The sequence below is a fragment of the Bacteroides sp. PHL 2737 genome (assembly GCF_004115325.2).
Classification (GTDB): domain Bacteria; phylum Bacteroidota; class Bacteroidia; order Bacteroidales; family Bacteroidaceae; genus Bacteroides; species Bacteroides hominis.
Genome location: NZ_CP040630.1, coordinates 1960831 through 2191516, shown reverse-complemented (window position 1 = coordinate 2191516; position 230686 = coordinate 1960831). Strand labels below are relative to the sequence as shown.

160 protein-coding genes, 2 tRNA genes and 1 pseudogene (1 of these 163 cut by a window edge) are annotated in these 230686 nt (G+C 43.7%); 90 read left to right on the top strand and 73 right to left on the bottom strand.

Going from position 1 to position 230686, the window contains the following annotated elements:
• Nucleotides 1-545 precede the first annotated feature (545 nt).
• The 4 genes from DBK98_RS08875 to DBK98_RS08860 all read left to right on the top strand — a co-directional run bounded on the left by DBK98_RS08875 (nt 546) and on the right by DBK98_RS08860 (nt 12097).
• A complete protein-coding gene (locus tag DBK98_RS08875; protein WP_032535651.1) occupies nt 546-3809 on the top strand; it encodes a TonB-dependent receptor in 3264 nt (1087 codons plus the stop codon).
• 12 nt (nt 3810-3821) lie between these two features.
• Entirely contained in the window at nt 3822-5825 is a 2004-nt protein-coding gene (locus DBK98_RS08870) for a RagB/SusD family nutrient uptake outer membrane protein (RefSeq protein ID WP_005818574.1), read from the top strand.
• Between the two features lie 938 nt (nt 5826-6763).
• Nucleotides 6764-10030 carry a TonB-dependent receptor gene (locus tag DBK98_RS08865; RefSeq protein ID WP_005810109.1) on the top strand — a complete coding sequence of 1089 codons (3267 nt, stop codon included), beginning with the start codon at nt 6764-6766 and terminating at the stop codon, nt 10028-10030.
• 15 nt (nt 10031-10045) lie between these two features.
• On the top strand, nt 10046-12097 hold the full coding sequence (locus DBK98_RS08860) for a RagB/SusD family nutrient uptake outer membrane protein (RefSeq protein ID WP_005810111.1): 2052 nt from the start codon (nt 10046-10048) through the stop codon (nt 12095-12097).
• 253 nt (nt 12098-12350) lie between these two features.
• Here DBK98_RS08860 and guaA read toward each other — a convergent pair whose 3' ends face one another.
• Nucleotides 12351-13874, bottom strand: coding sequence for a glutamine-hydrolyzing GMP synthase (guaA, locus tag DBK98_RS08855; RefSeq protein ID WP_005775702.1), 1524 nt, complete (start codon nt 13872-13874; stop codon nt 12351-12353).
• Nucleotides 13875-13904: 30 nt separating this feature from the next.
• Nucleotides 13905-14345: a large-conductance mechanosensitive channel protein MscL gene (gene mscL / locus DBK98_RS08850; RefSeq protein WP_005775701.1), complete on the bottom strand. Its 441-nt coding sequence runs from the start codon at nt 14343-14345 to the stop codon at nt 13905-13907.
• Between the two features lie 139 nt (nt 14346-14484).
• Here mscL and gap point away from each other — a divergent pair, with 139 nt between their 5' ends.
• The 7 genes from gap (at nt 14485) to DBK98_RS08815 (ending at nt 21794) form a co-directional block, all read left to right on the top strand.
• Nucleotides 14485-15486 carry a type I glyceraldehyde-3-phosphate dehydrogenase gene (gene gap, locus DBK98_RS08845; RefSeq protein WP_005775699.1) on the top strand — a complete coding sequence of 334 codons (1002 nt, stop codon included), beginning with the start codon at nt 14485-14487 and terminating at the stop codon, nt 15484-15486.
• Between the two features lie 245 nt (nt 15487-15731).
• The gene (locus DBK98_RS08840; RefSeq protein WP_032535679.1) at nt 15732-17807 is read left to right on the top strand and encodes a M3 family metallopeptidase; all 2076 of its coding nucleotides are present in this window, start codon (nt 15732-15734) and stop codon (nt 17805-17807) included.
• Complete coding sequence (locus DBK98_RS08835; RefSeq protein WP_005775696.1) at nt 17797-18294, top strand: DUF4847 domain-containing protein; 498 nt, start codon at nt 17797-17799, stop codon at nt 18292-18294. The genes DBK98_RS08840 and DBK98_RS08835 overlap by 11 nt, the downstream gene beginning before the upstream one ends.
• Before the next feature lie 11 nt (nt 18295-18305).
• Entirely contained in the window at nt 18306-18743 is a 438-nt protein-coding gene (locus tag DBK98_RS08830) for a dCMP deaminase family protein (protein ID WP_005775695.1), read from the top strand.
• Nucleotides 18744-18821: 78 nt separating this feature from the next.
• A complete protein-coding gene (locus DBK98_RS08825; protein WP_005810117.1) occupies nt 18822-20549 on the top strand; it encodes a S41 family peptidase in 1728 nt (575 codons plus the stop codon).
• Nucleotides 20479-21009, top strand: a complete 531-nt coding sequence (locus tag DBK98_RS08820; protein WP_032535650.1) for a 5-formyltetrahydrofolate cyclo-ligase — start codon at nt 20479-20481, stop codon at nt 21007-21009. Before DBK98_RS08825 ends, DBK98_RS08820 begins: the two co-directional genes overlap by 71 nt.
• Entirely contained in the window at nt 21006-21794 is a 789-nt protein-coding gene (locus DBK98_RS08815) for a histidinol-phosphatase (RefSeq protein ID WP_032535649.1), read from the top strand. The genes DBK98_RS08820 and DBK98_RS08815 overlap by 4 nt, the downstream gene beginning before the upstream one ends.
• Before the next feature lie 120 nt (nt 21795-21914).
• On the opposite strand, the gene DBK98_RS08810 is transcribed toward DBK98_RS08815, so the two are convergent.
• Both DBK98_RS08810 and DBK98_RS08805 read right to left on the bottom strand, forming a co-directional pair.
• Nucleotides 21915-22205: a DciA family protein gene (locus tag DBK98_RS08810; RefSeq protein WP_005775689.1), complete on the bottom strand. Its 291-nt coding sequence runs from the start codon at nt 22203-22205 to the stop codon at nt 21915-21917.
• Nucleotides 22202-23314, bottom strand: coding sequence for a DNA replication/repair protein RecF (locus DBK98_RS08805; protein WP_005775688.1), 1113 nt, complete (start codon nt 23312-23314; stop codon nt 22202-22204). The genes DBK98_RS08810 and DBK98_RS08805 overlap by 4 nt, the downstream gene beginning before the upstream one ends.
• A 160-nt stretch (nt 23315-23474) precedes the next feature.
• Between DBK98_RS08805 and DBK98_RS08800 the strand changes: the two genes are divergently transcribed.
• The 5 genes from DBK98_RS08800 (at nt 23475) to DBK98_RS08780 (ending at nt 26289) form a co-directional block, all read left to right on the top strand.
• On the top strand, nt 23475-24158 hold the full coding sequence (locus tag DBK98_RS08800; protein WP_005775687.1) for a tol-pal system YbgF family protein: 684 nt from the start codon (nt 23475-23477) through the stop codon (nt 24156-24158).
• Between the two features lie 85 nt (nt 24159-24243).
• Entirely contained in the window at nt 24244-24738 is a 495-nt protein-coding gene (gene ribH / locus DBK98_RS08795; RefSeq protein ID WP_005775686.1) for a 6,7-dimethyl-8-ribityllumazine synthase, read from the top strand.
• A gap of 72 nt (nt 24739-24810) precedes the next feature.
• Nucleotides 24811-24893 (top strand) — tRNA-Tyr (locus DBK98_RS08790).
• Nucleotides 24894-24901: 8 nt separating this feature from the next.
• A tRNA-Gly gene (locus DBK98_RS08785) sits at nt 24902-24974 on the top strand.
• Between the two features lie 64 nt (nt 24975-25038).
• On the top strand, nt 25039-26289 hold the full coding sequence (locus tag DBK98_RS08780; protein ID WP_032536636.1) for a Gfo/Idh/MocA family protein: 1251 nt from the start codon (nt 25039-25041) through the stop codon (nt 26287-26289).
• Nucleotides 26290-26372: 83 nt separating this feature from the next.
• Here DBK98_RS08780 and DBK98_RS08775 read toward each other — a convergent pair whose 3' ends face one another.
• The 4 genes from DBK98_RS08775 to DBK98_RS08760 all read right to left on the bottom strand — a co-directional run bounded on the left by DBK98_RS08775 (nt 26373) and on the right by DBK98_RS08760 (nt 33498).
• A complete protein-coding gene (locus DBK98_RS08775) occupies nt 26373-28151 on the bottom strand; it encodes a RagB/SusD family nutrient uptake outer membrane protein (protein WP_005775684.1) in 1779 nt (592 codons plus the stop codon).
• Nucleotides 28152-28166: 15 nt separating this feature from the next.
• Nucleotides 28167-31559, bottom strand: coding sequence for a TonB-dependent receptor (locus tag DBK98_RS08770; RefSeq protein ID WP_005810126.1), 3393 nt, complete (start codon nt 31557-31559; stop codon nt 28167-28169).
• A 252-nt stretch (nt 31560-31811) separates the two neighbouring features.
• Nucleotides 31812-32798 carry a FecR family protein gene (locus tag DBK98_RS08765; RefSeq protein WP_005775675.1) on the bottom strand — a complete coding sequence of 329 codons (987 nt, stop codon included), beginning with the start codon at nt 32796-32798 and terminating at the stop codon, nt 31812-31814.
• Between the two features lie 124 nt (nt 32799-32922).
• Complete coding sequence (locus DBK98_RS08760) at nt 32923-33498, bottom strand: RNA polymerase sigma-70 factor (protein WP_005810129.1); 576 nt, start codon at nt 33496-33498, stop codon at nt 32923-32925.
• Nucleotides 33499-34388: 890 nt separating this feature from the next.
• Here DBK98_RS08760 and DBK98_RS08755 point away from each other — a divergent pair.
• The 9 genes from DBK98_RS08755 to DBK98_RS08715 all read left to right on the top strand — a co-directional run bounded on the left by DBK98_RS08755 (nt 34389) and on the right by DBK98_RS08715 (nt 56020).
• Nucleotides 34389-37700 (top strand): TonB-dependent receptor, encoded by a 3312-nt coding sequence (locus tag DBK98_RS08755; RefSeq protein ID WP_005810137.1) that lies wholly within the window; start codon nt 34389-34391, stop codon nt 37698-37700.
• 13 nt (nt 37701-37713) lie between these two features.
• On the top strand, nt 37714-39480 hold the full coding sequence (locus DBK98_RS08750) for a RagB/SusD family nutrient uptake outer membrane protein (protein ID WP_005810134.1): 1767 nt from the start codon (nt 37714-37716) through the stop codon (nt 39478-39480).
• A gap of 295 nt (nt 39481-39775) precedes the next feature.
• Nucleotides 39776-43186, top strand: a complete 3411-nt coding sequence (locus DBK98_RS08745; RefSeq protein WP_005810131.1) for a TonB-dependent receptor — start codon at nt 39776-39778, stop codon at nt 43184-43186.
• Nucleotides 43187-43214: 28 nt separating this feature from the next.
• Entirely contained in the window at nt 43215-44975 is a 1761-nt protein-coding gene (locus tag DBK98_RS08740; protein WP_005775680.1) for a RagB/SusD family nutrient uptake outer membrane protein, read from the top strand.
• 311 nt (nt 44976-45286) lie between these two features.
• On the top strand, nt 45287-48604 hold the full coding sequence (locus DBK98_RS08735; protein ID WP_033572561.1) for a TonB-dependent receptor: 3318 nt from the start codon (nt 45287-45289) through the stop codon (nt 48602-48604).
• 21 nt (nt 48605-48625) lie between these two features.
• Nucleotides 48626-50263, top strand: a complete 1638-nt coding sequence (locus DBK98_RS08730) for a RagB/SusD family nutrient uptake outer membrane protein (RefSeq protein ID WP_005810142.1) — start codon at nt 48626-48628, stop codon at nt 50261-50263.
• A 75-nt stretch (nt 50264-50338) separates the two neighbouring features.
• Nucleotides 50339-51814 (top strand): DUF6057 family protein, encoded by a 1476-nt coding sequence (locus tag DBK98_RS08725; protein ID WP_005810145.1) that lies wholly within the window; start codon nt 50339-50341, stop codon nt 51812-51814.
• Nucleotides 51815-51825: 11 nt separating this feature from the next.
• Nucleotides 51826-53262 carry a PD40 domain-containing protein gene (locus DBK98_RS08720; protein ID WP_005810147.1) on the top strand — a complete coding sequence of 479 codons (1437 nt, stop codon included), beginning with the start codon at nt 51826-51828 and terminating at the stop codon, nt 53260-53262.
• A 106-nt stretch (nt 53263-53368) separates the two neighbouring features.
• Nucleotides 53369-56020, top strand: a complete 2652-nt coding sequence (locus tag DBK98_RS08715; RefSeq protein WP_005810149.1) for a glycoside hydrolase family 3 protein — start codon at nt 53369-53371, stop codon at nt 56018-56020.
• Between the two features lie 58 nt (nt 56021-56078).
• Here the strand turns inward: DBK98_RS08715 and DBK98_RS08710 are convergent, their stop codons facing one another.
• A complete protein-coding gene (locus tag DBK98_RS08710; protein WP_005810151.1) occupies nt 56079-56975 on the bottom strand; it encodes an AraC family transcriptional regulator in 897 nt (298 codons plus the stop codon).
• Between the two features lie 137 nt (nt 56976-57112).
• Between DBK98_RS08710 and DBK98_RS08705 the strand changes: the two genes are divergently transcribed.
• The 8 genes from DBK98_RS08705 (at nt 57113) to DBK98_RS08670 (ending at nt 75114) form a co-directional block, all read left to right on the top strand.
• Nucleotides 57113-58492 (top strand): sugar porter family MFS transporter, encoded by a 1380-nt coding sequence (locus DBK98_RS08705; protein ID WP_005810153.1) that lies wholly within the window; start codon nt 57113-57115, stop codon nt 58490-58492.
• A gap of 13 nt (nt 58493-58505) precedes the next feature.
• The gene (locus tag DBK98_RS08700; RefSeq protein WP_005810157.1) at nt 58506-61799 is read left to right on the top strand and encodes a DUF5107 domain-containing protein; all 3294 of its coding nucleotides are present in this window, start codon (nt 58506-58508) and stop codon (nt 61797-61799) included.
• Nucleotides 61800-61925: 126 nt separating this feature from the next.
• A complete protein-coding gene (locus DBK98_RS08695; RefSeq protein WP_032537155.1) occupies nt 61926-64697 on the top strand; it encodes a glycoside hydrolase family 2 protein in 2772 nt (923 codons plus the stop codon).
• 182 nt (nt 64698-64879) lie between these two features.
• Nucleotides 64880-67147 carry a glycoside hydrolase family 95-like protein gene (locus tag DBK98_RS08690; protein WP_005810164.1) on the top strand — a complete coding sequence of 756 codons (2268 nt, stop codon included), beginning with the start codon at nt 64880-64882 and terminating at the stop codon, nt 67145-67147.
• Between the two features lie 1102 nt (nt 67148-68249).
• Nucleotides 68250-69644: a Gfo/Idh/MocA family protein gene (locus DBK98_RS08685; RefSeq protein ID WP_005775661.1), complete on the top strand. Its 1395-nt coding sequence runs from the start codon at nt 68250-68252 to the stop codon at nt 69642-69644.
• A 111-nt stretch (nt 69645-69755) separates the two neighbouring features.
• A complete protein-coding gene (locus DBK98_RS08680; RefSeq protein WP_032531179.1) occupies nt 69756-70646 on the top strand; it encodes a YitT family protein in 891 nt (296 codons plus the stop codon).
• A 25-nt stretch (nt 70647-70671) separates the two neighbouring features.
• A complete protein-coding gene (locus DBK98_RS08675) occupies nt 70672-74007 on the top strand; it encodes a glycoside hydrolase family 2 TIM barrel-domain containing protein (RefSeq protein ID WP_032537156.1) in 3336 nt (1111 codons plus the stop codon).
• A 21-nt stretch (nt 74008-74028) separates the two neighbouring features.
• Nucleotides 74029-75114 (top strand): phosphotransferase enzyme family protein, encoded by a 1086-nt coding sequence (locus DBK98_RS08670; protein WP_005810171.1) that lies wholly within the window; start codon nt 74029-74031, stop codon nt 75112-75114.
• On the opposite strand, the gene DBK98_RS08665 is transcribed toward DBK98_RS08670, so the two are convergent.
• The 5 genes from DBK98_RS08665 to glaB form a co-directional block, all read right to left on the bottom strand.
• Complete coding sequence (locus DBK98_RS08665; protein ID WP_005775655.1) at nt 75095-75748, bottom strand: DUF3256 family protein; 654 nt, start codon at nt 75746-75748, stop codon at nt 75095-75097. The two genes, DBK98_RS08670 and DBK98_RS08665, sit on opposite strands and share 20 nt — an antisense overlap.
• Before the next feature lie 27 nt (nt 75749-75775).
• A complete protein-coding gene (locus tag DBK98_RS08660; protein ID WP_005775654.1) occupies nt 75776-76675 on the bottom strand; it encodes a DMT family transporter in 900 nt (299 codons plus the stop codon).
• A gap of 23 nt (nt 76676-76698) precedes the next feature.
• Complete coding sequence (truA, locus tag DBK98_RS08655; protein WP_005810175.1) at nt 76699-77457, bottom strand: tRNA pseudouridine(38-40) synthase TruA; 759 nt, start codon at nt 77455-77457, stop codon at nt 76699-76701.
• A gap of 80 nt (nt 77458-77537) precedes the next feature.
• A complete protein-coding gene (locus DBK98_RS08650) occupies nt 77538-78692 on the bottom strand; it encodes a DUF4468 domain-containing protein (protein WP_005810177.1) in 1155 nt (384 codons plus the stop codon).
• Nucleotides 78693-78723: 31 nt separating this feature from the next.
• Nucleotides 78724-80511, bottom strand: a complete 1788-nt coding sequence (glaB, locus tag DBK98_RS08645) for an alpha-1,3-galactosidase (protein WP_005810178.1) — start codon at nt 80509-80511, stop codon at nt 78724-78726.
• A 153-nt stretch (nt 80512-80664) separates the two neighbouring features.
• On the opposite strand from glaB, the gene DBK98_RS08640 reads away from it, so the two are divergent.
• Together DBK98_RS08640 and DBK98_RS08635 are read left to right on the top strand one after the other, a co-directional pair.
• Nucleotides 80665-81162 (top strand): hypothetical protein, encoded by a 498-nt coding sequence (locus DBK98_RS08640; protein WP_005810180.1) that lies wholly within the window; start codon nt 80665-80667, stop codon nt 81160-81162.
• 23 nt (nt 81163-81185) lie between these two features.
• Nucleotides 81186-82823 (top strand): flotillin family protein, encoded by a 1638-nt coding sequence (locus tag DBK98_RS08635; RefSeq protein WP_005810181.1) that lies wholly within the window; start codon nt 81186-81188, stop codon nt 82821-82823.
• Between the two features lie 75 nt (nt 82824-82898).
• Here the strand turns inward: DBK98_RS08635 and DBK98_RS08630 are convergent, their stop codons facing one another.
• Nucleotides 82899-83579 (bottom strand): DUF5715 family protein, encoded by a 681-nt coding sequence (locus tag DBK98_RS08630; protein ID WP_005810183.1) that lies wholly within the window; start codon nt 83577-83579, stop codon nt 82899-82901.
• Between the two features lie 163 nt (nt 83580-83742).
• On the opposite strand from DBK98_RS08630, the gene DBK98_RS08625 reads away from it, so the two are divergent.
• From DBK98_RS08625 to DBK98_RS08540, 18 genes are all read left to right on the top strand, one after another.
• The gene (locus DBK98_RS08625) at nt 83743-84756 is read left to right on the top strand and encodes a PhoH family protein (RefSeq protein ID WP_005810185.1); all 1014 of its coding nucleotides are present in this window, start codon (nt 83743-83745) and stop codon (nt 84754-84756) included.
• A 19-nt stretch (nt 84757-84775) separates the two neighbouring features.
• Nucleotides 84776-85717 carry a phosphoribosylaminoimidazolesuccinocarboxamide synthase gene (locus tag DBK98_RS08620; RefSeq protein ID WP_005775645.1) on the top strand — a complete coding sequence of 314 codons (942 nt, stop codon included), beginning with the start codon at nt 84776-84778 and terminating at the stop codon, nt 85715-85717.
• A gap of 122 nt (nt 85718-85839) precedes the next feature.
• On the top strand, nt 85840-86577 hold the full coding sequence (gene ubiE / locus DBK98_RS08615) for a bifunctional demethylmenaquinone methyltransferase/2-methoxy-6-polyprenyl-1,4-benzoquinol methylase UbiE (RefSeq protein ID WP_005775644.1): 738 nt from the start codon (nt 85840-85842) through the stop codon (nt 86575-86577).
• A 26-nt stretch (nt 86578-86603) separates the two neighbouring features.
• A complete protein-coding gene (locus tag DBK98_RS08610) occupies nt 86604-87347 on the top strand; it encodes a shikimate dehydrogenase (RefSeq protein ID WP_005775642.1) in 744 nt (247 codons plus the stop codon).
• On the top strand, nt 87347-88297 hold the full coding sequence (locus DBK98_RS08605; RefSeq protein WP_005810187.1) for an alpha/beta hydrolase: 951 nt from the start codon (nt 87347-87349) through the stop codon (nt 88295-88297). Before DBK98_RS08610 ends, DBK98_RS08605 begins: the two co-directional genes overlap by 1 nt.
• A 1-nt stretch (nt 88298) precedes the next feature.
• On the top strand, nt 88299-89222 hold the full coding sequence (locus DBK98_RS08600; protein ID WP_005810188.1) for a TPM domain-containing protein: 924 nt from the start codon (nt 88299-88301) through the stop codon (nt 89220-89222).
• A gap of 50 nt (nt 89223-89272) precedes the next feature.
• On the top strand, nt 89273-89854 hold the full coding sequence (locus DBK98_RS08595) for a LemA family protein (RefSeq protein ID WP_005775638.1): 582 nt from the start codon (nt 89273-89275) through the stop codon (nt 89852-89854).
• Between the two features lie 647 nt (nt 89855-90501).
• Nucleotides 90502-91668 carry an AIR synthase-related protein gene (locus DBK98_RS08590; protein WP_005775636.1) on the top strand — a complete coding sequence of 389 codons (1167 nt, stop codon included), beginning with the start codon at nt 90502-90504 and terminating at the stop codon, nt 91666-91668.
• A gap of 119 nt (nt 91669-91787) precedes the next feature.
• Nucleotides 91788-92900, top strand: coding sequence for a peptide chain release factor 1 (gene prfA, locus DBK98_RS08585; protein WP_005775635.1), 1113 nt, complete (start codon nt 91788-91790; stop codon nt 92898-92900).
• Nucleotides 92901-92948: 48 nt separating this feature from the next.
• Nucleotides 92949-93773, top strand: coding sequence for an orotidine-5'-phosphate decarboxylase (gene pyrF / locus DBK98_RS08580; protein WP_032537157.1), 825 nt, complete (start codon nt 92949-92951; stop codon nt 93771-93773).
• A complete protein-coding gene (locus DBK98_RS08575) occupies nt 93773-95002 on the top strand; it encodes an HD domain-containing protein (RefSeq protein ID WP_005775632.1) in 1230 nt (409 codons plus the stop codon). Before pyrF ends, DBK98_RS08575 begins: the two co-directional genes overlap by 1 nt.
• A gap of 82 nt (nt 95003-95084) precedes the next feature.
• Nucleotides 95085-96125 carry a UDP-3-O-(3-hydroxymyristoyl)glucosamine N-acyltransferase gene (gene lpxD / locus DBK98_RS08570; RefSeq protein ID WP_005775631.1) on the top strand — a complete coding sequence of 347 codons (1041 nt, stop codon included), beginning with the start codon at nt 95085-95087 and terminating at the stop codon, nt 96123-96125.
• A 3-nt stretch (nt 96126-96128) separates the two neighbouring features.
• Nucleotides 96129-97514 (top strand): bifunctional UDP-3-O-[3-hydroxymyristoyl] N-acetylglucosamine deacetylase/3-hydroxyacyl-ACP dehydratase, encoded by a 1386-nt coding sequence (locus DBK98_RS08565; RefSeq protein ID WP_005775630.1) that lies wholly within the window; start codon nt 96129-96131, stop codon nt 97512-97514.
• Between the two features lie 9 nt (nt 97515-97523).
• Complete coding sequence (gene lpxA, locus DBK98_RS08560) at nt 97524-98291, top strand: acyl-ACP--UDP-N-acetylglucosamine O-acyltransferase (RefSeq protein ID WP_005775629.1); 768 nt, start codon at nt 97524-97526, stop codon at nt 98289-98291.
• 134 nt (nt 98292-98425) lie between these two features.
• Nucleotides 98426-98989, top strand: coding sequence for a hypothetical protein (locus DBK98_RS08555; RefSeq protein ID WP_005775628.1), 564 nt, complete (start codon nt 98426-98428; stop codon nt 98987-98989).
• A 100-nt stretch (nt 98990-99089) separates the two neighbouring features.
• On the top strand, nt 99090-100004 hold the full coding sequence (gene miaA, locus DBK98_RS08550; RefSeq protein ID WP_032537158.1) for a tRNA (adenosine(37)-N6)-dimethylallyltransferase MiaA: 915 nt from the start codon (nt 99090-99092) through the stop codon (nt 100002-100004).
• Between the two features lie 125 nt (nt 100005-100129).
• On the top strand, nt 100130-100441 hold the full coding sequence (locus DBK98_RS08545) for a hypothetical protein (protein WP_005775625.1): 312 nt from the start codon (nt 100130-100132) through the stop codon (nt 100439-100441).
• On the top strand, nt 100404-101579 hold the full coding sequence (locus DBK98_RS08540) for a 6-bladed beta-propeller (RefSeq protein WP_032537159.1): 1176 nt from the start codon (nt 100404-100406) through the stop codon (nt 101577-101579). Before DBK98_RS08545 ends, DBK98_RS08540 begins: the two co-directional genes overlap by 38 nt.
• 90 nt (nt 101580-101669) lie before the next feature.
• Here DBK98_RS08540 and DBK98_RS08535 read toward each other — a convergent pair whose 3' ends face one another.
• The 3 genes from DBK98_RS08535 to DBK98_RS08525 all read right to left on the bottom strand — a co-directional run bounded on the left by DBK98_RS08535 (nt 101670) and on the right by DBK98_RS08525 (nt 105680).
• Nucleotides 101670-103712, bottom strand: coding sequence for a sensor histidine kinase (locus DBK98_RS08535; RefSeq protein ID WP_032537160.1), 2043 nt, complete (start codon nt 103710-103712; stop codon nt 101670-101672).
• A 224-nt stretch (nt 103713-103936) separates the two neighbouring features.
• Complete coding sequence (locus tag DBK98_RS08530) at nt 103937-105277, bottom strand: M56 family metallopeptidase (RefSeq protein WP_032537161.1); 1341 nt, start codon at nt 105275-105277, stop codon at nt 103937-103939.
• Nucleotides 105278-105314: 37 nt separating this feature from the next.
• On the bottom strand, nt 105315-105680 hold the full coding sequence (locus DBK98_RS08525) for a BlaI/MecI/CopY family transcriptional regulator (RefSeq protein ID WP_032537162.1): 366 nt from the start codon (nt 105678-105680) through the stop codon (nt 105315-105317).
• Between the two features lie 427 nt (nt 105681-106107).
• Between DBK98_RS08525 and DBK98_RS08520 the strand changes: the two genes are divergently transcribed.
• The 5 genes from DBK98_RS08520 to DBK98_RS08500 all read left to right on the top strand — a co-directional run bounded on the left by DBK98_RS08520 (nt 106108) and on the right by DBK98_RS08500 (nt 114505).
• On the top strand, nt 106108-107094 hold the full coding sequence (locus DBK98_RS08520) for a GSCFA domain-containing protein (protein ID WP_005818485.1): 987 nt from the start codon (nt 106108-106110) through the stop codon (nt 107092-107094).
• 29 nt (nt 107095-107123) lie between these two features.
• Nucleotides 107124-109619: a bifunctional UDP-N-acetylmuramoyl-tripeptide:D-alanyl-D-alanine ligase/alanine racemase gene (locus tag DBK98_RS08515; RefSeq protein WP_032537163.1), complete on the top strand. Its 2496-nt coding sequence runs from the start codon at nt 107124-107126 to the stop codon at nt 109617-109619.
• A gap of 299 nt (nt 109620-109918) precedes the next feature.
• On the top strand, nt 109919-110146 hold the full coding sequence (locus DBK98_RS08510) for a twin-arginine translocase TatA/TatE family subunit (protein WP_005775616.1): 228 nt from the start codon (nt 109919-109921) through the stop codon (nt 110144-110146).
• 33 nt (nt 110147-110179) lie between these two features.
• Complete coding sequence (gene tatC, locus DBK98_RS08505) at nt 110180-110980, top strand: twin-arginine translocase subunit TatC (protein WP_032531167.1); 801 nt, start codon at nt 110180-110182, stop codon at nt 110978-110980.
• Between the two features lie 81 nt (nt 110981-111061).
• Nucleotides 111062-114505 (top strand): AAA domain-containing protein, encoded by a 3444-nt coding sequence (locus DBK98_RS08500; protein ID WP_080594379.1) that lies wholly within the window; start codon nt 111062-111064, stop codon nt 114503-114505.
• Between the two features lie 410 nt (nt 114506-114915).
• Here DBK98_RS08500 and DBK98_RS08495 read toward each other — a convergent pair whose 3' ends face one another.
• Together DBK98_RS08495 and DBK98_RS08490 are read right to left on the bottom strand one after the other, a co-directional pair.
• Nucleotides 114916-116163, bottom strand: coding sequence for a PNGase F N-terminal domain-containing protein (locus tag DBK98_RS08495; RefSeq protein WP_005810225.1), 1248 nt, complete (start codon nt 116161-116163; stop codon nt 114916-114918).
• 13 nt (nt 116164-116176) lie between these two features.
• On the bottom strand, nt 116177-117526 hold the full coding sequence (locus DBK98_RS08490; protein WP_032537164.1) for an alpha-L-fucosidase: 1350 nt from the start codon (nt 117524-117526) through the stop codon (nt 116177-116179).
• Nucleotides 117527-117982: 456 nt separating this feature from the next.
• Here DBK98_RS08490 and DBK98_RS08485 point away from each other — a divergent pair, with 456 nt between their 5' ends.
• Nucleotides 117983-119428, top strand: coding sequence for an MFS transporter (locus tag DBK98_RS08485; RefSeq protein ID WP_005775609.1), 1446 nt, complete (start codon nt 117983-117985; stop codon nt 119426-119428).
• A 71-nt stretch (nt 119429-119499) separates the two neighbouring features.
• Here DBK98_RS08485 and DBK98_RS08480 read toward each other — a convergent pair whose 3' ends face one another.
• A complete protein-coding gene (locus tag DBK98_RS08480; protein WP_032537254.1) occupies nt 119500-123585 on the bottom strand; it encodes a two-component regulator propeller domain-containing protein in 4086 nt (1361 codons plus the stop codon).
• Between the two features lie 184 nt (nt 123586-123769).
• Between DBK98_RS08480 and DBK98_RS08475 the strand changes: the two genes are divergently transcribed.
• From DBK98_RS08475 to DBK98_RS08450, 6 genes are all read left to right on the top strand, one after another.
• The gene (locus tag DBK98_RS08475; protein WP_032537165.1) at nt 123770-126955 is read left to right on the top strand and encodes a TonB-dependent receptor; all 3186 of its coding nucleotides are present in this window, start codon (nt 123770-123772) and stop codon (nt 126953-126955) included.
• Between the two features lie 12 nt (nt 126956-126967).
• Complete coding sequence (locus tag DBK98_RS08470; RefSeq protein WP_005810231.1) at nt 126968-128950, top strand: RagB/SusD family nutrient uptake outer membrane protein; 1983 nt, start codon at nt 126968-126970, stop codon at nt 128948-128950.
• 117 nt (nt 128951-129067) lie between these two features.
• Entirely contained in the window at nt 129068-130513 is a 1446-nt protein-coding gene (locus tag DBK98_RS08465) for a sulfatase (protein WP_005810232.1), read from the top strand.
• Nucleotides 130514-130518: 5 nt separating this feature from the next.
• Nucleotides 130519-131901 (top strand): alpha-L-fucosidase, encoded by a 1383-nt coding sequence (locus tag DBK98_RS08460; protein WP_032537167.1) that lies wholly within the window; start codon nt 130519-130521, stop codon nt 131899-131901.
• An 8-nt stretch (nt 131902-131909) separates the two neighbouring features.
• Complete coding sequence (locus DBK98_RS08455) at nt 131910-133988, top strand: Sip1-related alpha-galactosidase (protein WP_032537168.1); 2079 nt, start codon at nt 131910-131912, stop codon at nt 133986-133988.
• 20 nt (nt 133989-134008) lie between these two features.
• The gene (locus DBK98_RS08450; protein WP_005775601.1) at nt 134009-135565 is read left to right on the top strand and encodes a sulfatase; all 1557 of its coding nucleotides are present in this window, start codon (nt 134009-134011) and stop codon (nt 135563-135565) included.
• 75 nt (nt 135566-135640) lie between these two features.
• On the opposite strand, the gene DBK98_RS08445 is transcribed toward DBK98_RS08450, so the two are convergent.
• Nucleotides 135641-136288 carry an HAD family hydrolase gene (locus tag DBK98_RS08445; RefSeq protein ID WP_032537169.1) on the bottom strand — a complete coding sequence of 216 codons (648 nt, stop codon included), beginning with the start codon at nt 136286-136288 and terminating at the stop codon, nt 135641-135643.
• Nucleotides 136289-136490: 202 nt separating this feature from the next.
• Here DBK98_RS08445 and DBK98_RS08440 point away from each other — a divergent pair, with 202 nt between their 5' ends.
• The 17 genes from DBK98_RS08440 to DBK98_RS08360 all read left to right on the top strand — a co-directional run bounded on the left by DBK98_RS08440 (nt 136491) and on the right by DBK98_RS08360 (nt 155439).
• A complete protein-coding gene (locus tag DBK98_RS08440) occupies nt 136491-137624 on the top strand; it encodes an acyltransferase family protein (RefSeq protein WP_005775597.1) in 1134 nt (377 codons plus the stop codon).
• 170 nt (nt 137625-137794) lie between these two features.
• Nucleotides 137795-138091, top strand: coding sequence for a hypothetical protein (locus DBK98_RS08435; RefSeq protein ID WP_032531193.1), 297 nt, complete (start codon nt 137795-137797; stop codon nt 138089-138091).
• Nucleotides 138088-139428, top strand: coding sequence for an alpha/beta fold hydrolase (locus DBK98_RS08430; protein ID WP_005818455.1), 1341 nt, complete (start codon nt 138088-138090; stop codon nt 139426-139428). Before DBK98_RS08435 ends, DBK98_RS08430 begins: the two co-directional genes overlap by 4 nt.
• Before the next feature lie 650 nt (nt 139429-140078).
• Complete coding sequence (dxs, locus tag DBK98_RS08425) at nt 140079-142025, top strand: 1-deoxy-D-xylulose-5-phosphate synthase (protein WP_005818453.1); 1947 nt, start codon at nt 140079-140081, stop codon at nt 142023-142025.
• A 40-nt stretch (nt 142026-142065) separates the two neighbouring features.
• On the top strand, nt 142066-143406 hold the full coding sequence (gene trkA / locus DBK98_RS08420) for a Trk system potassium transporter TrkA (protein ID WP_005775589.1): 1341 nt from the start codon (nt 142066-142068) through the stop codon (nt 143404-143406).
• A gap of 4 nt (nt 143407-143410) precedes the next feature.
• On the top strand, nt 143411-144862 hold the full coding sequence (locus tag DBK98_RS08415) for a TrkH family potassium uptake protein (protein WP_005775588.1): 1452 nt from the start codon (nt 143411-143413) through the stop codon (nt 144860-144862).
• A 133-nt stretch (nt 144863-144995) separates the two neighbouring features.
• Nucleotides 144996-145373, top strand: coding sequence for a hypothetical protein (locus DBK98_RS08410; protein ID WP_005775587.1), 378 nt, complete (start codon nt 144996-144998; stop codon nt 145371-145373).
• Nucleotides 145374-145523: 150 nt separating this feature from the next.
• Complete coding sequence (locus DBK98_RS08405; RefSeq protein ID WP_005775585.1) at nt 145524-145874, top strand: NADH-quinone oxidoreductase subunit A; 351 nt, start codon at nt 145524-145526, stop codon at nt 145872-145874.
• Nucleotides 145865-146455, top strand: coding sequence for an NADH-quinone oxidoreductase subunit B (locus DBK98_RS08400; protein WP_032531159.1), 591 nt, complete (start codon nt 145865-145867; stop codon nt 146453-146455). Before DBK98_RS08405 ends, DBK98_RS08400 begins: the two co-directional genes overlap by 10 nt.
• Nucleotides 146456-146493: 38 nt before the next feature.
• Nucleotides 146494-148086, top strand: a complete 1593-nt coding sequence (locus DBK98_RS08395) for an NADH-quinone oxidoreductase subunit D (RefSeq protein WP_032537170.1) — start codon at nt 146494-146496, stop codon at nt 148084-148086.
• A gap of 35 nt (nt 148087-148121) precedes the next feature.
• Nucleotides 148122-149198: an NADH-quinone oxidoreductase subunit NuoH gene (gene nuoH, locus DBK98_RS08390; protein WP_005775582.1), complete on the top strand. Its 1077-nt coding sequence runs from the start codon at nt 148122-148124 to the stop codon at nt 149196-149198.
• A 16-nt stretch (nt 149199-149214) separates the two neighbouring features.
• Complete coding sequence (locus tag DBK98_RS08385; protein ID WP_005775581.1) at nt 149215-149694, top strand: NADH-quinone oxidoreductase subunit I; 480 nt, start codon at nt 149215-149217, stop codon at nt 149692-149694.
• A 6-nt stretch (nt 149695-149700) separates the two neighbouring features.
• Nucleotides 149701-150213, top strand: coding sequence for an NADH-quinone oxidoreductase subunit J (locus DBK98_RS08380; RefSeq protein WP_032537171.1), 513 nt, complete (start codon nt 149701-149703; stop codon nt 150211-150213).
• Between the two features lie 9 nt (nt 150214-150222).
• On the top strand, nt 150223-150531 hold the full coding sequence (gene nuoK / locus DBK98_RS08375) for an NADH-quinone oxidoreductase subunit NuoK (RefSeq protein ID WP_005775579.1): 309 nt from the start codon (nt 150223-150225) through the stop codon (nt 150529-150531).
• A 56-nt stretch (nt 150532-150587) separates the two neighbouring features.
• Entirely contained in the window at nt 150588-152498 is a 1911-nt protein-coding gene (gene nuoL, locus DBK98_RS08370) for an NADH-quinone oxidoreductase subunit L (RefSeq protein WP_032537172.1), read from the top strand.
• 12 nt (nt 152499-152510) lie between these two features.
• On the top strand, nt 152511-153995 hold the full coding sequence (locus tag DBK98_RS08365; RefSeq protein ID WP_022011971.1) for a NuoM family protein: 1485 nt from the start codon (nt 152511-152513) through the stop codon (nt 153993-153995).
• 7 nt (nt 153996-154002) lie between these two features.
• Complete coding sequence (locus DBK98_RS08360; protein ID WP_032537173.1) at nt 154003-155439, top strand: NADH-quinone oxidoreductase subunit N; 1437 nt, start codon at nt 154003-154005, stop codon at nt 155437-155439.
• Nucleotides 155440-155568: 129 nt separating this feature from the next.
• On the opposite strand, the gene DBK98_RS08355 is transcribed toward DBK98_RS08360, so the two are convergent.
• Nucleotides 155569-158328: an ATP-binding protein gene (locus DBK98_RS08355; protein ID WP_005810253.1), complete on the bottom strand. Its 2760-nt coding sequence runs from the start codon at nt 158326-158328 to the stop codon at nt 155569-155571.
• Between the two features lie 237 nt (nt 158329-158565).
• On the opposite strand from DBK98_RS08355, the gene DBK98_RS08350 reads away from it, so the two are divergent.
• The 3 genes from DBK98_RS08350 to DBK98_RS08340 all read left to right on the top strand — a co-directional run bounded on the left by DBK98_RS08350 (nt 158566) and on the right by DBK98_RS08340 (nt 163936).
• A complete protein-coding gene (locus DBK98_RS08350) occupies nt 158566-161265 on the top strand; it encodes a TonB-dependent receptor (protein WP_005775574.1) in 2700 nt (899 codons plus the stop codon).
• Nucleotides 161266-161343: 78 nt separating this feature from the next.
• Nucleotides 161344-162618, top strand: coding sequence for a hypothetical protein (locus tag DBK98_RS08345; protein ID WP_005818445.1), 1275 nt, complete (start codon nt 161344-161346; stop codon nt 162616-162618).
• A 169-nt stretch (nt 162619-162787) separates the two neighbouring features.
• Nucleotides 162788-163936 (top strand): hypothetical protein, encoded by a 1149-nt coding sequence (locus DBK98_RS08340; protein ID WP_032537174.1) that lies wholly within the window; start codon nt 162788-162790, stop codon nt 163934-163936.
• Nucleotides 163937-164585: 649 nt separating this feature from the next.
• Here the strand turns inward: DBK98_RS08340 and DBK98_RS08335 are convergent.
• The 20 genes and pseudogenes from DBK98_RS08335 to DBK98_RS08240 form a co-directional block, all read right to left on the bottom strand.
• On the bottom strand, nt 164586-165716 hold the full coding sequence (locus DBK98_RS08335; protein ID WP_032537175.1) for a Rid family hydrolase: 1131 nt from the start codon (nt 165714-165716) through the stop codon (nt 164586-164588).
• Between the two features lie 3 nt (nt 165717-165719).
• Nucleotides 165720-167180, bottom strand: coding sequence for a PD40 domain-containing protein (locus DBK98_RS08330; RefSeq protein ID WP_032537176.1), 1461 nt, complete (start codon nt 167178-167180; stop codon nt 165720-165722).
• 6 nt (nt 167181-167186) lie between these two features.
• The gene (locus DBK98_RS08325; RefSeq protein WP_032537177.1) at nt 167187-168950 is read right to left on the bottom strand and encodes a DUF6057 family protein; all 1764 of its coding nucleotides are present in this window, start codon (nt 168948-168950) and stop codon (nt 167187-167189) included.
• Between the two features lie 69 nt (nt 168951-169019).
• Complete coding sequence (locus DBK98_RS08320) at nt 169020-170198, bottom strand: AGE family epimerase/isomerase (protein ID WP_032537255.1); 1179 nt, start codon at nt 170196-170198, stop codon at nt 169020-169022.
• 11 nt (nt 170199-170209) lie between these two features.
• Nucleotides 170210-171589, bottom strand: coding sequence for an MFS transporter (locus tag DBK98_RS08315; RefSeq protein WP_032537256.1), 1380 nt, complete (start codon nt 171587-171589; stop codon nt 170210-170212).
• Nucleotides 171590-171614: 25 nt separating this feature from the next.
• Nucleotides 171615-172787, bottom strand: a complete 1173-nt coding sequence (locus tag DBK98_RS08310) for a 4-O-beta-D-mannosyl-D-glucose phosphorylase (RefSeq protein ID WP_032537178.1) — start codon at nt 172785-172787, stop codon at nt 171615-171617.
• 36 nt (nt 172788-172823) lie between these two features.
• On the bottom strand, nt 172824-173948 hold the full coding sequence (locus DBK98_RS08305) for a glycoside hydrolase family 26 protein (protein ID WP_022011977.1): 1125 nt from the start codon (nt 173946-173948) through the stop codon (nt 172824-172826).
• Between the two features lie 91 nt (nt 173949-174039).
• Complete coding sequence (locus tag DBK98_RS08300; protein ID WP_032537180.1) at nt 174040-175044, bottom strand: methylcobamide--CoM methyltransferase; 1005 nt, start codon at nt 175042-175044, stop codon at nt 174040-174042.
• 6 nt (nt 175045-175050) lie between these two features.
• The gene (locus DBK98_RS08295; protein WP_032537181.1) at nt 175051-175743 is read right to left on the bottom strand and encodes a vitamin B12 dependent-methionine synthase activation domain-containing protein; all 693 of its coding nucleotides are present in this window, start codon (nt 175741-175743) and stop codon (nt 175051-175053) included.
• Nucleotides 175744-175745: 2 nt separating this feature from the next.
• Nucleotides 175746-176384, bottom strand: coding sequence for a corrinoid protein (locus tag DBK98_RS08290; RefSeq protein ID WP_032537257.1), 639 nt, complete (start codon nt 176382-176384; stop codon nt 175746-175748).
• Nucleotides 176385-176537: 153 nt separating this feature from the next.
• Nucleotides 176538-177791 carry a uroporphyrinogen decarboxylase family protein gene (locus DBK98_RS08285; RefSeq protein ID WP_022011979.1) on the bottom strand — a complete coding sequence of 418 codons (1254 nt, stop codon included), beginning with the start codon at nt 177789-177791 and terminating at the stop codon, nt 176538-176540.
• A 5-nt stretch (nt 177792-177796) separates the two neighbouring features.
• Nucleotides 177797-180241, bottom strand: coding sequence for a glycoside hydrolase family 3 N-terminal domain-containing protein (locus DBK98_RS08280; protein WP_032537182.1), 2445 nt, complete (start codon nt 180239-180241; stop codon nt 177797-177799).
• Nucleotides 180238-181539 (bottom strand): beta-galactosidase, encoded by a 1302-nt coding sequence (locus DBK98_RS08275; RefSeq protein ID WP_032537183.1) that lies wholly within the window; start codon nt 181537-181539, stop codon nt 180238-180240. The genes DBK98_RS08280 and DBK98_RS08275 overlap by 4 nt, the downstream gene beginning before the upstream one ends.
• Before the next feature lie 121 nt (nt 181540-181660).
• Nucleotides 181661-182776 carry a glycoside hydrolase family 26 protein gene (locus DBK98_RS08270; RefSeq protein ID WP_032537184.1) on the bottom strand — a complete coding sequence of 372 codons (1116 nt, stop codon included), beginning with the start codon at nt 182774-182776 and terminating at the stop codon, nt 181661-181663.
• Nucleotides 182773-185990 (bottom strand): annotated as a pseudogene (locus DBK98_RS08265) (carbohydrate-binding protein). Before DBK98_RS08265 ends, DBK98_RS08270 begins: the two are co-directional and overlap by 4 nt.
• 2 nt (nt 185991-185992) lie before the next feature.
• Nucleotides 185993-187774 carry a hypothetical protein gene (locus DBK98_RS08260; protein ID WP_032537185.1) on the bottom strand — a complete coding sequence of 594 codons (1782 nt, stop codon included), beginning with the start codon at nt 187772-187774 and terminating at the stop codon, nt 185993-185995.
• 128 nt (nt 187775-187902) lie between these two features.
• Entirely contained in the window at nt 187903-189045 is a 1143-nt protein-coding gene (locus DBK98_RS08255) for a glycan-binding surface protein (RefSeq protein ID WP_022011984.1), read from the bottom strand.
• Nucleotides 189045-190712 (bottom strand): RagB/SusD family nutrient uptake outer membrane protein, encoded by a 1668-nt coding sequence (locus DBK98_RS08250; protein WP_022011985.1) that lies wholly within the window; start codon nt 190710-190712, stop codon nt 189045-189047. The genes DBK98_RS08255 and DBK98_RS08250 overlap by 1 nt, the downstream gene beginning before the upstream one ends.
• A 25-nt stretch (nt 190713-190737) precedes the next feature.
• A complete protein-coding gene (locus DBK98_RS08245) occupies nt 190738-193875 on the bottom strand; it encodes a TonB-dependent receptor (RefSeq protein WP_032537187.1) in 3138 nt (1045 codons plus the stop codon).
• A 378-nt stretch (nt 193876-194253) separates the two neighbouring features.
• A complete protein-coding gene (locus DBK98_RS08240) occupies nt 194254-196422 on the bottom strand; it encodes a glycoside hydrolase family 3 C-terminal domain-containing protein (protein WP_005810298.1) in 2169 nt (722 codons plus the stop codon).
• A gap of 177 nt (nt 196423-196599) precedes the next feature.
• Between DBK98_RS08240 and DBK98_RS08235 the strand changes: the two genes are divergently transcribed.
• Nucleotides 196600-197601, top strand: coding sequence for an aldo/keto reductase (locus DBK98_RS08235; protein ID WP_032537188.1), 1002 nt, complete (start codon nt 196600-196602; stop codon nt 197599-197601).
• A 70-nt stretch (nt 197602-197671) separates the two neighbouring features.
• Here DBK98_RS08235 and DBK98_RS08230 read toward each other — a convergent pair whose 3' ends face one another.
• The 26 genes from DBK98_RS08230 to upgY form a co-directional block, all read right to left on the bottom strand.
• Nucleotides 197672-199219, bottom strand: coding sequence for an ATP-binding protein (locus tag DBK98_RS08230; RefSeq protein ID WP_005810300.1), 1548 nt, complete (start codon nt 199217-199219; stop codon nt 197672-197674).
• 147 nt (nt 199220-199366) lie between these two features.
• On the bottom strand, nt 199367-199459 hold the full coding sequence (locus DBK98_RS08225) for a smalltalk protein (RefSeq protein WP_005784981.1): 93 nt from the start codon (nt 199457-199459) through the stop codon (nt 199367-199369).
• Between the two features lie 21 nt (nt 199460-199480).
• Nucleotides 199481-199960: an HU family DNA-binding protein gene (locus tag DBK98_RS08220; protein WP_032537189.1), complete on the bottom strand. Its 480-nt coding sequence runs from the start codon at nt 199958-199960 to the stop codon at nt 199481-199483.
• A gap of 430 nt (nt 199961-200390) precedes the next feature.
• Nucleotides 200391-200978 carry an N-acetylmuramidase family protein gene (locus DBK98_RS08215; protein WP_032537190.1) on the bottom strand — a complete coding sequence of 196 codons (588 nt, stop codon included), beginning with the start codon at nt 200976-200978 and terminating at the stop codon, nt 200391-200393.
• A gap of 2 nt (nt 200979-200980) precedes the next feature.
• Nucleotides 200981-201931, bottom strand: coding sequence for a glycosyltransferase family 4 protein (locus tag DBK98_RS08210; RefSeq protein ID WP_032537192.1), 951 nt, complete (start codon nt 201929-201931; stop codon nt 200981-200983).
• Nucleotides 201932-202033: 102 nt separating this feature from the next.
• Nucleotides 202034-202930, bottom strand: coding sequence for an NAD(P)-dependent oxidoreductase (locus DBK98_RS08205; protein WP_032537193.1), 897 nt, complete (start codon nt 202928-202930; stop codon nt 202034-202036).
• A gap of 6 nt (nt 202931-202936) precedes the next feature.
• Complete coding sequence (locus DBK98_RS08200; RefSeq protein ID WP_032537194.1) at nt 202937-204157, bottom strand: glycosyltransferase family 4 protein; 1221 nt, start codon at nt 204155-204157, stop codon at nt 202937-202939.
• A gap of 41 nt (nt 204158-204198) precedes the next feature.
• Entirely contained in the window at nt 204199-205338 is a 1140-nt protein-coding gene (gene wecB, locus DBK98_RS08195; protein ID WP_032537195.1) for a non-hydrolyzing UDP-N-acetylglucosamine 2-epimerase, read from the bottom strand.
• Nucleotides 205339-205351: 13 nt separating this feature from the next.
• The gene (locus DBK98_RS08190; RefSeq protein ID WP_032537196.1) at nt 205352-206503 is read right to left on the bottom strand and encodes a capsular polysaccharide biosynthesis protein CapF; all 1152 of its coding nucleotides are present in this window, start codon (nt 206501-206503) and stop codon (nt 205352-205354) included.
• A gap of 44 nt (nt 206504-206547) precedes the next feature.
• Entirely contained in the window at nt 206548-207576 is a 1029-nt protein-coding gene (locus DBK98_RS08185; protein ID WP_032537197.1) for a polysaccharide biosynthesis protein, read from the bottom strand.
• A 6-nt stretch (nt 207577-207582) separates the two neighbouring features.
• Entirely contained in the window at nt 207583-208608 is a 1026-nt protein-coding gene (locus DBK98_RS08180) for a glycosyltransferase family 4 protein (protein WP_032537198.1), read from the bottom strand.
• Nucleotides 208605-209804: a glycosyltransferase gene (locus tag DBK98_RS08175; RefSeq protein ID WP_032537200.1), complete on the bottom strand. Its 1200-nt coding sequence runs from the start codon at nt 209802-209804 to the stop codon at nt 208605-208607. Before DBK98_RS08175 ends, DBK98_RS08180 begins: the two co-directional genes overlap by 4 nt.
• Before the next feature lie 6 nt (nt 209805-209810).
• Nucleotides 209811-210857: an EpsG family protein gene (locus DBK98_RS08170; RefSeq protein ID WP_033572562.1), complete on the bottom strand. Its 1047-nt coding sequence runs from the start codon at nt 210855-210857 to the stop codon at nt 209811-209813.
• A 113-nt stretch (nt 210858-210970) separates the two neighbouring features.
• Complete coding sequence (locus DBK98_RS08165; RefSeq protein ID WP_050503230.1) at nt 210971-212032, bottom strand: hypothetical protein; 1062 nt, start codon at nt 212030-212032, stop codon at nt 210971-210973.
• A 1-nt stretch (nt 212033) separates the two neighbouring features.
• Nucleotides 212034-212894, bottom strand: coding sequence for a glycosyltransferase family 2 protein (locus DBK98_RS08160; RefSeq protein ID WP_050503231.1), 861 nt, complete (start codon nt 212892-212894; stop codon nt 212034-212036).
• 40 nt (nt 212895-212934) lie between these two features.
• Entirely contained in the window at nt 212935-213807 is an 873-nt protein-coding gene (locus DBK98_RS08155) for a phosphorylcholine transferase LicD (RefSeq protein ID WP_049129554.1), read from the bottom strand.
• Nucleotides 213808-213821: 14 nt separating this feature from the next.
• Entirely contained in the window at nt 213822-214961 is a 1140-nt protein-coding gene (locus DBK98_RS08150; protein WP_032537202.1) for a phosphonoacetaldehyde reductase, read from the bottom strand.
• The gene (aepY, locus tag DBK98_RS08145; RefSeq protein ID WP_032537203.1) at nt 214948-216093 is read right to left on the bottom strand and encodes a phosphonopyruvate decarboxylase; all 1146 of its coding nucleotides are present in this window, start codon (nt 216091-216093) and stop codon (nt 214948-214950) included. Before aepY ends, DBK98_RS08150 begins: the two co-directional genes overlap by 14 nt.
• Nucleotides 216090-217412 (bottom strand): phosphoenolpyruvate mutase, encoded by a 1323-nt coding sequence (gene aepX / locus DBK98_RS08140; RefSeq protein WP_032537204.1) that lies wholly within the window; start codon nt 217410-217412, stop codon nt 216090-216092. The genes aepY and aepX overlap by 4 nt, the downstream gene beginning before the upstream one ends.
• A gap of 131 nt (nt 217413-217543) precedes the next feature.
• Entirely contained in the window at nt 217544-219055 is a 1512-nt protein-coding gene (locus tag DBK98_RS08135; protein WP_032537206.1) for an MATE family efflux transporter, read from the bottom strand.
• Nucleotides 219056-219105: 50 nt separating this feature from the next.
• A complete protein-coding gene (locus DBK98_RS08130) occupies nt 219106-220206 on the bottom strand; it encodes a DegT/DnrJ/EryC1/StrS aminotransferase family protein (RefSeq protein ID WP_032537207.1) in 1101 nt (366 codons plus the stop codon).
• Between the two features lie 17 nt (nt 220207-220223).
• Nucleotides 220224-220634: an FdtA/QdtA family cupin domain-containing protein gene (locus tag DBK98_RS08125; RefSeq protein WP_032537208.1), complete on the bottom strand. Its 411-nt coding sequence runs from the start codon at nt 220632-220634 to the stop codon at nt 220224-220226.
• Nucleotides 220631-221044, bottom strand: coding sequence for an FdtA/QdtA family cupin domain-containing protein (locus DBK98_RS08120; RefSeq protein WP_032537209.1), 414 nt, complete (start codon nt 221042-221044; stop codon nt 220631-220633). Before DBK98_RS08120 ends, DBK98_RS08125 begins: the two co-directional genes overlap by 4 nt.
• A gap of 7 nt (nt 221045-221051) precedes the next feature.
• Nucleotides 221052-221933: a glucose-1-phosphate thymidylyltransferase RfbA gene (gene rfbA / locus DBK98_RS08115; RefSeq protein WP_032537210.1), complete on the bottom strand. Its 882-nt coding sequence runs from the start codon at nt 221931-221933 to the stop codon at nt 221052-221054.
• Nucleotides 221934-222090: 157 nt separating this feature from the next.
• Nucleotides 222091-222579 (bottom strand): UpxZ family transcription anti-terminator antagonist, encoded by a 489-nt coding sequence (locus tag DBK98_RS08110; protein WP_032537211.1) that lies wholly within the window; start codon nt 222577-222579, stop codon nt 222091-222093.
• 19 nt (nt 222580-222598) lie between these two features.
• Nucleotides 222599-223135, bottom strand: coding sequence for a capsular polysaccharide transcription antiterminator UpgY (gene upgY / locus DBK98_RS08105; RefSeq protein ID WP_005784914.1), 537 nt, complete (start codon nt 223133-223135; stop codon nt 222599-222601).
• A 578-nt stretch (nt 223136-223713) separates the two neighbouring features.
• Between upgY and DBK98_RS23180 the strand changes: the two genes are divergently transcribed.
• The 3 genes from DBK98_RS23180 to DBK98_RS08090 all read left to right on the top strand — a co-directional run bounded on the left by DBK98_RS23180 (nt 223714) and on the right by DBK98_RS08090 (nt 225542).
• A complete protein-coding gene (locus tag DBK98_RS23180) occupies nt 223714-224082 on the top strand; it encodes a hypothetical protein (RefSeq protein WP_234072581.1) in 369 nt (122 codons plus the stop codon).
• Nucleotides 224083-224180: 98 nt separating this feature from the next.
• The gene (locus DBK98_RS08095; RefSeq protein ID WP_032537212.1) at nt 224181-224528 is read left to right on the top strand and encodes an SH3 beta-barrel fold-containing protein; all 348 of its coding nucleotides are present in this window, start codon (nt 224181-224183) and stop codon (nt 224526-224528) included.
• A 141-nt stretch (nt 224529-224669) separates the two neighbouring features.
• Nucleotides 224670-225542 carry a DUF4373 domain-containing protein gene (locus DBK98_RS08090; protein WP_032537213.1) on the top strand — a complete coding sequence of 291 codons (873 nt, stop codon included), beginning with the start codon at nt 224670-224672 and terminating at the stop codon, nt 225540-225542.
• A 301-nt stretch (nt 225543-225843) separates the two neighbouring features.
• Here DBK98_RS08090 and DBK98_RS08085 read toward each other — a convergent pair whose 3' ends face one another.
• Genes DBK98_RS08085 through DBK98_RS08070 form a run of 4 tightly spaced genes read right to left on the bottom strand, consistent with a single transcriptional unit; the run spans nt 225844 to nt 229863 of the window.
• On the bottom strand, nt 225844-226737 hold the full coding sequence (locus DBK98_RS08085; RefSeq protein ID WP_005775503.1) for an AraC family transcriptional regulator: 894 nt from the start codon (nt 226735-226737) through the stop codon (nt 225844-225846).
• 41 nt (nt 226738-226778) lie between these two features.
• Complete coding sequence (locus DBK98_RS08080) at nt 226779-228026, bottom strand: mechanosensitive ion channel family protein (protein ID WP_005775502.1); 1248 nt, start codon at nt 228024-228026, stop codon at nt 226779-226781.
• The gene (locus DBK98_RS08075) at nt 227998-229014 is read right to left on the bottom strand and encodes a DUF4435 domain-containing protein (protein ID WP_005810390.1); all 1017 of its coding nucleotides are present in this window, start codon (nt 229012-229014) and stop codon (nt 227998-228000) included. The genes DBK98_RS08080 and DBK98_RS08075 overlap by 29 nt, the downstream gene beginning before the upstream one ends.
• A 21-nt stretch (nt 229015-229035) precedes the next feature.
• Nucleotides 229036-229863 (bottom strand): AAA family ATPase, encoded by an 828-nt coding sequence (locus DBK98_RS08070; RefSeq protein ID WP_005810392.1) that lies wholly within the window; start codon nt 229861-229863, stop codon nt 229036-229038.
• A 91-nt stretch (nt 229864-229954) separates the two neighbouring features.
• Between DBK98_RS08070 and DBK98_RS08065 the strand changes: the two genes are divergently transcribed.
• A protein-coding gene (locus tag DBK98_RS08065; protein WP_005775500.1) for a DMT family transporter crosses the window boundary here: on the top strand, nt 229955-230686 show its 5' portion. Its footprint extends 177 nt past the window's final position; the window shows 732 of its 909 coding nt (coding positions 1-732); it begins with the start codon at nt 229955-229957; the stop codon falls past the right edge of the window.

The window sequence follows — 230686 nt, the reverse complement described above, 5'->3', positions numbered from 1 at the left end:
TCGCCATCAATGGGTTTTCTAATATTAAGTTAATAAACCCATTTTATTCGTAACAAATAGCTACCAACGGGACAAAGATAATAATATATTTTAATAAATCACAAACAACGCTTCTATTTTTTCAAATATATCATAAAAAAACATTTCGTCCAAGATATAATAACTCACTTATTAAAAAAAACAGGTAGACCTTTGGTAATTTAATAAATTAAAGTTATAAGGACTATTACAGGCAACCGACATTCACTATAATCAACTAATATACAACAGATAGCAGTTTTAGCGTTCAACACTTATCCGCACTCCTTTTACAGTATTTCTGTTTGTCATAATCAATTAAGTACCATCAGAACTTAATAGAAACTTGAAATTAGAAACAATTGTAAATATATGTCATAAATCACAATCAATACAACAACCCTAATAAAGAAGCTTATGAAATAAAACAGAGAAAAGACTTTAGCACAGATTCCGAAGGAACCGATTCCCCGGAAAATTTAAGAAACAAACTATTCAAAATGATGTTTAACCGAACAATTTAGTGTATGACAGAAAAAACTAACCTGTTTCCGAGCCTAATCCGGCTTCGAGAAACAAATCGCCTGAAAATGGCAATCGCTGCTTCTATCATGCTATGGTGCGCAACACCGCAGCAAGCAGCAGCCAATACTTACGAAGAACACGGAATTGAAACTGTACAGCAGGCCAACACCAAAGTGAAAGGTACAGTAGTGGACGAAACCGGAGAACCGATGATCGGTGTATCCGTTAAAGTCCTGGCAAATAACACAGGTACGATTACCAACCTGCAAGGGCAATTCTCTATCGATGCCCCCAAAGGAAGTAGTATCGAGATCTCGTTCATCGGCTACAAAACCGTTACAGTAAAAGCAACCGGCTCTCCTATTAACGTTACCATGAAAGAGGACTCGCAACAACTGGATGAAGTGGTCGTTGTAGGTTATGGTTCACAGAAAAAAGTCAATGTGACAGGTGCCGTAGGTATGGTCAACTCCGAAGTGCTTGAGGCCCGTCCGGTACAAAATGTATCACAAGCCCTACAAGGTGTGGTACCGGGTTTGAACTTCTCAGTTGGAAACAGCGGCGGAGCATTGGACAGTAGCCTGGACATCAACATCCGCGGTGCCGGTACCATTGGCGACGGATCCGGTTCTTCTCCTCTTGTATTGATAGACGGTATCGAAGGCAACTTAAATTCAGTGAACCCCAATGATGTAGAATCAGTATCGGTATTAAAAGATGCTGCTTCTGCTTCAATCTATGGTGCCAGAGCCGCATTTGGCGTAATTCTGGTTAAGACCAAAGAAGGAAAAGCCGGTAAACCGATTGTTTCCTATGGAGTAAATGTACGTTTTTCAGACGCCTTATGTGTACCAGAGATGCTTGACTCTTATCGTTTTGCACAGTACTTTAATCGTGGTTCCGAAAATGTAGGTGAAGGTGCCATCTTCAGTGCCGAGTCTATGCAACGTATTAAAGATTACATGGATGGTAAAATCACTACAACTACCACAGCAAACCCCAACAATCATCACTGGAATGCTTATGGTGGTGCCAACGCAAATACAGACTGGTTCAAGGAATTTTATGATGACTGGGTACCTTCACAAGATCATAATCTGAGTATCAGTGGCGGTAATGAAAAGACACAATATAGCATCAGCGGAAGCTTCCTTGACCAAAACGGATTACTCCGTCACGGTTCTGATACCTTCCAGCGTTATACGGTAAATGGACGTATCACTACTCAAGTTTTTGATTGGTTGAGAGTCTCTTATTCTACCAAATGGACACGGGAAGACTTCGAAAGACCTTCTTACCTGACAGGCTTATTCTTCCACAACATTGCACGCCGCTGGCCAACTTGTCCGGCTTACGACCCCAATGGCTACCCATTGGATGGTATGGAAATTATCCAGTTGGAAGATGGTGGTAAACAAAAAAATCAAAAAGATCTGAATACACAACAGATTCAATTTGTTTTTGAACCCATCAAAAACTGGAAAATCAATGTAGAAGGTAGCTTACGTACCACCAACACCAATGAACATTGGGATGTATTGCCAATCTATGCACATAATGAATATGGTGAACCCTATGGCGTACAATGGGGCGATTATCCTATAGGCTCGTCCAAGGTAAATGAATATGCCTACAAAGAAAATTATTATAGCACCAACATCTATAGCGACTACTTTAAACAATTCGACAGTGGACATTATTTTAAGGTAATGCTGGGTTTCAACTCCGAACTCTACAAAACAAGAAATGTATCAGGAGAAAAAAGCACATTGATTACTCCTACCGTACCTACAATCAATACTGCTACCGAAAGCCCGAACGCATCGGGAGGTTACGCAGAAAATGCAGTCGCCGGTTTCTTTGGACGTATCAATTACAACTACAAAGATCGTTACATGGTTGAAGCAAACGGACGTTATGACGGCTCTTCACGCTTTATCGGAGACAAACGCTGGGGATTTTTCCCTTCATTCTCTGCCGGATGGAATGTAGCACGTGAACCATTTTTTGAACAAATAGCCCAGAAGTGTAACATTGGTACACTGAAACTTAGAGGCTCATGGGGACAATTAGGCAATACAGATACGAAAGACGCATGGTATCCATTCTATCAAACAATGCCGGTAGGCAGCAACTACGGTTGGCTGGTGAATGGCACACGCCCCAATTATGCGAATCTCCCGGGTATCGTGAGTTCACTTAAAACATGGGAAACCATCGAAACATGGGATGTTGGTTTGGATTGGGGATTATTCAATAACCGTTTTACCGGATCGTTTGACTACTTTGTTCGTTACACTTATGACATGATTGGTCCGGCTCCCGAACTCTCAAACTCTTTGGGGACAGGAGTTCCTAAAATAAATAACTCGGATATGAAATCGTATGGTTTCGAATTAGAAGTTGGTTGGAGAGACCGCATCAAAGACTTTGCATATGGCGTTAAATTTGTATTATCGGATGCACAACAAGAACTTCTCCGTTATCCGAATGATTCCAAAAGTTTAAGTGGATCTGCCTATTATAAAGGCAAAAAATTAAATGATATCTGGGGATACGTAACCGAGGGAATCGCACAAAGTCAGGAAGAAATGGATGCACACTTGGCTAAAGTTGATCAGTCATCTATGGGAAGTAAGTGGGGGGCCGGTGACATTATGTACAAGGACCTGAACGGAGATGGAAAAATTGATAACGGCAGCAATAAACTGGGAGACTCGGGAGATATGAAAATTATTGGTAACAGTACTCCGCGTTTTAACTACGGTATTACTCTGGATGCTTCTTGGAAGGGCATCGATTTCCGTGCCTTCTTCCAAGGTGTAGCCAAACGCGACTATTGGTTGACAGGTCCTTACTTCTGGGGTATGAGCGGTACAGGCGAATGGCATGCTGCCGGATATAAAGAACATTGGGACTTCTGGCGTCCCGAAGGTGACCCATTGGGCGCAAACACCAATGCCTATTATCCACGTGTCCTGAAAAACGACAGTAGAAATATGAAAACGCAAACCCGTTATCTGCAGAATGCCGCTTATTGCCGGATGAAAAACTTACAGGTTGGATATACACTTCCGAAAGCATGGACCAATAAAGCTGGCCTGTCAATGGTACGCATCTATGTTTCAGGAGACAACCTGTTGACGATTTCTGATATTACAGGTATTTTCGACCCGGAAGCATTAGGCAGTACTTATGATGCCAACTCTGGCAAGTTATACCCACTACAGCGTGTTATCTCTGTAGGTTTGAATGTTAACTTCTAAAATATGGGAAATATGAAACTAAAAAATATCTTTATTCAAACATTCTTTATGGCAGGAGGCGCAATAATGCTTTCTTCCTGTAATGATTTCCTTGACAGGGAACCCCTTGCTTCTGTGACCCCAAAAGAATATTTCCAAACGGTAGACCATCTGGCAGCCTATACCATTTCACAGTACAACGGACTGTTTTCAACCCACGGGGGATTCAGTGCAGGTACCTTAAATAACGACAAGAACACTGATAATATGGTAGCTGGAGGATATAGTGCCTCTTATTTTGAAAAAGGACAATGGAAAGTACCTAACAACGATGGAGACAACTGGAATTTCTCGAGAATCCGTTATTGTAACTATTTCTTCGAACAAGTGCTTCCTAAATATGAAGCCGGTTCCATTTCAGGATCAGAAGCCGATATCAAGCACTACATTGGAGAAATGTACTTCATCCGTGCCTGGACTTACTTCCAAAAGTTACAAATGTTTGGTGATTATCCTATTATCACAGAAGTGCTTCCCGACCAGAAAGAGATTCTGATGGAGAAATCCGTACGCCAGCCACGCAATATGGTAGCACGGTTTATCCTTGAAGATCTGGATAAGGCTGCTGAATATATGCACGAACAAGGCTTTAATAACAACAACCGCCTGAACAAGGCATGTGCATTGCTCATCAAATCACGTGTAGCACTATATGAAGCTACCTTTGAAAAATACCATAAAGGCACAGGACGTGTACCGGGAGACGATACATGGCCAGGAAAATCAGTACATGCAAATTTCTCTCTTGATGTGGCAAGTGAAATAAACTTCTTCTTGGATCAAGCTATGGATGCCGCACAGCAAGTAGCCGATGCTATAACCCTAACTTCCAACAGTGGCTTGATCAATCCGGAAAGCGCAGATGCTATCAATGGATGGAATGATTATTTTGAAATGTTTGCAGCCGAAGATATGAGCAAATATTCTGAAGTTCTGTTCTGGAAAGATTATTTGCGTTCTGCCGATATCAGCATTACTCATGGGACACCGGCCTACATCTATTCGGGAGGAAACAATGGCATGCTGAAAAGTTATGTGGACTGCTTCTTAATGGAAAATGGATTGCCTTGGTATGCAACCAATACATATCAGGGAGACGTAACAATTATGAAAGTAAAAGCAAATCGCGACTTACGCTTACAGTTATTTTTATTAGGCGAAAACGATATGTTACCTTCAAATTATGATGGTGACGGACTATTACATGAATTTGAACAACCGAACCTAATTCCGGCAGAAACCCAGATACGTGATCAAACAGGTTATCGCATCCGTAAATGCCTGACTTATGATCATACTCAGATTTACTCGGGACAAAGTCAAGCTACTACAGGATGTATCGTATTCCGTGGTGTAGAAGCCCATCTCAACTATTTGGAAGCTTATTATCTGAAGAACGGAAACATTTCGGGAAAAGCCGCAGATTATTGGAAAGCAATCCGCCAACGTGCAGGAGTAAATACAAACTATCAGGCTACTATTGATGCTACTGACCTGACTCAAGAAACGGACTTAGCAAAATATTCCGGAGATAAAACGGTAGACGCTACTTTATATAATATACGCCGGGAACGTCGTTGTGAATTTATAGGTGAAGGTATGCGCTGGGATGACTTGATACGTTGGCGTGCAATGGATCAAATGATTACAAATAAATTTATTCCCGAAGGATATAACTTTTGGGAAGAAGCCTATAAAACATTTGATCCGGGGACAGACAATTCAATAATAGATGATCCGGATAATGCAAAAGCTAACATTTCTTCTCGTACTATTAGCAAATATCTGCGTCCTTTCTCTATTGTTAGAAAAAACAATCCTGCATTCGATGGATTCACATGGGCTAAAGCTAATTATCTACGTCCTGTTCCAATTCGCGAAATGGAATTACTTTCACTTGATGAAAAAGTAGAAACATCTGTTTTATATCAAAACCCATACTGGCCAACAGTATCCAATGGGGTTGCAATAGAATAAAAAGTATTGATTTTTAGTATAATAAATAAGGTGTTGTGCGGTAAGAGATTTATAGCAACACTATAAGGTTTAAAAAAGGAAAATTGGAAAAGGGTGTCCGTGAGGATACCCTTTTTTGCGTTCACTATCTCCGCTCTGATAATACGAAAGCCACTCCCCGCCACTCGTCAACCGTGTATAGAGACTCACAGTAAATCCTTATTGAATTCCTTTGAAATCAGAAGAGAATCAAAACAGCAAACAATATGAATTATCGGGAAGTGAAAAGAACTTCAGTCACTAAGAGAAATAAAAAAGATGGAATAAAAAGACGGAAAGAATAGCAAAGTTCTCCAGGTACTTATTTATGATTAATGGCCCAGAATATCTTTACCTAATATTAAGTTAACAAATACATTGTATTCATAACAAGTCACTCTGTTTCGAGGCAAAGATAAGAAGAACTTTTAATAAACAATAAATTGAGAAGCATTTTTTTATTTATATCATAAAATATGTTCCCAGGTTTTATAAAAGCCTCAACTATTCACAAAACAAAGTAGACTATTAGTAATACACAATGTTATCGCTAAAAGCCCATAATTCGGTTTCTAACAGGCAAATCCCAAAGCAGAGAAGACAAAATAAAATTCAGGGATTAAATAAATTATGATTTTAGTCGCGTCTGGAACTTCGATAAACAAGTTTAATGCTTCATGATCTATTAAGTACCTGGAGTACTTAATAAAAAATGAAAGAGATTGGCATTATCAGCACAGTTCAGAGAGGAGAAAAACGAGAAAGGAAATACAGGAGAAATACAATAACCCTAATTCGATAAGCTTATGAAATAAAAAAACAGAAAGAAACTTTAAACTCAAACTCCGAAGCGACCAAGCTCCATCGGAAAACCTAAAAACAAACTATTCAAATTTATGTTTAACCGAACAATTTAGTGTATGACAGAAAAAACTAACCTGTTTCCGAGCCTAATCTGGCTTCGAGAAACAAATCGCCTGAAAATGGCAATCGCTGCTTCTATCATGCTATGGTGCGCAACACCGCAGCAAGCAGCAGCCAATACTTACGAAGAACACGGAATTGAAACTGTACAGCAGGCCAACACCAAAGTAAAAGGTACAATAGTGGACGAAACCGGAGAACCCATGATCGGCGTATCCGTAAAAGTCCTGGCAAACAATACAGGTACAATCACGGACCTGAATGGAAAATTCTCTATCGACGCCCCTAAAGGAAGCACAATTGAAATTTCATTTATCGGTTACAAAACCGTCACAGTGAAGGTAGACGGCTCTCCTATCAACATTACGATGAAAGAAGATTCACAACAGTTGGATGAAGTGGTCGTAGTGGGTTATGGCTCACAGAAAAAGGTCAATGTGACCGGTTCTGTCAGCATGGTAGACTCTAAAGTAATTGAGTCTCGTCCGGTACAAAACGTATCTCAAGCACTTCAAGGTGTAATCCCGGGATTAAACATGTCAGTGGGAAGCAGTGGTGGTACTCTGGACAGTAGCCTGAATATCAATATTCGCGGTGGTGGTACCATAGGCGAAGGTTCAAGTGGCAGTCCGTTAGTGCTGATTGACGGTATCGAAGGCGATATGAACACAGTAAATCCAAATGATATTGAAAATATTTCGGTATTGAAAGATGCTGCCTCCTCTTCTATTTATGGTGCACGTGCTTCGTTTGGTGTTATCATGATCACAACCAAAAGCGGTAAAGCCGGTAAAACCAGAGTCAACTACTCGGGTAATGTACGTTTCTCGGACGCGATCCAAGTACCCGAAATGGTAGACTCTTATACATTCGCACAATACTTTAACAGAGCAAGTACAAACGGTGGAGGTAATCCGGTGTTTAACGACGATGCCATGACCAGAATTAAAAACTACATCGATGGAAAATACACTGACCCGACACAACCCGAATACTACGGAACCGTAGCCGGAGCCGATGGGAAGTGGCAAAACTACGGCGGTGCTTTTGCCAACACTGACTGGTTCTCCGAGTTTTACCGCGATTGGGTACCTTCTACAGAACATAACCTCAGCATCAGTGGAGGTACTGAAAAACTGACTTACATGATCAGTGGAAGTTTCCTTGACCAGACCGGCTTGCTGAAACATGGTGAAGACAAATTCAACCGTTACACCCTGAATGCAAAAATCTCGGCAAAGCTGACAGACTGGGTCACTTTGAATTATACCAGCAAATGGACACGTGAGGACTATCACCGCCCGACATACCTGACCGGTTTATTCTTCCACAATATTGCACGCCGCTGGCCGACTTGCCCGGTAATTGACCCGAATGGACATTACCAGCGTGACATGGAAATCGTTCAGCTGGAAGACGGAGGTAAACAGACAAGCCAGAAGAACTGGTATACGCAACAGTTACAGGCTGTTTTCGAACCGGTTAAAGACTGGCGCATCGTGGCAGAAGGAAGTATGCGCACATATATCCGCAAACAACATTGGGCTGTATTGCCTATTTATGCTTACGATGTAAACAACGAACCATATCTTCTTTCTTGGAACGGTGGTGCCGCAGGTTATTCGGAAGTGCAGGATTCACGTGAAGACGAAGACTACTTCTCTACCAACATCTATTCGGACTTCACCAAAACACTGGGCGATCATTACTTTAAAGTTATGGGTGGTTTCAATGCCGAACTTTATCGTCCAAGCGGCCTGACCGGTTTCGGTACAGATCTGATCAGTCCGGAAGTTCCCTCACTGGGATTGACTCAAGACAACAAAAAGGCCAGCGCATGGCAACGTGAAAGAGCTATCGCCGGTTTCTTCGGACGTGTCAACTATAGCTACAAAGAACGTTATATGCTGGAAGCTAACTTACGTTACGACGGCTCTTCCCGCTTTATCGGTGACAAACGCTGGGGACTCTTCCCTTCATTCTCTGCCGGATGGAACATTGCACGCGAAACATTTTTCGAACCGTTGACCAAAGTGGTCGGCACATTGAAACTGAGAGGTTCTTGGGGACAGCTCGGTAACAATAATACGGACAATACAGACGCATGGTATCCGTTCTATCAGAATATGCCAACCGGAACAGCCTCTTCAGGATGGTTGCTGGGCGGTAAAAAACAGAACACAGCAGGTCTTCCGGGCATCGTTAGCAGCTTGATGACATGGGAAACCATCGAATCATGGAACGTAGGTCTCGACTGGGGATTGTTCAATAACCGCTTGACCGGTTCGTTTGACTACTACAACCGTTACACTTACGACATGATCGGCCCGGCTCCTACACTACCTTCTGTTTTGGGTGCCAGCGCTCCTGCCATCAACAACTGTGACATGAAGTCTTACGGATGGGAACTCGAACTCTCATGGAGAGACCGTGTTCAACAATTCAACTACGGTGTTCGTTTTGTACTGTCGGACAACATGCGTAAAATCCTGAAGTATCCGAATCCGACAATGTCTCTGGATAAACACTATGGCGGTAAGATTCTTGGAGATATCTGGGGATACGAAACAGTAGGAATCGCACAGAGCCAGGAAGAAATGGATAAGCATTTGGCAAATGGCGGTACACCGAACTGGGGAACAGCCTGGGGTGCAGGTGACATCATGTATGGCAATATCGACGGTAAAGATGGTGTTAACAACGGCTCAAACACACTGAACGACCACGGTGACCTGAAGGTAATCGGCAATAATACTCCGCGCTACAACTTTGGTTTAACACTGGACGGATCCTGGAAAGGCCTCGACTTCTCTATCTTCCTGCAAGGGGTAATGAAAAGAGACTACTGGCTGGACGGCCCGTACTTCTGGGGAGCCAATGGCGGACAATGGCAATCTGCCGCCTTCACAGAGCACATGGATTACTGGCGCCCGGAAGGTGACCCTCTGGGAGCCAACACGGGAGCTTACTATCCGAAACCTTACTTCAACACCGACAAAAACCAGCGCACACAAAGCGGTTATCTGCAAAATGCTGCTTATTGCCGTCTGAAGAACATGCAAATCGGATATACTTTGCCGAAAGCATGGACCAAGAAAGCCGCTATGGAGTCAGTACGTATCTATGTATCAGGAGACAATCTGCTGACGTTATCTGATATCAGTGGTGTATTCGACCCGGAATTGCTGGGTAGCGACTGGGGTGATGGAAAACTGTATCCGTTGCAGAGAACTATTTCAATCGGTTTAAATGTTAACTTCTAATTCATCGAACGAACTATGGGACTAAAATTAAAACATATATACTTCTGCTCATTAATAGGAATGGGCGGATTGGCAATGACTTCGTGTGAAGACTTCCTGGATCGGGCACCACTCAGCCAAGTGACTCCGGAAGCCTACTTCACTACGGTGGACCAGGTAGGAAGCTATATCATTAATTACTATAATGACTATCTTGAAAACTCCAATGGTACCAAAATGTATCATCAGACAGCATGGAACTCGGGTGTACAACGCAATGATGCCAACACGGACAACCTGTTGGCTGATGAAAGTAATCTGAATTACTTTGCAGGCAACTGGCAAGTAAGTGAAGGTAAAACAATACAAACCCCGCTAAATCGTATTCGTACCTGGAACTATTTGCTTGAGCAAGTGTTACCTAAAGAAGAAGCCGGTACCATCCAAGGCTCTGCCGAAGAGTTGAGCCATTATATTGGCGAAGCTTATTTTTTCAGGGCACTGGCCTACTACAATGCTTTAGTGAAATTCGGAGATTATCCAATTATTGAAAAAGTATTGCCGGACCAGAACGAAGTATTGATTGAAAACAGCAAACGTGCACCCCGTAACGAAGTGGCCCGTTTTATTCTCAAAGATCTGGATACTGCTATCAGCCGCTTGAAAGATCAGGGTTTTAAAGACAATCAACGCATCAACAAACAGGTGGCTCAGTTATTTAAATCGAGAGTCGCTCTGTTTGAAGCCACTTTTGAAAAATATCACCAAGGGACAGGACGTGTACCGGGAGATACAGATTGGCCGGGTGCTAAGATGAGTTACAACAGTGGTAAAACCTTTAATATCGCAGGTGAAATAGACTTCTTCCTGACCGAAGCCATGAACGCTGCCGCAGCAGTAGCCGATCGGGGCACACTGACGGAAAATTCTCATGTGATGGGTCCTGAATACGGACAGATATATGACTGGAATCCATATTTCGAAATGTTCAGTACCCCCGATGCTTCCGGTTACAGCGAAGTGTTGTTGTGGAAACAATATATCAAATCATTGAGTGTTTCCCATTGCGTTCCGGCACGTTTGAAGAACGGTGACCGCACCGGACTCACTCGCGCACTTATCAATAGTTTCGTAATGAAGAACGGTTTACCTATCTATGCTTCCGGCTCAGGCTATCATGGAGACGTTACCATCTCAGAAGAAAAACAAGACCGCGACGAACGTCTGCAATTGTTTGTATGGGGTGAAAAAGATGCGTTACTTACTGATACCAAGAATACGGCAGTGGCTGATACGGGTGTAGTGATCCACTTCGAAAAACCAGGTATCATTTCGGAACAGGAACAGACTCGTGATGTAACAGGATATCGCCCACGCAAAGCCTATACATACGATGACGATCAGAGTAAGAGTGACGAATTGTTGGGAAGCAATGCTTGCATTATTTTCCGCACGGCAGAAGCTAACCTGAATTACATGGAAGCCTGCTACGAAAAGACCGGTTCGCTGGATGCCAAAGCCCAAGGATACTGGAAAGCACTTCGCCGCCGTGCCGGTGTAGATGAAGATTACACCAAAACAATCGCCGCTACAGATCTGACACAGGAAAACGACCTGGCAGTCTACTCCGGTGATAAAATGATTGATGCAACTCTCTACAATATCCGTCGCGAACGCCGTTGTGAATTTATCGGTGAAGGTATGCGTTGGGATGATTTGAAAAGATGGCGTTCATGGGATCAGCTGCTTACAAAGCCTTACATCATTGAAGGTGTAAACTTCTGGGATGCCGCTTACAAGAACTATACAAAAACAGTAGACGGTAAAGAAGTTTCGGCAGTAGTTGCCGATGGTACAACAGAAGCTAATGTCTCGCAGAAAGAAGACAGCAAGTATTTACGCCCGCTTCGCAGAACGAAAACAAACAACCAGTTGTATGACGGTCTGACTTGGCGCAAAGCATACTATCTGGATCCGATCGGTTTACAAGACATGCAACTGACAGCTACCAATCCGGAAGACATCAATACTACGGTAATGTATCAGAACCCGTATTGGCCGATGGCTGCCGGCAAAGCACTGGAGTAAAAGTTTTCCAATAGGAACGAAGTATAATAATATAGAATTTTACTAAGTATTGATTTTTAGTATAATAATAAGATGTTGCGGTAAGAGATTTATAGCAACTACATAAGGTTTAAAAAAGGAAAAAAGGGAAGGGAGGTCCGTGAGGATGTCCCTTTTCTGTTAAATCATAATCGCATTGTACGTACATCAAAAAAGGAAAGCCGCCCGAATTTCTCCGAACGGCTGTCTTTTATATATACCATCTTCAAACGGCTTATTCCCATTCAATCGTTGCAGGTGGTTTTGAACTGATATCGTAGGTTACACGGTTTACACCTTTTACCTTATTTATAATATCATTTGACACTTTACCGAGGAATTCATAAGGCAAATGCGCCCAGTCGGCTGTCATGGCATCTGTTGAAGTCACAGCACGCAAAGCTACTGCACGCTCGTATGTACGTTCGTCTCCCATTACTCCTACAGACTGAACCGGAAGCAAGATAACACCTGCCTGCCATACCTGATCGTATAACCCCCAGTCGCGTAAACCTTGAATGAAAATATCGTCAGCATCCTGCAAGATACGCACCTTTTCGGGAGTAATATCACCTAAAATACGAACCGCAAGCCCCGGCCCCGGGAAAGGATGACGGGTAATCAAGTGCTCGGGCATACCTAACTCACGACCTACACGACGAACTTCATCCTTGAACAGCAAACGAAGCGGTTCACAAAGTTTCAGGTTCATCTTTTCAGGAAGTCCACCCACATTGTGGTGACTCTTGATAACAGTACCGGTGATGGAAAGAGACTCGATGCAATCCGGATAGATAGTACCCTGAGCCAACCATTTCACATCTTTCAGTTTATGTGCCTCTTCATCGAATACATCGATAAAGCCTTTACCTATAATTTTACGTTTGCGTTCGGGCTCGGTTACACCTTCCAGTTCTGAGAAGAACTTACGGCTGGCATCTACACCGATCACATTCAGTCCGAGGCATTCGTAATCATGCATTACATTCTTGAATTCGTCTTTGCGGAGCATACCGTGGTCAACGAAAATACAAGTCAGATTCTTACCGATGGCCTTGTTGAGCAGCACAGCGGCTACTGAAGAATCAACTCCTCCGCTTAAACCTAATACTACTTTGTCATTGCCCAACTGAGCCTTCAATTCGGCAACAGTACTTTCGATGAACGATGCCGGGCTCCAGTCCTGCTTGCATCCACATACATCGACAACGAAATTACGAAGCATCTGTGTACCGTCCTCACTGTGGAAAACTTCCGGATGGAACTGTACGCCCCACACTTGTTCACCTTCCACCTGATAAGCGGCAATAGCCACTTTGTCTGTAGACGCAATCGTTTTAAAATTCTCAGGAACAGCAGTAATGGTATCACCGTGGCTCATCCATACCTGCGTACCCTCTCTCACACCTTTGAACAACACATTGTCCTTGCAGAAAGAAGTCAGGTGAGCACGTCCATACTCACGGGTACCTGCCGGTTCTACTTTGCCACCATTGGTATACGCCATAAACTGTGCACCATAGCAGATGCCCAGAATGGGGTATTTACCTCTGATTTCGCTCAAATCAACCTTGAACGCACTCTCGTCATACACGGAGAAGGGGCTTCCCGACAGAATCACTCCCTTGACAGTTTCGTCGTCTTTGGGGAACTTGTTATAGGGGACAATCTCGCAATACGTATCCAACTCGCGCACCCGGCGACCGATAAGCTGCGTGGTCTGTGAACCGAAATCAAGTATTATAATTTTCTCTTGCATATATAGATATGTTATGAATTTGGCGCAAAATTACTGCTTTTCTTTCAATAAATCACGTATTTCAGTCAACAATATCTCTTCTTTTGTAGGTGCGGGCGGTGCAGCAGGAGCAGCAGGCGCCTCAGCTTTCTTCTGGGTCAGCTTTGTAATCAGTTTAATAAATAAGAATATAGAAAAAGCGATAATAAGAAAATCGAAAGTTGCTTGCAGAAAGTTACCATAATTCAAGGTAACAGCAGCCGCAGTTTCTTTCCCATCAGCTCCGTACTGCGCAGCTTTCATTACCCATTTCAAGTCCGTAAAGTTCACTCCCCCAATAAGTAACCCCAAGGGAGGCATAATGATATCGGCTACAACCGACGAAACGATTTTGCCAAAGGCACCACCAATAATCACACCGACAGCCATATCCACCACATTCCCTTTCATGGCGAAAGCTTTAAAGTCTTGTAAAAAAGTACTTTTTCCCATCTTTTTTTATATTTAATATGAATTTAATATGCGAATATAAAAACATTTTCTTACTTTTGCACCGCATTCTAATGAAACAAATGCAAATTTAGAAAAGTATTTGAACAAATATTATAAAACCCTTAAAAGTTTAAACAAAATGATTAAAGTAGGTATTAACGGTTTTGGCCGTATCGGACGTATGGTATTCCGTGCAGCAGTTAAGAACTTTGGTAACGACATTCAGATCGTAGGTATTAACGACTTGTTGGATGCTGAATACTTGGCATACATGCTGAAATATGATTCAGTACACGGTCGTTTTGAAGGCGAAGTTGCTGTAGAAGACGGTGCTCTGATTGTAAACGGAAACAAAATCCGTCTGACTGCAGAGATGGATCCTGCTAACTTGAAATGGAACGAAGTTGATGCTGACGTTGTAGTTGAATCAACTGGTTTCTTCCTGACTGACGAAACAGCTCGCAAACATATCCAGGCTGGTGCTAAGAAAGTTATCATGTCTGCTCCTTCTAAAGACTCTACTCCTATGTTCGTATATGGTGTAAACCACACTTCATACGCTGGACAGGACATTATCTCTAACGCTTCTTGTACTACTAACTGCTTGGCTCCTATCGCTAAAGTATTGAACGACAAGTTCGGTATCGTTAAAGGTTTGATGACTACAGTTCACGCTGCTACTGCTACTCAGAAAACAGTAGACGGTCCTTCTAAGAAAGACTGGAGAGGTGGCCGTGGTATCCTGGAAAACATCATCCCGTCTTCTACAGGTGCTGCTAAAGCTGTAGGTAAAGTATTGCCGGTATTGAACGGTAAACTGACTGGTATGGCATTCCGCGTTCCGACTTCTGACGTTTCTGTAGTTGACCTGACAGTTGTTTTGGAAAAAGCTGCTACAATGGAAGAAATCAACGCTGCTATGAAGGAAGCTTCTGAAGGCGAATTGAAGGGTATCCTGGGCTATACTGAAGATGCAGTTGTTTCAACTGACTTCCGTGGTTGCGCTAACACTTCAATCTACGACTCTAAAGCAGGTATCTCTTTGGATTCTAACTTCGCTAAAGTTGTTTCTTGGTATGACAACGAATGGGGTTACTCAAACAAAGTTTGTGAAATGGCTCGCGTTATCGCTGCTAAATAATCAAGCTAAGATACAATATATGGAAAGCTGTTTCGGGAAACCGGAACAGCTTTTTTATTTTACAGCTCACCCTAAAAAACGTACGAAGACACGGAATGCTTATTTTACAGTTCTGCTCTTCTCTCCGTCTCCCATAGCAAAAACTACAGTGAAACACGTTAAATAAGAAGAAAACTATACGGAAGTCTGTGATACTCTGTGGTGAAATTTGTAATTTTGTAAATGTAACATTGATATTACTTGATATGACAAATATAGCAAATGCACAAAATCCATTCTTCGAGAAATATACAACTCCGCATGGAACCGTTCCTTTTGATAAAATAAAAACAGAACATTATGAACCGGCCATTCGCGAAGGTATCAGCCGTCAGGCAGCAGAAATAGATACCATCGTCAACAATCCGGAAACTCCTACATTTGCTAACACCATTCTGGCCTACGAACAGTCCGGAGAATTACTCGACCGGGTAACAACCGTATTCGGCAATTTACGCAGTGCCGAAACGAATGATGACTTGCAGCAGATTGCCCAGGAAATGATGCCGCTGCTAAGTGAGCACAGCAATAACATCAGCCTGAACGAGGCACTGTTTGAACGCATCAAAGCTGTGTACCTACAAAAAGATTCTTTAGGACTGACCCTGGAACAAATGAAACTTCTGGAAAATGCCTATGACGGATTCATCCGTCGCGGAGCCAACCTACAAGGCGAAGCCAAAGAAAAATACCGTGAATTAACCAGAGACCTGAGCAAACTAACGTTGGACTTCAGCGAAAACAACCTGAAAGAGACCAATAACTATCAGCTGGCACTGACAGACAAGAGCCAACTGGACGGTCTGCCTGAAAGTGCTATAGAAGCCGCAGCCGAAACAGCACGGGAAAAAGGAGTGAATGGATGGGTATTCACACTGCATGCCCCCAGTTACATTCCCTTCATGACGTATGCCGACAACCGTAATTTACGCCGCGAACTCTATATGGCCTACAATACGAAGTGCACGTACAATAATGAATATAACAACCTGGAAATTGTAAAAAGGATAGTCAATATCCATATGGAAATCGCACAATTACTGGGTTATGACAATTATGCAGAGTATACACTGAAGAAACGCATGGCCGAAACCAGCGATGCTGTATATACCCTTCTCAACCAACTGCTGGATGCTTATACTCCCACAGCACGCAAAGAATATGAAGCAGTACAGGAGTTAGCCCGCAAAGAGCAGGGAGACGATTTTGAGATAATGCCCTGGGATTGGAGCTACTACTCCAACAAGCTGAAGGATCAGCAATTCAACATCAACGAAGAGATGCTTCGTCCCTACTTCGAACTGAACAAAGTGAAAGCGGGAGTCTTCGGATTAGCCACTCGATTATACGGAATCACATTCCACAAGAACCCCGATATTCCGGTATATCATAAGGATGTGGATGCTTATGAAGTAATGGACAAAGACGGTAATTTCCTTGCTGTGCTCTATACGGATTTTCACCCGCGTGAAGGTAAACGCTCCGGTGCCTGGATGACAGAATTCAAAGGCCAATGGATAGAAAGCACAGGCGAGAACAGTCGCCCGCACGTATCGGTAGTGATGAACTTCACCAAGCCGACAGAAAGCAAACCGGCTTTGTTGACTTATGACGAAGTAGAAACTTTCCTCCACGAGTTCGGACATGCTTTGCATGGAATGTTTGCCAACTCAACTTACCAGAGCCTAAGCGGGACGAATGTCTATTGGGATTTCGTAGAACTCCCCTCACAGATTATGGAAAACTTCGGCATCGAGAAAGAGTTTCTTCATACCTTTGCCAGCCATTATCAGACAGGAGAGCCTTTGCCCGACGAATTAATCCGGAGACTGGTAGATGCCTCTAACTTTAATGTAGCGTATGCCTGCCTCCGCCAAGTCAGCTTCGGTCTGCTGGACATGGCATGGTATACCCGCAACACTCCATTCGACGGAGACGTAAAAGAGTACGAACGCCAGGCATGGTCCAAAACACAGATACTGCCTATGGTACCGGAAACTTGTATGAGCACTCAGTTCTCACACATATTTGCCGGAGGATATTCGGCCGGATACTATAGCTACAAATGGGCGGAGGTTTTGGATGCGGATGCGTTCTCTCTGTTCAAGCAAAAAGGAATCTTCAACAAAGACGTAGCTGACTCCTTCCGAAGTAACATTTTGTCGAAAGGCGGAACAGAACACCCGATGGTACTATATAAACGTTTCCGGGGACAAGAGCCTACCATCGATGCATTACTTATCAGAAACGGAATAAAAAAAATAGAAAGATATGAAATATAAATACTTATTATTACTACTTTTGATGCTCCCTTTTGTATGCGGATGCAATGATTCGGACGATGTGAATGGTATCTTTACCGGAAAAGTATGGAAACTGACGTACATAACTAAAAAGAATGATCATAAACCTTATGATTTCTGGGGTGACAAAGATAAATACGAGCAGTCCATCAAGAATTATATCAATAAGGAGGGTGCATACACCATCAAGTTTGAGGGAGAAAACATAGACAATGTCATCAGCGGAAAATTTAACGGAACGCTTCTGACACATACCTATACAGGAACCTGGAGCGCCAACGGTGAAAGCAATGCCTTCTCCGCCTCAGTAAAAGGTTCTGAAAGTGATCCGTTAGGATTCAGCAACAAGTTTGTCGAAGGACTCAACAGAGCTACTTCGTATAAAGGAAATTACGACAACCTTTTCATCTATTACAAGGATGAGGGAGGCAGGGACTTATGTCTTGTATTTCATGTTGATAAATAATATAGCAGCGAATGGACACAGCAAACAGAAAACAATCAGATTTAGACAAACGTTATATCCGAATGGCTGCCATCTGGTCGGAAAATTCTTATTGTCAGCGCCGTAAGGTAGGAGCGCTGATTGTCAAAGATAAGATGATTATCTCGGACGGATACAATGGGACGCCATCGGGCTTTGAGAATATTTGTGAAGATGATAACAATGTGACTAAACCCTATGTCCTGCACGCCGAGGCCAATGCCATCACCAAAATAGCACGCTCCAACAACAGCAGTGACGGAGCCACGATGTATGTTACAGCTTCGCCTTGCATCGAATGTGCTAAACTCATTATACAGGCAGGCATCAAACGAGTGGTATACTCCGAGCACTACCGCCTGGAAGACGGAATAGAATTGCTGAAACGTGCAGGTATCGAAGTCGTTTTCGTCGATACAAGTGAAAAATGAAACAACATACATAAATAACTGACTACAACACAGCTCTACCCTGCAGTTTGTCGTCTGTAGCCAATAATGATTAAAGATATGAGTACAAAGAACTCTTCACGATTTACCCCTGTCATCATTGCTATCAGTGTGGTAATCGGAATTCTGATAGGTACATTTTATGCCAAGCACTTTGCCGGCAACCGGCTCGGCATTATCAACGGATCTTCAAACAAGTTGAATGCCCTGCTACGCATTGTCGACGACCAGTACGTGGACACTGTCAACATGACCGACCTCGTGGAGAAGGCAATGCCACAGATTCTGGCAGAGCTGGATCCCCACTCCACCTACATCCCGGCACAAAATCTGGAAGAAGTGACATCGGAACTGGAAGGCAGCTTCAGCGGTATCGGTATCCAGTTCACCATCCAGGACGACACCATACACGTAAACAGCGTTATTCAGGGAGGTCCTTCGGAAAAAGTAGGACTGATGGCAGGTGACCGCATCGTAATGGTGGACGACAGTTTATTCGTAGGGAAGAAAGTGACCAATGAACGTGCCATGCGCACTCTGAAAGGCCCGAAGGGTACTCAAGTGAAACTGGGCGTGAAACGTGCTACAGAGAAAGAACTTCTGAACTTCACCATCACACGTGGTGATATTCCGCAAAACACCATCGACGCAGCTTATATGCTGACAGATGACTTCGGCTATATACAAGTCAGTAAATTCGGTCGTACCACACATGTGGAACTACTGAACGCCATTGCTCTCCTGAATCATAAGAACTGCAAAGGACTGATTATCGACTTACGTGGCAACACAGGAGGCTATATGGAAGCCGCAGTGCGCATGGTCAACGAATTCCTACCCGAAGGTAAACTGATCGTATACACAGAAGGACGCAAATACCCTCGTGCCGACGAGTTTGCCAACGGAACAGGCAGCTGCCAGAAGATGCCTATCATCGTACTGATCGACGAAGGTTCGGCTTCAGCCAGCGAAATCTTTACCGGTGCTATCCAGGATAACGACCGCGGTATGGTTGTAGGACGCCGTTCGTTCGGCAAAGGTCTGGTACAGCAACCCATCGATTTCAGCGACGGCTCAGCTATCCGCCTGACCATTGCCCGCTACTATACTCCATCCGGACGCTGTATCCAACGTCCTTACCAGAATGGCAAAGACCGCAACTACGAAATGGATTGGCTGACGCGTTATGAACATGGAGAATACTTCTCGAAAGACAGTATCAAGCTCGACGAAAATCTGCGCTACTCTACAGCTCTGGGACGTCCGGTATACGGTGGTGGCGGTATCATGCCGGATGTATTCGTTCCACAAGATACAACGGGTGTTACTTCATATCTGACCGAGGTACTGAGTAAGGGACTTACCATTCAGTTCACGTTCCACTATACGGATAACAACCGCGATAAGCTGAAGAAATATGAAGATGAAGAATCATTGTTGAACTACCTGCGCCGCCAGGGACTGGTCGAACAGTTCATACGCTATGCTGACAGCAAAGGAGTCAAACGGAGAAATATTCTGATTCAGAAATCATATAAGTTACTGGAAAAGAGCATTTACGGTAATATCATCTACAATATGCTGGGAAAAGAAGCCTATATTCAATATCTCAACCAAAGCGATCAGACTGTGAAAAAGGCTGTCGAACTGCTTGAGAGCGGAGAAGCATTCCCCAAGGCTCCCGTCAGCGTAGAACCTCAAAAGGAGGAAAAGAAAGATGGAAAGAAAAAAACAACTGCGCAAGTGGATAGCACAGGAGAAGAAGAAATACTCCGACTCTACGCTTAAGGCATTGTCGGAGAAGGTGCTAACCACCCTTGAAGCATACCCTGAATTCCAAAAAGGGCATACCATACTGCTCTATCACTCAATGAAGGACGAAGTACAGACTCACGCCTTCATTGAGAAATGGAGCCGGTCAAAGAAAATTATACTTCCCGTAGTGATAGGTGACGAATTAGAACTACGTGTCTACACAGGACCTCAGGATCTTGCCATAAGTTCGTATGGCATTGCCGAACCGACAGGAACACGATTCACCGATTACCGGGCGATCGATCTGGCAGTCATTCCGGGTGTCGCTTTTGATCGGCACGGACATCGTTTAGGGCGCGGCAAAGGTTATTATGACCGTTTACTCCCTCAGATCGCGGCACCCAAAGCCGGAATTTGTTTCCCGTTTCAATTGATTGAAGAAGTTCCTGCAGAAGAATTTGACTTCCGCATGGATACCGTCATAGCACAATGAAAACGAATTATCATACACATACCACTCGCTGTATGCATGCCGTAGGAAACGACGAAGACTATGTGCGCAGCGCTATCAAAGGTGGTTTTCAGGAACTGGGCTTCTCTGACCATAGTCCGTGGAAGTATCATACGGACTTTGTATCAGATATACGTATGCTGCCAGAGGAATTACCGGAATACGTAGAAAGTATCCGCGCCTTGAAAGAAAAATACCGCAACCGGATCAGTATCAGAATCGGATTGGAATGCGAATATTTTCCCGAATACACCCATTGGCTGAAAGAAATCATTAGAGAGTACCGGTTGGACTACATCCTTTTTGGGAACCATCATTACCACACCGACGAAAAGTTTCCATACTTCGGACACCACACTACCAACCGGGACATGCTCGACCTCTATGAGGAAAGCTCTATTGAAGGAATGGAGAGCGGACTATTCGCCTATCTGGCCCACCCCGACCTCTTTATGCGCTCCTATCCGGAATTCGATACACATTGTACCAGCATTAGCCGCCACATCTGCCGGGCTGCGGCACGACTGAACATCCCGTTAGAATACAATGTCGGTTATATGGCCACCAATGAAGCCCGGGGAATAATGACCTATCCCTGTCCACAGTTTTGGCACATTGCGGCCAATGAAGGATGTACAGCCATCATCGGACTGGATGCACACAACAATCTCGATTTAGAAAATCCGGTCTATTACGACCGGGCTTGCAAAGAGCTGAAAGAGTTGAAAATGCCGGTCATAGATACCATTCCATTCCTGGAATATTAAGCAAACAACGTTTCACTGAAACAGAGGCTTTATCCACTCCGGACAGAAGCTCTGTTAACCAAGAACGAAGGCTCTGTTTGTATCAAACAGAGCCTTCGTTCTTGGTAGAGATAACGGCTGTCAGCGAAAAATAATATTAGTAATCACCGTAGCACCGACTTTCTGGTTAAGATTACGAACCAGCAGTTCCCTTCCCATCATCAACTCCTGACGAAGGGCAGCAGAAGTCAAATGCACATATAATACTTGATTACGAATATATAAATCTCTTGTATACGACATTATAGTAGGTCCCAACACTGTTTCCCACGAATCCAGCAAACGCTGTTCGTTCAGTGGAGATTCCAGACTCTCTTGACGTAGATATTTCTGAATCAGTTTGCCAATAGGCTCCGCATCATTCCGTTTCATTGGTCTTTTTCCTCCATTTCATTAATTGCCCCGTTTTCTACACGGAACATTTTATAATCACTGCCTACCTTATATAATATACGATCCAAATGCTCACGATTTGTATCCGTTATAAAAATCTGCCCGAAATTGTCACCCGCTACCAACTTCACGATTTGTTCTACGCGCGAAGCATCCAGCTTGTCGAAAATATCATCCAACAGCAACAAAGGCACCGTGCTTCCCGTACGTTTCAGAAAATCAAACTGGGCAAGCTTCAACGCTACCAGATAAGTCTTGTTCTGCCCCTGTGAACCTTCCCTTTTAATGGGAAAGTCACCCAGTAACATATTCAACTCGTCCTTATGTATCCCCCGGAGTGAATATCCCATAATCTTATCCCGTACCCGACTCTCCTTCAAGACTTCAAGCAGAGAAGCCCCCCTTGCATGTGACTCGTAAGTCAGCCCTACCTGCTCCTTATCCTGCGAGATATACGAATAGAATGACTGGAATATAGGGATAAACTCACTGATGAATGCCTCCCGCTTCCGGAACACCACCTCACCGGCCTGTGCCATCATTTCCTCCCAAACCAAAAACAATTCTTCTTCCACCGGCTGTTCACTCTTCAGCAGCGTATTTCGTTGCACCAATGCTTTATTGTAACGGATCAAAGCATCCAGATACTCTTTGTCATACTGTGAAATAACCACATCCATAAACCGGCGCCGCTCGTCACTACCACCGGCTATCAATTCCGAATCGGCCGGCGAAACCATTACCAAGGGAATAAATCCGATGTGATCCGACAAACGGGAATATTCTTTCTTATTGCGTTTGAATTGTTTTTTCGACCTGCGCTTCATTCCACAATAAATCTCCTCAGGCGTTCCGTCCATCGCCTCGTAGAACCCCTGAATCACAAAAAAGTCCTGTTCGTGACGAATATTCTGCGAATCAATCGGATTTCCGGCACTTTTACAAAAAGACAGAAAGTAGACAGCATCGAGCAGGTTGGTTTTTCCCATCCCGTTCTGTCCGAAAAAGCAGTTCAACTTAGCCGAGAAATTCAGTTCCACCTGCTCCAGATTCTTATAATTCAGTATAGATATACGCTTCAGTATCATGTATGCACATTGAGTTTGGTTACAAAAGTAGAAAGATTTTCGGGGTTTTAGGCCGTAAAACAAAAAAAGATGCCTCTAAATTTCGTTTATATATATAAAAAAACTACTTTTGCTGACCAAAATATCCAGTTGAAAAAATAACAAAAAGAATCATATAAAAATGGCAGAACAAAAGAACCACAACAACGAACTGAATGTGGAAGATGCACTGACACAGTCGGAAGCATTTCTTGTTAAAAACAAAAAAGCAATCATTGGCGCCGTTGTAGCCGTAATCGTAATCGTAGCAGGCGTGATCCTCTACAAGAATTTCTATGCAGAACCCCGTGAAGAAAAAGCGCAGGCTGCTCTTTTCAAAAGCGAACAGTACTTTGAACAAAGCGCATACGAGCAGGCACTGAACGGTGATAGTATCGGTTCTATCGGTTTCCTGAAAGTAGCCGATCAATTCAGCGGAACCAAAGCAGCCAACCTGGCAAAAGCTTACGCCGGCATCTGCTACCAGAATTTAGGTAAATATGACGAAGCAATCAAAGCACTCGACGGCTTCAGCGGAGACGACCAGATGGTGGCTCCTGCCATTCAGGGTGCCATTGGCAACTGCTACGCTCAGTTAGGCCAACTCGACAAAGCAGCTTCAACCCTTCTGAAAGCAGCAGACAATGCTGATAACAGCACTCTGAGCCCCATCTTCCTACTGCAAGCCGGAGAAATCCTGATGAAGCAAGGCAAAAACGATGATGCTGTAAAAGCCTTCACCAAGATCAAAGACAAATACTTCCAGTCTTATCAGGCTATGGACATCGATAAGTACATCGAGCAAGCCAAACTGCTGAAAAAATAATAACGGGGTATATACCTTATTATATAGAAAGCTACCCAAACGAACCTGGGTAGCTTTTTTTAAACCAACCAAAAACATATATATTATGGCAACAGCATATCATAACTTATCTGATTACGATTTTAATTCGGTTCCGAATGCAGAAGAAATGAAATTCGGTATCGTTGTTTCCGAATGGAACGCCCATATCACCGGCGCCCTGCTGGACGGAGCTGTGAAAACTTTAAAGAAACACGGAGCAAAGCAAGAAAATATTCTGGTGAAAACAGTACCGGGAAGTTTCGAACTAACTTTCGGCGCCAATCAAATGATGGAAAATTGCGATGTAGATGCAATTATTATCATTGGTTGCGTAATTAAAGGAGATACTCCACATTTTGATTATGTTTGCATGGGAGTGACACAAGGTGTCGCACAACTGAATGCAACTGGCGATATACCAGTTATTTACGGATTAATTACTACCAATACCATGGAGCAGGCTGAAGATAGAGCCGGCGGCAAACTGGGTAATAAAGGAGACGAATGTGCAATTACTGCAATAAAAATGATCGATTTTGTTTGGAGTTTAAATAAATAGTTGTATCTTTGCATCGCAATTGAGAAACAAACCTACTTAAGAGAAAGCAAAGGGACTCAAAAGCGAACAAAAGGGCAAATACCAGAGTGGCCAAATGGGGCAGACTGTAAATCTGCTGTCTTTCGACTTCGGTGGTTCGAATCCATCTTTGCCCACAAAAATTGCGGAAGTAGCTCAGTTGATAGAGCATTAGCCTTCCAAGCTGAGGGTCGCGGGTTTGAGCCCCGTCTTCCGCTCTAAAGAGAATCTGAGAAATTAGATTCTCTTTTTTTATATATAACCCTAACATCCTAACCACATATGAGAACTCCTTCACAAACACATGTGCTCGGACTGGCACATCCTCCCATCCCCATTGTGCGCCTTGCTTTCATTGGGCTTGGCAATAGAGGTGTATTGACTTTACAGCGTTATCTGCAAATCGAAGGAATCGAGATTAAAGCACTATGCGAAATCAGGGAAGGTAACCTGACTAAAGCGCAGAAAATTCTCTGGGAAGCAGGCTATCCCCAGCCGGATGGTTATACCGGGGCGGATGGATGGAAACAAATGTGTGAACGGAATGATATTGACCTGGTGTTTATCTGTACCGATTGGCTGACACATACTCCCATGGCAGTTTATGCTATGGAACACGGTAAACACGTAGCTATCGAAGTTCCGGCAGCCATGACCGTAGAAGAATGCTGGAAGCTGGTAGATACAGCCGAGAAGACAAGACAACACTGTATGATGCTTGAAAACTGTTGCTACGATCCATTTGCATTGACCACACTGAATATGGCACAACAAGGTGTATTCGGAGAGATAACGCACGTAGAGGGAGCATACATACATGATCTGCGCTCTATCTACTTCGCCGACGAAAGTAAAGGAGGATTTCACAATCATTGGGGGAGGAAATATAGCATAGAGCATACCGGTAACCCCTATCCTACTCACGGCTTAGGCCCCATTTGCCAGGTACTGAATATTCATCGGGGAGACCGCATGAATTATCTCGTTTCATTATCGAGTCTGCAAGCCGGCATGACGTCGTACGCCCGTAAGACATTCGGAGAAAATTCTCCCGAAGCCCGTCAAAAGTATCGGTTGGGAGATATGAACACCACCTTGATTCACACAATGAAAGGCAAGAGTATCATGGTTCAGTATAATGTCGTCACTCCACGCCCGTACAGCCGCCTCCATACAATCTGTGGTACGGAAGGCTTTGCCCAGAAGTATCCCGTTCCCTGTATCGCCTTTGAGCCCGATGCAAGTACTCCTCTCGAAGGAAAAGCGCTTGAAGATATTATGGAACGCTACAAACACCCTTTTACAGCTACTTACGGTGCAGAAGCCCATCGGAGAAATCTGCCCAATGAAATGAATTATGTCATGGATTGCCGTTTGATTCATTGCCTGCGCAACGGGCTCCCATTGGATATGGATGTATACGATGCCGCCGAATGGTCATGCATCACAGAACTAAGCGAGCAATCGGTATTAAACGGCAGTATTCCTGTAGAAATACCGGATTTTACAAGAGGAGCATGGGAAAATAATTAAAACTATATAAAAACAAGAAAAGGGACCGGTTTTAAAACCGATCCCTTTTTTTCAATCTTTAATTAAGAGATATCTGTGTTAAATTAATATCCCGGGTTCTGATCATTTTCCAATAATGGATTAAGAGTAATGGCAGTCTGAGGGATCGGTTTCAGACGCATACGTGAACTCCATTTCATAGTTATCACGGTTTCACCATCAGGCATAGAGATAGGCACATTATTCATCTCACTTTCCCAATAAGAATCTTCATAACGAGTCATATCGTCTCCACGGAAACCTTCACCCGCCAATTCTACACGACGTTCACGACGAATCAAGTTAAGAGCTTCATCCTTAGTTAATGTAGCAGGTACATCCGGCATACCGCAACGATCACGCAAATCATTCAAGGCATCACGCACACTCTGATCATAACCCGTTGTTTGTGTATGAGCTTCAGCATAAATCAACAGAATCTCAGCATAACGAATACACGGATAGTCACCCGTAGCATTAGCATTATCTTTTGAGTCTGTAGTTAATGCAACCATCTTACGATAGTTAAAACCGGTCTTCGATTCATTGTTACCACCCTTAATCCATTCATAAGCATATCCGGCACCATAGTTTGTTTCATGCCATGTTTTGAATGGAAACAGAATAGACGCATACATACGACTATCGCGATTACGATACTCTTTCATATAGTCATATTTTGTCAATGTTCCATCAGCAGTCTTCTTAGCTACAAATGTCAGGAAAGGAGTAGAACCTTCTTCTGCTGTTTCTTTTTTTACATCGGCAACTATCTTATCATAAGCCGCAGCACGTGCCTCAATAGAAGGAGCGGCAGGAACAGTATGACCATCGGCACTCCAATAAGCATCTACCAGATTCTGTGTCGGAGTTACAGATGACCAACCTCCCAACTGATTAGGACGCATTGCTGTATAACGCACCCAATCTTCCTGATCAGGATCAACATACTGGCGAGCCAAGATATACTCAGGATTATCTACTGTAGCATTTTCAGTGAACCATAAAGATTCGTAATTAAACATGCCCTTCACAAACTTCTCTTTCGCAGCTTCATCTGCAAAATCTACATAAATAGACATCTCTTCACCTTCCTTCTTCTGAGCATCTGTAAGATTGGTGATTCTCCACAATGAATATTTACCGCTACCTATCACATCCTTAGCTGCAGCTTCAGCCACATCATATTGTCCGAAATAGAGCGCAGCTCTAGCCTTAATAGATAAAGCAGCGTATTTAGTGATACGTCCTTTTTCATTAAACTCACCACCTCCGCTGTAAGACTCAGGAAGATCTGCTGCAGCTTCTGTCAGTTCTTTAAGAATGAATTCACGAACTTTACTCACTTCATCACGCGGCACATTCGGAGTATCATAAGCAGGTACATCTGTAATGATAGGTACTTTTCCGAACGTCATAGTCATAGCTAAGTACTGTAATGCCCGCATCGTACGCACTTCAGCTTTGGTACGTGTTTTAAGTGCCGCATCCATGTCGCAATTATCTACTTCATTCAAGTACACATTACATTTGCGGATTGCTTCAAAATTCCATCCTTCATCATTCAATGCACTAAATCCATCCTGCTGGAAAATAGCTCCTGCAGACTCCCAAGAGTATTGGCAATAGCCATCAGTAGTATAAGTTTCACCATATACCCCGACTCCAGATATTGTATTGGCATATACAGCATTCAAATTGTACCAGGCATCTTTTGAAGTCTTCCAATAGGTTTCAGCTGCAATGTTAGAAGGTGGATTTACATCCAGATCGCAACTTGTAACCGTTGCACCGATCAGAGTGCAAAGCGTTAAATATTTTATTGTTTTACCAAATTGTCTCATAATAATCTTTCTTTTTTAGAATGTAACGTTAACACCAAGTGATATAGTTCTCGTTCCACGAACCATACTACCACGACCGGTAGCAGATTCCGGATCAAAATCTTTCATGCGATGATCACCACGGATAGTAAACGGATTTTCAGCTGCTACATATACTTTCAATGCATCCAGACTGATGTTGCTTAACATCGCTTTTGGGAATGTATAACCGAAAGTAATATTCTTGATTCTGAAATAGTCTGAATTAAATAACCAGAAATCAGATAAGCGGTTATTGAAAGTAGAGTGTGAGCTGGTACGAGAATAAATTCTAGGATAAGCAGCATTCGGATTCGGATTCTCGGTAGTCCATCTCTGTAAGTGCCATTTACGGGGGCTGGCATAGTCAGAGAATGCCCAAGCCTGTTCTTGCCAGAAATACACTTTAGTACCTTGAACTCCCTGCCCAAACATACTCAACTCAAAGCCTTTATATTGCAGATTCAAGTTCACACCATATGTGAATTTAGGAACATCACAACCGATAAAGTCTTTGTCACCGGCATCCAGCTTTCCATTATCATTCAAATCGACATATTTAATATCACCCGCATTAGGCTTAATACCATCAGTAATATAGTTACCACTGTCAATATCCTCTTGAGTCAATAGACCGTTTGTACGGAAACCATAAAATGTTCCGATAGGTTGTCCTACTGCTTCAATCCATGTAGAGCTACCATCATACAAATCATCTACCCCACCCAAATTAGTTACTTTGTTCCAATTACGAGTGAAGTTTGCTCCTACAGAGTAAGTAAACTCACCAATTGTATTATTATGTGTAATACCTATTTCCAGACCTTTGTTACTTACACTACCGATATTCTGTGAAGGCCAGTAATCTTTTTTAATACCGACTTCCATTGGAACTCTATAACCCAACAGGATATCATCCGTCACTTTATTATACCAGTCCGCTGTAAAACGCAGTTTACCATTCAGTACATCAAAATCAAGGCCGATATCTGTGATAGTAACGGTTTCCCATCCTAAATTCTTATTAGCGGGTTTAGCTTCAATGATACCGTTTCCTACTATATCATTAAAGTTATAGTTATCACCCTGGATATAAGAAGAGAAGTAGTCATAATCACCTACGTTGTTAATATTACCTAACTGTCCCCAAGACCCGCGGATCTTCAAATTATCAATCCATTCGATATCTTTCATAAATCCTTCCTCACTTACACGCCATCCGGCTGAGAATGAAGGGAAGTATCCCCAACGATTGTCTTTATGGAAACGTGAAGAAGCATCAGCACGCATATTTACCTCTAACAAGTAACGGTCCATCAATGTATAATTCACACGTCCGAAGTAAGACATCAATTTATTTTCATTGCTGCCACCTTCTGTATGCGTATCACTTGATGCACTTGAACCACCGTTCATATCCGTCATATTGTTAGTCGGAAAATTCTTGCGTGAAGATTTCTGTTTCTGGAACTGATAATGTTCATAAGATACACCCAGTAATGCATTGATGTTATGAATGTCTTTACTCCAAGTATAATTAGCCAGCCCATTGTATATCAAGCGGGTAGACTCTTGCCAATCATATTCCATCTTAGAGTTCTCAACAGCAACCTGTGTACCGTTCAGTTCCTGACCGGTAAGGAAATCTTTAATCTTCGAACGACTTGCAGTATATGTTTTAGCTTTGTAATCCCAAATACGGTAAGACATTTCACCCGTAACAGTCAAACCTTTTACAGGCTTCAAATCTAAAGCAAAATCCATTAAAGTATTTTGCGTTCTGCTATTCGACCAGTCGCCTGACTCAATACGCCGTAATGGATTACGTTGCATACTTACTTGTGAAGCTGGTTTACCGGCTTCATAACTACCATATTCACCATTACTTTGACGAGCCACATAAGTAGAAGGAACAGTCAACATTTCTACATAACTGACTCCACCTTTTGAATTATCGTTATAGGTTTGGTTATAGTTGATATTTGCACGGAATGCCAACCACTCCTTAACATCAGCCGAGATATTAGTAGTCATATTATAACGATCAGTAGTAGCTCCAGGAGTGAACTTGTCATTATACAAATATCCTAAAGATGTATAATATTTCACCTTATTACCTCCACTGATACTTACAGTATGCTTTGTTATTGTAGCATTATCTTTCAATACAAGATCATACCAGTTTGTATTCGGATACAAATCGGGGTCTGTACCATCACGGAATTTAGCTATTTCCTCGTCTGTATAAGGAAGTTTTGCATTAGGATTATCATTTAATGCGGCTTCGTTGGATAAACGAGCATACCATTCAGAACTCAATACGTCAGGAGTGTAAAGAGCCGATTTAAAACCTACATATCCGTCATAAGTCACCTTCAAATCACCTTCTTTACCACCTTTTGTTTTTACCAATACAACACCATAAGCAGCACGCGAACCGTAAATTGCAGAAGATGCTGCATCTTTCAAGAACGAAATGCTTTCAATAGAGTTCGGGTCAAGGCTTGAAAAGAAATTTGCATCAGCAATTGCACCGTCAATTACATACAGAGGTGATGAAGTTCCCAAGTTACCGCGACCACGGAAGTTAATACTTGTAGAACCATCCGGACGGGCAATAACCGTAACACCCGGAACCTGTCCCTGTACTGATGCTAATACGTCTGTATTTACACGACTTTTTAACTCTTCAGTACCAACAGAAGATACTGCACCTGTCAGGTTGACCTTTTTCTGAGTACCATAACCAACAACTACAACTTCATCCAAAGTTTTTGTATCTTCCTTCATTATGACATTGTAATTGTTAACTCCCGGCTTAAGTACGATGGTCTGAGGTACGTAACCGATATAAGTAATCTGAAGTTCCTTACCGGCAGTATTCAAGGTAAATTCACCTTCAATATTAGTGATAGTACCATTAGAGGTAGTACCTTTTTCTACTACAGATGCTCCGATGATGGCTTCACCCATTGCATCTTTCACGACTCCGGTAATTTTTCTCTGCTTCTGCTGTTGAACAGCCTGCACATCCTTGGCAGCTGCAGTCACAGTAGATACTACGATCTGATTATCCACGATCTTATAAGTGTATCCCGAATTCTTGAATACTTCGTTCAGTACAGTTTCGATCGGAGCATCCGACACATTGATGGATACTTTCTTGTTCAGCTTTACCTGATTGTCATTGTAGAAGAAAGTATACTCGCTTTGTTTTTCAAGTTCACGCAGTACACTCTCGATGGATACGTTTGTCTTCGTCATTGAAATCTTTAGTACTTGAGCGAAGGCACTCACAGGTACCATAGCTATCAGGCTAACTGCCAAAGCAAAAGCCAGATGCTTTTTCATTCTTTGCGGACTAAACCACCGCATGTTGCATTTTCTCATAAATACGATTAATTATTAGATTGTAATTTTGATTGATAAAGTGAGCACAGGACACTTCTAAAGCATCGCTGCACCAGGTTAACGTCATTTACGGTTTCTCTCTCATCCTTTTCTTTATTAATTTAGGTTTAAAATTTGATGTTTGGTATAAGTTCTAAACGAACTTGGTATAAATCTTATCTTTTGTCCTGTTTTCCAAGTTCCGTATGAACTTAGCTTTTATTACTATTTTTTTATTTCTTAAATCGTGTTCTACTTAAGTTCTTCGAGAACATAGTAGTCATTGCTTATTAATTTATAATTTAATGGCGCACTATGCGACATAATATTCAGAATCAGATCCAATGGTTCATTTCGCAATGTGAATGTAAAGCGATAATGATCAGCCACTTTCTGTGAGCAATCGATCTTTTGACCATACCATTTCTCTAAACGAGGTAAAATCATGGCCAATGTTTCGTTCTTGAAACTCAATCGTCCTCCAATACGCCAAGCAGAATATGAATTAGCATCTACATGATCTATACGCACATCACCGTTTGCTTGGCAAGTCAATTTTTCATTCGGACGAAGAATGTATTCTCCTTTAATTTGCTCTTTGTTATCCTTAGGTTCTACCCTAACTTTGCCATTGAGCAATACTGTTTCTACACTTTCGTCACCATCAAAACTAAAAACCTCAAATGCTGTCCCTAAAGCTGTAACATCCATATTCTTGGTTTTTACAACAAAAGGATGTCCCTTATCCGGATGAACATTAAAAAAAGCTTGTCCTGAAAGAGTTACTTCCCGCTTTTCTCCGGAAAACTCTTTAGGATATGTCAAACGACTTCCAGCATTCAACATCACCAATGTACCATCTGCCAGTCTCACTGAATCCATGGATTGGCGTCCTGAATTCAGAACATACCAAACTTTTGGATCTGATTTTCTGGATAATAACATTAAAGATAATGTTCCGCAAATTAGCAATAATGCTATGGATGCTACCCAGCTATACCGATGTAGGCTTTGCCTAAAACGTCCGCTTTTTCCTTTCTTTATTTGGTGCATAACGTTTGTTAGCATTCGTTCTTCCTTATCGACATCGGTATACATATCAGAAGTCTGTTCCCATTGACTATAAATTGCCTGATTCACAAATTTATAGTTATTAAGTTTTTCTCGCTCTTCCGGCGATAGGCCATCGGTCAGCAGCTTCTTTATTATATTCTTATTTCCTTTTGTCGCTTGTTTCATCTTTATTACCTTCTTATTACCTATCTATTTATAAATACACGCAACACCATAACATCCCCCAAAGAAAATTTAAAATCTTTAAAATAAAAGGGAAATCATGAAATAAGCTCTCTATACCTTATTATTATAGAGAAAGAAATATGATAAATAAATAGATGTTTTTACGTAAAAATTTTAAGGCTTCATTAATATGTCGCTCTACAGTTTTCTCACTGATAGACAGTCGAGTAGCTATTTCTTTATAGCTAAGGTGCTCTTCACGGCTTAAGTGAAATACTTCTTGTTGCCGAGGCGTCAGTTCAGAAATTAATTTCTTTATATAGGCCTGAAGATCGGCTGCATCCATTTCATCTTCAATATCATATTCAACTTCTGCACTACTGAGTATAGTCGTTTTATACGCATTTTCATTGAAACTTTTACGAAATTGATTAAAAATTATATTGCGGGTTATAATAAATAGAAATCCTTTGAAGCTTTCATTCTCTTTCAAGAAGATACGTGCCTCCCACAATTTTACGAAGACCTCCTGTACCACTTCTTCTACTTCGGCCATAGAAGATAGGTATAAACGGGAAAAGTTGTGAACTTTAGGCCAATACATTCTGTATAGAGCAGTAAATGCAGCTTCGTCCCCCAGTTTTAATGATACAATAAGCTCTTTCTCGGTCATAAATCTATCGGTGTGATGTGCAAACATACAATTTTTTAGGGAGAAACAATACAAATTTTAAAATAAAAATAGAGGATTTATAGCAAATGAGCGCATTTGAATATAAAAAGATGTGTTTAAATAATAATGATTATAGAAATATAAAAAAGATAGTAAAATTCATTTTAGGTTGACATAAGGGAGAGGATCTTTATATTTAGCTAACTCAGACTTTCTTTAAAAAGATGCTATAATAATTTCTTCTTGAATAAAAATACCATTATTATGCAATATAGAATTATCTTTTAAGTAAAAATACATTTTATTGCAGGATCTTATTCGTTTCCTGAATATAGGAAATTAATTCTCTATCTGTACGAAGTTAATATCCTGTTGACAAAACCTTAATTCTTTATTTGTACGAAGTTAACATCTTAAAAAGTTAGAGTTCAAAAATCTGCTTTAAGAAGCTATTTACTAATTTTTCCCGTTTACATTTCTACTATCATAAATCATCGTTAATTCACTTAATACATATCATTAAAGAGCTATATCGTTTGTTTTATCGAGCAAATACACAAAATTGGAGGCTTTATCCTATTAAATACAACTTTCTTTAACAGCAACACAGCTGTTTTTTTCCTCAGATCTTTGGTTCGGGTGCTAAAACCAGCAATACAGATGAGATAGAAAATACAAAATGATAAAAAAGCATGAAATAATCAAAATGTAAACAGGACCCAATAATAAAAATAAATAAAGGATAAAAATGCAATAGTTCTCGAAGAACTTAAGTAGAACACGATTTTACACCCTAAAAAGATTCAAATAAGAAAAATGGAAAAAACAGTGAAACATGTTAATCAAGCACGGGATTCTTAAAGGGCAACGCCTATTATTTGTTAAATTTAAATTACAATCTAATAATTATGGTATTTATGAAAAAATGCAATCAAAAGTGGTTTAATCCACAAAAAGTAAAAAAGCAAATAGCAATTGCTGTTGCTATTAGTTTAGTTTGTGCAATACCTATCAGCACATTTGCACAAGTACTCAAATTCTCAATAAAAAAGAGTAACACTTCTATCCAATCGGTATTACAAGAGTTAGAAAAAGGAAGTGAATATACTTTTTTCTATAATGATAATCAAGTGAAGTTAGATAAAAAAGTTTCTATAAATGTAGAAGATGCTCCGATAGAAGTTGTTCTAAATCAGATATTTGAAAATTCCGGGTACTCTTATAGAATAGTAGAGAATCAAATTGTTATATATACAATCCCCACCACAACTGCGCAACAAACGGTTCAACAGCAAAAACAACAAAAAGTGACCGGTGTAGTAAAAGATATTGCAGGAGATCCTATAATAGGAGCATCTATAATAGAAAAAGGATCTTCTTCAAACGGGACTATCACTAACGTGAATGGCGAATTTTCTCTTATAGTAACAGGCAATGAACTCCAGGTTAGTTACATTGGATATATTCCTCAAACCATTAATCTCAAACCGGGGGTAAGCTCTTATAATGTAATAATGAAGGAAGATACCAAAACATTAGATGAAGTAGTGGTAGTTGGGTATAGCACACAAAAGAAAGAGAGCTTGACTGGTGCGCTACAAACAGTTAAGAGCGATAAACTAAAAGATATTACTACCCCTTCAGTAGAAAATATGTTAAACGGAAAGGTTCCGGGAGTATATGTAGCTCCAGGGTCGGGACAACCCGGGTCAGGAGGAGCTGTCGTGATTCGTGGACAAGCAACTTTAAGTGGGACCACTGCTCCATTATGGGTTATTGATGGAGTGATTGTTGGTTCAAATGCCGGTGCTTTGAATCCAAGTGATATAGAAACAATGACTATCCTAAAAGATGCTGCTTCTACTGCTATTTATGGTTCACAAGGAGCCAACGGCGTTATTCTGGTAACAACCAAAAATGGTAAAGCAGAAAAGATGACAGTAAATGTCTCTGCAAAAGTTGGTATCAGTAAGTTAGGGAGAGGAAATATGGAAATGATGGATGGAGCGGAGCTATATGATTACTATAAATCATTCTCAAATCAGGAAGCGATTACTTTTTCACGTTATAATGATGAACTGCGAAATTGTAATTTCGATTGGTTTGATTTGGCTGCCCAAACAGGAGTTACCCAAGATTACAATGTTTCTTTATCCGGAGGTAATGAGAAAATCAGATCTTTCCTTTCCATCGGTGTCTATGATGAAGAAGGAGCAGTGAAAGGCTATGATTACACACGATATAACTTCCGGTTAAAAACAACCTATAACCCCTTTGAATGGTTGAGTATAAAACCTGCACTGGCAGGATCGCGACGGGATATTGAAGATAAACAGTATGATGTAACTTCCATGTTCCAAAGACTGCCATGGGATAGTCCTTTTGATGAAGAAGGGAATTTGGTTCCCAATAGATATACAGGATGGGTGAACAGTTCTAATAGCAATTATCTATACGATCTGCAGTGGAATAAATCGAACTCTACCAATTATGAATTTATGGGTAATTTAGATTTTGATATTAGAATTACTGACTGGCTGAGTTTTTCATCCGTCAATAACTATAAATACATAGGCTATAATTACAGTGAATATACAGATCCGCGCTCAAGTAGTGGAGAGGGAGTAGATGGGCGTATGCGTGAATATCAAACTACCACTGTACGTCGTTATTCTAACCATATCATACGTTTTAACAAAATGTTTGGTAAACATTCAATAAATGCGTTGGCTGCTTATGAATTCAACGATTATTGGGCTAAAGCAACAGATATGTATGGAATAGGATTTATTCCCGGTTTCGAAGTATTGGACGTGGTAGCTAAACCGGAGAAAGTTGGTGGTAGTATTAGTGAGTGGGCGGTACAGTCTCTTTTATTTAATGCAAACTATGCTTTTGATAATAAATATCTGGCACAACTATCGTTCCGTCGCGATGGAGCCTCTAATTTCGGAGATAATGCAAAATATGGAAATTTCTTTTCTATCAGTGCCGGATGGAACATTAATCGTGAGAAATGGTTTCATGCCTCTTGGGTTGATGTATTGAAATTACGTATATCTTATGGCTCGGTGGGTAACCGACCAAGTTCACTTTATCCCCAATACGATCTCTATTCAGTATCTTCTAAATATAACGAAGAATCCGGAGCCTTGATATCACAATTGGGCAATAAAGACCTTACTTGGGAAAAGACTTATACTACAGGCATCGGAGTTGACGTAGCTTTTTTTGATAATCGGTTGAGAGCAAGTTTTGACTGGTATAATAAGTACACAAGTAATATTCTATATGCAGTACCCATTTCCGGATTAGTAGGAGTGACAAGTATGTGGAAGAATATTGGTGAAATGCAAAATCAAGGATTTGAATTGTCCATTGGCGGTGATATTATCCGTACGAAAGACTGGGATTGGAATATAGAAATTAACTTGGGACATAATAAGAACAAATTAAAGAAACTCTATAAGACAAAGAACGCTGAGGGACAATTTGTAGAAAAGCCAATTATTATTTCAGATGGAACATCGATTGCAGGTACAGCCAAAAGAGTATTACAGCCAGGTTATCCATGTGATACTTATTATCTGAAAGAATGGGCAGGTGTAAACCCGGAAAATGGGGCACCTCAGTGGTATAAAACCGTAGAAAATGAAGATGGAACTTTATCACGTCAGAAAACAAGTAATTATTCTGAGGCTGATCAAGTGAAATGTGGAAGTTCATCTCCAGACATCTTTGGAGGATTTAGTACGGTACTCCGCTGGAAAGATATTGATCTGAATGCAGTATTTGGCTACTCTGTAGGAGGGCAAATCTATAATTATTCTCGCCAGGAATATGATTCAGACGGAGCATATAACGATCGAAATCAAATGAAACTTCAAAAGGGATGGAATCGTTGGGAAAAACCGGGAGATATAGCTACACATCCAGTGGCTTCTTATAGTAATACGAGTAAGTCGAACAGTTCTTCCTCGCGCTATCTTGAAAAAAATGACTATCTTAAATTGAGATCATTATCAATCGGTTACAACCTAAAATTGCCTCAATATTATATTAATAATATGAGAATTTTCTTCACTGGAGAGAACCTGTTCTGTGTTACAAATTACTCAGGCGTAGATCCGGAAATTCCGGCCAGTGATGGTTCTGTAATAGGTACTGCATTACCTTCGGTTTATCCAACTGTACGTAAATTTATGTTTGGGCTTAATTTAACATTCTAAAAGTAACGATTATATGAAAAAAATAATAACTCTACTATGTGCGGTTGCCACTTTAACCGCTTGTGACATAGACAGACTTCCTTATGGTTCAATGTCAGCCGAACAAATAACTCAGGATCCTACCTCTTCATTAGAGTCACTTGTAAATGGATGCTATGCACAATTAAAAAGTTGGTCGGATCCTATGCATCGTTTAGGGGAATATGCGGGTGATAATATGGCGAAAGATAAATCATCAACGGATGCCTTTTTCGATTTTATTTCTTATTCCCGCGATGCTGATAATTATCGTCTACAAAGCTTTTGGGACTCCGGATACAAAGCTATTGCACAAGCTTCGAATATTATTAAAATGATTGATGAAGGACAAAGCAAAACCATTGATTATCAACTGGGTGAATGCTACTATATCCGTGGTATGATGTATTTTTATCTTGGACGTGCTTTCGGACGTCCTTATTGGGACAAGCCGGAAGGACATATGGGAGTCCCTATTGTAAACGGTACGCCAGACGATGTGAATAATCTTAATCTTCCTGATCGTTCGACTGTTCAAGATACTTATGAACAAGCTATTGATGACCTGAAAGCGGCGGCCCGATTGATGGAAAATGGAGAAACCAAACGAGAAGGTCCTGCATATGCATCTAAAGAAGCGGCATGGGCCATGTTGTCTCGTATTTATTTATTTATGAGTGGAACTTATGAAGCACCCAATAGTGAAAATGCCCAGTTGGCCATTGATTATGCAACTAAAGTCATTGAAAGCACCACTGATGAAGGTGGACTGAAATATGAGTTGCTCTCCCGTGAAAATTTTATGCGATATAATACATTCATGCCGGAAAATAATAAAGAATCTATTTTTGTAGTAAAAATCATGGCATCAGAAAAGCCGGATTATTGGAATTCTATTGGTGGAATGTATTCTTATGCTGGACAGCAAGGCTGGGGAGAAATGTATGCGAGTGCCAAATACATGGATTTATTAAATGAACAGGGACGTAACGATTGGCGTCCTGACAAGAAAAAGATTGTAGATGCACGAGCAAATTTCATTTCACCAAGCTACATCACGGATAGTGATGGTAAATATGTTGAAGTATTCCGTTTCATAAAGAATGTATACAACAAAAACAACATACATACAGGATATACATATGTACAATTGCCCGTTTCTAAAAGAGGTGACACTGTAACTTGTAAAGAGGGGGAAACTAATTACACATTGTCATTAATAAACAGTAGTGAAGAAAAATATTCAATCAGCTATTCAGACGGTCAAATCTATCACGGTGTTATTGATTATGAAATAGAACTCTCAAGCGGGCAACCCAAATTCTATATTCTCAAATGTTCGAATGAAGGAACTGCAAGCGGAGAAGCTGAATCTCAATTACATTCTCCTGTCATCTCTCGTTTAGGCGAGGTTTACTTGAATCGTGCAGAAGCATATGCCAAAAAAGGTGATTATCCTCATGCACAAGCAGATCTGAATATCATTCGTGAACGCTCTTTACCCGGCGGAGGTTATAATGACTTAAATGCTTCCAACGCTAAGGCGCGAATAGAAAAAGAGAGACAATTAGAGCTGGCCTATCAAGCAGAACGTAGTTATGATGTATTTCGCAATTGTGAAACATTAACTCGCAAATATCCCGGAGTACATGATGCCATGCTTGAAATTCCTGCTACAGACTATCGAGTTATTTATTTTATTCCACAAAGTGCTATTAATTCTTATCCCGGAACCTTAACACAGAATCCTACCAGTAATTAGAAGCGTTTGACGAAACGTACTTCAATAGATTTTTAATAAAAATGTGAGGCTTATCTATAACTAAATAGATAAGCCTCTTTCTATATGTAATACGATTATTATTAGTTGTCTTTTTGAAATTGCCCTTATACCAAGTTCATACGGAACTTGGATAATTCATCATTTTAAACCTAAATAAAAAGAAAGAAATGCACAAAGAAAAATGACAACTTAGTTAGCCGAGGTACGTTGGTACAAAAAGAATCATGTACCCTCTTTATCAATCAAAATTACAATCTAATAATTAATCGTATTTATGAAAAAATGCAATCTGCGGTGGTTTAACCCGCAAAAAGTCAAAAAACAACTGGCGTTTGTTTTGGCAATCTGTCTGGTTTGTATGGTGCCTGTCACTACCTATGCCCAAATTCTTAAAATATCCATGAAGAGGACTAATGTCTCTATTCAAAATGTGATACGGGAATTAGAGCAAAAAAGTGGGTATACTTTCTTTTACAATGACAATCAGGTAAAACTCAGTAAGAAAGTTTCTGTAGATGTTACGGATGCACCTATTGAGAAAGTATTGGATCAGATTTTTAATAACTCCGGTTATACTTATAAAATAGTAGATAATCAGATTGTTGTTTCGGCAGCAAAGATAGAAACTTCTAAAACATCCTCTCTCCAACAACAGAAAAGTGTACGTATCACGGGACAAGTGAAAGATACTGCCGGAGAACCGATTATTGGTGCTTCTGTTGTAGAAAAAGGATCGGCAAGTAATGGTACAATTACTGATATGGAAGGAGGTTTCAAGTTAACAGTATCAGGTAATGAATTGCAAATAACCTATATTGGTTATATGCCACAGACCGTAAAAATTCATCCGGGAGTAACCAACTATAGTATCACAATGAAGGAAGATACCAAGACTCTGGACGAAGTGGTAGTGGTAGGTTATGGTACACAAAAGAAAGTAAACTTAACCGGTTCGGTAGCTTCGGTTAGTACTGATGAAATCAAAGACCGCGTACAGACGAACGTGTTGTCGGCTGTGCAAGGTACAGTACCTGGAGTAACCGTTATTTCACGTCCCGGACAAACACCAAGTATTAACTTCCGTGGACGTGGTAACTTAGGAACTTCGTCACCTCTCTACGTAATCGATGGTGCAATTGCGGATGCCACATTCTTTTCTAACCTTGATCCAAATAGTATCGAATCTATTTCTTTCCTGAAAGATGCTGCTTCATCGGCCATTTACGGTTCACGTGCGGCCTATGGTGTAGTATTGGTAACTACCAAACAGGGAAAAAATGATAAAATGAACGTTTCGTACAGTGGTTACGTAGGTTTGAGTAACCCTACTTACAAACCGGAGTACGTCAATTCTACCCAATATGCAGAGTTGTACAATGAGGCTCTCTACAATTCCAATCCAAAAGGTGGAAAATACCAAGGGTATACCGAGGAAGAAATTGGCTATTTCAGAGATGGTTCTAAACCAGACTTATATCCAAACACAGATTGGAATGATCTGATATTAGACAAAAATGTACTGACCACTCAGCATTCCTTGGATTTCAGTGGTGGAACAGATAAGATACGTTACTTTATCGGTTTGGGCTATGTGTATAAAGACAACATGATCCCCGGACAAGATAGCCAACGTTACAACTTGAATACCAATCTGAGTTCAGATATCACCAAGTGGCTGACTGTAAAGGCAGGAGTAAAATATATCCGCAATGATTCCGACCGTGATTGTGGCGCACCTTCATTGGCCAGTTTCTCAATGGTACCGGTTACATTCGTTGCAAAACAGTCAAATGGTGATTGGGGAACTGTGAACGGAGGTCAATCGGCAACAAGTAGCTTCATCACAAACAATCCACTCCGTGCATTGAGCAAATCGGATTGGAGTAAATCAAAAAGTGAAAATACCATGTACGATCTCGGTTTTGATATCAAACCGGTAAAAGGGCTTATTATTAGCGGACAAGGTGTATTCAAAGGATATGAATATAAGAGCAAAAGTTACACCGCCTTACAACCTAATGCCATAAACTACTTTTCCGGAGAAGAAATAGTTGGAACCGGAGTAACCAAAAATAAAATGAGTATGGACTGGCAGAGTACAAATACAATGCTTTATACGGCGACAGCCAGATATGACTGGTCGAATGATAAACATTCAGTAGGAGCATTGGTAGGTACATCTTACGAGCATTATAAATATGAAAGACTGGCAGGATCACGTGAAGAGTTCCCATCTGACGCATTAACAGATATGGAAGCCGGCTCTACTTCGGGAGCAGGCTATACCAATGGTGCAGGTTCATCGGAATATAAGATGTTGTCTTATTTTGCTCGTGTTAACTATACTTTGATGGATCGGTATTTATTGGAAGTAAACATGCGTGCAGATGCATCTTCACGTTTCCACAAAGATCACCGTTGGGGATATTTTCCTTCATTCTCGGCCGGATGGAGAATGAATGAAGAAGGCTTCATGAAAGACATCGAGTGGATCAATAATCTGAAAATCAGAGCTTCTTATGGTACTCTTGGTAATATAAACAATGTAGGAAATTATGATTATTTTCAGAATTACAGTAGTGGAAACCATTATAATTTCAGTGATTCGCCCGTAATCGGTATCGGTGAATCCAAACCTGCTAATGAAACGCTCGGTTGGGAAAAAGTTGCTTTAACTGATATTGGTTTGGACTTCGACATTTTCAATGGACTTCTGGGTGTAACAGCTGATTACTATATCAAAAACACAAGTGATATTTTGTTGGGATATAACGTACCTACAGAAACCGGTATCACAGCTGCACCTTCACAAAACATTGGTAAAGTGAAAAACACAGGTTTCGAATTAGCTTTGAATCACCGTAACAAGATTGGAGCTGTTAACTACAGCATCGGAGCTAACATTGCTACCAATAAAAATAAAATTACCAACTTAGGCGGTTCGGACAATATTATTCAGACCAGCAGTTATATCGTGAAGTATATCCTGAAAAAAGGGGAATCAATCGGTTCTTTCTATGGATTTAAAACAGACGGACTGTATACTCAAGCTGATATTGATGCCGGGCATTACTACACATTAAGTGGAGTAGTACCTAATGCAGGTGATGTTAAATTTGTTCCTCAACGTGACATCGAGTACAAACAGGAGATCACAGACGAAGATCGTACTATTCTTGGTAAAGATGTGCCCGACTTTACATATGGTGTAAACTTAAGCCTACAATATAAAGGTTTTGAATTCAGTATGTTTGGACAAGGAATCAGTGGAACTAAGGTAGCATTTGACGTATATGGTGTTCACCCATTCTACCATGGTCAGGATAACCCAAGAAAATACCATCTGAAGAGATGGACAGAAGAGAATCCAAATCCATATGCTGCTTATCCTCGTCTCTACTCGGCAAGTAGTGTACACACAACTTATAATCGTAATTTCAGTGATTATCATTTGTTTGACTCGGACTATTTCCGTTTCAAGACTTTGTCATTGGGATATACGGTACCATCTGCCACAGTGAAGAGCTGGGGATTGCAGTCATTGAAGGTATATGTAACAGGAGAAAACCTGTTCACAGTACGTGCTGATAAAAAGATGGAAGACTTTGATCCGGAAACAGCCGGTGGTGTGATTTATACGCTGGGAACCAAATCGGTAGCATTTGGTGTAAACATATCATTCTAAAATCATTCATTAAAAAATAGAATTCACAATGAAAAACAATATAAGAAAAATTGCATTGGGATTATGTCTCACAGGAGCGTTAACAGCCTGCGATTTAGATGTGGTTCCACCTGCTGACATTGCAGCAGAAAACTTTTGGCAAACGGAAAAAGATGCATGGTATGCTTTAAATACCTGCTATTCTACATTGGATGGTGTAGACATTTGGGATGAATTGTGTACAGATAATGCACATAGCCACAAACCTTGGGAAGGAAACTTCGAAATGGTACAACAAAACGGTATAAGTACAGCCAATGGATATGGAAGCTACTATTTTGGTACCGTTCGTGTAGTGAATAACTTTATTGCTAATGTAGATAAATGTGCAGTCAGTGATGAACTAAAAACACGCATGAAGGCAGAAGCACGTTTTTTCCGCGCTTTAAGTTATCTTGATTTGACCACGAAATTCGGAAAAGTTCCGGTAATTACGGACGTTTTAGCTTATGACGCACCGAATGTTAAACGTGACGAAGTGGAAACTGTCCGGAAGTTCATTCTTGACGAATTGGCAGAAATAGCGGAAATCCTTCCTGATAGTTATAACGGTAGCTACATGTATGAAACAGGACGTATCACTCGTGCCGGTGCTCTGGCCCTTCGTGCACGTGCCGCCTTGTATTTTGGAAATTACGCCGAAGCAGAGTCATCTGCCGGAAAAATCATTTCTGAAGGACATCATTCTCTGTTCCGTGTGTCGTCACTCACCACAGCGCAACAAAAAGAAGCCAACGAAATGGATGCTTATATTGATTATGCAGCCAAAGGTATCGATAAAGATAAATTCGTGAAAGGTATGTTCAGTTATGAATCATTGTGGCACAAAGGTAACGCATCTCCCGCCAATCCGGAGTATATTGTAACACGTGAGTACATGGCTGATGCAAACAACTATGATTGGACAAGATATACATATTTCATACCCAAATCATTCTCTCAATACGACGGATACTGTTCTTATGAACCGATGCAGGACTTAATTGACGCATACTGGGATGTGGATGGTAAAACAATGCGTAATGACATCACTATGGAACAGCGTAAAGAACGTTATGCCGAAATATGGAAAGACTTTAAAGATATGAGCCAATCTCAATTCATTGAAAAAGTTCCGCAAACGGATATTATGAAATACGACTATATGAAAGAATTCCGCAATCGTGACAGTCGTTTATATGTATCTATGATGTTCCCTTTCAAAGGATGGCATGAAACTGTTAAAGGCACATTCTATTTCCGTTGGGATCCGGATCTGATAAATAAAGATGGTAATGAATCATGGACGGGATATTTTTATCGTAAAATGGTCACTCTCGATCCTTATGATACTTGGACTGCTGAAGAAGATTATCCGGTGATTCGCTATGCTGAAGTATTGCTGACATACGCAGAAGCACGTATCCAGAACTCCGGATGGGATACAGAAGTACAGAAAGCATTGAATGACCTGCGCGATCGTTGTGGTATGCCGGATGTACCGACTTCCATGCCTTCTAAAGAAGAAGCTCTGGCTTTTGTACGTAATGAACGGCGTATTGAATTAGCGGCAGAAGGCCATCGTTTTGATGATATACGCCGCTATGGAAACGACTATTGCAGCAAGGCTATGAATGGTCCTTCTTATGCTCCAAACGGATATGTTGTAATCAACAAAGTTTGGGATGAGCGTTTGATGCTTATGCCTATACCTCAAGGTGCAATTGACTTGAATCCATTGTTGAAAAACGATCAGAATCCGGGATATTAATTTAACACACATTATTTATTGAGGGTTAAAGCCCGTTCATGGTAATACATGAGCGGGCTTTTTTATGTCCCAATTGATATTCAGAACTGCAATTTCCTCATTTATAACCATTCAGGTAATAACTGGTTTTACATCTCTTCTGCCCAAGTTCGTTTAGAACTTATACCAAACATCAAATTTTAAACCTAAATTAATAAAGAAAAGGATGAGAGAGAAACCGTAAATGACGTTAACCTGGTGCAGCGATGCTTTAGAAGTGTCCTGTGCTCACTTTATCAATCAAAATTACAATCTAATAATTAATCGTATTTATGAGAAAATGCAACATGCGGTGGTTTAGTCCGCAAAGAATGAAAAAGCATCTGGCTTTTGCTTTGGCAGTTAGCCTGATAGCTATGGTACCTGTGAGTGCCTTCGCTCAAGTACTAAAGATTTCAATGACGAAGACAAACGTATCCATCGAGAGTGTACTGCGTGAACTTGAAAAACAAAGCGAGTATACTTTCTTCTACAATGACAATCAGGTAAAGCTGAACAAGAAAGTATCCATCAACGTGTCGGATGCTCCGATCGAAACTGTACTGAACGAAGTATTCAAGAATTCGGGATACACTTATAAGATCGTGGATAATCAGATCGTAGTATCTGCGACGAAAGAAGCGACAAAAGACGTACAGACAACTCAGCAACAAAAGCAGAGAAAAGTTTCGGGAGTTGTAAAAGATGCAATGGGTGAAGCCATCATTGGAGCATCAGTAGTAGAAAAAGGTACTACCTCTAATGGTACTATAACAGATATTAACGGACAATTCAGTCTGACAGTAGGCGGCAACGAATTACAAATTACCTATATCGGTTATATGCCTGAAACAGTATCGTTGAAACCAGGTGTTACTTCTTACAATGTTACCATGAAAGAAGATACAAAGACCCTTGACGAGGTAGTTGTAGTAGGTTACGGCGTACAGAAAAAAGCAAATTTAACAGGTGCAGTATCATCCATTAATGCTGAAGCACTGGAATCTCGTTCTGTATCAAGTGTTTCTGCAGCAATGGCTGGAACAATGCCGGGTGTAACAGCTATCCAATCTTCCGGTGCTCCGGGATTACAAACCGGAACAATTACCGTACGTGGTAAAAACTCGGTGAATGCGGCCAATCCGTTAGTCATCGTAGACGGTGTACCGGGTAGTATGAATACCATTGACCCACAGGATATCGAAAGTTTGACAGTATTGAAAGATGCTGCTTCTGCCGCAATCTACGGTGTACAGGCTGCCAACGGTGTAATCTTGATTACAACTAAAAAAGGTAAGAAAGGACAAGATGCCAAAGTATCCTATTCGGGTAGTGTAGCATGGGCAACTCCTACAACAAAACTAAACTTCCTTGGTTCGGCAGACTATGCTATGCTGTACAATGAAGCTGTAAAAAATGAAAATCCCAATGCCGCCCTTCCGTATAGCGATGAAGATATCGAGCTTTTCCGGAATGGAACTGATCCAATCGGACACCCCAATACAGACTGGTATAAAGAGACATTTAAAAATTTTGCATTTGAACAACAACACAATTTCTCAATCAATGGTGGTTCTGAAAAAACAAATTACAGTGCATCGGTTGGTTATCTCTATCAAGGTGGTTTAACAAACGAAAATGATTATAATCGTTTCACCGGTCGTATCAACGTTGAATCAGAAATCAGCAAATGGTTTTCTGCCGGACTGAATGTATCCGGATATAGAGGAACACGTGAGGATGGAGCTGTCGGATTTGCTACACTGATGAGTGAAGTGACCCGTAACAGCCCGACACTACCGGTTTACAATGAAGATGGTACATTTAATTATAGCGGAAAAGCCAATCCGGTAGCAGAATTAGGAAGAACCGGTTTTTATCGTCAGATGGACCAGCAGTTGAATGCTATCCTACATGCAACCGTACACATCTTACCGGAATTGAGCGTTAAGGGATTATTCTCTGTACGTAATGATATTCGTAACATCGATTACTTCAAGAAACATTATTCATATGGTACCGGATCAAATATTTCTGATTCTGGTTTGAGAGAAGGATACGATAAATATTATATCTGGAACGAATATACATCTCAGTTGTTGGTGAACTATAACAAAACGTTCAAGCAACATACTATCGGTGCATTGTTTGGCTTTGAGCAGTGGGAGCAACTTTATAAATATACAGAAGCCACACGTAAGGGTGGTGGTAGCGATGAACTAACAGAGTCATTGAATACACTGGATAAATCATCTCAAACCAATTCTGACGGTGGCACGGAGTTAGCCCGTCGTTCATACTTTGGCCGTATCCAATACGATTACGCTGACAAATATTTATTTGAAGCGAATCTGCGTGCAGATGCTTCTTCACGTTTCCCGAAAGATAATCGTTGGGGTGTATTCCCTGCATTCTCTGCCGGATGGAGAATCTCAGAGGAAAACTTTATTAAAGACAATCTGAACTGGATGAGTAACTTGAAGTTACGTTTAGGTTGGGGTCGTACCGGTAACGAAGAATTGAGCGATATCTACCCTGCAGTAGCGACTTATGCTTATGGTTCTTATATGTTTGGTAATACATTGAACACAACCGCCTATGAAGCGAGATATGTAAACAGTGCACTTCAGTGGGCCACAGTTACTAATTACGAAGTTGGATTAGACGCAGGATTCTTAGATAATAAACTTGGATTTGAACTGTCTGTATACAAGAAAAAAACAGATGACATGCTATTGAAACTTCCGGTACAGGGTATTTTAGGTATGTCAGCACCGGTTCAGAATGCAGGTAGTGTAGAAAATACAGGTTTCGATTTGAACATTTTCCACAATAACCGTATCAATAAAGATTTCAGCTATGCTGTAAATTTAAATCTGGCTTATGTAAAAAACCGTATCACAAACCTTGAGGGTACTGAAGGAGAAGATCCTGACAACAATAAATTATGGCGTTTAGAAGGTTATCCCATCGGTTCATTCTATGGTTACAAAGCAATCGGTTATTTCAATACTGAAGAGGAACTGGCCAACGAACCGAAACGTACAGGAACAGAAAAATTGGGTGATATCAAATATGCTGATTTGAATGGTGATGGTAAAATTGATGCTGCGAATGACCGTACAGTGATCGGTCAAAACTTCCCGAGCTGGACAGGTGGTTTAAGCATTAACCTGTATTGGAAAGACTTCGACTTCTCTGCTCTGTTCCAAGGTGCATTCGATGTCGATAAATACTGTGAAGCCGAATCTTCATACGCATTCTATAATGGTGGTAAAGTGCTGAAAAAACACTTAGATCGATGGACTCCGGAAAATCATAATGCCAGCTATCCTCGTATCACAAAAGATTCACAAACTAACTTCGTAACTTCTTCTTTCTGGTTGGAAGACGCGTCTTATGTACGTTTGAAGAATGTGTCATTAGGCTACAATCTGCCTAAGAGTTGGCTGAACAGAATTGGCGTTAGCAGAATCAAAGTCTATGTAGCTGGTGAAAACTTACTGACATTCTGTGGTCTTGAAGACATTGACCCGGAAGAATCAAGTACACGCGGATGGTCATATACCAACGTGAAGAAAGTTTCATTAGGCCTAAAAGTTTCATTCTAAATCCCTCAATACTATAAAAATATGAAAAAGAATTACTTATATATATTTGCAACAGCCCTTATAGTAGGGTTCAGCTCTTGTAGCGACTTTCTGGATCGCTATCCTCAGGAAGAGCTTTCTGATGGTAGCTTCTGGAAAACGCCGGATGACGCAAACAAAGTAGTCTCAGACCTCTATGGCTATCTGTCTACATGGGATCAAGACAACGACATTAATTCAGACAATGCCACAATGGGTATCAAATGGGCTGCAGGTAATATTTCCAAAGGAATTTATGACCCGGCAGACCAAGGTTGGAGCGGTGATTATGCAAATGTCCGTCAGTGTAACTTGATTCTTTCAAAAATAGACGAGATTCCTGATTATCCTGAAGCAGATAAAACCAAAGCACTCGGACAGGTATATTTCTTCAGAGCGTATATTTACTTTAATCTGATCCGTTCATTCGGAGACGTTCCATACATTGATAAACCTCTGGACTTAAAAGACATGGAAGGAATCACACGTATGCCAAGAGCAGAAGTATATGAGAAAGTCATGGCTGATTTTGACAGAGCAATTGCTGCCCTTCCAACAGAATGGCCTGCTTCTGACTATGGACGAATTACTAAAGGAGCCGCTATGGCAATGAAAGCAAGAGCTGCTTTATACTACGGAAATTGGGATGTAGCTGCCAAAGAAGCCAAAAATGTAATGGATTTAGGCTTGTATGAACTTTATGATAAAGACAATACAGGCAAATATGCTGAACTTTTCTGGGAAAAAGCCGATGGTTGTGACGAATTCATACTTGTTACCCAATTTAACTACCCGGACAAAACTCACTACCTGATGGGGTGGGAATGTTTCCCTACAAAAGGTTGGGGTGGCATGAACCCCACTCAAAGTCTGGTGGACGCATTCGAAGATAGTGAAGGCGCTCCGATCAGTAAATCTAAAATATACGATTCAACAGATCCATTCAAAAACCGTGACCCACGTTTGGAGGTAGACATTTTGCACGATGGTGAGGAAATGTATGGCGTAACAATAAAAGTCGCTCCTTTGGCTTCAAGCGGTAGCACAGGCATCAACCAACATAATGATGCTACAGAAACCGGATATTATGGCCAGAAATGGCTGGACCCAAGTTTAGATCCTCAGTCTGATGGCTGGAACATGGGTAAGGACTGGGTACATATCCGTTATGCTGAAGTACTCTTAACTTATGCTGAAGCCATGAATGAACTTAAGGGATTGGATCCGGCTGCATTTGATGCCGTCAATCAGGTAAGACGTCGTGTAGGTATGCCTGAACTTCAGAATACGGATGCCAGCAAGCCTACTTATTGTGCTACTCAGGATGATCTCCGTCAACGTATCCGTAACGAATGGCGTGTAGAATTTTGTCTGGAAGGCGGAAAACGTATGTGGGATATCCGTCGTTGGGGAATTGCCAAAGACGTATTGAATGCACCATTCGAAGGATTGAAATATAAGATTGTAGACAACCCGAATGATCCCGACAAAAAAGTAGATGGTGGAAAAATGTGTATCCTTTATCAGGGAGAACCGATTAAGTTGGTAGGAAGCAGATACTCGGACAATAACTATTTGTTCCCTGTACCGCAAAGCGAAATTGACTTGAATCCTGCTCTGACACAGAATCCGGGTTATTAATAATAGTGTTTAGACAATGGGGGCATTCCAATCAGGGAGTGCCCTCATTTCTCTTATTATCTTGCATCTATACTTATGAAGCGGTTACCATACCTACTTTTTTTACTACTTTTCATTACCTATTTCCTTTGTTACCAAGGGGTACTTTCACATGTGATTTATTATCACGAACAACACCATTTGTTCCTGTTCTCTAAAGAATACTTCTTCAAACAAATTCATACGGAAGGGTTGATCGCATATCTGAATGATTTCGTCGTTCAATTCTTTTATATACCCATATTGGGAAGTGCAATATTATCCGGGATATTGGCGGGAATATATCTGTTGACGCACTATTCTTTCAAAAAAATAACAGGACAAACAGACCTGTTACAATTATCCTTGTTTCCCTCTATATGTCTTTTCATTTATACAATGCCTGTAGATCATTCATTAACACCTGTCGTGGGAGTTTTCTTGGGGCTTTTGTTACTTGCCGGAATTAATCTCTTCATAACCAAACAATGGAAATGTTTCATCCGCATTCCATGGATTAATGTTCATGGAAATAAAAAGAATATGGCAATTTCCACAATTTTTATAATCATATATGCCATTGCCGCATGTTATATATTCGTACAATCATATAATATGCCGGAACGCATCATGTTGATGGCTGAGAAAAGCGTAAAAGAGAGAAATTGGGAAAACACATTGACACAAACAGAAAAATATATAAATTCAGGGAGAACCAATCAACTGATCTCCTATTTTCACAACCTGGCTTTATATCACACAGGAAAGCTACCTTACCACCTATTTGATTATCCACAAAAATTAGGAGTCAAAAGTCTGTACTTCCCATGGAATAGTGACAGCCGTGAAAGCGAATATGGACATTTCATTTATGAAGACCTGGGATATATCAACGAGGCACAACGGTGGGAGTTCGAATCGATGGTTGTCTGGGGAGAGACCGCTCCGCACCTGATTAACCTGGCACGGTATAACATAGCCAATAAACGTCCCAAAGTGGCACAGAGGTTTATCAACCTGCTTAAACAATCTCTTTTCTACAAGAAAGAGGCCGAAGCATTGGAGAAATGGCTACCGACAGGAAATGTTCCCGGGTTGAAAGTATCACCCGGCAAGACCTCCAACACACCTGTACGATTCGCGAATGTTATAAATATAGGACCGGAACTGCAATATCTGTGCGAACAAGACTCAACAAACCGGATGGCTTTCGAATATCTGATGGGTAACTTACTGTTGAGCAACAATGTCATACGTTTTGTGAATAACCTGAAGTTCATACATAATTTCGATTACCCTCAAATGCCACCCGCTTACGAAGAGGCACTCTATATCTATAAATTAGGAGTAGGCGAAGAAACTTTTTCAAAATCAGGTTTCACTGTAAGCGAACAAACCGAAAAACGATTCCAACAATATTATGGTTTATATAAAAACAGAGAAATGCAGAGACTGAAATCGGAGTTTGGAAACACCTATTGGTACTATCTGAACTTCATCAGTCCCTATGGAGATAAAATCATTAAGAATTAATCTGCACTGATATGAAAACTACCTATATTCTTTTTATGATGGCTCTTGCCTGGATACTACAAGCCTGCACAGAGCAATGTCAAAGGCCGGACTTATATACAGATAGTATTCCCTGTATATACCCGGATTATACAGGAGTCACCTTCCCGGTTAATATTGCTCCGCCAAATTTCATTATCAAGGAAGAAGCTGATGTTTTTCAAACAGAAATTGGTGTAGAAAAAGTGACAGATATTCTATATACCAGCAAGCAACCGGAAGTGATTATCCCATCCAAAGCCTGGAAAAAACTTCTCCAAAAGGCAGCCGGAAAGGAAATCTTTATTCGAATCACCCTCCTGAAAGATGGAAAATGGACACGCTTCGCAGATATTACAGATACCGTTTCTAATGAAATGATAGATCCATACCTCGCCTACCGGCTACTCTACCCGGGATATGAACTCTGGAACGAGATGGGAATCTATCAACGAAACCTGACTAATTATGAGGAAACTCCCATAGCGGAGAATAAAGCATTTGAAAAACAATGCATAAATTGCCATACGTTCAACCGGAACTCGCCCGAAACCATGATGATACATGTACGTGGAAAATCGGGAGGAACACTGATATCAAAGAATGGAAAAGTAGAAAAAGTTAATACAAAACCGGAAGGGGCCAAGAATGGGGGAACCTATGCGGCCTGGCATCCTTCAGGAAGATATATCGCATTCTCTATGAATGAGATACAACAGTTCTTCCATTCATCGGGACAAAAACCCATCGAGGTGTCAGACCTGGCCGCCGACTTGATGGTATATGACACGCAAAAGAAAACGTTCCTCACGGACTCCCTGATTTATGGGGATAAATACATGGAGACATTTCCGAACTGGACACCGGACGGGAAGATGCTGTACTTCTGCCGTGGAAACGCTTACAAAGAAAAGATGCCGCTGGACAGTATTCATTATGACCTATGCCGGATTGGATTCGACCCCGAATCAGGTAAGTTCGGGAGCTTGGAATGTGTATATAAAGCTTCGGAACAGGGGAAGAGCGTGTCTTTTCCAAGAGTTTCTCCGGATGGCAGATACCTGATGTTCACTCTATCTGATTATGGTAACTTTTCTATCTGGCATCCGGAAAGCGAGCTTTGCCTTTTAACGATAGATACCGGAGAGATACGGCTTTTAAACGAAGTAAACAGTGATGACGTGGAAAGTTTCCATACCTGGTCGTCATCCGGAAAGTGGTTCGTATTCAGCAGCAAACGACTGGACGGACTTTGGGCACGACCATTCTTCGCCAGTTTCAATCCGGAAACAGGAAAAGCGGGAAAACCGTTTTTATTGCCGCAGAAAGATCCGCGTTTCTATGATACGTTTACTAAAACGTATAATTTACCGGAGCTGATTAAAGAACCGGTGCGTAACGGAAATGAACTGATAAAAGCTATACATTAATTTAACACACTTTACCCCGAAAGAGAGGGCTTTCCATTTTGCAGTAAGCCCTCTTTTTTAGAACTTTGCGACATCACTCAATAAACATTTAATTCAAAGAAAACACATGAAAAACATTTTCCTTACCTTAAGTTTGGCTATCGGATTGCTTTTACCTTGCAATCTGTATGCTCAAAGCCAGTATCCGTTCCAAAACACGACATTATCTACCGAAGAAAGAGTAAATGACCTTATCGGACGTATGACCCTTGAAGAGAAAATAGATTTGCTTGCCGGATACAACGATTTCTATCTGCACCCGTGCGAACGATTGGGAATACCGGCATTCAAACTGGCTGACGGTCCGTTGGGCGTTGCCTCCTGGGGATTGTTCGGACGTGCTACCGCATTTCCATCGGCACTTTCTCTGGCTGCCTCATGGAACAAAAATCTAGCAGAAAAGACAGGAGCCATGTATGCCCAGGAATGGCGTGCGAGAGGTATTCATTTTCTTTTAGCTCCGGGAGTAAACAACTACAGGGCTTCCAAAGGAGCCCGTAATTTCGAGTATTTCGGCGAAGATCCCTATCTGACATCCGAAATGGTAGTCCCTTTTATTAAAGCGGTACAAGACGGAGGAGTAATCGCCACCATAAAACACTTCGCAGCCAACGATCAGGAGTTTGACCGCTATACAGTCAGTACGGAAGTATCCGAACGCGCGCTGCAGGAAATTTACCTTCCACCTTTTAAAGCTGCCGTACAAAAGGCAGGTGTCAAAGCCGTCATGACAGGTTATAACCTGGTAAATGGAGTATATTGCACTGAAAACAAACATCTGATCGATATTTTAAAGAAGGACTGGGGTTTCAAAGGCATGTTGATGTCAGACTGGGCTTGTACCTACTCTGCCGAAAATGCTGCAAACTACGGTTTGGATCTTGAAATGGGCAGCAACGACTGGTTCACCCGCAAAGAACTTCTCCCACTTATTAAAGAAGGAAAGGTTACAGAGGAAGTGATCAACGATAAAGTACGCCGTATTTACGGAGCCTGCATCTCAATGGGATTTTTTGATCGGCCTCAGCAAGACACCCATATCCCGACTTTCAACCCACAAGCCAATCAAATGGCATTGAATGCCGCCTGTGAAGGTATCATCCTGTTAAAGAACGAACAAAACACATTACCCATCCGCCAACCTAAAGTAATTGCCGTGATCGGTCCTACAGCCAATCCGGCGATTGTTTCGGACAGAATATACAATGTCAACAGCATTGTGTATGGCGGAGGTGGAAGTTCTAAAGTTCACCCCTGGTATGTCGTTTCAGCATTAGAGGGTATCTGCCAGGAATTTCCGGCAGCAACAGTATATTACACCGAAGGAATATCCAACCAGTTCAAACCCCGGTTGTTCCGTAACAGTAAGTTCCGTACCAAAGATGGCAAACCCGGACTGGAAGCCAGTTATTATGCATTGTCATCTGACAGTTCTGCTATACTCTCCGACAAAATGATCCAGCAACAGGCAGTAGCTGCCGGAAGAACAGTAAACAGCAATCAACCGGGCAACACAGCATCCGGAAACGGTAAAGATGAAAACGGACTGATCATTCGCCGTATCGACCGCACAGTAAATTACGAATGGTGGGGATACCCTTTCAACGAGAGCAAATTGGGAAGTGACTACCGGATATGTTGGGAAGGATACGTGGATGCCGAGAAGACAGACAGCCTCCGGTTCTTTGTCGATGCACAGGGAGCGTATCGCCTGTGGATAGACGGAACATTGGCATTGGACGCTTCCCGGTCTCAATCGTTCGACGTACGCAATATTGCCGTTTCAGTACGGAAAGGAGATACCAAACACGTTCAACTGGAATTCTGTAACCAACGCAGCACCCCGGCAGAGATCCGGATGGGATATGCTTATCAAAGCGATATTGACTTTTCTGAAGCAAAGCGACTGGCCGAGAAAGCCGATCTCGTGGTGTTCTGTGCCGGATTGGACGGAAGCATCGAACTGGAGGGGCGCGACCGACCGTTCGATTTGCCTTATGGACAAGACCTGCTAATCGAGGAATTGATTAAAGTAAACCCCAAACTGATAGTAGCCATTCATGCCGGAGGCGGAGTGAACATGACCCGGTGGATCAATCAGGTACCCGCTGTAGTACATGCCCTCTATCCCGGGCAGGAGGGTGGACACGCATTAGCCCACATTCTTTCGGGCAAAGTAAATCCGTCAGCCAAACTCCCGTTCACAATCGAAAAAAAATGGGAAGATTCGCCGGCATACGGGCACTATGATGAAACCCGAAAAGAAAAGAAGGTATATTATACAGAAGGAATCTTCACCGGTTACCGAGGATACGACGAAAAAGGTATCGAACCTCTTTTCCCATTTGGATTCGGACTCTCGTATACCACTTTTGATTATACGGACCTCAATATCCGTATTACAGATAAAAAACAGAAGAAAGTCACAGTTTCATTTACCATAACCAATACCGGGCAGCAAGACGGATACGAAATTGCCCAACTTTATGTACATGATATACAGTCTAAAGAGCCCCGTCCACAGAAAGAATTAAAAGGCTTTGACAAGGTATATCTGAAGGCAGGAGAAAGCAAACAGGTAGAGATCGAACTGGATGAAGACGCATTCCGGTATTTCAATGCCCGACAAAACCGTTGGGTATTTGAGAAAGGAGAGTTTGAAATCCTGGTAGGTGCCTCTTCCAGAGACATCAAACTGACAGGAAAGATCAAGATATAATCTTTATCGGTTGACGGGGAAAAGCGATAACCGGCTTTCCCCGTCAGCCTGATCTCTTCTATCCTTTTTTCACCTTCTTATATTCTCTGGGAGACATACCCATTATCTGGCTAAACAGCCGTGAAAAGTAATAAGCATCTTCAATACCTACCCGATAGCATACCTGATTCACTTTCATATCCGTAAAATCGAGAAACTGACAGGCTTTCTGAATCTTGATCTGATTGAAATAACTCAATGGTGCATAGCCCGTACGTTTCAAAAATAAATTAGAGAAGTACGAAGGCGAATATCCTGTATAATCTGCCAACTCGGCTAAAGTCAGCTTCTTACCCAAATTCTCCTTCATATAATGAATGGCTGCACTAACGGGATCCTCCTCACCCATCAGGCGGTGTTCTGAAAAAGCCTCCCGATACTCCCTGAGATAACGTAAGGAACCCAGATAATGATGAAATACAGAACTGGCATACGAAAGATTCTCCAGACTGTACCCCATTTTCAGTACCCGAAATATTTCCTCAAACAATTCTGTCCGGTAACTGATTCGCGAATGCATTCCCGGCTTTATTTCCGTGAGCCGGCAAGTTCGGTGCGTACAATAGAGTGAAGCCAGTGTTCCCCCGAAGTGAATCCAATAAATTGTCCATGGTTCTTTTTCATCGGCGCCATAGGCATGAGGGAGTCCTGCCGGAAGTATGAAGTATTGATTGGGAGCTACCGGGTGCTTCTGCCCATCCAGGCTGAACCACCCCCTACCCTCCGTACAATAGATAAATACATATTGGTCAATCGGAGCATCCCGTTCCCGAAAATGATTATAAGCCTTTGGATAATAGCCTATATCGGTAATATACAGTACAGAGGTCGCAGGCTCTGTCTTCATACGTTGTACAATGGCCGGAGGCAATACCAATGCCTGTTCGCCGAGAAAACCGTCTTTTTGTTTTGCCATACTAACAGATTCATAGATTCACGTCACAAATATACATATAAAAAAGAAAGATAGTCCATCTTTTTAGCTGGTTTCTCTATTTATTTTCACCTCCAAACCCGCTTACTTTGCATTAATCATTTAAACCATTTAATAACATGAAACAGACACAAGGCTATTTACTACTAATCTGCATCGTCTCAGCTATGGGCGGGCTGTTGTTCGGCTATGATTGGGTTGTCATCGGTGGAGCTAAAATCTTCTACGAACCTTTCTTCGGAATTGAAAATTCAGCAGTTCTACGCGGCTGGGCCATGAGCAGCGCATTGATAGGCTGCCTGGTAGGGGCTTTGCTATCGGGTGTCTGGAGTGACAAGTACGGACGTAAAAAGATGCTCATCATAGCCTCCTTCCTGTTTGCGCTTTCAGCTTTAGGTACGGGAATAGTCGATAGTTTTTCCTATTTTATCTTCTATCGCATTGTAGGAGGACTGGGTATCGGCATCGCATCCAACGTTTCCCCCGTCTATATCGCAGAAGTTTCCCCTGCCCATGTACGAGGTAAATTCGTATCACTCAACCAGCTTACCATCGTATTAGGCATTTTACTGGCGCAACTGGCAAACTGGCAGATAGGAGAATACTATACACACGGTTCCGACGTACTGAGTGACACCAGTATAGAGTGGGCCTGGCGATGGATGTTCTGGGCAGAACTGATTCCGGCAGGAATCTTCTTTCTATTATCATTCGTCATCCCTGAAAGTCCCCGCTGGCTGGCTACTGTCCATCAACAGGAGAAAGCACGGAAAACACTGATGCGCATCGGAGGAGAAACCTATGCCCGGCAGACCCTGGAAGAACTGACACAAGTAACCCGGGGGCAAGACGGAAAACAAGATTACGAATGGAAAGCTGTCTTTCGCCCGGAAATGCGCAAAGTGCTGATCATCGGCATCGTCCTAGCTATATTCCAACAATGGTGTGGCATCAATGTAATCTTCAATTATGCACATGAAATCTTTTCATCGGCCGGTTATGCCGTTTCCGATGTGTTGATGAACATTGTAGTGACCGGAATCACCAATGTGATATTTACCTTCGTAGCCATCTATACAGTGGATAAATGGGGACGTCGCACCCTGATGCTTATCGGTTCTGCCGGATTGGCGCTGATTTACCTGACACTGGGAACTTGCTACTTTCTGGATGTAAGCGGTCTGCCCATGCTCCTGCTGGTAGTGCTTGCCATTGCCTGCTATGCCATGTCACTCGCTCCGGTAGTCTGGGTGGTTTTATCCGAAATTTTCCCCGTGAAAATACGAGGTATGGCCATGGCCCTCTCCACCTTCTTCCTTTGGGTAGCTTGCTTTGTACTGACCTATACCTTCCCCGTTTTGAATGAAAGTATAGGTGCCGAAGGTACTTTCTGGCTGTATGGTGGCATCTGTCTGGCCGGATTCCTGTTCATACGCCGGAAGCTGCCAGAAACCAAAGGGAAAACACTGGAAGAAATAGAAAAAGAATTAATCAAATAATCCATAAAATAAGATGAAAGAGAATGTAAAAGTATGGGAGGAGGACATCCTGCTCCCTACCTATGGCATCGGACGTCCCGAAAAGAACCCGATGTTTCTGGAAAAGCGTGTCTATCAAGGCAGCAGCGGAGTAGTATACCCGTATCCGGTCATCGAGAAGATTGAAGACACTTGTGAAGAGAAAAGCTATCATGCCGTATGGTTGGAAAATGAATACCTCAAAGTCATGATTCTGCCCGAATTAGGAGGACGCATCCAGATGGCTTTCGATAAAATAAAGCAACGGCATTTTATTTATTACAACCACGTGATAAAACCGGCTTTGGTAGGACTGACCGGTCCCTGGATTTCAGGGGGCATTGAGTTCAACTGGCCTCAACACCACCGCCCCAGCACATTCCTGCCGGTAGATTACAGCATTGAACAATGCAAAGACGGAAGTGTCATTGTATGGGTAAGCGAACGGGAACGGATGTTCGGCCAGAAAGGAACAGCCGGATTCACACTCCGCCCCGGCCGGGCTGTACTCGAGATACAGGGAAAAGTTTCTAACCCGACTCCTCTGCCACAGACTTTCCTGTGGTGGGCCAATCCGGCAGTAGCAGTCAACGCAGACTATCAGTCTGTATTCCCCTCGGATGTTAACGCCGTATTCGACCATGGAAAGCGGGATGTATCCCGTTATCCCATCGCTACCGGAACCTACTACAAGATGGACTATTCCGCCGGAGTGGATATTTCAAGATATAAAAACATCCCTGTACCGACTTCCTACATGGCAATCCGGTCCGAATACAACTTTGTGGGCGGATACGAAAACGACACCCAGGCAGGTGTTCTGCATGTTGCCAATCATCACATATCTCCCGGAAAGAAACAATGGACGTGGGGAAACGGAGATTTCGGACAAGCATGGGACCGCAATCTGACGGATGCCGACGGACCGTATATAGAGCTGATGACAGGAGTCTATACAGACAATCAACCGGATTTCAGCTGGCTGCAACCCTATGAAGAGAAGACTTTTACACAATACTTCATGCCCTACCGGGAACTGGGAGTTGTGAAAAACGCCTCCTCGGAACTCCTGATGAATCTGGAGCCCGAAGGAACAGAGAGCAGGTTAAAGCTCTTCGCTACCTCTGCCCAACAGGGATTACACATCGTAGTCCGGAAAGCAGGAAACATCTGTTTTGAACAAACCTGCGACCTCTCTCCGGAACAAGTGTTCGACAGACTGGTCCCCGTCAACGACCTTAGTGAAACAGAAGTCATCATCTACGATACCAACGGACGGGAGAAGCTCAGTTGGAGGGCTGAACCGGAAACTATCAAAGAGGTTCCGGAAGCAGCCCGACCCGCCCTCGCACCGGAAGAAATTAAAACAAATGAAGAACTCTACCTGACCGGACTGCATCTGGAACAATACCGACATGCAACTTATTGTCCGACCGATTATTATTTGGAAGCACTCCGCCGTGACAATGAAGACGCCCGTTGTAACAATGCCATGGGGCTGTGGCTTATACGCAAAGGACAGTTCGCGCAAGCAGAGCCCTACCTGCGGAAAGCGATTTCCCGACTGACCGAGAAGAATCCTAATCCGTATGATGGTGAAGCTTTCTACAACCTTGGGCTTGCGCTGAAATTCCAGGGAAAAAACGATGAAGCATACAATTCATTCTATAAATCGTGCTGGAACGCGACATGGCAGGATGCAGGCTATTATTCACTGGCTCAAATCTCCGTTTCACGCGGCAACTGGGAAGAAGCTCTCGGAGAAATTGAAAAATCCTTATTACGCAATTGGCACAACCTGCGCGGTCGCCATCTGAAAGCAATGATCCTCCGCCATCTTGAACGTCCGGAGGAAGCTCTTGCCTGGATAGAAGACTCCCTGAAAATCGACGCATTCAACTTTGGCTGCCTGTTCGAAAAATATCTGATAACCCGGGAAGAAACCGTACTGTCCCAACTCCGACACCTGATAAAACGCGGCGCACCCGACTACGAGGCATTAGTGCTCGACTATACCTCTGCAGGACGATTTGAAGAAGCACTGGCCGTTGCCGAGTCGGCTATCGGCCAACCCATCGGCGAACAGACTCTGCTGCACTATTACAAGAGTTGGTGCCTGATTCGTTTAGGAGAAACAGACAAGGCGCGAACAGCCATCAGGCTTGCTGAAAAAGAACCGGCCGACTACTGCTTTCCCAATGCCCTGGAAGCGATAGAAGCTCTTCAGTGTGTGGCTGACTTTATGGGAGAAGCCCCGAAAGCCCTCTATTATTTGGGAAATCTTTGGTATGACAAACGCCAGTATACCCCTGCCATCGCAGCTTGGGAACGTTCTTCGCGTGAGGACGAAACATTTCCTACCGTATGGCGTAACCTGGCTCTGGCCTACTTCAACAAATTGAATCGCCCGGAAGAAGCCGTCCTCTTGCTGGAAAAAGCATTCCGCTTGGATCCGACCGACGCCCGCGTACTGATGGAACTCGATCAGCTGTATAAACGGCTGAACCGCCCGCACACAGAAAGAATGGCTTTTCTGGAACAATATATGGATATCGTAATAACTCGTGACGATTTATATCTGGAATATGTCACCCTGCTGAACCAGACCGGACAATACAGGGAAGCCATCCGCCGGATCGATCAGCGAAAATTCCATCCGTGGGAAGGCGGTGAGGGAAAAGTTCCCGCACAATATCAGATAGCCCGCCTGGAACTGGCAAAGGAACTGATCGCGCGTAAAGAATACGATGAGGCACTCATCCGGATAGAAGAGTGCTACGCATACCCACCACATCTGGGTGAAGGCAAACTCCCTGGAGCACAGGAGAATGACTTCAATTATTACAAAGCCTGCATCCTGCAACAACTGGGCAAACAGAAAGAGGCACACGACCTGCTCCTCAAAGCCAGCATGGGAGACAGCCAGCCAGCCGCTGCCATGTATTACAACGACCAAAAACCGGACAAGATCTTCTATCAAGGACTTGCATTCCGAAAACTGGGACAAGAGAAAGAGGCACGCAGCCGCTTCAACAAATTAATCACTTATGGAGAAGAACATCTCTTCGACATATTCCGGATGGATTATTTTGCCGTATCTTTACCCGACCTTCTGATCTGGGAAGACGATATGGATAAGAAGAACCGCATCCACTGTAACTATCTGATGGCTCTGGGACATCTGGGACTGGGGAATACGGCAAAAGCCGAACACTTCTTTGAAGTAGCCGCTTCGATGGATAACAATCATCAGGGGATACAGATTCACCGGAAATTAATGAATATATAAAAGAAATGAGGCCTCACCACAGATTACACAGATTAGTATAGAACATTTAATCTTACCAATCAAAAAGAAATAAACGATTAATCTGTGAAAATCCGTGTAATCTGTGGTGAATAAAACCATACAATCATGAAAAAACCAAATCAAAACACCCGACATCGAGCCATCCTGATCCTGACCGGATGCCTGCTCGCCATGGCCATTATGGCACAATCGACAAAAAATGATGTCCTCGACCTGTCAGGTATGTGGCGCTTTCAACTGGACCCGATGGGATTCGGCAAGACTCCCGGCTCCGAGCTCTATCTGGACAAACTCTCGGAAACCATCATGCTGCCCGGATCGACGGACCAGGGTGGCAAAGGAATCAAAAACACCGCACGTTATGTAGACCGCCTGAGTCGAAAATTCGAGTATCAGGGGGCTGCCTGGTACCAACGGGAAGTAGTGATCCCCGAGGACTGGTCCGACCGTGAGATTTACCTGAAACTGGAGCGTTGTCATTGGGAAACAACTGTCTACGTAGACGATAAGGAAGTAGGTGTCATGGAGCACCTGAGTACTCCAAACACATTCGTACTGACTCCGGTGCTCAGTCCCGGCATCCATACGCTGACCATTTGCGTAAACAATACGCTCAAATATCCAATGGATCAGTGGAACCACGGAACTACCGAATATACACAAACCAACTGGAATGGAATAGTCGGTGACATTTCACTGTATGCCAAAGAAAAAGCGCACGTCCGCCGGATTAATGTATATCCCGATGTGACAGCAAAAGAAGTGGAAATAGCAGTACAGCCCGCCCCCCTGAAGCACGGGCAAACGGGAACGCTGGAGCTATGTATCCGGGAGAAAGGGGGCAAAGTGATAGTTCGCCAGAGCATGAGTGCAGATAGCCTGCAGGCACATGCCGGCATTCGGCAAACCCTTCCGATGGGTAAACAGGTGAAACTCTGGGATGAATTTACACCTTATTTATATGAGCTTGAGGCCAGCTGGAACGTAGATGGCAAGACAGACACCCAAACCCGGACTTTCGGCATGCGAAATGTGGAACAAGGCAAGCATCACATCCGTCTGAACGGAAGAGACATTCACTTGCGCGGAGTGCTGGACTGTGCGGTTTTCCCTCTGACCGGCTATCCGTCGACAAACGTCGATGACTGGAAGCGTATCTTCAACACCATCAAGGAATATGGAATGAACCACGTACGTTTCCACTCCTGGTGTCCGCCGGAAGCCGCATTCGAAGCGGGCGACGAAACAGGCATGTACCTCCAGGCCGAACTCCCCATGTGGATCAAAGACGTGGGCAAATATCCTGCCCGACGCGATTTCTTCGAAAAAGAGATGTATGCCATTCTCGACGCTTATGGCAATCATCCCTCTTTCATCCTGATGTGTAACGGAAACGAAAATGAAGGTGATTTTGCCGTATTGGAAGATCTGGTGAAAAAAGCACAGGCTTATGACAACCGACGTCTTTACAGCGCCTCAACCGCCCGCACACACACTCCCTCGGATCAATATTATGTGTCGCACGTCACTTCGAAAGGATGGATCACCGTATACGAAGGGAAACCCTCGACTGACTGGGATCGTTGCAAGGAGTCGGACATCGATGTTCCGGTGATTGCCCACGAAACGGGACAGCGCTGCATGTACCCCAACTTCGAAGAAATAAAGAAATATACAGGCGTAGTCGAAGCACGCAACTTTGAAGTGTTTCGCGAACGACTTGCCAGAAACGGCATGTTGCATCAAGCCGATGATTTCTTCAAAGCAACCGGAGCACACACAGTGCTGCAATATAAAGAGGTGAACGAATCGTTGCTGCGCACTCGCAATTCCGGTGGTTTCCAATTATTGGGACTGGCCGATTTCCCGGGACAGGGCAGCGCTTTTGTCGGTATCCTCGATGCCTTTTGGGAAAGTAAAGGCCTCGTATCCCCCGAAAAGTTCAGAGAATCGTGTGCCCCTACCGTGCTTCTGGCACGCCTGCCCCAACGTACTTTCAAGACCGGAGAGAATCTGAAAGCAAAGATGGAGATTTACCATTACGGCAAGAATGCCCTGAAAGACCGGAAACTGAACTGGACATTGACAGGAGAAGATGGAACCGTGTACCGTAAGGGAAGCCTGAAAGTAAAAGAAATACAACCCGCCACGGTAGATTCGCTTGGGATCATCGAATTATCTCTGAATGGTGTGGAGAGTGCCCGCAAGCTGACACTGAAGGCTGAATTGGGAAGTTGTCGCAATGAATGGGACGTATGGGTATACCCCGAACAGCCAAAAGTTGAAGAGACTAACTTTATCTACACCCGTACCTGGAATGACAAGACCAAACAGTGGCTCGACGAAGGAAAGAGCGTACTGTTGATCCCCGAAAAGTGCCAAGGACGCAAAGCACACTTCGCCAGCCACTTCTGGAATCCGATTATGTTCAACTGGAACCCGATGATCGTAGGTACACTGATCGATAACGAGCACCCTGCTTTCCGCGATTTCCCCACGGGAAACTATGCTGACTGGCAATGGTGGGATATCCTTAACTATTCGACAGCTCTGAAACTGGACGAACTGAAAGAAATCACTCCACTGATACAAAGCATCGACTCTTATGAAACCAACCAAAAGCTGGGAATCTCGTTTGAGGCGAATGTAGGAAAAGGAAAATTGTTCGTGCTCTGCGCCGATCCTGAAAAGAAAATCGGTGAAAGGCTTGCCATGCAGCAGTTGCTAACCTCTGTCCGGAATTACGTTTCATCCGATCGTTTCAAACCGGAAAGAAGTTTGCCTGTCTATCAGTTGGACGCACTCCTTGCTCCGGCAGCCGAAGAGAAATCCAGAAATAAAGGAAGCAAAGCGATCGAACTGTTGTTGAATAAATAATACCGTCCGACAGCCGCCGGACCCGTTTATATCCGGACGAAGGTTCGCCGCATAGCCGGAGCATAGACTAAAATTTATTAAAAGAATAGCAGCCTCCCTATGGTGACTGCTATTCTCTTTGTATTCATTATAATAGCACAAGTCTGAAAGTAAATCATCGTAAACCATTCTTTTTTAATATTATGAAAATCAAACTACTATTGCTACTTTGTTGTGGTCTGTGGGGCAGTTGCAGCTCGTACGACTACTGCCCGGTCACTCCTTCGGAGAGTGACCTTGTATTCACCGGACTTGCCCGATCGTGGGACGAAGCGATGCCTCTGGGCAACGCCACCGTCGGCGCACTGGTATGGCAACGCGACTCCTCCCTGCGCCTGTCACTGGACCGGACCGATCTATGGGACTTGCGCCCGGTAGACAGCCTGTCGGGAGATAACTTCCGCTTCTCCTGGGTAAAAGAGCACATCCGCACAAAAGACTATCTGCCCGTACAGAAAAAACTGGACTGGCCTTATGACATGAACCCTGCCCCATCCAAAATCCCCGGAGCCGCAATCGAGTTTCCATTGGAAAAGATAGGCGCTCCCACCCAAGTACGACTTTATCTGAATAATGCCCTGTGCGAAGCGAACTGGGCAGACGGAACACAGATGCAGACTTTTGTTCATGCCACCGAACCGGTCGGATGGTTTGTATTCCGTAACCTAAGAACTCCGATAGAGCCGTCTATCCTTACCCCCGTATACAATAAAACGAAACCGGACGGCAGCCTCGATCCGGTTTCGGGACAGGATCTCCACCGACTGGGCTACCAGCAAGGAGAGACAGTCCGCGAAGGCAACCGGATCACCTATCACCAGAAAGGCTACGGAGACTTCTGGTATGACGTAGTTGTGTGTTGGAAACAGGAAGGAGAAACCCTGTACGGTACTTGGAGCGTCACCTCTTCCCTATCCGGCGAAAAAGCAGCCGAAAAAGCAGAAGCAGCCCTGCAACGTGGATTAAAACAGGATTATCAGGCACATCTGGAATATTGGAACAAGTACTGGGCACAATCATCCGTTACTCTGCCCGACTCCATTTTGCAAAAACAATACCAGAACGAAATGTATAAATTCGCCTCTACCACCCGCGAACACTCCTATCCCATCTCCCTGCAAGCCGTATGGACAGCCGACAACGGAAAACTCCCTCCCTGGAAAGGGGACTATCACCACGACCTCAACACACAGCTGAGCTATTGGCCCGCCTATACGGGCAATCACCTGACGGAAGGCATGGGATACCTGAACACCTTATGGAACCAGCGGGATACATACAAGCGCTACACCCGCCAGTATTTCGGAACCGAAGGTATGAACATACCGGGCGTCTGCACCCTGACAGGAGAACCGATGGGGGGATGGATACAGTACTCCATGTCGCAGACAGTGGCTGCCTGGCTGGCACAGCACTTCTATCTGCACTGGAAATATTCGGCAGACCGCACCTTCCTCAAAGAACGTGCTTACCCCTTCCTTAAAGATGTGGCAATCTACCTGGAACAAGTCTCCGAAGTCACCCCCGAAGGAGTACGCAAACTGGAATTCAGTTCAAGTCCCGAAGTATTCGACAACTCCCTGCAAGCATGGTTCAGCGACATGACCAACTACGACCTGGCAATGATGCACTTCCTCTTTAAAGCAGCCGCCGAACTGGCTCACGAACTGAATCTGACAGACGAGTCGTCCCACTGGGCAGCTTTAGAAGCCCAATTGCCGGACTACGATGTGGATGAAGAAGGTTGCCTCACCTTTGCCAAAGGATATCCTTACAATGAATCGCACCGCCACTTCTCCCATGCCATGGCCATTCACCCGATGGGACTGATAGACTGGAGCGACGGAGAAAAGTCACAACACATCATACGGGCCACCCTGAAGCGGCTCGACGAAGTGGGGCCGGACTACTGGACAGGCTATTCGTACAGTTGGCTTGCCAATATGAAAGCCCGGGCATTCGACGGCAAAGGTGCGGCACAGGCCCTGAGAACCTTTGCTGAATGTTTCTGCCTGAAAAACACCTTCCACGCCAACGGTGACCAGACCAAAAGCGGCAAATCCCGTTTCACTTACCGCCCCTTCACGCTCGAGGGTAACTTTGCTTTCGCATCGGGCATCCAGGAGATGCTGTTGCAAAGCCATACGGGCACGATACGCATCTTCCCCGCACTGCCCGAAGAGTGGAAAGATGTATCGTTCGAAGGACTGCGTGCGATGGGTGCATTCCTTGTCTATGCACAGATGGAAGGCGGAGAAATCACCCGTGTACGCATCTATTCGGAGAAAGGCGGCATGTTGAAAATAGCCCGCCCCGGCACACTGAAACCGGATAAAAACTATACATTGTCCGGTCCGGATATTCTCAACATAGATACTCAGGCAGGCGAATGGATTGAGTTGAAGCCCTGATACATTCTGACAAGAAGGCAGCAATGTATATTTATTATCATTTTGTATTTTCTACCCGGTGTAGCCTGCGCTATATCCGGGTAGTCTTCTTTCCGATGAATAATATCACCCTCTCCGGCGATTACATTTTTTCAGGTTATCACCCTTTCGGCTGATTTCGGATCAGGGCACTATCCTTTCCGGTCCAAACATTACATTATTTCTTGCTATGCCCCCGAACAGGAACATTCTGACACTCTAACGACGGTAGCCTGCACCGGGCTAAAAAATAAAAAGAAAGCCGAATCAGGATAACGATTGCTCTCTTCCTCCCCAATGCCGCCTCGGTTTTAATGAAACGGAGCCTTGGTTTTAAACCAACGCCGCCTTCCTTTATTAGAAACGGAGCCTTAGTTTAAAAGCCTCAATGCATATATATAGAAGAATTCACGCCATCTACGCATACTTTTGCGGTTCATATTCATTTTATATGCAGTTCTGCTCTCCGGTTCAACTATTTCACACCGATTGCAAGTCAACAAAAGACAGGATATACTATCAGAATCATACTATTCAGAATATTCTGCTTTCAAAAGTAAAAAGCGGCTTTAAGGTTTATCATTTATTAAAATATTATAAAATTAAGCTATAACACAGAGGGTCACTCCCCAATGATGTGTATTTATAACGTATATCAAAAAGTAAATCATTGCTCGAGCAACCAAACGAAAGAAAAGAATCTCATAACAAAGAAACAGAAGAATGAATAAAAGAGTTGCAACCCACAACACACTACACGCTGCATTATATACCCCGGAAAAACATTGCACTACCGGGTTCAAACAACTTGTAAAAGATGACATTACCAGGATTTTGCAGAAAGCAAAACCAGCCTGCTGCAGAGATGGCATCTTCCATTCAACAACGGAAGTGACCGTCTCTGCAGGCTGACAGGATTTATCCTGTTATAATAACAACCGGAATATCTATGAATTAAAGATGTAACAGAGAACGTTTTAATCGTATAAAAGATAAGAGTTGTGAAAAGTATTCTTATCTTTGCACGAGAAATGAAACACTATTATTAACAACAATTTTATTAACTAATCAAATCTTATCAAACATGTTTAAACATCTAAATGCCCTGTTTATCGGACTTGCATTGTTTGCTTGCACTTCGGGTGCAGTAGCACAAACCATCAAGCCTATCGAGACTCCAGTGCCTGTACGTCCCGCCGGACAAAAAGACGTAGTCGGACTGACTGCTCCTAAACTCGACGTGGTACGTGTCGGATTCATTGGCTTGGGTATGCGTGGACCGGGTGCAGTAGAACGCTTCACTCACATCCCCGGAACACAGATCGTAGCCCTTTGCGACCTTATCCCCGAACGCGTAGCCGGTGCACAGAAAATCCTGACCAAGGCAAGCCTGCCTGAAGCAGCTTCTTACTCCGGTAGCGAAGATGCCTGGAAAAAACTTTGCGAACGTAACGATATCGACCTCGTTTACATCGCGACTGACTGGAAACATCACGCACAGATGGCTATCTACGCCATGGAACACGGCAAGCACGTTGCCATCGAAGTTCCTTCGGCAATGACCATGGACGAAATCTGGGCGCTGATCAATACCTCTGAAAAAACTCGTAAACACTGTATGCAGCTTGAAAACTGTGTATATGACTTCTTCGAACTGACTACACTGAACATGGCTCAGCAAGGCGTATTCGGTGAAGTGCTTCACACAGAAGGTGCTTACATCCACAACCTCGAAGACTTCTGGCCATACTACTGGAACAACTGGCGTATGGATTACAATCAGAATCATCGTGGCGATGTATATGCCACTCACGGTATGGGCCCGGCTTGCCAGCTGCTCGACATTCACCGTGGTGACAAAATGAACTACCTCGTATCTATGGATACAAAGGCTGTCAACGGTCCGGCATACATCAAAAAAACAACCGGCAAAGAAGTAAAAGATTTCCAGAACGGTGACCAGACTTCTACACTGATCCGTACGGAAAAAGGTAAAACGATCCTGATTCAGCACAACGTAATGACTCCGCGTCCTTACAGCCGTATGTATCAGGTAGTAGGTGCCGACGGTTATGCAAGCAAATATCCTATCGAAGAATACTGCATGCGTCCGACTCAGATCGCTTCAAACGACGTACCTAACCACGAAAAGCTGAACGCACACGGCTCTGTACCCGCTGACGTTAAAAAAGCCCTGATGGATAAATACAAACACCCGATCCACAAAGAACTGGAAGAAACAGCTAAAAAAGTAGGTGGACACGGTGGTATGGACTACATCATGGATTACCGTCTGGTTTACTGTCTGCGCAACGGTCTTCCTTTGGATATGGACGTTTATGACCTTGCAGAATGGTGCTGCATGGCCGACCTGACCAAGCTTTCTATCGAAAACAGCTCTGCACCGGTAGCTATCCCTGACTTCACTCGTGGAGCATGGAACAAGGTGAAAGGTTACAGACACGCTTTCGCAAAATAATAAAACCTCTTTTTGACACGGGTTTCACGAGTCCTCCGGCAAGTAGTTCGCTACGCAATGCCGGCCGGTTCATGAAATCCGTGTCCGATTATAAGACTACACAACCCATCCATGAAGATGAAAATATCAAAGCCCTCTAAACAGGGAGTAATCAGAGAAACGAAAGACTACTTAATGATTGCCTTGGGAATGATCCTTTACGGCATCGGTTGGACTCTCTTCCTGCTTCCTAACGACATCACCACCGGTGGAGTGCCGGGCATTGCCTCTATTGTTTATTTCGCTACCGGATTTCCGGTTCAATACACTTACTTCGCCATCAATGCCGTATTGCTGATGGTATCCCTCAAAGTGCTGGGATTTCGATTCAGTCTCAAAACCATATTCGGTGTATTCACTTTAACCTTCTTCCTGTCTATCATCCAAAAATTAACGGCGAACGTAACCTTACTACACGACCAGCCGTTCATGGCTTGTGTGTTGGGTGCCTCTTTTTGCGGAAGTGGCATCGGTATTGCTTTCTCGGCCAACGGAAGTACCGGAGGAACAGATATCATTGCGGCTGTTATCAACAAATACCGCGACATCACTCTGGGAAGAGTCATGCTGATCTGTGACCTGATCATCATCTCCTCCAGCTACTTTGTATTGAAAGACTGGGAAAAGGTAGTTTACGGATATGTGACTCTTTATGTTTGCAGCTTTGTGCTGGACCAGGTGGTGAACAGTGCACGACAATCCGTACAATTCTTCATTATCTCCAACAAGTACGAAGAAATAGGCAAACGCATCAACGAATATCCACACCGGGGAGTAACCGTCATCAATGCAACCGGGTTCTATACCGGCAAAGAGCAGAAGATGATGTTCGTCCTGGCCAAGAAACGGGAATCAACCATTATCTTCCGGTTGATAAAAGACTGTGATCCGACTGCTTTTGTTTCGCAAAGCGCAGTGATCGGTGTATACGGAGAAGGCTTTGATCATATAAAAGTTAAATAAATTATCATTCTAATACCCTCGAAACATGAAATTAAGACTATCTCATACCTTAAATAGCCTTATGCTGGGTGGCCTCCTGATGGCCTCCGCTTTTGCTTCGGCCGGCAATGAACCGAAGAAGCCTTACTGGCAAGACGTACAGGTAGTAGCCGTAAATAAAGAATACCCCCGTTCTTCATTTATGACCTACGAAAACCGTGCAAACGCCTTGACCGGAAAGTTCGAAAAAAGCAAATATTATCAACTTCTGAACGGAACCTGGAAGTTCTACTTTGTAGATTCATACAAGAATCTGCCGGCCAACATCACCGACCCTTCGGTGAGCACAGCCGACTGGACAGATATAAAAGTACCGGGCAACTGGGAAGTACAGGGCCATGGCGTGGCTATCTATACCAATCACGGTTATGAATTCCAGCCCCGTAACCCACAACCTCCGACTCTACCGGAGGCCAATCCGGTAGGTGTGTACCGTCGCGACATCGATATCCCCGCCGATTGGGACGGACGTGATATTTATCTTCACCTGGCCGGTGCCAAATCGGGTGTATACGTGTACATCAACGGGCAGGAAGTGGGTTATAGCGAAGATTCCAAAAACTCTGCGGAGTTCCTGATCAACAAATTCGTGAAACCCGGCAAAAATGTACTTACTTTAAAGATTTACCGTTGGAGTACCGGGTCTTATCTAGAATGCCAGGACTTCTGGCGTATCAGCGGCATCGAACGTGATGTTTTCCTCTATTCACAACCTAAAGCCGCGTTGAAAGACTTCCGCGTGACATCGACCCTGGACGATACATACAAAGACGGTATCTTCAAACTGGGTGCAGACCTGAGAAATAACGGTTCGGCTGCCAGCAACATGGCTCTGGTATACGAATTGCTCGATGCCAAAGGTAACGTAGTAGCCACCGGAGAAAAAACTGCTGATGTAGCTGCCGGAGAAACCCGCACAGTATCTTTCGACCAGACACTCCCGGGAGTCAAAACCTGGACTTCGGAAGCTCCTAATCTTTACAAGCTGGTGATGACCGTGAAAGAAAACGGTAAAGTGAACGAAATCATTCCGTTTAACGTGGGTTTCCGCCGTATCGAAATCAAACCGATCGAGCAACTGGCGGGTAACGGAAAGCCTTATGTATGCCTCTTTATCAATGGCCAGCCGCTGAAACTGAAGGGAGTAAACATCCACGAACACAATCCGGCTACCGGTCACTATATGACCGAAGAGCTGATGCGCAAAGATTTCGAATTGATGAAACAACATAACCTGAATACGGTCCGCCTATGCCATTATCCGCAGGACCGCCGCTTCTATGAGTTATGCGACGAATACGGACTTTATATATATGATGAAGCAAACATCGAAAGCCACGGCATGTACTACGACCTGAAAAAAGGTGGTACGTTAGGAAACAACCCCGAATGGCTGAAAGCACATATGGACCGCACGATCAACATGTTCGAACGTAACAAGAACTATCCGAGTCTGACTTTCTGGTCACTGGGTAATGAAGCCGGTAACGGTTACAACTTCTATCAGACCTACCTTTGGTTGAAGGATGCCGATAAAAACATCATGGACCGTCCGGTAAACTACGAACGCGCCCAGTGGGAATGGAACTCCGATATGTACGTTCCGCAATATCCGGGAGCACAGTGGCTCGAAGCTATGGGTAAACGCGGCAGCGACCGTCCGATAGCCCCTTCCGAATATTCACACGCAATGGGTAACTCGAACGGTAACCTCTGGGATCAATGGAAAGCAATCTATAAATATCCGAACTTGCAGGGTGGATACATCTGGGACTGGGTGGATCAGGGCATTGACGCAGTAGACGAGAACGGACGTCACTTCTGGACATACGGTGGTGACTATGGTGTAAATACGCCGAACGACGGTAACTTCTGCTGCAATGGTATCGTTAGTCCGGACCGTACACCGCATCCGGCAATGGCTGAAGTGAAGTATGTTCATCAGAACGTAGCTTTCGAACCGGTGGATCCGGCCAATGGAAAATTCCTGGTTAAGAATCGTTTCTACTTCACAAACCTGCAGAAGTATATGATCTCGTATACCATTAAAGCAAACGGAAAAACGGTGAAAGGTGGTAAAATGTCAGTCAATGTAGAGCCACAGGGAAGTAAAGAAATTACTATTCCGGTAAGCGGACTGAAATCGAAACCGGGAACCGAATACTTCATATACTTCAACGTAACTACGACTGAACCGGAGCCGTTAATTCCGGTTGGACACGAAATTGCATACGAACAGTTCCGCCTGCCGGTTGAACCGAGTGAACGTACTTTCGCTACCGGTGGTCCAACTCTGAAAGTATCGGCAGAAGGCAACGAACTGAGTGCTTCCTCTTCAAAGGTAAGCTTCGTATTTGATAAGAAAACCGGCTTGGTTTCTTCATATAAAGTAGGCGGAACCGAATACTTTAAAGATGGTTTCGGACTTCAGCCTAACTTCTGGCGTGCACCGAACGATAACGACTATGGCAACGGTAACCCCAAACGCCTGCAAGTATGGAAACAATCGAGCAAAAACTTCAATGTAGTAGACGCCAACATAGTAATGGACGGCAAAGATGCCGTATTGACCGCCAACTATCTGCTGGCTGCCGGTAACCTTTACATTGTTACATACCGCATCCATCCTTCGGGTGTAGTAAAGGCTGATTTCACTTTCACTTCTACCGATATGGAAGCTGCCAAGACCGAAGCCTCCGAGGCAACGCTGATGGCTACTTTCACTCCGGGAAGCGATGCGGCGCGCAAGGCTGCTTCTAAACTGGAAGTACCCCGTATCGGTGTACGCTTCCGTCTGCCTGCAGAAATGAACCAGGTAGAATACTTCGGACGCGGACCGGAGGAAAACTATGTGGACCGTAATGCCGGTACTCTGATCGACCTCTATAAAACAACCGCCGACAATATGTACTTCCCATACGTACGTCCGCAGGAAAACGGCCATCATACCGACACCCGTTGGCTGACCCTGAATAAAAAAGGCGGTAAGGGACTGACGATCTATGCAGACAAAACAATCGGCTTCAATGCACTGCGCAATTCGGTAGAGGATTTTGACGGAGAAGAAACCGTATCACGTCCGTATCAATGGCTGAACCGTGATGCCGGTGAACTGGTTCACGATGAAAGCAAAGCCAAAGATCAGTTGCCGAGAAAGACACATATCAACGATATCTCACCGAGAAACTTCGTTGAGGTATGTGTGGATATGAAGCAGCAGGGTGTGGCCGGATATAACAGCTGGGGTGCACGTCCCGAACCGGGCTACAACATTCCGGCAAACCAGGAATACAAATGGGGATTTACAATCGTACCAAGATAAACTAACTTAAAAATAGAAACCATGAAAGATTTACTGAACATCGTATCTAAATTCAAAGTACAAGGCACTGTAAGCGAAATCAAACCACTCGGCGCCGGACTGATTAACGACACTTATAAGGTAAACACTACCGAAACAGATGCTCCCGACTATGTGTTGCAACGTATCAACCACGCCATTTTCCAGAATGTGGAAATGCTTCAGGACAACATCGCTGCTGTAACCGGACACATCCGCAAAAAACTGACGGAAGCCGGAGAAACAGATATTGACCGCAAGGTACTGACTTTCCTCCCGACAGAAGAAGGCAAAACATACTGGTTCGACGGTGACAGCTACTGGCGTGTGATGGTATTCATCCCCCGTGCCAAAACTTATGAAACAGTAAACCCGGAATATTCATATTATGCCGGAGCTGCTTTCGGTAACTTCCAGGCAATGCTGGCTGACATCCCGACAACACTGGGTGAGACTATCCCCGATTTCCATAACATGGAATTCCGCCTGAAGCAACTTCGTGAAGCTGTAGCAGCCAATGCAGCCGGACGAGTAACTGAAGTACAGTATTATCTGGACGAAATAGAGAAACGTGCAGACGAAATGTGCAAGGCCGAACGCCTGTATCGTGAAGGCAAACTGCCGAAACGCGTATGCCACTGCGATACGAAAGTGAACAATATGATGTTCGACGAAGATGGCAAAGTGCTTTGTGTAATCGACCTCGATACAGTAATGCCAAGCTTTATCTTCTCTGACTACGGTGATTTCCTGCGTACAGGAGCCAATACCGGAGACGAAGACGATAAAAACCTGGATAATGTCAACTTCAACATGGAGATATTCAAAGCATTCACCAAGGGATATCTGGAAGGAGCCGGTTCATTCCTCACTCCGATCGAGATTGAGAATCTGCCTTATGCAGCAGCTCTCTTCCCTTATATGCAATGTGTACGCTTCCTGGCAGACTACATCAACGGAGACACTTATTACAAGATTAAGTATCCCGAACATAATCTGGTTCGTACAAAAGCACAATTCAAGCTATTGCAAAGCGTAGAAGAACATACTCCCGAAATGGAGGCATACATCAAAGAGTGTCTGGGATAAACTTCCCACCTTTCCAGGTGTAAACAATTGAACGGCGGAGAAACGGTTTCAGTTTTTCCGCCGTTTCTTTTTCCATATACTCCGGAGTAGTCAGAGTAAAAGTCAACGTCTCATCCTCTTTAGAAAGCTCCGCCTTCATCAAAGTCATATCGGCTTGCAGACGGGCATCGATAAAATCGTAATCAGTAGAGTCGGAAGAAGTAAAGAAATTATCTATATGAGGCTCTGAAGGCAGAAACCCATCGGCAGGAAGTTCTTTCCAATCGGTGGTATAGAAGCGGATATGACTGTCGCATGCCGGAGCACAAACTGTAGAAACAGCACAGACCACTTTTACACTATCGTTCAGCGGTAACAGTTTCATCTGCCAACTGCTCGCATCAGACATTTTAAGAGATATATAATCGGGACTTAATTCCGTCATTTCCGACTTACCCCCGAAACGGTTGGTCACCTGGGCCTTCATCTTACTTTCGATGAAATCGATACAATCTGCACGGTTCACCGATGTCAGCAACGGACACAGTGAGTCAGGTATATTCACGAACACCGTTTTGGCCTCCTGCGCTTTGACAGCAAAGGAAGAAAAAATACCCAGAATAAATACCAGGAGGGTAAGAGTAGAATTTTTCATATCTGATAATCTTGTTTCTTTACGTTCTTATTTAGTTCCCAAATATAGGAATATCATTCCGATTAACACCAGAATAAGGTCAATCGCCTTGCTTTTTAAATTCTTTTCACGGAACATCATAGCACCGAAAAGGAAAGATACGATGACGCTTCCTCTCCGAACCATCGAGACAATCGAAATCATCGAATCTTCGTAACTCAATGCATAGAAGTAAACAAAGTCCGCAGCGCAGAGGAAAATGGAAATAAAGATGATGGCCCAGTCCCAGCGGAAGGGTGTGGACGACTTACGTTTGGGCCACCAGAGCAAGGCAAGGATAGGACACATGATGAACACCTGATAGACATTATACCACGACTGTACCACCATCGGGGGCAACTGCTTCATCAGATACTTATCATACAATCCGCTTACCGCACCTGCTACGGCTGCCAACACAATAAAAAGAATCCACTTGTTATGTTTAAAGTCAATCCCTTCTTTCTTCCCCGAACGGCTTAGCATAAAGAAAGAAACTACAGCCAGCAACACACCGATCCACTGATAGAGATTCAGACGCTCGCCAAAAACCAGCATGGCTCCCACAAGCACCATTACAGGGCGGGTTGCATTAATGGGACCTACAATCGTAATAGGCAAATGTTTCATCCCGAAATAGCCAAGTATCCACGAAGAAAGTACGATAAAAGACTTGATAATGATAAATTTGTGTACTTCCCACCCGACGACGGGAACATCGAACATAGTACCCTCCAGCACTCCGGGGACAAATGCCGACAACAAGATGAAAGGCAGGAATATAAGACTGGAAAAGAGCGTATTGAGAAACAAGACAGGCAGAACCGCATTGTCCTTTAACGACTTCTTTTTAAACACATCATAGAAGCCCAGCAAGGTCGCTGAAAGAAAAGCAAGGAGTAACCACATAACAGAGTTTATTTAAAAAGAACTCATTCAAATATATCTTGAGGATATTCTACATTCACCAGGAAAAGCGCATTGCCGGGAGCAGAGGTTCCGGCTTTACAACGGTCTTGTTGCTCGATTATTCTACGGAAGCCATCTACCGACAACTTACCTCTGCCTACTTCCAATAAAGTACCGACGATGGCACGCACCATGTTGCGCAGGAAACGGTCCGCCTGAATGGTAAACACCCAGGTATATTCATCCTCCTGTGTCCATTCGGCATGCATAATCTTGCAGATGTTGGTCTTTACATCCGTATGCAATTTACTGAAACTGGTAAAATCCGTATAATGAAACAAGGTCAGAGCGGCCTCATTCATCTTCTGAAAGTCGAGCGGATTGTGTATCCGGTAACGATACTGGCGATTAAAAGGATACTTTACGGTAGTGATATAATATTTATAAGTACGGGCTGTCGCATCAAACCGCGCATGTGCGTCCGGCCTTACCCGGCAAACTTTATAGACTGAAATATCCTGAGGTAAAAGACGATTCAACTTCTCGGCTACCTTATCCGTATCCAGCATCTCTCCTTCGTAATCGAAGTGGGCAACCATCAGCGAAGCATGTACCCCGGCATCTGTCCGTCCCGCCCCAATCACTTCCGTATCTCTCCGTAAAAAAGTGGCAAGTGCCTTCATCAGGCATTCCTGTATACTGATACCGTTAGGCTGAATCTGCCATCCATGATAATGGGTGCCATCATAGGCCAAATAAATAAAATATCTTTGCACGCTCATTCCGTTCACTTGGTTTTTGCGTGCAAAGATACTGCTTTAATTGAAAAGTAGGGATTGATACTTATCAATAATTAATTGCTTTACTTGATCCACACATTGATTATCTCACCGATATACATCTTGTGCAAAGGTTTATCCTTCCATTCTCCTTTCAATTCCGGACTATCAAAAGCACCAGAAGCAATCGGCTGGGAGAGCATTTTTTTGCATTCTATAATCATCCATGCTTCCGAGAAAGCTTTACTGCCCGAAGGAGTAGTGAGAGGAGTCAGTCCGGCGCCTTTCACCTTATCAGTATCACCTCCACTATGGCTTCCACAATATTTCAGAGCATCCCGATAAGCTTCCGTATAAAAGCTGATAGTATATGTGTCATTCTTTTCCATCAACTGATAAGTATAACGCGTAGGATAAATGAAACAAAACGAAACCGGTTTATTATAAAGATATCCCAATCCGCCCCAACTTGCCGTCATCATGTTATATTTTTCTTCCGTACCGGCTGTAATCAGCATCCAGTCCTCAGAAAGCATCTTAATGATATTGCCCGGGATCTTATCCGCAGAGATGCGTCTGTAGCCTGCCATGGAACCGTCCGCAGCACCCCCCGGAATTTCCCGGCTAAACTCTCCCGGAACAACTTTCGGTTCTTTGGCTATGAGGGGAACCAGCACCTCCGTTCCTCCCAACGCCTTCGCTGCCTTTTCCGTCAGGTCATCAAACAGATCGATTGTTTTGATACGGAGTTTTCCATACTTGGCAACCACTTTTGTTTTGGCTTTATTCAATCCCGCCTCATCTGTTATCCAGTCTTCGGCCTCCATTTCTTTATTGTCACCATGAAAATAAGAAATGTTGTACATCTCCATCTTGCAAGATCCATCCAGACAGTTCATCACCAATCGATATTTGATGGTAGCACGATCCAAAAAGAAACTGTTGGTTGCAGATAGTTGAAGATATTCTTCACCCAGACATGCAATCTGCCCTCTTTCCTTATCAAAATAGGCAACTCTGCCCTTTTGTCCTTTTGAAGGTGCAAAACGTTTCTCGGCCCACTTCAACAAGACATCATAAACTTGTTGTTTTGATAACCCGGGAGCCTGAATCTGTTCTGTAAAGATGACCTTTCCATTAACAACCGGCACTGCACCAGCCAAATATTTACTATTGTCTTCCTGCGCCCAAAGGAATATAGGGAAACAGATTAAAAGGGATAATAAAATTCTCTTCATACGTTTATAAGTATTTTACAGAGTCCCGACTTCACTCTGAAATCTTCACGTTTGTCACCCGTTCAAGCAAGAAACGGTTTTTATTCCAGTGGAAAGGCTTAAATTCTGTATTGGTTTTAATCACATTGTTGCGAAATATCAACCCGTCTACTGACTTTGCATAAAGAATCGGTGCATCAAATGTATCGAATTCATTGTTCTCAATCACAATACCTCCGTCTTTACCACCATGAAAATACTTCTGTTGATCTTTCAAATTAGGTATTTCAGGATAAATAGAGATAATTGCATTGGTAAACTGGAACATGTTGGTAAGCGCATTGATAAAACGATTGCGGCGAATGGTAACATCACGACAAGCACCTGTCTCGAACCAGCCATTGCAATCGCCACACAATAAAATAGCCGTACCGGAGGTATGATCAAACAGATTGTCTTCTACCACTGTTTTTTTAGGAGTGCTGAACAGTGTACCGCGAGCACGGTTATTGCGAATCGTATTGCCGGCAAACAGCACTTCAGGAGTCCATGTCAGGTTTTCAATCCCAAAACCACTTTTTTCATTGATAGTCGGATCAATAGGATCTTTAAAAGTAATGTTGAACTCACGGGCTCCCGATATTTCATTTTTATCATAAGGACGAATTGCAGTAATCTGGTTTTGATTGCCAATCAGCTCCATCGTTTCAGAACGTACAAACTGAACATCATCCCCCGGACGTCCCCATTCGAACCCCCAGGACTGATCGTGCATATAGCGTCCTATCAACGTATGATCATCTACCCGCTTGATTACTTTCAGATAAGTTCCGTGTACATTAATGGCGTCATCCATCATTCCTTCGTACAGGCCATTCTTCGAAATAATCTTTCCCTTACATCCGGAGAAGTGAGTGGCATCTGCCTGCGTTGTGAAATAACGAGGATCATTATCGCCTTTCAGACAAACCCCGAAACCATCGAGTGTAATATCTTCGCAAAGCTGTGCCAAAAGTCCCATGCCTTCGGCATAATGCACTTTAACATTAAGCAAAGAAGTATTAATGTCATGTGACATGAAAATACCGGGAGTAGGACGTCCCCATCCACGCATGGCCACTACCGTGCCAGGCACCAGACGCGCATCTTTCCATTTCGGAGAACAGATACGGCGGGGAGCCACTTCGAAAGCTCCTTTGGTAGGACAACCGATATCACTGGTGTTGTATACGACATGTTTTGTTTTACCATCGAAAGCAATTCCCCAAGAGTATCGCATTGTCCAGCCTTCACCCAGTCCTTCAAATACAGAATCCTTACTTATACGATAATCCACCCACGATGCAGGTTCAAAAGTGATTCCTTTTTCCGGATCATTCTCTATCACTTGCACCTGAGCAATATGAGGCTGTTCAAAATCAATACTGAAGTTCTTCAGTACACAATTCTCCGAACGGAGCAAAGAAACCGGAATCATCCTTCCATAAAATACAAACTCGGAACCTTGTCCGTCAATAGTCAGGTTCTTCATATCTTCCAAGGCAATGCCCACCTTTTTGGGATTGTCCTGATCGTGATTGGATATATAATATTCGCGTACATCCGAACCGTTTTCATGGAAATTGTAGCGTCCGGCAGGAAAACGAAGTACCACTTCTTCACCATTACGGCATTCAGCTTTAATCTTAGCTATGGCCTTACGCACAACAGGTGATGCGTTTTTCTTACTATTGGCTTTCAAGCCAAACTGGGAAATGTCGTAAACACGTTCTTGTGCACAAACATCCGACACGGATAAAGAGAGCAGCAGACTCAGAGTAAAGAGTAGGATTGTCTTCATAGTTTTTTCAATTTCTGTTTAATAATTAGGGTACAAATATACATTCATTTTCCGATTCTTCCATTTTTTTGTTAGTTTACCTTTGCATATAAAAACCAAAGATGTATATTTGGGGACTATATCTATAAAATGATCCATTAAACACCTATTGCCATGAGTAGTAATATTTTCCTAACCATTGCTATTGTCACGACAGGCATTTTTGCAGTACAATTCATCCTATCCGTTTTTTTTGGTGATTTCGACGCAGATACGGACATCGACACTGATATCAGCAGTGTAGTTTCCTTTAAAGGATTGACCCACTTCGGTATCGGATTCGGCTGGTATATGTATCTGCAGCACAACACCGAAATACAGACTTACCTGACTGGATTTGTCATCGGACTGATATTTGTATTTGCCGTCTGGTTTTTATATAAGAAAGCCTACCAGCTGCAACAGACCAATCACTCGGAGAAAACAGAACAATTAGTAGGAAGAGAATGTACCATTTACTTCAAACAGAACGAAAAAAAGTATACCGTACAAGTCAGCCGGGATGGGGCCATGAGAGAAATTGATGTTATCACGGAATCAGGTAAACCCTATCAAACCGGAGATAAAGCAACGATCACCTCCTACAAGGACGGAACTTTATATATCCAATAATTAAAAACTCAAAAAAGAGAACTATGACCCAGGAAATGATGATTATGGCTGCCATACTCGTGGCGGTAATCTTAATTACATTTATCGGTATCCTTTCACGCTACCGGAAATGTAAAAGTGACGAAGTATTAGTAGTATATGGTAAAACAGGCGGAGATAAAAAGTCTGCAAAACTATATCACGGTGGTGCCGCTTTCGTATGGCCTATCGTACAGGGATATGAATTCCTGTCGATGAAACCGATGCAGATAGACTGTAAACTGACAGGAGCACTTTCCGCCCAGAATATTCGTGTAGATGTGCCGACTACCATTACAGTAGCTATCAGTACGGATCCCGAAGTCATGCAAAATGCTGCCGAACGTATGCTGGGGCTGACCATGGACGATAAACAAAATCTGATAACAGATGTGGTTTACGGACAGATGCGTCTGGTTATTGCCGACATGACAATTGAGGAGTTGAACTCCGACCGTGATAAATTTCTCTCTAAAGTAAAAGATAACATTGATACAGAACTCCGCAAATTCGGTTTGTACCTGATGAATATTAACATCAGCGATATTCGCGATGCTGCCAATTATATCGTCAATTTAGGAAAAGAAGCGGAAAGTAAAGCTCAAAACGAGGCACAAGCCAATATTGAAGAACAGGAAAAACTGGGTGCTATCAAAATTGCCAACCAGATTAAAGAACGTGAAACCAAAGTGGCGGAGACTCGTAAAGATCAAGATATCGCCATTGCGGAAACCAAAAAGCTGCAAGAAATCTCCGTAGCCAATGCCGATAAAGACCGTATCTCCCAGGTAGCTATCGCCAATGCGGAAAAAGAATCGCAAGTGGCTAAAGCAGAAGCAGAAAAGAATATCCGGATAGAGCAGGCCAATACCGAAAAGGAAAGCCGCATTGCAGAGTTGAACTCCGACATGGAGATCAAACAAGCTGAAGCACAAAAGAAAGCTGCCATCGGACGAAACGAAGCACAAAAAGAAATCGCGTTGTCTAACTCCGAACTGGCCGTAACCCAAGCCAATGCCGACAAACAAGCCGGTGAAGCTGCAGCCAAATCGGAAGCAGCCGTACAGACAGCTAAAGAAATCGCTCAAAAAGAAGTGGAAGAGGCAAAAGCACGAAAAGTAGAATCATCTCTGAAAGCAGAAAAAATAGTACCGGCAGAAGTTGCCCGCCAAGAAGCTATTCTGCAAGCAGAAGCCGTAGCCGAAAAAATCACCCGTGAAGCAGAAGCCCGTGCCAAAGCAACACTGGCACAGGCAGAGGCAGAGGCAAAAGCGATTCAACTGAAACTCGAAGCAGAAGCAGAAGGTAAAAAACGCTCGTTACTGGCAGAAGCAGAAGGTTTCGAAGCCATGGTGAAAGCTGCCGAATCAAATCCGGCTATTGCTATTCAATACAAGATGGTAGATCAGTGGAAAGAAATAGCAGGCGAACAGGTAAAAGCCTTCGAACATATGAACTTAGGCAATATCACTGTATTCGACGGAGGTAATGGAGGCACAAGCAATTTCTTGAACACATTGGTAAAAACTGTCGCACCAAGTTTAGGAGTATTGGACAAACTGCCTATCGGAGAAACGGTTAAAAACATTATTCACCCGGAAGAAAAAGACAAGAAGGAGGAAAAAGAAGATAAAAAACAGTAAACAACAATGAACGATAAACGATGAACAGGCTGCGCTACTTCTGCGAGTCTTTGTTCATCGTTTATAGTTTACCGTTTATCTCGTTGTTATATGAAAACATCCTTGTTTCAGTTCATACTTTATATAACATTTATCAGCCTTGCGAACATCACGCAACACTTCAGCCAACACTAACTTTAAGGTATCGGCACTTACATCCTGAAGAGGACGTCCCTCCTCATCTTCTACTTTCTTAAACCGCTTCCAGCTTACATCGAATGTTGTTCCGTAGAAATGACATGAGTTTTTTGACGCATTGCCATTCCGGCGACGCAAACGTTTTACATCATTCTCTGTCCGAAGCACAGATGTAACAATGATCTTATTCGGATTGAGTCCTTTGGCAGTCAATGAATCTAAAAAATTCGCTCCAATCGTATCGAGTAATGCACTGGCACGCGGTACTAAATAAGGAATGGAATGAGTAAGTGAATCCACTGCATAAAATTCATTATCAGTAATGTGAACCAGTTTTCCATCCATATTTTCCGCTTCTTCACGCGAGGCTAACGGAGTAATTCCCCAAGTATGGGCCGCTTTTAGCTGCACATCATTCAAATCCCCGAATGAACGTTTATAACTTACCACTCCCTTGATGTTACGCGGTTCGTTAAGTTTAAGAGACATATCTTTCTTTTTGCAACCTGCCAGAAAAACCGGGGTAAAACATAAAAATACAGAAATAGTAAATAGATACCTGTAGTTGGATAAATCCATAATTAGCCTTTTTATAAGTTCCGAGGGCACAAATATACTGGAATTGTCTTTCTCAGGAAAGAGCATCGCAAATTAATTCGGCAAGAATCGGCAAAGTATGAGAACGATTCATTAAATTTGCAGTCCATTTCACAGCGTATGCGTGAACCTTTAAATTGATTCAATGATAGAAAAGCTGATAGTTCTTGAGGATATCGATCCAGTTATCTTTTATGGCGTAAACAACGCTAACATACAATTAATAAAAGCTTTGTATCCAAAGCTGCGCATTGTTGCCCGAGGCAATGTCATTAAAGTACTGGGCGACGAGGAAGAAATGTGCGCTTTCGAAGAAAACATCACCAAGCTTGAAAAATATTGCGCCGAATACAATTCACTGAAAGAAGAAGTCATTATCGACATTATAAAAGGGAATGCGCCGCAAGCCGAAAAAGCAGGCAATGTGATTGTATTCAGTGTCACGGGAAAACCCATTATTCCACGCAGCGAAAATCAATTGAAGCTGGTAGAAGGATTTGCCAAGAACGATATGGTATTTGCCATCGGACCTGCAGGTTCGGGCAAGACCTATACGGCCATAGCCTTAGCGGTTCGTGCACTGAAAAACAAAGAAATAAAGAAGATTATCCTCAGCCGCCCTGCGGTAGAAGCCGGTGAAAAGTTAGGTTTTCTGCCCGGAGATATGAAAGATAAAATAGACCCGTATCTGCAACCTCTTTATGATGCTTTGCAGGACATGATTCCAGCTGCCAAACTAAAGGAATACATGGAACTGAACATCATCCAGATTGCCCCATTAGCCTTTATGCGCGGACGTACGCTAAATGATGCAGTCGTAATCCTGGACGAGGCTCAGAATACTACCACGCAGCAAATTAAAATGTTCCTCACCCGTATGGGAATGAATACCAAGATGATCATCACCGGAGATATGACCCAGATAGACCTTCCGGCTTCACAAACATCGGGGTTGGTGCAGGCATTGCGCATTCTAAAAGGAGTCAAAGGAATCAGTTTTGTTGAACTGAATAAAAAAGACATAGTGCGCCATAAGCTGGTAGAACGGATTGTAGACGCTTACGAAAAGTTCGACAAAGAAAAGAAAATCGAACGGGAAAAGTTAAACGGCGAGCGGCTCACCATAAGCAAAGAACGGCAAAACGTTGGTAATTTGTAATTCATAATTATATAGAAGTATGAAAGCATTAACAAAAACAGATTTCAACTTTCCGGGACAGAAAAGCGTGTACCACGGAAAAGTACGTGATGTGTACAACATCAATGGCGAACAACTCGTAATGGTAGCTACCGACCGTATCTCGGCCTTTGATGTAGTATTACCCGAAGGCATCCCTTATAAAGGACAAATGCTGAATCAGATTGCAGCTAAATTTCTGGATGCCACAACAGACATCTGTCCGAACTGGAAAGTCGCAACCCCGGATCCAATGGTTACAGTAGGAGTGCTTTGTGAAGGTTTCCCGGTAGAAATGATCGTGCGCGGTTATCTTTGCGGAAGCGCATGGCGTGCCTACAAAAGCGGTGTACGCGAAATCTGTGGCGTAAAACTTCCTGAAGGTATGAAAGAAAACCAGAAGTTCCCCGAACCCATCGTGACTCCAACCACAAAAGCAGAAATGGGACTGCATGATGAAGACATCTCCAAAGAAGAGATTCTGGCCCAGGGATTGGCTACTCCGGAAGAATATGCTACACTTGAAAAATATACATTGGCCCTGTTCAAACGCGGAACTGAAATTGCAGCAGAACGCGGTTTGATTTTGGTAGACACCAAATATGAATTTGGTAAACACAACGGTACCATCTACCTGATGGACGAAATCCACACTCCGGACTCAAGCCGTTACTTCTATGCCGACGGTTACCAGGAACGTTTCGAAAAAGGTGAAGCCCAAAAGCAACTCTCCAAAGAATTTGTGCGTGAGTGGTTAATGGAAAACGGATTTCAGGGTAAAGAAGGACAGAAAGTTCCTGAAATGACTCCTGCCATCGTAGAAAGTATCAGCGAGCGTTATATTGAATTATTCGAAAACATCACTGGTGAGAAATTCGTTAAAGAAGATACCAGCAACATCGCTGAACGTATCGAGAAGAACGTAATGGCATTTCTAAAATAAGAAGCCCGAATCAGAAACGAATAAGATTCACCACAGGGTATACAAAGTACACAAACATGGTTTTGAAACCCAAAACCATCCACTTTTGTAAACCCTGTGGTGAATAAAACTCTGAATGAAAAATGAACTACCCACAAGAACAAATCAAACCTTATAGCAATGACGGGAAAAAGAGCGAACAGGTAGAACAGATGTTCGACAACATTGCCCCTGCATACGACCAACTGAATCATACCCTTTCATTAGGGATTGACCGGAGTTGGCGACGCAAGGCAATCAATTGGCTCAAACCTTTCCGCCCGCAACAGATAATGGATGTGGCAACCGGTACCGGTGACTTTGCCATTCTGGCATGCCGCGAACTGCAACCCGACCAGCTGATCGGAACAGACATTTCTGAAGGAATGATGAATGTGGGACGTGAAAAAGTGAAAAAGGAAGGTCTTTCCGAAAAGATATCTTTTGCAAAGGAAGACTGTACCTCCCTCTCGTTTGCCGACAACCGTTTTGACGCTATCACTGTCGCTTTTGGTATCCGCAACTTTGAAGATTTGGATAAAGGGCTTTCCGAAATGTGCCGTGTCCTCAAACCGGGCGGACATCTGGTAATCCTTGAGCTGACAACTCCGGATCGATTTCCGATGAAACAATTATTTTCCATTTACTCAAAAATAGTCATTCCAACCCTCGGCAAACTATTATCGAAAGACAACAGTGCTTACAGCTACCTGCCTCAAACAATCAAAGCATTTCCCCAAGGAGAGGTTATGAAAAACGTTATCTCGCAGGTTGGCTTCAGCCAGGTACAATTCCGACGGCTGACATTCGGCATCTGTACACTTTATACGGCTACGAAATAAATATTAATTTAACATCCTCCCCCTTTATGCAAAAGTATGGTTTAATTGGCTATCCACTGAAACATTCGTTTTCTATCGGCTTTTTCAATGAAAAGTTTAAGTCTGAAGGCATAGACGCCGAATATGTCAACTTTGAGATTCCTGAAATCAACGATTTTATGGAAGTGATCGAAGAAAACCCCAATCTGTGCGGACTGAACGTAACAATCCCTTATAAAGAGCAAGTCATCCCTTTCCTTGACGAGTTGGATAAAGACACTGCCCAAATAGGTGCAGTCAATGTTATTAAAATTGTTCGTGGTCCTAAAGGAAAAGTAAAACTGACAGGATATAATTCTGACATAATAGGATTCAGCCAGTCCATTCAGCCATTGTTGCAACCTTATCATAAAAAAGCATTAATCCTGGGTACAGGCGGTTCGTCCAAAGCAATCTATCATGGCCTGAAGAATCTGGGAATCGATAGTATATTCGTGTCCCGTACCCAAAAAGAAGGCATGCTGACCTACGAAGAACTGACTCCAGAAATCATGGCAGAACATACAGTGATTGTAAACTGCACACCGGTAGGTATGTATCCGAAAGTAGACTTTTGTCCTGCCATTCCCTACGAATTACTGACACCAAACCATTTATTGTACGATTTGTTATATAATCCAAACACCACTCTTTTCATGAAAAAGGGAGAGGAGCATGGGGCCGTAACCAAAAACGGTCTCGAAATGTTATTGCTGCAGGCATTTGCCGCATGGGAAATATGGAATAAATAATGAAAAAAGGAATCAAGATAAGCGTCGTTATATTATTGCTGCTGCTTACCGGATGTACGATAGGCGGAAGTTTCTTCATGCTCAACTATTCGCTCCGCCCGGAAGCGAAGATACGTGCCAAGAATGCCGATTCTTATCCTTTCATGTACGAAAACTATCCGTTTTTACGTCCTTGGGTGGATAGCCTCAATCAGGCTCATGCACTTCGGGACACTTTTGTTTTAAATCCGGAAGGCATCCGTCTGCATGCTTATTACATCGCAGCCCCGCAGCCGACCAAAAAGACAGCGGTCATTGTACATGGCTATACGGACAATGCAATCCGCATGTTCATGATAGGCTATCTATACAATCGCGACCTGCAATACAATGTGCTTTTGCCCGACCTGCAACATCAGGGAGAGAGCGGTGGACCGGCCATTCAAATGGGATGGAAAGACCGTCTGGACGTAATGCAATGGATGCACATCGCCAATGAGCTTTATGGTGACAGTACTCAAATGGTTGTACATGGCATTTCAATGGGAGGGGCCACCACAATGATGGTATCCGGCGAAGTACAGCCCTACTTCGTGAAATGTTTCGTTGAAGATTGTGGTTACACCAGTGTCTGGGATGAATTCTCGCACGAACTGAAAGCAAGTTTCCACCTTCCTTCATACCCATTAATGAATACCACCAGCCTGCTGTGCCAGAAAAAATACGGATGGAACTTCGAAGAGGCTTCATCATTGAACCAGGTTAAAAAAAGCCGCCTGCCGATGTTCTTCATTCATGGGGACAAAGATACGTACGTGCCCACATGGATGGTTTATCCCCTTTATGAAGCCAAACCGGCTCCCAAGCAGCTTTGGATTGTACCGGGAGCCGCACATGCCTTATCTTATAAAGAGAATAAGGAAGAATATACCCGGAAAGTAAAAGAATTCACAGACCGCTACATTCATTGATATGAAACAGATACTCACTTATTTGCTTTTCGTGTGGATATTCCTCCCACTGAAAGCACAGGAAAAGATATACACCGTAGAGAATATCCCCAAAGTACATTTGCAGAACAAGATGCAATATGTCTGTAACCCTGCCAGCATCCTGTCACAACAGGCTTGTGACGAAATGGACTCGATGCTGTATGCTCTGGAACAAAAAACAGGTATCGAGACTGTAGTTGCCGTAGTACCTTCCATCGGAGATAAAGACTGCTTTGAGTTCTCCCATCAATTGCTGAACCAGTGGGGAGTGGGCAAGAAAGGAAAAGATAATGGACTGGTCATCTTACTGGTCACCGATCAGCGATGTATACAGTTCTATACCGGCTACGGACTGGAAGGTGACCTGCCAGACGCAATCTGCAAACGCATACAAACCAAGGACATGATCCCTTATCTCAAAAAGGGAGACTGGAACCAGGGAATGGTAGCAGGAGTACAAGCAGTATGCCGGCGTCTGGATGGCTCCATGGTAAATGATGATAAAGATACCGGAGAAAAGGGGATATCCGCCTCCATGCTTCTCTTTGCTATTTTAGGTTTCATTGTGGTGGCCGGAGTGGTAGGTATACTGGCTGCACGGGCAAGTACCCGTTGCCCTAAATGTGGAAAACATCAACTTCAACGGAGCGGCACGAACTTAATATCGAACCGCAGCGGAGTAAAGACCGAGGATATTATTTATACTTGCCGCAATTGCGGACACACCGTAGTCCGGCGTCAACAATCATACGATGACAATTACAGGGGACGTGGCGGAAGAGGCGGAGGTCCTTTCATCGGAGGCTTCGGAGGGGGAAGTTTCGGAGGCGGCGGAGGCGGCTTCGGTGGTGGAAGCTTCGGAGGAGGTTCGGGCGGAGGCGGAGGTGCCGGCTCACGTTTCTAAGCAACCCAATCATTCTATTAGTCATTAATCAGTAATCAAAAAGAAACAATATGAAAAAGTCAGTTATTATCCTTATTGCCGTAGTGGCAGTTATCGTCATCTGGGCCATCAGTGCCTACAACGGACTGGTATCCATGGACGAGAATGTAAGCAGCCAATGGGCTAACGTAGAGACACAGTATCAACGTCGTGCCGATCTGATTCCTAACCTGGTCAACACTGTCAAGGGATATGCCTCACATGAAAAGGAAACACTTGAAGGCGTAGTGGAAGCCCGCAGCAAAGCGACTCAAATCAAAGTAGACGCTAATGACCTCACTCCGGAAAAGTTAGCCGAGTATCAGAAGGCGCAAGGAGCAGTCACTTCTGCATTGGGCAAGCTGCTTGCCATCACCGAAAACTACCCGGACCTGAAAGCCAACCAAAACTTCCTTGAATTGCAGGCACAACTGGAAGGTACGGAAAACCGCATCAACGTTGCCCGCAAAAATTTTAATGACGCTGCGCAGGCATACAATACCTCTATCCGTCGGTTCCCGAAAAGCATCTTTGCTTCCATTTTCGGTTTCGAAAAACGTACTTATTTCGAAGCAGCCGAAGGCACGGAAAAGGCACCGGAAGTAAAATTCTGATAAGTCACGCAAATCCTTTTCACCAGAAAAGATTGTCGATACACAATATCCGATGAATAAAGTGGGAAATAACCCTCAACAGGGTATATTTCCCACTTTATTCATTCATATAATCTGCTCCGCAGTCACCCTCTCTCCGTCCCGCTCTCACCTCCCCCACTCTTTTCTTAAACCTTGTTCCAAAGTACTTCAAATACAAAATGATATTATTCCGTTTAAAGTACTAAAGAACTAAAAGGAAACTCGTTTCAAACAATAATTAAAGTTCATCTCAGGTGCTGCGATGTATATCTTAGCGGGCAAGATACATATCTTAGCCGCCAAGATGTCCATCTTAGCAGCTAAGATAAAGAATTTCATATGAAAAAGCTCTTTTAACTAAAGGTCCGGCAAAACTTTCACCAAAACCTTTTCGTGCTTTGGGCTTTAACTTCGCAGCGAGTGTATGTAAGTCCATTTGCCTGATCTGCACTAACAACAGATTGAAGGGCAGATTGCAAAGCGCTTTTGAACTTTTCATTTCAAACTTCCAAATTTAAAACGGACTCTCTCCCTGTCGTATTACTCCATCGTTATATCCGCCAATTTGTTGGCTATAAGGAAAAAAAGCAGTACTTTTGCCGTTGTATACAAAATCCAAATAACTCATGAGTAATCAACGATACATGATGCGAGGCGTCAGCGCATCAAAAGAAGATGTGCACAATGCCATCAAGAACATCGACAAAGGAATTTTTCCACAAGCATTCTGTAAAATAATCCCTGATATTCTGGGTGGAGATCCGGAGTATTGCAATATTATGCATGCTGATGGTGCAGGAACCAAATCGAGCCTGGCCTATATGTACTGGAAAGAAACAGGGGACCTCTCCGTGTGGAAAGGGATTGCCCAGGATGCACTGATCATGAACATAGACGACTTGCTTTGTGTGGGCGCAGTCGACAATATTCTGGTATCTTCAACCATCGGACGCAATAAACTTCTTATTCCCGGAGAAGTAATTTCCGCCATCATCAACGGAACAGACGAACTGTTGGCCGAACTCCGTGAAATGGGAGTAGGTGTGTATGCCACCGGTGGTGAAACAGCCGATGTGGGTGATCTCGTCCGTACCATTATCGTAGACAGTACGGTAACCTGCCGTATGAAACGGGCAGACGTTATCAACAATGCCAACATCCGCCCGGGGGATGTTATTGTAGGCCTTGCCTCACACGGACAAGCCACTTATGAAAAAGAATACAATGGCGGTATGGGCAGCAATGGGCTGACTTCTGCCCGCCATGACGTTTTTGCCAAATATCTGGCAGAGAAATATCCCGAAAGCTATGATGCAGCAGTGCCCGAAGAACTGGTTTATTCGGGCGGACTGAAGCTGACAGACGCAGTAGAAGGTTCTCCGATCGACGCGGGAAAACTCGTCCTCTCTCCCACCCGCACTTACGCACCGGTAGTGAAAAAGTTGCTCGATGCGCTACGTCCTGAAATTCACGGAATGGTGCACTGCTCGGGTGGTGCACAAACCAAAGTGCTGCATTTCGTAGGCGATGTACGCGTGGTAAAAGACAACCTCTTCCCCGTGCCCCCATTGTTCAGAACCATTCAGGAACAAAGCGGAACCGATTGGGCAGAAATGTATAAGGTATTCAACATGGGCCATCGCCTTGAAGTATACCTTTCACCCGAACACGCGGCCGAAGTTATCAAGATCAGCGAATCTTTCGGTATCCCTGCACAAATCGTGGGACGCATCGAAGAAAGCGATAAGAAAGAACTGATTATCAAGAGTGAGTTCGGAGAATTCACTTATTAAAAAACGAACAAGATCCATCACAAAGAATACAGAGTTTGCAGAGGCACTACACGCACTTACGAAAACCTCTGTATCTTCCGTGACGGATAAAATTCGCAGCTCATTTAACTCCTAAATTTATGGCAGACAACAATAGTATATTAGAAAAACTCGACGGTCTTGTTGCCCGTTTCGAAGAGGTGTCTACCCTTATTACCGACCCGGCAGTGATTGCCGACCAGAAACGATACGTAAAATTAACCAAAGAATACAAGGATCTGGACGATTTGATGAAAGCCCGTAAAGAGTACATGCAACTGCTGGCCAACATTGAAGAAGCTAAAGACATTCTCTCAAACGAGTCGGATACCGATATGAGAGAAATGGCCAAAGAGGAAATGGACAACAGCCAGGAACGCCTTCCGGTATTGGAAGAGGAAATCAAACTGTTACTGGTACCGGCCGATCCTCAGGACGGTAAAAATGCCATTCTTGAAATTCGCGGAGGTACAGGTGGAGACGAAGCCGCCATCTTTGCAGGCGACCTTTTCCGGATGTACGCCAAATTTTGTGAAACGAAAGGTTGGAAGATGGAAGTATCCAGCGCCAATGAAGGTGCTGCCGGCGGATATAAGGAAATCATTTGCAGTGTTACCGGCGATAATGTATATGGCACATTAAAATACGAATCGGGTGTACACCGCGTTCAACGCGTGCCGGCAACAGAAACCCAGGGACGCGTACATACCTCGGCAGCCTCGGTAGCTGTACTTCCCGAAGCGGAAGAGTTTGATGTAGTGATCAACGAAGGTGAAATCAAATGGGATACTTTCCGTTCGGGAGGTGCCGGCGGACAAAACGTAAACAAGGTTGAATCGGGCGTCCGCTTACGTTACATCTGGAAGAATCCCAATACGGGAGTAGCAGAGGAAATCCTGATCGAATGTACTGAAACCCGCGACCAACCTAAAAATAAAGAACGTGCTTTGGCGCGCCTTCGTACGTTTATCTACGACAAGGAACATCAGAAGTATATCGACGACATCGCATCCAAACGTAAGACAATGGTTTCGACGGGCGACCGTTCGGCCAAAATCCGTACTTATAACTATCCCCAAGGACGTATAACCGACCATCGCATCAATTATACCATCTATAACCTGGCCGCCTTCATGGACGGAGATATTCAGGAATGCATCGATAAGTTGACTGTGGCCGAAAATGCTGAACGTCTGAAAGAGAGTGAATTGTAACGAGAAGGCAACTTCAATCGTAAATCGTAAATTTGTAAATAAAGAAAGATGAACAAGCAACAATTATTTGAAAACATCAAACGCAAAAAATCATTTCTTTGCGTAGGACTCGACACAGATATTAAAAAGATACCCGATCATCTGTTGGATGATCCGGATCCCATCTTCGCTTTCAATAAAGCAATCGTTGATGCAACAGCAGACTATTGCATCGCTTATAAACCTAATCTGGCTTTCTATGAGAGCATGGGCGTAAAAGGATGGATTGCTTTCGAAAAAACTGTAAATTACATCAAAGAAAATTATCCCGACCAGTTTATCATTGCTGACGCCAAACGCGGTGATATCGGCAATACATCGGCAATGTACGCCCGCACCTTCTTCGAAGAACTCGACATCGACTCTGTCACTGTAGCTCCTTATATGGGAGAGGACAGCGTTATTCCGTTCTTATCTTACGAAGGGAAATGGGTAATTCTGCTGGCTCTGACTTCAAACAAAGGCTCACACGACTTCCAACTGACGGAAGATGCCAACGGCGAACGCCTTTTCGAGAAAGTATTAAAAAAATCACAGAAATGGGCCAATGATGAACAGATGATGTACGTTGTGGGCGCTACTCAGGGACGTGCTTTCGAAGACATCCGTAAGATTGTCCCCAATCACTTCCTTCTGGTTCCGGGTATCGGCGCTCAGGGAGGTTCTCTTGAAGAAGTATGCAAATATGGCATGAACAGTACCTGTGGACTCATTGTGAATTCCTCCCGCGGAATTATTTATGTAGATAAGACCGAAAATTTTGCCGCTGCCGCCCGTGCCGCTGCCAAAGAAGTGCAAGAGCAAATGGCAGAACAGCTGAAAGCTATCTTATAATGCCTCACGAACGGAAGATAATCAACGATCCGGTATTCGGGTTCATCAACATACCAAAGGGGTTGCTGTACGACATCGTACGGCATCCCCTTTTGCAGCGTTTAAACCGCATCAAGCAAGTAGGGCTTTCATCCGTAGTCTATCCCGGTGCACAGCACACCCGGTTCCAGCACTCTCTGGGAGCTTTCCACCTGATGAGCGAAGCTATCACGCAACTGGCCTCCAAAGGGAACTTCATATTCGACAGTGAAGCCGAAGCCGTACAGGCAGCCATCCTTCTGCACGACATCGGCCACGGGCCTTTTTCGCATGTTCTTGAAGACACCATTGTCAAAGGAGTATCCCATGAAGAAATCTCCCTGATGCTGATGGAACGGATGAACAAGGAGCTGAACGGACAACTTAGTTTAGCCATTCAGATATTCAAAGACGAATATCCCAAACGCTTCTTGCACCAATTAGTCAGCGGACAACTGGATATGGACCGTCTGGATTACTTGCGCCGTGACAGTTTCTATACCGGAGTTTCGGAAGGCAATATAGGTTCGGCACGCATCATCAAAATGCTCGACGTAGCAGACGACCATCTGGTAGTGGAGTCCAAAGGAATCTATTCCATAGAAAACTTCCTTACAGCACGGCGACTGATGTACTGGCAGGTTTACCTGCACAAAACGTCAGTGGCCTATGAACGGATGCTGATCAGTGCCCTGTTACGTGCCAAGGAACTGGCTTCGCAAGGAGTGGAACTGTTTGCCTCGCCGGCGCTGAAATTCTTCCTGTACAACCACATCGACCCGGAAGTATTTTACAATAACCCTGACTGTCTGGAAAACTTCATTCAGTTGGACGATAATGATATCTGGACGGCTCTTAAAGTATGGAGCACCCATACGGATAAGGTTTTATCAACATTAAGCCTGGGTATGATTAATCGTAACATATTCAAGGTTGAGATATGCGCTGAACCTATCAGTGAAGAGCGAAAAAAAGAATTGACTTTGCAGATCAGCCAACAATTAGGCATCACTCTTTCCGAAGCAGACTATTTTGTCTCTACCCCCAGTATCGAAAAGAACATGTACGATTCGGCAGATGACAGCATTGATATTATTTACAAAGACGGAACAATAAAAAATATTGCAGAAGCATCGGACATGCTAAACATTTCATTGCTTTCTAAAAAGGTAAAGAAATACTATATCTGCTACTTGCGTTGGGATAGATAAGTATAAAATATTCATCAAAGAGTAAGGATATATAAAAAAAAAGTCCGTTATTTGCGTACTAATTAAATTTTAAAGTAAGATTATGGAGTTCTCGGCTAAGCAAATTGCAGCATTTATCCAAGGGGAAATTATAGGTGACGAAAACGCTACTGTACATACATTCGCAAAGATAGAAGAAGGAATACCGGGCGCTATCTCTTTCCTTTCTAATCCGAAATATACACCTTATATATATGAGACCGAAGCTAGCATTGTATTGGTGAACAAAGATTTTACTCCCGAACAAGAAGTAAAAGCAACATTAATCAAAGTAGACAATGCTTACGAGAGCCTTGCCAAACTGCTCAATCTATATGAGATGAGCAAACCCAAAAGAACCGGTATCGACCCACGTGCCTATGTAGCGGAAACCGCTAAAATAGGAAAAGACGTATATATAGCTCCTTTCGCCTGCATAGGCGACCATGCGGAAGTAGGAGATAATACGGTTATTCATCCGCATGCCACTGTAGGCGGTGGTGCCAAAATAGGCAGTAATTGTATCCTATATGCCAATGCAACAGTATATCATGATTGCCGGGTAGGAAACAATTGTATCCTGCACGCAGGATGTGTGATCGGAGCAGACGGCTTCGGTTTCGCTCCTACCCCGCAAGGATACGAAAAAATTCCTCAAATCGGTATCGTCATTCTTGAAGATAATGTAGAAGTCGGAGCCAATACCTGCATAGACCGCGCAACCATGGGAGCGACCGTGATTCATAGCGGAGTGAAATTAGATAATCTGATCCAGATAGCTCACAACGACGAAATAGGTTCGCATACCGTAATGGCTGCCCAAGTGGGTATCGCAGGTTCTACCAAGGTAGGCGAATGGTGTATGTTCGGCGGACAAGTAGGTATTGCCGGACATCTCAAAATAGGCAACCAAGTAAATCTGGGAGCTCAATCGGGTGTACCGGGGAATATAAAATCCGGTAGCCAACTTATCGGAACTCCTCCTATGGAGCTAAAACAATACTTCAAAGCATCCATCGCACAAAAAAGCCTTCCGGAGATGCAGATCGAATTACGCAATCTCCGCAAAGAAATAGAAGAATTAAAACAACAATTAAATAAGTAACCAATGCTGAAACAAAAAACTCTGAAAGATAGCTTTTCACTGAGAGGAAAAGGTCTTCACACTGGACTTGACCTGACTGTTACGTTTAACCCTGCCCCGGATAACCATGGCTACAAAATACAGCGCACGGATCTGGAAGGGCAACCCATTATCGATGCCGTAGCTGATAATGTAGTTGAAACGACAAGAGGAACCGTGCTGTCAAAAAATGGAGTAAAAGTAAGCACAGTTGAACATGGAATGGCAGCCCTCTATGCTTTGGGCATCGACAACTGCCTGATCCAGGTTAACGGACCGGAATTTCCGATTCTGGACGGAAGTGCACAATATTATGTACAAGAAATAGAGAGAGTAGGAACCGAGGAGCAAAATGCTGTTAAGGATTTCTATATCATTAAATCAAAAATAGAGTTTCGTGACGAGGAGACAGGTTCATCCATCATTGTATTACCCGATGAGAATTTCAGCCTGAACGTACTGGTTTCTTACGATTCGACCATCATCCCGAACCAGTTTGCAACACTGGAGGATATGAAGAAATTCAAAGAAGAGATCGCCCCCAGCCGTACCTTTGTATTTGTACGTGAAATCGAACCTCTGTTATCAGCCGGACTTATCAAAGGAGGCGATCTGGACAATGCCATCGTTATTTACGAACGCGAAATGTCGCAAGAGAATTATGATAAGTTAGCCGATATTATGGGTGTTCCCCATATGGATGCCAAACTACTGGGATATATCAACCATAAACCGTTGGTATGGCCCAACGAGTGTGCCCGCCATAAGTTACTGGACGTAATCGGAGACCTTGCTTTGATTGGTAAACCGATTAAAGGAAGAATCATCGCTACACGCCCGGGACATACCATCAATAACAAATTCGCACGTCAGATGCGTAAAGAAATCCGCCTGCATGAGATACAGGCACCGACCTATGACTGTAACCGAGCTCCGATTATGGACGTAAACCGTATCCGTGAGCTACTTCCTCATCGCTATCCGTTCCAGTTGGTGGATAAGGTGATCGAAATTGGTGCCAACTACATCGTAGGTGTTAAAAACGTAACCTCCAACGAGCCCTTCTTTCAGGGACATTTTCCTCAGGAACCTGTAATGCCCGGTGTATTGCAAATAGAAGCAATGGCCCAAATCGGCGGACTACTCGTTTTAAACTCAGTAGACGAACCGGAGCGTTATTCTACTTATTTCATGAAAATCGATGGAGTGAAGTTCCGTCAGAAAGTAGTACCGGGTGACACCCTGATCTTCCGCGTAGAGTTGTTGGCTCCTATCCGCCGGGGAATCTCGACGATGAAAGGCTATGCTTTCGTTGGCGAAAAAGTAGTCTGTGAATGCGAATTCATGGCACAAATAGTAAAAAACAAATAATTTATAAGCATGATAAGTCCCTTAGCGTATATTCATCCCGAAGCAAAAATCGGTGAAAACGTAGAGATTGCTCCGTTTGTTTACATTGATAGAAATGTAGTCATCGGAGATAACAATAAAATTATGGCTAATGCCAACATCCTGTACGGTTCACGTATCGGAAACGGAAATACAATCTTCCCGGGAGCCGTTATCGGAGCAATTCCCCAGGATTTGAAATTCAAGGGTGAAGAGAGCACAGCCGAAATAGGTGATAATAACCTGATTCGTGAAAATGTGACCATCAACCGGGGTACAGCTGCCAAAGGCAGAACCATTGTAGGCAATAATAACCTGCTGATGGAAGGTGTCCATGTAGCTCACGACGCATTGATCGGTAACGGCTGTATCATTGGTAATTCTACCAAAATGGCCGGTGAAATCGTTATTGACGATAATGCCATCATCAGTGCAAATGTATTGATGCACCAGTTTTGCCGGGTAGGCGGATACGTGATGATCCAGGGAGGTTGTCGTTTCAGCAAAGATATTCCCCCATACATCATAGCCGGTCGCGAACCCATCGCTTATAGTGGAATCAACATCATCGGACTCCGTCGTCGTGGTTTTTCAAATGAAGTTATTGAGAATATTCATAATGCATACCGCATCATTTACCAAAGCGGACTCAACACATCGGACGCCCTTGCAAAGGTTGAATCAGAAATACCCGCCAGTCCCGAAATAGAATATATCGTTGATTTTATTCGTAACTCGGACCGGGGAATCATCAGGTAAATAAATAGAAATCAATAAGAAAAAGGAGGATGCCCGGAAAGCATCCTCCTTTTTTGTGGAATAAACCCAGCCATCTTATTTGCAATCTTTCGGTTTTTTATTACTTTTACGCCATCAATAAAACAGTAACAACTATGATATACAGATTTACCATTATATCTGATGAGGTTGACGATTTCGTCAGAGAGATACAGATTGACCCGGAAGCTACTTTCTTCGATTTTCACGAAGCTATCTTGAAAGCAGCGGGTTACACGAATGACCAGATGACTTCTTTCTTTATCTGCGATGACGATTGGGAAAAAGAGAAAGAAATTACTCTGGAGGAAATGGACAATAATCCGGAAATGGACAGCTGGATAATGAAAGAAACCCGCCTCAACGAACTGATTGAAGACGAAAAACAAAAACTGCTCTATGTATTCGACTACATGACGGAACGTTGTTTCTTTATCGAATTATCCGAAATCATCACCGGAAAAGAAATAAAAGGTGCCAAATGCACCAAAAAGTCAGGTGAAGCTCCTAAGCAAACAGTAGATTTCGAAGAGATGGCTGCCGCAGGAGGCTCACTCGACTTAGATGAGAATTTCTATGGTGATCAGGACTTCGACATGGAAGATTTTGATGCAGAAGGATTTGATGTTAACGATGGTGCATCCGGTGGTGGAGGTTCATACGACGAAGATAAATTTTGAATAATATGCCCATGTGACAATACACCTGCCGACCACGTTATCATATTGCATAGCAGCCGACATATTGTCACATGGACACATTATCACATTACTAATCGTTATGACTACCAAAACTTTAATCGTACTTATAGGGCCTACAGGCGTAGGAAAAACGGAGTTAAGCCTCCGTATAGCAGAACATTTCAAGACGAGTATCATTTCGTCTGATTCCCGGCAGTTATACGCCGAACTTAAGATAGGAACAGCAGCTCCAACCCCGGAGCAATTAAAACGGGTTCCACATTATTTTGTAGGTACTTTGCAACTCACCGATTATTACAGTGCCGCCCAATATGAGACGGAGGTAATGTCTCTCCTTGAACTTTTATTCAAACAGCATGATGTCGTTCTCCTCACAGGAGGTTCTATGATGTATGTAGATGCCATCTGTAAAGGTATTGACGATATACCGACCGTGGATACGGAAACCCGCGAACTTCTGCTACATAAATACGAAACAGAAGGACTGGATAATCTCTGTGCCGAACTGAAATTGCTGGACCCGGAATATTATAAAATTGTAGATTTAAAGAATCCCAAACGAGTCATTCACGCATTGGAAATCTGCTACATGACAGGAAAGACTTATACCTCCTTCCGCACCCAACAAAAAAAAGAACGTCCTTTTCATATTCTGAAAATAGGATTGACTCGGGATCGTACCGAACTGTATGACCGTATCAACCGCCGCGTAGACCAAATGATGGAAGAAGGCTTACTGGAAGAAGCACGTTCTGTATATACCCACCGAAATCTAAACTCTTTGAATACTGTTGGTTATAAAGAGATATTCAAATATCTGGATGGAGAATGGGAACTACCTTTTGCCATTGAAAAGATAAAGCAAAACTCACGTATCTATTCACGCAAACAAATGACTTGGTTTAAGCGGGATAAAGAAATCCAATGGTTCCATCCTGAACAAGAGATAGAAATACTATCGCACCTCCACTCTCAATTAGATACTTATAAATAGCAGATATATTCTTAAAGAATAGAGAAAAGAAGCCGAATAAAAAAAGAGCAAAGCAAGTGTTATTATAAAAAAATTAATATATTTACCAACATAGATAATAATATTAATCTTTTAAAGTTAACACTATGCAAAAACGCGGTATCGCAGCTACTGCTTTGTGCGCAATCACTACAATTGAGTTTAATCTTAAAAACCAAAAGCAGGATATAATTTTAGCCAATATTGAGGCACTGGCACAAACTGAATTTGATTATAATAATGGTGCTGAAAGAAGAATAATGGACTCTTTCCAAAGTGAGCCTGTTTATCAAGTAGATGTAAACGGAAACAAAACTATAGAAACAATTTTTGTTTATACGGAAACGAGTTGTTATGGCAGCGGTATAATCGCATGCGAATATGATTTTAGTGCAGACATTAGTCAAAGACCTCTTTAATATGAAAAAAAAGATATTTTTCTCCGGCTTCCTATTGATGACAATGTTCTGTGGATGTATGACCCAGAATGAAATAACAAGCTCGATTGCAGAGTTAGAAACAGTAGAGAAATCAGTGAATGACACTCTTTTTCTACAAAATCCGCAGGTCTTCTGCCTGGAAACAAAAGACAATGCATTGATAAAACGCATTAATCGGGTAATAGAGTGGAAAAACACCTATTATATTTTAGATAAATCCATGAAGCAAGTGTTGGCTTTCAATGACAAAGGCAAACATCTATTTACCATACACCGTGTAGGAGCAGGTAAAGGAGAATATGGAAGCATACTGGATATAGCCATAGACAGGCAAAATGAAAATTTAGTATTCTTAGCCGACCCGACCTCACTGATATATTATGACTTGCAAGGGAACTTTATCAGAACTACAAAACTACCAGGACACTATCATTCAATAGCTATTGATAACAGAATGATATACTTAGAAAATGCCACACTTATTAATAATCAGTTATCCACATCATCCATCACAGTAATAGCCCCGAACGATCAAAAGACTGAATTATTAAAACCACTCCGAGAAATAGCTCCTTATTGTTTTATCGGAGGACATCAACTGGGCGGAACAGCTCCTGTTGTATTTACCAGAAAGTTCGATGATACGATCTATCAACTGGAAGACGGGAAAATAAGTCCTTACTACTCCTTCAATTTTATGAATGAAAGCTTTCCGGAAGCAGCCAAAGACAAAGAATACACCTGCCGCGAACTTAATAAGTTCACATGGGACCGATATGTATATTTAATGACTAATGTGGCAAATGCTCCCCAGTATTTAATGTTCAGAGCGAATCTACTCGGTATATATGTGTTTGATAAAAATCAAAACAAATTATCGAAATACAACAAGGTATACAATACGGAATACCAAGCAAACCTGCACCAATACATACCGGTAGAAGGAGCCAACAACCGCGTATTCTTCACAGTTTCTCCCACAACGCTGTTCAGCCTCAAAACTATAGTAGACAATCATCCATCGTTCAAAAACAAAATGTCCGATAAACTATATAAATTGACAGAATCATTGGATAGTGACTCTAATCCGGTGATTTTTAGCTATCAGGTAAAATAAACCGCATCCCACCCCCCACCGATTGAGGGTGTGTCGCTGTGATGAGTTATGACACACTCTCAGTCGGTGGCAGCAAAAATTTTATCTTTTTTATTTCTCCAGACCGTCTAAATCAATCTCTACGATCACATCTGTTCCTTTGCCTGGAACAGAACTTAGAGTCAGAACTCCTTTCAGGTTTTCCACACGTTCCTTTATGATAACCAGACCAATTCCCAACTTTCCGGTTTGTTGTTCAAAACCTTTGCCATTGTCAGCTATTGTCAACTTTATCCTGTTTCCTTCCCGAACAAGAATAATCTCAATATGGGTGGCCTGCGCATGTTTCAGTGCATTGCTTGTAGCTTCCTGTACAATTCGGTAAATCTCCAATGCCACTTTCTGCGATAAATGGTCGAATCCCTCCTCCGGTTCAAGCGCCAAAGTCAGCTCGGTCTGTCCCGGTTGATTACGCTGACAGACATAATCCTGAAGAATCTCCGACAGGGAAGCATACTTAAAGACAGGCGGCATCAAATCATGTGAAATTCCCCGCACTTCGGTTTGCAAAGCCTGCAATGTATCCAAAACCTCTTCCCTACTACTCGTCCCGTCAGCAATTTTCATTTTAATAGCCAGTAATTCGTTCGAAACATTATCATGGAGCTCTTTAGCCAAACGGTTTCGCTCTACCTCCAGGCCCTCAAGATAATACTGCACTTTACGCTGTTGTGCCTCATGCACCAAGGCTTGAAATTCGCGTTCCCTCTCCTCCAGCTTCGCCTTCTGCAATTCGACTGTCAATTCCGTTTCCTGCTGTTTCAGTTTGGCAATCTGCAACATCCCCTCATGAATACGCTGACGGGAACGATAACGTATCAGCAACAAAACAATCGTAATCAACGCCAATACAATCAGGGTGACAGAGAGAATATTAATCCACTTGTTCTTTTCATTGATAGCCGTAAGCTGCTTCACCACCCTCTCTTTTTCGTCCAGACTATATTGTGTCCGTAACTTCTGAATAGTCTTACTACTGTTTTTATCAAACAACCGGGTTTCATATTTCAATGAATTGCGGGCAGCCTCCAGAGCTTTATTATAAAGCTCCTGTTTCTCGTACACCTTGGCCAATAAGGTATAGAAATCAATCAAAGAGTGATAATAATCCACCTCCTGTTCTTCATTCATTTTTTTCAGTTCATGCAATCCATCCTGCAGATGCCTCTCGGCCAATTCATAATCCGCCTGATAATAGGCAATCACCCCCGAAACATAGCTAAGTGACACGTTTGCATCGATCTTTTTAGGATTCATCAGTTTTTTACCCGTTTCAAAACATTGTTCCGCTTCCTTTATCTTACCGGCTTCACTATAGACAACTGCCTGATGCAAATAATTATCGGATATCACATAGCCCACATCATATGGATTCTCGGTTGATGTGTATACTTCGAAAGCTTCCTGATTATATTTTGTCACAGAGTCCAATAAATCCATCCGGTGTTCATTTTGATATAAAGCATAGAAATACTTTGCTTTTAGGGTCCATTTCAATATCTGCTGAAAAGGGAAGTCTACCGGTAAATCCTTCATTGCTTCCGACAATTCATTTAATCCCTCATCATCTTGCCACATCGAATAAATGATAGAAAGATCATAATAAATCTCCGTTAAGATTGCCGGCTTCACCGCATTGCGATTAAAATACTCGGCAGCCTGATAATAATTTTCATGCGCTTTTTCCATCAGGTTCTTATTCGAATAATAGATTCCGGCAATATAGTGCATCATACCGGCAATGTTATTGTTTTCAAACTTTCCCTTGTTCATAAAAGCACTATCCAGATAGTTTTTAGCCTCAGCCATGTGCCCAAGTTGATTTTCGAACATAGCTACAATGGAATAAAGACGGGTAACGACCGCTTTATCCTCCACCTCTTTCGCTTCCGGAATCAATTGCTTCAGCACAGCGATCTGATGTTCCCGCGAAAGATGTTCGATATCCCCGGTCATGTAATAACGTTCCATCAAAGGAATCTTTTTATTTTTCATCAGATTCATAATCGAATCATACTGTGCGGCATCATCTTGTGCATCGGCCGCTACAACGTAGCAAAATAAAAATAAGAAAACAGATAGTAGTTTCTTCATAAGTAAATAATAATTAAAGTGTAATACTCTGACATTTTCTTCTGTCACTCTGCCAACCGAAGGTTAAGCCTTGTGTTAGTCACAAAAGTACAAATAATATAATTGGAGCAAATTAAAATCAAACATAATTTCAATAAACAAATATGCCGATAGAGTCTGCACATGTCCCTTTGCAGTCTCTATCGGCATATCCGTTTATTGGAATGATATCAATAACAATTATTTTAGTCTTCCGGATTCATGGTAGAAAAAGAAAGCTTATTTAAATCATTCGTTTTTTTTCCTTTCAACGTAATCAAAATAACACCATGTTCGGCCTTAGCTCCATAGATCTTTACAGATTCTTTGTCTTTCAGCACACTGATCGACTCAATCATATCCGGATTGATTGCCTCCATTTGTTCGCCGGTTATCTCTTTTCCATCTACCATAATCAGCGGTTGAGGCTGAAAATCGGTCTGCCTGGTTGCAAACAGAGACAATCCACTTCTTTTCAATCCATCCGAGATAGTAAGTGCATTCGGAACAGATACCGTATCCAACTGCGAAACTTCAATGACCATCTTCGCCGGAACATCCTTTTTCACGGTGTCCACTGCTACTCCGATCTTTTTTTCCGGCACTTTTTTCTCCACTATTTGCTTTAAATCATTAACTTTGACGACCGAAATTTCTTCCATCTTACCAGAAATTTCAGGACGTGCAAATGCAGTCACAGCAATGGCGGCCAAAGGAAGTACATACAAATACTTCAATCGTGCCCAAGGATTTGATTTTTCTTTTAACATCATAGTGATACGTTTTTTAAGTTTACTGTGATTAAAGCTGTTGGCCATAGAGTAGAGCCTTGTGCCAACAGCTTTCTTTATCAGTAATAACTGATATTGCTTAGCATTGACACCTTCCCTTATCACCGTTTCATCAGCCTCGTACTCATGTATATTCTGCAGTTCCTGCTTCAACAGCCAGGAAGCCGGATTAAACCATTGAAAGAAAATACAGATATCCGCAATCAGTAAATCGACAGAATGCCGGTTACAGATATGAGCCGTTTCATGGATTAGTATTTCTCGACCGTCTTCTTCTAAATCTTTCTTAGAAATAACAATGTATTTCATCCAGCTAAAAGGAGAAATTTTGCTCTGATGGGTCACTAAAGTTATTCCATTTTCCATCTTTTCTTTCTTGCCCGACCTCAACAATGCCAGCAAACGGCTCAGGGAATAAAGATGGCGGCACACCAAAAAGAGGATGCCTGATAAATAGATTATCAAAATGATCTGAATGCCCGATACGGATCCCCCTTCTGCCTGTGCCACCCCAGATGCCGGCATATCCGCCATCATCAATAGTTGTTCGATAGTAAGCATCGTCTGATGCATTTCTGTCTGTTGGGTAGTAGTCAGTTGAATCAGAGGCAGCAACAGTGAAAGCAGCAAAAGAGCCAACAGAGCAATTCGGTTGAACCGGTGAAACGTCTCCTTGCTCAGCAATAAACGATAAAACAGATAAAAAATCGCCAAACAAACAGATGACTTCAGTATATAGACAAAAAAAACTCCCATACTATTCAATTATTAAAAATCCGGTTTCTACCCCATTTTAGTCCTCATTTCCCCGTTCTACCTCCTGAATCAGTTTTTTGAGATCATCGAGTGAAATATCTTCTTCCTTCACCAGTGACGAAACGGCACTGAGATATGAATTATTGAAATATTTACTAATCACACTCTTCAACGTGCGTTTACTAAAGTCGGACTCACTGACAACCGCATAATATTGGTAAGTATTACCATAAGTATGGTGTGCCAGAAAACCTTTCTCCTCCAATCCACGCACAATAGTAGACAAGGTATTGAAATGTGGCTTCGGCTCATCATAGAATGCCAACATTTCTTTCACAAACAAAGGACCTTTCTCCCAGAAAAATCCCATAATTTCCTCTTCTTTTGCTGTTAATCCTTTCATAACTTTTCTTCTTTTGCATGCAAATAACGAAAAGATTTAGTTCAAAAACTAATTTTAGCAGTTAATTAAAACTAAAGGGTTACCCGATAAATGCGTAACTGAACCAGCATTTAAATGGAATTGATAATCAAAAGATTATATTTACCTGAATTTCGCTCCCGATGTAAAGCCATTTACCCGGGCATGTAAAAGCGTTTACCTCAGCATGTAAAGCCATTTACCTCGGCATGTAAAAGCATTTACCCCGGCTGGTAAACGGAACCGGCATTCAAGGTTACGGATGTCCACACTTGGAGTTAGCGTCAAGACGACAACGCGTTCTTCGGATAAACCAGATTTTGGCAATGCATGAGAAAAACCACACATTTGCCCGGATGAACCGAAATTATCATGTACCTTTGTACCTCTGTTATAGAATTACTTGATTATGAACCTGAATACTCCGGTAGAAATTCCATCTGGATTCATCCCCATCCACCATGCACAGCGACTGCTGATAATGGGTTCCTGTTTTGCAGAAAACATCGGAACCTTACTTGCTGAAAATAAGTTCCAAGTAGATATCAATCCTTTCGGTATCCTATACAACCCATTGTCCATCTCAATGGCCTTGCGTGAAATCATTCGTAAAAGGCTGTATGAAGAATCCGACCTTTTCTCGTATCGTGAGTACTGGCACAGTCCAATGCATCACGGCTCTTTCTCCGCAGCCACTCCGGAAGAAGTTGTACGGAATATACGGGTCCGCCTGGAGCAAGCACACAAAGAAGTGAAACAACTTGACTGGCTCATGCTGACCTTCGGCACCGCATACGTATATGAACAAAAAAAGACAGGGAAGGTAGTAGCCAATTGTCACAAATTGCCTGAAAAGGATTTCGTACGCCGTCGTCTGGAGACCGATGAGATAACAGAAGACTATATCCAGTTACTGGACGAACTGATTTCACTGAATCCAAAGATCAAAATATTGTTCACAGTCAGCCCCATCCGTCACGTACGCGACGGAATGCACGCCAATCAACTCAGCAAAAGTGTATTGCTCCTTGCCATCGACCGGCTGATGCAACGTTACCCACAAGCCACTTTTTACTTCCCTTCTTACGAAATAATATTGGACGAGCTCCGGGATTACCGTTTCTACGCAGATGACATGGTACATCCGTCGTCATTGGCCGTCAATTACCTCTGGGAACGCTTCTCGGAAACATTTTTCCGTCCCGAAACGCAAGCACTGATTAAGGAGTGCGCAACCATACGGAAAGCCATTGCACATAAACCTTTCCATCCCGAGTCAGAAGAGTATAAAAGATTTTTAGGACAAATTGTGTTAAAAATAGAACGACTTAACGAAAAATACCCGTACTTAGATTTCGAAAAAGAAACAAACATGTGCCGACTGGCGCTTCGATAAATGTGCAAATATGCCAATGCTTTATTATTATGTCATATACAATTGAATCAATCGTTGAAAAAACAGGTGCACGGCGTCTGGGAAACAAGCCTGCTACCATCGACTGGCTACTGACAGACAGCCGTTCGTTATGCTTTCCGGAAGAGACCCTCTTTTTTGCCATTCCTACCAAAAGGAATAACGGCGCACGCTATATCCCTGATCTCTATGAACGGGGAGTCCGCAACTTTGTAGTAACAAGCGAGGATTTCAAGGGGCTCACCATGGATAGTGAACAGCTGAAAGTGACAATGGCTCAGGAATGCAATTTCCTTATTGTCTCCAATACTTTAAAGGCACTTCAGAAACTGTCCGAACAACATCGCGGCTCTTTCCAGATACCTGTAATCGGCATCACGGGCAGCAATGGAAAAACCATCGTCAAAGAATGGCTGCACCAACTGCTCAGTCCCGACCGGGTAATCGTACGTTCGCCACGCAGCTACAATTCACAGATCGGCGTACCGCTGTCCGTCTGGCAGATGAACGAAGAGTCCGAATTAGGTATCTTTGAAGCCGGTATTTCGGAAATGGGAGAGATGCGTCCATTACAGAATATGATCAAACCGACTATCGGTATCCTGACTAACATTGGCGGAGCACACCAGGAAAATTTCTTTTCATTGCAGGAGAAGTGCATGGAGAAACTGAGTTTGTTTAAAGACTGTGACGTCGTCATTTACAATGGTGACAACGAAATGATAAGCAATTGTGTCGGAAAGTCGATGCTGACCGCCCGTGAAATCGCATGGAGCATGAAGGATATCGAGCGTCCGCTCTACATCAGCAGGGTGGAGAAGAGAGAAGACCATACCGTCATCTCCTATCGCTATCTGGAGATGGACAATACATTCTGCATCCCCTTTATCGATGACGCTTCCATAGAGAACTCCCTGAATTGTCTGGCCGCATGCCTGTACCTGATGGTACCCGCCGACCAAATCACCGAACGTATGGCACGTCTTGAACCCGTAGCCATGCGCCTGGAAGTAAAAGACGGCAAGAACAACTGCATCCTGATCAATGACAGCTACAACTCAGATCTTGCTTCACTGGATATTGCTCTCGACTTCCTTTACCGCCGTTCACAATCAAAAGGTTTGAAACGTACTCTAATTCTCTCAGACATTCTGGAGACCGGGCAAAGCACAACAACGCTCTATCGCAAAGTAGCACAACTGGTTCATAGCCGGGGCATCGAGAAGATTATCGGCGTAGGAGCTGAAATCTCCTCGTGTGCATCGAAGTTTGATATAGAAAAATATTTCTTTCCCGACACAAAGGCACTTTTAGCATCAGATGTCATAAAGAAACTCAAAAATGAAATCATCCTGATAAAGGGTTCCCGCAACTTCAGTTTCGACCTCGTATCGGAGGAACTGGAACTGAAAGTGCACGAAACCATCCTGGAAGTCAATCTGGGTGCAATGGTAGCCAATCTGAATCATTATCGTTCGATGCTCAAACCGGAAACCAAAATGGTATGCATGGTGAAAGCATCGGCATATGGAGCCGGTTCATACGAAATAGCCAAAACCCTTCAAGAACATCACGCCGACTATCTGGCAGTAGCAGTAGCCGACGAAGGTTCCGATCTCCGCAAAGCCGGTATCACAGCTTCCATCATTATCATGGACCCGGAACTGACAGCGTTCAAAACCATGTTCGACTATAAACTGGAACCGGAAGTATATAACTTCCACCTGCTCGACGCACTGATTAAAGCTGCAGAAAAAGAAGGCATCACCAACTTCCCGATCCACGTAAAACTGGATACGGGCATGCATCGGCTCGGATTCGAAGAAAAAGATATCCCGCAACTGATTCGCCGGCTGAAGAATCAGAATGCCGTGATACCCCGTTCGGTCTTCTCACATTTCGTGGGAAGCGATTCGCCCCAATTCGACGCATTCACCCGTCAGCAAATCGAACGATACGAACATATGTCGACTGAGCTGCAAGAAGCATTTCCACATAAGATACTGCGCCATATCTGCAATACGGCGGGTATCGAACGTTTTCCCGGAGCACAATTCGATATGGTGCGGCTGGGCATCGGATTGTATGGTATCAGCCCCATTGACAATTCAGTCATCAACAACGTAAGCACACTGAAAACAACCATTCTCCAGATACGTGATGTAGCGGAGGAAGATACGGTAGGATATAGCCGCAAAGGACATCTGGTTCGTCCTTCGCGCATCGCTGCAATCCCCATCGGATATGCTGACGGTCTGAACCGCCATCTGGGATGCGGGCACGGTTATTGCCTCGTCAATGGTAAAAAAGCTCCATATGTGGGTAATATCTGCATGGATGTATGTATGATAGATGTGACGGATATCGATTGCAGAGAAGGTGACCAAGCCGTGATTTTCGGTGACGAGCTGCCCATTACCGTTCTTTCGGATACCCTTGACACCATTCCTTACGAGGTACTGACAGGTATCTCAACCCGGGTAAAGAGAGTATATTATCAGGATTAAACTCTTCCACGGATTCCTCTGGACACCACAAGTCCCCGGAATCCGGTAATTAAAAAGGGATAAACCATCAGGGGGCGCATTGAAAGTCTTTCCACCACAGGGGATACAGAGTAGCACAGAATATTCATATTGATAATCTATGATTTAAAATTTATTCTGCGCTACTATGTGTCCTTATGGCAAGTTTTGACATAGCCCCTCTTTTCGTTTTTATCGCTTCCGTTTTCGCTTTTATGATTCCGCTCCTTCTATTTTCATTCAAAAAAATCTATCTTTGCACAAACTAATACAATGATGTTATGACAAACCTGTTATTATTGGGATTTATGCCCAGCGGCTCCGAATGGATTATCATTTTGCTGGTTATTCTCCTGCTCTTTGGCGGAAAAAAAATTCCCGAACTGATGCGAGGTCTCGGCAAAGGAGTGAAAAGTTTTAAAGAAGGCGTAAATGAAGCCAAAGAAGAGATAAACAAAGCTAAGAACGAAATAGACGAACCTTCAGATACGGAGAAGAAAGATAAATAATTCTTTTGCTCTCTCCATCTTTATCTTTGCATAATGGCAGAAAACAAAGAGCTGACTTTTTGGGACCACCTGGACGAACTGCGCCGGGTACTTTTTCGGATGATTGCCGTTTGGTTTGTACTGGCTGTGGGATACTTCATAGCCATGCCTTATCTGTTCGACTCTGTGATTCTGGCACCCTGCCATAACAATTTTATCTTTTATGACCTTCTCCGCGAAATAGGGCATACATTCAATCTGACAGACGAATTCTTTACCCAAGACTTTAAAGTCAAATTGGTCAATATCAACCTGGCTGCCCCCTTCTTCATTCATATGTCCACTGCTTTCTGGATGTCGGTGGTCACTGCTATGCCCTATCTGTTCTTTGAAATCTGGCGTTTTATCAGTCCCGCTTTATATCCCAACGAACGAAAAGGAGTGCAAAAAGCACTTACCATCGGTACGGTTATGTTCTTTATCGGAGTCCTGCTGGGCTACTTCATGGTCTATCCTCTCACTCTACGCTTCTTATCCACTTACCAACTCAGTGCTGAAATCGAAAACCAGATTTCTCTGAATTCCTATATTGACAACTTTATGATGTTGGTATTATGTATGGGATTGGCTTTTGAACTTCCGCTATTGACATGGTTACTCTCTCTGTTAGGGTTGGTCAACAAATCGTTCCTTCGGAAATACAGGAGGCATGCCATCGTTGTAATTGTAATTGCCGCAGCTGTAATCACTCCTACCGGCGACCCTTTCACACTCAGTGTTGTCGCCATCCCGCTCTATTTGCTCTATGAAATGAGTATATTGATGATTAAAGACAAAAAAGCGGCCAGTTCATAGAGCTCTACGTTTTATTGCCAACCATCATCAGATGTTTCCATCTACATTTTTGTCCATCCGCATGAGATTCCGGGAATTATCATGTATTTTTGCTGTATGGAAAATGAAGTGAACGAATCTTTTGAGATCCTGCTTGCAGCTTGCCAGACCACAAACGACAATCTGGCAATGGCTTACAAACAGTTACGTGACCTGCTTGAACGATTGTGCCGGGCGCAAATGCAGGATGAAAGCCTTCAGATGACTGACCTCTCAGCACGTATCAGTTTCGTATCCGCACGAGCCGGCCTGACGGTTGTCGAACAAAACCGGCTGCACACTTTCCGGCTGACCTCGAATGCCATTCTTAACCGCAAGGAAGAACCGGTACGCGAAAAACTGCTGCGAGATATCAAGACACTTGCTTTCTTTATACGCAAACTTTATGAAATTGAGATTCCCAGTACGCTCTATCGCCTACTGCCTCGTACCGATGCAACTTATATCGTGGCTCCTCCGGCTAAGAAACAGGTAAAACGAATGCGTGTATGCTATCAATATGCAGACGAACAGTATCTTTATGTTATTCCGGTCGATGCGCTTGCCGATGAGTTTCTCCGGGTACGCTATAACGTTCCTCAAATCAACGAGGAATTTGCGCAGACTTGTGAAATTCTATGGCACCATGCCCAACTCAATTTGCTCGATGTAGCTATTGACGAAGCCGGCATTCTGACCCCTTCGTTCATTGTACTTGAACCGGACTATCTGATCGATATCAGTTCGTTAGCCGAATGCTTCCGCGATTACGGACATCATCCTGCCAACTATGTATTGGCACGCCTCCAGCCCATTGAGAACGCCCGTCCGCTACTTCTGGGAAACATTGCCAACCTTTTTCTTGACGAATGGATTCATGCTGAAGAGGAACCGGACTATAGAGAATGTATGCAGAAAGCTTTCCGCCGTTACCCGATTGAGCTGGCAGCCTGTGCCGACTTACGCGATAAGGAGAAAGAGCGTCAGTTCTTTGACGATTGCAAACTACACTTCGAACATATCCGGGAAGTGGTAAACGACACTTTCCATGCTCCGGGTTACGAATTGGACAAGAGGGACGCTGTGCTTGAACCTTCTTACATCTGTGAAGCACTCGGTCTGCAAGGACGACTGGATTATATGCAACGGGACATGTCGTCCTTCATCGAAATGAAATCCGGAAAAGCAGACGAATACTCTATCCGCAACAAAGTAGAACCGAAAGAAAACAATAAAGTACAGATGCTGCTTTACCAAGCAGTGCTGCAATATTCTATGGGGATGGATCATCACCGGGTAAAGGCTTACCTACTCTATACACGCTATCCCTTACTCTATCCGGCACGTCCGTCGTGGGCAATGGTACGCCGCGTCATCAATCTGCGCAACCGGATCGTATCCGATGAATACGGAATCCAGCTACGAAACAGCGTGGAATATACTGCTTTAAAACTCCAGGCCATACAGTCCGACGTACTTAATGAACGAGGATTATCCGGCCGTTTCTGGGAACAATATCTCCGCCCTTCCATCGATAACCTATCGCAGAAACTGGGTTCACTCACCTCGTTGGAACGGTCGTACTTCTTCGTACTCTATAATTTCATAACCAAGGAGTTATATACTTCCAAATCTGGAGATGTCGATTATGAAGGCCGCACCGGTGCAGCTGCCTTGTGGCTCTCCACTTTGGCAGAGAAATGCGAAGCCGGGGAAATTCTTTATGACCTGCACATCAAAGAAAACCATGCAGCGGACAAACATAAAGCACATATTCTTCTTTCACAAAAGAAGAACGAACCTTCGTCTGAAGAAACGAAAACATCTCCGGAAAAAAACGAGCCACAAGCCCTGCCTAATTTCCGCCAGGGAGATGCCATTGTTCTCTACGAGCGTAACGGAGATGAGGATAACGCTACTAACAAAATGGTATTCAAAGGCAATATCGAATTCATCACAGAAGAAGAGATAGGTATCCGCCTGCGCTCCACTCAGCGAAACAGTTCCGTACTTCCTCCGGACAGCCTTTACGCAATCGAACACGATACCATGGATACCACTTTCCGGAGCATGTATCAGGGACTGTCAGCTTTTGCTTCGGCAACAAAGGAACGGCGTGATCTATTGTTGGGACAACGTCCGCCCGAGTTTGACTCCGGACTGGACGGACACATTCTTTCCGCCACCGATGACTTCTCCCGGGTGACTCTGAAAGCACAGGCTGCCAAAGACTATTTCTTACTGGTAGGTCCTCCGGGAACCGGCAAAACTTCGTGTGCCCTGAAGAAAATGGTAGAAACCTTTCATAGGGAAGAACAGGCGCAAATACTTCTCCTTTCATATACTAACCGGGCTGTAGATGAAATCTGCAAAGCCCTTTCGTCTATCCACCCGAAAGTCGATTTTATCCGTGTGGGCAGCGAACTTTCATGTGATGAAGCCTATCGCGACCACTTGATTGAAAATGAACTATCACACTGCTTCCGCCGGTCCGAAGTAACCGAGCGCATCAGTCACTGCCGTATCTTTGTAGGGACAGTGGCCTCCATTTCCGGTAAGCCCGAACTCTTTCGCCTGAAAAAGTTCGATGTAGCCATCGTGGATGAAGCCACTCAAATTCTGGAGCCTCAACTGTTGGGCATCCTCTGTGCCCGCAGTGAAGATGGAGAAAATGCCATTGGCAAATTTATTCTGATCGGTGACCATAAGCAGCTACCTGCTGTCGTATTGCAAAATACCGGACAATCGGAGATTTATGATGAGGAGCTACGTGCTATCGGACTGAAAAACCTCAAAGATTCTCTCTTTGAGCGCCTCTATCGTACCGCACGTACATCATCAACCGATCTTCTCCCTTCTGTTTCCTCTTCATCACCCAAAGGACATCGCTCCTTCGATATGCTTTGCAAGCAGGGACGGATGCACCCCGAAGTGGCCCTTTTTGCCAACCGTGCTTTTTACGAAGGGCGGTTGATCCCGGTGGGACTTCCCCATCAGGTTGAAACCATAGAAGGAATGTCAAGAATAGTCTTCCTTCCTTCAGAAGCAGAACCACAAGGAGCTTCGGCAAAAGTCAACCACTCGGAAGCGTGTATCACAGCCCGGCTTGCAGCAGACATTTACCGGCAATATGCCGGGACTTTTGAAAGTACACGCACCTTAGGGATCATTACCCCTTACCGAAGCCAGATCGCTTTGATTAAAAAAGAAATTGCCATGTTGGGAATCCCGGAACTGAACTCAATTCTGGTAGATACCGTAGAACGTTTTCAGGGAAGCGAACGAGATGTCATCATCTATTCATTTTGTGTAAACTACCCCTACCAACTTCGCTTCCTCTCTAATCTGACAGAAGAAAATGGAGTCCTTATAGACCGGAAACTAAATGTCGCGCTGACCCGCGCACGCAAGCAAATGTTCATTACAGGAGTGCCCCGACTGCTTGAACAGAATCCAATTTATGACAGTTTGATAAAATTAATAAAACAGCGAGAGGCATTATCTTAATTTTGCAGTCCTTAGCTTTTATTCTTTCTTTCTGAACTTCGTTAACACCTCAGTATATCGCAAACCGCTATATTTGCACTACGTTTTTTTCATAGAGATTTAGATTTAAGGTTAGAAGAATTGTGGAAGTCGTGAGACTTCCCTTTTTTTCATCTTAAAGTTTGCTTTCTTTTTGAGCTAAAGCATAAAAAGAAAGTAAACCCAAAAAGCCGCTTCGTGAGAAGAGGCTTTTTTTATATCCTATCGACAGAAATCACCACAGAGGACACGGAGGACACAGAGTTTTAATTTCTTGCTTAGTATATTAAAGAAAATATTCTCTGTGTTCTCTGTGTCCTCCGTGTCCTCTGTGGTGAATCAAATTCAAAGCAGTATAGAATTATACACTTACGGGATGAACCCTAACGCAATCATTCCTCCCATACCAGATAAGCTGAAACCAGCCAATGGTTCAGTTTATTCCCATCTACAACCTGAGCCTCAGGAATACTGACCGTAAAAGTGTGCTTGCCGGGAGTAAGCGTACCAATAATTGCCTCTTCGGGCACAACGTCCGAACCGGGACACCAATTGGAACGGGAAAGATCCGAAGAAGCCAGCGGCTCTTCCACTTCTTTCTCTGTATACCCCTTTTCACCGATATAAGATGCCAAACGTTTGATCAGCCAAACACCGGTCGCCGGATTGAAACGCCGGAAAGAAGCACAATCATCACGCCAAGGAACAAAGTTGAGCACCTCTTTCCCATCAACAGAAATAATGTTACGCTTTTGCACAAATTCGTCCCCACCGCTATGGCCACCATGTCCGGTCACTATATATTTAAGACGGATATTTTTTGCTCCTTTGGGAACTGTAAAATCAGTAGATACATCCCGACGGGCAAAAATATCAGGATAGCTCTGTCCCATATAATAAACGGTATTCATCAACGGTTCTACATGGCGTTTCGGAAGAGCGTCACAAGTAAGGCGACTTTCTTTCACGTCAATATCCGCACTTACCAGATAACCTTCAGAAGTCCAGGTATCAATATAAATACCGACATAAGCCTCTCCTTCAAGCAAAGGATAAAGATCGGTAATATCTTGTTGCCAGGTAACATTGCTTTCCCACTTGGGGATATAAACCGGACGGCGTTTGCTGCTCAGTGAATCATTGTTATTACTATAGTACCCCACACCGAATGGAGTCATAAAACGCATCAACTCTACTGTAGGCAAATAGTCTTTTCCGGAAACGATACCTACCATTTTTTCCAACTTCAAGCTATCTACCGGAGGAAACTTCGCACCATCACGAGCGATTGTCAGCAGATTGACAGCTGATGACTTGGGCAACACAAAACAAGAACCCGACTTATCCCAGCGATCACCGTTGGAAGCAAGGGTAATCTTTAGGTTCACCGACACATTTCGTTTGTATGCAGGAAGAGTTATCTTCTTCAGGATGATACGCCCATTGACCAGATGGTATACACCTGACTCATCCGCCCCGTTATAATTATTAGGATACGTATCAGGAGAGAAACGTACATTCACATTCTCAAATACCGGAACGTGAAGGTCGCCTTTGGCAGGCAGGTTCTTATGTCCTCCCGCCCAAAGCTGAACAGAAAGGAATAGAAAAACGAATAAAGAAGTTAATCTGAAATTCATAAAGGTTTATTTTTTAATTACTTTCAATCACTTGCCCCACTCCACGATAAAGCTTGATAGGACCATCGAGTAACACAGCAATCACAGTGATCTGTTCATCCTGCACACGTTCGGGAATATCGATATAGAGGTTTCCCGGCACCTCACTCCAATAGTTCTTGTTATAAACCTTGTATGGCAACATAGCTCCGTTACCCACTACCCATACACGGTTCACCTTATTGACAAGCCCTTTCACCTCAATCGGGCCGTTTGGCTTATAAGGTAAGTAAAGGTAAAGAATATCGCCTGCTTTATTCAGTGTGGTATACCCTTGAAAATGCTCACATGGAATACCGGCACGCGTCTCGTAGATAGCTTCCTTATGCTTCTTCGTCCAACGTCCGAACTCTTTCAGAACAGCAATCTGTTCAGCAGGAATAGTTCCATCTTCTTTCGGTCCTATATCCAGAAGCAGATTACCACCCATGCTGAGGCAATCGACAAAAGTACGCAGCAGCATGAACGGAGTTTTATAATTGGTATCAGCATGTTGATAGCCCCACGAATCGTTCATGGTCATGCAAAGTTCCCAATATTTATCTGCAGGGCGAACCACAGGAACTCCTTGCTCGGGTGTGGCATAATCACCATATCCCTGAATACGGGAGTTTACTATAACATTCGGATTAGTGGAACGCAGCAAATTGATGATCCCTCTCGAATCCCAGGCTTCAGCGGTTTGTTCCCAGTCTCCGTCGAACCAATAAAGATCGGGCTTCCAGGTTTTATTCAGTTCAGAAAGCTGTCCGAAATTGAAGTTAACAAACTTAGCCCAACGATCCGGATCGTTTTTGTAACGTACTTCCGTGCGAGTTTTATTAGGATAATCGGGATGCGACCAGTCAAGCAGCGAATAGTAAAATCCAAGTTTTAATCCTTGTTTGCGCACCTCCTTCACAAAAGGAGCAATCAGGTCACGCCCGGCAGGAGTGCTTTTCACGGTACTCAAGTCACCCACCTTCGTATCCCAAAGAGCTACACCATCATGATGCTTGGTAGTGATGACGGTGTAACGCGCGCCACTTTCCTTAATCAGTTTCACCCATTCCTGAGGATTGTAGGCCGATGCCGTAAATCCTTTCTCCTGAGCCATGTACTCTTCATAAGGAAGGTAATTGTTGAAAAATGACCAGCTCTCAGATACTCCGTTCACAGCATAGATTCCCCAATGAATAAAGATTCCTAACTTGGCCTGGGAGAACCATTCCATTCTTTTCTCTTTCTGAGCAGCCGTTTCCTCAGTAGGAGTCGTTTGGGCGTTCAGCCCAAACCCTAAGAGAAACAAGGCAATAAGGGTAATGATCAATCGGTTGTTTTTCATTTTATTTTAATTATGTTTTGTCTCAATTAAGGCAAAGATAAAATTTCTATCTTGAAATACAAAATAAAAGGAAAAACATAAAAATCGAACCGCACATCCTCTGCCTATACCACAATCCGGACCGAATCCGGAATCAGCGCCCCGAAGTTTTCATATATTATTTACATTTCAAGCTTCATTAAAGTCTATTTCGTATTGGAAGTACTCCAACGCATCCCAAGAAAGTAAGTCCGGTCTATTTTCAATTCAAACGTAGTTCCTATTTTTTAGTAAGACAAACCGTGTGCGAAAACAATATTTATTGTGTTCGATAACGTATTTATTCTTCCTTTTTATGAATATATCATAAAATAATCCCTGAAAGTATGAAAATAAGTAGCCAATATCATTGGATAACATCAAATAATGCGTATTTTTGGCTCCGAAACAAAACCGGAAAATTTTAAATCAAATAGTATGAATACACTTCAAAACACTGTGGGGAAAATGACAAACTACAGATGGACAATTTGCGCCATGTTATTTTTCGCGACAACAATAAACTACCTCGACCGCCAGGTGCTATCGTTGACCTGGGATGAATTTATCAAGCCCGAGTTTCATTGGGACGAATCACATTACGGCATTATAACTTCTGTGTTTTCCATTGTATATGCCATTTGTATGCTTTTTGCCGGTCGGTTTATCGACTGGATGGGTACTAAGAAAGGCTATCTCTGGGCTATCGGTGTATGGTCGGTAGGTGCCTGCATGCATGCATTTTGTGGAGTTGTGACCGAAGAGTATGTAGGTATGCATAGTGCAGCCGAACTGATAGCGGCGACAGGCGATGTAGTGGTAATACTCGCCACTATAAGCATGTATTGTTTTCTGGTTGCACGCTGCATCCTGGCACTTGGTGAGGCGGGTAACTTTCCGGCTGCCATTAAAGTAACGGCCGAATATTTCCCGAAAAAGGATCGGGCGTATGCCACTTCCATTTTCAATGCCGGTGCCTCTATCGGCGCTCTGATTGCTCCTTTAAGCATTCCATTACTGGCCAAAGCCTGGGGATGGGAAATGGCGTTTGTTATCATCGGTGCCCTCGGTTTCATATGGATGGGGTTCTGGGTATTCATGTATACAGCTCCTTCTAAAAGCAGATTCGTAAACAAAACAGAACTCGAATATATCGAACAAGACAAACAGGAGAACGGAACAATACCCGCAAAAGAAGATAAGGAAAAGAAAGGCATGACTTTCCGGCAATGTTTTATGTATAAACAAACCTGGGCTTTTGCATTCGGCAAGTTCATGACGGATGGAGTATGGTGGTTTTTCCTCTTCTGGACACCCTCCTACCTGAGCACTCAATTTGATATAAAAACCTCCGAAGGATTGGGTCGGGCACTGATTTTCACTCTTTACGCAATTACAATGCTGTCCATCTATGGTGGAAAGATTCCCACGATTATCATTAATAAAACGGGACTAAACCCGTATGCAGCCCGCATGAGAGCTATGCTGATTTTCGCCTTCTTCCCTCTGTTGGTACTACTCGCCCAACCACTGGGAACCATCTCCCCCTGGCTTCCGGTTATCATGATCGGTATCGGAGGTGCTGCCCATCAATCCTGGTCCGCCAATATATTTTCTACTGTAGGTGATATGTTCCCCAAAAGCGCTATCGCCAGCATTACCGGTATCGGCGGCATGGCAGGTGGAGTGGGTTCGATGATTCTCCAATATTCAGCCGGTAAGCTGTTTGTACATGCAGATATAACTCAAATGGTATTTATGGGCTTCGTCGGTAAACCGGCCGGGTACTTTATAATTTTCTGCATCTGTTCGGTAGCCTACCTCGTTGGATGGATTGTGATGAAGGCATTGGTTCCCAAGTATAAACCCATCATATTGGATTAAAACAAGCACATAGCAGACTGAAATAAAGAGTTAATTCTTCGTTCCTGAACAGGGGGTGAAGAATTAACTCTTTATTTACTTTCCATGTATTTTGAAGGAGGTACACCAAACTGTTCCGTAAAGTGCTTTCTCAACGTCCGGGCATCGCTGAATCCTACCATTTCGGAGATTTCCTGAATGGAATAACGATTCTCCATAATCAATGAAGCAGCTTTACTTACCCGTATACTTCGAATCATATCGACTACAGATAACTCACTACGCTGCTTTACCTTCCGGTACAAAGTAGGCTGGCTCATGTGAAGTTGCTCGGCCAGCATCTTGACATTAAAATTATCATCAGACAGATTCTTCTCAATCACATTAATAAGTTTCTGCATAAATACGTCATCTGCCTCTTCATCTTCAGCCGGCTCCTGCTTCAACATCAAAGCTTTGGTATAAATCCGTTTCAAGCGTTCGCGTTGAAGAATCAGATTCTCCACTTTCGCTTTCAACACTTCCGGATTGAAAGGCTTCATCATATAGTCGTCCGCCCCGCTACGAGAACCTTGCAGTACATCTGCATCTTCTGCCCTGGCTGTCAACATCAGGATAGGAATATGGGCTGTCTCTTGTCGTTCGCGTATCTCCCGGCAACAAGCAAATCCGTCTTTGACTGGCATCATCACGTCCGAAATAATTAAATCGGGAATTTCTTTTGTGGCAACTTGAATACCTTCTTCACCATCGGCAGCCTCAAGTACCGTGTATTTTGCTACAAACAAGGAACGGATATACTGACGTACATCTACATTGTCTTCAATAATCAGAAGCGTTTTTTTAGTGACCGGAACCTCCCCTTCTGTGTTTTCCTGTATGGACAAGGGTTGAAATTGCGGCTCCATTTCATGTTTATGATAATCTACCACTTCGTATAAGTCACCGATAAAATGAGATTTACCTTCCGGTATCAATAGAACAAACGTAGAACCTTTCCCAGGTTCACTGTCAAGAGTGACTTGTCCATGATGCAGATCTATCGTATTTTTCACAATCCGCAATCCAATACCGACTTTGGTTGAAAAAGCCGGTGAATTATCGCCGGTGATGAAAGAATCAAAAATACGTTTTTGCAATTCATCCGGAATTCCCGTTCCCGTATCTGATACTGTTATCCGGCAAAAGCCCTTTCCATCCCGCTCCATGCGGGTCAGAGAAAGCAAAACTTCTCCGTTTGGCGAAGTATATTTAAAAGCATTGGATAACAGGTTACTGACTGATGAAGTTATTTTCTCCGTATCAATCCAGAGATAAACAGGATCATCTGGGAGGTGTACATTGAACGTAACCCCATTCACTCCTGCCATTTGGCGGAATGACTCAGCCACCTCCTTTACTAATCCTACAATATCCGCCTCTGATAAACGGAGTTTCACCATTCCGGCTTCTATTTTCTGTACATAGAGTAATTGATCGACCAGCGTATGCAGAGAAGCTCCGTTTTTATACATGGTATATAGTTTGCTATATAACGGATCGGAGGCTTTAATATACTGCAACAGCTCTTGTAGAGGTGAGAGAATCAAAGTCAATGGAGTACGCAATTCATGTGCGGCACTTGTAAAAAAGTTCTCGCGCTCCATCCTGATCTGCCGCTCCTTTTCACGCTCCAGATTTACCGTCAATAGTTCATGCTCCATTCGCATCTCATGTTCCATGCGCCTCTGACGAAGTTTAACCAAACGGATCAAATAAGCCACTATTCCAACTAATAATAAGAGAATTAATAATCGGAAAGGCAATGTACGACTCCAATGTGGCAAAATATGTATCTGGAGCAAAGTCACCTTTCCATTCCTTCCGTCAGGATAGATACTTTTCACCTCAAATGTATAATCTCCCTCTGGCAAATTTGTATAAGCCGCTTTCTCTCCATCGTTAGAAACCAACCATTGCGTCTGATAAGGCAATAAGCGATAGTTATATTTCTGCTGCTCTTCAGCATAAGAAAGATTATTGAAAGTCAAAGCGAAATCACGATTCTCATTGTTTAAAGTAACCGAACCTGTATATGAAATACCTTCTTTCAACACTGTCTGCTCGTTGATTTTATCACCAATCCCAACAGAACGGTTATCTACTTCAAGTTCTGTAATAAAAACTTTATCTCCAGCAAGACGCACATCTACATTATCCGGATTAAAATAGGTAAGTGATTTATTATTGCCGAAAAATAACGTTTTATCGGCGAGCAACGCAGAGCGGTTACTACCACTAATATAATAATTATAGAAAAGATGTTGATGCCGACTGTAACGAGAAACGCCCGAATTACTTCCCAGCCAAATATGCCCTCGGTGGTCTTCGACCAGGCATCCGATGAAATTACTACACAACCCGTCCCGGGTCGTATAGTATTCTCGTATCGCATCTGTTTTTGGGGAAAGAATGGCAAAACCATCCATATAGCCCACATATACATTGCCATCGGAAGAAACCAGCAAAGAACGGACTGAACTATTTTTAATATTCGCAACCTTTTCATAGCCTATTTTTATGCTCATCTCACCTTCGGAATCGAGCTTCAGTTTACAGACTCCTATATTACTTGTGCCCAACCAGATTGCTCCATCCTTCGTTCCGACAATAGCCCGCACGTGAACCTTGGTAGAATCCTTAAAGGCCTTCTCAATTGAGATTTTCTGGGAGACCCCGGATTTAGTGTTCAGCTTCCATACTCCATTATTGGTACCTATCCATAAACATCGGTCAGCATCCATATACAATGCCCATACTGCGGCTACATTAACTCTCCCCTTGTCTTGTAAAGATCGCAGCCGAAACTGCCCGGTCGCTCCATCATAAAGAGTCAATGTCCCATCACTGTTTCCAAACCAGAGCGAACCCCTATTGTCTTTCATGGCACAAAGGACAGTATTTTTTTTCCGGACTTCAGGAGTGCCGACAGTAATGAAACTCATTCGTCGTCCCAGTTGAAAAGGTTGCTCACTTTTCATAATACCTTGATGGAAAGTAGCCATCCAGACATATTTCCTGCCATCCATGACAATACCACAAACTTCATTATGCCTCTCCTGATGAAACTGGTTATAAAACTGTGACCTCAAATCAGAATACATCACTCCCCCTCCATTCGTACCTATCCAGACAATGCCATTGGGATCATAATAGGCTGATATCATTCTCGTCTCCAAACTCCGGTGAAGTTGCGAAGCTGTATTATTGTATATTTCAGTAGTCATCTTTTCCGGGTTATCTTTATCTTGTAATAATAAAGTATACCCACTCCAAGTTACAGCTAAATAACGATCGTTTTTAATAGGGACAACCCGAAAAACATCAGTATGTGAAAGACTGTTTTCTTTATTATTTTCCTGATAGGTAATTCTGTCTGCATGCCCGGAAGCAACATGATAACGTAAAATGCCCTGCCCGACAGTAGAAATCCAGACGATTCCTTTATCATATAATACAGAGGTTACATCCCAAACTTTATTTCCCCATAAAGACACCTTTTTAGACTGCTCCAAAGATTCAGGGCGAAACAAAATTAAAGTTCCCCGTCCCGTAATTAGACATAAGGTTTTCTGACTGTCAGCATAACACATTGCGTAAAAACTATCAGTAGAATCAATCAGGTCTTTATACTGTTTCTCACATTCTAATTTTATCAGAACAACCTCTCCCTTCTCATTCTTGACCTCTCTCTTTGTATATAAATATAATGTATGCCCTGAAAACGCCCAAAAAGAGTTGTTTTCTGCAGGCATGATGTGAGGGATACATATACGACTATGATCTGTTGCATGAACAACCGGTATAAATGTCTCTGTTGTCCGGTTAAAACAATATAAAATATTTCCGGCAATGACTCCTAAATATTGATCGGACATTTCTACGATCTCCTTCACATGCATATATGCCTGTGAAGGAGAGAAATTCTTTATTGACTTACCGTCATAACGGCTCAAACCATTATTAGTCCCAAACCACATAAACCCATCCCTATCTTTATAAATTGAGGAGATGGTATTATCTGCCAATCCATCTTGCATAGTTAGCAGACGAATATCTTTATCAAAAAAAGCATAACCGGAAACAATCGGGTAACTACATACAAACAGAATCAGTAAAAAGAGATTTAGCTGCTTCATCATAATATCAATTTACTGCAAATAAACAAAATAAAGACTAAACATACAAAAGAGATTTGAAAAAAACACGCCATTGAATTAAACGTGTATGCTGAATGATACAAGCGTGTCCCTCCGCAATCTGCCAATCCCAGTAAATTTGCCATGTAATTAAACCTTATGTATAACTTTAAATAAGAAACGAATGAAAAAAATTTCAATCTTATTCATGTTGCTGCTCGGCATCACTTCATTGTATGCACAGCAATTCAACATTACGGGTACTGTGATTGACAAAAAGCTCAATGAGCCAATCATCGGTGCCACTGTTCAAGTAAAAGGGACAAACAACGGAACCGTCACAAATCTGGATGGTGAGTTCGCCCTAAAAAATGTTGCAAAAGGAAGTGTATTAAACGTGTCTTATATAGGATACGTAACTCAGTCAATTTCCCTCAATGGTGCCCAAACATCTTTCAGGATTGAATTAAGTGAGGATTCAAAAACACTTGATGAAGTAGTGGTAGTCGGTTTTGGTACCCAAAAGAAAGTAAACTTAACCGGAGCCGTTACCAGTGTAGATACCAAAGCACTGGCTTCACGCCCAGTATCACAGGTGGGACAAGCCCTGCAAGGAGTAGTTCCGGGATTAAACCTGTCCACCCCTGATTTAGGAGGACAGTTGGGACAAACAATGAACGTAAACATCCGTGGAACAGGTACCATTGGTAAAGGATCAAGTGCCTCACCACTTATCTTGATCGACGGAATGGAAGGTAACATGAACAATCTGAATCCGGAAGACATTGAAAACATCTCTGTACTAAAAGATGCCGCTTCTTCTTCCATTTATGGATCACGTGCCGCATTCGGTGTTATCCTGATCACCACTAAAAAGGGTAAAGCGGGTAAAATGCAGGTAAACTACAACAACAGTTTCCGCTATTCCGGACCAACTAATCTTCCTAACCAAATCGATTCGTATCGCTTTGCCAATTATTTCAATGAAGCATCTATCAACCAAGGTGGTAGTGCAATATTTGATGAAGAGACCATAGACCGTATCCAGAAGTATATGGCAGGTGAAATTACAACAACTACCATAGCTAACGGCAACAATTGGCATTTCCACGAGAAAGCCAATGATAACGTAAACTGGTGGAAAAAGCATTTTCAATGGGCCTGGTCAAATGAACACAATATCAGCCTGAACGGAGGTACAGAAAAATTGCAATACTACGTTTCGGGCAGTTACCTGAATCAGGACGGTAACCTCCGTTACGGTAACGATAATTACAAACGCTATAATGCAACGGCAAAAGTAAATGCGCAAATTAATAAATACGTAGACTTCAACATAAACACCAAATTCGTTCGTTTTGATCTTGACAATCCTATTTACCTTGAAGAAGGTGGACTCCTTTATCATGATATTGCCCGCATGTGGCCTATGATGCCTTTTAAAGACCCGAACGGCTATTATATGAGGAATGGTAAACTCAACCAATTGACTGACGGCGGACGTGCCAAAACACACAATGACAATATTTACCTTCAGGGACAATTGGTGATTCACCCTATGAAAGGTTGGAATATCTATGCAGAAGCAGGAATGCGGGTTATCAACCAAAATAAACAAACAAACCTAAACCCCATCTACGAGCACGATGTAAACGGTAACCCGTTGGCATTGGCTTTCAGCGGCAGTTATTCTCCAGGATCCTCTTTTGCACGCTCAGCCTACCAAAATAGCAATTTTTACACAACAAGTGTATATACTGATTACACATTGCAAATAAAAGACCATTACTTCAAGGCATTGGTCGGAATGAATACCGAAGAATATATTTATCGCGAACTCGCAGCCCAGCGTCCTGATGTAATCAGCAGTCTTGTTCCGGAAATCAGTGCAGCGACAGGAGAAGACAAGATTGATAGTTCCAAATACAATGACTGGTCCACAGCCGGATTCTTCGGACGCCTCAACTATGCTTATAAAGACCGTTATATGGCTGAAGTAAATGTTCGTTACGACGGTTCTTCCCGCTTCTTGAGAGATCAGCGCTGGAACGTATTTCCTTCTTTCTCTTTAGGATGGAATGTAGCCCGTGAATCATTCTTTGAACCAATCAACGATATTATTGGCACACTGAAACCTCGTGTTTCATGGGGTATGTTAGGTAACCAGAACACAGACTCTTACTATCCGTTCTATCTGACACAAAGTGTAACAGCCAACGGTGGCAACTGGTTAATGGACGGCAGCAGACCAACAACAGCCGGAGTTCCCGGAATGGTCAGTAGCACACTTACATGGGAGAAAATCTATAATACCAATTTCGGTATCGATCTCGGCATGTTCAACAATCGTCTGAACATGACTTTTGAATACTTCATCCGCAGAACCAAAGATATGGTAGGACCGGCAGCCGAAGTAGGTGCTATTTTAGGAACTTCACTACCCAACACCAACAATGCTGAATTAAAAAATAAGGGATGGGAACTACAGGCTAACTGGAGAGATAATATCGGAAAAGTAAACTATAATGTAGGATTCAATCTTTCTGACAACCGTGCCAAAGTCATTTCATATCCTAACGCTTCTAAAGCTCTGTGGGATGCAAACGGCAACGCCCTTTATTACAATGGAATGACTATCGGAGAGATATGGGGATACGAAACCGAAGGTATTGCCCATACAGATGCTCAAATGACGGAATGGTTGGCTAACAATGACCAAAGTAAGATAGGTTCTGCCTGGGGAGCAGGTGATATTATGTACCGGGACCTCAATGGCGATGGCGTAGTAGACAAAGGAAATAGTACAGCAACAGATCATGGTGATTTAAAGAAAATCGGGAACAGTACTCCCCGCTTTCGTTTCGGATTGAGCTTAGGAGCTGACTGGAAAGGCTTTGATGTCCAGATGTTCTTCCAAGGTGTCATGAAACGTGATCTTTGGTTGAGCGGTCCGATGTTCTGGGGAGCAGACGGTGGCGAGTGGCAATCTGTAGGTTTCGACGAACATCTCGATTATTTCCGTCCTGAAAACACAACTTCTATATTCGGAGCAAATGTCGATTCATACTATCCCAAAGCATATCTGGGTGATAAAGGAAACAAAAACAAGCAGACTCAAACACGCTATTTGCAGAACGGTGCTTATATGCGTATGAAAAATCTGCAAATCGGATATACATTCCCCAAAGCCTGGATGAATAAAGCAAAAATTGAAAAGCTCCGTGTTTATGTCAGCGGTGAGAACTTATTTACAATTAGTGGTATCGCCGATATGTTCGACCCTGAAGCAACTGCCGGTAACGGATTCAGTAACGGAAAGACCTACCCATTGTCAAAGACTATTTCATTTGGTTTAAATATAACTCTTTAAAAAGCAAGTATAATGAAAAAGAATCTATTATATATTTTTAGTTTAGCAAGTGTTTTATGCTCTTGCAATGATTTTCTCGATAAAGAGCCATTGGATGCCGTACCTACCGACAAATATCTGTTGGCAGAAAGTGATTTGGCGGCTTATTCGGCTAATTTGTATGACCAACTTCCATCCCACACTCCGGGACAATACAGTATGGGAGTATTTGCTACTGATAACAACAGTGATAACCAAGCTGCAAGTAACCCCAACAGTTCGTTTGTAAAAGGAGAAACTCGTGTAGCTCAAAGTGGTGGCGCCTGGGATTTCGGTAAAATTCGAAATGTAAATTACTTCATCAACAAAGTACGCCCTCGCCTGGAAGCTGGCGAACTAAGTGGAATGGAAGCTAATAACATGCATTATCTGGGAGAGATGTATTTCTTCCGTGCCTACATTTATTACACCAAGTTAGTTGCTCTCGGAGACTTCCCTATCCTAAAACAATGGATTTCGGAAGACTATGAAACGGTCAGGGAAGCAAGTAAACGTCGCCCGCGTAATGAAGTGGCACGCTTCATTTTACAAGATCTGGATTCTGCTTACTATTACATGAAAACAACTGCTCCTATGAGTAACCGTCTAAACAAAGATTGTGCTGCTTTATTGAAAAGCCGTGTAGCTCTCTTCGAAGGCACTTGGGAAAAGTATCATAAAGGAACTGCCCGCGTTCCGGGAGGCCCGGGATGGCCAGGAGCAGAAAAGGATTATCTGAAGGATTTCACGATTGACATCGATTCTGAAATCAAATTCTTCTTGACAGAGGCAAAAGAAGCCGCCCAAATTGTTGCAGATAAGTATCCGTTGTTCAATGATTATCCGTCACTATTCAACAGCCAATCATTAAGCAATGCTTCGGAAGTATTACTGTGGAGAGCTTATGATGCCAGCCTGACTCCTTCTGTGAATCACTTCGTAGTAGGATATATTCAGCGTAATGGAGGAGGTAACACCGGATGGACACGCAGTATGATGCAAACTTACCTGATGGAAAACGGATTACCTATTTATGCCGGCAATTCCGGTTATCAAGGAGATAAATCTTATGAAGCAGTTGCAACCGACCGTGACCCACGTCTGACATACAATACTTTATTACCTGGTGATCTATTATCAGAAGGAGGCAGCAATATCGAATATCTGGTCAAAGGATATGGCTATTATTACCGTGCACCAATTGTACTTGGACAGAATGAAAACAAATGTCCTACCGGCTATTCTGTAAAAAAAGGACTGACAACAGATGCTGCACAAGGTCCGACTCTGCCTTCAACTACAGCATGCGTTGTATTCCGGGCTGCAGAAGCATACCTGAATTATATGGAAGCAGATTATGAACTGAATAACTCACTCGATGCCAACAGTGATAAATACTGGAAAGCCCTCCGCAGCCGCGCAGGAATGGATACCGATTATCAGAAAACAATCAATGCGACAGATTTGAGTAAGGAACTGGATTTTGCCCGCTATTCCGGTTCAGAGTTTGTATCAAACACTTTGTATAACATCCGTCGGGAACGCCGTATTGAGTTTGCAGCCGAAGGGCTTCGTCTGAACGATCTGAAACGCTGGCGCTCACTGGATATGATGCAAAATTATCATGTTGAAGGATTCGATTTGTGGAGCGAAAACTATCAACGCTACACAACTCCCAATCCGGCACCAACAGCAGACGTCACTCTCTCTGTTATGAACCTGATAGAATCAGGGAACGCCAATGCCAATGTGTCAGCAAAATCAGAAAGCCAGTACCTGCGTCCTTACCGGATTAATACAAATAACATAGCCTATAACGGCTATAACTGGAACCAGAATAAATACCTGAATCCGATAGCCTTCGATCACTTCCGTCTGACAACAGCAGAAGAAGGGTCTACAGACTATACCACCTCCACAATTTATCAAAATCCGGGATGGAAGATAGAAACCAGCAGTCTCCCCGATGGAGATTAGTTTTCAGTAGATTAGATATCCGATAACCAACAGGACCTCCTCAAAAAAGTGCGGGGAGGTCTTGTTTCTTTCACCAAAAATTGTATTTTTATAGAAAAGATGTAACTTTACAGCATTATGAAAAAGATTATCCCTCAAACACTGCTTACCTTGCCTATCTTGGCCACAGGACTACAGGCACAGGAAAAGCAAACTCCCCCCAATCTGGTCTTCATTATGGCCGATCAATATCGAGGAGACGCAATGGGATGCATAGGCAAAGAGCCTGTACAAACCCCCAGTTTAGACCAACTTGCTGCCGAAGGTATCAATTTCACCAATGCTGTCAGTAGCTATCCGGTGTCATCGCCTGCGAGAGGAATGTTGATGACCGGTATGTACCCCATCTCCAGCAAGGTAACCGGTAACTGCAATTCTGCCACAGCCCCATACGGAGTGGAACTCCCACAAGACGCCAGGTGCTGGAGTGATGTACTTAAAGATCAGGGATACAACACCGGATATATCGGAAAGTGGCACCTGGACGCCCCTTACAAACCCTACGTAGACACTTACAACAACCGCGGAAAAGTGGCATGGAATGAATGGTGTCCGCCCGAACGTCGCCACGGTTTTGAACATTGGATAGCATACGGAACGTACGACTATCACCTTAAACCCATGTACTGGAATACAACTGCTCCACGGGACAGCTTCTATTACGTCAACCAATGGGGACCGGAATATGAAGCAGATAAAGCCATCGAGTACATCAACGAACAAAAGAACAAGAAACAGCCGTTTGCACTGGTTGTATCAATGAATCCACCCCACACGGGATACGAACTGGTACCGGACCGATACAAAGAGATATATAAAAATCTGGATGTAGAAGCTCTCTGCAAAGACCGTCCGGATATTCCGGCAAAAGGCACGGAAATGGGAGACTACTTCCGTAACAACATCCGCAATTACTATGCCTGCATCACAGGGGTAGACGAAAATGTAGGACGCATTATCGAAGCATTGAAACAAAATCATCTGTTCGATAATACCATCGTGGTCTTCACTTCCGACCATGGCATCTGCATGGGTGCTCACGAAAATGCCGGAAAAGATATTTTCTATGAAGAATCAATGCGCATTCCGATGATCATCTCCTGGCCGGATCAAATCAAACCCCGCCGGGATGATAAACTGATGATTGCCTTTGCCGACCTATACCCTTCTCTACTTTCTATGATGGGATTTCAAAAAGAAATACCCTCTACCGTACAGACATTTGATTTGGGCAACGCAATAATAACCGGAGAACCGAAAGAGATTGTCCAGCCTTACTACTTCGTGAAATATGACAATCACGCAACCGGCTACCGCGGGCTACGTACCGACCGATATACTTACGTGGTTCATGCCACCGATGGTAAAATCGATAAAGTGATCCTTTTCGACCGTAACAACGATCCGTATGAAATGGACAACATAGCCAACCAACAACCCGAACTGATACGGAAATTCAGCCGGCAGTTGCAAGCATGGCTTACCCAAACCAATGATCCATTTGCAAATTATATAACCCCTTAACCACCATGAACAAACTTAATTACACCCTACTCTTACTCTTTTTTTCTACCTATTGTGTGGCTCAACAAAGTAACATTCCCGTGCCCAAACCTCTTCAAATGAAATGGCACGAGGCTGAAATGGGAGCTGTGTTCCACTATGACCTTCATGTATTCGACGGAATACGTTATGGACAAGGCAACAACCGTATCAACCCGATAGAAGACTACAACATCTTTAATCCGACCGAATTGAACACTGACCAGTGGGTACAAGCAGCCAAAGCCGCCGGATGCAAATTTGCCGTACTTACCGCAACCCACGAAACCGGTTTCGGGCTATGGCAAAGTGACGTAAACCCATATTGCCTCAAAGCTGTGAAATGGAGAGACGGAAAAGGAGACATTGTCCGTGATTTCGTAAACTCCTGCCGCAAATATGGATTACAACCTGGAATTTATATCGGTATCCGTTGGAACTCTCTGCTGGGTATTCATAACTTTAAAGCCGAAGGAGAAGGTGAATTCGCCCATAACCGCCAGGCCTGGTACAAACGCTTGTGCGAAAAGATGGTGACAGAACTTTGCACCCGATACGGTGACCTTTATATGATCTGGTTTGACGGTGGAGCAGATGATCCCCGGGGAGACGGTCCGGATGTAGAGCCGATAGTCAATAAATATCAGCCCAATTGCCTCTTCTACCATAACATAGACCGTGCCGACTTTCGTTGGGGAGGTTCTGAATCGGGGACAGTGGGATATCCTTGTTGGTCTACCTTCCCGGCTCCCTGCTCACATCACAAAAGGATAGAAAGCAATGTCAACCAACTTGAGTTGCTGAAGCATGGTGACAAAGACGGAAAATATTGGGTACCCGCCATGGCCGATACTCCCCTGCGAGGAGCTAACGGACGTCATGAATGGTTCTGGGAACCGGATGACGAAAATAACATTTATTCGCTGAATGTGTTGATGAATATGTACGAGAAGTCCGTCGGACGTAATGCAACCCTGATTGTCGGACTGACTCCCGATCCGACCGGCCTGATTCCCGCAGGTGACGAACAACGCCTCAAAGAGTGGGGTGAAGAAATCAACCGCCGTTTTACTTCACCTCTGGCACAGACTTCAGGACAAAAGAAGAGCCTGACTCTGAACCTGAAATCCAAGCAACCGGTCAATTACTGCATTATTCAGGAAAACATAAAAAACGGAGAACGCATCCGCCAATATAAAATCGAAGCTAAAGTAGACGGGAAATGGAAAACCGTATGTACCGGAGAATCCGTAGGGCACAAGCGGATCGAGAAATTCGATCCCATTGAAGCAACGGCATTACGGCTGACAGTGCTGCAATCCATTGCCCTGCCCGATATTACAAACTTCAGTGCTTTCTCCGTAAATTAACCACAAGAATGAAGAAACATTTCATCATGAGTTTGCTTGCTTTAGCGGGTATGGTCTTCTCCGGAACGACCATACTCGCACAAAGCACGTTTATCTATGAAAAAGGTAAATCGTTCAAAGATGTAAATGCCTGTCAGATTCCGGAATCTCTCCGGATTGACGGGACATCTGCGCCGATCATGTACACAGAAACAGTTCCCGACAATCAATCTACTCTTTGCTATAACATTCAGCTACCTGCTTATGTACGAGGTGCATTTTTCAGCAGAGACTCCCGTCCCGGCGACTTCGAGTGGCCTAATAACACCAACCGGCTCTTGCCCTGGATGTTCGGTCGGTTGAAAGACCTTACACAGGAAAACTACCCCGGTATTCCTTCAAATGCACGTCCTTCCACTTTGGGAGACGCATTGTTACTACAACTCGCCGATGGCAATTACCTCTTCGTAAAAGCTCTGTCCGGAGATAATAGTCTCAGTTGGTTCCAGATAAACAAAGACGGTTCCCTGAACCTCTATGTATCCACACTCGGATGCGACCGCCTCTCGGGTAAAGTGCCGGTAGCATTAACTCAAAATGCCGGCAGCATTTATCAGGTACTCCGTCAGGCTTACGAAACACTGATAGCAGACCATAAAACTTCCGCACTGCAAAAGCGTACGGACAAAGAGTATTTCGAAGCACTGAATTACCTCGGATGGTGTACGTGGGAACATTATCACTACGATATTGACGAAACTAAAATACTGAATGATCTCGATGCCATCGAAGCGTCCGGCATTCCCGTACGCTACGTACTGATCGATGACGGGCACATAGCCAACAGACAACGCCAACTGATGAGCTTCGTTCCCGATCCGAAGCGTTTCCCTAACGGATGGAATAAAATCATGGCTCGCAAGAACAAAGACAGAATCCGCTGGATGGGATTATGGTACGCCCTTTCAGGATACTGGGCAGGAATATCTTCCGACAATGACTTCCCGGCAGATATAAAGCAAAGCCTCTACACGTTCAACGGGAGCCTGTTACCCGGCAAAAGCCCCCGGAACATCGATAATTTTTACCGGTACTACGTACGTTCGCTAAAGAACAACGGATTCGATTTTCTCAAAATAGACAATCAGGCGTTCACCTTACCTCTCTATATGGGTGGGACAGAAGTTGTCCGGCAGGCTAAAGAATGCAATCTGGCACTGGAAAGGCAGACACACGACCAACAGGTAGGGCTGATGAACTGCATGGCACAAAACACTCTCAATACTGACCATACATTGTATAGCGGAGTAACCCGCGTCAGCATCGATTACAAAAAGTATGATGAAGACATGGCTAAATCCCATCTTTTCCAATCGTACACCAATACCCTGTTGCAAGGACAGACAGTGTGGCCGGATCATGACATGTTTCATTCCAGCGACACGATCTGCGGCAGCCTGATGGCACGATCGAAAGCCATCTCCGGCGGACCGGTTTATCTTTCGGATTCACCGAAAGAATTTGTCAGTGAAAACATCTTCCCACTGATTGACAACAACGGAAAGATATTCCGTCCGGCAGCACCTGCCATACCGACTCCCGAATCAATCCTTACCAACCCGTTACAGGATGGAAAGGCATATCGGGTATTTGCTCCCACGGGAGATGAAGCAGTAAGCATCATCTGCTACAATCTGAACACTTCTTCCAAATACCGGGAAGTGACAGCCGGAATTGCCAAAGAAGATTATCTGTTACGAGAAACCCTTACCGGAAAACCGGACATGACCTCCTCCGGACGGATACTCCTGTTCGACTGGAAGGCCCGGACAGCCACCGAACTGACTTCGGCATATCCCGTGGAACTTGAGGGATTTACAGACGAGCTGTTCCATTTATGCCCCATCCGCAACGGTTGGGCCGTAATCGGCATACAAGAGAAGTATCTGTCTCCCGCAACCGTAGAGATCCTCTCCTCCACACCGGACCAACTGACTCTCAATGTACTTTGCCCCGGAACCTTAAAAGTATGGGCAGAGACTTCCGGAGGACAGGAACTAAGAAGTATCCGGATCAAAACTCCCGGAGAAATAACCCTCAAAAAGTAATACTCTAAATATATATCACGATGAATAAAAAACTAATCATTCCCTTCGCACTGGCTCCATTGGCTGCCCCTGCTCTGCAAGCACAGAGCCAACAGTCCGACGGACGCATGGACACACGTCCCAACATCATCCTTTTCATGGTGGATGACATGGGGTGGCAGGATACCTCGCTACCTTTCTGGACACAAAAAACGCACTATAATGAAGTGTACGAAACCCCTAACATGGAACGTCTTGCCAAACAAGGCGTAATGTTCACGCAGGCCTATGCCAGCAGTATCAGTTCGCCTACCCGCTGCAGCCTGATTACGGGAACGAATGCCGCCCGTCACCGGGTGACAAACTGGACCTATCCCAAAGGTCAGCAAACAGACCGTCCGAGCGATGTATTCAATGTAGCGGACTGGAACGTTAACGGTGTTTGTCAGGTCCCCAACATCGACCATACTTTCCAGGCGACCTCGCTGGCAGAAATTCTGAAAGACAATGGCTACCATACGATTCATTGCGGAAAAGCACACTTCGGCGCAGTGAATACTCCGGGAGAGAGTCCTTATCACATGGGATTTGAAGTGAACATTGCCGGACATGCAGGAGGCGGACTGGCCAGTTATCTGGGTGAAAACAATTATGGAAACCGGACGGACGGAAAGCCGAATCCTTGGTTTGCCGTTCCGGGACTGGATAAATACTGGGGAACAGACACTTTTGTAAGTGAAGCACTGACTCTGGAAGCCATAAAAGCACTGAACCACGCCAAAGAATACAATCAGCCTTTCTTCCTTTACATGGCACACTACGCCATTCATGTTCCCATCGATAAAGACAAACGTTTCTACCAAAAATACATCGACAAAGGACTGACTCCTAAAGAAGCCGCTTACGCCGCCCTGATTGAGGGTATGGACAAGAGTTTAGGCGACCTGATGGACTGGTTGGATAAAAACGGAGAAGCAGACAATACCATCGTCATCTTTATGAGTGACAACGGAGGATTGTCCAGCGAACCGGGATGGCGTGACGGCAAATTACATACGCAAAACTCTCCACTCAACAGCGGCAAAGGTTCTGCTTACGAAGGTGGTGTGCGCGAACCGATGATCGTACGTTGGCCCGGTGTAGTGAAACCGGATACCAAATGTGACAAGTATCTGATTATCGAGGATTTCTATCCTTCCATTCTTGAGATGGCACAAGTGAAGCATTACAAAACTGTTCAGCCGATTGATGGTATCAGCTTTATCCCGCTATTAAAGCAGACAGGCGACCCTTCGAAAGGACGCAGCCTGTATTGGAACTTCCCGAACCATTGGGGTAACGACGGTCCGGGTATAGGCCCGACTTGTACGGTACGTAAAGGAGACTGGAAGTTGATTTATTATTATGAAAACGGTAAGAAAGAGCTGTTCAACATTCCTCAAGATATAGGTGAAAAAAATAATCTGGCAGCCCAGCATCCGGATATCGTAAAACACCTGTCAAAAGATCTGGGTAACTATCTGCGTAAAGTCGGCGGACAACGCCCATCGTTCAAAGCCACCGGAAAACCATGCCCCTGGCCGGACGAAATCAAATAACCGCGCGAATAGACGCAACTTTATAAAAGAGGAAAACTGAAGCCCCGTAGAACCTTCAGTTTTCCTCTTTACTTATTAAACAATAGACAAAACAGCTTCCGCCTTATCCACTATAAAATCAGGACAGAACGATTCAAGCTCCGTACGGGGGCGGAATCCCCACGTGACTCCACAGGAAGTAACCCCGCTATTGATAGCCGTCTGCATATCTACTCCCGAATCGCCGATATACAATACTTCTTCTTTCGGTACATCGGCTATCTGCAGGATATCATCTACCACAGTGGGATCCGGCTTTACCTTCACACCTTCACGCTGGCCAAATACGGCAACGAACCGTATCCCGGGGAAATAATGTGCAATCAGTTTCTCGGTGGCTGCCTGATATTTGTTGGAAGCCACGGCCAATTTGTGGCCTTTATTCTGCAATGCTTCCAGTAATTCCGAAATTCCCGGGTAAGGACGACTCTCGTCAGCATTATGCCGATCGTAGTGCAAAAGAAATTCTTTACGGACACGGAGCACATTCTCTTCCGTCTTCTCTCCTTCGGGCAATGCACGCTCAAACAACTTATTGATACCGTTGCCCACCATAAAGTTATAGGAAGCAACTTCGTGAGTAGGGTATCCCAAAACTTGCAAAGCATGATTCGTACTATGTGCCAGATCGGCGATGGTATTCAATAAAGTACCATCCAAATCGAATATTATCAGTTTTTTCATCTCTTTATATCTCTATGTTTACGACAAAGATACGGATAATCCAGCGCTAACTTTACTGTCATCCCACCGACAAGCTTTATAATAATTGTTAACGGGAAGACGACAGTGACAAAAAAGGGATTGAATTTTGAGGGATAAGGCTCTTATACACGTATTTATTAGTAACTATCTATTTATTCTGATGCTTTAAAAACACATCTGTATGAAACAGCCGATAAGACAACGATTAGAATCATTGGACGCTTTAAGAGGACTGGACCTCTTTTTTCTGGTGGCATTAGGCCCCTTGTTAAGAACTTTAGTCAGAGCCATAGACTCTCCCCATCTGGATGGAGTAAACTGGTGCCTGCGACACGTCGACTGGATCGGCTTTTCCCCGTGGGATTTAATCATGCCCTTATTTCTTTTCATGTCCGGAATCTCTATCCCATTCGCTCTATCCCGATTCAAAGGGGAGGCAGACAAGAGTAAACTGATCTATCGGTTATGTAAGCGAGTACTGTTACTCTGGATTTTCGGCATGATGTGCCAAGGTAACCTATTGTCTTTTGATCCCGATCATCTGTATCTGTATACAAACACTCTGCAATCCATCGCTACGGGATATATTGCTGCTGCCTTATTGTTTCTCTATACCGGCAGAAAAACTCAAATCGTTCTCTGCGTTGCATTGCTACTCATTTATTGGGCTGCCATGAAGTTCATCAGCATCGATGGCTACGGAGGTGGCAATTATACTCCCGAAGGTAATCTGGCAGAATGGATCGACCGGACTGTATTGGGACGTTTCCGGGACGGAGCTTCCGTAGAAAACGGAACCATCATTTTTGCTGAAGGTTACTATTATACATGGATACTGAGCAGCCTGAATTTTATAGTCACTGTAATGACCGGATTGTTTGCCGGTTACATTGCCAAAGATGCAACAGAAGGTAAACATAAGCTTCGGTTGTACTTTGGCATCGGTGCAGGCATGGTTCTCGCAGGCTGGACATGGGGACTCGTATTTCCAGTTATCAAAACCATATGGACCAGTTCGATGGTACTGGTCAGCAGTGGTTATTGCTTCCTGCTGATGGGACTGTTTTATTACTGGATCGATTATAAACAACACCGCTCTCACCTGACGCTGCTGAAAGTATATGGAATGAACTCTATCCTCGCCTACTTGCTGGATTGCATCTTCGATTTCCGATGCATAGGAAATTCACTGTTTTATGGGCTCGAACCTTATATGGGTGCCTACTATCCTGTATTAATTTCTTTAGTCAGCATATCTATCGTATATGTCATCTTATGGCTGCTCTACCAACGCTCCATCTTTTTGAGAGTATAGAGAACTAAGGGCAATAACTTCGTTGACAGGCCGACACCGCTATCATAATATTTGTTAACAGGGATACGGAATCAGTCCGGAAAACTTCTTTTTCAAAGAAAATATTTTAAGTTTGTGAAATAGCACCCCAAAGGGAAGAATATGAACTTAAAAAAAGAAAGGAGATGCCTATGGGATCAAAGAAAACTGACTTAATGCGTATTTCATATTTTGTAGTCATCGTGATACTGGTATGCCTGATAGGTAACCTCAAAGATCTTTGGCTGCAATCGTGGACCGACCTGATCATCTATCTGATAGTTCTGTTTGCCGCCGCCGAATGTTTGTTCAGTACGTTCGCACGTATCCGTGCCGCCGGAGAGCGGAAACAACCCCGTTGGCTGACTTCTGTCTCCTTGCTGATTTACGGAATCTTTTTCTTCGGAACTCTATTTTTTATCGGAGATTTCTTAATAAACAAGTTATGATAAAAAACAATCTATTCAAAGGGATGTGCCTGTTATGGCTACTGCTGGCGGCAACCCCTGTATTGCAAGCACAGGATCGTATGCAACAGGCATCCGAACTGCTCGACCGACTGATTGCAGGTAAAGGAGACAGTGTGTATGTGCATCTGGACGATAACATCCGGAAAATGCTTTCCGTTGAAATGCTGAACGGACTATTCAAGCAATTGGAACAACAAGTAGGTAAGTACCAGTCGCACGGAGAGTGGAAAAACGAACAAATAAACGGTATGACTATTTATTACTGCGACGCTAAATTCGAACGTATTCCACTACGTTTTCTCACAGCATTCAATCCGGACGGAAAGGTGAATACCATTCGTTTCGTACCTGTTCCGGCTACAAATGCCACTCCCCCGACAGCATCGGTACAAGATAAAATAAAAGAAACAGACATACAAATTTGTACGGGAAGCTTTAAGCTTCCCGGCACACTGACTCTTCCTAAAAACGGCAAAAACCTGCCGGTAGTCATTTTAGTACATGGCTCGGGTCCCAACGACCGCGACGAAACGGTAGGAGTCAACAAACCTTTCCGGGACTTAGCGTACGGATTGGCCGAGCGCGGAATAGCCGTGATCCGTTACGATAAGCGCACCAAAGTGTATGGAGCCGATAGCGCGCCTGCGGGCAAAGAAATTACTTTCGATGAAGAATCGGTAGATGACGCCCTTTCGGCAGTAAAGCTTGCCGAATCAATACCGACTATAGATCCCGGACGAATTTACATCCTCGGACATAGTCTGGGGGGAACTCTGGCTCCCCGCATCGCCCAATGTAGCGATAAAACTCCGGCAGGAATTATTTTACTCGCAGGCGCCGCCCGTCCGCTTGAAGATCTGTTCATAAGTCAAGTAAAATATCTCGCCTCTGCACTCCCATCCACAAACGATATTCAAAAAGACATAGCTCAGTTACAAAAACAAGTGGACAATGTGAAAAAGCTGGATACAGATACGTTCGATATCACCATTCCTTTACCCATGAATCTTCCACACGCTTACTGGGCATTTGCCAATCAATATAAGCCTTTGGAAGTAGTTCGCAAACTGGCTCTCCCCATACTCGTCCTTCAAGGCGAACGTGATTACCAGGTCACCATGCATGATTTCGATTTATGGCACACCGCTCTGGCAGGGAATCCCAAGGCAATGTTTAAAACCTATCCCCGACTCAATCATTTATTCCAGGAAGGAGAAGGTAAGTCAGTCCCCCTTGAATACAGCCGTCCCGCCCCTATTCCCGCTTATGTAATGGATGACATCGCAGCTTTCATCAACCACCCCCCAAAACGATAGTTACCGGATTCCTCTGTATCACCCGCATATCACGCACATACAGTGGCTAATCAGGAATAGGGGAATGAATAATCATCTCACCATTCTTTCAGAAACAGATGATAGTAGAAACAAGGATGTTTCGTTTATCCGTATAAGTACCTCTATGCCTCATTCTTGCAGGACAACCCTCCAATCATTTTAAACCGGATTCAGAGCCCCCGGTGCAACATTGCAACACAAAACCGGTGTCCGTTAGCAAAGCCTTAATATCATTGTGACTTTGACAAGTATCGTCTATAATTTCAAGCGGATAAATCAGAGTACAGAAAAACGAAGGAACGTATTATCCCTCTCGATATCAACAATTTCAAGACCTTCATTCTTTAGTAAGCAAAAGGTTTGATTTAACATTATGTTAAAACAAGTCTTTTGTCTGCAAAGAACAAGCCTTTTAAATGCAAAACACTTGTTCTATGCAAACAGGAAGAAAACATTTTTGAAATGGCATTAACAATGTTAACGAAAGAGGATACCACATTATAAGCCATCCCACCATCCGCAAGTTTATCGGTCCGCCTCTCTTTCCGCCCTTACCCATTAAATTTCCAATCAAAAAGATGCTCCTTCCGCTTTCTTTTACTAAATTTGCATTTAAATTTGCCCGAATCATGAAGAATGAACCAACATATAGCTTGCTAAACACTATCAATTACCCCGAAGACCTGCGCCAACTCAGTGTAGATCAGCTGCCGGAGGTATGCGATGAATTGAGGCAAGACATCATCAAGGAACTATCGTGCAACCCGGGACACTTCGCGGCCAGTCTCGGTGTAGTGGAACTGACCGTAGCACTGCATTATGTGTACAATACTCCTTACGACCGTATTGTATGGGATGTAGGCCATCAGGCTTATGGACATAAAATACTGACCGGACGACGGGAAGCCTTCTCTACCAACCGTAAACTGGGCGGAATCCGCCCTTTTCCCTCACCCGAAGAAAGCGAATATGATACATTCACTTGCGGACATGCCTCCAACTCCATCTCGGCAGCGCTCGGCATGGCAGTGGCAGCTGAACGAAAGGGAGAACGGGACCGCCATGTAGTAGCGGTAATCGGCGACGGATCCATGAGCGGCGGACTGGCTTTCGAGGGTCTGAACAATGCTTCGTCTACCGCAAACAATCTGCTGATTATACTCAACGATAACGATATGGCCATCGACCGCAGTGTAGGTGGCATGAAACAATACTTATTTAACCTCACTACCTCGAACCGCTACAATCAGTTGCGTTTCAAGACATCACGGTTGTTGTTTAAAATGGGTCTGCTCAACGAAGAGCGCCGGAAAGCCCTGATACGGCTGGGCAACAGCCTGAAGTCACTGGCAGCCCAGCAACAGAACATTTTCGAGGGAATGAATATCCGTTACTTCGGCCCTATCGACGGGCACGACGTAAAGAACATAGCCCGCATCCTGCATGACATCAAAGATATGCAGGGACCCAAAATCCTGCATCTACACACCATCAAAGGAAAAGGATTCGGTCCGGCAGAGAAACAGGCCACCATATGGCATGCTCCGGGTAAATTTGACCCTGTAACGGGAAAACGGATTGTAGCCAATACAGACGGAATGCCACCGCTTTTCCAGGATGTGTTCGGTCATACACTGGCGGAACTTGCAGAAAAGAATAAACTGATTATGGGGGTTACTCCCGCCATGCCAAGCGGTTGCTCAATGAACATACTGATGGACCGCATGCCGGACCGCGCTTTCGACGTAGGCATCGCCGAAGGACATGCCGTAACTTTCTCAGGAGGTATGGCCAAAGACGGCCTGTTACCTTTCTGCAACATCTATTCATCGTTCATGCAACGGGCATACGATAATATCATTCACGACGTAGCGATACAAAAACTGAACGTAGTGTTCTGCCTCGACCGCGCCGGACTGGTAGGTGAAGACGGACCGACACACCACGGTGTGTTCGATATGGCCTATCTGCGCCCTATACCCAACCTGACCATCTCGTCACCAATGGACGAGCACGAGTTACGCCGCCTGATGTATACCGCCCAATTGCCCGACAAAGGACCTTTCGCCATCCGCTACCCTCGTGGACGGGGTTCACTCGTAGATTGGGAATGCCCGCTGGAAGAGATTCCCGTAGGAAAAGGACGCAAACTGAAGGACGGAGATGATCTGGCGGTAATCACGATTGGTCCTATCGGCAAGTTGGCTGCCCGTGCCATCGAACGTGCCGAAGCCGAAACAGGTATTTCTGTGGCACATTATGACCTGCGTTTCCTTAAGCCGCTCGATGAAGAGTTACTGCACGAAGTAGGTAAAAAGTTCCGCCACGTCATAACAGTGGAAGACGGCATTATAAAAGGCGGTATGGGATGTGCCGTACTGGAGTTCATGGCCGACAACGGATATTATCCCGAAATCAGGCGTATCGGTGTACCGGACAAGTTTATTGAACACGGATCGGTACAGCAACTCTATCACTTGTGCGGGATGGATGAAGAAGGCATTTACAAGGCAATTACTAAAAACGAATTACGGATGGACGCTCCTGTGGAAAGTTGCATGACTGCCCATTCTTAATCTCCGAGAATACGCAATAGAACCGCAATTTGCAATCAAAATGAAGATAATTATTGCTGGTGCCGGAGCTGTAGGCACACACTTGGCTAAATTACTCTCACGCGAGAAACAGGATATTATCCTGATGGATGACGACGAAGAAAAACTAAGCACACTCAGTTCGAACTTTGACCTGATGACTGTCACGGCCTCTCCTTCATCCATCTCCGGCCTGAAAGAGGTAGGCATCAAAGAGGCAGATCTCTTTATAGCCGTCACCCCCGACGAGAGCCGGAACATGACAGCATGTATGCTTGCCACCAATCTGGGAGCCGAAAAGACAGTAGCCCGCATCGACAACTACGAGTACTTGTTGCCGAAGAACAAAGAGTTTTTCCAGAAATTGGGCGTCGACTCACTGATTTACCCGGAGATGCTGGCTGCCAAGGAGATCGTATCGTCCATGCGCATGAGTTGGGTACGCCAATGGTGGGAATTCTGCGGAGGCTCACTGATCCTGATCGGTACAAAGATGCGTGAAAAAGCGGAGATACTGGACGTTACACTGGCCGAGCTGGGTGCACCGGACATCCCCTACCACGTGGTAGCCATCAAACGAGGTACTGAAACCATCATTCCCCGGGGAGACGATACCATCAAGTTACACGATATCGTTTACTTCACCACAACCCGGAAATACATCCCTTACATCCGGAAAATAGCCGGAAAGGAAGAATATGCCGATGTACGCAACGTCATGATCATGGGTGGCAGCCGCATTGCCGTCCGTACGGCGCAGTATGTACCGGATTACATGCAAGTGAAAATCGTAGATAATGATATTAACCGTTGCAATCGCCTGACGGAATTACTGGATGACAAGACAATGATCATCAACGGAGACGGACGGGACATGGACTTGCTCATCGAAGAAGGGCTAAAGAATACGGAAGCTTTCGTAGCCTTGACCGGCAACTCGGAAACCAACATCCTGGCCTGCCTTGCCGCCAAACGCATGGGAGTGAGCAAAACTGTGGCCGAAGTCGAAAATATCGACTACATCGGTATGGCCGAAAGTCTGGATATCGGTACGGTAATCAACAAGAAAATGATTGCTGCCAGCCACATCTACCAGATGATGTTGGATGCGGACGTGTCGAACGTGAAATGCCTGACCTTTGCCAATGCGGACGTAGCGGAATTCACTGTACCCGAAAACGCAAAAATCACCAAAAACAAAGTGAAAGACCTGGGACTGCCCAAGGGGACTACCATCGGCGGCCTGATCCGCAATGGTGAAGGTGTACTGGTTACGGGCGACACCCTTATCCAGGCAGGCGACCACGTCGTCGTATTCTGCCTGAGCATGATGATCAAGAAGATAGAAAAGTACTTTAATTGATGGTATGATAAACTCCAAAATGATATACCGCATTACAGGTTTTCTCTTGCTGATAGAGACCGCCCTGTTACTCTGCTGTGCGGGCGTTTCGCTGATTTACGGTGAAGACGACCTGAACAGTTTCCTATTGTCGGCGGGATTGACCACTCTGGTCGGTATCCTCCTGCTTGCCGTCGGAAAAGGAGCTGAAAAACAACTCAACCGACGCGACGGATATGTCATTGTCAGTGTGGCATGGGTCGTATTCTCCCTCTTCGGAATGCTCCCGTTCTACCTTAGCCATTACATACCAAGCATTACCAACGCCTTCTTTGAGACAATGTCAGGATTCAGCAGTACCGGAGCCACCATTCTTGACGACATAGAGGCACTGCCCCACGGACTCCTTTTCTGGCGAAGCATGACACAATGGATAGGCGGACTGGGTATTGTCTTTTTTACCATTGCCGTACTGCCCATTTTCGGAGTGAGCGGCGTACAGCTTTTCGCAGCCGAATCGAGCGGACCGACTTACGATAAAGTGCACCCCCGCATCGGCGTGACAGCCAAATGGATATGGACGATTTATGCCGGACTGACAGCCATCGAAGTAATTCTGTTGTTATTCGGCGGCATGGGATTGTTTGACAGTATCTGCCATTCGTTCGCCACCACAGGTACAGGAGGCTATTCCACTAAACAAGACAGCATAGCTTACTACAACTCACCTTATATAGAATATGTAATAGGCATTTTTATGTTCCTGTCCGGAATCAACTTTACGCTGCTTCTATTATTATTTACCGGCAAGCTGAAGAAGGTATCCCAGAATGCCGAGCTGAAATGGTACGTCATGTCAGTGATTATCTTTACCGGATTCATCGCAGCGGTACTTTACCGTACTACTTCAATGGGCGCAGAAGAATCATTCCGTAAAGCTTTCTTCCAAGTAGCTTCGCTTCATACTTCCACCGGATTTGTAACGGCCGACTATATGCAATGGGTACCTGTACTCTGGGGAACCCTGACTGTCATTATGCTGATAGGTGCCTGTGCCGGAAGTACCACAGGTGGTATGAAATGCATCCGGATGGTGATCCTCACCAAGGTATCACGGAATGAGTTTAAACACATCGTACACCCGAATGCAGTGCTCCCGGTCCGGGTGAACAAACAGGTCATCTCCCCTTCCATACTCTCGACGGTACTGGCCTTCTCGTTTCTATATGCCGTTATCATCATCATCAGTGTACTATTGATGATGGCAATGGGAGTAGGCTTTACCGAATCCATCGGTACGGTGATTTCAAGTATCGGCAATATGGGCCCCGGACTGGGTAGCTGCGGCCCCGCTTATTCATGGAACGGACTTCCCGAACTGGCAAAATGGTTGTTGTCATTCCTCATGTTGCTGGGACGTCTCGAGCTGTTTACCGTACTGCTTTTATTCAGTTCAGATTTTTGGAAAAGGAATTAGAAACAAGAGGATAACCTCATTTGTTGTATAATATAGAACAATATATGATTTATTAAAAAACCTTTTTTGTCACATGGAGTTTGCAAAAGAGATGAAATTAAATTCTATATTTGCAACCGTTTAAGGAATAGAAATGAAACAAAGCTTAAAATATTATATACTGATAGCGCTTGCCGTGCTGCTTCATTCGGTAACGATGAAGGCGGCAAATACCTCTTATATAATAGAAGATCCGGATCAGGACGAATGTTTTATTTCACAAGCCGCTCCTGCAAACCGGAACATTCTGGAGCGATTCCATTTTTATTGTACCATCATGCCCTGCGAAATGGGTCATGCAGATATTTCTCATGTACCAACGGATAAAAGCTTTATCCGTCCCGAAACGGTCTTCCATAAATACAGAATGAGAAATAATCCCTTATCAGATCATTCAATCTATTCACATACATACAATCCGTCGGATCCACTGACCTACTATGTCTACGGATTAAGGAAAATCATTATTTAGGAAAGCTACAAGCTACGAACAGCGATGCCATTTGTGAACAGATTCACTTGTGTCCTGTAGCTATCAACCCTTTCTCAATCAGTTGTCACTCAGAGGTGTGACGATTTATTGCATCTTTCAGATTATTCAATCTAAACATACTATTGGATTATGAATTTTACATTGTTAGTTGTCGTTCTGCTGACCGCAATTGCCTTTGTCGGTGTGGTGATAGCCCTTTCAAACGCTATCTCACCACGATCGTATAATGCGCAAAAGTTCGAAGCGTATGAATGTGGTATCCCTACACGCGGTAAATCATGGATGCAGTTCCGCGTAGGTTACTACCTGTTTGCTATCCTGTTTCTGATGTTCGACGTCGAAACGGTATTCCTGTTTCCCTGGGCAGTGATTGCCCGCGATCTGGGACCCCAAGGATTAATTAGTATTCTCTTCTTTTTAGTTGTGTTGGTTCTGGGCCTTGCCTATGCCTGGAAGAAAGGAGCACTGGAATGGAAATAATGAAAAAGCCCAAAATAAAGTCTATCCCCTATGAAGACTTCATCGATAACGAATCGTTGGAAAAGATGGTCAAAGAACTCAATGAAGGCGGAGCCAACGTCTTCGTGGGAGTGCTTGACGATCTTATCAACTGGGGACGCAGCAACTCGCTGTGGCCGCTTACTTTCGCAACCAGCTGTTGCGGTATCGAATTCATGGCACTGGGTGCCGCGCGTTATGACATGGCCCGCTTCGGGTTTGAAGTAGCCCGTGCCAGCCCGCGACAGGCCGACATGATTATGGTATGCGGAACCATCACCAATAAAATGGCCCCGGTACTGAAGCGTCTGTATGATCAGATGGCAGATCCCAAATATGTGATTGCCGTAGGAGGATGTGCAGTGAGCGGCGGTCCGTTCCGCAAGTCCTATCATGTGGTAAACGGAGTAGACAAGATTCTTCCGGTCGATGTATACATTCCCGGATGTCCGCCCCGTCCCGAAGCATTCTATTACGGCATGATGCAACTGCAACGCAAAGTGAAGATAGAAAAATTCTTCGGAGGAGTAAACCGAAAAGAGAAGAAACCTGAGAAGGAATAAACCCAGATGCATCACAGATTCGCATTAATCATTAAAATATGGAAGAAATAAAATACATAGAACCCGCAGCACTACACGACGAGATGCTGCGTCTGCGTAACGAAAAGCAGATGGACTTTCTCGAAAGCCTGACAGGCATGGACTGGGGAGTGGCAGAGGAAGGCGACGCACCGAACGTAACCCGGGGACTTGGAGTAGTCTACCATCTGGAATCGAGCGTAACCGGCGAACGCATCGCTGTAAAAACATCCACAGATAACCGCGAAACTCCGGAAATCCCTTCCGTCAGTGACATCTGGAGAGCGGCCGACTTCAACGAACGTGAAGTATTCGACTATTATGGCATTGTATTCATCGGACATCCCGACATGAGGCGCCTTTATCTGCGTAACGACTGGGTAGGATATCCGATGCGTAAAGATAATAATCCGGAAAAGGATAACCCGTTGCGTATGGACAATGAAGAGACCTATGACACCACGCAGGAAATAGAACTGAACCCGGACGGAACTTACCAAACCCAGGAGAATGTCATCTTTGATGACCGTGAATATGTAGTCAATATCGGACCACAACACCCGGCCACCCACGGAGTAATGCGTTTCCGCGTATCGCTTGAAGGCGAAACCATCAGGAAACTCGATGCCAACTGCGGCTACATCCACCGGGGAATCGAGAAGATGAACGAAAGCCTCACCTATCCGCAAACCCTTGCACTGACCGACCGGCTCGATTATTTAGGAGCACACCAGAACCGCCATGCCCTTTGCATGTGCATCGAAAAAGCAATGGGAATCGAAGTCAGCGAACGTGTGAAGTACATCCGTACCATTATGGACGAACTTCAGCGTATCGACTCCCACCTGCTGTTCTATTCGTGCCTCGCGATGGACTTGGGAGCACTGACCGCTTTCTTCTACGGTTTCCGTGACCGTGAGATGATTCTGGACATGTTCGAAGAGACCTGTGGCGGACGTCTGATTATGAACTATAATACTATTGGTGGGGTACAAGCGGATCTACACCCGAACTTCATCCCGAGAGTGAAAAAATTCATCCCCTACATGCGTGGCATCATTCACGAATATCACGACGTATTTACCGGCAACGTCATTGCCCGGCAACGCCTGAAAGGTGTAGGCGTACTGAGCCGCGAAGATGCTATCTCTTTCGGATGCACCGGTGGTACAGGCCGTGCCAGCGGATGGGCATGCGATGTGCGCAAACGTATGCCTTATGGTGTATATGACAAAGTAGATTTTAAAGAGATCGTTTACACCGAAGGTGACTCTTTTGCCCGCTACATGGTACGTATGGATGAAATTATGGAAAGTCTGAACATCATCGAACAGTTGATAGACAACATTCCGGAAGGACCGATACAGGAGAAGATGAAACCTATCATCCGGGTGCCGGAGGGAAGTTACTACACTGCTGTCGAAGGCAGCCGAGGTGAATTCGGGGTATTCCTCGAGAGCCACGGAGACAAGACCCCCTACCGCCTGCATTACCGTTCGACGGGACTGCCGTTGGTTTCGGCTGTCGATACCATCTGCCGGGGAGCCAAGATTGCCGACCTGATCGCCATTGGCGGAACGCTGGACTATGTGGTGCCGGATATCGACAGATAAGTAAATAGTAAATCGTCTAATCGTAAATATAGCATATGTTTGACTTTAGTATAATAACAAGCTGGATACACCAGACTCTGACCTCCGTCATGCCGGAGGGGCTGGCTGTATTCATTGAATGTGTCGTAATCGGGGTGTGCATTGTGGCCCTGTACGCCATACTTGCCATTCTCCTTATTTATATGGAGCGTAAGGTGTGCGGTTTCTTCCAGTGCCGTCTGGGACCGAACCGCGTAGGAAAGTGGGGAAGCATCCAGGTGCTCTGTGACGTGCTTAAGATGATGACCAAAGAAATCATCGAGCTGAAACACTCGGATAAATTCCTCTATAACCTGGCTCCGTTCATGGTGATTATCGCTTCGTTTCTCACCTTCTCCTGCCTGCCCATCAGCAAGGGGCTGGAAGTGCTGGACTTCAACGTGGGTGTATTCTTCCTGTTGGCGGCTTCGAGCATCGGTGTGGTAGGTATCCTGCTGGCCGGATGGGGCTCGAACAACAAGTTCTCACTGATCGGTGCCATGCGAAGCGGTGCACAGATCATCAGTTACGAACTGTCCGTGGGACTCAGTATCCTGACGATGGTGGTACTGATGGGTACCATGCAGTTCTCCGAAATCGTAGAGAGCCAGGCCAACGGATGGTTTATATTCAAGGGACACATCCCGGCGGTGATCGCCTTCATTATCTACCTGATAGCCGGAAACGCAGAATGTAACCGCGGCCCGTTCGACCTTCCCGAAGCGGAAAGTGAGTTGACAGCGGGCTACCATACCGAATATTCGGGTATGCACTTCGGATTCTTCTACCTGGCCGAGTACCTGAATATGTTTATCGTAGCCGCCGTAGCTGCCACTATCTTCCTCGGAGGCTGGATGCCGTTGCATATCGTCGGTCTGGACGGATTCAATGCCGTAATGGATTACATCCCGGGCTTCATCTGGTTCTTTGGCAAGGCATTCTTCGTGGTATTCCTGCTGATGTGGATCAAGTGGACTTTTCCACGTCTGCGCATTGATCAGATATTGAATCTGGAATGGAAATATTTAGTGCCCATTTCGATGGTCAATCTGGTAATCATGGTATTAATCGTAGTCTTCGGACTGCACTTCTAACCCGGAGGACTGAAAAATGAAGAATGAAGAATATACATATTTAGGTGGCCTGATGCAAGGCATCGGCTCCCTGCTGACGGGTATGAAAACCACCATCAAGGTGTATTTCCGGAAGAAAGTAACCGAACAATACCCGGAAAACCGTGCAGAACTCAAGATGTTCGACCGTTTCCGCGGTACATTGACCATGCCTCACAACGAAAACAATGAGCATCGCTGCGTAGCCTGCGGACTGTGCCAGATGGCATGTCCGAATGATACCATCAAAGTGACCAGTGAGACCGTTGAAACGGAAGAGGGTAAAAAGAAGAAAATACTGGCAAAGTATGAGTACGACCTCGGCTCGTGTATCTTCTGCCAACTATGTGTCAATGCCTGCCCGCACGACGCAATCACCTTCGACCAGGTATTTGAGCATGCCGTATTCGACCGGAGCAAGCTCATCCTGCAGCTCAATCACGAAGGCAGTAAAGTAATCGAAAAGAAAAAAGAATAAAAGAATATGGGACTTACACTTGAAACAGTAGTATTCTACTTTCTGGCAGTGTTCATCATTGCCATGTCCATACTGACGGTGACTACACAACGCATCGTACGTTCGGCCACCTATCTGCTGTTTGTGCTTTTCGCCACAGCAGGCATCTACTTTCTGTTGGGGTATACTTTCCTCGGATCGGTACAGATCATGGTCTATGCCGGAGGTATTGTGGTGCTCTACGTATTCTCCATCCTGCTGACGAGTGGAGAAGGCGACCGGGCGGCTCACCTGAAACGGAGTAAATTCCTGGCGGGACTCGCCACGACCATAGTAGGCGCGGTACTGGTGCTCTTTATCACACTGACCCACAAATTCGTACCGACAAGCGATCCGGAACCGGTAGAAATCAGTATCAAGACCATCGGGCATGCACTGCTAAGCAGCGGCAAATATGGATATGTATTGCCTTTCGAAGCAGTCAGCATACTGTTGCTGGCTTGTATCGTAGGCGGATTATTAATTGCACGTAAAAGATAGAAAGATATGATGATACACATGGAATATTATCTGGTGGTCTCTACCATCATGATGTTTGCAGGAATATACGGGTTCTTCACCCGGCGCAACACACTTGCAATCCTGATCTCTGTGGAACTGATGCTGAATGCGACCGATATCAACTTTGCCGTATTCAACCGTTTCCTTTTCCCCGGAGAGCTGGAAGGATATTTCTTTGCCCTGTTCTCCATCGCCATCTCGGCTGCGGAAACGGCTATCGCCATTGCCATCATGATTAATATTTACCGCAATATACGCAGTATACAGGTAAAGAATCTCGATGAATTAAAATGGTAGGCAGAGCATACCTCCTGCAGTATAAACATAGTATAATATACAACAACAGATAGATTATGGAATATACAATTCTGATCCTTCTTCTCCCCTTCCTCTCCTTCCTGACAACAGGGATAGGAGGCAAGTGGATGAGCCACCGGACAGCGGGCACCATTGGCACGCTGGTATTGGCAGCGGTGACCGTACTTTCGTACATCACGGCCATACAATACTTTTCGGCTCCCCGCCTGGCGGACGGAACGTTCGCCACGCTCATTCCTTATAACTTCGAATGGCTTCCGTTTACGGAGACACTGACATTCAACCTGGGCATCCTGCTCGACCCTATTTCGGTAATGATGCTGATCGTGATCTCCACTGTCAGCCTGATGGTACATATCTACTCCTTCGGTTATATGAAAGGTGAACGAGGATTCCAGCGATACTACGCATTCCTGTCCTTGTTCACCATGTCGATGCTCGGACTGGTAGTGGCAACCAATATCTTCCAGATGTATTTGTTCTGGGAACTGGTAGGTGTATCTTCTTACCTGCTGATAGGCTTCTACTATACCCGCCCGGCAGCCATTGCCGCCAGCAAAAAGGCGTTCATCGTAACCCGCTTCGCCGACCTGGGATTCCTGATCGGTATCCTGCTATACGGATATTACGGAGGTACATTCGGCTTCACTCCCGACACAGTTTCGATGTTGAGCGGTGGCGCCAGCATGTTACCTCTGGCCCTCGGACTGATGTTTGTCGGCGGTGCCGGCAAGAGTGCCATGTTCCCGCTGCACATCTGGTTACCAGATGCCATGGAAGGTCCGACTCCTGTCAGTGCATTGATTCATGCCGCTACCATGGTGGTAGCCGGTGTCTATCTGGTGGCACGCATGTTCCCGCTCTTCATCGAATATGCACCGGACGTACTGCACCTGATCGGATGGGTGGGCGCTTTCACTGCGTTTTATGCAGCCAGCGTGGCTTGCGTACAGAGTGATATCAAGCGTGTACTTGCTTTTTCCACCATCTCACAAATCGGCTTTATGATTGTGGCATTAGGTGTCTGCACCTCTTCCGACCCGCATCACGGAGGACTGGGCTATATGGCCGGCATGTTCCATCTTTTCACACATGCCATGTTCAAGGCATTGCTCTTCCTGGGTGCCGGCAGCATCATTCATGCCGTACATTCCAACGAGATGTCCGCCATGGGCGGACTCCGTAAGTACATGCCGATTACGCATATCACCTTCCTGATAGCCTGTCTTGCCATCGCGGGTATTCCTCCGTTCTCAGGTTTCTTCTCTAAAGATGAAATTCTGGCAGCTTGCTTCCAGTACAGCCCTGTGATGGGTTGGGTGATGACAATCATCGCGGCTATGACTGCCTTCTATATGTTCCGTCTCTACTACGGCATTTTCTGGGCCGGTGTAACTCCCGGACAAAAGTCGGCAAGCAATGGAGTAAGTGACGCACACACCCCACACGAGTCTCCCCTCACCATGACTGTTCCGTTAATCTTCCTGGCTGCCGTTACTTGTGTGGCCGGTTTCATTCCTTTCGGACATTTCATCAGTGCCAACGGTGAATCGTATACCATTCATCTGGAAACTTCAGTGGCCGTCACCAGCGTAGTGATTGCCGTGGGCTCCATCGTTCTGGCCACTTGCATGTACCTGCGTCCGCAACAGCCATTGGCAGATAAACTTGCCAAACGGTTCGCCGGACTGCACCGGGCAGCCTACCACCGTTTCTATATCGACGAAGCATATCAGTTCATCACGCACCGCATCATCTTCCGTTGCATCTCTACGCCGATCGCTTGGTTCGACCGTCACGTAGTAGACGGATTCTTCAACTTCATAGCTTGGGGAACCCACGCCACAAGCGACGAGATACGGGGACTGCAAAGCGGACGCGTACAGCAATACGCTTACGTATTCTTGCTTGGAGCATTGATACTGATCTTAATATTAATCTTATAAAGCACAAAAGATATGAACTTTTTATCCTTATTCGTACTCATTCCTCTGCTGATGCTTGGCGGGTTATACCTTGCCAAAGGCATTAAAGCCATCCGTGGAGTGATGGTAGCGGGAAGTACAGCGTTGCTTATCCTGAGTATTGTGCTGACGTTCCTTTATTTAGGCGAGCGCCAGGCAGGAGCCACAGCCGAAATGCTGTTCCGTGCCGACACAGTATGGTATGCTCCCCTCCACATATCCTATTCGGTAGGAGTCGACGGAATATCGGTAGCCATGCTGCTGCTTAGTGCCGTCATTGTTTTCACCGGTACCTTCGCTTCCTGGAAGCTGCAACCGCTGACCAAAGAATACTTCCTGTGGTTCACACTCCTGTCGATGGGAGTATTCGGATTCTTCATCTCCATCGATCTGTTCACCATGTTCATGTTCTACGAAATCGCGTTGATCCCGATGTATCTGCTGATCGGTGTATGGGGCTCGGGACGCAAGGAATACGCAGCCATGAAGCTGACCCTGATGTTGATGGGTGGTTCGGCTTTCTTGCTGATCGGTATTCTGGGCATCTTCTTCGGTGCCGGCGGGACGACAATGAACATCCTCGAAATAGCCCGGCTGCACAACATCCCGTTTGCACAACAGTGCATCTGGTTCCCGCTCACCTTCCTGGGATTCGGCGTACTGGGCGCACTCTTTCCTTTCCACACATGGAGCCCCGACGGTCATGCCTCGGCACCGACTGCCGTCTCCATGCTGCATGCCGGCGTACTGATGAAACTGGGAGGTTACGGATGTTTCCGCATCGCCATGTACCTGATGCCGGAAGCTGCCAACGAACTGGGCTGGATCTTCCTGATCCTGACAGGTATATCGGTTGTATACGGTGCCTTCAGCGCTTGTGTGCAAACCGACCTGAAGTATATTAATGCCTACTCGTCAGTGAGCCACTGTGGTCTGGTGCTCTTCGCTATCCTGATGATGAACCAGACAGCCGCCACCGGTGCAGTGCTCCAGATGCTCAGCCACGGATTAATGACAGCATTGTTCTTCGCCCTCATCGGTATGATATACGGACGTACACATACCCGCGATGTACGCGAGCTGAGCGGACTGATGAAAGTGATGCCGTTCCTCAGTGTCTGCTATGTAATTGCCGGACTTGCCAACCTGGGACTTCCGGGACTCAGCGGCTTCGTAGCCGAGATGACCATCTTTGTCGGTTCATTCCAGAACTTCGATGTGTTCCACCGCACACTGACCATTATCGCTTGTTCATCCATTGTCATTACTGCGGTCTACATCCTCCGGCTGGTAGGCAAGATTCTGTATGGGACTTGTACCAACAAGCATCACCTGGCACTGACAGACGCAACTTGGGATGAACGCTTCGCCGTTATCTGTCTCATTATTTGTGTTGCCGGACTGGGTATGGCTCCTTTCTGGGTAAGCCACATGATCGGCGAAAGTGTATTGCCCGTTGTTTCACACTTAATACCATAAAAAGAAGATGGATTATTCACAATTTCTATATATGAAAGAGGAGCTATCGCTGATAGCGGTTATCCTCATCCTGTTTGTGGTCGACCTGTTTACCTGCCCGGACCATAAAGGCACGGCTCCCAAACTACCTACCAGGTCGCTCACCTTGCCGGCTGTCATCCTGCTGACCATCCACACCGTAATCAACCTCTTCCCCGGAGTTCCGGCGGAGGCTTTCGGCGGAATGTATCAGTATGCACCGATGCAAACCATCATCAAAGCAGTGCTCAACGTCGGTACTCTCATCGTGATACTGATGGCCCACGAGTGGCTGAAACGTGAAGACACCAGTATCAAGCAGGGAGAGTTTTATGTCCTGACACTCTCCACCCTGTTAGGTATGTATTTCATGATCTCTGCCGGACACTTCCTGATGTTCTTCATCGGGTTGGAAATGGCGAGTATCCCTATGGCCGCACTGGTGGCATTCGACAAATACCGCCACCACTCTGCAGAAGCAGGTGCCAAGTATATCCTGACAGCTCTGTTCTCAAGTGCCTTGCTGCTGTTCGGTCTTTCGATGATTTACGGAACGTCAGGCACTCTCTACTTCGATGACCTGCCCGGGCACATTACAGGTAACATGCTTCAGGTCATGGCTTTCGTATTCTTCTTTGCCGGCATGGGATTCAAGATCTCCCTGGTTCCCTTCCATCTCTGGACCGCCGACGTATACGAAGGTGCACCCACGGCCGTGACCTCCTATTTAAGTGTGATCTCCAAAGGATCGGCAGCTTTCGTGCTGATGACCATCCTGACGAAAGTATTTGCACCGATGACGGCACAATGGCAGGAAGTACTGTTCTGGGTAACTATTGCCTCAATCACCATTGCCAATCTCTTTGCCATCCGCCAGCAGAACCTAAAACGTTTCATGGCATTCTCAGCCATCTCTCAGGCCGGATACATCATGCTGGGTGTCATAGGTGGCAGTGCGATGGGAATGACCGCCCTGGTTTATTATGTACTGGTTTACCTGGCAGCAAACTTAGGTGTGTTCGCGGTTATCTCGATTGTGGAGCAACGTAGCAACAAGGTAGAAATAAACGACTATAACGGACTGTACCGGACAAACCCCAAACTGGCTTTCATCATGACACTTGCCCTGTTCTCACTGGCCGGTATCCCTCCGTTTGCGGGTTTCTTCTCCAAGTTCTTCATCTTCATGGCCGCATTCAACAGTGGGTTCCATTTACTGGTATTCATTGCCCTGATCAACACAGTAGTTTCACTCTACTACTACCTGCTGATCGTGAAAGCCATGTATATCAATCCCAACGAAGAACCCATCCCCGCTTTCCGCAGTGACGGTTATACCAAGTTAAGTCTCGCACTTTGTACATTGGGCATCATAGCCTTAGGTATCGCAAGCTGCATCTATCAGGGAATCGATAAGTTTGCTTAACCATATTTCACCACAGAGGACGCAGAGGACACAGAGAAGGAGATAAAGATACGTTATCCATTAGGATAATAATATCTTCGGTTTCCCTCTGTGTCCTCTGTGGTGAAATGTCTTTTGCTATGAAAGCCCCTATTTCGGAATGGTGAACCAGAACCGGGAGCCCTTTCCCTCTTCCGAATCCACTCCTATGACTCCGCCTAACTGCTCTACGATGCTTTTGCAGATGGAAAGCCCGAGGCCGGTTCCATGAATAAAGGTGTTCAACTTGACGAAACGCTCAAAGATATGAGGCAGTTGCCCTGCGGGAATTCCAATTCCCGTATCCCGCACATAAAACTCCACGCACTCTTCTTTTTCTTCGTATCCCACGCGGATACTGCCCGATGAAGTAAACTTCAAAGCATTGTTCACGAAATTAGAGATAACCTGATGCAGGCGGTTCCGGTCACTCACCACGCTGCATTCCGACGGATGCGGATCAAAAACCAACTCAACTCCTTGTGGTACCTTGATCTGGGAACTGCGGACAATATCTTCACAAAGCATATTCACATCCGTCTCGCCATAGGTGAATTCAAATGTCCCCGCCTCTATTTTCGACAGGTCTAAAATATCAGAGATCAACTGTAACAGCAAGTCGTTATTCTCTTGTACAATCTTAATGTATTCACGACGTTCTTCCAGATCTTCCGTATCCACCAGCAACCCCGAGAAGCCGACAATCGCATTGAGCGGTGTACGTATCTCATGACTCATATTCGCAAGAAAAGCACTCTTCAGGCGGTCCATCGTTTCAGCTTTCTCTTTAGCCTCGATAAGCATGGCTTCCGTCTCTTTCAGTTCGGTAATGTCATAGTTAATGCCGATGATCTCTATCTCCCCGTTATCCGGTTCAAACTTGGTAACCACCACATTCATGCGCACCCAGTTCCACTCATCGGCAGTGCCGGGCTTCAACACACGCATTTCGCTACGGAAATCCTTCTCCTCACCCTTCAATACCTTTTCGTAGAAATCAACGACTTTCTGCCTGTCTTCCGGATGCATCTTATCATAGACTCCCACAACCGACGACAGCGGAATATCCTCAGGCTCGCCCATATTCTTATACCACTGTTTGATGGCATAACCACGTTTGGTAAGCAAGTTCAGTTTAGCATACCCCACCTTTGCATAGTCCGATATCAGCAGGAAGAAGTTCTCAAAATCACGGATACGGTTAATGGCGTCGATACGCTCCGTATTATCGATATTAATCAATACATATCCGTTGAAGTTCCCCTGACTGTCAAACAGCTTACTGACCTTTGTATAGAGTTCAATCATCTTCTGTCTATCCGAGTGGAAATAGTCGCCTGCCCTCTCAAAAGAGTAATTCAGCCTGAAATCCACCAAATCCTCGTTCCGCACCCGTTCCCTGATTTCAAGAGGCACATTCGGGTTCTCAAAGAAGCTGACACCTATTACATCCGCTTTATCCTTCACCCCAAAGGTCTCCATGTCCCAGTTGTTCAAATCGAGCAGATAGCCATCCTTATCATAAAGCTCCACTCCGGCAGGAATATTGGCAAAGATACTCTTGAAGAGCTTTTCGCTGCGATCCAAAGCCCTGTGGGCACGTACTGTCTCCGTAGAGTCCAGAAACAAGGAAACCACCTCGTCTTTCTCCGGAGAATATATGATGCAATGGGAACTGCGCTGGGAGCGATCGAAGAAGACATCCGTCTCTTTATGCACATTATCTTCAATAACGTCCACCAGATAGTCTATTGGTGCTTTCGTATCTGCATACAGTTCACTACCCAAACGCCCCACATAATCCGAAAGAGGCAATCCGATCAGTTCCGAACTCAGATCATTGGCATCGGCTATCCGGTAGTCGCAAGGTTTCCCGCCGGCATCCCGGATGATAGACATACGCACATATCCCATCGGCATGAAGCGGAACAGGTTACGCAAGAAAGAACGTTCGCGGATGGCATCATCTTTTGCTTTGCGCAGTTCGATGCAGATACTGATTATATTGGCCAAAGACGACAACCACTGGAAATCTTCATTACTCCAGTTGCGGTAATTCTCCACAAGGTCGATTCCCATATATCCCCATACATGTTCGCCCGCTATCAGCGGAGTGACCATCAGCGACTTGATGTTCTGGCGGCTGAGGATGGCATATTCGGATTTCGCATGTTTCGGAAGCTGATCCAATGAATCCAGTATCACCGGCTTACCCGATAAGGTCTGACTCGTCCACCAGGGCAAACTGTCGGTAGCGATGCGTTGCAGGCTTTCAATCTCCGCCGGCACTCCCTCTGCCACCACTTCATAGGTACAGTCCTGATAACGGTAATATTCATCATACTCAAAGATATACACCCGTCCGCCACGAAAAAGGTCGAGGATATCTTTCAATATATCCATGATACAAAGGTCCACACTGTCATCTTTCAGGAAGCGCAACAGCGAATGGGAAATGGAGTTCTGACGATACAGCAAATCGTTGACACGCTCCAGGATACGTTCTGAGGTTTCATTGGGAGCCTCTACCCGTTGTATGGTACCGAAGGAAATGATCCCCCTGCCCGGCACTTCCTCCCGATTGCCCAGGCGTGTATGCAACCAAATGATTCCCTCTTTGGAATAAATGGGAAAGGTCTGTTCATAAAACTCCCGGTGTATAGAAGCATTGAACTCCCGGACTATCTGTTCCTGATAGTCCTTCCGCACCCGTTCTCTGAAATCCATAAAAGAGATAGTATTACCTTCCAGTCCTAATAAATCACATAGATATTCTGAGCATAAATAGTGTCCGGCTGTGAAGTCAGCTTCCCACCACCCGATCTGTGCCATGGAGGCCATTCGCCGTAACCGTTCGATATCGTTATCCATAAAAGTAGTTTACAGGGGTATATGTTTGTCTGCTGTAAGTATGCAAAATTAGAAAATTATCCATTTCTATCAAGAGAATGGATTAAATATTTGCGGTAACGGTGCTCTAAGAGTATTGCAGGGGAAAGAATACACAGGAATGTAACACAGATGTTAACGAATCGTATAGTGCATGTATCACCCCCGTAACCTGAATCCCGCAACTTTGCACCGACAGAAAAACGTAGATAAAAAGACATGAAACAACGAATCGGGAGACTTCTCTCCACCCTTCTTCTCACTACATTTTCCTTGGGAATCACAGCAGGTGTCATCAAGGGAACCATCATTGACAAACAAACCAAAGAACCGCTCACGGGAGCTACCGTACAGGTTACAGGTTCCGCCACCGGTGCCGTAGCCGATTTAAACGGTAATTACACCCTTACACTGAACAACGGCACTTATACCCTCGAAGTGAAATACATAGGATATAAAACGTTCCGGATGAATGAAGTGAAGATAAAAACCGATGCGACACTGAACTTCGAACTGGAAGTGGATGCACAAACGCTGGATGCCGTCACCGTAGTGGCCCGCAAGAACCTGGAAGGTGAAAAGGCTTTGTTGCAGGAAAGACAAAAAGCAACGCTTGCCATCGAGAACATGGGAGCCAAGGAGATGACTCTCAAAGGTATATCGAACGTACAGGATGGGGTAAAAAAAATAACGGGAATCTCCATTGCCAGTGCCGGACAACTGATTGTGCGCGGACTGGGAGACCGGTACAGCACCACCACCCTGAACGGGCTGCCCATAGCTTCGCCCAATCCGGACAACAAGCTGATCCCGCTCGACCTCTTTCCGGCCTCTACCGTAAAGAACATTACGGTCAGCAAAGTATATGCCGCCGGATCTTTCGCCGACTATTCGGGTGCACATATCGACATCAGCACCAAAGAGAATACCGGAAGTGACTTTTTCTCCATCGGCTTCAACGTAGGCGGACGCTTCAACACCATCGGAAAAGATTTCTATTACAGCGACCGGAAGGGGGGACTCTTCAGTACAGGCAACCTAAAGAACAAAGACCGGATTCTGGCTATGGGTAAAAGCGAGTTCCGCGATTATGCCCGCAACAATGATCCGTTCGGTACAAACTTCGCCATCAGCAAGCACCGTTCGTTACCCGAGTTCGGCGGTAACCTCGGAGGAGGCAAGAGCTGGACTCTGCCCAACGGCAACCGCCTGAGCCTACTCGCCTCGGTAGGTATCAGCAACGAAAACCAGATTCTGAAAGATGCCTACGTCACTACCATGACGGCACAAGGCACACATCTCGATAAGTTTAATTACGACAGCTATTCCAGCGCATTGAAAATAGCGGGACTGGGCAGCATCGGATACTCGTTCCGGCAGGCCGACCACATCAACTTTACCCTGTTTTATGCCCGCAATGCCATCAACGACTACATGGCACGCGAAGGGATCGATGCAGAAAAGAACAACATTACGTCGAGCAACAGCGTATTTCATGCGTATTCACTGCTGAACAACCAGTTGATGGGACACCATGAGCTGACCTCTCAGTGGGATGTAAACTGGAGTGCTTCCTACGGGCTGACCAACAGCGATGAACCGGACCGCCGGCAGGTTGTCTTCTTCCGCAATGAAGGAAGCGACAAGCTGAACCTCTTTAAACTGAACCAGACCACCAACCGCTATTTCGGAGAATTGCAGGAAAAGGAGATTGTAGGTGACCTGCGCACTTCGTACAAATGGGGTGACGCGAACCTCATTCGTGTGGGAGGGACTTACAAAAGCAAAAAACGCGACTTTGAAAGCGTGAACTTCTATTATGACATCAATGCCCTGAATGCCGATGTCACCAACATATACGATACCAACGGATACCTGAATCAGGAAAACATAGCCAACGGAACGATAAAAGCCAATATCGACGCACAACCCCGTTACAACTATTACGCCGGCATGGATGTATGGGCAGGGTTTGCCGAAATAGAATATTATCCGGTTGAATCTCTGCTGGTCAACGTGGGGCTGCGCTACGAGCAAGCCAAGCAATGGGTACGCTACTGGACAGACGGAGGACAGGAGAAGAAGACGAACCTGGACAAAGGTGATTTCTTCCCGGCACTGAACCTGAAGTACACCATCGACGAAACCAACAGCCTGCGCCTCTCCGTATCACGCACCGTCACCCGGCCTTCGTTCATCGAAATGGCTCCGTTCCTCTACCAGGAGTCCTACGGAAGTGCCTACATCCGTGGTAACAACGAGCTGAAGAATGCTTATAACTACAACATAGACCTGCGCTACGATTTCTTCCCGAAACGTAACAATGGCGACATGTTCTCCGTTACCGGTTACTTCAAGAAACTGAAGTCGCCCATTGAGCAGACCCAGGAGTCTTCGGGCGGAACAGTGATCCGTTCTTTCCGCAACGCCGAAGACGGAATAGCCACGGGAGTGGAAATCGAGTTCCGCAAAGAACTGTTCAAGAATCTCCGTATCGGTGCCAACGGCTCATATATGTATACAAACGTCATCCTTCCTGAAGGCGGGGTATATACCGACTCGGAACGCGCTCTGCAGGGAGCCTCCCCGTTCCTGATCAATGCCGATATCAGCTACACTCCCCAATTAAGGGGAGAAAGCGACCTGACACTGGCACTGGTTTATAATGTGCAAGGGCCACGCATCGAGACAGTAGGTATCTACGGAACAGGCAATATCAAGCAACAGACCCTGCACACGATGGACTTCATAGCAAGCTATGCCATCAACAAGCATCTAAACCTGCGCTTACAGATGAAAGATTTGCTGAACAGTACCATCCGTTTCAAGCAGGAACTACCGGCAACGGGACAAAAGGTGGAAGTAGAATCATTCCGTCCGGGAACAAATGCGGAGATAGGAGTCTCGTACAGATTCTAAGGCTCGCCACAGGGAGAGACAGAATCACACAGAGTATTTATATTAATAATCAAACAGATAGTATAAACCATAAACAGTATGAAGATGAAAATGAATTATCTAAAACTCAACTCTTGGGCCGTAGCAGCCCTGATGGGAATGTGTTCGCTTGCAGCTTGTAGTGACGACAACAACGGCGAAGGTGGCGGAAACGGCGAAGGCGAAGAAGTGGTAGCCAACAACGGAACACTGAAAGGAAGCGTAGACGGATCAAAAACCGTGATCCTGACCAAAGGCTACAACTTCTCCCTCGACGGAGAATATATCATCAAAGCCGGTTCTACCCTGAAGATCGGTGAAGGTGTGACAATCAGCGCCAAGAGCGACGATGCCACCATCGACTACATCCTCGTGGAACAAGGAGCCAAGATCGAAGCGGTAGGTACTGCCTCTGCTCCGATTATCATGACCTCCGACACCAAAGAACCCGGAGCATGGGGCGGTATCCATATTTGCGGTAAAGCCCCTATCAATATCGGATCGACCGGTAAATCGGAAGTAGGAGACGCTACTTACGGTGGTTCCGATCCGGCAGACAACTCAGGTATCCTGAAGTACATCCGCCTGGAATACGCAGGTTATAAGTTCACCACAGAAAAAGAGTGCAACGGTTTCACCTTCTACGGTGTAGGAAACGGCACTACCCTCGAATATCTGGAAGCATACAAAGGTACGGATGACGGTTTCGAATGGTTCGGAGGTACGGTCAATGCCAAGTATCTGGTATCGGTAAGCAACAGTGACGATTCTTTCGACTGGACAGAAGGATGGAGCGGAAAAGGTCAATTCTTTGTCGCCTACCAGGAAGATCCCGCCACTTTGGGATATACATGTGACTGCCTGATCGAAGCCGACAACTATGACAAGAACATGGATGCCACTCCGATTTCATGCCCCACACTGGCTAACCTGACACTGATCGGCGCCAACAATGACGAAGGTAAAAGAGGCATCCGCCTGCGTGCCGGAACTCAGGCCAAAATCTACAATGCTCTGGTTACAGGCAAAGCCAATAACCTGACTACCGAAACAGAACAAACCGAGAAGTACTTGGTGAATGGTCCTTCGGTATTGAACTACATCGCTATCGCGGGAGATATCAAAGCCAGCGGTGACGGCGGTTACTCTTCTGCCCTGTTCACTGCCGCAGAGAATCACAATGCCATCAACCAGACTTTCAGCTTCAGCAACACCTTCATCGGAATCCAAGAAGGAGGAGCCGACCTCTCGGCAGACAGCTTCTTTGAGAAAGCGGCTTATAAAGGCGCAGTGAAAGCAGACAACGAATGGACCAAAGGTTGGACAAAGTTATAAATCACATATACACTCACAGAATGAAGAGGTAGTGTCGAAACTCTTTTCACCACAGAGTAACACAGAGCATCACAGAGTTTTTCAGTAATAATCAACAATTTAAAATTGTCTCTGTGTTACTCTGTGTCCTCTGTGGTGGATTTTGACACATTTACCTGTTTTTCAAACTATGAACAGATACAGACTAAGGATTATCGCACTGACAGCACTGGTTTGCCTGACCGGCAGTAGCTGTACGGACGACGAGAACGGCGGACAGGGTAACAACATTGTTTACGGTGAAAACATCATCGGAAACGGAGAACAGACCTTTGAGATAAAAGATCATCAATACCTGAAACGAGGCACTTACCTGATGAAAGGTTGGTGTTACGTCACATACGGCTCCACACTGACCATTGAGGCAGGCACCGTCATCAAGGGCGACAAAGAGACCCGTGCCGCCCTGATCATAGAACCGGGCGGAAAGCTGATAGCCCAAGGAACAGTGGATGCACCGATTGTATTCACTTCCGAAATGCCTGCCGGAAAGCGGAAACCGGGCGACTGGGGAGGGCTGATTCTTTGTGGCTATGCCCGGAACAACGAAAACATCATGCAGATAGAAGGAGGTCCGCGCACCACGCACGGCGGTCCGAACAATGCAGATAATTCGGGCATCCTGAGTTACGTCCGCATAGAGTTTGCGGGGTATCCGTTCAAGAAGAACCAGGAGATTAACGGAATCACTTTCGGCTCGGTAGGAAACGGTACGCAGATAGACCATCTGCAAGTATCCTATGCCAATGACGATGCTTTCGAATGGTTCGGCGGAACGGTCAATGCAGAATATCTGGTGGCCTATCATTGCTGGGACGACGACTTCGATACAGACAATGGTTACAGTGGTACGTGCAAGCATCTCTTGGGTATCCGCCATCCGCGAATAGCCGACATCACAGGTTCTCATGCCTTCGAATGCAGCAACAACGGTACAAACAGCCCGGCCACTCCCACCACAGCCGCCACCTTTGAAGATGTCACGATCTATGGTCCCGCCTCGGGAGACGCTTCATTCGTAAACCGTCCCGACTTCATCAATGGCGGCGGACTGCGACCGGAGAATGAAAGTATGTTGGGATTGTTCGGTTCGGCACTGTATCTGGGGACCAATACGTCAGTAACCTTCCGGAACTGCCGGATCAACGGATATCCGTCGGACATAGAAGGGACACCTGCCGTAATGGAAAATGTAGTGTTCAGTGAAAAGGAAGAAATCAACTATCCGGAGTGGACAAAAGGATGGTGTAACTTTAATCCACAGGAAACGGAGTATTGAATTCACCGGAATGAGGTGAATCAAAACCCTTTTCACCTCTGTGTTACTCTGTGTCCTCTGTGGTGAACCTCGGCACACTTCCTGCGGTTTTGACATTCTGTCAAAATGATACTTCAATCCTCTCAGATTGCTTTCTTTCGGCCCGTCATAAAGCCGCAAGACTAAAATCGCCTTCTATGGCGATCGCTGTTTTTACTTTTATCACCCGAACAGCCGATGGACGGACAAGATAACACCGTTTCTGCAAAAAGCAGGACCCATAGACGGGAATTGCCCCAAAGATCCGTTTCTTTGTCATTTCCACTTCGTTCGTTCCGGAGTAGCAACCAGGAGAATTCCACTCTCTTTTGGAGCTCCGATCGGAAACAATAAGAGTAATCCGGAAAAACATTAGGAGATATTTCAAAAAGAATTAAGCATTTGCCCCGAAAGAAGTAAGCATTTTCGGCAAATGCTTACTTCTTTTTCCGGAAAGCCCGGCTCTATTCTCTCAACACCCCGGCTTTCGGAGCCTTCAAGCCCGGCTTTCCAGCTTCCAAAGCCCCTTTGAGGAACGCTTTTTCTTCCGGATCTATCAAAAAAAAGAAATGCGCTGTTTGGCAAACAGCGCATTTCATATCTTTTAGAAAGCGAAATAGAATAAATTCTATCAAAACGATTGATAACTGGAGTTATCGTTTCCGGCTACTGCCATACATTCCATCTCGATCAGCCAGGTAGGGCGGCACACGGCAGCGGCAACGAACTGTATGGGTATTTGCGGAAAGCGTTCGGCAAACATATCCCGGACAACCGGATAATCGGAAGCGTCACGAAGATAGACTATTATTTGCGCCACATCGGCAAAACCTGCCTTACCTTCTTCAAGCAACTTCTCCACATTCTCCCACATCCGATAGGTCTGTGCCCGGATATCACCTACATGAACGACTTCACCACGGTGATCGATACTGGCCGTACCGCTGATAAAGAGATGACAACGGTCACCATACTCTACGGAAGTCCCCCGTTCGAAAGTCACTCCATACAAGGCTGTCGGGCTGAGGTGAGACAGCGCATGCAGGTAAGTCACCTGTCCCGGCTGCAATCCTTTCACCGCATAGGCATCGAGCAGCACATGTATCTTCGGATCGGCATGCCGCCCCTCTATGCCGGTACTGGCTATATAATGGGTCGATTCGGTCAGTCCCTGCCCGACAAAGTTTTCACGGCGCGCCTTGACAATGCCCGCATAATTCACATCCACGTTCTGCACAAAGATCCAGGTACGGATGCAATCGGAAGCCAGCGTACAGCCTTTTCCGGTCAAATCGGCTTCGTAAGATTTTAACAAGGTTTTCATCTGCTGCTCCGAATTACCGCAAGGCACACCCGCACCGGCTGTCCAGTAATGCTTATAAGCGGCGTTCCGTTCGGAGGTCAGATAGACCCACAAAGCAATCTTACTTCCATCCAACGGAGGCTGTTGCACAACCGAGACAGCATACGATGGCTCTTCCTGCAAAACAGCTTGCAAAACCTCCCACTGATTGGCGGCATCACTCAGAAAGTAACGGCAAAACGCCGGCACCATTCCCCTGAGTTTTATCTTCCTGCCCAATGTCTTATGATATGCTTTGCAAATAGCCGTCAGCTGCTCTTCATAACTCCCCGCTTCCGGATCGACATGAAACATCAGATGCGCCTCCTTCGTTTCTCCCTCACCCCCAAAAAGGGAATATTCAACAGTAGTCTTTAAATACTCTATTCTATGTTTTCTGTATTCCATACTTTTACTCATCTTTTATTTCACTTTAACTCGCTCCTTCGACATCAGCCCTTTGGCTATCTCCCGCTTGTCCCATTGCACCGGAGCGGATACAAACTCAGGAACATTATACGAATAGATCAACTGATCGTAGAATATATACGGATCTTGCTGAGGCAACAGGAAAGGCTTCCCGATACGCCCCTGCTCGTCCACCGAGGCGATATAAAGGCGGGTGTACAACCCGTCACCTCTCCGGCTGCTGAACACAAACCAATGTGAATTGCTGCTCCAGTTGTGATAACTTTCCGTGTCGTCACTGTTCACCTCCTCCAGGTTGCGGAAGGCCCCGCTTCTCAGATCCAAAAGCCAAAGATCGGCCTCCTTATGCCAGATGGAGAAGTTTCCATAATCCGAAAGCGTAAACATCAGATACTTTCCGTCGAATGAAGGTTTGGGAAAAGAAATGCTTTTATCCAGTGTACGGGCGGAGATTAATGTATCGATCCGTTCGCCAAATGTTCCGTCCTCCGGATGGAAAGCAATACTGCACAAACTGTATTTCACCTCTTTATACCGGGCAGGCATCTCTTTCTGCTCCGCCGAACAGAAATAAAGTGTCCGTCCGTCGGGCGAGAAGGCGGGAAATGTTTCGAATGCGGCGGTACTCAGCAGAGGAGTAGTCAGTATCCGATGTGACTGCGGATGGTAAACTACCACATCCGAAGCCTGGTCAAAAACCTCGATAGGCTTCTTCCCTCCCAGATGGAAAGTCTGGTTGGTCCGGTTCACCGAATAAGCGATGTATTCGCCCGAAGGATGCCAATAAGGATAAACACAGGCAGAAAGCTGTCCGTCAGCTTTTGTATCGAGGAACTCGCTCTCTCCACCGATGGTCATCACCGTGGCTCCGTGTCCGCCTCTGACATGCAGGCTGGACGGATCGGGGTTCGTCTGATTGAAAGCATGGCAATTGACGCAGGCGGCCGTCACCTGAGTATTCTCAAACAAAGGAGTCTGGCGAAACGTAGAAAGTTCGCGCTCATAAATACCCATCTTGCTGTATATTTCGTATCCCGGTGCAAGCAGGCGGTACACCAATCCGTAATCAATGGGAAACGGGCTGATATAGAACGGGAAAGACCGATACGCTTTCCATTCTCCGTTTTGACGGATACATACTTTCACTTCAAGGCTGTCCCCTTTATTGTTCTCCAGCAACTCGCTCCATTTTCCGGCAGGGATCTCCACAGATTCTCCGCTTGTCCGGATGGGATCTCCTTTCGTTCCGGAAATCACGACATCTACCGCCTCCGCCCCATCGGCAGTCACACGGAAGTTGAGCGGTGCAATGGTAGCGGGAATCGTTACCCCCGCATAGTCGGGCCATATCGGAGGAAGTGCATCTACCGGAACGGGCGATACCACCTTTTGCCGGCAGGAAACCACCGTTAATGATAACAGCAGGATACCTAAACACTGTTTTATCTTATTCATAATCTTTTATCTAAAATGTACATAGAACCAGTAAGTATCTCCAAACCGGGGTGCCAACGCCTCCTCAGACCGTGTAGAAGTGTAAATGCGCGCATACTCCCGCAACCGCTCTCCTGTCTCCCGGTTAATCTTCCAGGGGATTTCCTCTCCCGGCGTATGCTTCTGCATACTCCAGCCAAACAGCAGTGCCTCCTGATAACTCTTCGGTATCGAGCGGTAGCCCAGTTTCTCTCCCAAAGGATAATAGTGAACGAATCGTCCCATGTCTTTCTTCAGCAGGGTTATGCCCATCAGATATTCATAGGCCATCCGGTTCTCCGGATTTGCCTGCAACAACAATGACAACGTCATCTCCGGTTCTGCCGGATTGAAAAACAGGTCGGTTTGCGGGGTGAGTTTTCTCAGGCGTCCGTACTCGGGATGTGCATCGATCCGCGCCTCATCGTCCAGACAAGCCAGCATCTCCGTGGCCCAGTCTTTATAAAAAAGGGTATGTTGCAGGATACGCAGATATTTGCCTGCCACTTCATATCTTCCGTTTATCAGATTTGTTTCGGCAAGCCGCTTAAAACAGCGGACACTCTTCTGATAATCGGGGATGGCCTCCATCGCTTCAAAGACAAGTTGTTGGGCTGTGTTCACCATTCCCAGGTAATAATAGGGTTCGGCAGCTACCAGAGGAATTGTAAAGTCATTGACAAACGACATGAACAGCCCCTCTTTTCCACGCTGGCGATAGTGAAACATGCGGTCGGCCAATTGCCCTTTCATCCCTAAGGCAAGGTTAAAGCAGGAAACCGCCATGGGAGTATCGGGCAATTTCTTCCCGGTCAGGGCAATGATACCGTCCCAATCCTGCATACGTACGTGATAGTCGTAAGCCATTACTGCCTCTTTATTCATCGCGATGCTGCGCTTGCCAAGGAGATTCATGGCCAACAGCATCAACAGGAACTGCCCCGTAAGGGCCATAACGTAACGTCCCCGGGTAATCTTCCCGGGCAGGCGGGCTACTAACGGCGGAACCAACACGAGAGCTATCCAGGCAACCACTTGTGCTTTCGGAAAGAATAAAGGGAAACGATAACTCCCGATTCCCCACAACAAGCGGTCCATCGGATAAGGAAACAACCACCGGGAGGCCCAGATTGTGACTCCGGCAACAAGAATCGCTCCGCCTGCCGGAAGCCATAAGGAAGAGTGCTTCGTGCCGAAGCGCCAAAACTCAACCATCAAAGCCAGCGGGATGAACAACCAGGCACAACCTCCCGCCAACATATAGAGTACCGGAATGCCTGCCCAAAGGGAGATACGGCGTACGACAGGATTGGAAATACAGGTATATCCCGCAACTGCCCCCAACACCATGCAAGCGGAAAGGACTCCCGAAAGGAGATAGTTCTCGTCACAAAGAAGAATAAAGAAACACAAAGAGGGCAGCAGGGTAAGCGGATACCACAAAGAGCACTCTCCCATACGTCCGGCAATAAATGCAACCAAACGTTGCATGCCCCACAATACACCTGCTAAGACAGCGGCTCCCGCCCACGAATAATAATAAAACTGAGTGAGGAAATTACCTAAATAATCCGCCACTCCACCGGGATGGGATGCCCGTTCGACAAAATACCCGGACGTGAAAAGAAACATCTGGAACTGTTCCTGATAGTGCAGATGATAAGGATAATATACTCCAAAGAAGATAAAGACACCTGCTCCCAACAGGATGGAGAGAAGCAGGTTCACTCTCTTGACGTGTTTGTTTTTCATATTCGCTAAATTGTGCCCAAAAGTACAAAAAGTTTGGAAAACAATCTAACGAAAGGGGAAACAATGCGTTTATCCGCCCAACAGCTCAATGCACATACGCCCGTTATGATAAGGGCATTTCCAGAATCCGGCTTTGTCATCATCCCGGTTGACAGTGCCGTCGGCCCGAAGGCTCCAGAACCATTCACCGTGGACATCGTCAATCAGATGTTGCCTGATGAATCGCCAACAGGCCACGGAACGCTGTAAAGCTTCGCAATCACCGAAATAGCGGAACAGGTTATAGTATCCGGCTACGGTTTCGGCTTGTACCCACCAATGACGGTCGCCATCCACATGTACCGTAGCGAAGTTCTTTTCATACACCATTCCTCCGTCGGGAGTGAAACCTTCGGATGCGGCCGCAGCGATCTTCTTCACAACAGGTTCCACTTCGGCAAGGAGTTCGGCGTCTCCCAGTACGCGGGCAGCTTCGTGCAACAGCCAGGAGGCTTCAATATCATGCCCGTACGAAATAACGGCATATTTACTTTGCCAGTCATCATCAAAAAAGAGTCGCAGATGGAATGTATCGTTGTCCAATATCTTCTGCATAAAAAGTTCTATCAGGTTACGCAACTGCCGTTTCAGCCCCTCGTCTTTCCAAACCCGGTATAAGTTGGTATAAGGCTCAAGAATGTGCAGATGGGTATTCATCGTCTTGCGTTCATTGGCATCTTTCTCGCTAAGGCGCATATCGGCTATCTCGTTCCACTCCCGGGTAAGCGCTTCACAGTAACCGTTCTTTATTCGGTCGAAGCTATGGGACTCTATGTCATAGAACAAACGGACGGCATACTCCAATGCTTCCGGATCTCCGGTGGCCCGGTGATATTCGCTCAGACCATAAATGGCAAAACCGATGGCGTAAATCTGTTTTTTGGTATCCAACGGCTCACCCCTGTAATCAAGAGACCAATAAACTCCTCCGAACTCCGGATCATAAAAACGGTCGATAAGGTAACGTTCGGCCCGGGTTGCCATCTCTTTGTATTCTTCTTTGCCCAACAGGCGGTAAGCGGCAGAGTAGGTCCACAGAATACGTGCATGCAGAATGGCTCCTTTCTCTGCCTGAGGCATCCGTTCTTCCTGTCCGGTGATACGTCCGTAAAATCCACCGTTTTCTTGATCCACCATCCGTTCCATCCAGTAGGGAAGGATGTGGGTGGTGAGTTCTTCCAGCATTTCCTGTTTAAGAATCTTGTCCATAGTATTTTGAATCATGATTGAGCAGTTTGTCTTTTCTTCTCCAATTCCGAGGTCACCTCTTTCATTCTCTTCTCCGACAGTGGGTACATGCTGATAAAGATAACAGACAGTACCGTCCCGACGGCCGGCAACCAACTGAGAAACATCTTAATTCCGTGAATGGCTTCTACACTCTGCACCTCGTTGGCACGAAATCCGAAGTAAGCCAGTAGCCAACCGGTCAATGCACTTCCTATAGCCCATCCGAACTTCTGGCTCATGGACGAAGAGGAAAAGATCAGCCCCGTAGCCCGGTTGCCTGTCTTCAGTTCGGAATAGTCGGCACAATCGGCATACATCGACCAGAGCAAAGGGAAGATACTTCCGGCACAAATGCTGATGAGTACCTGGAAGACAAAGATCAGAGCGATATCTCCTTTTCCGAACCAGTAAAAAATGACGGAAAGTATGGTAGCCAGGCTCATGGCTCCCATATATGTATTCTTTTTGCCAATGCGGTTGCTGACCGGTGCGGCAAGAATCACCCCCACGATATTGGCAGCCTGCCCCACTGCCAGGTAAAGCCCACTCAGCACAAAAGAGACCCCGAAGAGGGAGACTGTTGAATAATCCTCTTCTACCACAAAGTACTTAAAATAATAAACCGTAGCTCCGTCACGGATGGAGTTGAAGACCAGGGCCGCCACTCCGGCACCCAGCAAGATCCACCACGGGCGGTTGTGAAGCAGATCCCTCAAGTCATCTTTCAGAGAGCCCTGCACTTCCCAGATCGGTTTCACCCGTTCACGCGTCAACGCAAAACAGAGATAGAACAGAACCGCACACATCACAGCGATCACCACTACACTCAACATCCAGCCACGCTGTTCATCCTCCGCACCTCCAAACAGATTTACCATCGGCATGAACAGCAACAAAGCGATGAAACTGCCGATATAGGCAAAAGTCATGCGATAGGTGGACAACGTGTTCCGCTCTTTCGGATCGGGACTCATCACTCCCAGCAGAGAAGCATAAGGCACATTGATAGCCGAATATACCATCATCATCAAAGAATAGGTGATGTAGGCATAGACAAGTTTTCCCGTATCGCTCAGTTGCGGAGTGGTGAAGGTAAAGATACCTATCAGCGCAAAGGGGACAGCAAGATACAGCAGGTAAGGACGAAACTTGCCCCAGCGGGTCTGGGTACGGTCGGCAATCACTCCCACAATAGGGTCGAAAGCCGAATCCCACACCCGGGTAATCAGAAACATGGTTCCTACCACAGCGGCCGGCAGCCCGAACACATCGGTGTAAAAAATCATCAGATAAGAACCGAACAGTTTCCAGAACATGGATGAAGCCATATCGCCCAATCCGTAGCCGATCTTCTCTTTCAGTGTAATCATGGTGGTCATTCTATTCTTGGTTTTCTTATTTCATCAGTTTCAGGTTCCGTTCAATCAGATTTTTGAGTACCTCCACCGAAGCCGAGGAACAAAAACCGTCCTGAGGGGTATGCAGGCAATAGTCCACCAACCGTTCGACAGTCGAGGTGGCCACGTGCATCCGGGTATCCGACGAGGCATAGTAGATAAACACTTTCCCGTCATCATCGGCTATCCAGCCATTCGAAAAGAGTACATTCGATACATCACCGACGCGTTCTTCTCCTACCGGAGCCATAAAGTAGCCGGCCGGAGAGGCTATCAGCCGGGTAGGGTCTTCCAACGAAGTCATATACATATACAGCACATACCTCAGTCCGGCGGCACAATTGCGTACCCCATGAGCCAGGTGAAGCCATCCCTGAGGGGTCTTGATGGGATGCGGCCCTTCACCGTTCTTCACCTCTTTGATGGTGTGGTAATAGCGTTTGTCGATAATCTTCTCTTCACTCACCTCTGCATGAGTCATGTCGTCAATCAGTGCCCACCCGATACCTCCTCCGCTACCTGTATCTATGAATCCGTCTTGCGGACGGGTATAGAGTGCATACTTTCCATCCACAAACTCGGGATGAAGCACCACATTGCGTTGCTGGCTCTTTGTTTTCAGATCCGGCAAACGTTCCCAATTTTTCAGGTCTCTGGTGCGAGCGATACCGGCCGTGGCAGTAGCCGACGACAAGTCACCGGCAGGAGCATCATCATCATGCCGCTCGGCACAGAAGATGCCGTAAATCCAACCGTCTTCGTGAGCGGTGAGACGCATATCGTATACATTGGTTGCCGGAATCACATCTTCGGGCAAAGTCACCGGATATTCCCAGAAACGGAAATTATCAATACCATTCGGGCTTTCGGCAACAGCAAAGAATGATTTGCGGTCGACTCCCTCTACCCTCACCAGCATCAGATATTTCCCCTCCCACTTAATGGCCCCGGCATTCAGCGTTGCATTCACGCCGATACGCTCCATCAGGAAAGGGTTGGTCTCCTCATTCAGATCGTATCGCCAAAAGACAGGCGTATGCGCAGCGGTCAGCACAGGATAACGGTAACGCGTTATCACTCCGTTTCCTTCTTCTATCGGTTCGTTCCTGCGTGTTAACAGTGCTTCATGCCCGGAGAGCAATTTAGCAACTTTATCATTAAACAGACTCATAATGGACAGTGTTTTTATCGTTATTTATTTGATTTTCTATTTATAAAGGTCTTTCACGTCCGAGACAAACAAAGTTTTCGGCTCACGGTAGAACTTCACAAAGTCATCGGCAGACACCTGCCCGGGATAAGGAGCATAATAGTGATTCACCCGTTCACGTGCATTGCGCCATACCAGCACATAACTGATAGGGTACTTGCTGATTACCGGATAGAGTGTCTGTGTCCACCAGGTAGAATCGGGAATAGCTTCGAAACCGGTTTCGGTGATGGCGATAGGCTTATTGTGCGACTGCCCCACTTCTGTCAGGATGGCAAGTGACTTATCCAGTTGCTCCATATACTGCGTCCGGTCGAACTGGTAGGTGTCAAAGCCCACCAGGTCGATGATGTCATCTCCCGGATAACGTTCCAGATAAGCTGCCGAATCCTTTGGTTCCGATCCCGGGGAATAAGCATAAAGCAAGTTCTTTACTCCTTTGGCATGCATACGTTCATACGTCATCCGCCAGAGGGCTTTGTATTGTTCAGCCGTACAAAGGTTTTGTCCCCACCAGAACCAGCTTCCGGTATGTTCGTGCCAGGGACGGAAAAGAACCGGTATCTTTGTCCCGTCTTCTGTTTCCAGAGTATTCATAAAGGCCGCAACGGCATCGAGCCAACCCACGAACTTGGTGTGATGTGTTCCACCGGGAAGTATGGAGGCAACAACCGTCGTGTCACTCACATCCCATGCGTCTTTGCCTGTCGACGGATTGTCGAGGTGCCAGCTGAAAGAAACCATTCCTCCACGCTTGTACTGGTTAATCGTTTCCTGCCGTATTTTACGGAACTGCACATTATCCAGACTTTTCTCACCTTCCAATTCTATATGCCCCAGATCGAACGACATAACCGCAGGATAGTCACCGCACACACTTTTCACGTCACTGCGCCCTTCGTCACCTTCCCAGCCCACACCGTAAAGCGGATCGTCATGGTGACCGAACATGAATCCTTGTCCGGGAATCTGCCGGAGATTATTCAATAAGTTCACCGTTTCCGCTGTACGCAGGGTATCAGCAACTGTTTCCGACCCCGTTTTCTTTCCCGAAGGAGAACAGGCACCCAATCCTGCCATCAGCAGTGCACCTGTAGCCAATATCTTTATTCTCTTAATCATAAATCGTTTATTTAGCAATGAATACTTCACAAAAGTAGGAGGGATTCCCCCCGGAAACAAGTACAATATTATCCAATACTGGTATTATCATTCATCTCCCCTTATTGTATTTCTCTACAGCCAGATAAAAAGCCTGAATGTTATCAAAAGGTACTTCGGGCGGAGTGTCGCAACCGGTAGAGACAATAAAGTTAGCGTATCCGGCTGTACGGCTCAGAAGTTCTTCTGTCTGCGCGAAAACTTCTTCGGGAGTTAACATCCTGAATACGCCCACAGGGTCCAGATTCCCCATCACCCATACATCCGAAGGGCACTCGCGGAGAGCGGCAAGCATATCCGCTTTATTACCGAAATGATATCCTTGGGCACCGGTAGCCAGCATAGCCGGAGTACAATGTCCCGTATTACCGCAATTATGCAGGATAACCGTAAACGAATCGTCCTGCACGGCATCGATAATGCGTTTCACGTAGACAGACGAATATTGCAGGCAATCTTCGTTCGAAAGAAGCCCCGCAGCCGGTTCCGCCATAATGACCCCGGCTACCCCGGTCTCCTTAATGGCAAGACAATAGCGCAGAATGAACTCCGTACATTTTTCAAGCAATAGCCGGGCTGTTTCGGGTTCTGTATAAATAGCCATCATGATTTCCGTCATATCATACAGACGTCCTGCCAAAGAGTAAGGACCGATACATCCCGCCAGCACGGGCTTATCTATCCCTTTTGCCGCCAGGCGGTCGGCCTGCAAGTATTGAGGCACACGCCCGGATTCAAGTGAAGGAACCTGCAAGGCCTCTACATCCGCATATCCGGCAAGCAGGTGCCCGGACACGCTGGGTACTTCATTGGAAGACATACTGAGTTGTGCTCCAAAGGCTTCTGCCTCTACTGTAAGATCCATAATGGTGGTACAAGCCACCGATTGCGGAAAACATTCATTCAAGGCACGGATGGCGTGATAATGGATTTCTCCGTTCGTTACGGCATCCAGCACCCGTTTACCCAGTAACTCGATGCCCGGATGGGTCATGATGGGCATTGCCACCCGTTTCTCTGATACTAATTTATCTTTTATATATTGTGACAGTTCCATAGCATTCTATCTTTTTAGTTTATTTCTGTTTTTATAGCAATCGGCTTTGCCGCACAGTTCGCATCCATATTTCCGCTTGGCCATGCGGGGACCATAAGCAAGAATACCGCTGACCGACTTAATGGGTGACATCAGGGAAGAATCACTCAACCGAATCCCACAAGGAGATTCGGGCAGGCAACTGAAAAGTAACTGTTGCTGTGTGACATGCCACCCGCAATAACCGGGACTGTAAGGATGGCTCACCCCATAGCCTAAAGCGAACATCTGTGTTTCCACCTTCCGGCACACCTCACGGACGACAGCTTCGGCAATCGCCGAACCATAGGCATCCAGAAGAAACTCCCGCAGAATGTCACCCCGGGCGCACGTTTCATGCTGAAAAGCCTCAAACTCACGCCCCGCAGTGGCCACAAAGAGCGCATAGCCCGCAGCATCTTTCAGATAGGGAGTAATAACGGCTCCCGTCTTCAGGCAAATCCCATTCACTCCCACTTCGCAAGTACCGGCCGGTTCGGAATCGAACAGAATATACAGAAACCGGGGAATACAAATGCCGGCAATCTCTTCTTCGAGTGCACGGCACATTGCCCGCATCTCTGCGTCGGGCACGTAACCGGCACCCATCGAAAGACTGATGTCGAGCCTCAACGAGGTGAAAGGCAGGCATCCTTCAACGATATGGGGATTCATAAACATGTTCAGCAGGCGTTTATCAACTTTTTAGCCACGATTACGGCTGCATTGGCATTACTGGTATAGGCATCGGCACCGATAGACCTGGCAAAAGCATCGCTGACAGGCGCACCTCCCACCATCACCTTCACTTTTCCCCTCAATCCGGAGGTTTCGAGGGCATCGATTACCTCCTTCATATAGTTCATGGTAGTGGTGAGCAACGCGGACATACAAATGATGTCTGCCTTGTTCTCCAGTGCCGCAGAGATGAATTTGTCACTCGATACGTCTACTCCCAGGTTGATGACTTCAAATCCACACCCTTCAAACATGGAGGCGACCAAGTTCTTACCGATATCATGCAAATCTCCCTTGACCGTACCAATCACAATCCTGCCGATGTACGAATCGGCCTTCCCCTGCATCAGTGGTTTGAGTATATCGAGGGCACCACGCATGGCACGTGCGCTCATCAGGAGATTCGGCACAAACACCTGTCCCGATTCAAAACGTGCACCGATGGCTTCCATGGCCTTGACCATATATTCATTGATGATCTCCTGAGGTGCGACTCCTCCGGCAACCGCTTCTCTGGTAACGCTGACTGCCTGTTCCAATTTACCCGCCAAGATGGCTTCATATAATTCATTGAGGTTATTCATGGCATTTATCATTTATAAGATTAATAATGTATATATATGTACTCTTTCCCAACGAACCTCTGACATAGATTCATTGCATTGATGTATCCTCATCCGGCAACAGTTGCCGGCAGATTTTCATATTGTCAATAATTATAGCCCCACAAACGGTCCTCAGCGGAAATCCTTTAAAGCATCGAACATCGCAACTACATTCTCGACGGGAACATTGGCCTGAATGTTATGGACGGCATTAAAAACAAACCCTCCGTCACGTCCCAATATCTCACACTGCTCCTTTACATGGCGACGTATCTCGTCCGGAGTACCGAAAGGCAGTATCTTCTGCGTGTCGACCCCTCCTCCCCAGAAAGTCAGCCGGCTGCCGAATTCCTCTTTCAACCTCCGGGAATCCATGTCTTTGGCATTAATCTGAACCGGATTGATAATGTCGAATCCGGCTTCGATCAGCCCGGGCAAAATGGGAATGATAGCTCCGCAAGAGTGCTTGAATATTTTCCAGGTGGTATGCTGATGTATCCAGTCGTTCATCCGCCGATAGTGCGGCAACCAAAGTTCGCGGAAGGTATCTATGGAACAAAACTGCGACTCTTGTGAACCGAAATCTGTACCACATGTCAGCACCACCTCTATTTTATCTCCGAGTGCAGCCCAAAGTTTCTCATAATTAGCAATGGCAATATCAATCTCTTTCTCAAATACCTGATGCAGATAATCCTGCCGCATGGCTGTAGACATATACCACTCCACCACACTCCGGATCCCCTTCGGCTGCTTCAGCCCCATACCGGGAACAAAAGCAACGTCTCCCAAGGCTGTGCCTCCGAAACTGGCCACGACGGCCCGGCCGGTCTGATATGCTTTATCTGTCTCCGAACGGTAATAAGCCAGATCTCCCTCCGTCAGCAATCCGAACTCTTCCACATTGTCTTCCGGATTCAGCTGTTCTTCGTCAATGGGGTGCTGACGCTCGATGGCATTAATAAAATAGCATCCTTTGGGCATCACGGCACTGGGGGGATAGCTTTTATCTCCTCCGGCATGCACATAAACATCTCCTTGAGCATCGGGAGTAAGATCCATCGCTTCAGGCACCAGCACCAGTTGTCCCCAAGGTGTTGTCTGTTCACGCATACGGGTTACATCCAGATCGAAAATATCTTTAGGGCCTCCTATACCGATACAGTCCACCCCGATCTTTTCAGCCAGTTCCGCATCTACTTCCCCTAACATTTGAAAGGCATCCACAATCTTTACCGGCCGGGGTTCCAGCCCATAATAATTCCTCAATGCTTCTACAATGCGGCAATGAATGCCCGTAACCGCTGTTGCACCGAAATCGACCGGTACACTACCTGTATTCCGGTGATTGAGTGCACTGCGCACTTTATCTCTTGATCCGTTCATAGCATTTACATTTTAAAAGTATATTTTCGGTTTATCTCAAATTCCTGCTGACAGGCAATGTCTTCGGAAGAGCCTCCTGCCATGACTGTAAAACGTCCCGGTTCCACGGCCCATTCACCGTCCCGCATATACAGGGCCAACGACTTCTTGTCGAGAGTAAAAGTTATTTCCCGGGTCTCACCTGCTTTCAGGCGTACACGTCTGAAAGCACGCAGCTGTCTGTCAGGGGTTGTAAAGCTGCCGACTTCATCCCGCAGATAAAGCTGCACCACTTCGTCACCATCCACTGTACCCTGGTTGCGTACAGTTACCGATACATCTACCCGGCAGTGATTGCTTTCTTCACTCACCCGAACCTTCATGCCGGTATAGGAGAACGTCGTATAGCTAAGGCCATAGCCAAAAGGATAACGGGGAGTACCCGCCTCTTCTATATAGCGACTGCGATTTCCCTTACGTTTCGTATTATAGTACACCGGAAGCTGTCCGACCGAACGCGGAACGGAAAGTGTGAGACGACCTGCCGGATTGTAATCGCCAAATAGCACATCTGCCACAGCATTTCCTCCCTGCATACCCGGATACCAGGCATCAAGAATTGCATCTGCTTCCTGAATGACTCCCTCCATCAATAACGGGCGCCCTTTGATCAGGACCAATACCATCGGCTTGCCCAATTTGCGAACCTCTTCCAGCAATTCCAATTGTCTGCCCATAAGATGAAGTGTGGCACGGTCATATCCCTCTCCACTTTCCATATCACTGACCCGGTTTGCAGAGACCTTGGCGGCTCCTGTCTCTTCATATTCCGAAGAAAAATCCCGGGCACTCGATCCTCCTACTACCATCACCACGACATCGGCACTACGGGCAGCCTCTATGGCATCGGCAAATCCGGTACGGGAAGAATCCCGCACGGCACAACCTTTGGCATAAAGCACACGGGTGTCTTTAGAAACTTTTTGCCGGATGCCCTCCAGAACAGTCACCACAGAACCGTCTGCCTGAGGGGCTGTATAGTCACCAAGCATATTATAACCATTATCGGCATTGGGACCTATGACGGCAAGGGTACGAATATCCTTCTTCAACGGTAACAGCTTGTCTTCATTCTTAAGCAGAACGATCGACTGACGGGCAACTTCACGAGCCAGTCCGATATGCTCGGGAGAGGCGACCAGTTGTGCCGGACGCTTATCATCAACAAACGGAGCATCAAACAATCCCATGTGGAATTTGAGAGATAATATGCGGCGTACCGCCTTATCTACTGTCTCCATAGCGACATCTCCTTTTCGAACTGCGGCAACCAGTTGTTCCGCATATACATTCGTCCCCAGATCACTATCCACCCCGGCATTCACAGCTTTCACGGCTGCTTCATAGTCACTGCCTGCAACTCCGTGTTCCCGTAATCCGCCAATAGCATACAAATCGGACACGACGAAACCTTTGAATTGCCAACGGTCTTTCAAAATATCTGTCAGCAAATAGCGGCTTCCGGTACACGGATTACCGTCTATTTCATTATACGAACTCATCACCGACAATGCTCCTGCCCCTACAGCTTCACGAAAAGGAGGGAAAATAGCTTCTTCCAATTCACGTTCGCCCAGATGGGCAGTACCTCCGTTATGTCCCCCTTCGGTCCAGCCATACGAGGCAAAATGCTTGAGAGTGGCAATTACGCTTTTACGCCCCCTTAGTGTGTCCCCTTGAAAACCGCGTACCAAAGCAGCTCCCATCACTCCATTCAGATAAGGGTCTTCTCCGTAAGTCTCTTCCACACGTGACCAACGCGGATCGCGGGCTAAATCGAGTACCGGCCCATAACCGATATGCGCTCCCTGAGCACTTGCTTCGATTGCAATAACACGCCCCATCTGCCTGATCAGCTCCGGATTCCAGGTACTGGCCTGACCAATGGAAGTGGGAAAAACGGTTGTACCAATCGCCATATGTCCATGAGGGCATTCTTCTGCCAGGAACAACGGAATGCCCAAACGGCTATGCTCCATGACAAAAGCCTGAAGACGGTTGGAGGCGCGGGCAGCCAATGAAGGATTGAGGCCGGTATGCAGTGTGCGCTGTGTCCATGGATCGGCCCGCATAAAGCCCCAGAGTGCCCCGATATGATATTCGCTGATTTCCTTTTCCAACCGTGCAGTCAGGCGAATTTCCTCTCCCACCCGTTCGTACATCGGCCATCCCAATGAAGTAAGCATCTGGCCTACCTTTTCTTCCAGCGTCATCTGTGACAGAAGGTGCTCTACACGCTCTTCTACCGGAGCAGAGGGGTTTTCATAGGTATCCATCTGCCCGTTCTTATTCAGATCATAAAAAAGGAGCCGCGTTGCTTTATCTTTTTTCTTCCCGAACGTATCCTTGCCATGGATCGGGCATATGGGAATCACTCCCAGCAACAGAATACACAGTAATTTCATTTTCATTGTTTCTGAATTATCTGGTTAATATCATTTACCGTCTCTCTAATCATATCCACTGTCGAATCCGTTGCATAAACCGAATTCAACCCTTGTTCTTCCTGCCCGGGATCTCCCATGTAGTCATCTCCTTTTTGCCAGAAGAGGTGGCGGGGTTGTGCAAATCCACCCCATGCCCAGAAATTACATCCTTGAAAAACGCCTTTCCCGGCAGCATGCTTTTTGACGATATCAAACACTTCCCTATAATAAAGGTCTCGTTGGACAGTCGGACTGTCCGAGGCAAACTTTACGCTGTCTCTCGGCAAACCGAACTCTTCAAGCACCAACGGCTTGTTTATTTTATAGGCCTCTTGGGCATGTATGTCAATATAAGAGCAAGTATTCTTGATGGCCTGTCCGAGAGTTCCCGGAATATCTTTCTTATCGATCCATCCCCAATTGTTCGGCCAGATATGAATCGTGGCATAATCGATATTGGCATCGGCATGAATGGAAGTCCAAAGTGAAAGATCTCCTTCACAACCGGCCATTCCCTCCGATCCGACCGAGACCAGATGATTAGGGTCCAATGATTTAATAAGTGCCGCACAATCCGCAATCCACGCCGCAAAGCTTTCCTTATTCTCCTCACCGAACGGACGGGGTTCATTTCCTATCTGCCAGGACATGATCGCAGGATCTTCACTGTATTTCTTTCCCGTGTACCGGTTGACACGATTCACGACGTGGGTAACATGATTCCGGAACAGACGGTGTGCTTTTTCAGACTTAGCGTATTGTGCCACATAACCGGAGAAAGCATCCCACCCGGCTATATTCGGCATCGGTACCTCACCGTGCCCCGCCCAATAAAGGTATTGGGAATATCCGCCCGACCACTCCCAACTATTGTTCAGGAAAAGCACAGCATACATATCCCGTTTGCCCAACTCCGATAAGAAATAATCGAGTCCGTCGAAAATAGTATCGTTATATACGCCCGCTTCTATCTGAAGCACAGGTTCAGCTTTTGTCGGGATACCATCTTTTCCATCGGCCCCGACAAGAACACGCAGGTTATTGATTCCATGGGCTTTCAGGTGATCGAGTTCACGAAGCAGCCTTTCACGATTCCCCCCCTGCCCCTGTGACCCCAATATGGCTCCATACCAGAAATTGGTCCCAATATAATAGTAAGGTTTTCCATTCACCGTCAGACGCCCGTCTGACACACGGACAAAAGGATCGGAGGAAATCCGGGGAGAAGTACATGCCCCGAACACGACCAGCAAGGTCAGTAGTATACTCGATAGGGTTTTCATAATTATCAGATGTTTTATTTATAAGATTCTTTTCACTCTGTAACTGATATTGCAAAGATAAGCGTCGTCCGCATATATACCTAATACTATCTTAGCATTCCATGATATTATTATAAGCAGGTTAAGGCCAAGTATAGAAATCGGGAATCTCATCTGCAAAAAGTATCAGGGAATCTTCCTTAAACCGACAAAAATCGGTTGCAGCCGGATGTCCTTTATAAGGAGCAAACCCGGACCAGCTACACACATAGTTCAAAGCTACTCTTTCCGAACGCAGGATGGACAACAATTGCGTATACCACAACGAGTCACGGGTCTGTGTACCGGTCTCGGTAATAGCCGAAAGTTTTGCATGCTGCTGGGCATACTGAGTCAGTATACGTGCTTTCAAAACAACCAGAGAAGTGTCTCCTCCATCCGGACGAAAATCCCAGTAATTATCCATTCCTACCACATCTACATATTCATCTCCCGGATAGCGTTCCAGGTATTCGGCTTCGGTAGTAAAGCCACAATCAGGAGAGAAAGCATACAGAAAGTTATGTACCTGCAGAGAGTCCCTGAGGTAAGTGACCGTAAACCTATATAATTCTTTAAACTCCTCAACCCGGCAATGATTTCTGCCCCACCAGAACCAGTTGCCATCAAACTCATGCCAGGGACGGAATATAATGGGAGTCAATTCTCCGTTGTCGGCTTTTGCATTGTGGGCAAAGTCGGCAATGATTTTCAGGTCAGCCTTAAATATAGCATGATGGGAACCTCCCGGTAAGATATGGCGGACCACCCGGGTGGTATCATAAAAGTTTCCACCGGTCACCGGATTGTAATAATGCCAGCAGAATGTAATCACGTTACCTCGGTTATATGCAGCATGAAACTTCTGCCGGATGTAATCCGGGTCTTTTGTTTCCCAACTACGGGGATTTGTAAAATGAAGAAAATCAAAGCTGGCCAAAGCTGGATAAGTTCCCGTCACATCGTATGCGTCACATCGGTTCGCTTCATCCCGCCAGCGTGTGGTATCCGAGTCAAACCCATCCATTTCATAATTATGTTGTCCGTAAACAACCTGTTTCCCGGTCAGTTGGCGCAAGTTATAAAACAAAGCTGCCGTCCGTTCAGTTGCGCCTGAATCAACCAGCATCTGTCTGGTTTCTGTCAGCAAATTCCTTTGCGGGGGAACACAGGACAAGATGCAGACCACAGTAGCAATGTATATTCCAATTCTTTTCATTGATAATCTATTTGAATGATATCTGATGCCTCACTTTCACAATCCCACCGTGATACGGAAGTCAGGCGATAATAATAAGTCCCTTTTAAAGGAGTTCCGTCAAAATCGAATCCATTATCGGCAAAGGTGCATGTATTTCCAGCTACAAACGTCACAAACGTACCTGCCCCGACTGCAAAATCGGGAGTCTTAGCACGATAGATGCGATACATTTCCGCATTCTCCGTACAAGTCCAGTACATACGGTTATTATCGATTTGTTTTACCACCGGAGGTATCGGTTTATCATTCCCCTGTACTCCCGTCACCACTACCGTATGATTCCGGAACGGAGCAGAGGCCGGATAAAAGGAGGTATTGTGAGAATCGGAAACAGAAATATAGTATTCTATTCCTTTTTCGGTAATCCCGGAAGCAGGCAACGTCAATGTGAAGACAGCTCTGACCCGGCGTTCAAACGGCAACTCTTTCCATACTTTATCTCCCGGTTTCCGATAGTGAAGTGTTCCGGATACAACTTCGGGCAACCGGTCTTCAACCACAGAAAACCGGATATGCAACGGAGCTCCCTTCATTACGGAAGTCACCGGAGAATTAATAACAATAACCGGTGCTTCACGATCTGCATTTCCAGCCGGACACCGGGCAGGTATTCCCAAAGGACTCTTATGCCCTTCAACATCCACCGTGTACACCGAATAGACAGCAACTCCATGAAACATATCCCGATAGCATGTCACACCGGCTGCCAATGTATCAATTTCTTCTCCATTACGACAAACAACAAAAGCCTTTGCCGCCGGTTCTTCATTACGCCAACTGACCAATGCTCCCACACGAGTTCCCTTGGCTGTGATATGCGAAGGTGCCTGTACCCGCTGTTGCTTACGAAGTTGATTGATTTTCGCTACATAATTCTGTTTGACAAATCTATTCTGAGTACTCATGATATTCCCGTAGGACGAAATATCCTCAATACGATACAGGAAGCTGCGCGCCCATTCATCCATCTTTCCGGGTAAATCATCCCACCGATAAGCTTCAAAACCGGCATTCAACGCAATGTGGCAAGCAGCACCCTGAATGCGCGCGCGCAACCGGGAAAGACGCAACCTCTGAAGTGCATCCGGAGTAACCGCCATACAACTATCAATGGTTTTCAATTGTGCTTCAGCTAATTTTTCCGCCCCGGCTATCACATCAAAAGGTTGAAAACGAATATACAATGTATGAATACCCTTCAATCCGCTCATCGGAACCGTCAGCGTTCTCCAAGATTGCCACCCTTCCGTATTCTTTACCTCAAACCGGGCGATAACAGGGCCTTCCAGACGGTCCAGACAAACAGTGGCAACCCCACCCGAAGATGCAGAAGCGACCCGAACGGACATCCGCTCAGGACTATTACTAAAATCAACCGCAGGATACTCCAACCAGTCATCCGCCATAATATACCCTACACACTCACCACCTTCATCACAAGGGGCATTTTGGGTACCTTTCTTCTCTTTGTATCCGGTAGCTTCTATCTTTACGGTTTCTCCATTTTTCCCGATAAAAGCCATCGAACGAAGGTTCATCAACGGATAAGTATGCACCACCTGATTAAATCCGGGTGTTTCCTGACACTCGCCAAAGTCAGTGGCAAAAGGCTCGTTTTGATTGATAATACCGGTAATAACATCAGCCGCATTTTTCCCGTAACTGGCACATGCAAAATCCCGATATACCTTCTCCGAAGAATCCAGTACTTCACGCTTATACCAGGGGGCCTTACTGATATACCACATTTTAGGAGAAATAGCGTCGGCCAGTCTCCACGTCAGTGCATAAAAACCATTCATATTGGGAGAAGCATCTCCAAAGGCCCGGATGGTTTCCGACAGATCCACATTATAAGGATAGTAATATTCAGAACTGTTAAAATCCCGTTCCAACCAGGGACATCCCAGTATTCACGACTGCCATACACACTTCCCGGTTCGAACGCTGCCGAATAATAAGATATGGGAGCACAAATAACATCTTCGGGCAGACTATTCACTGATTCCGGGGGCAGCCCCCACCCCGATACAGCTATACGGGTAGAAGGCGACATCCGCTTCATCTCTTCATAGAATCCATCAAAAACTCTCCGCCAGCGGGCATAAAAAGCTTCATTCTTCTGACCCTCAGACTGGAAACAAAGCAGATAATCCAGTTCCGGATATTCACAGGCAATTTCTGTAACCTGTGCCTTAATTACTTCTCTATTATCCGGCTCAGTCTGATATTCCGGCAAGAGGACATCGATATCCAATCCTAAGCCTATTTTCACACCACGCAAATGTGCATAGGCGATCACCTTGCGGAATATAGTTGCTCCTTTCTCTTTGATCTGGCTATTCGTCAGCGTTTCATTATGTAACCCATAATCAGCTCCAAAATCATAGTCATCATAAATCCCGGATGCTCCAAAAAGATATTCATTGACATCCCATCCGGGGCAACACCATCCGTGTCCGGTCTTTATGGTAGGCATCCATCCACGTGACAAATGGCCTTTATACTCAAAATTATGAAACAATTCATTATGCCCGCAAAACCCGTTATAGTTATGAATCATAATAAAATTCATCCGCATCCGCGCAGCCTGATCTATGATGTAACGCCAATCATCCCATGAGTAAATCGTAGCCGATTGCGGAAAATTAGTCCAGGGAAGAAATCCGCGAACGGTCATTGTCGGCGTACGTTCATCCCGGATAAACGGTAACTTTGTCTGCGGCTTTTTTTTATCGGGATACACATCCCCGTTCATATAGAAACGCATTCCTAAATGATCCTCCAATAACCCATATACGCCATAAAGCAGTCCACTGGCATCCGCACCGGCAATAACCACCAGTTGCCTGCCTTTTTCCTTCACTGTCCAAATGACATACCCCTGTGCTCCGGGCACTGATGCCAGAGACAGCACTCCATTGTCTTTCCAAGAAGTCATCAACGGATGATCCAATCTTGTAAGCACAAATTCCGTTTTCCTGTCCGGCACCTCTCCATGTCCGACAGATAATAGCCGCCCGGACAACTGATAGTAATATCGTTGAAGCTCTGCTGCCGCATATTCTTCGACCGGTGTACCCGAAGTAACCAATAAAATCTGTGCTTTGATTGTCGATGCTGTCATTGCCAGAATCAAAACAGCCAGCAGGTGATATGCCATTCGTCTCATTTCTATTTTATTTTATTTTCCAGATAAGTTTTAAGTTCATTGTATTCACGCCACACACGCTGGTTCAAAGAGCTAAGAACGCCCAGTTCTCCACGTGAATGAACCCGTTTCACATAAGTATCGAACATCTCTTTGATTGGTGCTGAAAGCAATAACCGGTATGCATCCGCATATTCCTGTGAAGCATCTATTTTCTCACCTTGCGCTTCTTTCTTCTTTAAGGTAAAAGCAGGCATCATAGCCTGATCCACCTCTCCCAAGAAAAGTTCAAAACGAAACATTGCTATGAAACGTTCCAGATTATCCCGCTGCTCCCCTTTTAACTTTTTCAATAATGATTCTCCGGAAGACACCAGTTCTTTCCGTATCCGCACATTATTTTCGTCCAGCAGTCCCCATTCCGGAGTATAGGCGTAAAACTCCGGCGAAGGCACATTCCACTGAATTTGTTTCCGATCCATTCCGGCAAGCAACGGGGTCATTTTTTTAGCCGCATCTTTTCCGAACTCCTCCGTCAGAAATCTGTCATACAACTGCTCCACACTTTCTTTGGCATCTTTATCCGAAGCAAAATGGGCAAACGTTCGGAAATTAAAACGAGGTTCCTCCGTACGCCAGTGGATAGCAACCACTCCGTCCAGATTCTGTTTAGCGGCAAGTTTCACATGTTCACGCATCATATGGACCCTTGGCTGAAAATGCCACAACTGGTGATCGCCTTCCAACCAGGGAACTGCCCATACATTACGGCTCCGGGCAATCTCTCCCAGAAACTCCGGTTGTGGATTTTTCCCCAGATCCGGATTGAGACAACTGAAAATAATATCTTTGGGCAAAGCTCTGTCCAATCCTTTCAGCAATGAAGGTAACTGATGTCCTCCTCCCCAGCCACCAAGGATCAATTTGGCATGCGAACCCTTTGATTTCAGATAATCATAAGTCAGTTTCATATATTCCAGCGCCCACACTCCGACAAAACGGGCCGATGAATCGGCCGCTTCCTCAAAGAAGCTTTCATTTTCCCGATAAGCACGGGCAAAAGGTGCATTCCGCAATGCTTTCTGAGTATCGACTCCCATAAACGAATGTTCATTCAGCCACATCCAGATGTAATCAATATCCGGATAAGCTTTCAGGATATCATCAATTGCAGCATAATGTATCTCGGCTGCTATCTGGCTTTTCGGATTCGGAATCATATTCGATTCACCTGGCCAATAGAAACAGTCTCCGGCTACATTCAAAGAAAAGTATTCGGGAGGAATCACTCCGAATTCAAATCCCATAGCCATACGAATTCCCCGTTCATGTGCCATTTTCAATACATCACGCATCAGCCCCTGGGCCTTTTCGTAATGCTCCCGGGGAGAGTACGAGGTAACCGAACCGTCATTACCGAAAGCTTCTGCCCCTGCAGGTAAGTGGAATGCTTTTCCCGTATCATAAGCAAAGTCTTTCACAGCCATCGGCAGATAGCCCCAACGTGCAGTCAGAGAATTATCAAAACAGGCTTGAGGAAGAATATTCTTATATTCTATTTTTATCATAGGTTCCACATAAGTGGCATAACGCTCACCACCCCCCGTATAATTGTGGAAACCAATGAAGTTGATACCATTTTTCTGACATTCATCCAGATAATTCCGGTAATCTGACAAGTTCCATGAAGTAGGTCCTGACAAGAAATTATGCCAGGGAAGTACCCCCCTGATATTAAATTTCTCCTGTGCCTGTATCCCCAGACAGAAGAACAAACCGATAAACAAATATTGAATTTTCCGCATTGTCATTCTTTTTTTATTCATATTGCGGAGTGAGTTAAAAAGAGGGATAGTTATAAGAAAACTGCCCCTCTTTTACCAACTCTACCCTACATCAGGCAGTCAATAAACTACCTTTCACTAAACACACCTTAATCTTTGGGAACAATACGGAAATTATCAAAGCATATATCCGTATCTTCCGCCCAACTATTACCCATAATCTGTAAAACTCCATCATTAGGAATGTCCCCTTTCCACATTTCTCCCAGGTCAATAGAAACCGTTTTCCACTCTCCGTTCGTATTCAAGGCGAGTCCCGATGCAAAAGGTTCCCAATCGTAATTAATCTGCGAGAAGTAAAATCGGATCTGTCTTTTGGTCAATGGCTTGATTGTATTTACTTCAAACTTCAGCAAATATTTATCCTGATCGGCAATAACCTCGGGAAAGTATTCGACAGCACACTGTGCAATAGTAGTCACCTCGTTCCAGTCCCAATCATTCGCATCTCCCTTATTAATCTTGAAACGGGAGAATTGTCCGCTGTACGGAGCAGGAACGGGACCATTTATCACATATTTACCACCTCCCCAACCGGTGAACGGGTCAAAGTCACACAGCATATTGCCCTTTTCCATATATTTACCGGGAACCATGACTTCTCCACAAACCGGGCTGACTAATTTAATTTTTGAACCTATTACGGCATCCTCCGGCAACACAAAACTCAGACTGTTACCGGTTGCTTTTGTTATCTCCGCTTCTTTTCCACCAAAGAACAGCTGCCCCGATTCGGTCGTTATCTCATAAAGATCAAAATAATCGCCAACCACCTGCATCGTATCACCTGCCGGCGTAAATTCATTGAACATACCGTTCACCTCCAATTCAGGAATAAACACCGATATCGGAGTAGTTACGGTAGAATTTCCGTTTCCTAAAGTTATCAGATTATTTACCTCTCCCGGAATTACCCTGGGGATCGGAAAAGTTATTTCTCCGGAAGTGATATACGCATCTCTCAAATCAACCTGTACATCATTTACCAGAATCGAATTAACAGCATTCAATCCTGTACCTTGCACAATGATATATTGTGCAAGATTAGCCTGATCGATCCCCTGTTCGCGATCGAGTACCGTAGATACCCGGGTGACAGCCAGAGGGGCATATTCCACTTCATCATCTTTACACGATGCAAACAGACCACAGCCCAGAATCACCCATACGAATAAAATATATCTAAATGTTTTCATTGTATCTTCAATTTTAAATGTTACGAATGTATTCATTACCATCCCGGATTGTTAGAATCAATCTTATCATTAGAGTTCACCTCACTGGTAGGTATCGGATATAGAAGATTACGCTCCAAACGACGTTTAGTCACATTATGCTCATCCATATCGATGGCATTCATCACATCCAGATAGATACCCCAACGGAAAAGATCATAACGGCGGTCAGCTTCATAGGCCAATTCACGGGCACGCTCTTCCAGTACAGCCGAACGGAATTCATCCTGATTCATTCCGGAGAACGGAGTGGCATGGGCACGCGTACGAATGCGGTTCACCTGATTATAGGCCTCAGCGTCCGGTCCGCCATTCAATTCATTGACAGCCTCAGCATAAATCAACATTATATCCGGCAAACGGAGCAACGGAAAGTGAAAATCACTGTTTTTTTGTTTCCGGTCTGTAACAAAAGTAAATTTCGTCAATTTCGCCAATGTCCACCCCTGACCTTCATGATAGACTTCCGTACCATCAAAAGCATTGCCCTGACTGTCATATACCTCCTTATTCTCTACTTTATCTGCATACCAACGGGGATAATAGTTATAGATAACCTTACCATTGGATATTCCATCCGACGCATATCGGTGAATAACTCCATCGACAATACGCGTATCCTGTTCTTCGAAAAGCAGATACCAGTGATCGCGCATACCATACCAGTTACCTTCCATCGTACCGTCTTCTTTGAAAATGCCCACATAATCCTGACAGATCGTGTTTCCAAAGTCCTTATCACCGCTGATGGCCTGTGCCATCCAGATGTGTTCTCCCTTATTACGGTTTCCTATGGCCCATACGTCCATATAATTATCAAACAGGGTATATTCGTTTATCACCTCCCAAGCTTTGTCACGTGCCAACGCATAATACTTGGCCGGATCAAAAGACTCATAACCTGCAACAGTCTTTGCAATGTGCGTGATAGGTTGTGGTTCAAATATATTCGGATCTCCTCCCTTAACCACGATAGGCACACCGGACATCGCCCCGGAAGCCATAGTAACATATACTTTCGCCAATAACGCTTTGGCAGCTCCGCTCGAGGCACGTCCCGCTACAAACCCGGCATCATCTTTCGAATACATTCCTTCAGCTTGTTCCAGCAATTCAATGATATGTGTGTATACGTCCGATACCGAGGCACGAGGCTGGCTCATAGCTTCCCCTTCCGATATTGATTTCCGGAAAATAGGCACAGGACCGTAATTTCTCACCAAGTTAAAATAAGCCCATGCTTTAAGGAAGCAGAGTTGTGCCAAAGCGTCCTGTTTACTCTCCGGAGTCAGGTTATTCATAGCCGAGATCTTGGATATACCCAGATTTGCCCGGTGAATCAACGTATAGCTGCCCTGCCACATATGATCTATTCCCCAGAATCCTTGTGGATTACCTGCTCCGACATTACCAAATGCCCATGATGCACCCGACGCATAGTCACAATCCATATTGGTCAGATAAAGATAAGAACCCGGAGCAATAAAGCTGGTGATCACTGTATTATAAGTACCTGTCACAAGCTGGGAAGCCGCACTCTCACTGTCTCCCAACTGTTCGGGTGACACAAAATCATAGGCCTTTTCTTCCAGCAAATCATTGCATGAACATGCCAACAGGACTGTCCATAGCAATAAAAACGATTTGAATATTATTTTTTTCATGACTTTTCTTGATTTGAGTTAAACATCAGAACGTACACTGTAAACCAAATGAGAAGGTGCGACTACTTGGATACGAGAATAAATCCACGCCACGGCGAGAAGCATCACTACCGAAAGAGTTTACATCCGGATCATACCAGCTATATCCCGAAATGGTGAATACATTGCTGACAGAAGCAAACAGATTGATCGATTCAATTCCCTTGAACGGAGAGACAAACTTATACCCCAGATTAATATTCTTCATTCTCAGATAAGATCCGTCTTCTACATAACGATCAGACAGTTTCATCGTTCTTCCATAGCCGGCATAAGCTTTCGGCCATTTGGCATTCTCCCGGTTTTCGGGTGTCCAGCGAGATTCATATATATTCAGCGGAATATTACCAATACCACTCATAGTCACCTCGAGTAAGTTCGCATTGAAAATATCACCTCCGACACATCCTTGCAGGAAAAAGCTTAAAGAAAAGTTCTTATAAGTAAAATTGTGAGTCATACCGAAAGTGAAATCCGGATTCGTATCCCCAATTACCTGGCGATCAGCATTTGTAATACCGGCTACTCCATCCAAATCTTTATATTTCACCTCACCCACCATTGCTTTACATACGGCTTCTGACTCTTTTGCATAAAACGGGTCGGCTCTTACTTCAGCAATATTATCATAAAAACCATCTTCCACAAATCCATAAATGGTTCCGATCGGCATTCCGTTGCGCTGCAGGAATACATTATCAGCCTTACTCCATCCCTGGGCAAACTGATCTCCCGGAAGTCCGCTGATCTTGTTACGGTTAAAGGAAATATTAGCATCAAAATCCCAGTTGAAGTTCTTACCGGTGATCGCATAGAACTTTCCGGTAATTTCAAGTCCCTTATTCGTTACATTTCCAAAGTTAGTCGTCATATTCGAGAAACCTGTACTTTGTGGTATCTGTATATTCTGCAATAAGTCAGATGTCTTTTTGTAATACAGATCGACAGTCAAATTAATTCTGTTCTGCAGGAATCCCATATCCACACCCACATTATACTGGCTGGTAGTCTCCCACTTCAAATCCGGATTGGCAGGTCCTCTCCAGGTAAGATTGGCAAATCCACTGGAAAGTGCACCGTTAATCGGATAATTGGCCACAGTCAGATAGTCACGGGTAGCATAGGCGCCTATCGCCTGATTACCAGTCTGCCCGTAACTTGCACGGAACTTCAGGTTACTAAACAAATTCAGGTCCTTAATAAACTGCTCTTCCGATGCTCTCCAGGCAATAGCTCCTGAAGCAAAGTTAGACCATTTGTTGCCCGGTGCAAACTTACTGGAACCATCCCGACGGAAAGAGGCAGTAAACAGATACTTATTCATCAGGTTATAGTTGGCACGTCCCAGGAAAGAAACCAGAGAAGTCATTCCGCGTCCACTGGTCGGCTTCTGCGGATTCACAGCGGCACTCATATCAAAGTCTTCCGTCAGGTCCTGGGGGAATCCGGTAGCTACCATTGCTTTATTACCATAGTCCCCTCTTTCATAAGAGAAAGCAGCAACCACATTCAACGAATGATTCTTATTGAAAGTTTTGTTGTAAGTCGCCATCGTTTCAAGTACCAGATTCTTCGCCCAGTTATCAGCTTTTGAGGCGTATCCGTTTGTCGGATCTTTACCTTCCACCGTCTCTCTGTTATAGTACACATCACGTTCGTTTATATTATAGGAAAAACCCACATTCTGACGAACTTTCAAATCCTTATACGGTGTGATTTCCACAAATGAAGAAGAGAAGAAACTATTCGTTGCCAGTTCATCTTTAGCCGCACGGGTATATACATAAGGATTCGATGAGAACCAGTTCAACTGGGCATTATTCGTTTCATCGTCCAAGGGTGCGGTAGCCGGATAGAACAAAGCCCCCCGGATAATACCATCACTGACAGAATTGGTTTTGGCAAGCTTGTTCAATGAGTTGGTAAAACTCATATTCGTACCGATTTCAATCCAGTCGTGTACCTTACGAGCGAGATTCGCACGGAATGAATAACGTTTGTATCCGGAGTTATGAATGATACCGCTCTGATCCAGTATATTACCGGAGATTGCATAATACCCCTTATCATTCGAACCGTTCACGCTCAGATTGTATTCCTGGGAAAAAGCTGTTTCAAATACTTCATCCTGCCAGTTTACACTGGGATACGTACCATTCCGGTAATCTTCCGGTCCCGGAGAATAAACCGATTCACCGGTATTCGGGTCCACTTTCGAAGTGCCCGGATAAGGAATAGCTTCATTTGCATTCTCGTATTCATTAAACATCCGTGCTGCTTCATTCCTATACATCGCATATGCATATCCATCCAACATATCCAATTTCTTCACTACTTTCGATATTCCGAAATTAGCACTGAAGCTGATATTGTCTTTTCCCTTCGCACCACGCTTGGTGGTAATCAATACCACTCCGTTCGCACCGCGTGATCCGTAAATAGCCGTAGCTGAAGCATCCTTCAGGATCTCAATAGACTCGATATCCGACGGATTAATCGTCGACAGAGGATTGGCCGTCTGCATCATACCATCTTTACCTGTTCCGGGCATTCCACTACTGGTAAAAGGAATACCATCTACAATGTAAAGCGGTTCTGTAGAAGTTGAAAACGAGTTCGCACCACGAATCTGAATACTCACGCCTGCTCCGGGAGCACCATCATTCTGGTTGACCTGCACACCTGCAATACGCCCCTGAAGTCCCTGGTTGATACTGATCGGATTGGTTTTCATCAAGTCTTCGCTTTTGATACTGGTGACCGATCCTGTCAAGTCACTCTTCTTCATTGTACCATAGCCTATGACTACCACCTCATCCAGCAGTTCAGTATCTTCCTTCATTGTCACATTGAGTATTTTCTGTCCGGGTTTTAAAGTAATCTCCTGTTCTTTATACCCCACACACGAGAAGACCAGTACATTCTTGCCACTCGGAACGTTTACACTGTATTTACCGTCCACATTGGCAATAGAACCGGTTCCGGCACCTTTGACCAGTACATTGGCTCCAATCAATGGAGATCCATCGTTAGCATCGGTGATTACGCCTGTAACAATGGTTTGCTGAGCCATCATATGGCTGCTCATCAAGAGCGCCATCAGAAACAACATCATGTTCTTCATACTATTACACTGATTTAAAATGATTAATTTTGTGATAATGCAAAAATAGAGTCAACCGGGAGAACAAACAAGTATGATTTTATCATTCACTTATGCAATTCAGACAAACACTCTTTATTTCTTTTCTGCCTTCAATGCATCCGTTATTCTACCATAGTTTATCTAAAAGACGAAATCGAGACTTGTTTTATCCCAATATCGGAGAACTTTCTCAAATGTAAAATTAGTGCAGTTATCATTAACAATCCAGTATTATTTTATCCGATAGTGATACAATCAGCACACCCTTACATCAGAGAACAAGTACATAAAGAAATTACCTTCAAACAATCTTTCCTTAAAAAAACACTACTACCTCAGAACCTGTAAAAACCAACCTTATTGTGTCTTAACCTCAAAACCTTTCGTAACACCCTTTGCCAGTCCCGGTTGTCCGGAACCTATAAACAGCGTATACTTTCCGGTAAGCATCCTCCAGTTTCCATTTTCCCAGACCGACAACTCCCGGGGAGGTATATTAAATTCAACTCTCTTCTTCTCACCCGGAGCAAGTTTCACCTTTTTAAACGCTACCAATTTTTTCAACGGATATGTATAGACAGGAGTATTTTCTCTGGAAACATACACCTGGACGACTTCTTCTCCGGTCCATTTACCGGTATTGGATAATTCAACCGAACATTGCAACCTTGCGCCCGATTTCAAGGTATCACTTCCTTGTATACCATCGAACCCAAATGATGTATAACTCAACCCATGACCGAAACCATATAAAGGATCTTCCTTCATATAACGATAAGTACGCCCTTTCCACATATCAAAATCCAGGATATCCGGCAACTGATCTTCCGCCCGATAAATAGTCATAGGTAGCTTACCCGATGGATTTTCGTTCCCAAACAATAAATCGGCCAGGGCTCTACCGGCTTCCTGCCCGGGGTACCAGGCCTGCATAATCGCCGGTATATGCACATCCGCCCATTCAGAAGTTAGCGGATTTCCCGAATGGAAAACCAATACGATCCTCGGGTTCACTTGATAAATAGCTTTCAGCAGTTTCTCCTGTTCTTCCGGTAAATAAATAGAAGTCATATCATGATTCTCTCTTGCCATTTTTTCATCACTTCCCAAAGCTACAAGCACCACATCCACTCCTTTTACCGCAGCCACAATAGAATCCCTGGAAGCTCCTATACCGTTCAAATAGTTGACTTTTCCTCTTTTACCCATCAAATCTTTCACCCCTTTCAAAAGTGTAACCGAATAAGGAGGCTGTCCACTATATCCACCTAAATAATTATGATCGGCAAACGGGCCTACTACAGCTACCGATTTAGTCTTCTCCTTACTTAAAGGCAACAGATTTTCATTTTTCAATAGCACAACCGACTTGACAGCCGCTTCATAAGCAAGTTCCGCAAACTTCTTGCCGGCCAATAGCTTCTTATCGTAATGATTATAAGGCACAAGTTCCATCGGATCAAATTCTCCCAACTTAAACCTCGCGGTCAGCACCCGCGTTAAAGCCTGATCAATAGTAGCTTCCGAGATTAAGCCCTGTTTCACTGCCTGAACCAATTTCTCTTTATATGTAGTGCCACATTCCAAATCACACCCACTGTTGACACCCAGCGCTGCCGCTTCCTCCAACGAATTCACGACCCTATGCTGCCAATTCATCACCCCAATGGCCCCGCAATCAGAAACTACAAATCCGTCAAATCCCCACTCTTTTCTCAGCACTTCACCGAGCAGCCAACGGGAGCCACTGGGAGGCACACCGTTAAAAGCATTATAAGCCGTCATTACCGACTGCACGCCTGCCTCTTTCACGCAAGCTTCGTAAGCCGGAAAATAATATTCATACAACTGTTTCGTCGGTATTTGCGAAGAGCTGGAAAAGCGATTGTTCTCTTCGTTGTTAGCCACAAAGTGTTTGATTGTTGCGACAGTTTTCAGATAAGCCGGATGATCACCCTGTAGCCCCTTCACAAAGGCTACTCCAAGCCGTGAAGTCAGATACGGATCTTCACCATAAGTCTCTTCATTTCTTCCCCAGCGCGGGTCACGAGCCATATTGATAGTAGGCGACCAGTAAGTGAGCCCCTTTCCTATTTCCAGATATTTCAGTCGCGCCTCCGTAGAAATAGCAGAAGCCACCCGCTTTACCAATACCGTATCCCAGGTAGAAGCCAGATTAATAGCCTGTGGAAAAACAGTCACTTCACCTGCACGAGCCACTCCATGAAGACATTCATTCCAATAATTATAAGCAGGAAGGTTCAGCCTGGGGATGCTATCACTTTCGCTCACGAGTTGAGATGCCTTCTCTGCCAGTGTCATCTGTTGGATGAGTGTTTTCACGCGAACGGCAATCGGTTGCGACAAATCTCCGATAATCCTCTCTTTCACACCGCGGACTTCCACTTTTCCTCCTGCATTAAAAGCCGGACAATCCTCACACCCTCCATTGTCTTGAGCTCTCAACATTATACCGGCAGAAAGTAGAATCCCTATCATTACTATTTTTGTTTGCATGTCTTTCATATTCTATCTCCACTGTTTTTAGTTCATACGCTTTTCAATAATGCAAAATTATCGGGATTCCATCAAACCATCCAGTATTATTTTATCCATTCATAATACAATTATTATTTTGATAACTTATATTGCTTTATAAATCCATTATCTTTGCACATAGTTAATCCTCAAATACTCCAGAATATGATCAATCCTATTTATTCAGCAGATAAGGCGAGATACTCCGGTGGAATGAAGTATCGCCGTTGTGGCAAAAGCGGTATACTGTTACCGGAAGTTTCCCTGGGCCTCTGGCATAACTTCGGTGATGTAGATACATTAGCCAATAGCCTTCGAATGGCTCACTTTGCATTCGACAAAGGCATCACACATTTCGACCTGGCTAATAACTACGGTCCCTCTTATGGCTCAGCCGAGGAGACGTTCGGGCTAATCATGAAGAAATCCTTTATGCCCTATCGTGATGAGCTATTCATATCCACCAAAGCCGGACATGATATGTGGGAAGGTCCTTACGGGAACTGGGGCTCCCGAAAATATCTGATGAGCAGTCTCAACCAGAGTTTAAAACGCATGAATCTGGAATATGTAGATATTTTCTATACCCACCGTTACGATCCCGAAACTCCACTTGAAGAAACTCTTCAGGCACTCGTCGACATTGTCCGGCAAGGTAAGGCCCTCTACATCGGTATTTCCAAATACCCCAAAGAAAAAGCAGAGTTTGCCTACCGATATCTGGAAGAGCGAGACGTGCATTGTCTCCTCTATCAGGGACGATATAACCTGTTTAACCGTGAACCGGAAGCACAAGGTATCCTCCGGCAAGCCCAAGAGAACGGTACCGGCTTTATCGCCTTTTCTCCTCTGGCTCAGGGTCTGCTCACTAACCGGTATCTAAATGGAATTCCTGAAGATTCAAGGATAGCCCGCGGAGGTTTCCTGAAAAAAGAACAACTGACCGATCAAGTATTAAATAAAATCAAAGCATTGAATGAAGTGGCAGGCAGTCGCGGACAAACCTTAGCCGAAATGGCATTAGCCTGGATATTGAAAGATGATCTGGTAACCTCCGTCATTATCGGCGCCAGTTCCGTCAGTCAACTGGCAGACAACCTGAAAGCGACGGAAAACTGTAAGTTCAGTCCGGACGAGCTGCAACGTATCGGGAGCATTCTTCAATAAACTCTTTTTCATCACAGATTAACAGATCACACAGATGTGTAATATTCAGATTATCATGTGGTATTTAGAGTCAATCCACGACCCAACAATCAATATTCCTTGTCTTCGAGCTAAAGTTCACTCCTGCCTTTAGCAGTTGACGGGGATCATTGGCAAACGGAGCGGCATATTCCCTTTCTTCTATCTGTTTCAAAGCCTCTTCCGCACTCCCGTCAAATTTGAACTCCATCACATAAATGTATCGTTCTGTCTTCAAAACCATATCGATGCGCCCGTTAGAAGTATGATACTCCGCCTGGACATAAAAACCAAGTAACTTATAAACAATAAAAAGAACATTCTGATAATGCAACTCCAAGTCACGTACCAGTTCATAAGGAGTATCGGCGAAGAAACTTTGCAGACGGCGAAAGAAAGCATCACAATCTCCCTGTTCCACTTCAGAAACGAACCGGGTTATATGAAACCCTGTTTGTCCTTTATCAATATTTGCATAAAAAGGAAGTAAATACCTGATAAATCCTTCCTCTACTTCCCGATTGGGAAATCCCAGATGGTAGATATCAAAACGTTCATCATACCCTTTTATCGTCAGATAGCCACTCTGATAAATCACCGGCAGAGGATTCTTCGAAGTAGAATCTATGCAATTCAGCATATCTGATGTCGCCTCATCGTGCGCCAGCTGTTGCAAGTCATATTTATCACGCAGTAAAAGTTTTACCAAATAAGACGGAGTACCTGTTTCGAACCAGTAACTGCCAAACTTCATCTTATAAAAAGTATTCAGTATACTGAACGGATTATATAAACCGATAGAATTTTCCGTGAAATGATAACCATCATACCGTTCCTTCAACTCCCGGCAAGCATCTTCGTACGACATCTTTTGATATTTCGCCAACTGGCGAATTTCCGGTTCCAGATAATGATGGATTTCCTTTTCTGTAATTCCACACAACTCCACATAAGGTTCGTCCATGGAGATATCGTTCAGATTATTCAGGTCACTAAACACACTTACCTTACCAAACTTGGTAACTCCCGTCAAAAGGGCAAAGCGGATATACCCGTCCATCGTTTTCAGCACAGAATAAAAACCTTTCAGTGTATCACGATACTTCTCTCCCAACTCCTCATTGCCGATAGCCTGCAACATCGGTTTATCATATTCATCAATCAAAATCACCACCCGCTGCCCCGACTGTTCACAGGCACGCTGCACAATACCCTTGAAACGCAGAGGAATAGAAGTTTCAGAAGGAGCAGTCCCGTACACCATTTCCCATTTAGCCAACGTATCGTTCAATATCCGATCCAGGCTTTCGGGCGTATCATACTTTTCCGTGTTCAGATCCAGATGTAAAATCGGATATTTTATCCAGTCTTTCTCCAACTCCCCCATAGCCAAACCACAAAACAAGTCCTTTTTCCCTTGAAAATAAGCTTCAAGAGTAGATATCAGCAGACTCTTGCCAAAGCGACGGGGACGGCTCAGGAAATAATATGAACCCGTTTTTACCAATCTACAGACTAATGCAGTCTTATCTATATAAAGATAGCCTTCCCTACGTATTTTCTCAAAGTTCTGTATCCCAATCGGGTAAAGTTTAGCCATAACGCATTTCTATTAATCGTTTCACTCACAAATATACAAGATTATTCTTAATTATCGGTTTTGCTAACCATAATAATAAATGCCGGTACCCATTCTTCCGAACAGATACCGGCATTTATTTTTTCAACCGAAACGATCGGTCAGTTATCAGAGCAGTCCCTGCCCTCCTATCACTCCGGCAATGGCGCTTGCCACAGCTATGATCACCTTTAAAAGGATATTCCAGCTATTCTTCTTCATCTGTTTATCTGATTAAACTTACTATGCGGTCGGATCATCCACAATGTCTCCATCACCATTTCCAGAGCCATTACCGCCCGAAGTGCCGATACTGCCTATCTTCTGAAACTCAACACCCTGAAGCAAAGCACGGGTAGTGCCAATAGCGGCAGGCCGGGTATATTCCGGTGTGAAGTGACAGAGAAGAGCTCCCACCTGGTTCGGATTGACATCCTCCTCTTTGTCTACTCCCCTTCCACGGCTACGCGCCTTCATCGTAAAAGTACCCAACCCTTCCAGGCGTACCGTCTTACTGTTCAATAACTCGCTGCGCATTGCCGTCATTAAGTTCCGGACCACATTATGTACATCACCCGGGGTCAATGACGACTTCTCCGCAATCATCTCTGCCAGTTGCTGGGTGGACACCGTTTTACCTATCTTCACCAGATTCAAATGCCACTTCTTGTCACCGGTCTTAGTTGCCATGGTCGATTGCACTGCTTTATAAAATAAAGTCATATTCCTAATCTCCTTTTCTTCATGTTATTACTACTGATTTTATTCACATTTCGTTGATCAACATTGCAAAGGTGAACATTTACAAGAAGATGACAAAGGGAAACAGGGTATCCGGAACCGATCACTCAGAAAAAGTTATAAGTATCACATTCTCAGCAAATAAAAAAGAGAGTATCCTTTTTCGGACACCCTCTTCCCTACGCATCTGCTTCACATACTTTGCTATTGTTTGATTTCCCATATTATACCCGTTTGGGTACAAATACAATAAAAGGCTCCCACTTTTATACCCGATATGGCATAAAAGTGGGAGCAAAACAGAAATCTATACCTGTTGAGGTATATTTTCACTCATTCTATCTGATTACATCTATGACTTTCCTGATATTTTCATTAGAAGCTACTTCCTCCTATCTATTACATTTCTTATCTATTCCTTTATAAACTTCCGATAAGCCCCTTCCAGTTTTTTATCGTACTGATCCTGGGCATATCCGGGTCCATTGTACCTCTTGGTAAACCCAGCCCAGTCTTTCTGCTCCAGACAGGACTGTAGCCTAGCCAATTTCACAAACCCCGCAAAAGCTTCCAGTTGCTTATCTTCTCCGACACACATATCTTTCACCATTTCCTCCACACTGCCATACCCGCACATCGCATAGTTAAAGCCCATCACCTGAAACATTCCCCATGAAGTGGAAGCGTCAGCAGCTTCTTTATGTATTTCCCGGGCATTTTCCAGACGTTCATACTCTTTCATCCCGCCATAATAATGCCCCTTCTCCCATGTAGGATAAAGAATATTTTCATTGCCCGCAACATACTTCTCCGGATCAAGCCCCCGCTTCTTGAGTTCATGCCAAAAGATGTGCCCTTCGAATAAGATCACTGGTCGCCCCGGAGCCACAAAGCCCCCATACCCACCGGCCTCAACTGCCTGTACGGCTTTTACCACTGCCACCTCAACGCCAAACAAATCCGCCACACGCTGAAAATCATTTTCTGTTAAGTTTCCCATGATTAATTAGATTTATGCAAATAAAAAAATCTCTTCATAAACAGGAGGTACAACAGGCTCAACACCAATATGCTCCCTAATAAATACCCATATCTATACTCCCGCAATGCCAAATACCCTGCCACAACTGCGGCCTGCACCACCATATAGATCAGTGACACTACCGCGTGTGGTATCTTCAGTTCATTAGCCATTATCTGATACAAATGTTTCCGGTGAGGCATACTAATATTTTCATGTAGCAACAACCGATGTACGATCGTCAACACACTATCCACTCCGTACACAACAAGCAATACAAGCCAGCTGAAATCTTTAGTTTGAAGAATCAAACTCCCAATCAGGAACAGGACTACAAAAGCTATACTGACCGAACCCACATCACCGGCAAAGCATCTCGCTCTCTTACGGAAATTAAAGAAGTCAAACACCAACACAGAACAAATCATCGTATAAATAAAATCCTGTTCTGTGAAGGAGATCACTTCTGCATTCACATATGCCAAAGAAACCAAGATAACCAGCGAATACCCGCCCGTAATCCCATTGATGCCATCCATGAAGTTGTATGCATTGATAATCCCCGTGCAGATAATCAGCGCCACCACAATCGTCCACCAAGGTAGCGAGAATAGCCCCCACTGATAAAACATCAATGCCATAGCCGTGAAGTGAAACACCAACCGCAACCGTTGCGACGTCGACCGGATATCATCTACAAAGCTGATCACCGTTATCAGTGTCAGTGCTATCATAAACCAGGGATATGCCCATTCGCTTGTCAGGAAGAAGGCCAATGCTCCGAAGTAGAAAATAATCCCCCCACCCCGCAAGGTGATTCGTGTATGGCTACTACGTTGATTAGGCTTGTCAATGATGTTACATTTATCAGCCACTCTAAAATAAAAAAGTTCTGCAACGAATAGCAGAACTAAGATTATCAGATAGTACATAAATTATCTATTTCTATAAATCCAGTAAAACCATAATTGAATAACTGCAAAAGCTCCAATAATAATTCCTGCCGTAGCACCAATTATCGCAAAAACAGTCATTTATTTTATTCTAAAGTTCTCCAATACACTCATTGGTTTCCAGCCTAATTCCTTTATCGCTTTTTCATTGCTGAAAGTCAATGACTCAGTGATCTTCCGTAATTTGAGAGTATTTATCGGAGCTTTTTCGCCTAAAGCATCCCCTACTTTAGCCAAGCATTTGGCGAACCAATAAGGGACAGACAACGGTAAGCGCTTATTCAACTGTTTACAAATTAACCGTTCCAACTCTCTAAAATTAGGCTGATAAGTATCACAAACATTATAAATACCTCCTTTCTCGATCAGTAAAGGAACTAAGTTTGCAATATCCTGCACCATCAATACACTCTTACGGGCTCTTCCTACCCCAATACTCAAGTATCTACCAGTTTTTAGCCCTTTAATCATTGCTCCCAAATTTCCTGGAGGATTGGGTCCTGCTATTAACGAAGGACGAATTATACTTAACACCACGTTGTGCGAAGCACACCACTCTTCCAAATATTTTTCAGCCTCTATTTTACTTAAAGCATACGGAGTAGTACCATTTAAAGGATGTTCTTCGGTGATATTATCACCAAAGTCACAACCATATACAGCAACAGTACTTATAAAGATAAAAGCCTTGGGAATACCACTATTCTCTAATGCAGCACATAAATTCTTCGTTCCCTGCAAGTTTACATCAAAGAACAGTTTTTTCTCTTCTGCAGTTTTAGGAATAGAATGTGCTTTTCCGGCAGCATGCAATACTACATCAAATTGCTCATTCAGCACTGGAACATCTTGTGCGATATTTACTCTACAATTATCCTGAGAAGTTAAGCCAACAGTAATAATACAATATTTTTGCTCTAACAAACGGAAGATGTTATTGCCTAGAAATCCAGAAGCGCCTGTAAATAGTAATTTCATAAATAATCAACAAAACAACTGATAGTATTTATCTAAAATAAACTCTTTGGCAAACAGTGTATCAGCCATACATCTGGCATTGTTCTTTATAGAAGACAATGCATCTCTATGTTCATAAATTGATTCTAAAGCTTCCTTAAGAACTTTGGGATTACCAGGCTCAACAACCCAACCTAATTGGTATTCTCCCACACATAATGCAATTTCAGAGTTTGAATCTCCAATCATTAGAATAGGCTTTCCTGCTGCCATTATATTATATGATTTAGAAGGTACACCCAGCCCGTACATTCCATCAGCAAGAGTTACAATACCAATATCACATGCATTTAAGAAATCATTCTGCAATGAACGATCCATAAATCCAATCAATGAAATATTTGGTCTGTTTTTTGCAAAATCAGCAATTGTATTATACTTAGCCCCTCCTCCGATAAAAAGAAAATGTATATTAGGATTATCAAGCAAGGCTATAGCCTCCAACAAATTTTCAATTCCTTGAGCATGACCTAAATTCCCGGCAAACTCAAAAACAAATTTACCCTCCAGGTTCAACTGCTTAACCAAATTCGTTTCTTGTTTATCCAAAGAGTGCACTATTTGATTTTCAGCCCAGATGGGAATCAAAGTAACCCGTTCGGTAGTTCCTATTTTTGTAGCCAAAATATCACTCATGTCACGCCCTATAGAAATACACAAACGAGCTTTTGCATAAGCTTTATCAAAAATGATTTTCAGACACTTATATAAAATTGAATTTGCTGATATCTTATTTATTGCAACCAAATTCTCAGGAAAGATATCGTGAACAATAATAGAGTAGTTTATCTTTTTTCTCCATTTTACATAAGGCATCATCAAAATAAGAAAAGCCGGATTAGTAACAACTAATAAGTCATCTCCTGGCCGTACCAAAGATAGTAACCGAAAAAAGAGTTTATAGCTAGACAAAAATAAGCGCAAAACTCTTTTTATAAAATTATTCTTATCAATATCACCAACAAATACCCTATGGATAGAAACGCCATTACAAATTTCATTTTCAGGTAGCTTCGAAGTAACCTCTCCTACATTATAGGTAGATCCTGTGCATATTACATGCACATCTAGTCCCTTCAAGGCCAAGTGCTCTGCAATCTCCGTCATATAATAACCTGTTGAAGTTTTAACAGGATAATATATCTCAGATATCAACCAAACACGCTTAGCTTTTATGGTATTATTCATGTAAACTTAGATTCAGTAATTATTTGCTCAAAAGACTTTAACTACTTTCTCCAAACCATCTTATTAATTACCCCCGTATAGCTTTGGATAATCTTCACTACCTTAGTCGATACATTTTCATCCACATAGTTGGGAACATCCAATCCAAAGTCTCCGTTCTGTTGCATCAACACTGCTGTATCTACAGCCTGCAAAACCTGATCTGTAGTAATTCCCGCCAGAATAAAAACACCTTTATCCAATGCCTCCGGTCGTTCGGTCGAAGTACGAATACATACAGCTGGGAAGGGCATTCCTTTTGAGCTAAAATAGGCACTCTCTTCCGGAAGTGTACCACTATCGGACACTACACAAAAAGCATTCAGCTGCAAGTGATTATAATCATGGAATCCAATAGGTTGATTTTGTATCACCCGACTATCAAACTTAAAACCTCTCGTTTCAATGCATTTCTTGGAGCGGGGATGGCATGAGTAAAGGATAGGCATATCATACTTCTCTGCCATTGCATTCACTGCATTCATCAGATGAAAGAAGTTAGCTTCGGTATCTATATTCTCTTCTCTGTGAGCCGACAATAAAATGTATTTTCCTTTCTCCAATCCTAGCTGATCGAGCACCATGCTTGCCTTGATACTTTCCAGATTAGCAGAGAGGACCTCAGCCATAGGCGAACCTGTGACGTAAGTACGCTCCTTAGCAGTGCCTTCCGAGTTCAGATACCGACGTGCATGCTCACTGTAACACATATTTAAGTCCGAGATATGGTCTACAATCCTTCTGTTGGTTTCTTCTGGCAGATTCTCGTCAAAGCAACGATTGCCTGCTTCCATATGAAAAGTAGGAATATGCAAACGTTTTGCAGAGATAACCGACAGACAAGAGTTCGTATCACCCAACACCATCACAGCATCCGGCTTCACTTCCACCATCAGCTGATACGATTTTGCCAATACATTACCCATCGTTTCACCTAAATCCTGACCTACCACGTTCAGATAATAATCTGGTTCACGCAAACCTAAGTCTTCAAAGAACACCTGGTTCAGCGTATAGTCGTAATTCTGACCGGTATGTACCAACACCTGATCAAAATAGGTATCACACTTCTTTATTACTTCGGACAAGCGGATAATTTCCGGTCTTGTACCTATGATTGTCATTAGCTTGAGTTTACTCATTATTCTATCGCAATTATACCGTTTCGAAAAATGTATCGGGATTCTGTGGATCAAAACATTCATTGCACCACATAAAAGTCACCATATCGGTGTCGCCCAAATTCTCAATATTGTGTGTATATCCGATTGGGATATCCACTACCTCGATTTTACTTCCCGATACCAGATACTCTATCACCTCAGCATCAGGTTCATCCATCTTACGAAAACGGATGACCCCTTGCCCACTCACTACCACAAACTTTTCATTCTTGGTGTGATGCCAATGATTTCCTTTGGTGATATGAGGTTTAGAGATATTTACCGAAACCTGCCCCCTATCAAGAGTACGAATGATTTCTGTAAAGCTCCCCCGCTCATCCACATTCATTTTTAATGGATAACTAAATTGATTGGTAGGCAGATAAGATAAATAAGTAGAATACAACTTTTTCTCAAACGCATTGCCCACATTGGGAACAGTTAGATTCACCCTGCTCGATTGGAAAGTATAAAGTAAATCAACAATTTCTCCCAACGTAATAGTGTGTACTGTAGGTACCGCACAATATTCCCCTACCCGATTCTCATCACCTGTCAATGCAGCAATCAATTCGTTTACCACATCGTCAATGTATACCAGGTTCATCACGACCGAACGGTCATTCACCTGTATATCCAGTCCGTGAGTTATATTGTGGCAAAATGTAGCGACTGCACTATTATAGTTGGGGCGACACCATTTCCCAAAGACATTGGGAAAACGATATATCAATACTTTCGCTCCCGTTTCCCGGGAATACTCAAGCAACAATTGTTCACCCGCCCGTTTAGAGGCTCCATAAGGATTATCCAAAGCGGCTTGTGTAGAAGAGGATATCATGATAGGGCAAGTATTTCCATGTCTCTTCAATGAAGCAAGAAGCACAGAAGCAAAACCAAAGTTCCCTTTCATAAATTCGGACTGATCCAGTGGACGGTTTACACCGGCCAGATTAAGAATGAAATCAGCCTGTCGGCAATAGTCATCCAATTCAGAAGGGTCACTATCTACATCATATTCAAAAATGACCAACTCGTTTCCGGACAAAGCATAATTTTTTACTTTACCACTTTGAATATTGCGCAGTTGGGATACAAGATTCCGCCCGACAAAACCTTTCGCACCGGTTACTAAAACTTTCATAAATAAAGAGGAATTAATTTATTTGATCTTGATTGCTATCAATTCTATTTTTCTTCAAGAGCCAGATCTTTACGAATGAAATCAAGTTTCAAGAGAAGTTCTTTCATTCCTTCAACATCAAGACGACGGGTATTATGAGAATGGTAATCTTCTATTTTGGAGACCTCCTCACTTCCTTCCACAAAAAACTTATCATAATTTAAATCACGCGTATCACATGGGATACGATAATAATCACCCATATCCTCTGCTTTAGACATCTCTTCACGGGTAACAAGAGTTTCATAGAGTTTCTCACCGTGGCGGGTACCAATCACTTTGACATCCGCATTACTATGGTAAAGAGACTTTAATGCATCGGCTAATACATCCAGAGTAGCAGCAGGTGCCTTCTGAACAAACAAATCACCATTTTTTCCATGCTGAAAGGCATAAATCACCAAGTCGACAGCATCATCCAAAGTCATCATGAAGCGGGTCATGTTGGGATCTGTTATTGTTATTGGATTACATTTCTTAATTTGCTCTAGCCACAAGGGTATCACAGAACCACGGCTGGCCATAACATTGCCATAACGGGTACAGCAAATCGTTGTTCCTCCACAATTACCCAACTGACGACCTTTGGCGATAGCAACTTTCTCCATCATGGCTTTGCTGATACCCATCGCATTTATAGGATAGGCAGCTTTATCGGTAGAAAGTACCACCACATTTTTAACACCGTGAGCTATGGCGGAATCCAACACATTTTCTGTACCGAGAACATTTGTCCTAACCGCTTGTGTGGGAAAAAACTCACAGGAAGGGACTTGCTTCAGCGCAGCGGCATGGAAGATATAATCCACTCCATTCATAACTCCATCCACAGAGCGCTTGTCACGGACATCGCCAATGTAGAATTTTACTTTTGGGTTCTGAAGATAGTGACGCATATCATCTTGTTTCTTTTCATCACGAGAGAATATACGAATCTCCCTGATATCAGAATCAAGAAAACGACGTAAAACCGCATTGCCGAAAGAGCCTGTTCCACCGGTAATCAAAAGAGATTTATCTTTAAAAAGTGACATAATACTTTAATTATTTAATTTATAATTCCTATTGTTGTCTGTAATAATAGCCTTAAAATCTTCTTTTCTTCTCTGGATATCATAATAACTTAAGACCTCATCATTTGGAATCAATGAAGTAAAAGAAGCCAATTTTTTAGTTAAAATCGAAAACTCTTTATCAAAATCATTGTCTATATCAAAAAGAAGTTGATCTGTGTAGATAGGATTAGCCAAGCCCCCCCTACCCGAATGAATCAGAATATTGTTGGCACACAAAGCCTCTAAAGCTGCTAAGCCAAAACCTTCATACAATGAGAGCTGAAAATAATATTTAGAACGTTTTAAGAAAGCAATTTTTTCTTCTTCTGAGACTTCACCCACTAATTCAACAAATTTTTCTAAATCATATTCATTAATCAATGATTGAACCAAGGCAGTTCCCTCACCTTTCTTACCCATAATAATAAATCGGTAATCAGAAAATGAAGTTATCTTCTTCAATTCAGCAAAGATTCGCAATGCCTTATCCACCCCTTTTCGTCGCACATTCCCTTCCTCACCCATCCAGACAACCGTAGTAAATAGCTTCTCTTTCGGAACATCAGACATAAACTGTGCAGTATCAACCACATGTTCACTATAACTCAATCTTCTTCTAAAATGAAATACTTTTGCTATATTCTTTAAATCAGATTGAGATACAATAATACAAGAACTTGAGACCCAATAACAGAGCTTAAAAAATAGCACTTGAATCTTATAATTTCGGGTAGAGGCATAATTTTCATCTAAATTATCAATACCTCCAGTAAAATAGGTTCTTTTACCTAAACATTTAGCAAAAAATGAAGCAAAAAATGAATATCGATAAAAATAAGAGAACAAAATATCATATTCCCAAAACTTAAGACTGTCAACTATCCTATTGGATAAACAGACATCATAACCTAGATTCCTCAGCAGAGCAATATCTATCTGATAGAACTTTTGTGTATTCAACAATTCGAGTGATCTAACACTCGAATAAAACAAGATTTTTTTTTTCTTCATGTCTTATTCACCAGGAATTCCAACAATCGCCTTGCCTGATTTTCTGAATTTTTATTATCCAATATAAATTGTCTTGCATGCTTACCAAAGTCATCCAATTCATCCTGTCCCTTATTCCCCCACTCTTTTAACAATGTAGTAAGTGTTTCTCGTGAATGGTCCGGTATAAGAATCAAATGATTTAAGTAGTTAGCAGGAAGTCCTGGTAATTTATACATTATGGTAGGTGTTCCCGAAGCCATATACTCCATTGTCTTAGAAGGAAAAGAATACTTAGTGTATTCTGCATCTCCTTTACGAGGATTAATCAACAACGTGGCTTGTTGCTGCATCTCAAATACACGCTTTTGATCTACAAGTCCCCAATATGTTATACGACAATCGTTCTTGGCTGCAGTCTCAACAAAAGCTCGATCTGTCCCAAAACCACATATCCACAAAGAAAACTCTCTATCATCAATCTTGATAAATGATTCAATCAGATCACGTATGCCAAATCGAGCATCTAACTTACCAGTATAGAGTATCGTTTTCCTCCTCTTTTTTTGTAGAGCAACTTCTACAGGACTATAAATACCCTCTAAAAGATACCAAGGACGAATACCAACTCTCAATTTATCCTTCATAAACTCTGTCAGTAAAATAAAGGAATCAATTTCCTGAACTAAAGAATAAATCTTATTAGTGTTTCTTGCTTCTAACACTCTATGGAGAATGGATGAATTATCTCCAAAATACTCAGGCAAATCCAAGACAATACAACACACTTTCACATTGGAATAATGTTTTTTCAAATCAATAGCTGCCTTAAGGTATGGATACATGAGAGAGTACACAATTATAGTTACTTCCTCATCCCTATGTAAATTAAGCCATCGTTTAGCTTCATTTATCACAGATTGATAGATACTATACTTCTTCAAGTAAGTAATATTAAGAAATGAGCCATTAACTCCCTTCATAAAAGCAAATTGGAAGTTCGTTCTTGAAAAGAATGGATTATTACAGCGTAATGGGAAGCTTCCGATATCGGGAATATTTATGATATAATCTAATTTTTTTTCTAAATTTTCAAAACCAGACAGAAGAGCTTTCTGAAAAGTCGTAGCACTAACTGTTATATGTCCTTTGGTACGTTTTCTAATTAAGAAATCTGTTGAAGGCTCACAAAAAGCACCAATATAAAGTAACTTCATATATAATTAATTCCATATTATATTTTTATAAGGTACGTATGGACAGTCTTGAGAAGCCAACGAAGCACTTATAAAAAGAAAATATAATGAATACAGTACTAAAGCTAACCTAGAATTCCAATATGGAGAAAAACATTTGGCCAATAAAGGGATTACTAATATCATAGAGAAATAAGGAAAATAAGTAGCACGTTGAATCGTAATATTTGCGGATGATAAATTGTATAATATTTGACCAACAAAAAAAAGGTTGAAGAGTAGAATTTGACCGTTCGATTTGAAAAATTTTCTTTTGGTATAAACGACTAAGCATAAAATAAAGGTAATCTTATATACAACACCAAAATTTGCTGCTACATCATCATTAATAAGAGAGGAGTCTAAATAGTAGCCATAGTAAGTCATACGTATCAAAAATTCATATTTTGATATAAAATCTCCAATAAAACCACCTGTATATAAAAGAGCTACAGACATTATATAAACAATAAGCATAACAGTACTTACTCTTATTTTTGAGGCTATCCAAACTATAAGTAGTCCAAAAAATGCAGAATAATGTACCAAACATGCTAATAATAGAAACCAATATCCTTTTTTATTATTTAATATAAGAGATATTCCATACAAAAATATTGCGCAAGCCAAAATTTGGCGAATCAAATTAAACGATTGAAAAAATAATAGAGATTGAAGTATCATCATTACAATAATAAATCGAATACTCTTATCTGATAATAATATCACTTTATACAAAAAATAATAAGTAAGAAAAGCATAGATATAGAAAAATACATAAACAGATAAATCACAAGATCTAATTATATAGAATATAAATAATGTAAATGGTTCCTGAGGAGTGGCCCATGGGGATTTTATCTGAGCAATATAATTAGCATGGTCATTTCCTATACCATCTTGAGACCCCACAAACAAAGTCATCATAATTACCCATAAGAATGCAGTTATCTTATTTACTTTCTCGCTTTTAACATATATATGCGAAATAAATATGACTGTAGAGACAAATATTAAAAATATATAAACAATCACAATTACACAGCTATCATTTGAAGAAAACAATATCACCCGGTGCTAGACACCAAGCACACACTCTGAAACATAAAATTATTCGCAAAGCCAGTTCTTTAAAGTACCACCTATATTTATCCAATAATAATTATTACATCATTTTTCTTATACAGTCTAGTTGGAAGAACTGACATTATATAGAGTTTTTGTTTTTCCTTATCAATAAGATAACTTAACCTATCAATAATCTTTTGGGCAAAAGTTCTTTTATCACATTTAACACCAGGATGTTTTTTAAGCAAAATATTCACAGCATATCTTTCCTTTAGCATTAGTTTAATGTCATAAACCTCAGTCAAATATGGAATATAAAAAGCCTTCACTAGTTCCTTATCTATATGCCATGTATTGAACACATTAATTTTCACAATCTTATCATCTATGTAATTAATATTTTCAAAATGATAAAATACTGTAGAGCAATCAACTTTATTCCTACTTACAATAACACAGCCTGAGTCATTTATTAAACGCAATTTATATTGAGAGATGTTCCAAGGAGCTATTCCAGCACCTACATTAAGAGTTTCATGTACAAAATCATAGTCAGTAGTCCAATTATCCATATATTTTTGATCCCCCCAATAGACACCATCACCATCACAAGAACAATGCGTTATACATTGTCGACGCCATATTTCAAGCAATATATTACCATTTTCATCATTCAAAAAAGTATTATATTGAACACAGTATTTCCCAACAGTCCGACACATTAAATCTCTATTATAGTCATTAAAACGATGACCTACTATTAATACAGAAGCATTCTCATGAAGCATTTCGTTCATCAAAACTATAGGATCCGAAAAAAAGTAGATATCCGCATCAATGTACGTACAATGTGGCTCACAATATTCATGCAGAACGTAAGATATCAAAGAAGATGAACAAGTCCAACAATATTCACCAAAGGTTCTATCTGACTTTACTTTAAGCAAATCATCATCTTCAAAGTCTGATAGCTTAATCGGTTTCAAGTTCCTAAAATTTAGATCAACTAAAATTTCATAGCACCTATCATCCATGGCCAAAGCATATAGAGTAAATTCACTAGAGACTCTCTCAAGAGAATTATACATTGTGATAGCCTTATCTAAATAAGCAACATTAAAAAGTGTACAAAAAATCTGCATACTACTTCAACTTATACAATAGGTTACAACATTTATTAAATAAGTATACAAAAAAGCCAATTTTAGCGCTAAGATATATCCATTTGAGGTCATTTGAATATATAGCTTTAATTTCACTTCGATTATTAGGGTAGATATCTAAACCATAATTAGCTAAAGAACCAAGCTTCATTTTTTCCCAAAACGGTTTTCCTTCAAAAGACATACATGATATATAATCCTTTGAAAAGTCACTTGCTGGTTTACTTAAACCAGCATAATCCTTAGTATATACCATAGTAAATTGAGGAGTTATTGCCACTTTATGATTTCTTAATATGTCAAATTCCAATTTGGCATCTTCATAACGTATTAGAGTCTCATCAAATTTATACTGTTTAATTAATGATGATTTATAGAGTGTAGCCCCTGCTCTGATATCGAAGGAATTAAAGAAAAGTGAACGAAAGTTATTTAACACGACCCCTTCACTTACATTGTAAAGGCAACGCCTCTTTTTTCCTTCAAACTCAACATAAAAGTTACTAGCCGCAATACTTACTTCAAATTTTTCCGCTAAGTTTAATAAGGTCTCTAAAGCATTGGGTAAAAGATAATCATCCGCATCAATATAAAGCAGCCATTCACCTTTCGCCATTTGTATCCCCATATTACGTGCTGACGATACACCACCATTTGACTTATAAATATAATGGATACGTTCATCAAAAGTATATTGCTCAGCCACTTGCCCACTGCCGTCATTCGAACCATCGTCAATAATCAGAAGTTCCCAATCTTTATAAGTTTGCACAATTACTGATTCTATAGTACGCCCAATTGCTAAATACTTATTATACAAAGGAATTATTACCGAAACCATATTTATTAAAAGTAATATAACATATATTTCTATAACTTATTCAAATTTTGCCTCTTAATGAAATTTCTCTACTAATTTCACTAAAAGACAAACGATGGTTTAAATTCAAATAATAACGACTATGGTGAGAAATTCTCTTTTCCTTGGGAGGTAGTTTCATATAATCTCCATATATACTTTTTAAACACTCCTCATAACCAATTGGCACTTCAATAGACATACTTTCAAATGGAACCAACACAGACTCCGAAAACAATTTTTTGTCCAATACCTCTCCCATTCCATAAGGTCCATCATAAGAAACCAAGAAATTACCTTTAGACTTTTTTATATCTTCAACACAACTTAAATACTTCTGTTTATAATATGCGTATTTATGTCTTTTATAGAAAACACAAGAGATTTGTAATAATAAACACTTCAGTTTCAACCTAAACAATGAATGCAAAATATCTCCTAAAGAATATCTCATCATTGATTGAGCCACCAAAAGTGAATACTTATCATATCTATTTTTAAGAGTTATTACTTGCTCCATATTACACTCATCTAAAGGAAATACATCTATGTAAACACCCAAAATAAGAGGGCGATTTTTAAACTCCCAAAGAGTGGTATTCGTATCTACGAACTTTGCTAAAGAGAGTAACCAATAACCATCGTCATTAATATCCATAATATCATAATGATCCATGACTTTTCCCTTCAGAGAGCAGAATTTATCATAATCTTCACGTAACATATAAACATCTATATCATCATCCCATGGAATTAGTCCTTTATGTCGAACAGCACCGATAAGCGTTCCATAAGCCGCATAATATTTTATTCCATTTGCTTTACAGAATCGATCAAAAGCTGCAAATGTTTCTAACAACTTTACCCGATATTCTTTTGTTAAACCTTCATTCATTGACAAATAATTATTCAATTTATTGTTCCCAGAACATTTTTCAATCGTTCTATTATGTCTTTTGTAACTATGACAGGGTTATTTACCAATCGCTGAATATTTACCTGATTCAACATTATGGTCAAGTCATTATCTCCATATCCATTATTACATAAACCTATATTGTTCAGATAACTTTGCATTTCAGACTGTATATTAATCTCATCAGAGAAGCCTAATTGAGACTGAAGCCATGCTGTCTTTTTATAATACTCATCAATATTTATTCTTGGTTGGAAAGCAAAGTCCTGTTTTTCCAATAAGTTTAATGCCATAAAAAAGGGAAATGAAAGAGCTACAGCATGTCCATGTGGATAACCGCAATGAGTAGTAAAAGCATACGAAAAAGCATGTGGAGCTGTAGTCTTAGTAATAGCAATTGCACACCCAGACCAATAAGCTGCAACAGACATCAAATCGCGAATCTCATTTGAAGGAGAATTTACTACCTTTGGAAGATTATCCCAAAGAACAGAAATAGCTCTTTTGGCATATTCATCAGATTCTGCTGTGGCATTCACATTCCAATAGGCCTCTATACTTTGAGAAAGTGCATCGAAACCTGTACAGGCTGTCAGATATGAAGAATTATTATAAGTAAACTGAGGAAATATCACAGCATAATCAGGAAGCATATCATTATGAGCCACTGAGTACTTTATTGAATTCTTATAACATACAGCAAAAGGAGTGGCTTCACATCCAGTCCCAGCTGTGGTTGGTAATGCAATAAGAGGAGTTAATTCCTTTTTCTTTTCAAAAACAGAATCAACCAAATCGCCATCATAAGCAGCTTTAAAACGAATTAATTTAGCCATGTCAAGTACACTTCCGCCCCCACATGCTATTATAATGTCCGATTTTGACTTCTCGAAAAAATTGCAACCATTATTAACTTCTTCTAATATAGGATTTTCCTGAAAGTCACTAAACTCACTTACGAAACAAGCATGTCGCCTAAATAAATCTGAAAGAATATATTCTGCACCACTGCTAATAAAGGAATGTTTGCCACGAACCAAAAAGACACGATGAGGTTTATTCTCATCAAAATATGTTTCAATAAGATTCATTGCATATTTACCTATAGCAGTAATCTGACTATTTTTTTTCATTATTCAAAAAAGTCATAAAAGATAATTTATTTTGTATTGGAGTAATAGATGGCCTTCCCAAATCTTTTCGATTCCCTTTTTTAACCTTAACCTCTAGAAGAATAGGTCCTGCTTCTTTTATGACCTTTTCTAAAGCAGTCTTTAAAGCTTCTTCACAATCAACACTATATACAACTTTATAACCGACAGCTCTTGCTATTGCAGGGATATTAATCTTAAGTCCTACAGTTGGCTGACCACCTACAGAATCGTGAGATCCATTGTTAAACACAACATGGATCAAATTTTCAGGGCCCTTATCTCCAATAATTGCCATTGATCCCATATGCATAATCACAGCACCGTCACCATCAAAACAATAAATTTTACGATCGGGTATTTCCAGTGCAATCCCTAATGCTATTTGTGAAGCATGTCCCATAGAACCAACTGTAAGAAAATCACTCTGATGGCTTTCATTCATTTTTGTTCTGTATTCAAAAAGCTCTCGCGAAATCATACCTGTTGTTGAAACTATTACATCCTTTTTTCCAATTGAATCTACAACCATTTGAATAGCGTTTTCTCGACTCATTGATAATTGTTGTAATACAGAATCCTCCTTTAATTTAAGCGAATATGATTCGAATGTATCTTTTTCTATTATTAAAGCAAATGCTTCGTTAGTTTCACGCATATAGACCAACGCATCATCTAATTGCTTAGTGAAATCAACTTCACTCTTACTCATCACTGTATTCTTAATCCCCATTACATCCAGTAAAGGAATAGTCACTTTTCCCTGCTTAACATGCTGCGGTTCGTCATGAACTCCTGGTTCACCACGCCATCCAATCAGTAAAAGAATAGGTATATTATAGACTTCTTTATCAGTCAATGACGCAAGAGGATTGATAATATTTCCCTCTCCTGAGTTTTGCATATACACAACTGGAATTTCCCTTGTAGCCAAATAATGACCTACAGCCAAACCGACTGCCGCCCCCTCATTTGCTGTTATAATATTATGCTTTGCATCCTTGTTATCCGCAATATAAGCACATATGTTTTTTAATAAAGAATCAGGAACACCTGAAAAAAAATCAATTTGCCTATCTGAAAGGCTATCAATAAAAAATTTTGGTGAAATCATCTTTTTAATGCTTTTGTACCAGGTATTAATTCTAAAATTTCTTTGATTGGCATACAATAATCATTGGATGCTTCTAACGAACGTTCATGAGTCAAAATTGATTTTGCACAATCCAGCATTGCAGGATAAGCACTTCTAAGCATGTGATTGGCATAAATAACAACATTTATACCCCATGAAGCCAATTCTGATTCAGTAAACTGATTATAAGTGGTTGGTACAGCAACTATTGGTGTCGTCGAGTCGATTTTTCTGAAACATGTACAAAAATTCTTTATGTCCATCCCAGACTTGTCTTTACTATGAATCATAACTCCATCAGCCCCTGCCTTAACATAGGCAGCAGCCCTTTCCAAAGCATCCTCCATTGATTTACCAGCAATAAGACTTTCGATACGAGCAATAATCATAAAAGAGTCTGTTACTTGTGCATTTTTTCCCGAACGAATTTTATGGCAGAAGCTTTCTATTGAATCTTGTGTTTGAACAGCATCAGTACCAAATAGAGAGTTTTGTTTTAAACCGATCTTATCCTCAATGATAATGGCGGAAATACCAAGCCTCTCAAGCGTTCTAACCGTAAATACAAAATGCTCAACCTTTCCACCTGTGTCACCATCAAAAATTACTGGTTTTGTTGTACATTCTAAAGTATCATTTAAATCATGTAAACGAGTTGTTAAATCAACAGCTTCTATATCCGGTTTTCCTTTACTAGTTGAGTCTGTTAGAGAAGAGGACCACATACCATCAAATTCATGCTTCACTCCGTTAATTATTACCGAAGCATTTTCTGCAATGAGTCCAGTCAACCCGTTATGTGATTCAAGAATACGAACAATAGGTTTTGCGTTTATTAGCCTGCGAAGTCTTTTCTGCCTGATTTCCGGAGTTGTACCTATTTCTTTTATCCTCTCATTCATTGCAGTAGAAGAAAAACCTTTAGTATATGCAATATCAACCACTTTCCCCCCCCACTTTAACAAACACTTAATTACACGTTTACGAGTATTAGATTGAACACCATCAATCCAATCGTCACCATGAACAACATAATCCGGACGTAGTTTTTCAAGATTTGGAACATAGTCTAAAGTCTCTTGAGGTATAACAGAATCTACACCTTTGATACTTTTAACTATCTCCGCACGCTGTTCATAATCTAAATAAGGAAGGCGCTTATAACTTGCAATAGCTGCATCTGTTAGAACTCCAACAGTTACAGAACCTAGTTTGGAAGCCTCTCTTATTATATTTAAATGACCTGGATGAATCATATCCGCACTCATTCCAACATAAACTTTTTTACATTTTTCCATCTTACATAGAATTTATTAGAAAAAACAAACAGGAAGTGTTAGTTATAACAATTTATTAAGCAGTTATTTGAAGATCTATTTATATTACCTAAAAATGTTTTTTTTATTCTCAAACGAAATATAAATTATGCTCATATTTTATTCTTAATATAAAAAAAAATACTATTCCGTTCCAAACGATTCATCCCAACGAATAGACATAGACACACATAAAACATACATGACACGCCAATCCCCATAACACGCATAAAATCAGTTTGTAGCATAATAGAATTGTAGAGATACAGATATAAGCCTGATAGACACAGAACCTTAATTACGGGTAAAAAAACTTTTTTTGAAAAATGCAAAACATCAAATTTGATAATTCGATGCATTAACCATAAATATATCATTCTGCTAATAAAATCGGTTACTGTAAAAGTAATTATAATAGTTACGGGGGGCATCCCCCATTTATATAAAAGCCAAGATATTGGTAATCCAAGCAATAATAATACAGAACTTATTATTTGAAACCATTTCACATGACCAGAGGCTTGAATAATAGAGCCACATGAGCTATTTATACTCCGCACTAAAAGACTTACTAACATCCAGCGAGAAAGTACTAAAATACCCTCCGGCAATGTACCGAGCCATAATCTTAAAAGAAATTCCAGCTCAACACCAATTGAAAATGTTACAAGAAGCATTATGAACATACTATATTTAGAAATTTTCTCAACAAGAGAAAATGCATCTCTATAATTACCAGAGGCATAGGATTGAGTTATTTGTGGATCTGAAGCAGTCCCAAGATTATTAACAAACATCATAATGAAATTTTCGATTTGGAATACTATAGCAAAAGCTCCATTCACAATAATTCCAAAAAAGTAATTTATAACCACAGAAGCACCTTGAGTACGAGAAAGGTATGCAATAGTTCCAATCGAAGTGTAATTATTGAAAACCAAAATTTCCTTATAAATATATTTTTCACGTGACAGATGCCATTTCACAATATCCCCAAACTTTCGATAGCAATAACTATAATAGAAAAGAAAAGAGAAAAGAGAAATAAAACAGACACCGATCGCATAAAAAAGAAGTTTATTACCAGACCAACACATAAGTAAAATAACTAAAGGCACTTTCATGAAATTAGATAGCAAATCAATTATTGCCATCTTTTTAAATTTCTCAAATGCTAACATTAATCCTTGAAATGGAATATTAATAATACCGATAGCAGAAACTGTAGTAGATATAAAATATATCAAAACTGCATCGGAAAGTTTTTCTGGCAATACGTTCAAAACGTTATAAATATACCATAAACCAACAGTAAGACCTATGATAAAAATAGATAAAGCAAATCCTATATGTAGAACTATACAAACATTGAATACTTTATTTAAATTTCCATTAGGTCCTTTACCCATTTCTACATTAATAAAACGCTGCGTGGTCATATACATTCCTATACTTACCACATTGAGCATCGTAACTATACCCCCAACAACATTATATAATCCATAATCAGCTTGTCCTAATTCAAGTAAGACATATCTTGTAGCTATTAGGCTGATTATTGTCGTAACAGCCATTCGAGCATAAATAATCAATGTATTAACTGCAATACGCTTATTGTCGCTCATCTCATTAACTATAAGTCATCTCTATCTAAATATAAACAATGACACTTTATCTATTTTAATATTTTGTGTAATATATCAGACACGTAATGAACTTCTTCATCCGTTAATGCAGGATACATCGGCAAAGAAAATATTTCTTTTGCAGCAGATTCTGTTTCAGGGAAGTCACCTTCCTTATAACCAAGGAACTGGTAACCTGTCATGATATGAATGGGCCATGGATAACTAATATTTACAAATATATTATTTTCTTTTAATGCTGCCATGATTTCATCACGATTAGAATGACGAACTACATACAAATAATAAGCATGTTTACCGTAATCTGCTTCTTTTGGCAATATTAAATTAGTATCTTTCAGCAATTCATTATACAAATACGCTATTTCTCTTCTACGTTTGATATATTGATCCAAATGAGGCAATTTTGTCAAAAGGATGGCAGCTTGAACTTCATCCAAACGAGAATTATAACCATGTTCGATAGCATAATACATCTTCTCTGCACCATAAAATCGCAAACGACGCAATTTCCCTTCCACCTCTGCATCATTGGTAATAATCATTCCACCATCACCATAAGCACCTAATATTTTCGTAGGATAGAATGAGGTTGTAGAAGCATTAGACATTGAACCTGCCTTATACCCTTTATATTCTGCACCTTGAGCTTGCGCACAGTCTTCAATAATGGATAATTTATATTTCCGGGCCAAAGCTATGAGTTCATCCATATCGACACACTGCCCGTAAAGATGAACTGGAAGAATACATTTTGTCTTTTCCGTAATATGACTTTCCACCTTTGTCACATCCATTAAATAAGTAAGAGGATCGATATCTACAAAAACAGGCGTAGCCCCGACAGTTACTATAGCCGAAACAGTAGGAATGGCCGTATTGGGCACAGTAATTACCTCATCACCAGGCTTCACACCAACAGCAAGTAATGCCAAACTTATAGCATTAGTACCATTATCACAACCAACACCATGACTAACACCACAATATTCAGCGTACGCCTGTTCAAAGTGTTTTCCTTTTGTACCAAGAATGAGTTGTCCTGATTCAAAAACATCTTCTACAGCCTTTAGTATTTCTTCTTTAGAAGATGCATACTCTTTTAAATAATTCCAAACTCTTACTTCCATATTTTATTATATTATATCTATAGTATCTCTTTGTAATTTAAAAAGTTCTGATAATTTCTCACATAATCATTTTCATCATATACATGAGAAGCTAATACTAAACAGATTGCACCAGAGGAAAACCCTTGTTCGGAAGCCCAAACACCTGGCGGAATATGTAAGCCGTAATATGGACGATTTAAAAGTACTGTCTTTCTATTAACACCGTCGTCTAAAACAACTTCAAAACTTCCACTTGCTGCAATTAAACATTGATGGCATTCTTTATGAGCATGGGCTCCTCGAGCTCCTCCACCAGGAATGTCATAAGAATAAAAAACACGTTTTATATCAAATGGCACATTCTCTTCACTATGTACAGGAGTTATATTTCCTGAACGATCCTCTATTTTAGGAAATTCTATTATTGAACAATCAAACACCGTCATAATGAACTCTTTTTACTTTGCACAAAATCTATATATTCCAAAATATAATCATCTGGATCATAATTTGTAGAAGATAACACTAACGCCAGTGCATTAGTAGAGAAATTTTGCATTTTTCTCCATATACCTTGAGGAACATAAATTCCATAATAAGAGCGATTCAAAGAAAAAACTTTCTCACAATTTCCATCATCCAATACAACATCAAAACTACCAGAAAGAGCTACTATAAATTCTTGATTTTTCTTATAAGCATGGCCACCACGTCTTTCCCCCCCCGGTACATCATAAATCCAGTATATACGCTTTATTTTAAAAGGGATATTTTCAATTTCTTGTATAATGGATAAATTACCACGCTTATCTAATATCTTAGGTAAATCCAATACCTTCACATCCTGCATATCCATACCGCACTCAATTCAGTCCTTCTATAATTTTCAACAAATATTTCCCATACTGATTATTCTTCATCTTTTCTGCCAGTTTTCGCAATTTATCAATAGTAATCCACCTTTGTCCAAAAGCTATATCCTCTAAACAAGCAATCTTCAATCCTTGTCTTTTCTCAATCACTTCGATAAATGTGCTAGCTTCTGCCAAAGAATCATGTGTGCCTGTATCTAACCAAGCAAAGCCACGTCCTAGTAACTGCACTGTTAACATTTTCTTATATAAAAATTCTTGATTAATTGAAGTAATCTCCAACTCGCCACGAGATGAGGGTATAACACTTTTAGCTAACTCAATAACTACATTAGGATAAAAGTAAAGACCTATAACTGCATAATTTGATTTTGGATCACATGGCTTTTCTTCAAGACTCAACACACTTCCTTCTTTATCAAACTCAACTACCCCATAACGTTTTGGATCACTCACCCAATAACCAAAAACTGTAGCTTTATTCTCTAAATCAGCCTTTTTCACAGCAGCCTGAACCATTTCAATCAATCCATCTCCGTAAAAGATATTATCACCTAAGACTAAGCATACAGAATCATCACCTATAAATTCCTCTCCTATAATAAATGCCTGTGCCAAGCCGTCGGGAGAAGGTTGCTCAGCGTATTCAAAACGAACTCCAAAATCAGAACCGTCACCCAGCAAACGTTGAAAGCCGGGTAAATCATAAGGAGTGGAGATAATCAATATTTCACGAATCCCCGCCAACATGAGTACAGAGATAGGATAATAGATCATCGGCTTATCAAATATCGGAAGTAACTGCTTGCTTACCCCTTTAGTGATCGGATATAAGCGAGTGCCGGAACCACCGGCCAAAACAATACCTTTCATAATTAAAACTTAAAGTGAATTCGATTGATTTGTAACTATTGGCATACAGCCATAACAGTTGTTTGTTGATTGGCAGCAAAGATATATATCATTTTTGAGCCCTAAATTGAGTGCTTACAGATTACTCAAAAAATCACTATCTTTCGTTCATCCCAATTTATTCTTCAACATACTCCCACGGATAAGGATTATCCACCACAGTCTGAAACTCGTTGATAGCCTCTTGCTGTTCAGTAGTAAGTGATACCGAATCCCAAGAAGCGATAATTGCACGGGCTTCGTCAGCCAAAGGCTCGTCGAATACCTCACCATAGCAGGCAGTAAGCAGGCGGAGCTTCAATAGCGAAGCGGGAAGAGTATCGAGGATATCCCAGCAACGATCTAATATTTCCTGAATATGTTCGCGCTTTTCTCCGTGGTCGATGAACGATGCATTGTAACCCATCAGGAGAGCGAGACAGACAGAGGCCTGTTCTTCAACCGTAGAACCTTTGATACCGGAATTATACAATGTTGTGGTCAAGCGGTAAACTTCATTGTTACGGCGGGACAAGTCATCGCTGTAAATGGGACTCCCGTCCATGCCCAAATACATCAGGTCGTGCGCGGCACGCTGAAGGGAAGCTACTTCTTCGGAAAGAGTCATAATAAATTTGAATTATGAATTATTTGATTACTTCTATAAGATCAGGATGAATGGTGGCCATGGCAACTGCTATGACACCTTGTATAGCAATGACCACGCGACGATCCCGGGCGCCTTTCACTTTCAGGAAAACACCTTCCTGACCCTCGAAGTCACCACCCGTGATACGGACTTTGGTGCCTTTGGACAGGTTGAGTTCATCGGGTTGAAAGTATAGGAGATGGTCACTGTAGGTGCCGGCTACAGCGATGAAACGCTGCATTTCATTGTCGGGGATAATTATCTTCTTGCCGCTACGGGTATCGGTGATATATTGCAAATAAGCAACCATAGACTTGACACGCTTCACTTCGGAAGGACAAGCGTGAATAAAAATCAGATTGTGAATGATAGGAACCAAGACACGGACTTTTTTTCCTTTCTTTATACTTATCTTGTATTGCATGGGGACAAAACAGCCCAAGTTCTCTTTCGCAAGCAACCGCATAGCGTCAGTCTCACGACGGTATGTGGCACGCATAGCGAACCATATTTCGGTCTCTTTCTCCACTTCCATTATTCGATTATTTCAGAAAAGGACATTCTCCCGGGGCTTTGAACTTCTTGCACATACCTGAAATTCAATCACTTGCGAGTACTTTATGTAATATACGGCAAGCTTTGTACTCTCTTGCCACGGTTTCTTGCAGCTACTCATTACCTATCTGGTAAGAAACTATAAACGAACGAATTACACTAAAAAAACGTGTTTTTAAACGTTCGTTTATTTGAACGCAAAGATAAGGGGTATTTTCATAATAGCAAAATGTTTAATAAAAAAAATGATTTACACTCTTGGCTTTCTGCTTTAATGTATTAATTGCCAAACAGATACTTCTGAATAAAAATCTTTTTTTTATCTGTCTGATTTTATTTCTCGATAATGAATAAATGAATACAAAAACAGTGTTCAATCAGACGAACGTTTTTTGAAACATCCCTCCTCTGCCAAACTATCGCATTATAAATCATCAATTTACCGACAAAAAGAAATCAAATTCCACAATTTATCCTGTATTTGCAAGTTTACTAAATTTTTCGTCCATACCTTTGCCATATTTTACACAAATAAAAATCACTAAAATTAAAAAGAGTATGAACTACGAAAACAAACAACAAGAAGAAAAAAAAGGAAATCAAAAAAACAAGACAGACAACAAGCAAACATCTGACAATAAAAGTCTTAAGTCAAACAGGGGACGAAAAAAGGAGAAACCTATACAAGGGATTGTTTTGAAACACTACGAATGCTTAAAGCTACTAATCACACTCTATCAAAATGGAGCAATGGGTATAAAAAAGGAGACATCACAAATTGCATTAGCCCGATATATAAATGACAAAAAACTATTAGGGAATATTCGAAACGGAATATTCATTCCATTGAAGCTCAGCACCATTCTAAAGGAAATAAACACCATCTGGAACGAAACGCTACAAGATAAATCCATTGGCATAAAATAGACAAGAAAACATATCATGAATTATTATACTCCAACTTAATCGGCAAACACTCTACCTTCGGGCCGTAAACAATTTATAAACTTTAAAATCGTATATGTATGAAACGAAAAAAAAGGCCGGCATCACAAAGTGAAGCCATGAGACTAAAATGGAAAAGACGTATCGTCTTCGAAAAAGGATACACCGAGTCGTGCGCAGAATGGATGGCGGAACGCCTGGAAGCGTTATTGGATCACATGCAATATGGACATGCGGCAGTGGCTTACCGAAAACAGAACGGGAGTTTCCAACTGGCGAAAGCAACACTGATTTATTACGAAGCGGAGTTCCATAGGGAATATGATCCCACAGAAGTAGAGGGGGCGGTGGTGTACTGGAATGTGGACGAACGGCGGTGGACGACGTTTCAAGTGGAGAATTTCATGGAGTGGAGACCGATCGTATAGGGGAGGCACCACAGATTACACAGATTTTCACAAATGAATTATTTCTATTTTGAGGAATCAGGAGAAAACGTCTTTGGGAATCCGGTGTAATTTGTGGTAAATATCTTATTGAAAGTACAAACAACTAATCTAAAAAACAATATGGCGACAACATACGACGGGATCAACTATTTCCCGATAGGCGTAAACTTCATGGAAGAGAACGCAATGGAAGTGATAGAAGTAAAATATGGAATAAAAGGGTCGGCAATTGTGCTGAAACTGATGTGCAAGATTTACAAGGAGGGATACTACATACGGTGGGATGAAGAACAGTGCCTGATTTTCGCAAACAAGGCAGGAAGAGAGGTGCAAGCAGAAGAGGTGAAGGGAATCATCAAGATTCTGTTCATCAAAGGAATACTGGACGAAAACAGTTATCGGGAAAACGGAATACTGACTTCGGAAAGCATACAAAAGGTATGGCTGGAAGCTACGAAGCGAAGGAAAAGAGAACTGTCGGAGCTCCCCTATCTGATAGTAAAACCGGAAAAGGAAAACGGAAAACCCGATGCTCCTTCTACGCCACAGGAAACTCAGCAACCAGAGCTGTTCAAAGAGGAAAAAACACCTGTTAACCCGAAAAACGTAGTACATCATGTAGCCGTTGACGCAAAAAATGCATGCGATTCCGGACAAAGTAAAGTAAAGGAAAGTAAAGCAGAGGAAAGTAAAGAATTCCCCCCCTCAGCTCCCCCTGAAGGGGAGGGGGAAGAGCGGAAGGAGGATTCTGCTTATCTACAGATACCGGGATACGCCTTCAATACAATGACGCACAATTACTCGGGACTGATGGACACGCTAAAGAGATTGAGCGTTACCGACACCGGGGAAGTAAACTCCATACTCAGGCTGTCGGACTATGGAAGGAAGGGAACGACGGTATGGAAACTGATTGCAAACACTTGCTGGAGCGATATCGGAGCCAAAGGAAGATACCTGATAGCGGCGCTAAACAAGGCGAAAAGAAGATAGCAGAGAGTGTCAGTCCCCGATTTGTAGTTGACGAAAAAACAAGTATACAGGCTTTTATCCCAAAAGGGATTCAGTGAAACAAAGAAGTAAAGAGTGTGCTTAACAAACTAAAACACAGTGTTTTTAAAGCACAAGATTTCTCTCGCCCAAAGCTTTGTTTTAACGCTACGTTAAAGCTTGTTCTTTAAATGCAAATAGCAAGTGTTTTAAATGCAAAAGGCTTGTTATTTGCACATAAGAATAAAATAACGGAGAAATGGCGTTAACAATGTTAATTGAGGGTAAGTATTCTCACATAAAATTATACCAGTTTCTTTTTCTTCCTGTAGTTTTCACGAAACTCTTTGGGTGAACATTCTTTCTTCTTCTTGAAAATCCGATTGAAATTAGAAAGATTATTAAACCCGCATTCATAACAGATTTCAGCAATAGACATAGTAGAATCAACCAGCAGGCGGGCAGCAAACCCCAAACGAATATCAATGATATAGTCCGAAAGATTTTTACCGGTACGCAATTTAAAGAAGCGACTGAAAGATACCGGAGTCATTCCTACCATATCGGCCAGCTGATTCAGGCGGATCTCTTCCTGATAATGGGCATTAATATATTCCTGCACCTTCTGTACGCGACGACTATCCGAATGAATGCCGATTTTAGCAAAAGAAGAACTTGACAACGTACGAGCCTCTTCGTTGAAAAGTGACAGTTCGTAAAGGATAGTCAGGAATTTGATAACAGCATAAAACCCCTGTTTCTCGGATGCCAAGGTATCGAGCAGAGGATAGATTTTAAGGATGGCCGACATCGGAAAACAAAGACCTTTCTGAGCTTTCTCAAGCATATCACGAATGGAATCGAACTGATTCTTATTGATAAAGCTTTTAAAAAAGAGATCGGAGGAAAACTGGATCGTTATTTCACGGATCTCTTTTGAATGGCAATCGTGCTGCTCCCATACATGTTCCAGGTCTTTTCCAGTAATCAGAACCAAATCATAATCACTGATCACTTCTGCCGAATCGCCGACAATGCGACGTACTCCGGCGGCTTTCTCCGTAAAGTTCAGCTCAAACTCGGCATGGTTGTGAATGGGATAGGTAAACTCCGTTTTATACCGTTCGGCAATATAAAAACAATCCTTGTCAGACAACGGAGTGATCTCCCGGATAATGTTGCTTTGTAGTGCATTCATAGCTAATATAGTATTATTAGCTACAAATATAATACACTTTTTTAATTTCTTCTACTCCACTCCCTAAAATCTTCTCCCGTAGGATTCTGGAATACACGTAATCCGAATTCCGGAATAATGGCAAGCAGATGATCGAATACATCGGCCTGGATTCCTTCGTAAGGTACCCACTCTTTCACAGCAGAAAAAAAGTAAAGTTCAACCGGAATACCTTGTTCGGTGGGCTGAAGATAGCGTACCATGCAAGTGAGATTTTTATTCACGTCGGGAAGACTTCTCAGGTAGTTCGTCAAATAGGCGCGAAACACGCCAAGATTGGTCTGGCGTCGCCCATTGACCAAAATAGAGTTGTCTATGTGATGTTCTTTATTATACTCTTTCACCACCTTCTCGGTCTGCTCCACATAATCGGTCAACAATTGGATTTTCTTATATTTAGCCAGCATTTCGGGGGTACAGAATCTGACACTGTTCATATCGATATTGATAGAACGCTTCACACGCCGCCCACCGGACTCCTGCATACCCCGCCAATTCTGAAAAGAATCACTGACCAGCAGATAGGGAGGAATGGTAGTGATGGTATTGTCCCAATTGCGCACCTTCACTGTATTGAGCGTCACTTCAATCACCGTACCGTCAGCTCCGTATTTGGGCATAGCAATCCAGTCACCTACTTTCAGCATATTATTTGCAGAAAGTTGGATGCCGGACACAAATCCCATGATACTGTCTTTAAACACCAACATCAGGATGGCAGCCGAAGCACCAAGCCCGGTGAGCAGCACCATCGGAGATTTATCTATCAATACACTGATAACAACAATTCCTCCAATGAAAAATAGTATCACTTGTGCTGTTTGCAACAAACCTTTCAATGGTCGATCACGAAACTGCTCTCGCTCACTGTATACATGATAAACAGCCGATAGAAATGCGCTGATAAAACGTAGAAAAACCGCAATGATATAAATCATGCAGATACGACGAATAAAATCGAGGGCACTTACATTTGGAATTGCCAAAGGAATCAACACATAAATAATGATGGGGGGGACAAGATGACTGAGATAAATCAGTACTTTACGATCGAATACAATATCATCCCAGGTTGCCTTGGTCTTTTTCACTAATTTAGCAACCACTTTCAAAAGGATATGACGGCAAATAAGGTCAGCCAGAAAGGCAACACCGATAATCAGTATCAGTGTTATAATAGGACCTACTTCATTGCTGTTAAATCCCCAGGAAACGAATAAGTTATTTATCTTTTCGGTTATTTGTTCCATATAAAAACTCTTTAATATCTTCTTTCAACCATTGATAGAGGTATAAATCTTTGTATGCACTGTTTTTGCGGAGCATTACTTCCACATTCACCTGACTGTTCTGATAACAAGTCAGTTCGTTATGAAATTGTTCATTGTGTTCTGCCAACTTCTTGATTTCCTGTTCACGCTCGCGCCTTAAAGCCGTACAGACGGGAGTCAGCACTTTCATCACTACATTATCCATAATATGATGCCCTTGAACAAACAAATAAGTAGTATCAGGAAGTACTCCGAGCCTTTCAAGTTCGGCCGATAATCTGTCAATCTCTTCGAGCCCCTGCGGAAAGCGTGTAGACAATTCGGACAACTTAGCTGTAACCGAACGTCTCACCACTTCCAGAGAACGTTCCGGATGTCTCAGGCTAACATCGTGCAAGCGAACACAGCCATTAAACTCACTCATGGAAAACGTATAAGTATCATGGCGGCGATAAAACCAGACAGACCATAGGAAAAGCGGATAAACGATCCGGGAGTATCGCTTCATAAACTCGTTGAAATCAATGAGGTGACGGTCATTCAAAGTTGCCTGTACACAAACCTCATGCAGGCTGTCGGCGTAACAATGATAGTTCTCAATGGCATAGGCATAGGTTTGAAAAATATATTTGTTACGGTTAATCTTACGCGAGGTGGAGGTAGCTCCCTGCAACAGAAAGTCATAGTCGCTATCTACGCAAGCAATCAGGCTTTTCCCGAGCTCAGCGGTATTGAGAGTATTCATCAACACCATCTTCTTGCCTTTGGCCAACGATGTAGCGGAAGGAAGCATCACTTGAAAATAATGTTCTTCGTCCTCAAACTCTTCAAGCAGGGTACGCCAGAAAGCTACATCATCATAACTCTCAACATAAGCAACGATTCGGCGGCGTGCCTTTTTAGAGTACAGCTTATGGGCTGCACTGAAGTAGGAAGAGGTCAGATTATCTTTAAGACTAATTGCCATAGGTCGTGTTTTGGTTAAATGCTATTTATAACTGGTTGCAATATCACTGACTTCGGTTACTGCATCGAGCCATCCCTCCATGATGACTGCAGGCGAATGAGTGGTAAGTATAATCTGTACATTCGGATTCAGTTCACGGATCATCGCAATCAATCTTTGCTGCCATTCGATGTGCAATGAAGCTTCGGGTTCGTCCATAAACAAAACGCAATGGGCATTGTCCTGTACAAGTACGGTAAGCAGGATCACCAACATCTGTTTCTCACCGGAAGAGAGCTTATAAGGAAACAGAAGTTCACCATCCTGATAAAAAGCAATATCATTGCGTTTACGGTCTATTTTTTTACGGGTATAGCTGAACAGTTCATCGACCATGTCTTGAAAACGGCGCTTGGCTACTGAAAGAGTAGCTGCTTTGCCGCGCTCTTCTTCGTTATTACTACTCAGCAGATCGATCATCTTATTGCCGATATTGACCTGGTAGTCAAGGTAGCGGCGTTGTAACAGGTAAAGTTGCCAGTCGAGCTCGGATTTCACATTCTTATCTGCCATACGGGCTGTGAAGTCTCCCATAATAAGCGGACGATCGTAACTGCGGATCACGTCATACGGAATGTAAGTAGCTTCCGGATTATCAAAAAAGACACGTACCCCGTTTTTTTCATCACTCTTTACTTCGCCTGATAACTGTTCAAGATAACCGACCGATCGATTCAGGATAGTAGTTTTTCCTACTCCATTGATACCGGATAGTATATTGACATCCGGACGAAGGTCCCAGACTATGTTGAACCGGTCCCATAATCCGTTTATTTCAATTCGTTTGATATAATTGGCTGATAGTTCCATAAATGGTTGCATTTAAATTAAACAAATATAGAAAATTCAAACGATAAATTAGTTACTTTTGCATCAGTTTTCAATAAAGGTAACATTCGGTATGGAGATTGATAAGAATCTGAAAGGACATGCACTGGCATTTACGGCCAACGTGATGTGGGGATTAATGTCCCCTATCGGCAAATCGGCATTGACAGAGTTTTCGGCACTTTCGGTAACCACCTTTCGCATGGTAGGGGCGGCGGCAGCTTTCTGGATACTTTCCGCTTTCTGTAAACAAGAGCAGGTAGGACACCGTGACATGCTGAAAATTTTCTTCGCTTCTCTGTTCGCCCTTGTTTTCAATCAGGGAATATTTATATTCGGCCTGTCTCTCACTTCTCCGATAGACGCATCTATCGTAACAACGACTTCACCTATCATCACCATGATTGTGGCAGCTATCTATCTGAAAGAACCGGTTACAAACAAAAAGGTATTGGGAATTTTCATTGGAGCAATGGGAGCATTGATCTTGATTTTAAGCAGTCAGGCGACAAGCGCAGGAGGAGGAAGCATCTGGGGAGACTTACTTTGTATGATCGCCCAACTCAGCTTCTCTATCTACCTGACCGTATTCAAAGGATTATCCCAACGCTATTCGGCCATCACAATTAATAAGTGGATGTTTATTTATGCATCTATATGCTATATTCCTTTTTCTTACCAGGATATAGCGGGCATCGAGTGGAACAGTATTTCGACCGCTGCCATTTATCAGGTACTTTATGTGGTACTATGCGGAAGCTTCATTGCTTACATCTGCATCATGACTGCACAAAAACTGATGCGC

Coding starts and splice junctions, on each gene's coding strand:
- DBK98_RS08875 (WP_032535651.1), top strand. CDS start 546: ATGACAGAAAAAACTAACCTGTTTCCGAGCCTAATCCGGCTTCGAGAA.
- DBK98_RS08870 (WP_005818574.1), top strand. CDS start 3,822: ATGAAACTAAAAAATATCTTTATTCAAACATTCTTTATGGCAGGAGGC.
- DBK98_RS08865 (WP_005810109.1), top strand. CDS start 6,764: ATGACAGAAAAAACTAACCTGTTTCCGAGCCTAATCTGGCTTCGAGAA.
- DBK98_RS08860 (WP_005810111.1), top strand. CDS start 10,046: ATGGGACTAAAATTAAAACATATATACTTCTGCTCATTAATAGGAATG.
- guaA (WP_005775702.1), bottom strand. CDS start 13,874: ATGCAAGAGAAAATTATAATACTTGATTTCGGTTCACAGACCACGCAG.
- mscL (WP_005775701.1), bottom strand. CDS start 14,345: ATGGGAAAAAGTACTTTTTTACAAGACTTTAAAGCTTTCGCCATGAAA.
- gap (WP_005775699.1), top strand. CDS start 14,485: ATGATTAAAGTAGGTATTAACGGTTTTGGCCGTATCGGACGTATGGTA.
- DBK98_RS08840 (WP_032535679.1), top strand. CDS start 15,732: ATGACAAATATAGCAAATGCACAAAATCCATTCTTCGAGAAATATACA.
- DBK98_RS08835 (WP_005775696.1), top strand. CDS start 17,797: ATGAAATATAAATACTTATTATTACTACTTTTGATGCTCCCTTTTGTA.
- DBK98_RS08830 (WP_005775695.1), top strand. CDS start 18,306: ATGGACACAGCAAACAGAAAACAATCAGATTTAGACAAACGTTATATC.
- DBK98_RS08825 (WP_005810117.1), top strand. CDS start 18,822: ATGAGTACAAAGAACTCTTCACGATTTACCCCTGTCATCATTGCTATC.
- DBK98_RS08820 (WP_032535650.1), top strand. CDS start 20,479: ATGGAAAGAAAAAAACAACTGCGCAAGTGGATAGCACAGGAGAAGAAG.
- DBK98_RS08815 (WP_032535649.1), top strand. CDS start 21,006: ATGAAAACGAATTATCATACACATACCACTCGCTGTATGCATGCCGTA.
- DBK98_RS08810 (WP_005775689.1), bottom strand. CDS start 22,205: ATGAAACGGAATGATGCGGAGCCTATTGGCAAACTGATTCAGAAATAT.
- DBK98_RS08805 (WP_005775688.1), bottom strand. CDS start 23,314: ATGATACTGAAGCGTATATCTATACTGAATTATAAGAATCTGGAGCAG.
- DBK98_RS08800 (WP_005775687.1), top strand. CDS start 23,475: ATGGCAGAACAAAAGAACCACAACAACGAACTGAATGTGGAAGATGCA.
- ribH (WP_005775686.1), top strand. CDS start 24,244: ATGGCAACAGCATATCATAACTTATCTGATTACGATTTTAATTCGGTT.
- DBK98_RS08780 (WP_032536636.1), top strand. CDS start 25,039: ATGAGAACTCCTTCACAAACACATGTGCTCGGACTGGCACATCCTCCC.
- DBK98_RS08775 (WP_005775684.1), bottom strand. CDS start 28,151: ATGAGACAATTTGGTAAAACAATAAAATATTTAACGCTTTGCACTCTG.
- DBK98_RS08770 (WP_005810126.1), bottom strand. CDS start 31,559: ATGAGAAAATGCAACATGCGGTGGTTTAGTCCGCAAAGAATGAAAAAG.
- DBK98_RS08765 (WP_005775675.1), bottom strand. CDS start 32,798: ATGAAACAAGCGACAAAAGGAAATAAGAATATAATAAAGAAGCTGCTG.
- DBK98_RS08760 (WP_005810129.1), bottom strand. CDS start 33,498: ATGTTTGCACATCACACCGATAGATTTATGACCGAGAAAGAGCTTATT.
- DBK98_RS08755 (WP_005810137.1), top strand. CDS start 34,389: ATGAAAAAATGCAATCAAAAGTGGTTTAATCCACAAAAAGTAAAAAAG.
- DBK98_RS08750 (WP_005810134.1), top strand. CDS start 37,714: ATGAAAAAAATAATAACTCTACTATGTGCGGTTGCCACTTTAACCGCT.
- DBK98_RS08745 (WP_005810131.1), top strand. CDS start 39,776: ATGAAAAAATGCAATCTGCGGTGGTTTAACCCGCAAAAAGTCAAAAAA.
- DBK98_RS08740 (WP_005775680.1), top strand. CDS start 43,215: ATGAAAAACAATATAAGAAAAATTGCATTGGGATTATGTCTCACAGGA.
- DBK98_RS08735 (WP_033572561.1), top strand. CDS start 45,287: ATGAGAAAATGCAACATGCGGTGGTTTAGTCCGCAAAGAATGAAAAAG.
- DBK98_RS08730 (WP_005810142.1), top strand. CDS start 48,626: ATGAAAAAGAATTACTTATATATATTTGCAACAGCCCTTATAGTAGGG.
- DBK98_RS08725 (WP_005810145.1), top strand. CDS start 50,339: ATGAAGCGGTTACCATACCTACTTTTTTTACTACTTTTCATTACCTAT.
- DBK98_RS08720 (WP_005810147.1), top strand. CDS start 51,826: ATGAAAACTACCTATATTCTTTTTATGATGGCTCTTGCCTGGATACTA.
- DBK98_RS08715 (WP_005810149.1), top strand. CDS start 53,369: ATGAAAAACATTTTCCTTACCTTAAGTTTGGCTATCGGATTGCTTTTA.
- DBK98_RS08710 (WP_005810151.1), bottom strand. CDS start 56,975: ATGGCAAAACAAAAAGACGGTTTTCTCGGCGAACAGGCATTGGTATTG.
- DBK98_RS08705 (WP_005810153.1), top strand. CDS start 57,113: ATGAAACAGACACAAGGCTATTTACTACTAATCTGCATCGTCTCAGCT.
- DBK98_RS08700 (WP_005810157.1), top strand. CDS start 58,506: ATGAAAGAGAATGTAAAAGTATGGGAGGAGGACATCCTGCTCCCTACC.
- DBK98_RS08695 (WP_032537155.1), top strand. CDS start 61,926: ATGAAAAAACCAAATCAAAACACCCGACATCGAGCCATCCTGATCCTG.
- DBK98_RS08690 (WP_005810164.1), top strand. CDS start 64,880: ATGAAAATCAAACTACTATTGCTACTTTGTTGTGGTCTGTGGGGCAGT.
- DBK98_RS08685 (WP_005775661.1), top strand. CDS start 68,250: ATGTTTAAACATCTAAATGCCCTGTTTATCGGACTTGCATTGTTTGCT.
- DBK98_RS08680 (WP_032531179.1), top strand. CDS start 69,756: ATGAAGATGAAAATATCAAAGCCCTCTAAACAGGGAGTAATCAGAGAA.
- DBK98_RS08675 (WP_032537156.1), top strand. CDS start 70,672: ATGAAATTAAGACTATCTCATACCTTAAATAGCCTTATGCTGGGTGGC.
- DBK98_RS08670 (WP_005810171.1), top strand. CDS start 74,029: ATGAAAGATTTACTGAACATCGTATCTAAATTCAAAGTACAAGGCACT.
- DBK98_RS08665 (WP_005775655.1), bottom strand. CDS start 75,748: ATGAAAAATTCTACTCTTACCCTCCTGGTATTTATTCTGGGTATTTTT.
- DBK98_RS08660 (WP_005775654.1), bottom strand. CDS start 76,675: ATGTGGTTACTCCTTGCTTTTCTTTCAGCGACCTTGCTGGGCTTCTAT.
- truA (WP_005810175.1), bottom strand. CDS start 77,457: ATGAGCGTGCAAAGATATTTTATTTATTTGGCCTATGATGGCACCCAT.
- DBK98_RS08650 (WP_005810177.1), bottom strand. CDS start 78,692: ATGAAGAGAATTTTATTATCCCTTTTAATCTGTTTCCCTATATTCCTT.
- glaB (WP_005810178.1), bottom strand. CDS start 80,511: ATGAAGACAATCCTACTCTTTACTCTGAGTCTGCTGCTCTCTTTATCC.
- DBK98_RS08640 (WP_005810180.1), top strand. CDS start 80,665: ATGAGTAGTAATATTTTCCTAACCATTGCTATTGTCACGACAGGCATT.
- DBK98_RS08635 (WP_005810181.1), top strand. CDS start 81,186: ATGACCCAGGAAATGATGATTATGGCTGCCATACTCGTGGCGGTAATC.
- DBK98_RS08630 (WP_005810183.1), bottom strand. CDS start 83,579: ATGGATTTATCCAACTACAGGTATCTATTTACTATTTCTGTATTTTTA.
- DBK98_RS08625 (WP_005810185.1), top strand. CDS start 83,743: ATGATAGAAAAGCTGATAGTTCTTGAGGATATCGATCCAGTTATCTTT.
- DBK98_RS08620 (WP_005775645.1), top strand. CDS start 84,776: ATGAAAGCATTAACAAAAACAGATTTCAACTTTCCGGGACAGAAAAGC.
- ubiE (WP_005775644.1), top strand. CDS start 85,840: ATGAACTACCCACAAGAACAAATCAAACCTTATAGCAATGACGGGAAA.
- DBK98_RS08610 (WP_005775642.1), top strand. CDS start 86,604: ATGCAAAAGTATGGTTTAATTGGCTATCCACTGAAACATTCGTTTTCT.
- DBK98_RS08605 (WP_005810187.1), top strand. CDS start 87,347: ATGAAAAAAGGAATCAAGATAAGCGTCGTTATATTATTGCTGCTGCTT.
- DBK98_RS08600 (WP_005810188.1), top strand. CDS start 88,299: ATGAAACAGATACTCACTTATTTGCTTTTCGTGTGGATATTCCTCCCA.
- DBK98_RS08595 (WP_005775638.1), top strand. CDS start 89,273: ATGAAAAAGTCAGTTATTATCCTTATTGCCGTAGTGGCAGTTATCGTC.
- DBK98_RS08590 (WP_005775636.1), top strand. CDS start 90,502: ATGAGTAATCAACGATACATGATGCGAGGCGTCAGCGCATCAAAAGAA.
- prfA (WP_005775635.1), top strand. CDS start 91,788: ATGGCAGACAACAATAGTATATTAGAAAAACTCGACGGTCTTGTTGCC.
- pyrF (WP_032537157.1), top strand. CDS start 92,949: ATGAACAAGCAACAATTATTTGAAAACATCAAACGCAAAAAATCATTT.
- DBK98_RS08575 (WP_005775632.1), top strand. CDS start 93,773: ATGCCTCACGAACGGAAGATAATCAACGATCCGGTATTCGGGTTCATC.
- lpxD (WP_005775631.1), top strand. CDS start 95,085: ATGGAGTTCTCGGCTAAGCAAATTGCAGCATTTATCCAAGGGGAAATT.
- DBK98_RS08565 (WP_005775630.1), top strand. CDS start 96,129: ATGCTGAAACAAAAAACTCTGAAAGATAGCTTTTCACTGAGAGGAAAA.
- lpxA (WP_005775629.1), top strand. CDS start 97,524: ATGATAAGTCCCTTAGCGTATATTCATCCCGAAGCAAAAATCGGTGAA.
- DBK98_RS08555 (WP_005775628.1), top strand. CDS start 98,426: ATGATATACAGATTTACCATTATATCTGATGAGGTTGACGATTTCGTC.
- miaA (WP_032537158.1), top strand. CDS start 99,090: ATGACTACCAAAACTTTAATCGTACTTATAGGGCCTACAGGCGTAGGA.
- DBK98_RS08545 (WP_005775625.1), top strand. CDS start 100,130: ATGCAAAAACGCGGTATCGCAGCTACTGCTTTGTGCGCAATCACTACA.
- DBK98_RS08540 (WP_032537159.1), top strand. CDS start 100,404: ATGATTTTAGTGCAGACATTAGTCAAAGACCTCTTTAATATGAAAAAA.
- DBK98_RS08535 (WP_032537160.1), bottom strand. CDS start 103,712: ATGAAGAAACTACTATCTGTTTTCTTATTTTTATTTTGCTACGTTGTA.
- DBK98_RS08530 (WP_032537161.1), bottom strand. CDS start 105,277: ATGGGAGTTTTTTTTGTCTATATACTGAAGTCATCTGTTTGTTTGGCG.
- DBK98_RS08525 (WP_032537162.1), bottom strand. CDS start 105,680: ATGAAAGGATTAACAGCAAAAGAAGAGGAAATTATGGGATTTTTCTGG.
- DBK98_RS08520 (WP_005818485.1), top strand. CDS start 106,108: ATGAACCTGAATACTCCGGTAGAAATTCCATCTGGATTCATCCCCATC.
- DBK98_RS08515 (WP_032537163.1), top strand. CDS start 107,124: ATGTCATATACAATTGAATCAATCGTTGAAAAAACAGGTGCACGGCGT.
- DBK98_RS08510 (WP_005775616.1), top strand. CDS start 109,919: ATGACAAACCTGTTATTATTGGGATTTATGCCCAGCGGCTCCGAATGG.
- tatC (WP_032531167.1), top strand. CDS start 110,180: ATGGCAGAAAACAAAGAGCTGACTTTTTGGGACCACCTGGACGAACTG.
- DBK98_RS08500 (WP_080594379.1), top strand. CDS start 111,062: ATGTATTTTTGCTGTATGGAAAATGAAGTGAACGAATCTTTTGAGATC.
- DBK98_RS08495 (WP_005810225.1), bottom strand. CDS start 116,163: ATGAATTTCAGATTAACTTCTTTATTCGTTTTTCTATTCCTTTCTGTT.
- DBK98_RS08490 (WP_032537164.1), bottom strand. CDS start 117,526: ATGAAAAACAACCGATTGATCATTACCCTTATTGCCTTGTTTCTCTTA.
- DBK98_RS08485 (WP_005775609.1), top strand. CDS start 117,983: ATGAATACACTTCAAAACACTGTGGGGAAAATGACAAACTACAGATGG.
- DBK98_RS08480 (WP_032537254.1), bottom strand. CDS start 123,585: ATGAAGCAGCTAAATCTCTTTTTACTGATTCTGTTTGTATGTAGTTAC.
- DBK98_RS08475 (WP_032537165.1), top strand. CDS start 123,770: ATGAAAAAAATTTCAATCTTATTCATGTTGCTGCTCGGCATCACTTCA.
- DBK98_RS08470 (WP_005810231.1), top strand. CDS start 126,968: ATGAAAAAGAATCTATTATATATTTTTAGTTTAGCAAGTGTTTTATGC.
- DBK98_RS08465 (WP_005810232.1), top strand. CDS start 129,068: ATGAAAAAGATTATCCCTCAAACACTGCTTACCTTGCCTATCTTGGCC.
- DBK98_RS08460 (WP_032537167.1), top strand. CDS start 130,519: ATGAACAAACTTAATTACACCCTACTCTTACTCTTTTTTTCTACCTAT.
- DBK98_RS08455 (WP_032537168.1), top strand. CDS start 131,910: ATGAAGAAACATTTCATCATGAGTTTGCTTGCTTTAGCGGGTATGGTC.
- DBK98_RS08450 (WP_005775601.1), top strand. CDS start 134,009: ATGAATAAAAAACTAATCATTCCCTTCGCACTGGCTCCATTGGCTGCC.
- DBK98_RS08445 (WP_032537169.1), bottom strand. CDS start 136,288: ATGAAAAAACTGATAATATTCGATTTGGATGGTACTTTATTGAATACC.
- DBK98_RS08440 (WP_005775597.1), top strand. CDS start 136,491: ATGAAACAGCCGATAAGACAACGATTAGAATCATTGGACGCTTTAAGA.
- DBK98_RS08435 (WP_032531193.1), top strand. CDS start 137,795: ATGGGATCAAAGAAAACTGACTTAATGCGTATTTCATATTTTGTAGTC.
- DBK98_RS08430 (WP_005818455.1), top strand. CDS start 138,088: ATGATAAAAAACAATCTATTCAAAGGGATGTGCCTGTTATGGCTACTG.
- dxs (WP_005818453.1), top strand. CDS start 140,079: ATGAAGAATGAACCAACATATAGCTTGCTAAACACTATCAATTACCCC.
- trkA (WP_005775589.1), top strand. CDS start 142,066: ATGAAGATAATTATTGCTGGTGCCGGAGCTGTAGGCACACACTTGGCT.
- DBK98_RS08415 (WP_005775588.1), top strand. CDS start 143,411: ATGATAAACTCCAAAATGATATACCGCATTACAGGTTTTCTCTTGCTG.
- DBK98_RS08410 (WP_005775587.1), top strand. CDS start 144,996: ATGAAACAAAGCTTAAAATATTATATACTGATAGCGCTTGCCGTGCTG.
- DBK98_RS08405 (WP_005775585.1), top strand. CDS start 145,524: ATGAATTTTACATTGTTAGTTGTCGTTCTGCTGACCGCAATTGCCTTT.
- DBK98_RS08400 (WP_032531159.1), top strand. CDS start 145,865: ATGGAAATAATGAAAAAGCCCAAAATAAAGTCTATCCCCTATGAAGAC.
- DBK98_RS08395 (WP_032537170.1), top strand. CDS start 146,494: ATGGAAGAAATAAAATACATAGAACCCGCAGCACTACACGACGAGATG.
- nuoH (WP_005775582.1), top strand. CDS start 148,122: ATGTTTGACTTTAGTATAATAACAAGCTGGATACACCAGACTCTGACC.
- DBK98_RS08385 (WP_005775581.1), top strand. CDS start 149,215: ATGAAGAATGAAGAATATACATATTTAGGTGGCCTGATGCAAGGCATC.
- DBK98_RS08380 (WP_032537171.1), top strand. CDS start 149,701: ATGGGACTTACACTTGAAACAGTAGTATTCTACTTTCTGGCAGTGTTC.
- nuoK (WP_005775579.1), top strand. CDS start 150,223: ATGATACACATGGAATATTATCTGGTGGTCTCTACCATCATGATGTTT.
- nuoL (WP_032537172.1), top strand. CDS start 150,588: ATGGAATATACAATTCTGATCCTTCTTCTCCCCTTCCTCTCCTTCCTG.
- DBK98_RS08365 (WP_022011971.1), top strand. CDS start 152,511: ATGAACTTTTTATCCTTATTCGTACTCATTCCTCTGCTGATGCTTGGC.
- DBK98_RS08360 (WP_032537173.1), top strand. CDS start 154,003: ATGGATTATTCACAATTTCTATATATGAAAGAGGAGCTATCGCTGATA.
- DBK98_RS08355 (WP_005810253.1), bottom strand. CDS start 158,328: ATGGATAACGATATCGAACGGTTACGGCGAATGGCCTCCATGGCACAG.
- DBK98_RS08350 (WP_005775574.1), top strand. CDS start 158,566: ATGAAACAACGAATCGGGAGACTTCTCTCCACCCTTCTTCTCACTACA.
- DBK98_RS08345 (WP_005818445.1), top strand. CDS start 161,344: ATGAAGATGAAAATGAATTATCTAAAACTCAACTCTTGGGCCGTAGCA.
- DBK98_RS08340 (WP_032537174.1), top strand. CDS start 162,788: ATGAACAGATACAGACTAAGGATTATCGCACTGACAGCACTGGTTTGC.
- DBK98_RS08335 (WP_032537175.1), bottom strand. CDS start 165,716: ATGAGTAAAAGTATGGAATACAGAAAACATAGAATAGAGTATTTAAAG.
- DBK98_RS08330 (WP_032537176.1), bottom strand. CDS start 167,180: ATGAATAAGATAAAACAGTGTTTAGGTATCCTGCTGTTATCATTAACG.
- DBK98_RS08325 (WP_032537177.1), bottom strand. CDS start 168,950: ATGAAAAACAAACACGTCAAGAGAGTGAACCTGCTTCTCTCCATCCTG.
- DBK98_RS08320 (WP_032537255.1), bottom strand. CDS start 170,198: ATGGACAAGATTCTTAAACAGGAAATGCTGGAAGAACTCACCACCCAC.
- DBK98_RS08315 (WP_032537256.1), bottom strand. CDS start 171,589: ATGATTACACTGAAAGAGAAGATCGGCTACGGATTGGGCGATATGGCT.
- DBK98_RS08310 (WP_032537178.1), bottom strand. CDS start 172,787: ATGAGTCTGTTTAATGATAAAGTTGCTAAATTGCTCTCCGGGCATGAA.
- DBK98_RS08305 (WP_022011977.1), bottom strand. CDS start 173,948: ATGATTAAGAGAATAAAGATATTGGCTACAGGTGCACTGCTGATGGCA.
- DBK98_RS08300 (WP_032537180.1), bottom strand. CDS start 175,044: ATGGAACTGTCACAATATATAAAAGATAAATTAGTATCAGAGAAACGG.
- DBK98_RS08295 (WP_032537181.1), bottom strand. CDS start 175,743: ATGTTTATGAATCCCCATATCGTTGAAGGATGCCTGCCTTTCACCTCG.
- DBK98_RS08290 (WP_032537257.1), bottom strand. CDS start 176,384: ATGAATAACCTCAATGAATTATATGAAGCCATCTTGGCGGGTAAATTG.
- DBK98_RS08285 (WP_022011979.1), bottom strand. CDS start 177,791: ATGAACGGATCAAGAGATAAAGTGCGCAGTGCACTCAATCACCGGAAT.
- DBK98_RS08280 (WP_032537182.1), bottom strand. CDS start 180,241: ATGAAAATGAAATTACTGTGTATTCTGTTGCTGGGAGTGATTCCCATA.
- DBK98_RS08275 (WP_032537183.1), bottom strand. CDS start 181,539: ATGAAAACCCTATCGAGTATACTACTGACCTTGCTGGTCGTGTTCGGG.
- DBK98_RS08270 (WP_032537184.1), bottom strand. CDS start 182,776: ATGAAAAGAATTGGAATATACATTGCTACTGTGGTCTGCATCTTGTCC.
- DBK98_RS08260 (WP_032537185.1), bottom strand. CDS start 187,774: ATGCGGAAAATTCAATATTTGTTTATCGGTTTGTTCTTCTGTCTGGGG.
- DBK98_RS08255 (WP_022011984.1), bottom strand. CDS start 189,045: ATGAATACATTCGTAACATTTAAAATTGAAGATACAATGAAAACATTT.
- DBK98_RS08250 (WP_022011985.1), bottom strand. CDS start 190,712: ATGAAAAAAATAATATTCAAATCGTTTTTATTGCTATGGACAGTCCTG.
- DBK98_RS08245 (WP_032537187.1), bottom strand. CDS start 193,875: ATGAAGAACATGATGTTGTTTCTGATGGCGCTCTTGATGAGCAGCCAT.
- DBK98_RS08240 (WP_005810298.1), bottom strand. CDS start 196,422: ATGAAAGACATGCAAACAAAAATAGTAATGATAGGGATTCTACTTTCT.
- DBK98_RS08235 (WP_032537188.1), top strand. CDS start 196,600: ATGATCAATCCTATTTATTCAGCAGATAAGGCGAGATACTCCGGTGGA.
- DBK98_RS08230 (WP_005810300.1), bottom strand. CDS start 199,219: ATGGCTAAACTTTACCCGATTGGGATACAGAACTTTGAGAAAATACGT.
- DBK98_RS08225 (WP_005784981.1), bottom strand. CDS start 199,459: ATGAAGAAGAATAGCTGGAATATCCTTTTAAAGGTGATCATAGCTGTG.
- DBK98_RS08220 (WP_032537189.1), bottom strand. CDS start 199,960: ATGACTTTATTTTATAAAGCAGTGCAATCGACCATGGCAACTAAGACC.
- DBK98_RS08215 (WP_032537190.1), bottom strand. CDS start 200,978: ATGGGAAACTTAACAGAAAATGATTTTCAGCGTGTGGCGGATTTGTTT.
- DBK98_RS08210 (WP_032537192.1), bottom strand. CDS start 201,931: ATGTACTATCTGATAATCTTAGTTCTGCTATTCGTTGCAGAACTTTTT.
- DBK98_RS08205 (WP_032537193.1), bottom strand. CDS start 202,930: ATGAAATTACTATTTACAGGCGCTTCTGGATTTCTAGGCAATAACATC.
- DBK98_RS08200 (WP_032537194.1), bottom strand. CDS start 204,157: ATGAATAATACCATAAAAGCTAAGCGTGTTTGGTTGATATCTGAGATA.
- wecB (WP_032537195.1), bottom strand. CDS start 205,338: ATGAGTAAACTCAAGCTAATGACAATCATAGGTACAAGACCGGAAATT.
- DBK98_RS08190 (WP_032537196.1), bottom strand. CDS start 206,503: ATGAAAGTTTTAGTAACCGGTGCGAAAGGTTTTGTCGGGCGGAATCTT.
- DBK98_RS08185 (WP_032537197.1), bottom strand. CDS start 207,576: ATGTCACTTTTTAAAGATAAATCTCTTTTGATTACCGGTGGAACAGGC.
- DBK98_RS08180 (WP_032537198.1), bottom strand. CDS start 208,608: ATGAAGAAAAAAAAAATCTTGTTTTATTCGAGTGTTAGATCACTCGAA.
- DBK98_RS08175 (WP_032537200.1), bottom strand. CDS start 209,804: ATGAAGTTACTTTATATTGGTGCTTTTTGTGAGCCTTCAACAGATTTC.
- DBK98_RS08165 (WP_050503230.1), bottom strand. CDS start 212,032: ATGCAGATTTTTTGTACACTTTTTAATGTTGCTTATTTAGATAAGGCT.
- DBK98_RS08160 (WP_050503231.1), bottom strand. CDS start 212,894: ATGGTTTCGGTAATAATTCCTTTGTATAATAAGTATTTAGCAATTGGG.
- DBK98_RS08155 (WP_049129554.1), bottom strand. CDS start 213,807: ATGAATGAAGGTTTAACAAAAGAATATCGGGTAAAGTTGTTAGAAACA.
- DBK98_RS08150 (WP_032537202.1), bottom strand. CDS start 214,961: ATGAAAAAAAATAGTCAGATTACTGCTATAGGTAAATATGCAATGAAT.
- aepY (WP_032537203.1), bottom strand. CDS start 216,093: ATGATTTCACCAAAATTTTTTATTGATAGCCTTTCAGATAGGCAAATT.
- aepX (WP_032537204.1), bottom strand. CDS start 217,412: ATGGAAAAATGTAAAAAAGTTTATGTTGGAATGAGTGCGGATATGATT.
- DBK98_RS08135 (WP_032537206.1), bottom strand. CDS start 219,055: ATGAGCGACAATAAGCGTATTGCAGTTAATACATTGATTATTTATGCT.
- DBK98_RS08130 (WP_032537207.1), bottom strand. CDS start 220,206: ATGGAAGTAAGAGTTTGGAATTATTTAAAAGAGTATGCATCTTCTAAA.
- DBK98_RS08125 (WP_032537208.1), bottom strand. CDS start 220,634: ATGACGGTGTTTGATTGTTCAATAATAGAATTTCCTAAAATAGAGGAT.
- DBK98_RS08120 (WP_032537209.1), bottom strand. CDS start 221,044: ATGGATATGCAGGATGTGAAGGTATTGGATTTACCTAAGATATTAGAT.
- rfbA (WP_032537210.1), bottom strand. CDS start 221,933: ATGAAAGGTATTGTTTTGGCCGGTGGTTCCGGCACTCGCTTATATCCG.
- DBK98_RS08110 (WP_032537211.1), bottom strand. CDS start 222,579: ATGACTCTTTCCGAAGAAGTAGCTTCCCTTCAGCGTGCCGCGCACGAC.
- upgY (WP_005784914.1), bottom strand. CDS start 223,135: ATGGAAGTGGAGAAAGAGACCGAAATATGGTTCGCTATGCGTGCCACA.
- DBK98_RS23180 (WP_234072581.1), top strand. CDS start 223,714: ATGAACTACGAAAACAAACAACAAGAAGAAAAAAAAGGAAATCAAAAA.
- DBK98_RS08095 (WP_032537212.1), top strand. CDS start 224,181: ATGAAACGAAAAAAAAGGCCGGCATCACAAAGTGAAGCCATGAGACTA.
- DBK98_RS08090 (WP_032537213.1), top strand. CDS start 224,670: ATGGCGACAACATACGACGGGATCAACTATTTCCCGATAGGCGTAAAC.
- DBK98_RS08085 (WP_005775503.1), bottom strand. CDS start 226,737: ATGAATGCACTACAAAGCAACATTATCCGGGAGATCACTCCGTTGTCT.
- DBK98_RS08080 (WP_005775502.1), bottom strand. CDS start 228,026: ATGGAACAAATAACCGAAAAGATAAATAACTTATTCGTTTCCTGGGGA.
- DBK98_RS08075 (WP_005810390.1), bottom strand. CDS start 229,014: ATGGCAATTAGTCTTAAAGATAATCTGACCTCTTCCTACTTCAGTGCA.
- DBK98_RS08070 (WP_005810392.1), bottom strand. CDS start 229,863: ATGGAACTATCAGCCAATTATATCAAACGAATTGAAATAAACGGATTA.